At 68.2% G+C, this 230686-nt stretch carries 189 protein-coding genes and 1 tRNA gene (2 of these 190 cut by a window edge); 96 read left to right on the top strand and 94 right to left on the bottom strand.

Annotated elements, in window-relative coordinates; genetic code table 11:
• Positions 1 to 42, top strand: the 3' portion of a protein-coding gene (locus PFX90_RS06355) for a hypothetical protein (protein WP_285711538.1). 186 nt of this gene lie to the left of the window's left edge; the window shows 42 of its 228 coding nt (coding positions 187-228); its start codon lies off the left edge, out of view; the stop codon is at positions 40 to 42.
• A 78-nt stretch (positions 43 to 120) separates the two neighbouring features.
• Positions 121 to 474 carry an HPF/RaiA family ribosome-associated protein gene (locus PFX90_RS06360; protein WP_285711539.1) on the top strand — a complete coding sequence of 118 codons (354 nt, stop codon included), beginning with the start codon at positions 121 to 123 and terminating at the stop codon, positions 472 to 474.
• A gap of 2 nt (positions 475 to 476) precedes the next feature.
• Here the strand turns inward: PFX90_RS06360 and PFX90_RS06365 are convergent, their stop codons facing one another.
• Both PFX90_RS06365 and PFX90_RS06370 read right to left on the bottom strand, forming a co-directional pair.
• On the bottom strand, positions 477 to 1676 hold the full coding sequence (locus PFX90_RS06365) for a hypothetical protein (protein ID WP_285711540.1): 1200 nt from the start codon (positions 1674 to 1676) through the stop codon (positions 477 to 479).
• 73 nt (positions 1677 to 1749) lie between these two features.
• Positions 1750 to 2988 (bottom strand): FAD-binding domain-containing protein, encoded by a 1239-nt coding sequence (locus PFX90_RS06370; protein WP_285711541.1) that lies wholly within the window; start codon positions 2986 to 2988, stop codon positions 1750 to 1752.
• Positions 2989 to 3051: 63 nt separating this feature from the next.
• Between PFX90_RS06370 and PFX90_RS06375 the strand changes: the two genes are divergently transcribed.
• Both PFX90_RS06375 and PFX90_RS06380 read left to right on the top strand, forming a co-directional pair.
• Positions 3052 to 3480, top strand: a complete 429-nt coding sequence (locus PFX90_RS06375) for a COG3650 family protein (RefSeq protein ID WP_285711542.1) — start codon at positions 3052 to 3054, stop codon at positions 3478 to 3480.
• 32 nt (positions 3481 to 3512) lie between these two features.
• Positions 3513 to 3920 carry a GFA family protein gene (locus tag PFX90_RS06380; protein WP_285711543.1) on the top strand — a complete coding sequence of 136 codons (408 nt, stop codon included), beginning with the start codon at positions 3513 to 3515 and terminating at the stop codon, positions 3918 to 3920.
• Between the two features lie 43 nt (positions 3921 to 3963).
• Here PFX90_RS06380 and PFX90_RS06385 read toward each other — a convergent pair whose 3' ends face one another.
• Positions 3964 to 5433 (bottom strand): S41 family peptidase, encoded by a 1470-nt coding sequence (locus PFX90_RS06385; protein WP_285711544.1) that lies wholly within the window; start codon positions 5431 to 5433, stop codon positions 3964 to 3966.
• Positions 5434 to 5672: 239 nt separating this feature from the next.
• On the opposite strand from PFX90_RS06385, the gene PFX90_RS06390 reads away from it, so the two are divergent.
• A complete protein-coding gene (locus tag PFX90_RS06390; RefSeq protein ID WP_285711545.1) occupies positions 5673 to 6266 on the top strand; it encodes a YbhB/YbcL family Raf kinase inhibitor-like protein in 594 nt (197 codons plus the stop codon).
• Between the two features lie 31 nt (positions 6267 to 6297).
• Positions 6298 to 6549, top strand: a complete 252-nt coding sequence (locus tag PFX90_RS06395) for an SWIB/MDM2 domain-containing protein (RefSeq protein WP_081095275.1) — start codon at positions 6298 to 6300, stop codon at positions 6547 to 6549.
• Positions 6550 to 6569: 20 nt separating this feature from the next.
• Here the strand turns inward: PFX90_RS06395 and PFX90_RS06400 are convergent, their stop codons facing one another.
• From PFX90_RS06400 to PFX90_RS06410, 3 genes are read right to left on the bottom strand one after another with little or no spacing between them, the layout of a single operon-like run.
• On the bottom strand, positions 6570 to 6815 hold the full coding sequence (locus PFX90_RS06400) for a DUF3253 domain-containing protein (RefSeq protein WP_285711546.1): 246 nt from the start codon (positions 6813 to 6815) through the stop codon (positions 6570 to 6572).
• Positions 6812 to 7210: a DoxX family protein gene (locus tag PFX90_RS06405; protein ID WP_285711547.1), complete on the bottom strand. Its 399-nt coding sequence runs from the start codon at positions 7208 to 7210 to the stop codon at positions 6812 to 6814. The genes PFX90_RS06400 and PFX90_RS06405 overlap by 4 nt, the downstream gene beginning before the upstream one ends.
• The gene (locus PFX90_RS06410; protein ID WP_285712046.1) at positions 7207 to 7659 is read right to left on the bottom strand and encodes a cupin domain-containing protein; all 453 of its coding nucleotides are present in this window, start codon (positions 7657 to 7659) and stop codon (positions 7207 to 7209) included. Before PFX90_RS06410 ends, PFX90_RS06405 begins: the two co-directional genes overlap by 4 nt.
• Before the next feature lie 52 nt (positions 7660 to 7711).
• On the opposite strand from PFX90_RS06410, the gene PFX90_RS06415 reads away from it, so the two are divergent.
• On the top strand, positions 7712 to 9043 hold the full coding sequence (locus PFX90_RS06415) for a dipeptidase (RefSeq protein WP_285711548.1): 1332 nt from the start codon (positions 7712 to 7714) through the stop codon (positions 9041 to 9043).
• Positions 9044 to 9051: 8 nt separating this feature from the next.
• Here PFX90_RS06415 and PFX90_RS06420 read toward each other — a convergent pair whose 3' ends face one another.
• The 8 genes from PFX90_RS06420 to PFX90_RS06455 form a co-directional block, all read right to left on the bottom strand.
• Positions 9052 to 9210: a hypothetical protein gene (locus PFX90_RS06420; protein WP_285711549.1), complete on the bottom strand. Its 159-nt coding sequence runs from the start codon at positions 9208 to 9210 to the stop codon at positions 9052 to 9054.
• Positions 9211 to 9324: 114 nt separating this feature from the next.
• Positions 9325 to 9546: a hypervirulence associated TUDOR domain-containing protein gene (locus tag PFX90_RS06425; protein WP_285711550.1), complete on the bottom strand. Its 222-nt coding sequence runs from the start codon at positions 9544 to 9546 to the stop codon at positions 9325 to 9327.
• A complete protein-coding gene (locus PFX90_RS06430; RefSeq protein WP_285711551.1) occupies positions 9543 to 9806 on the bottom strand; it encodes a hypothetical protein in 264 nt (87 codons plus the stop codon). Before PFX90_RS06430 ends, PFX90_RS06425 begins: the two co-directional genes overlap by 4 nt.
• A gap of 109 nt (positions 9807 to 9915) precedes the next feature.
• The gene (gene dapD / locus PFX90_RS06435) at positions 9916 to 10752 is read right to left on the bottom strand and encodes a 2,3,4,5-tetrahydropyridine-2,6-dicarboxylate N-succinyltransferase (protein ID WP_285711552.1); all 837 of its coding nucleotides are present in this window, start codon (positions 10750 to 10752) and stop codon (positions 9916 to 9918) included.
• 62 nt (positions 10753 to 10814) lie between these two features.
• A complete protein-coding gene (locus tag PFX90_RS06440) occupies positions 10815 to 11885 on the bottom strand; it encodes a phosphotransferase family protein (protein ID WP_285711553.1) in 1071 nt (356 codons plus the stop codon).
• On the bottom strand, positions 11885 to 12973 hold the full coding sequence (locus tag PFX90_RS06445; protein WP_285711554.1) for a Zn-dependent alcohol dehydrogenase: 1089 nt from the start codon (positions 12971 to 12973) through the stop codon (positions 11885 to 11887). The genes PFX90_RS06440 and PFX90_RS06445 overlap by 1 nt, the downstream gene beginning before the upstream one ends.
• Positions 12974 to 13134: 161 nt before the next feature.
• Complete coding sequence (locus tag PFX90_RS06450; RefSeq protein ID WP_285711555.1) at positions 13135 to 14472, bottom strand: acyl-CoA dehydrogenase family protein; 1338 nt, start codon at positions 14470 to 14472, stop codon at positions 13135 to 13137.
• Positions 14473 to 14554: 82 nt separating this feature from the next.
• Positions 14555 to 16006, bottom strand: coding sequence for an MFS transporter (locus PFX90_RS06455; RefSeq protein ID WP_285711556.1), 1452 nt, complete (start codon positions 16004 to 16006; stop codon positions 14555 to 14557).
• A gap of 190 nt (positions 16007 to 16196) precedes the next feature.
• Here PFX90_RS06455 and PFX90_RS06460 point away from each other — a divergent pair, with 190 nt between their 5' ends.
• From PFX90_RS06460 to phoU, 5 genes are all read left to right on the top strand, one after another.
• Positions 16197 to 17390 (top strand): acyl-CoA dehydrogenase family protein, encoded by a 1194-nt coding sequence (locus PFX90_RS06460; RefSeq protein ID WP_285711557.1) that lies wholly within the window; start codon positions 16197 to 16199, stop codon positions 17388 to 17390.
• Positions 17391 to 17548: 158 nt separating this feature from the next.
• The gene (locus PFX90_RS06465; RefSeq protein ID WP_285711558.1) at positions 17549 to 18688 is read left to right on the top strand and encodes an acyl-CoA dehydrogenase family protein; all 1140 of its coding nucleotides are present in this window, start codon (positions 17549 to 17551) and stop codon (positions 18686 to 18688) included.
• 160 nt (positions 18689 to 18848) lie between these two features.
• Positions 18849 to 19658 carry an SDR family oxidoreductase gene (locus PFX90_RS06470; RefSeq protein WP_285711559.1) on the top strand — a complete coding sequence of 270 codons (810 nt, stop codon included), beginning with the start codon at positions 18849 to 18851 and terminating at the stop codon, positions 19656 to 19658.
• 212 nt (positions 19659 to 19870) lie between these two features.
• Positions 19871 to 20575 (top strand): Crp/Fnr family transcriptional regulator, encoded by a 705-nt coding sequence (locus PFX90_RS06475; RefSeq protein ID WP_285711560.1) that lies wholly within the window; start codon positions 19871 to 19873, stop codon positions 20573 to 20575.
• A gap of 93 nt (positions 20576 to 20668) precedes the next feature.
• Positions 20669 to 21334 carry a phosphate signaling complex protein PhoU gene (phoU, locus tag PFX90_RS06480; protein WP_285711561.1) on the top strand — a complete coding sequence of 222 codons (666 nt, stop codon included), beginning with the start codon at positions 20669 to 20671 and terminating at the stop codon, positions 21332 to 21334.
• A gap of 4 nt (positions 21335 to 21338) precedes the next feature.
• On the opposite strand, the gene PFX90_RS06485 is transcribed toward phoU, so the two are convergent.
• The 4 genes from PFX90_RS06485 to PFX90_RS06500 all read right to left on the bottom strand — a co-directional run bounded on the left by PFX90_RS06485 (position 21339) and on the right by PFX90_RS06500 (position 24594).
• Positions 21339 to 22790, bottom strand: coding sequence for a porin (locus PFX90_RS06485; RefSeq protein ID WP_419180092.1), 1452 nt, complete (start codon positions 22788 to 22790; stop codon positions 21339 to 21341).
• A gap of 198 nt (positions 22791 to 22988) precedes the next feature.
• Positions 22989 to 23639: a guanylate kinase gene (gmk, locus tag PFX90_RS06490; RefSeq protein ID WP_285711563.1), complete on the bottom strand. Its 651-nt coding sequence runs from the start codon at positions 23637 to 23639 to the stop codon at positions 22989 to 22991.
• Positions 23640 to 23681: 42 nt separating this feature from the next.
• Positions 23682 to 24107 (bottom strand): hypothetical protein, encoded by a 426-nt coding sequence (locus PFX90_RS06495; RefSeq protein ID WP_285711564.1) that lies wholly within the window; start codon positions 24105 to 24107, stop codon positions 23682 to 23684.
• Positions 24108 to 24114: 7 nt separating this feature from the next.
• The gene (locus PFX90_RS06500) at positions 24115 to 24594 is read right to left on the bottom strand and encodes an SspB family protein (RefSeq protein ID WP_285711565.1); all 480 of its coding nucleotides are present in this window, start codon (positions 24592 to 24594) and stop codon (positions 24115 to 24117) included.
• 131 nt (positions 24595 to 24725) lie between these two features.
• Between PFX90_RS06500 and hisB the strand changes: the two genes are divergently transcribed.
• The 13 genes from hisB (at position 24726) to pal (ending at position 33247) form a co-directional block, all read left to right on the top strand.
• On the top strand, positions 24726 to 25334 hold the full coding sequence (gene hisB, locus PFX90_RS06505) for an imidazoleglycerol-phosphate dehydratase HisB (RefSeq protein ID WP_285711566.1): 609 nt from the start codon (positions 24726 to 24728) through the stop codon (positions 25332 to 25334).
• Between the two features lie 146 nt (positions 25335 to 25480).
• Entirely contained in the window at positions 25481 to 26107 is a 627-nt protein-coding gene (gene hisH, locus PFX90_RS06510) for an imidazole glycerol phosphate synthase subunit HisH (protein ID WP_285711567.1), read from the top strand.
• Positions 26104 to 26832 carry a 1-(5-phosphoribosyl)-5-[(5-phosphoribosylamino)methylideneamino]imidazole-4-carboxamide isomerase gene (gene hisA, locus PFX90_RS06515; protein ID WP_285711568.1) on the top strand — a complete coding sequence of 243 codons (729 nt, stop codon included), beginning with the start codon at positions 26104 to 26106 and terminating at the stop codon, positions 26830 to 26832. The genes hisH and hisA overlap by 4 nt, the downstream gene beginning before the upstream one ends.
• A complete protein-coding gene (locus PFX90_RS06520) occupies positions 26829 to 27053 on the top strand; it encodes a hypothetical protein (protein WP_285711569.1) in 225 nt (74 codons plus the stop codon). Before hisA ends, PFX90_RS06520 begins: the two co-directional genes overlap by 4 nt.
• Complete coding sequence (gene hisF / locus PFX90_RS06525) at positions 27050 to 27811, top strand: imidazole glycerol phosphate synthase subunit HisF (RefSeq protein ID WP_285711570.1); 762 nt, start codon at positions 27050 to 27052, stop codon at positions 27809 to 27811. Before PFX90_RS06520 ends, hisF begins: the two co-directional genes overlap by 4 nt.
• A gap of 130 nt (positions 27812 to 27941) precedes the next feature.
• Positions 27942 to 28256, top strand: a complete 315-nt coding sequence (locus PFX90_RS06530; RefSeq protein WP_285711571.1) for a phosphoribosyl-ATP diphosphatase — start codon at positions 27942 to 27944, stop codon at positions 28254 to 28256.
• 3 nt (positions 28257 to 28259) lie between these two features.
• Entirely contained in the window at positions 28260 to 28643 is a 384-nt protein-coding gene (locus PFX90_RS06535; protein ID WP_285711572.1) for a histidine triad nucleotide-binding protein, read from the top strand.
• Positions 28644 to 28745: 102 nt separating this feature from the next.
• On the top strand, positions 28746 to 29204 hold the full coding sequence (locus tag PFX90_RS06540; protein WP_285711573.1) for a YbgC/FadM family acyl-CoA thioesterase: 459 nt from the start codon (positions 28746 to 28748) through the stop codon (positions 29202 to 29204).
• Positions 29201 to 29902, top strand: a complete 702-nt coding sequence (tolQ, locus tag PFX90_RS06545; RefSeq protein WP_285711574.1) for a protein TolQ — start codon at positions 29201 to 29203, stop codon at positions 29900 to 29902. Before PFX90_RS06540 ends, tolQ begins: the two co-directional genes overlap by 4 nt.
• Positions 29903 to 30026: 124 nt before the next feature.
• The gene (locus PFX90_RS06550) at positions 30027 to 30467 is read left to right on the top strand and encodes an ExbD/TolR family protein (protein ID WP_285711575.1); all 441 of its coding nucleotides are present in this window, start codon (positions 30027 to 30029) and stop codon (positions 30465 to 30467) included.
• An 11-nt stretch (positions 30468 to 30478) separates the two neighbouring features.
• Positions 30479 to 31297: an energy transducer TonB gene (locus tag PFX90_RS06555; RefSeq protein WP_285711576.1), complete on the top strand. Its 819-nt coding sequence runs from the start codon at positions 30479 to 30481 to the stop codon at positions 31295 to 31297.
• 1 nt (position 31298) lies between these two features.
• The gene (gene tolB, locus PFX90_RS06560; protein WP_285711577.1) at positions 31299 to 32696 is read left to right on the top strand and encodes a Tol-Pal system beta propeller repeat protein TolB; all 1398 of its coding nucleotides are present in this window, start codon (positions 31299 to 31301) and stop codon (positions 32694 to 32696) included.
• Between the two features lie 29 nt (positions 32697 to 32725).
• Positions 32726 to 33247, top strand: coding sequence for a peptidoglycan-associated lipoprotein Pal (gene pal / locus PFX90_RS06565; RefSeq protein ID WP_285711578.1), 522 nt, complete (start codon positions 32726 to 32728; stop codon positions 33245 to 33247).
• A gap of 162 nt (positions 33248 to 33409) precedes the next feature.
• Here pal and PFX90_RS06570 read toward each other — a convergent pair whose 3' ends face one another.
• Positions 33410 to 33535 (bottom strand): hypothetical protein, encoded by a 126-nt coding sequence (locus tag PFX90_RS06570; RefSeq protein WP_285711579.1) that lies wholly within the window; start codon positions 33533 to 33535, stop codon positions 33410 to 33412.
• Positions 33536 to 33673: 138 nt separating this feature from the next.
• Here PFX90_RS06570 and PFX90_RS06575 point away from each other — a divergent pair, with 138 nt between their 5' ends.
• Entirely contained in the window at positions 33674 to 34207 is a 534-nt protein-coding gene (locus tag PFX90_RS06575) for a J domain-containing protein (RefSeq protein WP_285711580.1), read from the top strand.
• 183 nt (positions 34208 to 34390) lie between these two features.
• Here PFX90_RS06575 and PFX90_RS06580 read toward each other — a convergent pair whose 3' ends face one another.
• The 4 genes from PFX90_RS06580 to infC form a co-directional block, all read right to left on the bottom strand.
• The gene (locus PFX90_RS06580; protein ID WP_285711581.1) at positions 34391 to 35233 is read right to left on the bottom strand and encodes an SDR family NAD(P)-dependent oxidoreductase; all 843 of its coding nucleotides are present in this window, start codon (positions 35231 to 35233) and stop codon (positions 34391 to 34393) included.
• Positions 35234 to 35314: 81 nt separating this feature from the next.
• Positions 35315 to 36628: a cystathionine gamma-synthase family protein gene (locus PFX90_RS06585; protein ID WP_285711582.1), complete on the bottom strand. Its 1314-nt coding sequence runs from the start codon at positions 36626 to 36628 to the stop codon at positions 35315 to 35317.
• Between the two features lie 168 nt (positions 36629 to 36796).
• Positions 36797 to 38218, bottom strand: a complete 1422-nt coding sequence (locus PFX90_RS06590) for an SLC13 family permease (RefSeq protein WP_285711583.1) — start codon at positions 38216 to 38218, stop codon at positions 36797 to 36799.
• 115 nt (positions 38219 to 38333) lie between these two features.
• Positions 38334 to 38813 carry a translation initiation factor IF-3 gene (gene infC, locus PFX90_RS06595; protein WP_066531221.1) on the bottom strand — a complete coding sequence of 160 codons (480 nt, stop codon included), beginning with the start codon at positions 38811 to 38813 and terminating at the stop codon, positions 38334 to 38336.
• 444 nt (positions 38814 to 39257) lie between these two features.
• Here infC and PFX90_RS06600 point away from each other — a divergent pair, with 444 nt between their 5' ends.
• Positions 39258 to 39842, top strand: a complete 585-nt coding sequence (locus PFX90_RS06600; protein ID WP_285711584.1) for a helix-turn-helix domain-containing protein — start codon at positions 39258 to 39260, stop codon at positions 39840 to 39842.
• Positions 39843 to 39852: 10 nt separating this feature from the next.
• On the opposite strand, the gene PFX90_RS06605 is transcribed toward PFX90_RS06600, so the two are convergent.
• Both PFX90_RS06605 and pdeM read right to left on the bottom strand, forming a co-directional pair.
• A complete protein-coding gene (locus PFX90_RS06605) occupies positions 39853 to 40296 on the bottom strand; it encodes a hypothetical protein (protein WP_285711585.1) in 444 nt (147 codons plus the stop codon).
• Entirely contained in the window at positions 40293 to 41000 is a 708-nt protein-coding gene (gene pdeM, locus PFX90_RS06610; RefSeq protein WP_285711586.1) for a ligase-associated DNA damage response endonuclease PdeM, read from the bottom strand. Before pdeM ends, PFX90_RS06605 begins: the two co-directional genes overlap by 4 nt.
• 114 nt (positions 41001 to 41114) lie before the next feature.
• Between pdeM and hemF the strand changes: the two genes are divergently transcribed.
• The gene (gene hemF, locus PFX90_RS06615; RefSeq protein ID WP_285711587.1) at positions 41115 to 41972 is read left to right on the top strand and encodes an oxygen-dependent coproporphyrinogen oxidase; all 858 of its coding nucleotides are present in this window, start codon (positions 41115 to 41117) and stop codon (positions 41970 to 41972) included.
• Between the two features lie 119 nt (positions 41973 to 42091).
• On the opposite strand, the gene PFX90_RS06620 is transcribed toward hemF, so the two are convergent.
• Positions 42092 to 42316, bottom strand: a complete 225-nt coding sequence (locus tag PFX90_RS06620; RefSeq protein WP_285711588.1) for a hypothetical protein — start codon at positions 42314 to 42316, stop codon at positions 42092 to 42094.
• Positions 42317 to 42710: 394 nt separating this feature from the next.
• On the opposite strand from PFX90_RS06620, the gene PFX90_RS06625 reads away from it, so the two are divergent.
• Both PFX90_RS06625 and PFX90_RS06630 read left to right on the top strand, forming a co-directional pair.
• Positions 42711 to 44801 (top strand): RelA/SpoT family protein, encoded by a 2091-nt coding sequence (locus PFX90_RS06625; RefSeq protein ID WP_285711589.1) that lies wholly within the window; start codon positions 42711 to 42713, stop codon positions 44799 to 44801.
• Between the two features lies 1 nt (position 44802).
• Positions 44803 to 45162 (top strand): VOC family protein, encoded by a 360-nt coding sequence (locus tag PFX90_RS06630; protein ID WP_285711590.1) that lies wholly within the window; start codon positions 44803 to 44805, stop codon positions 45160 to 45162.
• Positions 45163 to 45326: 164 nt separating this feature from the next.
• Here the strand turns inward: PFX90_RS06630 and PFX90_RS06635 are convergent, their stop codons facing one another.
• A complete protein-coding gene (locus PFX90_RS06635) occupies positions 45327 to 45632 on the bottom strand; it encodes a DUF1905 domain-containing protein (RefSeq protein ID WP_285711591.1) in 306 nt (101 codons plus the stop codon).
• Between the two features lie 270 nt (positions 45633 to 45902).
• Positions 45903 to 46946 carry a peptidylprolyl isomerase gene (locus tag PFX90_RS06640; RefSeq protein WP_285711592.1) on the bottom strand — a complete coding sequence of 348 codons (1044 nt, stop codon included), beginning with the start codon at positions 46944 to 46946 and terminating at the stop codon, positions 45903 to 45905.
• 275 nt (positions 46947 to 47221) lie between these two features.
• Between PFX90_RS06640 and PFX90_RS06645 the strand changes: the two genes are divergently transcribed.
• Together PFX90_RS06645 and PFX90_RS06650 are read left to right on the top strand one after the other, a co-directional pair.
• A tRNA-Ser gene (locus PFX90_RS06645) sits at positions 47222 to 47312 on the top strand.
• Positions 47313 to 47742: 430 nt separating this feature from the next.
• A complete protein-coding gene (locus PFX90_RS06650) occupies positions 47743 to 48258 on the top strand; it encodes an ECF-type sigma factor (protein WP_285711593.1) in 516 nt (171 codons plus the stop codon).
• On the opposite strand, the gene PFX90_RS06655 is transcribed toward PFX90_RS06650, so the two are convergent.
• Positions 48255 to 50681 carry a serine/threonine-protein kinase gene (locus PFX90_RS06655; RefSeq protein ID WP_285711594.1) on the bottom strand — a complete coding sequence of 809 codons (2427 nt, stop codon included), beginning with the start codon at positions 50679 to 50681 and terminating at the stop codon, positions 48255 to 48257. The two genes, PFX90_RS06650 and PFX90_RS06655, sit on opposite strands and share 4 nt — an antisense overlap.
• 374 nt (positions 50682 to 51055) lie before the next feature.
• Between PFX90_RS06655 and PFX90_RS06660 the strand changes: the two genes are divergently transcribed.
• Both PFX90_RS06660 and PFX90_RS06665 read left to right on the top strand, forming a co-directional pair.
• Positions 51056 to 53476: a hypothetical protein gene (locus PFX90_RS06660; RefSeq protein WP_285711595.1), complete on the top strand. Its 2421-nt coding sequence runs from the start codon at positions 51056 to 51058 to the stop codon at positions 53474 to 53476.
• 293 nt (positions 53477 to 53769) lie between these two features.
• Positions 53770 to 54156 carry a Rap1a/Tai family immunity protein gene (locus PFX90_RS06665; protein WP_285711596.1) on the top strand — a complete coding sequence of 129 codons (387 nt, stop codon included), beginning with the start codon at positions 53770 to 53772 and terminating at the stop codon, positions 54154 to 54156.
• A 19-nt stretch (positions 54157 to 54175) separates the two neighbouring features.
• Here the strand turns inward: PFX90_RS06665 and PFX90_RS06670 are convergent, their stop codons facing one another.
• Positions 54176 to 54712, bottom strand: a complete 537-nt coding sequence (locus PFX90_RS06670; protein WP_285711597.1) for a group I truncated hemoglobin — start codon at positions 54710 to 54712, stop codon at positions 54176 to 54178.
• Between the two features lie 22 nt (positions 54713 to 54734).
• A complete protein-coding gene (locus tag PFX90_RS06675; RefSeq protein WP_285711598.1) occupies positions 54735 to 55742 on the bottom strand; it encodes a DUF3034 family protein in 1008 nt (335 codons plus the stop codon).
• Positions 55743 to 55832: 90 nt separating this feature from the next.
• Between PFX90_RS06675 and PFX90_RS06680 the strand changes: the two genes are divergently transcribed.
• Complete coding sequence (locus PFX90_RS06680; RefSeq protein ID WP_285711599.1) at positions 55833 to 56468, top strand: cupredoxin domain-containing protein; 636 nt, start codon at positions 55833 to 55835, stop codon at positions 56466 to 56468.
• Between the two features lie 8 nt (positions 56469 to 56476).
• Positions 56477 to 58828 carry a putative bifunctional diguanylate cyclase/phosphodiesterase gene (locus PFX90_RS06685; protein ID WP_285711600.1) on the top strand — a complete coding sequence of 784 codons (2352 nt, stop codon included), beginning with the start codon at positions 56477 to 56479 and terminating at the stop codon, positions 58826 to 58828.
• Here PFX90_RS06685 and PFX90_RS06690 read toward each other — a convergent pair.
• The 6 genes from PFX90_RS06690 to PFX90_RS06715 are packed head-to-tail and all read right to left on the bottom strand — an operon-like array spanning position 58825 to position 65066.
• The gene (locus PFX90_RS06690) at positions 58825 to 59838 is read right to left on the bottom strand and encodes an aromatic ring-hydroxylating oxygenase subunit alpha (protein ID WP_285711601.1); all 1014 of its coding nucleotides are present in this window, start codon (positions 59836 to 59838) and stop codon (positions 58825 to 58827) included. The two genes, PFX90_RS06685 and PFX90_RS06690, sit on opposite strands and share 4 nt — an antisense overlap.
• Positions 59838 to 60998: an ATP-grasp domain-containing protein gene (locus tag PFX90_RS06695; RefSeq protein ID WP_285711602.1), complete on the bottom strand. Its 1161-nt coding sequence runs from the start codon at positions 60996 to 60998 to the stop codon at positions 59838 to 59840. The genes PFX90_RS06690 and PFX90_RS06695 overlap by 1 nt, the downstream gene beginning before the upstream one ends.
• Positions 60991 to 62229, bottom strand: a complete 1239-nt coding sequence (locus PFX90_RS06700) for a hypothetical protein (protein ID WP_285711603.1) — start codon at positions 62227 to 62229, stop codon at positions 60991 to 60993. Before PFX90_RS06700 ends, PFX90_RS06695 begins: the two co-directional genes overlap by 8 nt.
• Positions 62216 to 63067 (bottom strand): MBL fold metallo-hydrolase, encoded by an 852-nt coding sequence (locus PFX90_RS06705; protein ID WP_285711604.1) that lies wholly within the window; start codon positions 63065 to 63067, stop codon positions 62216 to 62218. Before PFX90_RS06705 ends, PFX90_RS06700 begins: the two co-directional genes overlap by 14 nt.
• Entirely contained in the window at positions 63064 to 64074 is a 1011-nt protein-coding gene (locus tag PFX90_RS06710) for an NAD-dependent epimerase/dehydratase family protein (protein ID WP_285711605.1), read from the bottom strand. Before PFX90_RS06710 ends, PFX90_RS06705 begins: the two co-directional genes overlap by 4 nt.
• Positions 64071 to 65066, bottom strand: a complete 996-nt coding sequence (locus tag PFX90_RS06715) for a 3-oxoacyl-[acyl-carrier-protein] synthase III C-terminal domain-containing protein (RefSeq protein WP_285711606.1) — start codon at positions 65064 to 65066, stop codon at positions 64071 to 64073. Before PFX90_RS06715 ends, PFX90_RS06710 begins: the two co-directional genes overlap by 4 nt.
• Positions 65067 to 65167: 101 nt before the next feature.
• Here PFX90_RS06715 and PFX90_RS06720 point away from each other — a divergent pair, with 101 nt between their 5' ends.
• The 13 genes from PFX90_RS06720 to PFX90_RS06780 all read left to right on the top strand — a co-directional run bounded on the left by PFX90_RS06720 (position 65168) and on the right by PFX90_RS06780 (position 80355).
• A complete protein-coding gene (locus PFX90_RS06720) occupies positions 65168 to 65791 on the top strand; it encodes a TetR/AcrR family transcriptional regulator (protein ID WP_285711607.1) in 624 nt (207 codons plus the stop codon).
• A 64-nt stretch (positions 65792 to 65855) separates the two neighbouring features.
• Positions 65856 to 67043, top strand: a complete 1188-nt coding sequence (locus tag PFX90_RS06725; RefSeq protein ID WP_285711608.1) for an acyl-CoA dehydrogenase family protein — start codon at positions 65856 to 65858, stop codon at positions 67041 to 67043.
• A gap of 45 nt (positions 67044 to 67088) precedes the next feature.
• Positions 67089 to 70649, top strand: a complete 3561-nt coding sequence (locus PFX90_RS06730; protein WP_285711609.1) for a hydantoinase B/oxoprolinase family protein — start codon at positions 67089 to 67091, stop codon at positions 70647 to 70649.
• Entirely contained in the window at positions 70646 to 71317 is a 672-nt protein-coding gene (locus PFX90_RS06735; protein WP_285711610.1) for a DUF969 domain-containing protein, read from the top strand. The genes PFX90_RS06730 and PFX90_RS06735 overlap by 4 nt, the downstream gene beginning before the upstream one ends.
• Complete coding sequence (locus PFX90_RS06740) at positions 71314 to 72264, top strand: DUF979 domain-containing protein (protein WP_285711611.1); 951 nt, start codon at positions 71314 to 71316, stop codon at positions 72262 to 72264. Before PFX90_RS06735 ends, PFX90_RS06740 begins: the two co-directional genes overlap by 4 nt.
• A complete protein-coding gene (locus PFX90_RS06745; RefSeq protein ID WP_285711612.1) occupies positions 72255 to 73241 on the top strand; it encodes a DUF2891 domain-containing protein in 987 nt (328 codons plus the stop codon). The genes PFX90_RS06740 and PFX90_RS06745 overlap by 10 nt, the downstream gene beginning before the upstream one ends.
• A gap of 118 nt (positions 73242 to 73359) precedes the next feature.
• Positions 73360 to 74886 (top strand): WS/DGAT/MGAT family O-acyltransferase, encoded by a 1527-nt coding sequence (locus PFX90_RS06750; RefSeq protein ID WP_285711613.1) that lies wholly within the window; start codon positions 73360 to 73362, stop codon positions 74884 to 74886.
• Between the two features lie 35 nt (positions 74887 to 74921).
• Positions 74922 to 75719, top strand: coding sequence for an esterase/lipase family protein (locus tag PFX90_RS06755; RefSeq protein ID WP_285711614.1), 798 nt, complete (start codon positions 74922 to 74924; stop codon positions 75717 to 75719).
• Positions 75720 to 75769: 50 nt separating this feature from the next.
• Positions 75770 to 76384 carry a TetR/AcrR family transcriptional regulator gene (locus tag PFX90_RS06760; protein ID WP_285711615.1) on the top strand — a complete coding sequence of 205 codons (615 nt, stop codon included), beginning with the start codon at positions 75770 to 75772 and terminating at the stop codon, positions 76382 to 76384.
• The gene (locus PFX90_RS06765; protein ID WP_285711616.1) at positions 76384 to 77313 is read left to right on the top strand and encodes a formylglycine-generating enzyme family protein; all 930 of its coding nucleotides are present in this window, start codon (positions 76384 to 76386) and stop codon (positions 77311 to 77313) included. The genes PFX90_RS06760 and PFX90_RS06765 overlap by 1 nt, the downstream gene beginning before the upstream one ends.
• Positions 77314 to 77366: 53 nt before the next feature.
• On the top strand, positions 77367 to 78275 hold the full coding sequence (locus PFX90_RS06770; protein ID WP_285711617.1) for a haloalkane dehalogenase: 909 nt from the start codon (positions 77367 to 77369) through the stop codon (positions 78273 to 78275).
• Positions 78272 to 78685, top strand: coding sequence for a DUF1330 domain-containing protein (locus tag PFX90_RS06775; protein WP_285711618.1), 414 nt, complete (start codon positions 78272 to 78274; stop codon positions 78683 to 78685). The genes PFX90_RS06770 and PFX90_RS06775 overlap by 4 nt, the downstream gene beginning before the upstream one ends.
• The gene (locus tag PFX90_RS06780) at positions 78682 to 80355 is read left to right on the top strand and encodes a sulfatase-like hydrolase/transferase (protein ID WP_285711619.1); all 1674 of its coding nucleotides are present in this window, start codon (positions 78682 to 78684) and stop codon (positions 80353 to 80355) included. Before PFX90_RS06775 ends, PFX90_RS06780 begins: the two co-directional genes overlap by 4 nt.
• Positions 80356 to 80364: 9 nt before the next feature.
• Here PFX90_RS06780 and PFX90_RS06785 read toward each other — a convergent pair whose 3' ends face one another.
• On the bottom strand, positions 80365 to 80646 hold the full coding sequence (locus PFX90_RS06785; RefSeq protein WP_285711620.1) for a DUF427 domain-containing protein: 282 nt from the start codon (positions 80644 to 80646) through the stop codon (positions 80365 to 80367).
• Positions 80647 to 80805: 159 nt separating this feature from the next.
• Here PFX90_RS06785 and PFX90_RS06790 point away from each other — a divergent pair, with 159 nt between their 5' ends.
• Positions 80806 to 83616, top strand: a complete 2811-nt coding sequence (locus PFX90_RS06790; protein WP_285711621.1) for a TIM-barrel domain-containing protein — start codon at positions 80806 to 80808, stop codon at positions 83614 to 83616.
• Positions 83617 to 83732: 116 nt separating this feature from the next.
• On the top strand, positions 83733 to 84635 hold the full coding sequence (locus PFX90_RS06795) for a helix-turn-helix domain-containing protein (protein ID WP_285711622.1): 903 nt from the start codon (positions 83733 to 83735) through the stop codon (positions 84633 to 84635).
• A gap of 16 nt (positions 84636 to 84651) precedes the next feature.
• On the opposite strand, the gene PFX90_RS06800 is transcribed toward PFX90_RS06795, so the two are convergent.
• The 3 genes from PFX90_RS06800 to PFX90_RS06810 all read right to left on the bottom strand — a co-directional run bounded on the left by PFX90_RS06800 (position 84652) and on the right by PFX90_RS06810 (position 87282).
• Positions 84652 to 85659: a hypothetical protein gene (locus PFX90_RS06800; protein WP_285711623.1), complete on the bottom strand. Its 1008-nt coding sequence runs from the start codon at positions 85657 to 85659 to the stop codon at positions 84652 to 84654.
• Positions 85660 to 85874: 215 nt separating this feature from the next.
• Positions 85875 to 86813, bottom strand: a complete 939-nt coding sequence (locus tag PFX90_RS06805; RefSeq protein ID WP_285711624.1) for a helix-turn-helix domain-containing protein — start codon at positions 86811 to 86813, stop codon at positions 85875 to 85877.
• A 172-nt stretch (positions 86814 to 86985) separates the two neighbouring features.
• The gene (locus PFX90_RS06810) at positions 86986 to 87282 is read right to left on the bottom strand and encodes a hypothetical protein (protein WP_285711625.1); all 297 of its coding nucleotides are present in this window, start codon (positions 87280 to 87282) and stop codon (positions 86986 to 86988) included.
• Positions 87283 to 87576: 294 nt separating this feature from the next.
• Between PFX90_RS06810 and PFX90_RS06815 the strand changes: the two genes are divergently transcribed.
• The 7 genes from PFX90_RS06815 (at position 87577) to PFX90_RS06845 (ending at position 98204) form a co-directional block, all read left to right on the top strand.
• Positions 87577 to 88782: a hypothetical protein gene (locus PFX90_RS06815; RefSeq protein ID WP_285711626.1), complete on the top strand. Its 1206-nt coding sequence runs from the start codon at positions 87577 to 87579 to the stop codon at positions 88780 to 88782.
• A 163-nt stretch (positions 88783 to 88945) separates the two neighbouring features.
• On the top strand, positions 88946 to 89785 hold the full coding sequence (locus PFX90_RS06820; protein WP_285711627.1) for a transporter: 840 nt from the start codon (positions 88946 to 88948) through the stop codon (positions 89783 to 89785).
• Between the two features lie 157 nt (positions 89786 to 89942).
• The gene (locus tag PFX90_RS06825) at positions 89943 to 90851 is read left to right on the top strand and encodes a helix-turn-helix domain-containing protein (protein WP_285711628.1); all 909 of its coding nucleotides are present in this window, start codon (positions 89943 to 89945) and stop codon (positions 90849 to 90851) included.
• Positions 90852 to 90950: 99 nt separating this feature from the next.
• Positions 90951 to 91463, top strand: a complete 513-nt coding sequence (locus PFX90_RS06830; protein ID WP_285711629.1) for an RNA polymerase sigma factor — start codon at positions 90951 to 90953, stop codon at positions 91461 to 91463.
• 46 nt (positions 91464 to 91509) lie between these two features.
• Positions 91510 to 92433 carry a FecR family protein gene (locus PFX90_RS06835; protein ID WP_285711630.1) on the top strand — a complete coding sequence of 308 codons (924 nt, stop codon included), beginning with the start codon at positions 91510 to 91512 and terminating at the stop codon, positions 92431 to 92433.
• A gap of 19 nt (positions 92434 to 92452) precedes the next feature.
• Positions 92453 to 94978, top strand: a complete 2526-nt coding sequence (locus PFX90_RS06840) for a TonB-dependent receptor (RefSeq protein WP_285711631.1) — start codon at positions 92453 to 92455, stop codon at positions 94976 to 94978.
• 73 nt (positions 94979 to 95051) lie between these two features.
• Complete coding sequence (locus PFX90_RS06845) at positions 95052 to 98204, top strand: autotransporter domain-containing protein (RefSeq protein WP_285711632.1); 3153 nt, start codon at positions 95052 to 95054, stop codon at positions 98202 to 98204.
• A 55-nt stretch (positions 98205 to 98259) separates the two neighbouring features.
• On the opposite strand, the gene PFX90_RS06850 is transcribed toward PFX90_RS06845, so the two are convergent.
• The 8 genes from PFX90_RS06850 to PFX90_RS06885 all read right to left on the bottom strand — a co-directional run bounded on the left by PFX90_RS06850 (position 98260) and on the right by PFX90_RS06885 (position 107302).
• Positions 98260 to 98589: a cytochrome c gene (locus PFX90_RS06850; protein ID WP_285711633.1), complete on the bottom strand. Its 330-nt coding sequence runs from the start codon at positions 98587 to 98589 to the stop codon at positions 98260 to 98262.
• Complete coding sequence (locus PFX90_RS06855) at positions 98586 to 99794, bottom strand: molybdopterin-dependent oxidoreductase (RefSeq protein ID WP_285711634.1); 1209 nt, start codon at positions 99792 to 99794, stop codon at positions 98586 to 98588. Before PFX90_RS06855 ends, PFX90_RS06850 begins: the two co-directional genes overlap by 4 nt.
• A complete protein-coding gene (gene ribB / locus PFX90_RS06860; RefSeq protein WP_285711635.1) occupies positions 99791 to 100402 on the bottom strand; it encodes a 3,4-dihydroxy-2-butanone-4-phosphate synthase in 612 nt (203 codons plus the stop codon). The genes PFX90_RS06855 and ribB overlap by 4 nt, the downstream gene beginning before the upstream one ends.
• Entirely contained in the window at positions 100402 to 100974 is a 573-nt protein-coding gene (locus PFX90_RS06865; protein ID WP_285711636.1) for an NADPH-dependent FMN reductase, read from the bottom strand. Before PFX90_RS06865 ends, ribB begins: the two co-directional genes overlap by 1 nt.
• A complete protein-coding gene (locus PFX90_RS06870; protein ID WP_285712047.1) occupies positions 100971 to 102452 on the bottom strand; it encodes a glycerol-3-phosphate dehydrogenase in 1482 nt (493 codons plus the stop codon). The genes PFX90_RS06865 and PFX90_RS06870 overlap by 4 nt, the downstream gene beginning before the upstream one ends.
• 5 nt (positions 102453 to 102457) lie before the next feature.
• On the bottom strand, positions 102458 to 103549 hold the full coding sequence (locus PFX90_RS06875) for a YeiH family protein (protein ID WP_285711637.1): 1092 nt from the start codon (positions 103547 to 103549) through the stop codon (positions 102458 to 102460).
• Positions 103550 to 103618: 69 nt separating this feature from the next.
• Positions 103619 to 104884, bottom strand: coding sequence for an MFS transporter (locus PFX90_RS06880; RefSeq protein ID WP_285711638.1), 1266 nt, complete (start codon positions 104882 to 104884; stop codon positions 103619 to 103621).
• Between the two features lie 102 nt (positions 104885 to 104986).
• Positions 104987 to 107302, bottom strand: a complete 2316-nt coding sequence (locus PFX90_RS06885) for a TonB-dependent receptor (RefSeq protein WP_285711639.1) — start codon at positions 107300 to 107302, stop codon at positions 104987 to 104989.
• Positions 107303 to 107466: 164 nt separating this feature from the next.
• On the opposite strand from PFX90_RS06885, the gene PFX90_RS06890 reads away from it, so the two are divergent.
• The 8 genes from PFX90_RS06890 to PFX90_RS06925 all read left to right on the top strand — a co-directional run bounded on the left by PFX90_RS06890 (position 107467) and on the right by PFX90_RS06925 (position 116555).
• Positions 107467 to 109455 carry an alpha-glucosidase gene (locus tag PFX90_RS06890; protein WP_285711640.1) on the top strand — a complete coding sequence of 663 codons (1989 nt, stop codon included), beginning with the start codon at positions 107467 to 107469 and terminating at the stop codon, positions 109453 to 109455.
• Positions 109452 to 110456 carry a LacI family DNA-binding transcriptional regulator gene (locus PFX90_RS06895; protein ID WP_285711641.1) on the top strand — a complete coding sequence of 335 codons (1005 nt, stop codon included), beginning with the start codon at positions 109452 to 109454 and terminating at the stop codon, positions 110454 to 110456. Before PFX90_RS06890 ends, PFX90_RS06895 begins: the two co-directional genes overlap by 4 nt.
• A gap of 2 nt (positions 110457 to 110458) precedes the next feature.
• Positions 110459 to 111373: an aldo/keto reductase gene (locus tag PFX90_RS06900; protein ID WP_285711642.1), complete on the top strand. Its 915-nt coding sequence runs from the start codon at positions 110459 to 110461 to the stop codon at positions 111371 to 111373.
• Complete coding sequence (locus PFX90_RS06905) at positions 111374 to 112462, top strand: LLM class flavin-dependent oxidoreductase (protein ID WP_285711643.1); 1089 nt, start codon at positions 111374 to 111376, stop codon at positions 112460 to 112462. It begins immediately after the preceding gene.
• A gap of 366 nt (positions 112463 to 112828) precedes the next feature.
• On the top strand, positions 112829 to 114025 hold the full coding sequence (locus PFX90_RS06910) for an acyl-CoA dehydrogenase family protein (RefSeq protein ID WP_066528654.1): 1197 nt from the start codon (positions 112829 to 112831) through the stop codon (positions 114023 to 114025).
• A gap of 24 nt (positions 114026 to 114049) precedes the next feature.
• Complete coding sequence (locus PFX90_RS06915) at positions 114050 to 115180, top strand: acyl-CoA dehydrogenase family protein (RefSeq protein WP_285711644.1); 1131 nt, start codon at positions 114050 to 114052, stop codon at positions 115178 to 115180.
• A 203-nt stretch (positions 115181 to 115383) separates the two neighbouring features.
• Complete coding sequence (locus PFX90_RS06920; RefSeq protein WP_285711645.1) at positions 115384 to 115908, top strand: sigma-70 family RNA polymerase sigma factor; 525 nt, start codon at positions 115384 to 115386, stop codon at positions 115906 to 115908.
• Positions 115905 to 116555 carry a DUF1109 domain-containing protein gene (locus tag PFX90_RS06925; protein WP_285711646.1) on the top strand — a complete coding sequence of 217 codons (651 nt, stop codon included), beginning with the start codon at positions 115905 to 115907 and terminating at the stop codon, positions 116553 to 116555. The genes PFX90_RS06920 and PFX90_RS06925 overlap by 4 nt, the downstream gene beginning before the upstream one ends.
• On the opposite strand, the gene PFX90_RS06930 is transcribed toward PFX90_RS06925, so the two are convergent.
• Entirely contained in the window at positions 116542 to 117627 is a 1086-nt protein-coding gene (locus PFX90_RS06930) for a PepSY-associated TM helix domain-containing protein (RefSeq protein ID WP_285711647.1), read from the bottom strand. The genes PFX90_RS06925 and PFX90_RS06930 overlap by 14 nt on opposite strands.
• Positions 117627 to 119744 (bottom strand): TonB-dependent receptor, encoded by a 2118-nt coding sequence (locus PFX90_RS06935; RefSeq protein WP_285711648.1) that lies wholly within the window; start codon positions 119742 to 119744, stop codon positions 117627 to 117629. The genes PFX90_RS06930 and PFX90_RS06935 overlap by 1 nt, the downstream gene beginning before the upstream one ends.
• 167 nt (positions 119745 to 119911) lie before the next feature.
• Between PFX90_RS06935 and PFX90_RS06940 the strand changes: the two genes are divergently transcribed.
• Complete coding sequence (locus tag PFX90_RS06940; protein WP_285711649.1) at positions 119912 to 120676, top strand: enoyl-CoA hydratase/isomerase family protein; 765 nt, start codon at positions 119912 to 119914, stop codon at positions 120674 to 120676.
• Here PFX90_RS06940 and PFX90_RS06945 read toward each other — a convergent pair.
• Both PFX90_RS06945 and PFX90_RS06950 read right to left on the bottom strand, forming a co-directional pair.
• Positions 120673 to 121704 (bottom strand): LacI family DNA-binding transcriptional regulator, encoded by a 1032-nt coding sequence (locus tag PFX90_RS06945; protein WP_285711650.1) that lies wholly within the window; start codon positions 121702 to 121704, stop codon positions 120673 to 120675. The genes PFX90_RS06940 and PFX90_RS06945 overlap by 4 nt on opposite strands.
• A gap of 8 nt (positions 121705 to 121712) precedes the next feature.
• On the bottom strand, positions 121713 to 123053 hold the full coding sequence (locus tag PFX90_RS06950) for an MFS transporter (protein WP_419180084.1): 1341 nt from the start codon (positions 123051 to 123053) through the stop codon (positions 121713 to 121715).
• Between the two features lie 214 nt (positions 123054 to 123267).
• Here PFX90_RS06950 and PFX90_RS06955 point away from each other — a divergent pair, with 214 nt between their 5' ends.
• From PFX90_RS06955 to PFX90_RS06970, 4 genes are all read left to right on the top strand, one after another.
• Entirely contained in the window at positions 123268 to 125679 is a 2412-nt protein-coding gene (locus tag PFX90_RS06955) for a TonB-dependent receptor domain-containing protein (protein ID WP_285711651.1), read from the top strand.
• Positions 125680 to 125774: 95 nt separating this feature from the next.
• On the top strand, positions 125775 to 126860 hold the full coding sequence (locus PFX90_RS06960) for a glycoside hydrolase family 68 protein (RefSeq protein ID WP_285711652.1): 1086 nt from the start codon (positions 125775 to 125777) through the stop codon (positions 126858 to 126860).
• Positions 126860 to 127741, top strand: a complete 882-nt coding sequence (locus PFX90_RS06965; protein WP_285711653.1) for an ROK family protein — start codon at positions 126860 to 126862, stop codon at positions 127739 to 127741. Before PFX90_RS06960 ends, PFX90_RS06965 begins: the two co-directional genes overlap by 1 nt.
• A 45-nt stretch (positions 127742 to 127786) precedes the next feature.
• Entirely contained in the window at positions 127787 to 128698 is a 912-nt protein-coding gene (locus PFX90_RS06970) for an alpha/beta hydrolase (protein WP_285711654.1), read from the top strand.
• A 312-nt stretch (positions 128699 to 129010) separates the two neighbouring features.
• Here the strand turns inward: PFX90_RS06970 and eda are convergent, their stop codons facing one another.
• The 4 genes from eda to PFX90_RS06990 form a co-directional block, all read right to left on the bottom strand.
• Positions 129011 to 129619, bottom strand: a complete 609-nt coding sequence (gene eda / locus PFX90_RS06975; RefSeq protein ID WP_285711655.1) for a bifunctional 4-hydroxy-2-oxoglutarate aldolase/2-dehydro-3-deoxy-phosphogluconate aldolase — start codon at positions 129617 to 129619, stop codon at positions 129011 to 129013.
• The gene (gene edd / locus PFX90_RS06980; protein ID WP_419180085.1) at positions 129619 to 131436 is read right to left on the bottom strand and encodes a phosphogluconate dehydratase; all 1818 of its coding nucleotides are present in this window, start codon (positions 131434 to 131436) and stop codon (positions 129619 to 129621) included. Before edd ends, eda begins: the two co-directional genes overlap by 1 nt.
• The gene (zwf, locus tag PFX90_RS06985; protein ID WP_285711657.1) at positions 131429 to 132868 is read right to left on the bottom strand and encodes a glucose-6-phosphate dehydrogenase; all 1440 of its coding nucleotides are present in this window, start codon (positions 132866 to 132868) and stop codon (positions 131429 to 131431) included. The genes edd and zwf overlap by 8 nt, the downstream gene beginning before the upstream one ends.
• 72 nt (positions 132869 to 132940) lie before the next feature.
• A complete protein-coding gene (locus PFX90_RS06990; RefSeq protein ID WP_285711658.1) occupies positions 132941 to 134263 on the bottom strand; it encodes a sugar MFS transporter in 1323 nt (440 codons plus the stop codon).
• A 178-nt stretch (positions 134264 to 134441) separates the two neighbouring features.
• Here PFX90_RS06990 and PFX90_RS06995 point away from each other — a divergent pair, with 178 nt between their 5' ends.
• A complete protein-coding gene (locus PFX90_RS06995) occupies positions 134442 to 135461 on the top strand; it encodes a LacI family DNA-binding transcriptional regulator (protein WP_285711659.1) in 1020 nt (339 codons plus the stop codon).
• A 232-nt stretch (positions 135462 to 135693) separates the two neighbouring features.
• On the opposite strand, the gene PFX90_RS07000 is transcribed toward PFX90_RS06995, so the two are convergent.
• The 4 genes from PFX90_RS07000 to PFX90_RS07015 form a co-directional block, all read right to left on the bottom strand.
• Complete coding sequence (locus PFX90_RS07000; protein ID WP_285711660.1) at positions 135694 to 138459, bottom strand: phosphoenolpyruvate carboxylase; 2766 nt, start codon at positions 138457 to 138459, stop codon at positions 135694 to 135696.
• The gene (locus PFX90_RS07005) at positions 138456 to 139442 is read right to left on the bottom strand and encodes a glucokinase (protein WP_285711661.1); all 987 of its coding nucleotides are present in this window, start codon (positions 139440 to 139442) and stop codon (positions 138456 to 138458) included. The genes PFX90_RS07000 and PFX90_RS07005 overlap by 4 nt, the downstream gene beginning before the upstream one ends.
• Before the next feature lie 204 nt (positions 139443 to 139646).
• Positions 139647 to 141779: a S46 family peptidase gene (locus tag PFX90_RS07010; RefSeq protein WP_285711662.1), complete on the bottom strand. Its 2133-nt coding sequence runs from the start codon at positions 141777 to 141779 to the stop codon at positions 139647 to 139649.
• A 56-nt stretch (positions 141780 to 141835) separates the two neighbouring features.
• A complete protein-coding gene (locus PFX90_RS07015) occupies positions 141836 to 142492 on the bottom strand; it encodes a DUF1826 domain-containing protein (protein ID WP_285711663.1) in 657 nt (218 codons plus the stop codon).
• A 162-nt stretch (positions 142493 to 142654) separates the two neighbouring features.
• Between PFX90_RS07015 and PFX90_RS07020 the strand changes: the two genes are divergently transcribed.
• The 10 genes from PFX90_RS07020 (at position 142655) to PFX90_RS07065 (ending at position 168531) form a co-directional block, all read left to right on the top strand.
• Positions 142655 to 143506, top strand: a complete 852-nt coding sequence (locus PFX90_RS07020; protein WP_285711664.1) for a hypothetical protein — start codon at positions 142655 to 142657, stop codon at positions 143504 to 143506.
• A gap of 313 nt (positions 143507 to 143819) precedes the next feature.
• Positions 143820 to 145616: a ShlB/FhaC/HecB family hemolysin secretion/activation protein gene (locus PFX90_RS07025; RefSeq protein ID WP_285711665.1), complete on the top strand. Its 1797-nt coding sequence runs from the start codon at positions 143820 to 143822 to the stop codon at positions 145614 to 145616.
• A 1-nt stretch (position 145617) separates the two neighbouring features.
• Entirely contained in the window at positions 145618 to 153078 is a 7461-nt protein-coding gene (locus tag PFX90_RS07030) for an MBG domain-containing protein (RefSeq protein WP_285711666.1), read from the top strand.
• A 1-nt stretch (position 153079) separates the two neighbouring features.
• On the top strand, positions 153080 to 156151 hold the full coding sequence (locus PFX90_RS07035) for a CHAT domain-containing protein (RefSeq protein WP_285711667.1): 3072 nt from the start codon (positions 153080 to 153082) through the stop codon (positions 156149 to 156151).
• Between the two features lie 36 nt (positions 156152 to 156187).
• Complete coding sequence (locus PFX90_RS07040) at positions 156188 to 158251, top strand: adenylate/guanylate cyclase domain-containing protein (RefSeq protein ID WP_285711668.1); 2064 nt, start codon at positions 156188 to 156190, stop codon at positions 158249 to 158251.
• A complete protein-coding gene (locus tag PFX90_RS07045; protein WP_285711669.1) occupies positions 158238 to 158987 on the top strand; it encodes a hypothetical protein in 750 nt (249 codons plus the stop codon). Before PFX90_RS07040 ends, PFX90_RS07045 begins: the two co-directional genes overlap by 14 nt.
• Positions 158988 to 159212: 225 nt before the next feature.
• Positions 159213 to 160589, top strand: coding sequence for a multiheme c-type cytochrome (locus PFX90_RS07050; protein ID WP_285711670.1), 1377 nt, complete (start codon positions 159213 to 159215; stop codon positions 160587 to 160589).
• A 2-nt stretch (positions 160590 to 160591) separates the two neighbouring features.
• On the top strand, positions 160592 to 162544 hold the full coding sequence (locus PFX90_RS07055; RefSeq protein WP_285711671.1) for a heme-binding protein: 1953 nt from the start codon (positions 160592 to 160594) through the stop codon (positions 162542 to 162544).
• Positions 162545 to 162547: 3 nt separating this feature from the next.
• A complete protein-coding gene (locus PFX90_RS07060; protein ID WP_285711672.1) occupies positions 162548 to 164395 on the top strand; it encodes a hypothetical protein in 1848 nt (615 codons plus the stop codon).
• Positions 164395 to 168531 carry an LVIVD repeat-containing protein gene (locus PFX90_RS07065; protein WP_285711673.1) on the top strand — a complete coding sequence of 1379 codons (4137 nt, stop codon included), beginning with the start codon at positions 164395 to 164397 and terminating at the stop codon, positions 168529 to 168531. The genes PFX90_RS07060 and PFX90_RS07065 overlap by 1 nt, the downstream gene beginning before the upstream one ends.
• A gap of 217 nt (positions 168532 to 168748) precedes the next feature.
• On the opposite strand, the gene PFX90_RS07070 is transcribed toward PFX90_RS07065, so the two are convergent.
• The 4 genes from PFX90_RS07070 to PFX90_RS07085 are packed head-to-tail and all read right to left on the bottom strand — an operon-like array spanning position 168749 to position 174870.
• On the bottom strand, positions 168749 to 169636 hold the full coding sequence (locus tag PFX90_RS07070) for a phosphodiesterase (RefSeq protein ID WP_285711674.1): 888 nt from the start codon (positions 169634 to 169636) through the stop codon (positions 168749 to 168751).
• Between the two features lie 2 nt (positions 169637 to 169638).
• The gene (locus PFX90_RS07075; RefSeq protein WP_285711675.1) at positions 169639 to 171444 is read right to left on the bottom strand and encodes a cytochrome c3 family protein; all 1806 of its coding nucleotides are present in this window, start codon (positions 171442 to 171444) and stop codon (positions 169639 to 169641) included.
• A gap of 10 nt (positions 171445 to 171454) precedes the next feature.
• Positions 171455 to 172333 (bottom strand): hypothetical protein, encoded by an 879-nt coding sequence (locus tag PFX90_RS07080; protein WP_285711676.1) that lies wholly within the window; start codon positions 172331 to 172333, stop codon positions 171455 to 171457.
• Positions 172333 to 174870, bottom strand: a complete 2538-nt coding sequence (locus tag PFX90_RS07085; protein WP_285711677.1) for a cyclic nucleotide-binding domain-containing protein — start codon at positions 174868 to 174870, stop codon at positions 172333 to 172335. Before PFX90_RS07085 ends, PFX90_RS07080 begins: the two co-directional genes overlap by 1 nt.
• 164 nt (positions 174871 to 175034) lie before the next feature.
• Here PFX90_RS07085 and PFX90_RS07090 point away from each other — a divergent pair, with 164 nt between their 5' ends.
• Together PFX90_RS07090 and PFX90_RS07095 are read left to right on the top strand one after the other, a co-directional pair.
• Positions 175035 to 175931 carry a tetratricopeptide repeat protein gene (locus PFX90_RS07090; protein WP_336426486.1) on the top strand — a complete coding sequence of 299 codons (897 nt, stop codon included), beginning with the start codon at positions 175035 to 175037 and terminating at the stop codon, positions 175929 to 175931.
• Positions 175932 to 176067: 136 nt separating this feature from the next.
• Complete coding sequence (locus tag PFX90_RS07095; RefSeq protein WP_285711679.1) at positions 176068 to 176691, top strand: outer membrane protein; 624 nt, start codon at positions 176068 to 176070, stop codon at positions 176689 to 176691.
• Between the two features lie 124 nt (positions 176692 to 176815).
• On the opposite strand, the gene PFX90_RS07100 is transcribed toward PFX90_RS07095, so the two are convergent.
• The 13 genes from PFX90_RS07100 to PFX90_RS07160 all read right to left on the bottom strand — a co-directional run bounded on the left by PFX90_RS07100 (position 176816) and on the right by PFX90_RS07160 (position 189744).
• Complete coding sequence (locus PFX90_RS07100) at positions 176816 to 177826, bottom strand: phosphatase PAP2 family protein (protein ID WP_285711680.1); 1011 nt, start codon at positions 177824 to 177826, stop codon at positions 176816 to 176818.
• A gap of 202 nt (positions 177827 to 178028) precedes the next feature.
• The gene (gene gdhA, locus PFX90_RS07105; RefSeq protein WP_285711681.1) at positions 178029 to 179384 is read right to left on the bottom strand and encodes an NADP-specific glutamate dehydrogenase; all 1356 of its coding nucleotides are present in this window, start codon (positions 179382 to 179384) and stop codon (positions 178029 to 178031) included.
• A 128-nt stretch (positions 179385 to 179512) separates the two neighbouring features.
• On the bottom strand, positions 179513 to 180823 hold the full coding sequence (locus PFX90_RS07110; RefSeq protein WP_285711682.1) for a radical SAM protein: 1311 nt from the start codon (positions 180821 to 180823) through the stop codon (positions 179513 to 179515).
• A gap of 44 nt (positions 180824 to 180867) precedes the next feature.
• Positions 180868 to 181095 carry a hypothetical protein gene (locus tag PFX90_RS07115; protein WP_285711683.1) on the bottom strand — a complete coding sequence of 76 codons (228 nt, stop codon included), beginning with the start codon at positions 181093 to 181095 and terminating at the stop codon, positions 180868 to 180870.
• Complete coding sequence (gene ccoS / locus PFX90_RS07120) at positions 181092 to 181241, bottom strand: cbb3-type cytochrome oxidase assembly protein CcoS (RefSeq protein WP_285711684.1); 150 nt, start codon at positions 181239 to 181241, stop codon at positions 181092 to 181094. The genes PFX90_RS07115 and ccoS overlap by 4 nt, the downstream gene beginning before the upstream one ends.
• On the bottom strand, positions 181238 to 183376 hold the full coding sequence (locus tag PFX90_RS07125; protein ID WP_285711685.1) for a heavy metal translocating P-type ATPase: 2139 nt from the start codon (positions 183374 to 183376) through the stop codon (positions 181238 to 181240). Before PFX90_RS07125 ends, ccoS begins: the two co-directional genes overlap by 4 nt.
• Entirely contained in the window at positions 183373 to 183828 is a 456-nt protein-coding gene (locus tag PFX90_RS07130; RefSeq protein ID WP_285711686.1) for a FixH family protein, read from the bottom strand. Before PFX90_RS07130 ends, PFX90_RS07125 begins: the two co-directional genes overlap by 4 nt.
• Complete coding sequence (gene ccoG / locus PFX90_RS07135) at positions 183828 to 185264, bottom strand: cytochrome c oxidase accessory protein CcoG (RefSeq protein WP_285712049.1); 1437 nt, start codon at positions 185262 to 185264, stop codon at positions 183828 to 183830. The genes PFX90_RS07130 and ccoG overlap by 1 nt, the downstream gene beginning before the upstream one ends.
• A 140-nt stretch (positions 185265 to 185404) precedes the next feature.
• The gene (gene ccoP, locus PFX90_RS07140; RefSeq protein WP_285711687.1) at positions 185405 to 186310 is read right to left on the bottom strand and encodes a cytochrome-c oxidase, cbb3-type subunit III; all 906 of its coding nucleotides are present in this window, start codon (positions 186308 to 186310) and stop codon (positions 185405 to 185407) included.
• Entirely contained in the window at positions 186300 to 186464 is a 165-nt protein-coding gene (locus tag PFX90_RS07145) for a cbb3-type cytochrome c oxidase subunit 3 (RefSeq protein WP_285711688.1), read from the bottom strand. Before PFX90_RS07145 ends, ccoP begins: the two co-directional genes overlap by 11 nt.
• Positions 186461 to 187228 (bottom strand): cytochrome-c oxidase, cbb3-type subunit II, encoded by a 768-nt coding sequence (gene ccoO, locus PFX90_RS07150; protein WP_285711689.1) that lies wholly within the window; start codon positions 187226 to 187228, stop codon positions 186461 to 186463. Before ccoO ends, PFX90_RS07145 begins: the two co-directional genes overlap by 4 nt.
• Before the next feature lie 24 nt (positions 187229 to 187252).
• Positions 187253 to 188917: a cytochrome-c oxidase, cbb3-type subunit I gene (gene ccoN, locus PFX90_RS07155; protein WP_285711690.1), complete on the bottom strand. Its 1665-nt coding sequence runs from the start codon at positions 188915 to 188917 to the stop codon at positions 187253 to 187255.
• Between the two features lie 77 nt (positions 188918 to 188994).
• Positions 188995 to 189744 carry a Crp/Fnr family transcriptional regulator gene (locus PFX90_RS07160; RefSeq protein ID WP_285711691.1) on the bottom strand — a complete coding sequence of 250 codons (750 nt, stop codon included), beginning with the start codon at positions 189742 to 189744 and terminating at the stop codon, positions 188995 to 188997.
• A 147-nt stretch (positions 189745 to 189891) separates the two neighbouring features.
• On the opposite strand from PFX90_RS07160, the gene PFX90_RS07165 reads away from it, so the two are divergent.
• Positions 189892 to 190575: an OmpW/AlkL family protein gene (locus PFX90_RS07165; RefSeq protein ID WP_285711692.1), complete on the top strand. Its 684-nt coding sequence runs from the start codon at positions 189892 to 189894 to the stop codon at positions 190573 to 190575.
• 144 nt (positions 190576 to 190719) lie between these two features.
• Here the strand turns inward: PFX90_RS07165 and PFX90_RS07170 are convergent, their stop codons facing one another.
• On the bottom strand, positions 190720 to 192144 hold the full coding sequence (locus PFX90_RS07170; protein ID WP_285711693.1) for a DcaP family trimeric outer membrane transporter: 1425 nt from the start codon (positions 192142 to 192144) through the stop codon (positions 190720 to 190722).
• 160 nt (positions 192145 to 192304) lie between these two features.
• Between PFX90_RS07170 and acs the strand changes: the two genes are divergently transcribed.
• Complete coding sequence (gene acs, locus PFX90_RS07175; protein WP_285711694.1) at positions 192305 to 194236, top strand: acetate--CoA ligase; 1932 nt, start codon at positions 192305 to 192307, stop codon at positions 194234 to 194236.
• A 4-nt stretch (positions 194237 to 194240) separates the two neighbouring features.
• Positions 194241 to 194879 (top strand): response regulator transcription factor, encoded by a 639-nt coding sequence (locus PFX90_RS07180; protein ID WP_285711695.1) that lies wholly within the window; start codon positions 194241 to 194243, stop codon positions 194877 to 194879.
• Here PFX90_RS07180 and PFX90_RS07185 read toward each other — a convergent pair.
• From PFX90_RS07185 to PFX90_RS07210, 6 genes are all read right to left on the bottom strand, one after another.
• Complete coding sequence (locus PFX90_RS07185) at positions 194849 to 198220, bottom strand: sensor histidine kinase (RefSeq protein WP_285711696.1); 3372 nt, start codon at positions 198218 to 198220, stop codon at positions 194849 to 194851. The two genes, PFX90_RS07180 and PFX90_RS07185, sit on opposite strands and share 31 nt — an antisense overlap.
• Positions 198221 to 198328: 108 nt before the next feature.
• Positions 198329 to 199999, bottom strand: coding sequence for an MFS transporter (locus PFX90_RS07190; protein WP_285711697.1), 1671 nt, complete (start codon positions 199997 to 199999; stop codon positions 198329 to 198331).
• 130 nt (positions 200000 to 200129) lie between these two features.
• Positions 200130 to 200564, bottom strand: a complete 435-nt coding sequence (locus tag PFX90_RS07195; RefSeq protein ID WP_285711698.1) for an META domain-containing protein — start codon at positions 200562 to 200564, stop codon at positions 200130 to 200132.
• Positions 200565 to 200695: 131 nt separating this feature from the next.
• On the bottom strand, positions 200696 to 200995 hold the full coding sequence (locus PFX90_RS07200) for a lipocalin/fatty acid-binding family protein (protein ID WP_285711699.1): 300 nt from the start codon (positions 200993 to 200995) through the stop codon (positions 200696 to 200698).
• A 226-nt stretch (positions 200996 to 201221) separates the two neighbouring features.
• Positions 201222 to 204113 (bottom strand): M16 family metallopeptidase, encoded by a 2892-nt coding sequence (locus tag PFX90_RS07205; RefSeq protein ID WP_285711700.1) that lies wholly within the window; start codon positions 204111 to 204113, stop codon positions 201222 to 201224.
• A gap of 35 nt (positions 204114 to 204148) precedes the next feature.
• Positions 204149 to 206365: a penicillin acylase family protein gene (locus tag PFX90_RS07210; RefSeq protein WP_285711701.1), complete on the bottom strand. Its 2217-nt coding sequence runs from the start codon at positions 206363 to 206365 to the stop codon at positions 204149 to 204151.
• A gap of 208 nt (positions 206366 to 206573) precedes the next feature.
• Here PFX90_RS07210 and clpB point away from each other — a divergent pair, with 208 nt between their 5' ends.
• Positions 206574 to 209150 carry an ATP-dependent chaperone ClpB gene (gene clpB / locus PFX90_RS07215; protein WP_285711702.1) on the top strand — a complete coding sequence of 859 codons (2577 nt, stop codon included), beginning with the start codon at positions 206574 to 206576 and terminating at the stop codon, positions 209148 to 209150.
• Between the two features lie 79 nt (positions 209151 to 209229).
• On the opposite strand, the gene PFX90_RS07220 is transcribed toward clpB, so the two are convergent.
• Positions 209230 to 212169 (bottom strand): TonB-dependent receptor domain-containing protein, encoded by a 2940-nt coding sequence (locus tag PFX90_RS07220; protein ID WP_285711703.1) that lies wholly within the window; start codon positions 212167 to 212169, stop codon positions 209230 to 209232.
• A 399-nt stretch (positions 212170 to 212568) separates the two neighbouring features.
• On the opposite strand from PFX90_RS07220, the gene PFX90_RS07225 reads away from it, so the two are divergent.
• The 3 genes from PFX90_RS07225 to PFX90_RS07235 are packed head-to-tail and all read left to right on the top strand — an operon-like array spanning position 212569 to position 215718.
• The gene (locus PFX90_RS07225; protein WP_285711704.1) at positions 212569 to 213294 is read left to right on the top strand and encodes a 2OG-Fe(II) oxygenase; all 726 of its coding nucleotides are present in this window, start codon (positions 212569 to 212571) and stop codon (positions 213292 to 213294) included.
• 54 nt (positions 213295 to 213348) lie between these two features.
• On the top strand, positions 213349 to 213906 hold the full coding sequence (locus PFX90_RS07230) for a hypothetical protein (protein ID WP_285711705.1): 558 nt from the start codon (positions 213349 to 213351) through the stop codon (positions 213904 to 213906).
• A 57-nt stretch (positions 213907 to 213963) separates the two neighbouring features.
• Positions 213964 to 215718 carry a tetratricopeptide repeat protein gene (locus PFX90_RS07235; protein WP_285711706.1) on the top strand — a complete coding sequence of 585 codons (1755 nt, stop codon included), beginning with the start codon at positions 213964 to 213966 and terminating at the stop codon, positions 215716 to 215718.
• 129 nt (positions 215719 to 215847) lie between these two features.
• On the opposite strand, the gene PFX90_RS07240 is transcribed toward PFX90_RS07235, so the two are convergent.
• On the bottom strand, positions 215848 to 218877 hold the full coding sequence (locus PFX90_RS07240) for a TonB-dependent receptor domain-containing protein (RefSeq protein ID WP_285711707.1): 3030 nt from the start codon (positions 218875 to 218877) through the stop codon (positions 215848 to 215850).
• 292 nt (positions 218878 to 219169) lie between these two features.
• On the opposite strand from PFX90_RS07240, the gene PFX90_RS07245 reads away from it, so the two are divergent.
• The 4 genes from PFX90_RS07245 to PFX90_RS07260 all read left to right on the top strand — a co-directional run bounded on the left by PFX90_RS07245 (position 219170) and on the right by PFX90_RS07260 (position 222883).
• Positions 219170 to 220339: an acetyl-CoA C-acetyltransferase gene (locus PFX90_RS07245; protein WP_285711708.1), complete on the top strand. Its 1170-nt coding sequence runs from the start codon at positions 219170 to 219172 to the stop codon at positions 220337 to 220339.
• A 25-nt stretch (positions 220340 to 220364) separates the two neighbouring features.
• Complete coding sequence (locus PFX90_RS07250) at positions 220365 to 221150, top strand: SDR family NAD(P)-dependent oxidoreductase (protein ID WP_285711709.1); 786 nt, start codon at positions 220365 to 220367, stop codon at positions 221148 to 221150.
• 394 nt (positions 221151 to 221544) lie between these two features.
• A complete protein-coding gene (locus PFX90_RS07255) occupies positions 221545 to 222417 on the top strand; it encodes a crotonase/enoyl-CoA hydratase family protein (RefSeq protein WP_285711710.1) in 873 nt (290 codons plus the stop codon).
• On the top strand, positions 222410 to 222883 hold the full coding sequence (locus PFX90_RS07260) for a MarR family winged helix-turn-helix transcriptional regulator (protein WP_285711711.1): 474 nt from the start codon (positions 222410 to 222412) through the stop codon (positions 222881 to 222883). Before PFX90_RS07255 ends, PFX90_RS07260 begins: the two co-directional genes overlap by 8 nt.
• Before the next feature lie 24 nt (positions 222884 to 222907).
• Here the strand turns inward: PFX90_RS07260 and PFX90_RS07265 are convergent, their stop codons facing one another.
• From PFX90_RS07265 to PFX90_RS07295, 7 genes are all read right to left on the bottom strand, one after another.
• A complete protein-coding gene (locus tag PFX90_RS07265) occupies positions 222908 to 223918 on the bottom strand; it encodes a type II secretion system F family protein (RefSeq protein WP_285711712.1) in 1011 nt (336 codons plus the stop codon).
• 18 nt (positions 223919 to 223936) lie between these two features.
• The gene (locus PFX90_RS07270; RefSeq protein ID WP_285711714.1) at positions 223937 to 224908 is read right to left on the bottom strand and encodes a type II secretion system F family protein; all 972 of its coding nucleotides are present in this window, start codon (positions 224906 to 224908) and stop codon (positions 223937 to 223939) included.
• 134 nt (positions 224909 to 225042) lie between these two features.
• Positions 225043 to 226326, bottom strand: a complete 1284-nt coding sequence (locus PFX90_RS07275) for a P-loop NTPase family protein (RefSeq protein WP_285711715.1) — start codon at positions 226324 to 226326, stop codon at positions 225043 to 225045.
• Positions 226327 to 226329: 3 nt separating this feature from the next.
• Entirely contained in the window at positions 226330 to 226998 is a 669-nt protein-coding gene (locus PFX90_RS07280) for a CpaD family pilus assembly protein (protein WP_285711716.1), read from the bottom strand.
• 33 nt (positions 226999 to 227031) lie between these two features.
• On the bottom strand, positions 227032 to 228675 hold the full coding sequence (locus PFX90_RS07285; RefSeq protein WP_285711717.1) for a type II and III secretion system protein family protein: 1644 nt from the start codon (positions 228673 to 228675) through the stop codon (positions 227032 to 227034).
• Positions 228676 to 228716: 41 nt separating this feature from the next.
• Positions 228717 to 229838 carry a Flp pilus assembly protein CpaB gene (cpaB, locus tag PFX90_RS07290; RefSeq protein ID WP_285711719.1) on the bottom strand — a complete coding sequence of 374 codons (1122 nt, stop codon included), beginning with the start codon at positions 229836 to 229838 and terminating at the stop codon, positions 228717 to 228719.
• Positions 229839 to 229927: 89 nt separating this feature from the next.
• Complete coding sequence (locus tag PFX90_RS07295; protein WP_285711721.1) at positions 229928 to 230413, bottom strand: A24 family peptidase; 486 nt, start codon at positions 230411 to 230413, stop codon at positions 229928 to 229930.
• Between the two features lie 126 nt (positions 230414 to 230539).
• Between PFX90_RS07295 and PFX90_RS07300 the strand changes: the two genes are divergently transcribed.
• Positions 230540 to 230686 carry the start of an alpha/beta fold hydrolase gene (locus PFX90_RS07300; RefSeq protein WP_419180086.1) on the top strand. It continues 828 nt past the right edge of the window, so 147 of the gene's 975 nt are visible here — the first part of the coding sequence; it begins with the start codon at positions 230540 to 230542; its stop codon lies beyond the right edge, outside the window.

Raw genomic sequence — 230686 nt, forward strand, 5'->3', positions numbered from 1 at the left:
CGGGCGGCAAGCGACCTGACTGACGAACGCTCCGTCGGATAGGGCTGGAAAGCGGCGCTGGCCGGGCCCATGTTCTCCCTAGGGCAACGGGGTGAACGACGGCACGAGGAGACAAGCGCCATGAGCACCATGCAGTTCCAGTTCAACACCGACAGCTCGGTGATGGGCACCCGCGAGGTCGCCGCCCGGATCGAGGCGCAGGTGCGCCAGCGGCTGGCGCGGTTCAGCGAAAGGCTGACGCGGGTCGAGGTGCATGTCTCGGACGTCAACGGCGCCAAGCACGGCGCGGACGACAAGCATTGCACGATCGAGGCGCGCCCGCGCGGCTCGCGCCCGATCGGGGTGACCGGCAAGGCGGCCGATGTCGATGCCGCGGCGCGGATCGCGGCGAACACGATGGCCGAGCGGCTGGAGCGGGTGCTGGGCAAGGCCGAACGCCATCGCCGCGATCCCTCGCCCGACAAGCAGATCTGAACCTAGAGCCCCTTGCGCCCGAACACCCGCGCGCGCAGCCCGCGTCCGCTCGCCCCGGTCAGCCCCGGCTCGGACGGAGCGGGCGGCGGGGGCGGCGATGGCGGCGGCGCTGCCGGGGGCGCGTCGGCATGGCGCACCTCGAAGCGGCCGCCGATCCCCTCGGCCAGCTTGCGCTTCTGGAACCACTCGTTGGCGAGCGCCATCTTCTCCTCCTGCCCCACCGGCATGAGATCGGGCGGAAAGTCGCCGGGCGCGATCACGCGGTCGTCGCGCACGTGCTCGGGCGCGACGAAGCCGTGGGCGAGGTGCTTCAGCGGAACCAGTTCGTAGAGCGGCATGTCGGTGGTCTCGGCCTCGGCCAGCGCCGCGCCGGCATCGTGGTGGAGCACCCGGTAGGACAGGCTGCGATCCTCCGGGCCGAAGGTGTCGCCATCGGGGATGACATAGCCGCCCGGCATGGTGGCGATCCGCAGGAAGGTGAGGATCACCTCGAAATTGGCGGCCCAGGGCAGGGCATGCGGCTCGATCAGCACCTCGCGGCCCAGCCAGTGGCGCACGCCGAAGGTGCGGATCCCGGCCTTGTTCGGCTCGCCCGGCACGGGGCGCTTGGGGCCGAACAGCTGGGGGTGGATGTGGAGCGGGCCGGGCAGGTCGGGGCAGGCGGCGATCCCGTCGAAAGCCTCGCCGTGCAGCAGCAGATCGGACTGCGTCCAGTGCACCGCCAGCGGCATGGCATGCTCGATCGCGATCCGCGCCATCAGCGCGAGCACCTGCAACCGGCGTTCGAACTGTTCGCGCGTGGCGCCCGCGCGCGGGGTGCCGATGATTTGCAGAAATGCGGCGATCTTGGGGTCTTCCTCGACCCCGCCCATCACCCCGTGCGAGACTTCGAGCAATATGTGGGTATCGGTCCGCGCGATCCGATCACGGATGTCGGGGGTGATGATGCCGGTATAGGGCGAGCCGAGAGTGGCGCGGAACGCCTCGGGATTGCACGGGCGTTCGACATATTCGAACGTCACCATCAGCTCTTCGGCCGGGTGGAACAGGCGGTAGAAATAGCCCGGATTGGCCTCCGGCAGGCTGTAGCTGACCGGTGAGCGCATATTCTCGATCCGCATGAAGCTGCGCATGATCGCTTCGAGATCATGTACGCGGCGGTCGAACAGCAGGGCGGCTTGCAGGCGGTTGGGGTAGAGCATGGCGGTGCGAACCGGGCAGTGGATGACAGCCGCAAGGGGTTACGGCGTCAGGGTTAATTCCGGGTTGATCGGCTCACCCGGCGCCGCGAATTCCGCATTCGGCGAGCAGGCCGTCGATTGCCTTGGCGATCGCGAAGAACCCCGCCTTGGCGAGCGGCCAGGTGGCGCGGTCGATATCGCCCAGCAGGGTGACGACGCGGCCCTGCGCGGCGAGCGGGTCGAGGTCGGGACTGAGCGCGTCGCGGGTCCATCCGGCGGGGAGGTAGGGCACAGCGATCCGCTCCACCCCCGCCTCCGCGAGCAGGGGTGCGAGCGGCTCGCCCGCGCGCCATTCCACCGCGGGGCAGCCGAAACCGGCGGCAGCCTCGGCCATGCCGCTTGCGAGCGCGCCTTGCGCGAAGGCCTGCGCACGGCTGCCCAGCGCGCCGGGGGAGCGTGCCTCTGGCCGGGCGGCAGCGATCACCAGCGCGGGGGCGGCGGGGAGGGCGAGGGGCGCGTGGTGCGCGGCCTCGTCATGCAGCAGCAGCGCGAAGGGCTCGGCCAGATCGGCGGCGGTGACGGGGCGGGGCAGGTCGAGCTTTTGGCGCGCGTAGTCCTGCGGCTCGGTCAGCGGCTGCGCCTCGTCGCCCGCGAGCCGCGGCGCGGCGAGCGCCCCCTCGGGGCGGCCCGCCGTGTAGCGCGCGATGTTGTCCGCCCGCGCGAGGTAGTGCTTGCCCTTGGTGTGCAGCCCCGCGACCCAGCGCCACGACAGCGTGTTCGAGGCCGCATCGGCGTCCATCAGGTGGCGGAGGAAGAAGTCCGCGCCGAGCCGCCAGTCGAGCTTCAGGGTGAAGATCCAGATGCTCGCGAACCACATCCGCGCGTGGTTGTGGAGGTAGCCGGTAGCGACGAGTTCCTGCGCCCAGACGTCGAAAGCCTCGATCCCGGTGCGACCTTCCACCGCCTCGGTATAGCCTTTGCGCAACCCCGCATTGGCCTCGAGCGCTGCCAACGCGCCGTCGCGGCCCTTGCGATAATCGTCCCAGATTGCGGGGCGCTGCTCGAGGTAACCCTTGAAGTAGATCCGCCAGAACACCTCGGCGATGAACTTTTCGGCGGCGCGGGGGGAATGCTGGCCCAGCACCGCCTCGAGCACCTCGGGTTCGCCGATCAGCCCGGCGTGGAGCCAGGGCGAGAGCTGCGAGACATTGCCGCGCCCCTCGGCGCGCGGGCCATCATCGGCGTTGCGGGTCTCGGCATAGCGGCGGCCGGCGGCGGGGAGGAAGGCGGCAAGGCGGGCGAGCGCGGCGGCGCGGGTCGGGGCAAAGTCCATGGGCGGGCAATGCCTTGGCGGGGCCGAGGTTCCGGCCTATTCCTGCAACCGAGGAGACCCCCGATGCAACCCCGCCTTCCGCTGCTCGCCGCCCTCGCGCTGGCCGCCGCCTGCACCCCCGCCCAGACCGATGGCATCGACCCCGAGGGCAAGCCCTTCGACAAGGTCGCCCCGCAAGAGGCGGTCACCATGCTCGGCACCGAGCCCTTCTGGAACCTTTCGGTGAAGGGCGGGGAGGGCGTGTGGACCACCCCCGACACGCCTGACGGCACCAAGCTCGCGCTCAAGCGCTTCGCCGGGAACGGCGGCCTCGGCTTCTCGGGCCAGCTCGATGGCAAGCCCTTCACCGCAACGCTCACCCCCGGCCAGTGCAGCGACGGGATGAGCGACCGCCGCTTCCCCTTCGTCGCCACTATCGCTTTGGGCGGGGAGACTCTGACCGGCTGCGGCTATACGGATAGCCAGCCATTCACCGGCCCCGAAGCCCCGTAGGGGCGAGGGGCCCCGAGGGGGAGAAAATCGCGATGACCATCACCGGAGGCTGCCTGTGCGGCGGCGTGCGCTACACCTGCGAGAGCGACCCGCTGCTGTGCGTCACCTGCCATTGCAAGAACTGCCAGCGTCAGGCCGGCAGCGCGCTCTCGGTCATCATCGGCGTGCCCGAGAACGCGGTCGCGTTCGAGGGCACGCTCAAGACCTACAACGACACCGGCGACAGCGGCGCGACCGTGCGGCGGCAGTTCTGCCCCGAATGCGGCTCGCCCGTCTTCACCCGGGTCGACAGCCCTCCGGGCATGATGTTCATCAAGGCCGGGACGCTCGACGATACCAGCATCCTCAAGCCCGCCTTCCACTGCTATGCCAAGAGCAAGCAGGACTGGGTCGACCTCGGCGACACGCCGAGCTTCGCGACGGTGCCCGAGGGGCTCTGAGGGAGCCCGCGGCCCCTGCGGGGCCTGCGGGTCCGGCGGCTTGCTAGAACAAGCCCGGCAGCTCGCGCTGCACCGGCAGCGGCTTTCTCGGCTGGAGCGGTTCGCGCTCGGGCAGGTTCAGGCCCTGCCGCGTGCTCTGCCCGCCATTGGGGCCGGTGCCCGCGATGTCGCCTGCGGTGCCGCTGATCGGCGTGCAGGCGCGCCCGGCGAGGAAATCGAGCGCCGCGGCGATCGAGGCCTCCTGCGGATCGCCCAGCGGCCGCGTGATGTCGTCGCCGGCGCGGCAGGTGTTGGGCACGACACTGGCGAGGCCGCTGTAATATTCGCCCTGGTTGTTGGCGTTGACCGTCTGGAACGCCACCGCGCGGATGCGCAGGTCGCAGGCCGCGAGGTCGAAGGCGAACTGGCCGACCGGCTTGCCGAAGGAATTGGCCCCCACCAGCGCCATGTTGTTGCCGAGATAGGGGAGCATCGAATTGATCACCAGCTCGCTCGCCGAGGCGCTCGCCCCGGTGGTGATGAAGGCGACCTTGGTGGGGGCGATCGCGTTGGCCTCGTTGCGGAACAGCTGGGTCGAGTTTTCCGAGGACTTGGAGGCGCGCAGCACCTCGCGGCTCCACACCTGCCCCACGCGCCCGCGGCCCATCAGGTCGCCGAAGGTGTCGCCCACGCTGACGAGCCCGCCGCCGTTGTATCTGAGATCGACGATCAGCTCGGTCACGCCCTGCGCATTGAGCGTCCCGAAGGCGCTGCGCAGCTGGTTGGCCGCGTCGGCGATGATGAAGGTGCGCAGGTTGATATAGCCGATCCGCCGCGCGCCGTCGGTGATGATCGAGAAACCGTAGCGGTCCGAGACCGGATCGAGCGGGAAGTCGGCCTTGGTGACGGTGCGCTCCTGGCTCGCGCCGCCCGCGGGGGTGAAGCGCAAGACGCGCGAAAGGCCCGCGGTCGAGGGCCCGAGCGCATCGGCCACGGCTTGCGATCCCCCGCTCGCGAACAGGCTGGAGACGCTCTGGAGGCTCGCGGCGCTGGTGCCGATCGCGGTGATCTCGGTCCCGCGGTCGAGCCCGGCGGCGAGCGCCGGGGCGCCCTCATAGGCCTCGACCACGAACAGGCGGCGGTTGAGGGTGTCGTAGGACAGGCGGATGCCGAAGCCCGCCGAGGAGCCCGAATTGATCAGCGCGTTCTCCTGCGCGATCGAGGTCGCGAAGGTGAAGAAGCGGTCCCGGTTCTGCGCGCGCGCCGGGGCGACGCGGGCATCGAGATAGTCGTCGAGATTGCTGACCGTGGCGCGGTTCACCGGGGTGAGCAGATCGGGGAAGAGATACCACTCGTTGAGCACCTGGTCGGCGAAGTCCTGCTGCGCGCTCAGCGAACAGGCGCCCGTGCTCGGCGTCGGGGTCGGAGTGCCGCCACCGCCGCTGGTGGGCGGGCCGGAGGACGATCCGCCGCCTCCGCAGGCGGCAAGCTGGAAGGCCAGAACAAGGCTGAGGGCAGTGCGATCGACACGCATGGAAGGTTTTCTCCGGGGCATTCGTGCGCGCCTCGGGGCGGCGCGCTGCGGCAGGAATGCCTCGCCAAACGCGCAAGAGCAAGCGCGCCCGAAGCGCTTAGACCCGTTATGGCGCAAAAAAGCGTGATCTTTTTGCCTGCATTTGCAGGGTTTTCCGCAGAATCCGCCGAAAACGGCCTTGCCCCATCTCGCAAGGCGCATCCGAAGGGACTAGCACGAGGGCGAGTAAAGACAGAATCATGACGGATTTCCCAGCCTGGCTTGCACCCCATGTGCCCGCTTCCGCGCGTCATCCCGGTCTCGCCATCGCGAAGCTGGGTTCGGCGCAGGCGATGGCGCGCGGCGGTTTTGCGCTGACCAGCCCGGCGTTCGGCCAGGGCGAGGCGCTCGATGCGAGCTTCACCGCCGAGGAAGAGGACGCGGTCGCCCCGCCGCTCGAATGGAGCGCGCCGCCGCCGGGCTCGGCCGAGCTGGTGCTGGTGGTCGAGGATGCCTCCTCGCCTGCAAGCGGCGATCCGGCCTGCCACTGGCTGGTCTGGGGCCTCGCGGGCCAGCGCGGCAAGCTGCTCGAAGGCGAAACCCCGCCGCGCACCGGCAAGAACAAGGCCGGCAATTCCGAATGGCTGCTGCCCTCGCCGCCCGAGGGCGAGACGCGCCACTACCTGTTTCAACTTTTCGCGACTGACCTGCCGCTGGTGCTGATGCCCGGGGCCGGAAGGGCGGAACTGCTCGCATCGCTGCAAGGGTCGATAACGGCTTGTGCGGTGCTCCACGCCACCTTTACCGGCGGCGGGGAAGAGGACGATGCGGACTGGGAAGACGATGATTTGTGATCAACCTGCCACTGACATAAGGGAGTAGAAGATGGCTGGAACCACCAACGCACTGCAGAAGCCCGTGACGCTTTCGGGCGACCTCGAGGCGGTGATCGGCAAGGGCCCGATGACCCGCGCCGAAGTGACCTCGAAGGTGTGGGAATACATCAAGGCCAACGGCCTGCAGGACACCAAGGACAAGCGCCAGATCAATCCCGACGCCAAGCTCGGCGCGGTGATCGGCAAGGACCAGATCTCGATGTTCAAGATGACCGCTGCGGTCTCGAAGCACCTGAGCTGAGCCTTACGGCACACAGGGGCCTAGGCCCCGCATCGGCGGCGCGCGATCCGGTAGGGTCCGCGCCGCTTTTGTTTGGGCTCGCCCTTCCGCGAGAGGGTGATGGCGCCCTGTTCGAGCAGGCTGTCGGTCGCGGCGTGGACTGCCGCCATTTCGGCGCGCCAGTCGCCGTCCGTGCCTGCGAGCAGGCGCGCGGCCTCGCTCGGGCAGATGGTCGCGCCCTCGGCCCTTTGGCCCAGCAGCGCGAGGATCGCCTCCCCGGCGGTCACTGTGCCTTGCGGCGGAGTGGCAGGCACTCGCCCACCCACAGCGCGAGCCAGATGATCACCGGCTGCGCGAACATCCGGGGGATGTGATAGCCCATCCCCAGCCCCCCATCGCCGCGCGCCATGTCCATCAGCATGTGGTTGATGTTGGCGGGCCAGACGCACAGTGCATAGGCGGCAAGGCCCCACCCGGCGGCCTGCCGCAAGGGTTTCGAGAGCGGCTGCACCAGCCCGATCGCCCCGAGGATCTCGGCCACCCCCGTCCACAGCACCACGCCTTCCGGGAAGGGCACGCCGGGCGGCATGATGGTGAGGAAGGGCGCGGGCAGGGCGATGTGGATCACCCCGGCGACGAAGTAGAACACCGCGAGCAGCCAGCGGAGGACGGTCTTCATCATGCAGGCCCCCCGGTCCCCGGCTCCCAACCCGGCTCGGCGAGGCGGAATCCTGCGAAATCGAACCCCGGCACCACTACGCAGGAGACGAGACTGTAGCCCTGCACCGCCGCGCCAAAGGGGCGCGCCGCCTGCCATTCGCCCGGCGCGACGAGGCCCTGCAATTGTTGGCCTGCGCCAATATCGCTGCCGAGGATCACCGAGCGCGCGGGGCCTTCGTCCGAGGCCGAGAGCCGCAGCTCGACCGGATCGCCCGCCTGCCACAGCCACAGCTCGGCCGCATCGACCGTGTGCCAGTGCGAGGCTTCGCCGGCGCGCAGCAGGAAGATGATCGCGGTGCCGCTCGCGCGGCCATCCGAGCCTGCGTCTCCGCGCCACGTCTCGCGGTACCACCCGCCCTCGGGATGGGCTGCAAGGCCCAATTGTTCGATCAGCTTGCCCGCGCTATCCATGCCCATTCCTTGTTCGCCCATAGCGGGCGCTCTAGCTTCGGGAGCCTCCCCCATGCAACTCTCCGCGCCTTCGCACCCTCGTGCCTCCCGCCTTGCCCTTGCCGCCGCGCTCCTGCTGGCGAGCCCGCTCGCCGCGCAGAAGGCCCCGCCGCCCCCGCAGGTCGACGACGCCACCGCGACCGCCATCGCCAACGCCGCGCTCGAGGCCGCGCCGGTGTTCGACGGGCACAATGACGCGCCCGGCCAGCTGCGCCAGCGCTACGACAACCAGATCAACGCCTTCGACTTCACCGACACGATGGACGAGCACGACCATGTCGGCGGAGACGATGGCGCGATGCACACCGATCTCCTGCGGCTGAAGAAGGGCAAGGTCGGGGCGCAGTTCTGGTCGGTCTATGTCCCGCACAACGCCAACGAGGCCGCCGCGGTGCAGCAGACCATCGAGCAGATCGACGTCACCAAGCGCCTGATCGCGCGCAATCCCGATACCATGCGCTATGCGCTGACCGCCGATCAGGTCGAGACCGCGATGCGCGAGGGCAAGGTCGCCTCATTGCTCGGGATGGAGGGCGGCTATTCGATCGGATCGAGCCTTGCGGTGCTGCGCCAGTTCCACGCGATGGGCGCGCGCTACATGACGCTGACGCACAATTCGAACATCCCCTGGGCCGATGCGGCGACCGACAATCCGAAGCACGGCGGGCTCACCGCCTTCGGGATGGATGTGGTGCGCGAGATGAACCGGCTGGGGATGCTGGTCGATCTCAGCCATGTCAGCGAGGACACCATGATGGACGCGCTGGACGTGGCCAAGGCCCCGGTGATCTTCAGCCACTCCGGCGCGCGCGCGGTGACGCCGCATCCGCGCAACGTGCCCGATAGCGTGCTCGCGCGCCTGCCCGAGAACGGCGGGGTGGTGATGGTGGTCGCCCTGCCGCGCTTCATCGACGAGGACATCCGCCAGTGGGACGCGAAGCGCGCGGGCGAGCTGGCGCGGTTGAAGGTCGTCCACCTCGGCAATCCCGATGCCGCGACCAAGGCGATGGACGCATGGCTCGCCGCGAACCCCGAGCCCAAGGCGTCGATCAAGGACGTCGCCGATCACATCATGCACATCCGCGAGGTCGCGGGCATCGAGCATATCGGTATCGGCGGCGATTACGACGGCATGCCGATCGGCCCTGTGGGTATGGAGGACGTCAGCGGCTACCCCGCCCTGTTCACCGAACTCGCGCGACGCGGGCTGTCGCAGGCCGAACTGGAGCTGATCGCGAGCCGCAACATCCTGCGCGTGATGCGCGCGGCCGAGGCCTATGCGGCCAGCGTCGCGGGCGAGCCGCCGATCGAGACGCTGATCACGCCTCCCGCAAAGGCGGAGTGACGGCCGCCCTAGTGCGACATCGCGATGGCCGGGACGATCCAGACCAGGCTCATCGCGATCACCGCGAAAGCGAGGCTGAAGCCGAGCACATAGCGCAGGCCCGTGTTGCTGACCGCACCGCGCGCGGCTTCGTCGTTGATGCGGATGGACTCGTTCTTGTCGGCCATTGTCGCTCTCCCCGTTGTTGTTGACGTTAGGGAATATGTTTCCGTAACGTCAATCAACCCCGAGGTGGGATAAATGGTTCCCGAAAAGCGGCGGATTGTGGAACAATCCAAAAGTCAGTCGGCGGGTTTGAGTTCACTTGCAAGCTTGAGGACCTCGTCGCCGTCGTCCTGCTCGATCAGGTATGCGGGGTTGTCGTGATCGCCGTTGCGGGTGATCTCCGAGCCCTTGATCTTGCGCGTCACCTCGCGCTCGTAACGCTCCTTGATTGTGCCGGTCGCGGTGCCCGAGCCCCAGTTCCACGACACCTTCTGGCCCATGCGAAAGGTGTCGCTCATCGCGGGGTCTCGGGCGCGGAGATGCCGTCGGTGGAGCTATCTTCAGAAGTCGCGGCATCGCCCCCGGCATCGGGCTTGCGCTCGACATTCATCTGGCTCTCGCCCGCATCCTGCGTCAGCGCGCCGGTGACCCAGATCAGCGTCAGCGCGACGATCGCGCCCGCGAGGCTCAACAGCAGCACCCAGCGCACCACGCCTTCCCGGCTCCCGGCCTTGGCGTCGGTTTCGTCGATACGGGTGCGGGGTTCGGGTGTCGGCATGAAGGTCTCCTGCTGCAATGAACAGGGGCCTATGCCGGCACGGCGCGGATGGTTCGCTGCGCCATGATAGGGCGGAGCGGAAACGCGGCAGGGCGGGGCTGCGGCCCGATCAGTCGCGCAGCAGCTCGTTGATGCCGGTCTTCGAGCGGGTCTGGGCGTCGACCGTCTTGACGATCACCGCGCAGTAGAGGCTCGGGCCCGGGGTGCCGTCGGGGAGCGGCTTGCCGGGCATCGAACCGGGGACGACCACCGCGTAGGGCGGCACCGCGCCCATGTGGACTTCGCCGGTCGCGCGGTCGACGATCTTGGTCGAGGCGCCGAGATAGACGCCCATCGAGAGCACCGCGCCCTCGCCCACGCGCACGCCTTCGGCCACTTCCGCGCGGGCGCCGATGAAGGCGCCGTCACCGATGATGACGGGCTCGGCCTGCAGCGGCTCGAGCACCCCGCCGATCCCCGCCCCGCCCGAGATGTGGACGTTCGCGCCGATCTGCGCGCAGGAGCCCACGGTCGCCCAGGTGTCGATCATCGTGTTCTCGCCGACATAGGCGCCGATGTTGACGAAGCTCGGCATCAGCACCGCGCCCTTGGAAATGTGCGCGCCGCGCCGCACCACCGCGCCGGGGACGACACGGAAGCCTGCCTCGCGGAAGCGGTTCTCGCCCCAACCGGCGAACTTGAGCGGCACCTTGTCATAGGCGGGCGCACCGGCGGCGCCGCCGTCCATCACGCGGTTGTCGTTGAGGCGGAAGGAGAGGAGCACCGCCTTCTTGAGCCACTGGTTGACCTGCCAGCCCCCGTTGCCGTCGGGCTGGGCAACGCGCGCCTCGCCGCTGTCGAGCAGGGCGAGCGCGGCGCCCACCGCCTCGCCGACTTCATGGCCGGGGGCGACCGAAGCGCGGTCTTCCCATGCGGCTTCGATGGCGGTGATCAGGTCGTCATGCATGGCGGTCTCCGGCGGACAATTTCGCCCGTGCGCCTAGCCGCGCCGGAGAAAGTGGGCAAGCCTTACCCCTTCATCCCCGCAGCAACCGCGAACTGGTACGCCCGCTCCGCCAGCGGCCGCACGCGCTCGCTCATGGCTTGCGCATGGGCGCTGGAGGCGGTGCCGTCGATCACACGCTTCTTGATCCCCTGCATGATGCCCGCGAGGCGGAACAGGTTGTAGGCGAAATACCAGTCCATCGGCGGCACTGGGTATCCGGTGCGCGCGACGTAGCGCTCGACCGCTTCCTCTTGGCTTGGGATACCGAGCGCCTCCAGATCCAGCCCCAGCAGCCCCGCGCGGCCATCGGCGGGGTTGTGCCAGTTGAGCATGAGGTAGCTGAAATCGGCGATCGGATCGCCCAGCGTCGACAGCTCCCAGTCGAGCACCGCGATGATGCGCGGTTCGGTCTTGTGGAAGATCACGTTGTCGAGCCGGTAGTCGCCATGCACCACGGATGAGCCATGCTGCGGCGGGATGGTCTGCGGCAGCCACGCGATCAGCGCTTCCATCTCCGGCATGTGCTCGGTTTCGGAGAGCTTGTACTGCTTGGTCCAGCGGGTGATCTGGCGCGCGCAGTAATCGGTCGGCTTGCCGTAATCGCCCATCCCGATCCGCTCGGGCTGGTTCAGGTGCAGGTCGGCCATGGTGTCGATCAGCGCGTGATAGATCGCGCGGCGCTCGGCGGGTTTCATGCCGGGGAGCGCGCCGTTCCACAGCGAGCGGCCATCGGCCATGCTCATCACGAAGAACTTCGAGCCGATCACCTCGGGGTCCTCGCAGAGCCCATAGGTGCGCGGGACGGGGAAGCCGGTCGGGTAGAGCCCGGTCATCGCCGCATACTCGCGGTCGACCGCGTGGGCGCTGGGGAGCAGCTTGCCGAAGGGCTGGCGGCGCAGCACGTAGGACGCGCCGGGGGTGTCGATCCGGTAGGTCGGGTTCGACTGGCCACCCTTGAACTTGGTGTAGCTGATCGGGCCTTCGAAGCCTTCGACATTGGCCTCGAACCAGCGGGTGAGGCTGGCAAGATCGAGCGCGTCCTTCTCGGTCACTGCGACCGTGCCGACCATCTCCTTGTCGAAATCGATATCCATCAGTCGAACACCACCACCGTGCGCGCGGAATGCCCGGCGCGCATCGTGTTGAAGCCTTCGTTCACCGCTTCGAGCGGGATGCGCTCGGCGATGATCGTGTCGAGATCGAGCAGGCCGCGCAGGTAGAAATCCACCAGACGCGGCAGATCGACCGGGAAGTGGTTCATCCCCATGATCGCGCCCATCAGCTTCTTGCCCGACAGGAGGTCGAAGGCGCCGAGCCCGACCTTGCAGTCGAGCGGCATCATGCCAAGGATCACGGCCGTGCCCCCGCGCTTGAGGCTGGCGACCGCGAGGTCGGCAGAAGCCTGACGCCCCACCGCCTCGATCCCCCAGTCCACGCCGCCGCCGCTGATCGCGATGATCTGCTTGGCGGCATCCTCGGCCAGCGCATCGACGGTGTGCGTCGCGCCCAGCACCTCGGCGAGCGCGCGCTTTTCGGGGAGCGGATCGGCGGCGATGATCTTGCCCGCGCCCGCGATTTTCGCGGCGTTGATCGCGGCAAGGCCGACGCCCCCGCAACCGACCACCAGCACGGTCTCGCCCGGGGTCACCTTGCAGGCGTTGAAGATCGTCCCCGCGCCGGTCGTCACCGCGCAGCCGAGCAGGGCGGCGCGGTCGAACGGCATGGCCTTGTCGATCGCGACGCAGGCGTGTTCGTGGATCAGCATCTGTTCGCTGAGCGCGGAGAGGTTGAGCATCTGGTTGACCGGCGCGCCGTCAGCAAAGGCGATGCGCGAAGCCTCGCCCTTCGCGCGGCGGGTGTCGCCGCCGAGGCACAGCGCCATGCGGCCCGTGACGCAGAACTCGCAGTGACCGCAGAAGGCGCTGAGGCAGGAGACGACGTGATCGCCCGGCTTCACGGTGCGCACCTCGGACCCGACCGCGCGCACGATCCCCGCCGCCTCGTGCCCCGGAATGCAGGGCAGCGCGTGGGGGTAGTGCCCGTCGATGAAGTGCAGGTCCGAATGGCACAGCCCGCAGGCCTTGGTGTCGATCAGGACTTCATGCGGACCGGGCTCGGCATAGGTGACCTCGGCGATGCGAAGGCCCTGGCCGGGGGCTTCAAGGATGGCGGCTTTTGCCAATGATGTTCTCCCTTATTCCCCCTCCTCTTCAGAGGAGGGGCAACGAGACTTGGCGGCTTTGCCGCCTAGTCGCAGTGGGGTGGTGCCGCTGCGTTGGCGGCGCTCGCTTCGCTCGCCACCACCCCCCGACCCCCTCCTCTCAAGAGGAGGGGGAGATTAGGTCAGCGCGCAACCCCCATGTCGCCCGAGCTGAAGCTCTGGCCGTCATTGGCAGCGCGTCCGTGGTTGCCACGCAGGGCGTTCGCCGTCGGCCCCGGAACGGGGGCGTGCTTGGCGAATTCCATGTGCGCGATCGAGCGGGCGTGGACCTCGTCCGGGCCGTCCGCCAGACGCAGGGTGCGCTGGTGGGCATAGGCCGAGGCAAGGCCGTAGTCTTCCGACACGCCGCCGCCGCCATGGGCCTGGATCGCATCGTCGATGATCTTGAGCGCCATGTTGGGCGCCTGCACCTTGATCATCGCGATTTCCTGCTTGGCCGCCTTGTTGCCGACCTTGTCCATCATGTCGGCGGCCTTGAGGCAGAGCAGGCGCGTCATGTCGATGTCGATGCGGGCGCGCGCGACGCGCTCTTCCCAGACCGAGTGCTTGTAGACCGGCTTGCCGAACGCCTCGCGCTCCTGCAACCGGCGGCACATCTTGGCGAGCGCCTCTTCGGCGACGCCGATGGTGCGCATGCAGTGGTGAATGCGGCCCGGCCCGAGGCGGCCCTGCGCGATCTCGAAGCCGCGGCCTTCTCCGAGCAGCATGTTCGAGACGGGGACGCGGACGTTGACCATCTCGACTTCCATGTGGCCGTGCGGGGCATCGTCATAGCCGAAGACGGGGAGGTGGCGGATCACGTTCACCCCCGGCGCGTCGATCGGCATCAGCACCATCGATTGCTGCGCGTGGCGCTGGGCCGAGAAATCGGTCTTGCCCATCACGATCGCGACCTTGCAGCGCGGATCGCCGAGGCCGCTCGACCACCACTTGCGCCCGTTGATCACGTAATGATCGCCGTCACGCTCGATGCGGGTTTCGATGTTGGTCGCGTCCGAGGAGGCGGTGTAGGGCTCGGTCATCAGGAAGGCCGAGCGGATCTCGCCGTTCATCAGCGGGCGCAGCCACTCTTCCTTCTGCTCGCGCGTGCCGTAGCGGTGGAACACCTCCATGTTGCCGGTATCGGGCGCCGAGCAGTTGAACACCTCGCTCGCCCAACCGATACGGCCCATTTCCTCGGCGCACAGGGCGTATTCGAGGTTGGTGAGGCCGGGGCCGTCGAATTCGAAGGTGTCGTCGACATGGTGGTGGCTGTCATTGCGCGGCGGCATGAACAGGTTCCAGATGCCCGCTTCCTTGGCGAGCTTCTTCTTGTCCTCGATGATCTGGATCACCTTCCAGCGATCCCCCTCGGCATCCTGCGCCTTGTAGACACCATTGTTGGGGCGCACGTGCGTCTCGATGAAATCGCGCACGCGGTCACGCCAATAGGCCTGCCTTTCGGTGGGTTCGAAATCCATGGGGGGTTCCTCTCGTCCTAGTTCGAAATCGACTCTCGGGTTGACCGTGGCAGAGCCTCGCGGCCCCGCCAAGCTCTCATTTCTACGGCAGACCTGCCTCCGCAGGCCCGCGCTCGCGCACGATCCGGGCGGCGATGCGGGCCTCGTGATCGGCGCGGGTGATGGGGAAGCGCGACAGCCAGAAGGCCGCCGTCAGCGCCAGTGCGGCCGAGACGACGAGGTAGGCGATCGCCAGATTGCGCACCACCTCGGGCGCGACCGCGGCCTGCGTCGTGCCCGGTTGCAGGCCCACGACCTGCACGATCAGGCTGGTGAGCAGGATGCCGCCCCCCGTCGCCGATTTCTGGATCAGCCAGTTGCCCGCGTAGAACGTCCCCTCGGCGCGCTTGCCGGTGCGTTCCTCGAAGGCCTCGACGATCTCGGCCACCATCGAGGTCGAGGAGATAATCGCGGTCACCCCGGCGGTGTTGGCGATCACCGTGAAGATGATGAACAGCGTGGTCGAGAGCACGGTGCCGGTCTCGGGCCACAATCCGGCGAGGAACAGCACATAGGGCGTGCCCGCGATTGCCAGCGCGACTACCGCCGCCGCCGCGCCGCTCAGCGGCTTGCCGAAGCGGCGGTGGAGCGGGCCGACGAGGAAGAACATCGCCACCACCGACAGGCCGAGCGCGGCGGGGTAGAGCTTGAAGGCGGTCTCGGAGAACTGCCAGACATAGCGGATCACGTAGAGCGTGATCGACAGCGTCACCCCCTGGCTGACATAGGCCGCCAGCGCCCCGAAGGCGAAGATCACGAAGGCGCGCTCGCGGAAAGCATCGAAGATCTCGGCGAAGGCGTGGAAGAGCGAGAAGCGCGGCGGGGCGCTCTCGGGCAGGCGCGCCACATAGGCGTGCTGGCCGAGCGCCGATCCCACCACCGAGACCAGCATCACCACCGCGCCAACCATCCCGAAGAGCGCATAGCCATCCGGCTCAAGCTGCGACTGGGGCGTCGGCAGAAACACCGTGAAGGCGAGGATCGACATGGCGAGCCCGCCGACCCAGCCCGACAGGAAGCGGTAGCGGAACAGCGTGGTGCGCTCGACATAATCGGCGGTGATTTCGGGCACCATGCTGATCGAGGGCACCTCGCAGGCCGACAGCAGCAGGCGAACGCCGACCGCCAGCGCGACGATCTCCCAGAAACCCGGCACGCCGGTGAAGGGCGGGCTCCACAGCAGCACCCATGCGAGCGCGAGCGGGAAGGGGGCGATGTAGAGCCACGGCAGGCGGCGGCCCCAGCGGGTGTAGGTGCGGTCGCACAAGTGCCCGATCAGCGGATCGACAAGGGCGTCGATCACCAGCGCCGTCGCCAGCGCCGCGCCGACGATCCCGGCATCCACCCCCAGCACCAGATTGTAGAACGGCAGCAGGAAGAACGAAAAGCCGCCGTCCTTCACCCCGAAGGCAACTGCGCCGAAGCCGTGCATCAGTTTGAGCCGCCATGGGAGCGGCCCGGTCACAAGGCTCATCCGCGCCTCAACCTGCTGCATGGCGATCCGCCGATTCCGGCCACTTTTGTCTCTCCCGTTTCGGTTGCGAACCTAGACCGATTGACGGGCGCGTCAATCACGCTCGCGCTGACGCTACGGCATCCAAGCCCTGCGCGAAGGACGCTTGCAGGGGGCCGCAAATTGCTCCTAACGTAAGCGTCAAGTGAGAGACGAGAGAGGAGAGTCGGTCATGGCCGATCTTGCACAATTCCGTGACGAAACCCGCAGCTGGCTCGAAGCCAACTGCCCCCCCGAAATGCGCGAGCCGGTGCGCGGCGAGGACGACATCTACTGGGGCGGCCGCCGCGCGACCTTCAAGAATGATGCGCAGAAGGCGTGGCTCGAAGCCTGCATCGCCAAGGGCTACACCGTGCCGATGTGGCCCAAGGCCTATGGCGGCGCTGGCCTCAGCGCAGCGGAGGCCAAGGTGCTGCGCGAGGAAATGGGCCGCATCAATGCGCGCCCGCCGCTGAGCAGCTTCGGCATCTGGATGCTCGGCCCGGCGCTGCTGCATTTCGGCACCGAGGGGCAGAAGCAGCGCTTCCTCAACGAAATCGCGCGCGGCGAAATCCGCTGGTGTCAGGGCTATTCGGAACCGGGCTCTGGCTCGGACCTCGTGAGCCTTCAGACATTTGGGGAAGACAAGGGTGACCATTGGGTCGTGAACGGCCAGAAGATCTGGACCTCCTATGCCGACCACGCCGACTGGATCTTCTGCCTCGTCCGCACCGACAAGGAGAACAAGTATGGCGGCATCACCTTCATGCTGTTCGACATGGCGTCCGAAGGCGTCACCACCAAGCCGATCAAGCTGATCAGCGGCTCCTCGCCCTTCTGCGAGACCTTCTTCGACAACGTTGCCGTGCCCAAGTCCTACGGCGATGACGTTCCCGCATACGTCGGCACCATCAATCGCGGCTGGGACGTCGCCAAGTATCTCCTCGGCCACGAGCGCGAGATGATCTCGGGCGCGGATGGCGGCGAGCGTCAGGCGGCGATCGGCGCGATGATGAAGCGCCACGCGGCCAAGCTCGGCGACGAGCTCGATCCGGTGCTGCGCGCGGAGCTCGCCAATTTCGACGTCGACGCGCTGGCCTATGCCGCAATGGGCGAGAAGTTTTTGGACGAGATCAAGGTCGGCAAGGCGCACCCCGCGCAGCCCAACATGATGAAATATGCCGGCACCGAGCTGAACAAGCGCCGCCACGAGCTGATGATGGCGGTCGGCGGCTCGCGCTCCCTTGAGTGGGAAAGCGATGCGACCGAAAGCGGCAAGCCCGCCAAGAACTGGCTGCGCACCAAGGCGAACTCGATCGAGGGCGGGACGAGCGAGGTGATGCTCAACGTCATCGCCAAGCGCATCCTCGACCTGCCGGGGGCGTAATCGTCATTCTCCCCTCCCGCTTGCGGGAGGGGTCGAGGGTGGGCGAGCGCGACCGCTCGCAGGCCCACCCCGCTGCGACTAGCCAGCAAGCTGGCAAGTCTCGCTACCCCTCCCGCAGGCGGGAGGGGGGATTTGAATTTCCGGGAGAGGGAAAACCAATGCCCCTGTATCACAACGAAGATCAGGCGATGCTCGCCGACACCGCGCGCGGGTTCATCGCCGAGGAAGGCAATATCGCCAAGCAGCTGCGCCACTGGCGCGACCGCAACTGCAAGGACGGCTTCGGCCACGCCCTGTGGAAGCAGATGGCCGAAATGGGCTTCACCGGCATGCTGGTGGACGAGGCCGACGGCGGGCTCGGCATGGGCCATGTCGAGGCGGGGATCGTGCTGGAAGAGATCGGCCGCAACCTGACGCCCTCGCCGTTCCTGACCTCCTCGGTGCTGGCCGCGACCGCGCTGAAGCACGGTTCGGCCGACCTCAAGGGCCGCTACCTGCCGGGGCTGATCGCGGGTGATTCCGTTTTCGCCGTTGCGATCGACGAGACCGCCAAGCACCGCCCCAGCCGCATCACCACCCGCGCCGAAAAGTCGGGCAATGGCTTCAAGCTGTCGGGCGCCAAGAGCTTCGTCATCCAGGGCGCGAGCGCAGACATGATCGTCGTCGCCGCGCGCACCAGCGGGTCGGACGAGGACGCGGACGGCATCACCCTCTTCGCCGTCCCCAAGGATGCCGCCGGCATGAGCCATGATAGCGTCCGGCTGGTGGACTCCTCGATGGCTACCCACACGAGGTTCGACGGGGTCGAGCTCGACGGCGATGCCGTGATCGGCGAGATCGACGGCGGCCGCGCGGTGCTTGATGCGATGCTGATGGCAGGCCGCGTCGGCGCGGCGGCGGAGGGCGTCGGCGTTGCCCGCGGGGCGATGGACATGACGGTCGACTACCTCAAGCAGCGCAAGCAGTTCGGGCGTCTGATCGGCGAGTTCCAGGCACTCCAGCACCGCGCCAGCCACCTCTATTCCGAGGTCGAGATCGCCCGCGCGGTGACGATCAAGGCGCAGCAGCTGCTCGACGGCGGCTCGGCCCACGCCGACCTCATGGCGAGCGTCGCCAAGGCCAAGGTCGCCAAGACCGCGCGCCTCGCGGTGCAGGAAGGCGTGCAGATGCACGGCGGCATTGGCATGACCGACGAATACGACATCGGCCTCTACATGAAACGCGACCGCGCGCTGGCCGAGTTCCTCGGCGACGCGACGTTCCACGCCAACCGCGTGGCGGAATTGAGCGGGTATTGATCAAGCTTGCTCCTCGTCATTGCGAGGAGCCGCAGGCGGAGTCGAAGACGGCGCGGAGCGCCACCAGGCAACCCATGGATCACGCTCTCCGCGAGCGGAAAGGTCGGTCCATGGGTTGCTTCGCTCCGCTCGCAATGACGAATGAGGGAGCTATAAAACAATGGACATTCAATCACTTTTCAGCCTTGAAGGGCGCATCGCCCTCGTCACCGGCGGGAGCCGCGGGATCGGCAAGATGTTCGTCGAGGGGCTGCTCGCCGCGGGCTGCGCGCGGGTCTACATCTCGGCGCGCAAGGTCGAGCAGATGCAGGCGACCATCGACGAATTCGGCGCCGACAAGGTTATCGGCATCCCCGCCGACCTCTCGCAGATGGACGGCATGATCGCGCTGGCCAACGAGCTGAAGGCGCGCGAGAGCCATCTCGACATCCTCATCAACAACGCTGGCGCCGCCTGGGGCCAGCCCTATCTTGAGTTCTCGGAGGCCGGCTGGCACCGGACGATGGACCTCAACGTCAAGACCCCGTTCTTCCTCACCCAGAAGCTGCACGACCTGCTGGTCGCGGGCGGCAAGCAGGGGCATCCGGCCAAGGTGATCCACGTCTCCTCGATCGATGGCCAGCGGATCAACCCGTGGGAGACCTACGCCTACCAGGCCTCCAAGGCGGGCGTGATCCAACTCACCCGGCGCATGGCCGCGCGGCTGATCCAGGACAATATCGTGGTGAGTTCTATCGCGCCGGGGGCCTTCCCGTCCGAGATGAACCGCGCCGCCAAGGACGCGCCCGACGCCTCGGCCTCGGGCATCCCCGCGAAGCGCATCGGCACCGCCGAAGACATGGCGGCCGCGGCGATCTACCTGTGCAGCCGCGCGGGCGACTATGTGGTGGGCGAGACGCTGACGGTCGACGGCGGCGTGGTCAACGCGCTGCTGCCGAACCACTTCGCGGACCCCAGCGGCGGGCACTAAGCCAGCCAAAAAAAGAGGCCCACACCCCCTCTCACGAGGAGTGTGGGCCCAAGAGGCAGGGGAGAATTGCTCCCCCGCCCGGGTCGCGTCCCCTCTATCGGGCACGGCGGACACACTGTCTGTGATGGCCATCACGGTCATGCGCGCCGATGCGATTTATCATGACCCTCGTCCGGACAGGCTCTAGTCTCGGCCAATCGAAGGGGGCTTCCATGATGTTCGATACGCTCGACGACCTCATCGCCCGGCTCGCGCCCGACACGCTGCTGCGTGCGCTCGCACCCGAACAGCTCGAACAGCTCCTGCGCGAGGCCACCCGGCGCGATCTGCGCCCGGGCGAGCCGATCATCTCGCAGGGCGACGAGAATGGCGACTTCGCGGTGGTGGTGCTGACCGGCGGGCTCAAGATCACCATGGTCAGCGCCAGCGGGCACGAGATCATCCTCAACTATTGCGGCCCGGGCGAGCTGGTGGGCGAGATCGCGATGCTAGACAGCGGCCCGCGCACCGCGACCGTGATCGCGGCGGTGCCATCATCTGTGCTGCTGCTGCCCTCGCACACCTTCCTTGCCGCGGCGACCGCCAACCCGGTCTCGGCCGCGGGCGTGATGCGTGAACTCGCGCGCCGGGTGCGCCAGCTCAATCTGGTGATCGAGAGCGACCGCACCTTCTCGATGGCCCCGCGCCTCGCGCGCGCGCTGGTGCGGCTGCTCGATCCGGCGCGCGATGATGGCCGCCTGCGCTACGATCCCAACCAGAGCGACCTCGGCGCCTTCGCCGGTCTCGCGCGCGAGAATGTCAGCCGGTTGCTGTCCGACTGGGAGGCGCAAGGCGTGATCGTGCGCGAGGGCCGTGCGCTGCGGGTGAGCAACCTCGCGTTCCTGCAAACCCTCGCCGAATTCGGCGACGACGCCTGACGGCGCGCGCCGTCCAGCGGGCGGTACGGACGCTTCGCGGCGAAAGGCTGTAACAAAACTTGCATAATGTAACAAAACTGTCATTTTCGGGCGATGGCCCATCCCGTCCTCGCTCGCCCGCACACGGTTTCGTCCTACGATCTGCAGCTTGCGGAAGTGCGCGCGATCATCAACCGGCTCGCCGAACAGGCACAGGCCATCCTCTCGGGCGGGCTCGATGCGCTGCTCAAGGGCGATGCGCTGGCGGCGGGCGAGATCGTTGCCGCCGACAAGGCGATCGACGCGCTCGAACGCGAGCTCGAGCGGCTCGCGCTCCACATCATCATGTCACGCGCGCCGATGGCGCAGGACCTGCGCTACCTGATCGGCGCGATCCGCATCGGCAAGATGCTCGAGCGGACCGGCGACCAGGGCAAGCGCATGGCGCGGCGGATCGACCAGTTCGACCTGCGCGCGATCGGCCCGCGCTTCCCGGTGCTGCGCCAGATGGAGCGCTTTGCCGGGGCGATGCTGGCCGACGCGATCGAGGCGTTCAACCGCGGGTCAGGCCCGGCCGCGCGCAAGGTGATCGAGGCCGATGCGCAGCTCAACGCCATGCACCAGAGCCTGATGCTCGCCTGCCGCGACGCGATGGACCGGGGCGAGCTTGCGAGCGCCGACGGCATCCAGCTGGTGCTCCTCGCCAAGCAGCTCGAGCGGGTCGGCGATTACGCCACCAACATTGCGGGCGACGTCGCCTATATGCTCGAAGGCGCGTAGCCGTTCAGTAATTCCACTGGGCCTGCACCCGCAGGATCTGCCCTTCCGCCTGGCCGAAGCGCCGCTCGTCGGCCTCCTTGCGCTTGGCGAAGCCGTAGGTGGTGGTGATCTCCAGTGCGGAATCGAGCTGGAATTCGAAGCCCAGCTCCAGCTCCTCGGTCTCGAGCCGCGGCGCATTGATCGCCGCCTTGAAGCCGCCGCGGTAATATTGCCAGCGCGCGAAGGGATAGAAGGGGCCGATCGGCGACTTGTCGATCTTGCCCATCAGCTGGACATAGCCGCCATCCAATGGGCGCTCTTCGATCCGGCCGCTGGCGGGGACGAATTCGGGGCCAGTGCCCCAGTTCCATTCCGCCTGCACCCCGATCGGCTGCGGGTAGAGGATCGCGTGGAGATTGACGCGCTCGTCCTTGAAGCTCGCCGCGCTGAGGCCGCCGGTGCGCACTTCGGGGCGGATGCGGTTGTACATCACCGACCCGCCGATCTCGAACACCTGCCCGTCGAGCCCGAGGCCGTCCAGTTCGAACGGCCAGGTCGCAAGGCCGACCAGCATCACGCCGTCATTGCCCTCGGTGCGGTTGAGGCCCTGCCCGTTGAAGGCACCGAAGCCGAAAGCGCCGTAATTGCCGAAGAGCTTCTGCCCGTCGGCCGAGAGGCGGTCCCAGATCTTCTGCACGTGCGTCGGGGTGTAATAGGCGACGATCCCGAGATCGCGCTCGCCCGCGGCCGCCGAGTTGATCGCGTCGGTACGGTCCAATGCGAGGCGGTTGGAGGAGGACTGCATGTTCTCCCAGCCATAGGGCACCTTCGACTGGCCGAGGCGGATGCGGAAGGTCTTGTCATCGAAGGGGAAGACGTCGGCATACATGTCGCGCAAGGATACGCTGCCCTCGCGCCGCTCGCCCGCCGACTGGTTCGAGACCGCGGCGGCGAAATCGGGCTGGAAATAGAGCGAGACGTGATCGTTGAGGTCGCCCTGCAGGATCAGGCGCATCCGGCGGAAGCTGAAATTGTTGTCGGGCCGCACGTCGCCGTCGCCGATGGTGCGCAGGCGCGAGATGCCGGCGGGCGCATTGGCGTCGCCCGAGACGATCTGGTTGAAGCGCATCTGGGTATAGCCGCGCAGGCGCAGCTTCTCGTACCACGCCTTGGGCTTGGGCTTGGCCGATGCGGCGGCCAGCATGGGCGTGGTGATCGGCGCGTCGGCAGCGGGGGCCGGGGCCGGGCCGGTGACGGCCACCACCGGCGCGCCGGGCGCGGGTGCGGGCGCGGCGACGGGGGCCGGAGAAGGCGCGGGCGCAGAGGGCGCGGTCTGCTGGGCCTGAAGCGCGGAAACGATCGCCTTCAGCTCGTCGATCTGCCGCTGGAGATCGGCGATGGTCTGCGCCTGATCGGGCTGGGTGCCCGTCGCCGGAGCGGCTTGCTGGGCGGCTGCGGGAAGGCTTGTCCCGGCCATCAGCACGGCGAGGGTGAGCGAAAGGGACGTCGAAGCGGAAGCGGCGCGCATGGGCAGGGTGACTCGCGTTGTGCCCATCCACGATGGACCGTTGGCGCGCCGCTATGTCAGTTGCGTTTCACTCTTGTGACAAATGTGACCGCAATCTGATCTTTGTTTGACAGCAAACCGTGCCGCCCCCTGCGCGCGAAATTCCGCCTATCCCATCAGCCCGCGCACGAAGGGGATGAGGCCGGTCTGGCGCATGCGCTTCATCCGCTCGGCCTCGAGGATCGCGCGGACCTTCTCGAAGCACACGTCGATATCGTCGTTGATGATGACGTAGTCGTAGCCGTCCCAGTGGCTGATCTCGGCCCGCGCACGCTCCATGCGCGCGGCGATGACCTCGGCGCTGTCCGTGGCGCGGCCCTTGAGGCGGCGGTGCAGCTCTTCCAGCGAGGGCGGGAGGATGAACACCCGCACCACATCCTGCTGGTCCTTCTGGTAGAGCTGCTGGGTGCCCTGCCAGTCGATGTCGAACAGGAAGTCCTGCCCCTCCTTCAGCCCGGCGCGGATCTTGCCCTTGGGGGTGCCGTAGCGATGGCCGAAGACCTCGGCCCATTCGTAGAAATCGTCCTCGTCGATCATCGCCTGGAACTGTTCGGGCGTGACGAAGTGGTAATGCACCCCGTCGACCTCGTTCGGGCGCGGGGGGCGGGTGGTGGCGCTGACCGAGAGCCTGATCTCGGGGTCCTTGGCCAGCAGCATCCGCGAGAGCGTGGTCTTCCCCGCGCCCGAGGGCGAGGAGAGGATGAACATCAGCCCGCGGCGGTGGAGCTGGTCTGCGGCAGTGTGTGAGGATTCGCCCATGGGCCCCGTTGCCTTAGATGGCGGGCACAAATCAAGGGGCGGTCAGGATTCGCTGTCGGCGGGGGGCGAGGCGGGGGCCTTTCTGGCCCGGCGTTTGGCCTCGAGCCGCTTGCCCCGGTCGTAGAACACCTTGGCCGCGAGGCCCCCCGCCACCACCGCCAGACCCAGCGGCGAGCGGCGCGCGAGGCGGCTGGCCCCGTAGAGCGCGAGGCTCGAGGCAAGGCCGCGCTTGCCGACCAGCTTGTCGGCCTTGTCCTGCCCGTGGCTCTTGACGATCAGGCCCTTCTCGAGCCGGTCGCGCAGCAGGCCGCCCGCCGCGCGAAGCACGATGTCGGCGATGACGAGATTGGTGCCGGCCGAGGGGCTGGGAAGCGGCAGGCCGGAGGGCTTGGACGGTTCGGCCGCGTCGGCGGCGGGCGTGGCGGATGCCCCGCGCTTGCCCCTGCCTGTCCGCCTTGCCCCTGCCATCAGGAGCCTATTTCTTGCGCCCGAAATCGATCGAGACGACGTTCGAGCCGTCCGGATCGGTGTCCGGCCCGTCATTTTCCGCATCCTCGTGCGCCTCGGGCTCGAGCTCGTCGACCGCGGCCTGGAATTGCAGGCCGAAGTCCACCGCCGGATCGACGAAGGCGGTGATCGCGGCGAAGGGGATCGTCAGCTTGGCGGGCACCTGGTTGAAGGTGAGGCTGACCGAGAAGCTCTGCGGCAGCACCTCGAGGTCCCAGAACTTGTTCTGAAGGACAATCGTCATCTCGTCCGGAAAGCGCTCGCGCAGGTGCGGCGGGATCGAGACGCCGGGCGCGGCGGTCTTGAAGGTGATGTAGAAGTGGTGCGCGCCGGGCAGGTTGCCCCCGCCGCTGACAATCGAGCCCAGCACCCGGCCGACAACGGCGCGCAGGGCTTCCTGCACGATCTCGTCGTAAGGTATCAGGCTGTCGGGCGTGTCGGCGTTCATGGCTGGACAAAATCGTGGCGGCACAGGCGGGGTTGGTCAAGGGACTTTGATGTGTCACGCCAAATTGACAGCACGCCGGGGGCGTGCGTCGCCCGCTTGTCTTGCGCGGTAAGCCGACTATAGCGCGGCTCATGGCCAGCACACCTCCCCGCACCGGCGCGGTCAACCGCAACACCACCGAGACCAAGATCGCCATCGCCGTCAATCTCGACGGCACGGGCGCCTATGACGTTTCGACCGGGATCGGTTTCCTCGATCACATGGTCGAACAGTTCAGCCGCCATTCGCTGATCGACGTGACGATGAAGGTCGAGGGCGACCTCCATGTCGACCAGCACCACACCACCGAGGATTCGGCGATCGCGCTGGGGCAGGCGATCGCGCAGGCGCTGGGCGACAAGGCCGGGATCGGGCGCTACGGCGCGGCCTATTCGCCGATGGACGAGACCTTGAGCCGCGTGGCGCTCGACATTTCCGGGCGCCCCTACCTCGTGTGGAAGGCGAAGTTCACCCAGGAACGCCTCGGCGAATGGGACACCGAGCTGATCGAGCACTGGTTCCATTCGGTCAGCCAGAGCGCCGGGATCACGCTCCACATGGAGCTGCTCTACGGCACCAACAACCACCACATCTGCGAGAGCCTCTACAAGGGCTTTGCCCGCGCCATGCGGCAGGCGGTCGAACGCGATCCGCGCAAGGGCGGGGCGATCCCGAGCACCAAGGGGCAGCTCGGTGGGTGAGACTTCTCTCGTCCCTCCCCGTCCCGCAGGGATGGGGAGGTGGCCGCGCGTCAGCGCGGTCGGAGGGGTAGGGCGGCAGGGCGCAAACCCCTCCGTCAGCCCTGCGGGCTGCCACCTCCCCATTCGTTCCGAACGGGGAGGGACGTGTGGCTGAGGTTATCGCCCTCATTGATTACGGCGCGGGCAATCTCCACTCCGTCCATAACGCTTTGAAGGCAGCCGGAGCCGAGGTCACCGTCACCGCCGATCCTTACGTGGTGCGCGCGGCTGACCGGATCGTGCTCCCCGGCGTCGGCGCCTTCCGCGCCTGCGCCGAGGGTCTCAATGCGCTCCCCGGCATGGTCGAGGCGATGACCGAGCGGGTGCAGGTCGGCGGCGCGCCCTTCCTCGGCATCTGCGTCGGGATGCAGCTGCTGGCCGAGCGCGGCCTCGAATTCGGCGCCCATCGCGGCCTCGGCTGGATTCCGGGCGAGGTGCGGCTGATCCAGCCCTCCGACCCGAGCATCAAGGTGCCGCACATGGGCTGGAACGATGTCGCCATGCTCCCCCACGCGCGGGATCACGCGGTGATCGAGGAGGGCGAGGCCTATTTCCTCCACTCCTACCACTTCGCCGCGTCCGATCCGCAGCACGTCGCCGCGATGACCGACCACGGCGAGGGGCTGGTCGCCGCCGTGGCGCGCGACAACATCATCGGCGTGCAGTTTCACCCGGAGAAGAGCCAGGCTTACGGGCTCGCCACGCTCCGGCGCTTTCTGGAGTGGTATCCGTGATCATCTTCCCCGCCATCGACCTCAAGGGCGGCCAGGTCGTGCGCCTCGCCGAGGGCGACATGGACCGCGCCACGATCTACGGCGATGACCCGGCCGCGCAGGCGCTGATCTTCGCGGAAGCCGGGGCCGAGCACCTCCACGTGGTCGACCTCGACGGCAGCTTCGCGGGCGAAAGCCGCAACCGCGCGGCGGTGGAGGCGATTGTCGAAGCCTTCCCCGGCTACGTGCAACTGGGCGGCGGCATCCGCGACGCGGCGGCGGTCGAGGGCTGGTTCAACCTCGGCGTGGCGCGCGTGGTGATGGGCTCGGCGGCCCTGAAAAACCCCGAGTTCGTGCGCGAGATGGCGCGCGAGTGGGAGAACGGCATCGTCGTCGCGGTCGACGCCAAGGACGGCATGGTCGCGACCGAGGGCTGGGCGGAGGTCTCCGACGTCCCCGTCACCGATCTTGCGCGCCGGTTCGAGGACGCAGGCGTCGCCTCGCTGCTGTTCACCGATATCGGGCGGGATGGGTTGCTCAAGGGCGTGAACATCGAGGCGACCGTCGACCTCGCCCGCCGCGTCGACATCCCGGTGATCGCCAGCGGCGGAGTGAAGGGCCTCGACGACATCCACATCCTCTCGCTCCACGCGCACGAGGGGATCGAGGGGGTGATCACGGGCCGTGCGCTCTACGAAGGGCGGCTCGATCTGGCCGCGGCGATCGCGATGGGGGCTCGGGCATGATGGAGCTGAGGGAAGTCGTCATGGTCAGCGGCGTGTTCAGCGTCGGCGCCGTGCTGGCGATCCGCAAGCTCCTCGCAGATGGCGCGGTCTATCAGCACCTGCCCTATTACGCGCGCTATGATCGCGAGGAGCACCCGATCAGGTTCGGCAGCTGGATCGCCATCAACCTGACCATCATCGCGACCTTCATCGTGTCGCTGGCTGTCTGGCTCTTCATATGACCGTCCGCATCCGCGTCATCCCTTGCCTCGACGTCGCCAATGGCCGCGTGGTCAAGGGCGTCAATTTCGTCGACCTGAAGGACGCGGGCGATCCGGTCGAGCAGGCGCGCGCCTATGATGCGGCGGGGGCGGACGAGCTGTGCTTTCTCGACATCTCCGCCAGCCACGAAGGGCGCGGGACGCTGCTCGACATGGTGCGGCGCACGGCCGAGGTGTGTTTCATGCCGCTGACCGTCGGGGGCGGGGTGCGCTCGGCCGAAGATGCGCGCGCGCTGCTGCTGGCCGGGGCGGACAAGGTCGCGGTCAACTCCGCCGCCGTCGCCCGGCCCGAGCTGGTGGGCGAGATCGCCGCGAAGTTCGGCAGCCAATGCGTCGTCGCCAGCGTCGACGCGCGCCGGACGCCGCGCGGGAACTGGGAGATTTTTACGCATGGCGGCAGGAAGCCGACCGGGATCGACGCGGTCGAATATGCGATGAAGGTCGCGGACCTTGGCGCGGGCGAATTGCTGGTGACGAGCATGGACGGGGACGGGACGCAGCGGGGATACGACCTCGCCCTGACCCGCGAGATCGCCGACGCGGTCAGCGTGCCGGTGATCGCGAGCGGCGGGGTGGGGAGCCTCGAACACCTCGTTGCCGGTGTCACAGAAGGCCACGCCAGCGCGGTCCTCGCGGCGAGCATCTTCCACTTCGGCCACCACACCATCGCCGAAGCCCACGCGGCTCTCAGGGCGGCGGGGCTGCCGGCGCGCGGATAAACTCGCCTCCCCTTGGGGAGGGGTTGGGGGTGGGGGTGCGGCAGCCGCGGCCGTCGGACACCCATCCCCAACCCCTTCCCTCAAGGGAAGGGGCTTTAAGTGCCTGCTCGTGTCCACTATGCCTCCACGCATGGACACCCTCGCCCGCCTCGAAGCCACGATCGCCCAGCGCCTCACCGCCTCGCCGGAGGAGAGCTATGTGGCGAAGCTCCACCACAAGGGCCTCAAGAAGATCGCCCAGAAGCTGGGCGAGGAGGCCACTGAAACCGTAATTGCCGCGCTTGCGGGCGACGAGAAGGAACTGGTGGGCGAGGCCGCCGACCTGCTCTTCCACCTGATGGTCCTGCTCGCCGAAAAGGGCGTGTCGCTGGAAACGGTGCTCGCCGAACTCGACCGCCGCGAGGGCCTGTCCGGTCTCGCCGAAAAAGCTTCCCGTTCGGAGTAACCCATGCCGATCGACCCGACCCTGCCTTACGACGACAACAACATCTTCGCGAGGATCCTGCGCGGCGAAATCCCCTCGCGAAAAGTCTACGAGGACGACTGGGCGCTCGCCTTCGAGGACATCAACCCGCAGGCCGAAGTCCACACGCTGGTGATCCCCAAGGGTCGCTATGTCAGCTGGGACGATTTCTCGGCGAAGGCCTCCGACGCGGAAATCGCCGGTTTCGTGCGCGCGGTCGGCGAGGTTGCGCGGATGAAGGGCCTCGTCGAGCCCGGCTACCGCCTCCTCGCCAATATCGGCGCGCATGGCGGGCAGGAGGTGCCGCACCTCCACGTCCACATCTTCGGCGGCCAACCCTTGGGGCCGATGATCTGGAAGCGCGGCTGAACGCCTCCGCCTCGCGCGCTCAACCCCGTTAGCCTGCGGTTCATCGACAAATCGCGATGTCGCGCCTTTGCAACGGATTCCCCGCTAGGCTAGGTGGCGCCTATGACCTCTCCCCATCCCCCCGGCGGCGTCCTCGATGGCGCGCGGCATCTCTATGCGGTGCGCGTCTATTACGAGGACACGGATCTGTCGGGCATCACCTACCACGCCAATTACCTGCGCTGGTTCGAGCGGGCACGCTCCGACCTGCTTCGGATGCTCGGCATCGACCAGCGCGCGGCGATCGAGAGCGGAGAGGGCGCCTATGCGCTCAGCGAGGTCAATCTGAAGTACCTCGCGCCTGCGCGGCTGGACGATGACGTGGTGATCGAGACCCGCTGCACCGAGTTGGGCGCGGCCTCGTGCCGGATGCACCAGATTGCGCGGCGGGCCGATCAAACTCTGTGCGAGGCGCATTTGCGTGTCGGCTTCATCACGCTAGACGGGCGCCCGCGCCGCCAACCGGCCGAATGGCGCGCCGCCTTCCAGACCTTCATGACCCAAGGACCCGTACCCCTGTGACGCTCGACCTGCTAGCCGCCGCCGCGCCCGCTCCGACCCGCCTCGATCCGGTCGAGCTGTTTATTCAGGCCGACATCATCGTCCAGGCCGTGATGGCGGGCCTGATCCTTGCGAGCGTGTGGGTGTGGATGATCATCGTCTCCTTCTCCCTGCGCATCGGCGGCCTCTCCAAGAAGTCGCGCGAATACGAAAGCGAGTTCTGGGAGCAGCAGAACCGCGAGGGACTGCTGACCAAGCAGGTGCGCAAGGAAGTCCCCGCCGCCCGCGTCGCCGCCGCCGGGCTCGATGAATGGCGCAAGTCGACCGCCAAGCAGCCGGTCGACCGCGACGCTGCCCGCCAGCGCATCGCCGCAGTGATGGACAGCCAGATCGCGGAAGAGGCCGACGAGCTTGCCGGGCGCCTGAATTTCCTCGCCACGGTCGGCTCGGTCGCGCCCTTCGTCGGGCTGTTCGGGACGGTGTGGGGGATCATGAACTCCTTCTTCCAGATCGGCGCGCAGCAGAGCGCGTCGCTGGCGGTGGTGGCTCCCGGCATCGCCGAAGCGCTGTTTGCGACCGCCATCGGCCTGTTCGCCGCGATCCCCGCGGTGATCGCCTACAACCGCTTCGGCGGGTCGGTGGACCGTTACGAGGCGGCGCTGCAGCGGTTCGCCGACAAGCTCCACACGGGGCTCAGCCGGGAACTGGACCGGGCATGAGGGGGCGTTTTTGTTTTCCGCACGCCATCCGGCGCGCGAAATCCTCGCTCACACGGCCTGACGGCCCCGTCGCTGCGGGCGGCCGTTCGGCCTTGCGGCGGCTTCGCCGCCGAGGGGACGACTGATGGGAATGGCCACCAACTCCCGCCGCAAAGGCTCCCGCCGCTCGCGCCGTGCCGCCATGTCGGAGATCAACGTCACGCCGCTGGTCGACGTGATGCTGGTGCTGCTGATCATCTTCATGGTGACGGTGACGCTTCCCGCAGTCGGCGTGCCCGTGGAACTCCCCGAAAGCCGCGCCGCGCCGGTCGAGGAGAAGCCCGACCAGATCACCGTCTCGATCGACGCTGCGGGCACGATCTATATCGAGGATGCCCCGGTGCCCGCCGGGGGCCTCCCCGCCGCGCTCGAGGCGCTGCAACGCGGGGGCGAGCCGCCGCTGGTGGTGCTGCGCGGCGACCGCAGTCTCGATTACGGCAGAGTGATGCAGGTGATGGGCGAGCTGGGCCGTGCGGGGTTCACCTCGATCTCGCTGGTCACCGACGGTTCAGTTAGCGCGCCATAACCGGGGAAAGCATGGCAGACTTCGCGCTCAGGAACGAAGAGAAGATCGGCCTCGGCGCTGCCGTGCTGCTGCATGGCGCGCTGGTGGGCTTGCTCGCGATGCAGACGATGCGCAGCGAGGTCGCGGTCTTCCCCGAGCGGATCAATGTGAGCCTCACGACCGAGGTGGGGCTGGAGGCGGCAGCGCCCGATCCGGTGAGCGAGAGCCGCATGGCCGCAGCCCCGACGATCGACATCAACCCAGCGCCAGCGCCCGAAGCCGCCAATCCCGAGCCTGCGCCGCGCGCGGCTCCGGTGCCCCCCAAGCCCCCGGCGCGCACCGCGACCCAGCAGCCCGCGCCCACCCGCGACCGCTCGCGCCCCGACCGCACGCCGCCCAAGCAGGTGATCACGCCGCCGCGCCAGACCACCGGCAAACCGGGCGGTGCGCCGCGCATCGGTGACGACTTCCTCGACGGCAAGGGCAGCTCGACCACCACCACCGAAACCCGCGCGCCTGCGGCCAAGTTTGGCAGCACCGAGCGCGCGGCTCTGTTTTCAGCGATCACTCGTCAGATTCGGCCGCATTGGCAGGGGCAGGCACCCTCCGGAGTCGACGTCGAAAAGCTGGTTGCGGTCGTCAACTGGGAGCTCAACCCCGATGGCTCTCTCAAGGGGCGCCCGCGCTGCAAGGTCAATCCGGCCAGCATCACCACCAGCAACCAGCCCCAAGTTGGCGTCTATTGCGAGCGCGCCATCCGCGCCGTGCAGCGCGCTGCCCCTTTCAAACTGCCCGAACAATTCTACGATCGCTGGAAGGCGCTAGAATGGCAATTCGACCGAAGGCTCTGACATGACCAAGACAATCCTCCTGCTCACCGCTGCCCTGCTGGCCGCGCCGCTTGCCGCGCAAGACCTTGGCGCACCGATGGGAGAGGATCAGAAGGTCGAGAGCGTCGCGGTCGAGGGCGAGGACGCCGACGGCCCGCTGCGCGGCACCGTCACCGACGAGGCCGCCTGGTCCGACATCGGCATCGCCATCCCCGCCTTCGCCACCGACCGTGAACGCCCGACCCCCGCCAACGAAGCCGGCACCGGCGCCTTGGGCCGCGAGATTGCGCGGGTCATCACCGCCAACCTCAGGAACAACGGCCTCTTCAAGCCCGTCGGCCCAGACAGCCTGCCGCAGCCCGCCTTCTCGGCGATCCGCGCGCCTGCCTATGGCGCGTGGAGTGGGCAGGGCGCGGAAATGCTGGTGCAGGGCTATGTCACCGCGCGCGACGACGGGCGGCTGGTGGTCGGCTGCTATCTCTACGACGTCGCGCTCCAGCAGCAATTGGTGCGCGAGGGCTGGGTGGTCGCCGCGGCCGACTGGCGGCGCGCGGCGCACAAGTGCTCGGACCTCATCTTCTCGCGCCTCACCGGCGAGAGCCCGTTCTTCGACAGCCGCATCGCCTATATCGCCGAGACCGGCCCCAAGGACCGCCGCGTCAAGCGCCTCGCGGTGATGGACAGCGACGGTGCGAACCACCGCTTCCTGACGCTGGGCAGCGCCACCGCGCTCACCCCGCGCTACTCGCCCGACTATTCGAAGATCCTCTACCTCTCCTATGTCGACGGCAATCCGCGCATCTATGTCTATGACATCGGCAGCGGCAAGCAGACGCTGGTGACCGAGAACCGCAACCCCACCATCGCCCCGCGCTGGTCGCCCGACGGCAAGTCGATCCTGTTCTCGATGGCGGTCGCGGGCGATACCGACATCTACCTCATCCCGGCAACCGGCGGGACCGCGAAGAAGCTGACCGACACCCCGGGGATCGACGTCGGCGGCTCCTACTCGCCCGATGGCTCCAAGATCGTGTTCGAGAGCGACCGTTCGGGCAGCCAGCAGTGCTACATCATGGATGCCGACGGGAAGAACCAGAAGCGCATCAGCTTCTTCGGCGGGCGCTGCGCGACGCCCGAATGGAGCCCGCGCGGCGACCAGATCGCCTTCACGCGGATCGCGGGCGACTTCAACGTCGCGGTGATGAACACCAGCGGCGGGGGCATGCGCGTCCTCACCCGCGGCTGGCAGGACGAGGCCCCGACATGGGCACCCAACGGCCGCATCATCCAGTTCTTCCGCACCGAGAAGAACACCGGCCGCTCCGGCATCTGGCAGGTCGACCTGACCGGCCAGAACGAACGCCGCCTGCCGACGCCCGTCGACGCCTCCGACCCCGCCTGGGGCCCGATCCGCCCCTGACCCATAACGACAAGAAAGGAACTCGAGCGATGAACACCAAGCTTGCGACGATCCTGCTCCTCGCCTCGGCGAGCACGCTGGCAGCCTGCGCCAAGAAGGCGCCCGACGACATTCCGCCCCCGCCGCTCGAGACCACGCCGACCCCGACCCCGACCCCGCGTCCGACCACGCCCGCCGGCCCGGCTGTGGGCACGCAGGCGCACTTCGCAGCTGCCGTCGGCTCCTCGACCACGATCTACTTCGACACCGATCGGTACAATGTCGACACGCAGGATGCCGCCGCGCTTCAGGCACAGGCGCAGTATTTCGCGCGCTATCCGCAGATCACCTTCACCATCGAAGGCCACGCCGACGAGCGCGGCACGCGCGAATACAACATCGCGCTGGGCGAGAAGCGCGCCAATGCGGCCAAGGCCTATCTGGTCAGCCTCGGCGTCGATGGCAGCCGCATTTCGGTGGTGAGCTACGGCAAGGAGCGCCCGGTCGCGCTTGCCTCGAACGAGGCCGCCTGGGCGCAGAACCGCCGCGCGGCGAGCGTCATCATCAATTGAGGCCGGGGCCCCCTGGCCTTTCGGCGCAATGCGTCGGGGGCCGGGGAGGCTGAAGGGGCGCGGCCCCGGGGCCGCGCTGCGTGGCCGCTGGCACGGGTCCCTCGGCTTCGCCTTCGGGGCCCCCACCCCAACCCCTCCCCAAGGGGAGGGGCGAACGGCGCCTCAGAAGGCCAGCACCAGAGCGACCGGCGCCTCGATCCCCGCCAGTTCGCGCGCGCCCGTGATCATGCACAGCCCCGCGAGCGCGAGCACGCAGAAGAGGCTGGAGAGGGTCAGTTGCTGGCTCATGGTTTCGGGTCCTTTTGCAATGCAACATTTCACATTGCAACCGGTTCCCGTGTTCTCACGCCTTCCCATTCGCGGCCATAGCGCCTAGATTGACCGCGTGACCCAATCGACCAACGACATGACTTCGGGCAAGGCCCGGTGAGCCGCGCGCGCCGGTCGATGGATTGGGGCTTCCCGCGCTGGCGGCCCTATGGTTCCTCGCAGGAAGCGGCGAACGTGCGCATCTGCGACCGCCACGGCTGCGACGAGCCGGGCGATTGCCCCGCGCCCAAGGCCCCCAACAGCCGCGACCGGTGGTATTTCTGCCAGAAGCACGCCGCCGAATACAATTCCAAGTGGGACTACTTCGAGGGCCTCGACAAGGCCGAGAAGGAGGAACGCGCCCGCGCCGAGCGGCAGGAAAGCGCGGGCTATGCCGAAAGCGCCCACTACGGCTGGGCGGGATCGGGCGACGGCTCGCGCTCGGCCGACGAGATGCGCGCGCTGGAAGTGCTCGGGCTCGAACCCGATGCCGATTTTGCCGCGGTCAAGAAGGCCTACCGAGCCCGCGCCAAGGAAGTGCACCCCGACGTCAAGCCGGGCGATGCCGAGGCGGCGAAGCAGTTCCAGCTGATCCAGACCAGCTACGAAGTCCTGCGCGCGGCCGAAGAACGGCGCGAGTGGCGGGGGTGAGCCGCCCGCTGCGGTAGGGACGAAAGCATTTTCCTACTCGCGCGGGCTGTGACAGCTTTCGGGAATGTCCTGCCCCGCGCTCCTTCCCGCCTGCACCCGTGCCGCCTCAGGCAGCCTCGCGCGGGGGAGGGTTTTTCGCCTCTGGACAGTGTCTCTCGTGTCTCATGGTTCAGCCTTGCGCGCTCAGGGCTGAACGGGCGGGCCGGCAAAGCCCTTGCCCTTCGAGTCGATCTGCGGATCGGGGTTGTCGTTCCACCACGGCACGTCGGTCCAGGGGCGCACGTCGACCTCGTGGCTCCAGCAGTTGCGGGGCTGGTGGGCGAGGTGCCAGTAGGTCTCGGCAAGGGCTGCGGGGTCGATGACGCCGTCGCTCCCCTTGCCCGCCTTGAAGGCGTCGAACTTGGACCCGAGCAGCTTGCCGAGGGTGTCGGGGGCGTCGACCGGGCCGTCGACGATGACGTGGGCGACATGGATGCCCTTGGGGGCGAACTCGGCGTTCAAGGTCTGGCACAGCATCCGCCGCCCGCCCATCGCTGCGGCGTGGCTGTGCTGGCCCGCGTTGCCGCGCACTGCGGCGGTGGCGGAGGTGACGAGGAGGGTGCCGTGGGGGCCGCCGTCGCGCGCGCGCGCGGTCATGTGCGGGAACAGCGCGTGGGCGAGGCGGAAGACGCCGTAGGTGCCGAGCCGCCAGCCGAGCTCGAAGATGCGGTGCGGGGTGTCGGGCAGGGCGCGGTTCCCGATCTGCGCGCCGAGGTTGTAGAGCGCAGCGCGGATGGGGCCGATCTCGGCCTCGGTGCGCGCGACCAGCTCCTCGATGCTGCCGTCCTCGGCGGCGTTGAGCAGGGTGCCGGTGGCAGAGCCGCCCGCCGCCTCGATCTCGCCCACCATGCGGGCGAGCCCCTCCTCGTCCGAGCGGCGGGCGAGGACGGCGTGGTAGCCCCCGGCGGCAAAGCGCGCGGCGGCGTTGCCCCCGATCCCGGCGCCCGCGCCGATGACGAGGAACACGGGTTTGCGGGTGTCGGTCATGTGTGCGGTCTCCCTGCCGCCACCCTGAAACTTGCGCGACCGCGGGTCAAACAAGTTCACGATGGCGGCGGGAAAGCAGGACTACACGGCGTCGAGCGCCTGCGCGAAGTCGGCGATCAGGTCGTCCGCGTCCTCGATGCCGACGCTGATGCGCACGAGGTTGTCGGTGATGCCGAGCAGGTCCTTCCTCGCTTGCGGCACCGAGAGGTGGGTCATCGAGGCGGGGTGGCTCGCCAGCGTCTCGGTCCCGCCGAGGCTGACGGCGAGCTTGGCGATGGTGAGGTTGTCGAGGAAGCGGAAGCACTCCGCCTCGCCGCCCTTGATGAAGACCGAGAAGGTGCTGCCGGCGCCGAGGCAGTGGCGGTCGTAGATGTCCTGCTGGCGCGCATCGGCGATGAAGCCGAGGTAGCCGAGGCCCTCGACCTTGGGGTGGTCACGCAGGAAGGCGCAGACCTTGGCGGCGTTCTCGCCGGCACGCTGCATGCGCAGCTCGACCGTCTCGAGCGAGCGCAGGAGCATCCAGGCGGTGTTGGGGTCGACGATCCCGCCCATCGTGTTGCGCAGCGCGCGCACCGGCGCGATCCACTTCTTCGCGCCCGCTATGGAGCCTGCCACGAGGTCGGAATGGCCGCCGACATACTTGGTGAGCGAGTAGGCGACGATATCCGCCCCGTGATCGAGCGGCCGCGACCACAGGGGGCCGAGGAAGGTGTTGTCGATGGCGATGGGGGTGTCGGGAAGGTGAGCATCGCGGGCGTCCCTGACCGCCTCGACATCGACCAGCGCGTTGGTGGGGTTGGCGGGGCTTTCGAGGTAGATCATGGCGACCTTGCCGCCGTGCTCCGCCGCCTGCGCCTTGGCCCTGGCGAGCACCGCGTCCAGCTCCTCGCGGGTCGCGCCCGCGGGGAAGTCGACGTAGCTGACCCCGAAGCGGCTCAGCACCTTGGCGACGAAGCCCTCGCTCGCCGCGTAGAGCGGGCCCGAGTGGACGATCACGTCGCCCGCGCTGGCATAGGCCATCATCAGGATGCAGATCGCGGTCATCCCGCTGCTGAAAGTGAGTGCGTCCTCGGCCCCGTCCCACACCGCGAGGCGGTCTTCGAGGATCTCCTGGTTGGGGCCGTTGAAGCGCGAGTAGACGAGGCCCTCGGCCCCGCCTTCGCGCAGGCCGGTGATGCCCTCGAAGTGGCGCTTGCCCGCCGCCGCGCTCTCGAAGGCGAAGGTGCTGGTGAGGAAGATCGGGGCCTTCAGCGAACCTTCCGAGAGGACCGGGTCGTAACCGTGGCCCATCATCAGCGTGGCGGGGCTCAACGGGCGGCCGTTGATCTCGCGCCTTGCGGGCTTGGGCTTGCGGCGCGGGGTGGGGGTGTCGACGGCGTCTGTGGCGTCGGGCATGGGACGCGATCCTTCCTATTGGTCACGCTCCCAGGAAGGCGGGAGCCGGTCGCGGCAGGCAGGGCGCCCGTTCCTAACCTCCGCAGGAACGCCTCTCCGCTGCCGCCGCTGTGCTGGGGCAAGAGCTACCGCGTGCGCACGATCCTTTCAACCGCGTGGCGCAAGATTTCACACGAGAGTTGCGATCAACCACACCACACCCACGATCAGCACCGCCCCCGCCACGTCGAGCAGCGCGCCCGCGGTCACCATCGCGCCGATGCGGATGCGGCCCGTCGCCCAGGCGATAGCGTTGGGGCCGGTGCCGGCCGGGAGCATGAAGCCCCAGCTCGATGCCAGCGCCGCGGGGAGCGCGAGCAGCACCGGATCGGCCCCCAGCGCCACCACCAGCGAGGCGACCACCGGGATGATGCCCGTGGCGGTCGCGACGTTGCTCGCGAACTCGGTGATGACGATCACCAGCACCGTCACCGCGAGCGCGACGAGCAGCAGCGGCCATGCCTCGAGCGGGAGCAGCGCGGTGCCGATCCACTTGGCAAGACCCGAGGCCGACATCCCTCCCGCCAGCGCAAGGCCTCCGCCGAACATGAAGATCACGCTCCACGGCGCGCGCTCGGCCTCGCGCCACACCAAGAGCGGGCGGCCGGTGCCGTCGGGCAGGAGGAAGAGCGCGAGCGCGGCGATCACCGCGATGGTGCCGTCGGTCCAGCTGCCGGGCGGCAGCAACGGCGCCACCAGCGGCTGGGTGACCCAGGCGATGAAGGTGACGAGCGCGACCGGCACGAGCCGCTTCTCAGGGTTGGTCCACACCGCATTGCCATCGATCGCGGCACGCGCCGCGGCGACGTCGAAGGGATGCGCGGCCACACGCTGCACCCGCGCGACGATGAAGGCGGCGAGCGGCACGCTCAGCAGCACCAGCGGGATGCCGTAGAGCGACCACTCGGCAAAGGTGATGCGCACCCCCGCCAGCTTGTCGAGCAGCCCGACGGCGATGGCATTGGTGGGCGAGCCGACGATGGTGCCGAGCCCGCCGATGCTCGCGGCAAAGGCGATGCCCATGGGGAGGGCGCCCGCGATGCCGTCCTGGGGAGGCGTGTCTCCCTCGATCACGCTCCCGCCGCCCTCCAGCACCGCCAGCGCCATCGGCATCATGATCAGCGCGGTCGAGGTGTTGGAGATGAACATCGAGAGCAGCGCGGTCGAGAGCATGAAGGCAATCAGCAGCCGCACCGGCCCGCCCCCGGCCCCGACGGCGCGCAGGATCGCGAGGCTGAGGCGGCGGTGCAGCCCGGTGCGCTCGATCGCGAGCGCGATGAAGGCGCCGCCCAGCAGCAGGAACAGGATCGGGGAGTAGTAGGTGCCCGCAGTCGTCTCTGCGTCCGAAACCCCCGCCAGCGGGAGGATCACGAAGGGCAGCATCGCCGTCACCGCGAGCGGCATCGCCTCGGTCATCCACCACGCCGCCATCCAGGCCGTCAGGCCCGCGACCAACCATGCCCCGTCGCCCATCCCCGCGGGCGGGGCGGTCAAAGCGGTGAGGGCAAAGGCCAGCGGGCCGAGAGCCAGACCGATGCCGCGCGGCGTCATGCGATGCTTGTCTCCCCCGGGCATGGGGCAGGGACTACCAGCACGGGCAGGGCGCGGGCAAGGAAAAGGGGCGGGAGCATCGCTGCCCGCCTCTCGATCCTTGGCCAGCGCGCGCTTACTTGGGCGCGAGCACCATCAGCATCTGGCGGCCTTCGAGGCGCGGGAAGGCTTCGACCTTCGCATACTCGGCGACATCGTCCTGCACCTGCTTGAGCAGGTCCATGCCGAGGTGCTGGTGCGCCATCTCGCGCCCGCGGAAGCGCAGGGTGATCTTCACCTTGTCGCCATGCTCGATGAACTTGTGCACGTTGCGCATCTTCACGTCATAGTCATGCGTGTCGATGTTCGGACGCATCTTCACTTCCTTGATGTCCTGCGTCTTCTGCGTCTTGCGCGCGAGGTTCGCCTTCTTCTGCGCCTCGTAGCGATACTTGCCGACATCGAGGAACTTGCACACCGGCGGGTCCGCGTTGGGGGACACTTCGACGAGGTTCAGGCCCTTCTCGTTGGCCTGCTCAATCGCTTCGCGCGTGTACATCACGCCGAGGTTTTCGCCTTCGTCATCGATGACGCGAACCTTCGGAACGTTGATCATGAAATCAAAACGAGGGCCGCTTTTGACGGGCGGGGCCAACGAGCGCCGGGGTGGACGTGATATGGGGTGTTCTCCTGTGGTAGCTTCGTGCTGGCGGGTATGTAGTGCGAAACGGGGCCGAGCGCTAGGTGGAGTCTTGAAAGGGATGGCAAGCGTCGGCGAAATCTCGCACTCCCGGGCCGTGTCACATAAGTGCAAACACTTAGCTGTGTAGTTTCAGCAACTTCACGGAACCAATCAGGATCCTGCGCATTTTTAGATCGGGTGCGAATGGGATCGCGCGGCCCTGGCAGGCCAGCCTTTGCTGGCGGTGATTGGGGAGACATCATGCAAAATCGTCATGCAACAGCAGGCCTTCCTGCGACAGAAGCGCCTTCGCCGACTTGTGCGTCTGGCTTGCATCGCAGATCCAGGGTCCGCCCGGGCCTCGGCATGAACGATGGCATGGCCGATGATTACATCGCCTTGGTGGAGGGTTGGCAAAGCGCAGATGGCGAAAGCGTTTTCGACCAAGCCCTCGCGCCCAAGCCCATGGTCTCGCTTGATGTCATCGCGGAGCAGATGTCGGCCGGGCAGATGCGCCAGATGGGAAGCGCGTTGTTAAAGCTGGCCGACGCGCTTGATGACAACTGGGATCCGGCACGGGTGCGTGCCAGCCACCACTGTCTGACCCAGGCCGGGCGGATTGAGCGCAACGCGCTCCGCCTCGCGCAGGTCGCTCTGCGGATGCGGGCGGCGGCGCTTCGCCGTAGTCGGCATCTTTCGGGCGAATGGTTCGGCGAACCGGCATGGGAAATGCTTCTCGAACTCTTCATCCAGTTCTCCGGCGGCGCGCGGGTTTCCACGAAGAGCCTCGCCATCGCCTCGGGCGCACCTGATACCACCGCTTTGCGCGTCATGGACCGGCTCGAGGCCGCAAGGCTCATCGCGCGCTCGCCTTCGCAGACCGACAAGAGGGTCACGCTTGTCAGCCTGACCCGCGAGGGCGTGGTCGCGGTGGGATCGGTGCTGATGGAGGCCGAGATTTAGGCTATCTGGCTCAAGGCGCTTGGTAAAGGTGCACGCCCCATGCGGCCTCGGGGAAATCGATGAAGCCCAGTCCCGCTGCGCGCGGCAGGAACCACAGGGCGAAGGTGACGAATCCGGCTCCCGCTGCCACGAAAAAGAGGCTGACCGGCCAAGGTGGCCGCCACTGCGATACGGCCAGCACCAATCCGATCCACGCACCGCCGAGGAGCGCAGTGCTGCGCCACAGGGCCGCGAGCGTGAACTTGTCTCCGAACAGCTGTCCGGTGGCGATCGCAAGGACTGCGTAGGCGATGGCCAGCATCGGCAGGGCCCCGGCAAGCCCAGCCCACATGATGGGGCGGCCATCGCGCAACGGGAGCACAACCCCGACGACAATCGGAACCGCGAGCCAGATCGCAACGTGCCAGACGGTCAGCGTGTCCCAGACATAGAGCAGCGGGACGAAGCGGTTCACGCCGCCGCCTGCCACAGCGGGAAGCGCGCGATGCGGCCCGATGCGGGCATCAGCGCCTCGATCCTTGCCGCCGGTTGCAGCGCGCCGAGGATCTCGGGGTGGCCAGCGTCGAGCCCTCCGGTGAGGGTGCCGAAGGCGGGGAGGATCATGCGCTCGGCCCCGCCTTGGTTGCGGCCCATCACCGCACAGGGGCGGGCGATGTGGCGGTTCTTCACGTTCACCCGCAGCTTGGGGTGGTAGTGGCCCGAGAGTTCAGGCGCGGTCTCTCCGGCGCGGGCCTCGTGGCGCAGGGTGACGCCGCCGAGCACCAGCTCGGGCACGATTGTCCCGCCGAAGCCGCGCGGCAATTCCTCGTCATGGTTGCCGGTGATCCACACCCAGTCGAGCGCGCGGGTCAGGGCTTCCAGCATCCCGGTGCAATGCGCGTCGAGCCGCAGCGCGCCTGCATCGTCGTGGAAATTGTCGCCCAGCGTGATGACCCGGCGCGCGCCCGTCACCTTCACGGCATCGGCGAGCCGCTCGAGCGTGTCGCGGCTGTCATAGGGCGGGAGCATCTGGCCCCTCGCGGCAAACCAGCTCGCCTTCTCCAGGTGCAGGTCGGCGACCAGCAGCGCACGCTCGGCCGGCCAGTAGAGCGCGCGGCCGCTCCCAAGCGCAAGCTCGTGTCCGGCGAAGGGGAAGGGGGCGAACATAGCGCGAACCATGCCCTCCCTCTGCCGCCAATTCCGCCGCTTGGCAACACTTGGCGACACGGCAAAGTCAGGGTTGCGGCCCGCGCGCCTTCGCCTATGGTGCGCGAAGATTACGGACGGGGATGTATGACGGACTGGACACCTTACACGGACCGCGCGCGCGTGTGGTTCGAGACTTTGCGCGATGACATCTGCGCCGAATTCGAGGCCATCGAGCGCGAGGCGGGCTCGGACGCCGCGTTTCAATACACCCCCTGGCAGCGCGAGGAGGAGGGCAACCCCGACCCGGGCGGCGGCACGCAGGGGCTGATGAAGGGCAAGGTGTTCGAGAAGGTCGGGGTCAACGTTTCGACCGTGCGCGGCAGCTTTGCCAAGGAATTTGCAGGCTCGATCAACGGGGCGAGCGCCGAGGCGCCGGGCTTCGTCGCCACCGGCATCAGCCTTGTCGCGCACATGGCCAACCCGCACGTGCCCGCCGTCCACATGAACACCCGCTTCCTCACCACCACCAAGGCATGGTTCGGCGGCGGCGCAGACCTCAATCCGCCGCTCCCCTATGCCGAGGACACCGAGCAGTTCCACACCGCGATGCGCGCCGCCTGCGATCCGCACAACGAAACCTATTACGAGCGGTATTCCAAGTGGGCGGAGGAGTATTTCTACATCCCCCACCGCAAGGTCCACCGCGGCGTGGGCGGGCTGTTCTGCGACCATCTCGAATGCCCCGACGATGCCGCATGGGAGCGCAACTTCGCCTTCATCCAGGACATCGGCAAGCAGTTCCTCGAGGTCTTCCCCGCGATCGTGAGGAAGCGGATGAACCAGCCCTTCGATACGGCGGACGAGGCGCAGATGTTCGAATACCGCGGCCGCTACGCCGAGTTCAACCTCGTCTACGACCGCGGCACGATCTTCGGCCTCAAGACCGGCGGCAATATCGACGCGATCCTGATGAGCCTGCCGCCGCGCGCGACGTGGTCCTAAGGCGCACGTTGGTCAAGCAGCGCTGAAATAGCCACCAGAGCACGTTGTGCGCATCCACTGGCGATCCCCGTCAGGATGGCGCTGGCGTCGCGTGCGACGCCAGCGCGGGTGGTAGCCGATCAGACGTTGGGATCGGGGAAAGAGTCGATCTCGGTGCAGAGCACGGTCGACGTGGTGGTCCGCGGCCCGCCAGGGCCTTCGGCGGTACGGGTCTCGCACAGATACATCGTGCAAGTGCCGAAGCGGCACGAGGTGTAGACATAGGACCCGTAGGCCATTGCTGCCGAAGGGGCGACAGCAGTCGCCAGACCGAGGCCGAGCAGGGCCATGTTCTTCAACTTCATATGCGATCCTTTCGAAGGTCTGCCGGAATAGGCAGAACCGAAAGGATGAGGGATGACCTCGGCCTGTCAATAACCTTTTGAAAAATATAATAATATTGCCGAATTGAGGTGTGAATTTTCCACGTCTCGAATGATCGTTTCACTTACCACGAATGCAAGTCAAAACAACGGGCAAGCCCCCGGGATGTTCCAGCTCCGGGAAAGAATTCCTGTTATATTACATTAGTTTACGAGACTCCCGAATCATCAGTGATAGGATCCGGCGTGACAAAGCCGTCTGCCTGATTGCGCGCCGTCGCTTGAACAAGTCATCATCCGCCATGAGCGGTTCATGGACGGATTGCCTAGGCACTTAACCCTTGCAGCTTGGGCAGGGGGAGGACACATTCGGATCATGCTGCGCCAGTACGAACTCGTCGAAAAAGTCCTCGATTACGACCCTGACGCCGACGAGGCGATGCTCAACCGTGCCTATGTCTATACCGTGCAGAAGCATGGGAGCCAGAAGCGCGCCTCGGGCGACCCCTATTTCTCGCACCCCGTCGAAGTCGCGGGGCTGATGACCGACCTGAAGCTCGACCAGGCCACCATCATCACCGCGCTGCTCCACGATACGGTGGAAGACACCCTCGCCACGATCGAGGACGTCGAGCTGCATTTCGGCTCCGAGGTCGCGCGGCTGGTGGACGGGGTCACCAAGCTCTCCAAGATCGAGGCCATGCCCGAGAACGAGCGCGCGGCGGAGAACCTGCGCAAGTTCCTGCTCGCCATGTCCGAGGACATCCGCGTCCTGCTGGTCAAGCTCGCCGACCGCCTCCACAACATGCGCACGCTCCACTTCATCAAGAACCCCGAGAAGCGCAAGCGCATCGCGCGCGAGACGATGGACATCTACGCCCCCCTCGCCGAGCGGGTGGGGATGTACGAATACATGCACGAGATGCAGGCGCTGGCCTTCCGCGAGCTGGAGCCCGAGGCCCACGCCACCATCACCGGGCGGCTCGAACAGCTGCGCTCGCAGGACGGCGGGCAGGTCGATGCGATTGCCTTGAAAATCAAGCAACGCCTCGCCGAAGCGGGGCTCAAGGTCGAGGTCTACGGGCGCGAGAAGCACCCCTATTCGATCTGGCACAAGATGGCCGAGCGCCATGTCAGCTTCGAACAGGTCACCGACATCATGGCTTTCCGCGTCCTGACCGAGAGCGACGAGGACTGCTACCGCGCATTGGGCATCCTCCACACCACCTGGCAGTTCCTGCCCGGGCGCTTCAAGGACTACATCTCGACGCCCAAGTCGAACGGCTACCGCTCCTTGCACACCTCGCTGATGTACGAGAATTCGATGCGGGTGGAGGTGCAGGTGCGCACGCGCGAGATGCACCGCACCAACGAATTCGGCCTCGCCGCGCACTGGGCCTACAAGCAGGGCGACAAGCCCGACGGGGCGGTGGGCTGGCTGCGCGACCTCATCGAGATCGTCGATGCCAGCCACGATGCCGAGGAGCTGCTCGAGCACACCCGCATGGCGATCTACCAGGATCGCATCTTCGCCTTCACCCCCAAGGGCGCGCTGTTCCAGCTACCCAAGGGGGCGACGGCGGTGGACTTCGCCTTTGCGGTCCATACCAATCTCGGGCTGCAAACGGCGGGCGTGAAGATCAACGGCCGCCACATGCCGCTGCGCACGCCGCTCGCCAATGGCGATGTGGTGGAGATCATCAAGAACCCCCACGCGAGCCCGCAGCTGTCGTGGCTCGCCTTCGTCGTCACCGGCAAGGCGCGCGCGGCGGTGCGCCGCGCGGTGCGGATGAAGGAGCGCGACGAGGTCGCGGCGATCGGCTCGAAACTGTTCGACGAGATCTCCGCCCGCGTGCCCGCCCGCATCGGCAAGAAGGCGATCCGCGCCGCGGTCGAACGGCTCGGCATGGAAGAGCCAGACGACCTCATGTACGCGATCGGCGCGGCCAAGATCACCGACCGCGAGGTGATGGAGGCGCTGGTCCCCGGCTGCACCGCGGGGATCGAGGAGGACGAGCACTGGGAACGCCGCGAGCGCGCGATCTCGATTACCGGCCTCACCCCCGGCGTCGCCTTCGACCTTGCCCCGTGCTGCCACCCCGTCCCCGGCGACCGCATCGTCGGCATCCGCCGCAAGGGCGAACCGGTGCTGGTCCACGCGATCGATTGCATGGAACTCGCAAGCGGGGTCGACAGCGACTGGATCGACCTTGCCTGGGGCAAGCAATCGGTCGGCGCCACGGGCCAGCTCTCGGTGACGATCTACGACCGGCTCGGCACGCTCGCCGAAATGGCGGGCATTTTCGCGCAGAACAAGGCCAACATCATCACCCTGATGCAGGCGCAGATCGACCATCCTTTCGTGACCTATGACGTCGAGGTCGAGGTGGAGGATGTGGGGCATTTGAACCGCATCGTCTCGGCCCTGCGCGCGAGCGACGCGGTGGCGCAGGCGGAACGGCAATAGGGTGGGCGTCGTCGGGCTCGACCACGTCCAGCTCGCGATCCCCGCGGGCGGCGAGGACCGCGCGCGGTGGTTTTTCGCCGGGTTGCTCGGCATGACCGAGGTGCCCAAGCCCGCCAATCTTTCGCCCAGCGGCTGCTGGTTCACCGGCGGGAGCATGGCGCTGCACATCGGCGTCGACCCCGATTTCCGCCCCGCGAAAAAGGCGCATCCCGCCCTGCTGGTCGACGACCTCGCGGGACTTCGCGCCCGGCTTGCCGAGGCGGGCTGCGTGATCCACGAAGACAAGCCGGTCGCTGGCTACGCGCGGTTCTTTACCGAAGACCCCTTCGGCAACCGCATCGAGCTGATGGAGCGGGTGTAGCCTTCACGTGCCTCCCCGTTCCGCAGGAATGGGGAGGGGGACCGCCCGCGCAGCGGGTGGTGGAGGGGTCAGGGTTTCAGCGCTGATACCCCTCCGTCAGCGCCTTGCGGCGCTGCCACCTCCCCATCCCGGATCAAGTCCGGGACGGGGAGGGACTTGGGGCGTTACAGCACCCGCAGCACCACCTCGACCATCATCCCCTCCGCCAGCTCTTCGGCGAGGCGCACCGGCTTCCTGATCGGCAGCGTCCACGCGCCCGCCTTGGCGTTGAGCTTTGTGCTCCACACGCTCGCCCCGATGCGCGCTTCGACCCTCACCGCCCCGAACGCGCGCTTGCCGCCGTCCGCGAGCGTGATCGCCGCGACCTCGGCATTGGCGGCGTCGGGCAGGGCGACGAAATAGGCCGGATCGAAGCCCTCTTCGATGAAGACCGTCTCGACGGTGCCTGCGAAGCGGATATCACGGCTCATGCGGCGGCGCGCCGCACGGGCACGAACAGGGGCTGATCGCGGCGTTTCCTACAGGGCGATGGTGCGGTATTGGTGGCGGCGGCTCTTTCGCATCGTCCGGCTGACCTTACCCCGCAAAAGCGCCCGCGCGCGGCTCGTGCAGCGCGAGTTTTTGTGTGAACTTCGATTTTGCGCTTCAACGCCATGAAATACCGGGAGAATTCCTGTAGGAATGCATGTTTTGCAATGTGAACTTTGTGAACTTCACAAGATTCTTGCGCGGCGTTGAAATCACTGCGCCACCCGCCGTACCGGCACCTTGACGTTGCAGATATCCGCGCGGCCCGCGGGCACGATGAAGAACGGATCGCGGCGGTTGGCGATGGCCTCGGCATAGCGGTCGAAGGTGGCGCTGTCGGTCGAAAGGTATTCGAAGCGCGGTTGCTCGCCCGCAGGCAGATCGCTCGCCACCCGCACAGTCAGGATCGGCGTGCGCTTTGCTGCTTCCTCGGCAGTATAGAACCCGAGATCGCCCGATCCGCGCGGCAGCGAGGAGAGGTGATGCATCCCCTCGATCACCCGACCGACCAGCGCGATATTGCGATCGAGGTGGCGCGGCGCATGGCCGATCACGGTATAAAGCTCCGCGCCCGAGCCGGTGTCGGGGGAGTAATTCCGCCCAACACCGACCATGCCGTAGCAATGGGTGGGCCATGCGCTTCTGACTTCCAACTGCGGATCTTTGCGCAGGTCTCGCTTGGAAAATCTGCCGCGGTCCAATTGAACGCCTACCGGCCACCCTGAAACAAAGCCGGTCGCAGATGCAAAGGCATCGTCTCGGTTCAGATGGTCGATATGGGGTTCATGTGAGACCGGGTAACGATCGCCGCCGACAAGCATGATGTGTTCGACGCCCGCGATATACTCCGCCTCCGTCATCACCTTCAGCCCCTTGGGCAGCGACTTCGGCTTTCCCGTTGCCTCGGGATTGTCGTAATTCGGATCGCCCCACTGGGTGACGTAATTGTCCTGCACCCGGTTGACCGAAATGCCGTCATACCATTTGGCGCGCGCGAAGAGGCGGATGTTGTGGATCCAGCCCTGCGAGAAGGGGGCGGGCATCAGTTGGATGACGACCGTGCGGGGCTTCCCATCGGCATCCGGCGCGAGGGTCATCACCAGCAGGTCCTCGGCCGGGATCGCCTTCCAGTCGCTCTTGGGCGCGGCGGCGACGATTTCGGAGGGGGCAAGCGCCGCCGGCTTTGCGGCCTCCTCAGCAGAAAGCGGCAGCGTCAGGGCGAGGGCGGCCGAAGCAGCAAGCAGTGCGGTTCTCATGGCGAGCGGTGTGCCACACTCGACCGCAAACCAAAAACCCCTTTTCCGCACGCAAAGGGGAGCGCGAAAAAGGGGCTCTTGTGGCCGCGTTCGCAGGGAATGCCGGATCCGCGCAGCGCTGGCCGTGGCGACTCTAATACCACGATTTCGCTATCCGGCCAAACCGCCCCGCCTTGCGCACCCGCGCGTTCGCCGCTATCGGCGCGGGCTTGCTTCCTCAAGCACCCGCATCCCGCGCTCAAGCAGCGAAGCGGTAGCGCCACAAGGGAGCCTGCGGAGCAGTGGCCGAGTGGTCGAAGGCGCACGCCTGGAAAGTGTGTATACGGCAAAACCGTATCGAGGGTTCGAATCCCTCCTGCTCCGCCACCGCCCTTGAAAAGCGTTGATTTTACCTCTCAAGGGTTGCCAGTTCCCATAAACCCTCCCCGATACGAGGTCGGCTTGGGGCGAGCGGCATGGCGGGGCATCTCGTTTTGCCCAATTCTGGACCATCTGCAACGAGCGCCCGGTCCGAAGCGCGGGAAGAAGTGTTGGCGCCAAGCGCGCGCTCAAATCGAAGCCTATCCGGGAAAATCCGATTTCTCCTCAATGAGCGCCGCCGATCGCGTGACCGCGCCCTTTGCGAGCAGCTGTTCGCCTATGTCTCAAGCACTCTGGGCGGCTCGGCTTAACGCTGGCGCTATGAACCCATCTGTCCCGGTCAACGAAGATGTTCGCACTCCGCGGCGGGAACGGCTTTGGCCTGCGGAGCAAACGGCATTCCAAGAGCGCGCCAAATTGTGCATGATTGTGCGTGATGAGCGGGGCAGGTTCAAACGACGCCGGGCGAGACGAGCTGTTGGCGGCTGTCTACGACGAGTTGCGACGCGCCTCGGCACGGTTGCTCAAGCGCGAGGTGTCCTACCTCACGCTCGAGCCGACCGAGCTGGTCAACGAAGCGGTGATGAAGGTCATCGGTCTAGACCGGATGGACTGGCGCGACCGGCAGCACATGTTCGCGACCTGCTCCCGGCTGCTGCGCCAGTCGATGATCGACGCGATCCGCCGGCGGCGGGCGTCCAAGCGGCAGGTGCCCGAGGTCGGTTTCGTGCTGAACGATGCCGCCCGTCCCGTCGATATCGAGCGGCTGGACGATACGCTGAACCGGCTCGATGCATTGTCCCCCGAATTGTCGCGGATCGTCGAGCTGCGCTTCTTCGTGGGCCTGACGGTCGAGGAGATCGCGGCGGTGACCGGCCAGTCGGAACGCACCGTCAAGCGCCGCTGGCAAACCGCCCGGCTGTGGTTGGCGGATGCGATGGCGGAGGATTAGCCGCAGAGCCTGCTGACCAGTCGCGTCGTCTTGGGCACTTCCTCGGCCGCATCGTGCCCGCTGAGCTGGCCGCGGGCGCGCAGGTTGTCCCACAGGCCCGCATTGCGGCGTGCCATGGCGCATCCTTCGGCGCGGCGACCGGCGAGGCCGAGAATGCGCGCCTGCTGGATCAGTGCGATCGCCAGATCGCGCGTGCGCTGGTAATCCTCGGGCTCGGCCTTCAGCCGCTGTTCGAACAGCGCGACCCGGCGCGCCAGCGGGACCATCGCCGCATCGTAGCGCGCGCTGCCCTCGAGCAGGGTGGTTTCCTGTCCGAGCAGGATCGCCAGCATCTTCTCGGCGGCAGCATCGGGACCGGCCTTGAGCAAGTCTTCGAGATCGGCAGTGGCGGGCCTGACGATGGCGAGGGCTTCGGCATCGCGCCCGCCCACATCGCCCAGTGTCCCGGCGATGTTGTAGGCCGCAAAGCCCTTGGCGATGCGCAGCGCCGGGGTCCGGCCATGGGCGGCGATAAGCCGGTCGATCGCCGCGTCGGCATCGCGATAGGGCAAAAGGGACCCCGCCACGTCCCCGGCATAGTAGGACGCATCGCCCCATTGCTGGAGCAGCGCGACTTCGAGCATGCTGGCGCGCTCGGCAAGGCGTGGGGGCCAGCGCACCGCCCGCAGTTCGGCCAGCCCCTTGCGGGCCTCGGGTATGGCCTCGGCAGGCTTGTTCGCGCCCCAGATCAGTTGGAAGGCTTCGGCGCGGCGCAAGGCGATCTGGCCCAGCCGCGCCTCGGGGTTGTCCGGTGCTCTGGCGAACGCCGCCCGGGCCGCTTCGATCAGTTCGGCCGATGCGGAATTCTCCGGGGCCATGGACCAGCGCACCAGGTGCACCCAGCCCAGTTCGCTCGCCGCTGCCGCATCACCCGGTTCGGCCGCCAGCAGCGCGCGCAGCAGCGGCTCGGCCTTGTCGAGCGAGGCTGCCGCCGCCGCGGGCTCGCCAATGTTCGAGGCCCCGGGATAGCCCTGGATCTCCGCCAGCCGCCGATAGGCGCGCGCGACGTCGAGCCGCAGGTCCGCAGGGGCGTTGTCCCCCAGCCGCAGGCCATCGAGATACCGCGCCGCTTCCGCCACGATCCTGACCCGCTGCGCCACCGTGCCGGGCTGATGGGCGAGTTCGTCGTAACGGTCGAACAGCTGGAGGTTGGACAGACGGCGCACCGCCTCGAACCGTGCAACCGCCTCGGCGCGCGCGCGTTCGGCGCGAACCGCCTGCACAGTGCTGAACGCGGCAGCACCGGCGAGCAGCGCCGCGACCAGCCCGGCAACGGCAAGCTCCCGCTTGTGGCGGCGCGCGAACATCCGCGCCCGCTCGGTCCGGCCCGGCACGCGTGCGCTGACGGGGTAGCCGGCAAGCCACGCCTCCACATCGGCCAGAAGCGCGGCCACATCGGGATAACGGGCCTGCGGATCAGAAGCGACGGCCCGGGCGACCACGGCATCGAGATCGCCCGAAAGCTGCTCCGCCTTCACGCCGGCGAGAAGCTGCGCCGCGCTTGCCTTGGGCCAGACGGCGGGCGTGTGGCGATCGGGCGCAGCCGGTAGCCCCCCGGTCAGAAGCTCGAACAGGATCGCGCCGAGGCTGTAGACATCGCCCGTGACGCTCGGGCGCTCGCCCGCTCGCCTCTCGGGCGCGGCATAGGCGCGCGTCAGCGTGTTCGAGCTTGCCGACCCGGACGATGCAACCGCCTCGATCCGCTCGGCCTCCTCGCCGATCAGCCGGGCGATCCCGAAATCGAGCAGCTTCACCTCGCCCGCTGGCGTGACCAGAATGTTCGACGGCTTCAAGTCGGCATGGACGATCAGCTGGCGGTGCGCATATTGCACCACCGCGCAGACCTTGCAGAACAAGGCGAGCCGCGCGCGCAGGTCGAGCGCCTTGTCGCAGGCATAGGACGTGAGCGGTGCTCCCTCGACATGGTCCATGATGAGAAACGGGCGCCCCTCCCACACCCCGCCATCGAGGATCCGCGCCACCGCCGGACTGTCGAGCCGCGCGAGAATCTGCCGCTCGACCATGAAGCGTTCCTGCTGGTGGAGCGAGACCAGCCCCGCGCGCATCAGCTTGATCGCCACTGTCTGCGCGAACAGCCCGTCGTCGCGCTCGCCCTTGAGCACCACCCCCATCCCGCCCTTGCCGAGTGTCCCGGTGATGCGGAAGGGCCCGAGCCGTTCGGGCGCTTGATCCTCGACCGCTTCCCACAGCCCGGGGGCTTCGGTCGGCATCCAGTCGTGCATCTGCCCATGGCGCGCCAGCAGGCGGCGCACCGCGCGCACGAGGGCGGCATCCTCGCGCTCGAGCTCCGCCATAGCCGCCGCGCGCGCGGTCTCGCCCAAGTCGAGCAGCCGCTCGACCTCGGCCAGCGCGCGACGTTCCATGGCAGGATCGGTTGGCGTCATCTGACCATTTTACTCGCGAATTTCCGTCATCCCACCCCAAGGCGCAATCGCGCCACAAAACGGGCCAGGCAACACAGCTGAAATTTCTTCGCAGCCGCGTGGCCCCGTTTCAGGCGGCTTTACGCCTTGGGGTTTGCGATTGACCGAAACGGGGGATGTATCATGTTCGACCGGCAGCGAGTTTTCGACCATACGACCGAGACACCGGTGCTGTCCGACGAGCCAAGGATGCTCTATGGTGCGTGCCTGCGCTGCCAAAGCGAGGGCAGCCCCCATCCTTGCCACGGGTTCGTCGGATCGGGAACCACCTGCCAGCGCAACTGGTGCGCGCACAACTGGGCGGATCATTCGTGATGCGCGCGGCCCTGCTCGCGAGCACCGCGATCGCGGCGCTGCTCGGCGCCACCGCCGCCGAGGCGCAAACCGCCGGCACCGCGCAGATGGGAACGCAGCGCAACACAAGCGACGTTGCCTATTTCGACGTGCCCAGCATTTTCTATGTTGCCGATGACGGCACTGCCGCGATCGGCAGCGATGGCGAGACCGACGAGACCGACGGCAGCCGCTCATTCTTCACCTGGACGTCTGCCGAGGGCCTGCGCCGCATCGGCGATCTGCGCGGAAGCAGCGGCACGCCATCCTTCTCGCTTGCCGTCAGTGCAAGCCGCGACGGGCGCTACGTGTTCGGAACGGCCCGCTCTGCCGGGGTTTTCGATGGCGAGGCCTTTCGCTGGGACCGTCAGACCCAGAGCTTCACCGCTCTCGGCACATTGGGCGCCGCCGGCGTGGCGGCCGACCGTCGCAGCAGTGTGGCATATGCGGGTAGCGCAGACGGTTCGGTGGTGGTGGGACGATCGAGCTATGCAAGCGGCCGTAACGATATCAGCGCGCAGGCCTTCCGCTGGACACAGGCAGGCGGCATGGTCGGGCTCGGCTTCTTGCCGGGCGACCTGGAAAGCGAAGCTTTTGACGTCAGTGCCGACGGGAATGTCGTGGTCGGCGTATCAAGCAACCTGCCCGCCGGTTCGCAGTATCGCGCGTTCCGCTGGACCGCAGCAAACGGCATGAGCGCGCTGCCGGGGAATCCGGCGGACCTGGGGCCGAACCGAAGCGTAACGGCGGTGCGGCTCAGCGAAGACGGCAACAAGGTTGTGGCCGAAGAGCAAGGAACTCCCCCTGCCTCGGCGCCCGCTCAATACTTCTATTGGCGGGTCTCCAGTTGGACCGCTGCGCAAGGCGCGGTCGATATCGGCGGGCTCGATTCCACCTTCGTCTCCGCGCGCCTCGGTGCCGCGACACCCGATCTGTCGGTGCTCTACGGGGTCAGCCCGGTGGTCGATGCGGCGGGGATCAATGGCTATGCCTATCGCTTCTATCGCTGGACCGAGGCCGGCGGCATCGTCAATCTCGGCACGATCAGCGGCAGCCAGGCCGCAACCTACATGCCGCAGGCAACCAATGCCGACGGTTCGATCTTCTTCGGCAATGTCGGCCCCAACAACCGCAGCAATTTCCGCACGGAACCGGGCACCGCGGCAGTGCGCTGGTCGCAGGCCACCGGGCTGCGCACCGTCGCGAGCCTGCTCAGTGACGCCGGCATTACCTTGCCCGCTTACGAATATCTGATCTTCAACGGAGGTCTTTCGGCCAGCGGCGAATTCTTCACCTTCTATACCGGACAAACGGGCCAGGCGCGCGATACGCTGTATATCGGCCGCTACATTAGTGCGGGTGCACCGCCTCCGCCGCCACCGCCCCCACCGCCGCCACCGCCTCCGCCCCCGCCGCCGCCGCCGCCACCGCCTCCTCCTCCGCCACCTCCCCCGCCACCTCCTCCGCCCCCGCCACCCCCACCGCCGATAGCAGGCGTGACGACCCAGGCGTCGGCCGCTCAATCGGTTCAGCATCTCTTGCGCGCACGAGGGCAACTTGTGGCGCAGGGGCAGGGGCTCGCGGCTGCCTTGCGCTGCGACCAACTGGGCTCGGACGAAAGCGGTGCAGGGGCACGGCTGGGCGCCTTTGGTCAGGCAGGGAATCTGGCCGGCGGGGTCACCGGTGATCTGCGCAGCGCCGACGGACTGCGCGCCTGCGGTGGCATCGCCATGGTTGAAAGCAGTTCGTCGCTTGCCGCGATCCGTCAGGGAACGATGCTATCCCTCGCACTAGGCTGGCAGCGGCCCGATGGTGCGGTACGCCCCTTTGCTCGGGTCGGCGGCTGGACCATAGCCGATGCGCAGCTTCGTCTCGATCGCAGCTATCTGAACGGCGCAAACCTGATCGACGTCAGCGGGGAGACCGGCGGCTCGCTCAGTTACGTCTATGCACTGGCCGGTACCGAAATCGAAGCCGGCTCCCGCGACCGGTTGCAGCCAAGCGTCGAGATCGGTCGCAGCTTGCTGCGCAGCGATGCCTATAGTGAGGTGCTTTCGGCCGCGAACCCATTCGAAGCACACAGCAGCAAAGGTCGCGACGATGTCACTCTGGCCAAGGCATCGCTTGGCTGGCGGCACAGCTTTGCGGCGGACCTCTCGCTGGAAGCTCATGCGGCATGGACCACCGCGCTGTCACGCTCCACGGCGCTTTCGGTCGCGGTTCCCGGCATCGGGACGTTAACGCCGCGCAACGAGAAGCCGGGATCATGGGTGCAATATGGTGGCCGGATCGACTACCGCATCGATGGAAGGTGGCGGGCGCAGCTCTTCTTCGAGGGAACCGGAGGGGCCGAGGTCAGCAGCAGCCGTCAATATGGGCTGTCGCTGAGCCTCAAACTCTAGGGCCCCTTGAAGGCGAGTCTTGGCGGCCCGCGGGCAGGCCCGAAGATTGCTTTCGCCCAGGCACTTGCCTCAGGTTAAGCCACGTCTTGTCGAATTGAGACCATGGTCGCCGAGCCTTGCATCCTGCCAGCGCGGAAGTCACCATGATCGGCCATGAGCCGCCGACGCTTTTCGAACAGATCGCCGCGCCGATAGGCCCGCTCCAGCGTTGGGTTGACGAGGGACTTTGGCTCAGCCACCTTTGCCGGCACGCTCCCAGAATTGGCCGATGCGGATAGGAGGGGCTGGTGTCGATGAAACGAGATTTCCCGAAAGCGCTCATTCTCTTGGGAGCTACGCTATCGGCGAGCGCCGCAATCGCGCAAGCTGATATGCCCGCGCAGACAATGCAGTTCGGGAACCATGCGCTGGCGATGTGCGGCAGCCCCGAGACAGAGCAAGATGGATGGATTTGCATGTCCTGGATCAACGGCGCCATGAATGCGGCTCGCATAGGTCGCTCGGTGACGCCAGAGGCACCGGATTATTGCACGCCGCCTCATGGCGGCACCATCGCCCAGTATCGCGACCTGTTCGTCGCGTTTCTGAAGGAGCATCCCGACAAGCAGCACTTGCCGGCGATATTCCTGTTTCACCAAGCCATGGCCGCAGCCTTTCCGTGCGGCAAAACCAGCAAATGATGGCAGGCCGGATCGCGCTTCAGCGGGTCACCACCTGGCCCGACATCGGTGCGAGCTTGGCCAGCAGGCGGTTCTGCGCGGCAAAGGGCACCCCGGCCTCGCGCATCGCGGTCTGGAGGTTTTCGACCAGCGCGTTCAAGTCGGCCTTGGTCACGCCCATTTCGGCATGGGCGGTCTTCATGTCGCGCCCGCTGTAATCGCAGCCCGCGCCAAGCAGATAGCAGAACTGCTCGTTCAGGGTGCGGTTGAGGCGGACCATGTCATGGCCCGCGAAGATCGCCGCGATGCGCGGGTCGGCCTGCGAGAGTTCGACCGTGCGCTCGGCGATCCTGCGGATCCCCTCGCGTCCGCCGAAGGCCTCGGCCAGCTGCGCGCCCTCATAGGGGACGGCACCGGCATTGGCGTTGGATTGCTCGTAGGGATCGACCGGCAGCTCGCCCGTCACCGGGTCGCGCTGCTTCACCTCGACGCCGAATTCGGCGTCCCAGTCGGTGCCCTCGGCGGGGGCCTGTTGCAGCAGCATCAAGGCGGCCGACGCGGTGGCGGTAAGCAGCATGGGCATGGCTTCCTCGAAGGGCTCAGAAGGCGACTTGCGCGGAGACGAACGCCCCGCGCTGGTCGGGGATCGTGGCGATCGAGCCGAGGTCGACATAGGCCGCGCTCAGCGTCAGGTGGTCATTGAGGGCATAGGCGACGAAGACGTCCATCCAGTCGTCATCGCCCAGGCCCAGATTGTCGGGCTTGGTGCGGATCTCCGCCCCCACCACCGCGCGCCGCGAAAGCTGGTAGCCGAGCGATCCTTCGAACTGGAGCGTGTAGCCTTCGCCCGCGGCAGAACCGAAGCCGAGCAGGCCGAGCTCGTTCGCCTCGGTGTAGCGCAGCGTCGCGTTGACCAGCAGGCTGCGGGCGAGGAAGAGCTTGGTGGCGCTCAGGGTGTAATCCGTGCCCGCAGTGTCCGCCGCTCCGAGGGCACGCACAAGGGCGCCGTCGCGGCTGCGCTTGTGCTCGATGCCGATCGCGATCTGCGGCAGCCAGGTCTCGCCATAGACGAGGTCCCCCGCGAGGCGCAGCTTGGCGCCGAAGGTGTCGAGGTTGAAGGTGTAGCCCTGCCCGATACCGAGCAGCGCGCCGATGTCGCGGGTGTCGAAATCGGCGCGGGCATAGCTGAGCTCGAGCCGGTCGCCGATACCCAGCAGCACCCCGTAGGACCGCCAGCCATAGTCGGGCAGCTCGATCGCGGTGGCGTGGGCAGACAGGCCGATCCCGCCCGGCATCTGCCGCCCGCCGATCGTCGCCCAGCGCGCGACGCCTCCGCCCGAGGAACCGTCGACTGTCGTGATGCCGTTGGTCAGCAGCAGCTTGCCGCCGGCGAGGACATCCATCCCGGCGATGCGGGGCGGGCGGTCGGCCTCGGGTTGCGGCTCCGGCGCGGTCTCCAGCACGGGTTCGGGATCGGCTGGCGGCTCGTCCTGCTCCGCCACGGAGGGCATATCGAGCACCGCCACATAGGCGATCACCGGAGGCGCCGGCGCAAGCGGCGCGGCGAGGCTGGCGATGGCGTGCAGGCAGAAGGCGGCGGGGATCATTGCACGCCGGGCGTTAGCAGCACATCGTAAATCACGCCTAAACCACAGGGGGAGGGTTTCTTAAGCTGTTGCCGCTAACGCATCGCCGCGATGCAGCGTGCTGTCCTCTCCCTTCTCACTGCCTTCCTCGCCTGTGCGACCCTGATCTGGGGCAGCGCCGCGGTCGTTGTCGAGGCCGCCGCGCCCGCCAGCCTGCGCGTCCAGGTCGTCGGCGGCGACGGGCTGCCGGTGCGCGATGCCGTGGTCGAGGTGCACGCCGCCAAGGCGGTCGCCGGGCCGGTGCGCTTCCCGTGGAAGATGGGGATGGGGCAGAAGAACCAGCAATTCGTCCCCGGCACGCTGATCGTCGCCAAGGGCAGCACGGTTGCCTTTCCCAATCTCGATACCGTGCGCCACTCGATCTACAGCTTCTCCAAGCCGGCGCGCTTCACCATCGAGCTCTACGGCCGCGACCAGACCCGCACCCATTCCTTTCCGATCGTCGGGAGCGTCAAGCTGGGCTGCAACATCCACGACCAGATGCGCGGCTATATCCGCGTCACCGACACGCCCTTTGCCGGCAAGACCGATCACAACGGCTATGTCACCCTGACCGGCGTCCCGGCGGGCGCGGCGAAGGTGACGGTGTGGCACCCGCAACTGCGCGGGATGGAGAACGAGAGCACGTCGGCGCTCAATGTCACCGGCGCAGCCCAGACGCACAAGCTCAAGGTCGCCCTGCGATGACAGGCACGGTGAGCGGCCTGAAAACGGGCAACGACGCACGCAAGGCCTTCGGCGCGCAGCTGGCGCGGCTGCGCAAGATGCGCTTCGGATCACTGCGCACCCGCATCGCGCTGCTCTATGCCGGGCTGTTCGCGCTGGTGCTGGGCCTGGTCGTTTCGCTCGCGGCCGGGGGGCTTTCGCGTTTCGGCGAAGCGAGCGCGGCGCGTGACCTCGAAGCCAATGCGCGGGTGTTCGACGAAATTCTCGCCGCCCGCGCGCGCCAGATGGGCGATCAGGCGGGGGTTCTCGCCAGCGACTTCGGCTTCCGCGAGGCGGTCGCGACCGGTGACGAGCCGACCATTGCCAGCGCGCTTGCCAGCCTCGAGACGCGCGCCGGCACCGACACCGCCTTCGTCCTCACGCTCGATGGCGAGGTCCTCGCCGCCGATGCCAGCGCGGTGCCATCGCCCGAAAGCCTCTGGACCCGGCTCGATGCGGGTCAGGCGCGCGGGATCATCCGCTCGCCCAGGGGCCTCGCGCTTGCCGCCGCCGCGCCGATCGAGGCGCCCGACCTCATCGGCTGGCTCGTGATCGCCCAGCCACTCGACCGCGCCGAGCTCGACCGGCTGGTCGAACTCGCCCCGATCGCGCTCGAGGCGCAGGTGGTGGAGACGGGCGGGCAGCCCGCATGGCTGCGCGACGCCTCGCCCCGGACCGTGTTCGAACGCGAAGCCGAAGGCGAGCGCCTCCTCTATCACACCTCCGACCTCGCCGTGCTCGAAGACGGCATCCACCCGCGTCTGGTGCTGCGCCATGCCGTGGCGCAATCGCTCGCGGCCTATGCCAGCCTCAAGATCTGGCTGATCGCGCTCGCCATCGGCGGGATCGCGCTCGCCGTGTGGATCAGCTGGAAGGTCGCGCGCTCGGTCACCGAACCGCTCCAGCAGCTCGATGCGGCGACCCGGCTGATCGGCGAGGGCCGCGAGGTCACGCTCAAGGTCGAGACCGACGACGAGATCGGGCGGCTGGCCGAGAGCTTCAACCAGATGGTCGTCGCGATCGAGGAACGCGAGCGCGAGATCATCCACGTCGGCCTGCATGACGGCCTCACCGGCCTGCCCAATCGCAAGCTCTTCACCGAGCAGCTGGCCAATACCCTGGCGCGTCGGCGCTCGGGCGAGAGAATCCTCGTCGCCTATGTCGATCTCGACGATTTCAAGATGGTCAACGACACGCTAGGCCACCCGGCGGGCGATGCCTTGCTGCGGACGGTGGCCGATCACCTGCGCGAAGACCTGCCCGATGCGCTGGTCGCGCGGCTGGGCGGCGATGAATTCGCGGTCCTGATCGACAGCATCGACGACAAGGCCAATCTCGGGACCATCGCCGACAGCCTGCAACGCAGCTTCGACCGTCCGATCACCGTCAACGACCAGAGCGCCGCGTGCAGCGCCAGCATCGGCATCGCTGTGGCACCGGGCGATGGCGCGGACGGCATCACCCTGATGAAGAACGCCGACCTTGCGCTCTACCGCGCCAAGCACGAGGGCAAGGCCAGCTACCACTTCTTCGAACCCGGGCTCGACGAAGCCGCCCGCCAGCGCCGCCAGCTGGAGCTGGATCTGCGCGCGGCGATCAAGGACGGCGGGTTCGAGCTGAACTTCCAGCCGCTCTACAGCCTCAGGGAAAAGCGCCTGACCGGGTTCGAGGCCCTGATCCGGTGGAACCATGCGACCCGCGGGCGCGTCAAACCGATCGAGTTCATCACCCTTGCCGAAGAGACCGGCCTCATCATCCCGATCGGCGAATGGGTGCTGCGCGAGGCCTGCCATCAGGCGAGCACCTGGCCCGAGGACGTCTCGGTCGCGGTCAACGTCTCGCCCAAGCAGTTCGCCTCCAGCGGGATTGCCGCCACCGTGCTCTCGGCGCTTTCGGCGAGCGGCCTTGCGCCCTCCCGCCTCGAGCTCGAGATCACCGAGAGCATCTTCATCGCCGATGTCGACGCGACGCTGGCAACGCTGCATTCGCTGCGCAATCTCGGCGTGCGGATCGCGCTCGACGATTTCGGGACGGGCTATTCCTCGCTGAGCTACCTGCGCTCCTTCCCCTTCGACAAGGTCAAGATCGACAGGAGCTTCGTCGAGGATCTGGGCACCAGCGGCAACGGGCACGCGGTGATCCGCGCGATCACCACGCTGGCGGCGGCTTTGGGCATGGAGACCCTCGCCGAAGGGGTGGAGGACGTCGCCCAGTTCGAAGTGCTGGAACGCGAGGGTTGCCAGAACATCCAGGGCTTCCTGTTCTCGAAGCCGGTTGCGGCCGATGCCGTGGCCGCGCTGCTGCGCGACGGGGCAGGGTATCAGCGCCAGCTGCGGGCCTAGAGCATCGCCTTGACCGGCGCTTCCTGACCCGGTTCGAGCGTCTCGCCGCGCCATAGCCGGTGCAGGCGGCTCCCCAAGATGTCGCCCGGCCCCGAGGTGAATTGCGGGTGGCCGAATTGCGTCATCACCGCGTGCTGGCGGGCCAGCGCCTTGCGGTCCTGCGCCACGACGGGGGCGAGGAACAGCCTGATCGCGGCCTGTTTCAGCCAGCCGGGCGCTATCCCCTTGGGGGTCGAGAAGCGCGCGAAGGGGGTGAACGTGCCCTCGGCCGCCGGCGTGAAGATCGCCGTGACGCACAGGGTCAGCCGGGTCTCTCCCTCCCAGCGCGCCTGCACCGTGGTCGGCGGATAATAGCGCGAGACGCTGCGCTGCCGGTCGCGCTCCAGAAAGCGCGACATCAGGCCGAGATCGGGCTGGGTCTGCTCGATCGCCATGTCGATCCCGTCGCCGTGGCTGGTGACCACCAGATCCACCGCCAGCCGCCGGTCGCGGCGGCGGATGAAGCCGTGGTGGAGGTGGTTGGTGTGGAAGGGGTCCATCACGTTCTCGATCGCGTCGAAAGCGCGGCCCTCCCAGGTTCCCTGCTGCCACCAGAAGTGATCGAGTTCGGGACTACCGAAGTCGGGCGGCAGCGGCGGCTCGGGGGGTGCGGCATCGGAGAGAGTGACGAAGATCGCGCCGTGCCGCTCGGCCACTCGTAATGCCGCCGCGTTGAGGCGCGGGTCGGCGGCGGCGGCGAGCGGGCAGCCGGGGATCTCGGTGCAGCTCCCGTCGGGCGCGAACCGCCAGCCGTGATAGGGGCACTCGAGCGCTCCTTGATGCACGCGGCCCTCGGAAAGCGGGTAGTTGCGGTGCGGACAGCGGTCGATCAGCGCGCCGATCCCGCGCTCGGAGCGGAACAGCGCGATCGGCGTGCCGCACAGCATGACCTTGCGCACGGTGCCGGGGCGCAGATCGCGCGCGAGGGCAACCATGTGCCATGCCTCTTGCACCGCTTGGGGAAAGCTCATCAGTCCAGCTCCTCGCCGTTCCAGGCAATGTCGCGGGTGGTCGCCGCGGTGGTGGTGATCGCGTGGGCGCGCCCCTCTTGCATGAAGCGCGCCGCATCGGCCAGCGCGCCCGCGAGCGGCAGGCGGTCGCCGGGGCGCGAGATCGCATCGCGGCCGCGCATCAGCAGCTGCGCCCACTTCCGCAGCCGCCCCTCGCGGATCGCTTGCGGCAGGCCGTAGACCAGCATTGCCGGGCCAAGGTAGGCCGGGGTCTGCGCCGGGGCATCGAGCGGCACGCCCTCGCCGATCGCGCGGGCGAGGTCACCCGTCCCGGCGAGCAGGTGAACCCCGCTGGTCGCGCGCGGGTTGCATTCGATCAGGAAGGGCTGGCCCTCGGCATCGACTATCGCATCGCAGGCGAACTGGCCGTGGAGCTCGGCCGAGGTAGCGATGCGGGCGGCTATGTCGCGAAGCGCCTCTGCCTGTGCGCCTCCGAGCGGCTTGAAGGCGTAACTCGCCCCGCCGCCGAGTCGCCAGTCGGAGCGGTAGGCGCTGAAGGCGGTCAGCGCGCCGTGATGGGCGAGGGCGTAGAAGCATACCTCGCTCCCCCGGATGCGCCGCTGGGCGAGCCACGGGGTTTGAGGTGTCGGCGCGATCCGGCCTAGTGCCTCGCGTGAGGGGCCGACCAGCGCGGCGTCGCCGAAGCGGGTGAAGCACGGTTTGAACACCCACTCGGACGCCTCTCCGGCGAAGCGCGCGACATCTTCCATGCTGGCGAGCAGATGGCTCTCCGGCACCGGCAAGCCCCAGCCCTCGCAGGCGCGGGCGAAGGCGAGCTTGTCGTGAAGCTGGCGCAGCACCGCCAGATCGGGCGCGAACAGCCGCGGGCCGAGCGCGGCGTGCAAGGACGGCGCGGCGAGGTGGAAGACCTCCTCGCAGGTCGGCACCACGAGGTCGATGTGCTCCTCCTCGACCAGTGCGAGGGTCGCGCGGCGGAAGGCCTCGGCCTGCTGGCGCGGCGGCGGATAGGCGTGGTGGCGGAGCGGAAGCCGGGACCAGCGGGCCATGCGCGAAGGGCGGCAGTCGGCGAGGTGGACATCCCACCCGGCCGCGACAAAATCGCGCCCCAGATCGAGCGCCGCCGCCGCGCGCGCGCCGGTGATGAGGACGCGCCTAGCCATCGGCCCACACCACCTTGCGGCGCTTCGACCCGCTCCATTCCGGGAGATCGCGGCGCAGCTCCACCGGCCGCGCCGCCGCCGCCGCAAGCGCCTGCGCGGCGGCCTCGGCTTGTGCCGGAGGGCAGTCTGGCGCGACCCGCAAGACCGCTCGCGCAAGCTCGCCGACTGCCTGCCAGCGGTGCCCGGCGCCAAGCACGCCCTCGACGGCGGCGACGATTTGCGGCGGGGTGACGCAGCCCGCAGATCCCCGCCAGATGTCCGCAACCCGGCCCTCGACCGGGCGGATCACCCGCCCGGCAAAGCCGCAGGGGCAGGGGCGCGGGTCGAGCTCGAGATAATCGTCCCCGCGCAGCCGCACGACGGGCTGGCTGGCGCGCTTCAGGTCGGTGATGATCGGGCGGAACCCCGGCGTTCCCGCGACGGGCTCGAGTTCGATCGCGAGCACGTGGTCGTTGAGATGCAACCGGCCTGCGCGGCATTCGGCGCCAAGAAATCCCTCGGTTGCCTGATAGATTGCGCGTGGGCCAAGCCCGAGACGCGCGGCGACAAGGCTGCGTTCGGCGGCGCTGATCGGTTCGCTGCCGCAGAACAGGTGGCGCAGCGCAGGCAGGCGCACCCCCGCCTCGGCCAGCGCCAGCAGGCGGTGCGGCGGGGCGATGAGGATGGTCGGCGCGAAGGCCTCGAGCGCGGCGCTAGTCTCGGCGAGCTGGCTCGCCAGCGGGATATGGCGGAAGGCGATCCGCCCGCGCCCCGCGTCGCTGTAGAGCACATTGCCCGCGCGCAGGTGGAGCGCGATCCGCTGCCGCCGCAGCAGCGCCCGCGCCGGGAGCAGGCGGGCGAGGCTCTGGCCGATATATTCCGCACGCTCGGCCGGGCTCGCCACGAACAGGCCGCGGGTCGTGCCGCCGCTGCCCGTCGACCACCCGGCCGAGAGAGCGCCGGGGGCGGCTTGCTCGCCTGCCTCGGCAGCGTCGGCCATGGCGCGCAGCTCCCTGTCCGAGAGGCCGAGGCTGTTCCACGCGCCATAGTCGTGCCGCAGGTCCGCAATGTCGGTGATCGGGAAGTTATCGAGCGGCTGTCCGGCGAAAGCCACCAGCGCCGGAGTGCGGGCGAGCGCCGGCTGGAGCGCCGTCCACGCCCGCAAGCGGCCCTCGGCGAGCCGCTCCGGCGACTGGCGCAGCGCCGTCCGCGTGCGCCACCATGCGGCAAGGATGCGGCTAGCCTGTGTCATCCTCGCCCCGGAAGGCCCGCGCGCTGGCGGCGCAGTGCGAGGGGAGGATGGCAAGCTCGCGGTTGCCCGCCGCCGCCTGGCTCAGCAGGTCGAGCGTCTGGCGGTAGCGCCGCGTGTCGCCGAGCAGCGCGGTGGTGAGGCGCGGCGGCGGGCGGCGCTCGGCGATCGAGCGGCCCGACCACACCGCATCGGCCGCGAGCAGCACCGGCTGCCCCGCCTCGGTGGTGAGCGCCAGCCCCCAGTGGCCCGCACAATGCCCCGGCAGCTCGACCGCGAGCAGCGAGCCGTCGCCGAGGATGTCGCGCCCCTCGGCAAAGGGGGTGAACGCCGATGGGAGCGCGCGTGCCGGGGCATCCTCGAAGAAACGCGCCTTCGCGTCGACTTGCGGAGGGACGAGCGCGGAAAGCAGCCCCTGCCGCACCCGCGCGAGGCGGCCCGGGCGGCGCAGTTGCGCGAGCCCCGCGCGGGCGCACCAGACCGGCCGGTCGGCAAGGTGGGCCATGCCCGCGACGTGGTCTCCGTGGAAATGCGAGAGGATCGTCCCTGCGATCTCGGCTTCGGCCACGTCGTTTGCCGCAAGCCACGCGCGCCACTCCTCGCCCGCGCCGATGCGGACCGGCGTGGTCCAGCGATAGAAGCGCTCGGGGAAAGGCCGGGTCGCGGCGATGAAGGCGGGGTCGTAGCCGGTGTCGAACAGGAAGATCCCGCGCGAAGGGTGGCGGATCACGCCGACCAGCGCGGGGAAGCGCGTGGCGCACAGGCTGCCCCCGCCGATCGTCATGGCTTCGGGATGGCTGCAAGAGCCGCGCTCGATCCACTGGAGGTCGACGCGGATCATGCGGCGGCTCCCGTGGCGGCGAGGCGGCGCGCCTCGGCGAGCAGGGTCGCGATCGCGTTATGTCGGGGCGCGTAACCGAGCAGGCGCCGCGCGGGCGCAAGATCGAAGGTCTGCGAATAGCCGAGCGTTGCAAGCGTGTAGCGGGTCAGCACGGGTTCCTCCGGGGATGCGATGAGGCGGGCGAGGGTCTCGGCAAGGCGCGCGAGTGGGCGGGCCAGTGCCAGCGGGACGGCGGCAAGGCGCGGGCGCTCTCCCATCGCCTCGGCAAGCCGCAGAGCGAGATCGCGCACCGCGATCGGCTGGCCGCCCGATATGTTGATCGCGCAACCCGCCACGGCCGGAAGGCGCGCCTCGGCCTCGCAGATCGCCCATGCGGCATCGCGCAGGTCGGTGAGCTCGATTAGCGCTCTGCCGCCCCCCGGCAGCGGCATCCGCTGGCGGCGGGCGAGCGCTGCAAGGCGCGGGAGGATCACCCGGTCTCCCTCTCCCACCAGCGCCCGCGGGCGGATTGCGCAGGTGGCGAGACCCTCGTGGCTGGCCGCGAGCACCATGCGCTCGGCGGCGAGCTTGGTTCGGGCATAGGCGTTGAGCGGGGCCGCCTCGGGCAAGTCATGCTCGGCGATGCCGATGCGCTCGCGGTATCCGGCGAATATCGAGGGGGAGGAGACGAAGACGAAGCGGCTCACCCCGGCGGCGCGGGCTGCGTCTAGCAGGCGGGCGGTGGCGGTGAAATTGGCGGCGACGAAATCCGCCTCGCGTCCCCAGCTCGCCGAAAGCGCGGCGGCGTGGATCACGGAATCGCAGCCGGCAATCAGCGCGGCAAGGTCGGCGTCGGGCGAGGCGAGATCGCAGCGGTGGAACCGCGCGCCGAGCGCCTGAAGCTGCGCGCCGGCCGCCGGATCGCGCACGCTTGCGACCACCTCGGCCCCGCGGGCCAGCGCCTCGCGCACCAGCGCCAGTCCCAGCCCGCCGGTCGCGCCGGTGACGAGGATGCGGCGCTTGCTCACAGGCGGATCACCATCGCGGTCGCGCTGATCCCGGCCGCGGTGCCGAGCAGCAGGATGGCGTCGCCGGGCTTGGCCTTCCCGCTCTCGAGCGCGTGGGCGAGCACTGTGGGGATCGAGGCGGCGATCTGGTTGCCGTGGGTGGCGAAGAGGTCGATCACCCGCGTGTCGTCCGGCGCGAACAGCCGCTTGACGTGCGCCACCCCGGGCGCGCTAGCCTGGTGGCAGACGACGCAGGCGATTGCCTCGCGTGTCACGCCCGCCTCGGCCAGCGCGCGCTCGATCACGCCGGGGAGCGCCTTTGCGGCGGCCTTGAAGATGCCGAAGGCGTCCATCTCGAAGCGCGACCCGGCGACCAGCGCGTCATAGCCCTCCTCGACGCGCAGCCGGGTGCCGCCCGCGCGCAGCTGGGCGAGGGCTTGGTGCGCCCCGTGGGTGACGCTGGCCGCGCCGATCAGTCCGCGCGTCCCGTCATCCGCAGCCTCGATCGCGATGGCCGCCGCCCCGTCACCGAAGATCGAGCGGGTCTTTGGCACCGCCGGATCGAGCCCCGCCGAGGCGATGTCGCTGGCGAACATCAGCGCGCGCCTCCAGCGCCCCGCCGCGATCCCCGTCGCCGCAACATCGAGCGCGGCGACGAAGGACAGGCAGGTCTGGTTGACGTCGAAGCACGGCACGCCCGAAAGGCCGAGGCCGAGCCGGTCCTGCACCAGCACCGCGGTCGAGGGGATCGGCTGCTCCATCACCCCGCACCCGCCGATGATCACATCGGGCGCGGCATCGCCCCATCCGGCCCGGTCAAGGGCGATGCGTGCGGCCGCGGCGGCCATCATCGAGGTGGTCTCGTCGGCATCGGCGACATGGCGCGCGGCGATGCCGAACTCGGCTGCGGTCCACCCCGGCGGATGACCGTGGCGCCTGTCGAGATCTTCGGAGGCAAGCCTCTGCCGCGGGCGGTAGGCCCCCCAGCCGACGATGGCGAAATTGCTGAACACCAACGGTACTCCCCTGTGATTCGCTCATACACTCCCACACAAATGAACACTGTTCAATTAAAAATTGGACAACGTTCAATTTCCTGGTTATCACCCGTTTCATGGGACGGAGATCCGATCACACGCCTGACGCGCTGCGCGAGCTGCTGATCGAGTGCGGCCACGCGCTGATGGCCGAGCGGGGTTTCGCCAAGTTTTCGGCGCGCGAGGCGGCGCGGCGGGCGGGCTATTCGGTGGGCACGATCTACAACGTGTTCGGCGGGCTCGATGCCTATCTGATCGCGGTCAACAGCCGCACCTTCCGCGAATGGAGCGCCTGGCTGGAGGCAGCGCTCGCTGCCACGCCCGACGATGGCGACGCGCGCCTTGCGGCGCTGGTGCGCGCCTATTTCGCCTTCGCCGATGCCAACCGCAACGCGTGGATGGCGATCTACGACCACCGCATCGACCGCACGACCACCATTGCGAAGCAGGACGAAGCCGCGCGCGAGGCGCTGACGGGGATCGTCGACCGCGAGGTTACCCGCTGGCTCGGACAGGCGGACGCGGAGGCGACCCGCCGCCTCGTGCGCTCGCTGATCGCGACGGTCCACGGGCATTGCGCCCTGTGGCTGTCGGGCAGCTATGCCCTGATGCGCGAGGAGGACCCGGCGGGTCAGGCTCTGGCGCGCGTGATGGAAGCCCTCTCGGCCCACGCCGGATCGACCCCGTCCCCAATTCAATAGCTGCGCAAGGCCCCCGGCCTTGGCATAGGGCTGCGCGAGGCGGCACAAGCGAGGGATGACCGACATGACGATCAGCAACGAAGCGCTCGAGATGGCCGCAAAGGTCGAGGCCTTCGTGCGCGGGCAGATCTTCCCCTACGAACAGGACCCGCGCCGCGACCACCACGGCGCGCCGACCGACGAGCTGGTGATGGAGATGCGCGAGCTGGCGCGGGCAGCGGGCGTGCTGACCCCGCACATCCGCCCCGACGGCAGCCACTTCAACCAGCGCGAGACCGCGGTGATTCTCATCAAGTCCGGCCTCACGCCCTTGGGGATGCTCGCCTGCAACACCCAGGCGCCCGACGAGGGCAACATGTATCTGATCGGCAAAGTCGGCAGCCCTGACCTCAAGGAGCGTTTTCTCACGCCGCTGGTTGCAGGCCATGCCCGCTCGGCCTTCTTCATGACCGAACCGGCGGAGCTCAACGGCGCGGGCGCGGACCCTTCCATGATGATCACCACCTGCCGCAAGGACGGCAATCACTGGGTGGTGAACGGCAAGAAGTGCTTCATCACCGGGGCGGAGGGCGCGAAGGTCGGGATCGTGATGGCGAAGTCCGAGGACCCGGACAGCGCGGGCGGGGCCTGCATGTTCCTCGTCGACCTGCCCGACCCCGCGATCCGGATCACCGGCGTGCCCAACACCATCGACAGCTCGATGCCCGGCAGCCACGCCGAGATCACCATCGACAATCTGCGCATCCCCGCCGACCAGATGCTTGGTCAGGCGGGCGAGGGGTTCAAATATGCCCAGATCCGCCTTGCGCCGGCGCGCTTGTCGCACTGCATGCGCTGGCTGGGCGGGTGCATCCGCGCACAGGAGATCGCGGTGGACTATGCCAATCGCCGCATGGCTTTCGGCAAGACGCTGATCGACCACGAGGGCGTGGGCTTCATGCTCGCCGAGAACATGATCGACTTGAAGCAATGCGAGCTGATGATCGATTGGTGCGCGGGCGTGCTCGACACCGGATCGCTCGGCACGGTCGAAAGCTCAATGACCAAGGTCGCCGTCTCCGAGGCGCTGATGCGGGTCGCCGACAAGTGCGTGCAGGTGATGGGCGGCACGGGCGTGACCGACAAGACCATCGTCGAGACCATGTTCCGAGAAATCCGCGCCTTCCGCATCTATGACGGGCCCACGGAGGTCCACAAGTGGAGCCTCGCCAAGAAGTTGCGGCGCGACTGGAAGGCGGCGCAGGAGCACTAGCGGCGCGGTTGCTTTGTCGGCACGGCTCGGCGAGAGAAGGGCCGTATGAGTGTGGCCCAACCCCCAGCCTGGCGCTTCGCGGTCGACCGCGGCGGGACCTTCACCGATGTCGTCGCCACAACGCCCGATGGGCGGCTGGTGACGGCCAAGCTGCTGTCCGAGAACCCCGGCCACTATGCCGACGCCGCGAGCGAGGCGGTGCGGCGGCTGATGGCGGAACATGGTGAGGGGCCGATAGCGGAACTCAGGATCGGCACCACGGTCGCTACCAATGCGCTGCTGGAACGCAAGGGCGAGCGGCTGGCGCTGGCGATCACGCGTGGGTTTGGCGATGCCCTCAGGATCGGCACTCAGGCGCGGCCCCACATCTTTGCGCGGCATATCGTGTTGCCTGAGCAACTCCCGGCGAAGGTCGTCGAGATTGACGAAAGGGTGGCGGTCGACGGCACGATATTGCGCCCGCTCGACGAGGGCGCGGCGCGCGCGACCTTCGCGCAGCTTCGCGGCGAGGGCTTCGATGCGCTCGCGATCGTGCTCATCCACGGCTGGCAGCACCGCGACCACGAGGCGCGCCTGGCTGAGGTCGCGCGCGAGGCGGGCTTCGCGCAGGTCAGCGTCAGCCACGAGGTCGCTCCGCTGATCCGGCTGGTGCCGCGCGGGGATACGGCCGTGGTCGACGCCTATCTCTCGCCGGTTCTGAGGCGCTACACCGACAAGCTCGCCGCGAGCCTGCCCGCGACCGGCGCGCTCCGGTTCATGCAATCGAATGGCGGGCTCGCGGAAGTCGGCGCGTTCCGGGGGAAGGACGCGATCCTCTCTGGCCCGGCGGGGGGCGTGGTGGGGATGGTGGCGGCGTGCGAACCGCTCGGCCATACGCGGCTGATCGGGTTCGACATGGGCGGTACGAGCACCGATGTCGCGCATTACGCGGGCGAGGTGGAGCTGACGGGCGACAGCGTGGTCGCGGGCGTCAGGGTCGCGGCGCCGATGATGCAGATTCACACGGTCGCGGCGGGCGGCGGCTCGATCTGCCGCTTTGTCGGATCGCGCTTCCGCGTCGGCCCGAAAAGTGCGGGCGCAGACCCGGGCCCGGCCTGCTATCGCAAGGGCGGGCCGCTCACGGTGACCGACTGCAACCTGTTCCTCGGGCGGATCGACCCGGCCTTCTTCCCCGCCGTGTTCGGCCCCGCTGGCAACGAACCGCTAGACCCCGAGGCCGCCCGCGCGCGGCTGGAGGAGGTCGCCGCACAGCTCCCCGAACCGCGCCCGCTGGAGACAATCGCCGAGGGCTTCCTCGCAATCGCCGTCGACAACATGGCGGCGGCGATCCGGAAAATCTCTGTCGCGCGCGGGCATGATGTGACGACCTATGCGCTCGCCTGTTTCGGCGGCGCGGGCGGCCAGCACGCGGCCCGCGTGGCGGACGCGCTGGGGATGGAGACCGTCCTGGTCCACCCGCTTGCCGGGATGCTCTCGGCCTACGGGATCGGTCTTGCCCCGGTGAAGGCGATCCGCGAGGTCACCCTGATGCGGCCCTTGGGCGAGAGTTTCGCCGAGGAACACGCCGCTCTCGAAGCGCAGGCGCGCGCCGACCTGCTGACACAGGGCATTCCCGCCGAAGCGATCCGCCTCGCGCCCGCCGCGCGGCTGCGCTTTGCCGGGAGCGACAGCCTGCTCGCGATCCCCTGCGAGGATCCCGAGAGCATGGACGCCGCCTTCCGCCACCTGCACCGCGAGCGCTACGGCTATTCCGACGCCGAGGGCACGATCATCGTCGAGGCGCTGAGCGTCGAGGCGTCGGGGCTGGCGGGCGGGGTGGCCGCAGCTCGCGCCATTCCAGAAACTGCCGCCGCCACAGCGCCGCTGCTGCCGGGCGAGTGGCCCGTCATGGCCCGTGCCGGAATGCGGGCGGGCGAGATTGTGCCGGGGCCGGTGCTGATCATCGACCCCGGTTCAACCACCGTGGTTGAGGCAGGCTGGCAGGCGAAACTGGCGGAGGAGGGGAGCCTTGTCCTCACCCGCACCGCCCCACTTGCCCGCGAACGCGCGGCAGGGACCGCGGTCGACCCCGTCCGGCTCGAGATCTTCAACAACCTCTTCATGGCCATCGCCGAGGAGATGGGCGTGGTGCTGCAATCCACCGCGACCTCGGTGAACATCAAAGAGCGGCTCGATTTCTCCTGCGCGCTGTTCGACCGCGAGGGCGCGCTGATCGCCAATGCGCCGCACATTCCGGTGCATCTGGGGAGCATGGGCGACTCCATCGCGCGGGTGATCGAAGCTCGGGGGCAGGCGCGCGACGGGCGGGGATTCCGGCGGGGCGACGCCTATGTCCTCAACGATCCCTATCGCGGCGGCACCCACCTGCCCGACATCACGGTGATCGTGCCGGTGTTCTACGGCGCGGATGGCGACGAACCGGACGCCTTCGTCGCCGCGCGAGGCCACCATGCCGACATCGGCGGGATCGCACCCGGCTCCATGCCGCCAGAAAGCCGCACCATCGCCGAGGAGGGCGTGCTGCTCGACAATGTGCTGCTGGTCGACGAGGGCCATTTCCGCGAGGCCGAAATCCGCACGGCGCTGGCGGCGGCGGACTATCCGGCGCGCAACCCCGAACGCAATCTCTCTGACTTCCGCGCCCAGCTTGCCGCCTGCACGCGCGGGGCTGAGCTGCTGGCGGGGGCGGCGCGGGAACACGGGGCGGACGTGCTCGCCGCCTACATGGACCACGTCCTCGCCAACGCCGAGGAGAGCGTGAGGCGGCTGATCGGCGGGCTGGAGGACGGCAGCTTCGCCTATCCGATGGACAATGGCGCGTTGGTGCAGGTGGCGATCCGCATCGACCGCGATAGCCGCTCGGCGGTGTTCGACTTCACCGGCACCAGCGACCAACTCCCGGACAATTTCAACGCCCCCCGCTCGATCACCCGCGCCGCCGCGCTCTATGTCCTGCGCACGCTGATCGACGATGCGATCCCGATGAATGACGGATGCCTGCGCCCGGTGACACTGATCGTGCCCGAAGGCTCGATGCTCAACCCGAGGCCCGGCGCGGCGGTCGTGGCGGGGAATGTGGAGACCAGCCAGGTCGTCACCGACGCGCTGTTCGGCGCCACGGGCCGCCTCGCGCCTTCGCAGGGGACGATGAATAATTTCACCTTCGGCAACGCGCGGCACCAGTATTACGAGACGATCTGCGGCGGATCGGGTGCGGGGCCGGATCACCCGGGAACGAGCGCGGTGCAGACCCACATGACCAATTCGCGCCTGACCGATCCCGAAATTCTCGAGACCCGCCTGCCGGTCAGGCTGGAGGAGTTCTCCATCCGCCGCGGCTCGGGCGGGGCGGGGCGGCAAGTCGGCGGCGACGGGGTGGTGCGGCGCATGACCTTCCTCGAACCGATGCGCGCCAACATGCTGGCGAACCGCCGCATGGTGCCGCCGCGCGGGCTGGCGGGCGGGGGCGATGCGCTCCCCGGACAGAACTGGGTCGAGCGCGCCGACGGCACCCGCGACGATCTCGGCGCGACCGGCTCGGCCGAGATGCAGCCGGGTGACACTTTCGTGATCCTGACACCCGGAGGAGGGGGCTTCGGCGCATGAACTACTGGCCGCTGGCGGGCATCGCCATTGTCGTCCTTGGCTTCGCGTTGCGCTTCAACCCGCTGCTGGTGGTGGTGAGCGCCGCGCTGGCGACCGGCGTTTTGGCGGGGCTCGATCCGGTCGCGGTGATCGAGGCGCTGGGCAAGGCCTTCAACGACAACCGCTATATCTCGGTGACGTGGATAATCCTGCCGGTGATCGGCCTCTTGGAGCGCTACGGCCTCCAGCAGCGCGCGCGGGGCCTGATCGAGGGGATGCAGGGCGCGACGATGGGCCGGCTGCTGGTCGCCTATCTCGCCTTCCGCCAGCTCGCCTCGGCGCTGGGGATGAAGGACATCGGCGGCCACGCGCAGGCGGTGCGCCCGCTGGTCGCGCCGATGGCCGAGGCGGCGGCGGTCAAGACCCACGGCGACTTGCCCGAGGACGCGCGCGACGAGGTCAAAGCCATGGCCGCCGCGACCGACAATGTCGGGCTGTTCTTCGGCGAGGACATCTTCTTCGCCATCGCCTCGATCCTGCTGATCCAAGGGGTGTTCGAGGCGGCAGGCTATCCGCTCACCCCGCTCGAGCTGTCGGTCTGGGCGATCCCGACCGCGCTTGCCGCCTTCGCTATCCATTCATGGCGCGTCCTCGCCCTAGACCGGCGGCTGGGGAGGGCGGGCCAATGATCACCTACGAGTGGCTCTATGTGCTCGCGGGGGCTGCCTTCGCCATATGGGCGGCGCTTTCGGCGAAGGACAGGCGATGGGGCAATGCCGCCTTCTGGGCGCTGCTGGCGGTGAGCTTCTTCTTCGGCAGCCATATGTCCGATCTCGCGAATGGCGTGCTGGTGTTGGCGCTGGTGGCGATTGCCGGGCTGGGCGGCCTCAAGCGCAGCGATCCGCCGACAACCTCGCCCGAGGAACGGCAGGCCCACGCGGCACGGCTCGGAAACCGCCTGTTCCTCCCCGCGCTGGTCGTGCCGCTTACGGCGGTCGTGGGAACGCTGCTCTACAACTACACGCCGCTGGGCGAGACCGGGCTGTTCGAGGCGCGGCGCGAGACACTGATCCTGTTCGGGATCGGGGTGCTTGTGGCGATGTTGGCGACAATGGTCTGGCTGCGCCCGCCGCTGATGGCCCCTGCGCAGGAAGGGCGGCGGCTGATCGATTCCATCGGCTGGGCCGCGATCCTGCCGCAGATGTTGGCGGCATTGGGGGCGGTGTTCGCGCTCGCCGGGGTGGGCGACATTATCGGCGGGGTCGCGCGCGGGGTGATCCCCGAGGGGAGCGTGTTCCTCACCGTAGTCGTCTTCGCCGCCGGGATGGCGTTGTTCACCATGATCATGGGCAACGCCTTCGCCGCCTTTCCGGTGATGGCGACCGCGATCGGCATTCCGCTCCTGATCCAGACCTATGGCGGCAATCCGGCGGTGATCGGTGCGGTGGGGATGCTGGCAGGGTTCTGCGGCACGCTGCTCACGCCCATGGCGGCGAATTTCAACATCGTGCCCGCCGCACTGCTCGAATTGAAAGACCAGAACGCGGTGATCCGCCAGCAGGTGGGCACGGCAGTGCCGTTGTGGGCGGTCAACGTGCTGATCATCTACATCGGAGCCTTCCTGCTGTGGAACTGACCGAGGACACCGCCCGCCGCTTTGCCCGCGTGGTGCTGGGCCATGTGACGCGGGCCTTCCCTTACAAGGACGACCACGTCTTCACCGGACCGGACGACCTGCGCCTGCCGCAAGACGCCCATCCCGTGTTCTTCGGCAGCTTCGACTGGCATTCCTGCGTCCACGGCTGGTGGACGCTGCTGACGCTGCGGCGCCTCTATCCCGACATGCCCGAGGCCCCGCAGATCGCGGCGCTGGCGGAGATGACCTTCACCGCAGAGAAGCTGGCAATGGAACTCGCTTATATCGACCGCCCCTCTGCGCGCGGCTTCGAGCGGCCCTACGGCTGGGGCTGGCTGATGTATCTCCATCATGAGGCCGCGCGGCACGAGGATCACGGATGGGGCGCACGGCTCGAACCGCTGGCCCGCGCCTTTGCTGCGCGTTTGCGGGATTACCTCGGCATCCTCACCTACCCGATCACCGTCGGCACCCACAGCAACACCGCCTTCGCGCTGGTGCTGGCGCGGCGCTGGGCCGTCGCGCGCGACCCCGATCTCGTCATGCTGATCGACGACTGGGCGACCCGTGCCTTCGCCCATCGCCGCGACTATGCCGGGTGGGAGCCGGGCGGGGACGAGTTCCTCTCCCCCGTCCTCACCGCCGCGCTGCTGATGAGCGAAGTCACCCCGCACCTCGCCTTCGCCCCGTGGTTCGAGGCGCTGGTGGAGGCCAACGGCTGGCTCGCGCGCGAATGCCTCCCCGTCACTGTCTCCGACCGCAGCGACGGCAAGATCGCCCATCTCGACGGGCTCAACCTGAGCCGCGCCTGGTGCCTGCGCGACATCGCGCGCGCCTTGGGCCGCACCGATCCTCAAGACCCCTTGCAGCGCCTCGCCGAAGACCACCTCGCCGCCGCGCTTCCCCATGTCGAGGGCGACTACATGGGCGAACACTGGCTGGCGAGCTTCGCCCTGCTGGCCCTCTTGCGCCCGTAACGGAAGGCATTGACGGGGGCGGCAAGTTGACCGCGCCTCAGCGTCTGATAGCCTCTGGCGCAATAAAACCCCGTAAAGGGGTGTCAACGGGGAGAGAACCTTGCGCCAATTGCAGGGAATGGACGCGTCCTTCGTGGCGCTCGAGACGCGCAATTCGCCGATGCATATCGGCTCGATCCTGATCTACAATCCCGAGACCGCGCCCGGCAGCTTCGTCCGCTTCAAGGACATCCTGCAATTCATCGGCGCGCGCGCGCAGCTGAGCCGCACGATGCGCCAGCGCCTGGTGCGTGTGCCGTTCGATCTCGATTACCCCTACTGGGTCGAGGATCCCGACTTCGATCTCGAATATCACGTCCGCCACGTGGCCCTGCCGCGCCCGGGTGATTGGCGGCAGCTGTGCATCCAGGCGGCGCGGATCTTCGCGCGGCCCTTGGATCTCGACCGGCCGCCGTGGGAGTTCACCGTGGTCGAGGGGCTCGACAACATCCCCGGCGTCGCGCCCGGCAGCTTCGCGATGGTCACCAAGGTGCACCATGCCGCGATCGACGGGATGAGCGGGATCGACCTGATGGAGGCGCTCCACACCCTGCGTCCCGGCGATCCGCCGCCGAACCAACCCGACACGTGGAAGCCCGAGCGCATTCCGAACCCCATCGAACTGCTCGGCAAGAGCTATTTCAACGCGGTCACCAATCCGCTGCGGCAGCTGGAGGTCGCCGCCAAGGCCGCGCCGGGGCTGGCGAAGGCCATCAAAGGCCTGGTGGTCAAGGACTTCACCGTCTCCTCCGACATGCTCGCGCCCAAGTCGCGCTTCAATCGCACGATCTCGCCGCACCGCGTGGTCGAGGGGCGCAGCTTCAAGCTCGCCGATATCAAGGCGATCCGCGCGCTGGCCGAGGGCGCCAAGGTCAACGACGTGTTCCTCGCGATCATCGGCGGAGCGATGCGCAAATATCTGCTCGCCAAGGACGATCTGCCCAAAAAGACGCTGACCGCGATGGCCCCGATCTCGGTGCGCTCCAGCGGCGAGAAGGGCGACATGGGCAATCAGGTCGCGGCGATGATCGCGCCGCTAGGCACGCATATCGAGGATCCGGCGGAGCGCCTCACCTTCGTCTTTTCGCAGACCGCCAATTCCAAGGCCATGTCCGACGCGATCGGCGCGCGCAACATGACCGAGATGAGCAAGGTCTCCCCCGCGCTGTTCATGGCCTTGGGGGCGCAGCTCTACACCCGCCTCGGCCTCGCCAATCGCGGGGTGGCACCGCCGTTCACGACCGTGGTGACCAACGTGCCCGGCCCGCCGGTGCCGATCCATTTCACCGGCGCGCGGCTCGAGAGCATGATGGGGCTGCTATGCCTCACCGACGGCCTCGGCCTCGGCCACGTGGTGCAGTCCTATTGCGACGAGGCAACCATCGCCTTCACCGCCGACCGCGAGCTGCTCCCCGATCCCGATTTCTACGTAAAGTGCATCGAGGATAGTTTCGCCGAGCTGCTGGCTGCTACAAGGGCTGCAACCGCCGCGCCGAAACCTGCGGCCAAGGCAAAACCCGCGCCCAAGGCAAAGCCCGCTCCCAAGGCCAAACCGGCAGCGAAGCCCAAACCGGCGCGCGCCGCTCGTAAAGCAAAGCCTGCATGACCGGCCGCAAGACCAAACCCGAAAAGGATAACACAATGGCCGCATCGGCAACCCTCGCCGCCCCGTCAGCACCCGCGCCGCACCCGCCGCACCGCTTCTGGACGCTCGTCGAAGGGCGCGCGATGTTCGAACTCGGCGCCTTCTACATGAGCCGCCCGTTCCTGTCCGCCCTGCCCAAGGGTGACGGGCACGCGGTGCAGGTTCTGCCCGGCTTCATGGCCAGCAACACCTCGACCAGCCCGATGCGGCGCCTGCTGCGCGATCTGGGTTACGACGCGCATGGCTGGAACAGCGGGCGCAACGTCCGGGTCGACAATGCGCTGATTGCGCGGCTGGAGACCCAGCTCCATCGGCTCAATGACGATACGGGCCGCAAGGTCTCGCTCGTCGGGTGGAGCCTCGGCGGGGTGCTGGCGCGCGAACTCGCCAAGCTCCATCCGGAACGGGTGCGGCTGGTGGTCAGCCTCGGCAGCCCGATCTCCGACGATCGCAACCATACCAGCGCCGCGCGCCTGTTCGAACTATTGAACGGCAAGGAACCCGAGGCGATGCAGGGCGGGCGCTTCCGCGCGCTGGCCGAAGCGCCGCCGGTGCCGACCACCTCGATCTTCACCAAGACCGACGGGATCGTCCACTGGCGCGGGTCGGTGCAGAAGCCTGCCGCCACGCGCACCGAGAACATCGAGGTCTATGCCAGCCATTGCGGCCTCGGGGTCAATCCGAGCGTCATGCTCGCGCTCGCCGACCGGCTGGCGCAACCCGAGGGGACTTGGGCGCCGTTCGAGGCCCCGCTTGCCTTCCAGTGGATGTTCCCCAAGACTCCGCTCGACTGAGGGTGCGCCCTTCAATTGACAGGGTAAATGCCAAATCATAGGCTTGCCCGATGGCCGATCCGGACATCAACCGCGCTTCTACTCCCGTCACCAGCGATGGCCGGCGGGAGCGCAGCCGGTCGAGCCGGGCGAAGATCGTTGCCGCGATGCTCGATCTCGTCGCGGGCGGAGAGGTCGCGCCGAGCGCGGCGCAGGTTGCCGAGCTCGCGGGGGTGGGCCTGCGCTCGGTATTCCGCCACTTCCGCGACATGGACGCGCTCTATCGCGAGATGGCCGAAGCGATCGAGCGCCAGATTCTCCCCATCCTGATGCGCCCGCCCGAGGGCGCGACGTGGCAGCAGCGCCTGTTCGACATCGCCGAGCGCCGTGCTGCGATCTTCGAGACGATCATGCCCTACCGCATCTCGGCCAACGTCCGGCGGTTCGAATCCGCCTTCCTGATGGAGGGCTACCGCCGCCAGCTGCGGCTTGAGACCGAGGCGCTCGCAGCGCATCTGCCCGAGGACGTTCGCGCGGATGTCGAGGGGGCGCGGGGCCTCAACGTGATCCTCAGTTTCAACACCTGGCGGCTGCTGAGGCACGACCAGAACCTCGACCCGCAAGAGGCGGCGGCGGCGGTGCGGCGGATGCTGGGCGACGCGCTGGCGCGCTGGCCGCAAGGGTGATGGCGCGCTGGCTGGCTCTGCTCCTCGCCTGCGCGCTGCTCGCGGCGTGTGGCGAGGCCGAGGCCCCTGACGCTCCCGAAACGAGCACCTGCACCGGGCTTGCGGACGACGCCATGGTGTGGGTCCCGGGCGGCTCCTTCACGATGGGCGAAGACCCCAGCTACCCAGAGGAAGGCCCCCCGCGCGTTGTGAGCGTCGAGGGCTTCTGGATGGACGCGCACGAGGTAACCAACGCCCAGTTCGCCGCCTTTGTCGCCGCCACGAGCTACGTCACTATGGCAGAGCGGACGCCGCCCGCGCTCCCCGGTGCGCCGCCCGAGATGGCGCAGCCGGGTTCGGCCGTCTTCCGCGTGCCCACGCCCGACAACCGCGCATGGTGGCGCTGGGCGGTCGGCGCGCAGTGGCGCGACCCGGTGGGCGACAAGGGCGGGATCGGGGGGCGCGAGCGGCACCCGGTGGTGCAGATCGCCTACGAGGATGCGCTCGCCTACGCCCGATGGGCGGGCAAGGAGCTCCCCGACGAGGCGCAGTGGGAGTACGCCGCGCGCGCCGGTGCCCGCGCCTTGCCCGAGCCCTTGGACGCGGCGGGCAAGCCGCAGGCGAATTATTATCAGGGGGTGTTTCCGGCCAAGGACCTCGGCACCGACGGCTTCACGGGACGCGCGCCGGTCGGGTGCTTTGCCGCCAATGCCTTCGGCCTCCACGACATGATCGGCAATGTCTGGGAGTGGACCAGCACCGCGGGCGCGCGGGCCGACGCTGCGGAGCCCGTCGGCGTCATCAAGGGCGGCTCGTTCCTGTGCGCGGCCAGTTACTGCGCCCGCTACCGCCCCGCCGCGCGGCAGTTCCAGGAGCGTGGGCTGGGCACCGACCATATCGGCTTCCGCCTGATCGACACGCGCCGCCCGCCGCCTTCGTCAGAGGATTGACGTGCCGCCGGACTAATGACATTCATGATGTCAAAACAGGGGAGGGGAAGTGAGTGAAAGTCCTGCGCACGCCGGATGAGGCTTTCGCCGCCATCGCGGACTTCCCCTTCGCCCCGCACTATGCCGAGGTGCGCGACGCGGCGAGCGGCACCAGCTTGCGCATCCACTACATCGACGAAGGCCCGCGCGATGCTCCGATCGTGCTGATGATGCATGGCGAGCCGACCTGGTGCTACCTCTACCGCCACATGATCGCACCCGTAGTGGCGGCAGGCTACCGCGTGATCGCCCCCGATCTCGTCGGCTTCGGCAAGTCGGACAAACCCGCCGAGAAATCGGACTATTCCTATGCGCGCCATGTCGAGTGGATGCGCCAGTGGCTCGAGGGGCTGGACCTCTCCGACATCACGCTCGCCTGTCAGGACTGGGGCTCGCTGATCGGGCTGAGGCTGGTAGCCGCGATGCCGGAGCGGTTCCGCGCGGTGGCGCTTTCCAATGGCGGCCTGCCCGAAGGCGGCCCCGCGCCGCGCGCCTTCGCGATCTGGCGGGCGTTCTCGAAGTGGAGCCCGCTGTTTCCCATCGGGAAGATCATCGCCAAGGGCACCAAGCGCCCGCTCTCGCCCGCCGAGATCGCCGCCTATGACGCGCCGTTCCCCGATGCCAGCTACAAGGCCGGGGCGCGGATCTTCCCGAGCTTCGTGCCCTTTGAAGGCAACTCGGCGGTGCCCGACCAGAAGGCGGCGTGGCAGGTGCTCGACCAGTGGCACAAGCCCTTCCTCTGCGCCTTTTCCGACGGCGATCCGATCACCCGCACCGGCGAGACGCGCTTCATCGGCCGTGTCCCCGGCACCGCGGGGCAGGCCCACCGCACGCTCCGCGGCGGGCATTTCATTCAGGAGGACGACCCGCAGGGCTTCGTCGCCGCCATTCTCGATGTCGCCGCCAAGGGAGGCCAGCCATGATCGTCACCAATGCCCAGCACCCGAAGCCCGAACAGGCGATGGCCTTCTTCGGCGCCGATGACGGCCAGCCGATCTGCATGGTCAACCTCCTCAAGTTCAAGGACAAGGCGACCTATGCCGACGGCTCCGAGCCCGGACTGACGGGGCGCGAGGCCTATGCCCGCTATGCCGCGGGCGTGCAGGCCTGCCTTGCCGCAGTCGGCGGAAAGGTGCGCTTCGGCGGAGCGGTGACCGGGCTCCTTCTGGGCGAAATCGAGGAGCTTTGGGATATGGTCGCGATCGCCGAATACCCGTCGAGGAAGGCGATGATGGTGATGGTGCAATCGCCCGAATATCAGGCGATCACGAAGCACCGCGAGGCGGGGCTCGCGGGGCAGCTCAACATCTGCACGCGGGATCGCGACGCGTGAAACGCTGGCACAAGGCGCTGCTCGGCACGTTCGGCGGGCTGGCGCTGGCGGCGGGGGGTGCTTACGCCTTGCGCACCGACATCGCGCTCGCGCTCGTGCGCTGGCGCAGCAACTCCCAGCCGGTCGCGCCCAACCGTCCCGTGCCGTGGCAGCAGGGCCCCGCCCAGACCGCGCAGAGCCCGGCCGAACGCCCGCCGAACATCGTCTTCATCCTGTTCGACGATCTCGGAATGAACGAGCTCTCCACCTTCGGCGGCGGGGTGGCGGGCGGCAAGGTCAAGACCCCCAACATCGACAAGCTCGCCGCCGAGGGCGCGATCTTCACGCAGGCCTATGCGGGCAACGCCACCTGTTCGCCGAGCCGCGCGCAGCTGATGACCGGGCGCTATGCGACCCGCACCGGGTTCGAGTTCACGCCGACGCCCGCCGGCTTTCCGCGGATCGTGCCGATGGTCTGGAACCAGATGCACCCCGATCGCCCGCCGATCCTCACCAACGCCGAGGCCGAGGCCAGCGCGCCGCCGTTCGAGGAGCAGGGCCTCCCGCCGGAAGAAGTGACTGTCGCCGAGGTGCTCAAGGCGCGCGGCTATCACACAGTCCATATCGGCAAGTGGCACCTCGGCAATGCGCCCAAGTTCCTCCCCAACCGCCAAGGCTTCGACGAGAGCCTCAACATGGACGGGCTGCTGCATCTGCCCGAGGATGATCCGCAGGTCGTCAACGCCCCGATCGATTTCGACCCGATCGACCGTTTCCTGTGGGCCTCTGCAAATTTCGCTACCAGCTACAACGGCGGCGAAAAGTTCGCGCCGGGCGGCTACCTCGCCGATTACTGGACCGACGAGAGCCTCAAGGTGATCGAGGCGAACCGCAACCGGCCGTTCTTCCTCTATCTGGCCCAGTGGGGGGTGCATTCGCCCTTGCAGGCGACGAAGGCGGATTACGACGCGGTGGGCGATATCGGCGGCCCAGAGCGCCTCAGGGTCTATGCCGCGATGCTGCGCGCCCTCGACCGCTCGGTCGGGCGGATCATGGCGAAGCTCGAAGAAGAGGGGCTGGCCGAGAACACGCTGGTGGTGATCTCCTCGGACAATGGCGCGCCGGGTTACGTGGGCCTCGACGGGCTCAACGCGCCCTACCGGGGCGGCAAGGGCACCTTCTTCGAGGGCGGGATCCGCGTGCCGCTGCTGGCGCGCTGGCCTGCGCAGGTCGCGGCGGGATCGAAGATTGCGCTTCCCGTCGGGCAGGTCGACCTGATGCCGACCTTCGCCGCCGCCGCGGGCGCGCGCCTGCCGCAGGGGGTGGCGATTGACGGGCGCAACCTGCTCGCGACCCTCACAGGCAAGGGCGCCCAGCCTCGCGCCGATGCGCCGTTGTTCTGGTCGAGCGGCTATTACAAAGCAGTGCGCAGCGGCGACTGGAAGCTTCAGGTCAACGGCAGGCAGGGAAAGGTGTGGCTCTACAACCTTGCCGCCGATCCGACCGAGAAGGTCAACCTCGCCGCACGGGAGCCGGCGCGGCTCGCAGCCTTGCAGGCGCTTCTCGCCGCGCACGAGCGGGGCCGCAAGCCGCCGCTCTATGCCAGCACCTTCGAGACGCCGGTCTCGATCGACAAGACACTGGCCGAGCCTTACCGCAAGGGCGACGAATTCATATACTGGCCGAACTAGGCGGGGGCGCTACCCGACCTCGACACCCTTCCAGAAGGCGATCCGGTCCCTGATCTCGGCAGCGGCGGGCAGGGGCTCGGGATAGTACCAAGCCGCATCCGGATTGGTCGCGCCGTCCACCACCAGCGAATGATAGGAGGCCGTGCCCTTCCACGGGCAGCGCGTCTGGGTGCTGCTGGGGGCGAGGTAGGCGGCATTGACGTGTGCGCGCGGGAAGTAGTGGTTGCCCTCGACCACCACGGTCTCGTCGCTCTCGGCGATGACGACGCCGTTCCACCGTGCCTTGACCATGCTGTGCGCCTTTCGTGTTTGCTCGTGGGGAGAGCATAGCAAGAGCGCTCCGCGGACGCTTGTCCGAAATGGCGGCGCGGTTGCCTTGGCCGCGATCCGGCATTAGCCTGCTGCCCGCACCCGCCGCGAAAAGCGCGGGGCGAGGGAGGGAGTGACGGGATGATAGGCCGGAAATTGGTAGCGGTAACATTGCTGGCGATGCTGGCCGTCCCCGCGCTCGCCGGCGAGGTGCGCGAAGTGCCGCACGGGATGATCGTCACCACCGACACGGATCAAGAGGTGCGCGTGCTCGCCCATGCCGACGGCACTTTCCGCGTGACCGTGGCGGAGGAACTCCCCCAAGGCCGCCCGACCGCGATGGTCGTGGCCGAGGCCGACGGCATGCCCGCCTTCCGCCGCACGGGCGACGTCGCGACCCTGACCATGCCGCAGGCCTCGGCGGCGGTGAGCCTTGCCGACGGGAAGCTGACGGTGCGCGATCCCGCCGGGGCGGTGCTGCTCGACGAATATGCCCCCGCGCGCCGCCTGACATGGGTCGAGGTGGAAGGGCAGGAGTGGCTTGCCACCCGCGTCCAGTTCAACCGCGGGACGGATGAGGGGCTCTACGGCCTTGGCCAGCACCAGAACCGGCAGATGGACTACAACGGCGAGGACGTGGAGCTCGCCCAGCACAACATGGCGATCGCCGTGCCCTTTCTGGTATCGACGAAGGGCTACGGCATCCTGTGGGACAATGCCTCGATCACCCGCGTCGGTGACCCGGCCCCTTATGCCAAGCTGGCGCTGGACTGGCGGGCGCAATACTTCCTTGGGCACAGGCAGGTGCTGGAGCGGGCCGAGCCGACCATCGACTACCAATACCTCAGGGATCAGGCGCGCTGGCCCGCCGAAGCCAAGGCGGCGACGGTCGCGGCGACCACCGGGCAGAACACGCAGGGCAATGCGATCGAGACGCAGCGCGTAGTTTGGACCGGCACCTTCACGCCCGAGGCCGCCGGCGAGCACAAGTTCCGGCTCTACTCCTCGTCCTATGTGAAGGTTTTCGCGGACGGCAAGGAAGTGCTCAGCCGGTGGCGGCAGAATTGGAACCCGTGGTATCACAATTTCGCGCTCGATCTGGCGGCGGGAAAGCCGGTGGAACTGCGGATCGAATGGGAGCCCAATCAGGGCTACATCGCGCTCGAACACGCCGATCCCCTTCCGCCGGAGGATCGCCACTCGGTCAGCTTCGCGAGCGAAGCGGGCAAGGCGATCGATTACTACGTCGTCCCCGCGGCAACGATGGACGCCGCCGTCGCCGGATACCGCCGCTTGACCGGCAAGGCCCCGATGATGCCGCGCTGGGCCTACGGCTTCTGGCAATCGCGCCAGCGCTACAACACGCAGGACGAGGTGGTGGGCGTGATGCGCGAATACCGGGCGCGGGGCATTCCCATCGACACCATCGTGCAGGACTGGTTCTACTGGCCCGAGGACAGCTGGGGCTGCCACTGCTTCGATCCCGCGCGCTTCCCCGATCCCAAGGGGATGGTCGATGCGGTCAAGGCGATGGAGGGCCGCGTGATGATCTCGGTCTGGCCCAAGTTCTACCCCGATACCGCCAACGGCAAGACGTTGCTGGATCAGGGCTTCCTCTACGAGCGCCCCCTGGAGGCCGGCCAGCGCGACTGGGTGGGGAAGGGCTATGCCAACACCTTCTACGATCCCTACGACCCCGCTGCGCGCGCGATGTACTGGCAGCAGATGAGGGACGCGCTGTTGCCGCTCGGCTTCGATGCCTGGTGGATGGACGCGACCGAACCCGACTGGCACTCGAACCTCTCGGTCGCGGAACGCGCTTACCAGATGACCTCGCCCGCCACGCGCATCCCGGGGGCCGCGATCTTCAATTCCTACCCGCTGGTCCATGCCGAGGGGGTGGCTGAAGGCTTGCGCGCGGCGCAGCCCGACCAGCGTCCCTTCATCCTCACCCGCTCGGGCTTCGGGGGAATCCAGCGCACCTCTTCCGCACTATGGTCGGGCGATGTCGCCGCGCGGTGGGACGATCTGCGCGACCAGATCAGCGCGGGGCTGAACCTCAACCTTGCGGGCGTGCCCAACTGGACGCACGATATCGGCGGCTTCGCGGTGGAAGACCGGTATTCGAAGCAATCTCCTGAGCACCTCGCCGAATGGCGCGAGCTCTATCTGCGCTGGTTCCAGTTCGGCGCCTTCTCGCCGCTGTTCCGTAGCCACGGCGAATTCCCGCACCGCGAGACTTATCTCGTCAGCGAGGGCGATCCGGCGATGCTCGAGGGGCTCACCCGCTACCACCGCCTGCGCTACCGCCTGCTGCCCTATATCTACACGCTGGCGGCCGAGACCCACTTCGCCGACGCCACGATAATGCGCCCGCTGGTGATGGATTTTCAGAGCGACCGGAAGGTGTGGGGGATCGACGACCAGTATCTCTTCGGCCCGTCGATCATGGTCGCGCCGGTGACCGCGTTCGGCGCGCGCTCGCGGCAAGTCTATCTGCCGCAAGGCACATGGTTCGACGCCAACAGCGGCGCGCGGCTGAAGGGCGGCCGCACCATAACCACCGCCGCCCCGCGCGAGGAATTGCCGCTGTTCGTGCGCGCGGGCGCGATCATCCCCGCCGGGCCCGATGTGCAATCGACCGCCGAGAATCCGCAAGGCCCGCTCACGCTCCACGTCTTCGCCGGGGCTGACGGGCGCTTTACGCTCTACGAGGACGCGGGCACCGACATGGGCTATGCGCGCGGGGAATTCGCCCGGATAGGCATCGTCTGGGACGACGCGGCGCGCACACTGACCCTGGCTGAGCGGACGGGTTCCTTTCCTGGCATGGCTGCAATGCGCGAGGTCACCGTCATTCTTCACGAGGGCAAGGAGCAAGGCGACGTGTTCGCAGCCCGCGCCGGCACCAGCGTGACCTACACGGGAGCGGGCGTTACCTTGCGCTTCTAGGCATGGTTTCCGGGGACAGCCCGCACCCCCGCGCGTATTTCAGACAAAATGCTGCTCCCTCTGCCGCCAAGCGCCGATGGACAAGCGGCCCGCCATCATGTCTAACCCATGCCGACATGGCGCCTTTCGATCCCCCTCTCCCCGGGCCCGGCAAGCTGCACCCGCTCGCCTGGCGCGACTGGGCAACGCCCGAGCGCAGCATCTCGAGCGCGCCGCGCCAGATCCGCGGCGCGATCATCCAGCGCTGGGAGAAGAGCGCGCGGCGCATGGTGCAGCCGCCGCTCGATCATCACTATCTGGTCGTCCACCTCGGCGGGGCCAAGCGCATCACCCGCCGCCGCCGCACCGAGACGCTGGTGCGCGAGACCCAGGACCGGGCGCTTTCGGCGATCGAGGCGGGCAGCTCCTACAGCTGGATGACCGAAGGGCCGATCGCCTTCGGTCACATCTATCTCGAGCCCGGCTACTACGCCCAGACCATCGCCGAACAGTTCGAGTGCGATCCCGGCAAGGTCGAGCTGCAGGAAGTCTTCGGCGAGTTCGACCCGCTGCTGAGCCGCCTGCTGACCGCGCTGGTGCGCGCCTCGGAATGCGACGATCTGGCGGTGATGGAGCAGGAATACCAGCTCGAAGCGGCGCTCCACCGGCTGTTCGAACGCCAGAGCGCGGCGTCCGCGAAGGACAACAAGATCATCATCTCGCCCGCCAGCGTGGCGCGGGTGCGCGACTATATCGGCGAGAATCTGCGCGAGCCGATTGCGCTCGACGATCTGGCGGGGCTGGCCGGATACAGCCGCTTCCACTTCGCCCGCGGTTTTCGCGCGGCGACGGGCCTGCCGCCCTATGCCTATATCCTGCGCGCGCGGATCGCGCTGGCGTGCCGGCTGCTCGACGAGGCGCGCCTGCCGGTGCAGGCGGTGGGGGACGCGGCAGGCTTTGCCTCGCACCCCCAGTTCGCCAGTCGCTTCCGCCAGCTGACGGGAATTTCCCCCAGCGCCTATCGCAGGATCATGCGCTGAGGGAAATTTCTCCTCGCTAGAAGCCCTGCACCAGCTGCACGGTGAAGCCTTCGTTGAAGAAGCTGGAGGAATTGGCCAGCGGAATCTCGATCCCTGCGAGCAGGAACAGGTTCCCGCCCAGATGGGTGCGCATCCCGGGCGTGATCGACACGAAGGTCGGGCCGTTGTCGAACTCGCGCCATGTGCTCGCCACATACCACGTGAGATCGCCGATCGGGGCCCTGTCGTGGTCGGTGACGGTCTGGCCGATCGCGGCGTTGAGGATGAAACTCTCGGGCACGCCGCTGTCGGGGAACTCGTAGGCGACCCGCCCGCGGAACGAGAACCCGCCGCCCACGTCGGTGAACAGGTTGAGCTGCGGCTGCGCGGCGAAAATCTCGTTGCCGAAGCTGGACGAGCCGGTCGGCAGGCGCCAGCCGACCCCGGCATTGAGCGAGACATTGCGCTTCTCGACCAGCATGAGCTGGGTGTTCAGCGTGATGTCGCCGAAGTCCGATGACCCGCCGAGATCCTGATAGAAGGGCACCTCGACGCCCGCCCACAGGCGGCGGGTGAAGGGGTAGTGCAACCGCGCGAGGCCCTGGTGGAAGTCGGCGCCGTCGCCATCGACATAGGTGTAGGCGAGGTGGGCTTCGCGGGTGAAGAAGCCGTCCGCCGTGCCGAGCCAGCCCTGGCGCGGGGCGCCGCTCTCGCCATTGGGCACGGGCACCCACTTGGCGAACAGCTCCTGCCCGAAGGGTTCCGAGCCGAGCGGGGTCCAGCCGCCGAGGTCTTCGCCGTCCTGCGCGGCAGCGGCGGCCGCAGCGACCGCCACGGGATTGATTGCCTGCGGGGCCGCGGCGGCTTCCATTGCGGCGGCATCGGCAGCAGCGGCAGCGCTGGTCGAGGTCAGCATGATCGGCGCGCGCGGGGCGCCGCCGGGCTCTGGCGTCTCGTTTCCGGCGGCCAATGCCGGGGCGGCGAATGCGGTGCAGGCCGCTCCGGCGGCGAGCAGCAGGCGGAGGGAGAGGACATTGCGCGACATTATCGGGGCTCCTTGGAAGTGTCCGGGGAGCCACCCATGCGCCCTGCCGGGGCGTGCTTCTTGTCAGAAAGGCGAGCGCTTTTTCCATAAAGCGCGTGATCAGGCAGGTGGCGCAAACAGCGCTGCGCCGCTGTGACACAATGGTCACAGCGGCGTACGCAAGCTAATGTAATAGCGTGATTATATGAGAAATCGCCAGACGCCGCGCGGCACCCTCAGGCGCGCACCGCGCGGCGGTAACGGCCCGGCGAGATGCCGACCTCGCGGCTGAAGGCGGCGGTGAAATGCGCCTGGTTGGCAAAGCCGCATTCGAGCGCCAGCTCGGCCAGCGGCATGGCGTTGTCGGACAGCAATTGTCGCGCCCGTTCGAGCCGCCGCGCGCGTAGGAAATGGTAGGGCGTCTCGCCCGTCGCCAGCTTGAACACGCGCAGGAAGTGGTTCGCCGAGAGCCCCGCCGCGCGGGCGAGATCGTCGAGCCCGATGCTCTCCTGGAGGTTCGCCTCGATGAAGTCGATCACCCGCTTTAGCTTGGGCGGCGAGAGGTAGATCCGCTCCGCCGGTTCGGCCGAGGGCAGCGCGTCGTTGCTGACCAGCAGGCCCGCGATCGCGCGCAGCAGCCCGTCGATCATCAGCCGCGAGCCGAGGCTCGGGCGGCGCAACTCGCTTTCGATCAGGCCCAGCAGATGCGCCACGCGCGGCAGGTGCCGGCCGACAATCGGAGCGAGCGCATCGGCTCCCTTGCCCTTGCCCTCGCTCTCCAGCAGCGAGGCGATCAGCCCTGGACGCATGTAGAGCACGAAGGAACCGGCCTGCGCGTCGAACTGCATCCGGCTGTCGGCACCGGCGGGGATGAAGCAGCACAGGTCGCGGTGCAGGGCGAGGCTCTTGTGGGAGCCGCAGAAGTCGATGCCGAAAGAGCCCGATCCATTGCGGTTGACGATCAGCGCGTCCCAGTCGTCAGCCTCGGGCGCATCGGCCACCAGCTCGACCTTGCCGTGCGCGATCGTGCGGTGATGGCGCATCGCCACCATGGGCAGCGAGCCGGTGTCGAACAGGGTGACATCGGGCTGGTCCGACCAGTGGATGTGGCGGAAGAAGCCGGCTTCGCTGCTCGTACCGACGTGAAAGCTCGGTCCCTCACCCAGTGCCATCATCGTGCTCCCAAAGCTGGCGATGCAAAGTGTCCGATCCCTGAGACAGGGCAATCATACGTCTGGATATGACAGTTTGACAGGCGGATCGGGCCGGAGCGTGACAAAAGCGCAAGATATCGAAAGCGCCGCAGCATCGTTAGCCGGGTTAGCCGGATGCTGGAATTTCCGTGACTTACTGGAGGACGCCGTAGTCGTCCTCGTCCATTCTCAAGGACATGGCCGGCCTTATGTCGACCGTCGCCAGCCCCGCCGCAACCAGCGGCAATTCGGCGACCGCAGCGCGCATTTCCTCGGGCGTCTGGATGCACAAGAGGGTCAGCTCGTCACGCTCCGTGCTGGCGAGCGCAAGGATGAAACGGCCCATTTTCGCCCATTCGAGCAAGGCGTCATACTCGGCGCTGCGGTAGAAGCTGACCTCGTCGGTGACCGCTGCCGGCGCGATCCGCAAGGTGACGAGCGTGATCGCCATGTTCGGCGCAAGCAGCCCTTTGGGGCGCCCGGAAAACCACTCGATCCACCTCAGCCAGGGCATAGACGGGGATACCTTTCGTGACCGGCCCTACGCCCCGATCTGCTTGGACGGCTTTCGAAATCTTGCGCTGTGTTGCCCGTGCGTGTGACGCCCCCGCGTGTCAATCGCCCATGACAGCGAGAAACCGAAAAACCCGAACCATCGCGAAAGAAGCGAACGGCGGCAAAGCGCATCAGTGGCCCTGCGGCGATCGGCAGGCGCCCCTTCCTGCCGGACCACAAGGAGCAAGTAATGCGCAAATCCAGAAACGCGATGATGGCGGCGGGGGCAGTCCTGGCCCTTGCTCTGCCTTCGGTCGGCCATGCCGATGTTGTCGTGCGCGGCAAGGAAGGAGCCCCGCTCGACGAGATCCGCGAGGCGCCGGCATCGATCTACAACGATCTGCGGACCATCGTGGCGCAGCCCTCGCCCTCGGAAGTCGATCCCAAGCTGCTGGGGCCGGTGCTGCTCAACAAGTCGGCGCATATCGACATGGAGAAGGGCACGGCGACCTTGCCGCTGCGCCGCGGCCGGCTGGCGAATGGCACACCCGTGTGGTTCATCCTCACCGACGCGACCGACCAGAACATCGCCGAGCTTCAGGGTCTCGCCTATTCACCCAAGCTCGCCTTCGCGCTGACCGGCAAGGGCACCCGCAAGGCGACGATCGACAAGGACGGCACCTTCGTCTTCACCAGCGGCAGCGTCGACTTCAAGCCCGCGCTCTCGATCACCCCTGGGCCGGCCAACGCCCCCTTCCCGCCCAAGGCGTTCCAGCCCGGATCGGTGGGTGACGCCGACTACACCCCGCTGGTCTATGTCGAGAACTCGGCCAAGGCGCTGCTCTACAACGCCCCTGTGGTGAGCCAGGCGAGCGAGGCCGAACTCAACGCCATGTGCGATGGCAAGGTCGATTACAGCAAGGTTCACGACAAGGTCGCCCGCATCTGTCCGCGTGACGGGACGGTGACCATCAAGCTCACCCTGGGCTTCACCTTCGACAAGCCGATCTTCTACATCTCGACCGAAGCCAACGACCCGCTGGTCGCCAGCCTCGAGAACGCCACCTACACCCCGGCGATGAAGGACCTGCCCTTCGCGCTGGAAGACGCCTCGCCCGGCGAAAGCGCCGAGCGGATCGTGGTGGTGGTCAACGGCCCGACCGGCAAGGACAACCCGCACCGTCAGGGCCTCGTCAGCGCGCTCTCGGGCGAGGGCGGCCCGCTCAACGTGCTCGGCGGCATCCCGACCATCAACCTCGACTATTCGCCGATGTGGCGGCTGTTCCCGGCGGTGTGGACCGACGAGGCGATCCAGAAGGGCTACCGCTACCGCATCACCAGCGCGCTGCAGGCGGCCGAGATGTCGACCCGCGGCTACTTGAAGAGCCTCGACGGCGGCGATTTCCGCGCGGTCGGCTTCGTGGTGAACTGCCCGGTGGTCTACCGGATCAACTGAGGGGGTGACTGCTCCGGTCCCCTAGGGTCATGCGTTGCCCCCTCCTGCATGACCCTACCTTCGCGCCGGGAAGGAAGGCACACCCCTTCCCGGCGCGTCCCTTTTCGAGGGGGCACATAGCCGCGAGGCAACTCCGATGCGCAGAACCCATGCTCTGGTTCCCTTGACGGCACCCTGCTTCGCGCTGTTCGTGGCGGCCCCGGCCTTCGCTGACGAGGGAGTGGACCCCGTCGCGATCGGCCTAGCCGCAGAATCGGGCGGCCTGCGCGAACTCACGACCGACCGGCCGGATGTCACCGAAAGCCCCTTCACCGTCGATGCGGGGCATATCCAGATCGAGACGACGCTGCTGGGCTACACCCGCTCGCGCCGCGATGCTTCGGGGCTTGCAGCTGACACCTATGAATTCGCCACCAGCAACCTGCGCATCGGCTTGACCGACCGGCTCGAGGTGGATGTGGTCTGGCAACCCTATGGCATTGCCGACCGGCGCGGGGGCGGCCCGGTCTCGCGCGGGATAGGCAGCGTCGATTTGCGGGCGAAGCTCAACCTGTGGGGCAATGACGGGCCTGCCGCGCCGGGCGACACCGCGCTCGCCTTGCTCCCCTATGTCACCCTGCCGACGAACCGCGACAACGGCATAGGGGATGGCGAGGTCGCTTTCGGGCTGATCGTCCCGCTGGCGATCGAGCTCGGCGACGGGTTCGGCCTCGGGCTCAATGCCGCGGCCAACTTCACCCGCGCCCCGGACGATCCGACCTATGACGCCGCGGTGCTGACCTCGGCCTCGCTCAGCTATGCCTGGACCGACCGCCTCGGTACCTATGCCGAAGCGGTGTGGGAGTTCAGCCGCGCCCAAGGGGAGGGTGATGTGGTCACCCTCGACACGGGCGTCACCTACGCGCTTGGGGAGAACTGGCAGCTCGACGCCGGGATCAACATCGGCGCGACCCGCGCGGCCGACACGATCGCCCCGTTCATCGGCATTTCGGCGCGCTTTTGATCATCCCCTCCTACCGATCGCGTAGCGAGTGCTACAAATTGCTTGCAGGCAATGTAGCATATGCTACAAATGCGCAATATTTCGAAAGCCCGCCCGTTCCTCCGGTCCGAAACTGGGGGCGGGGTCGCGAGTGCGAAAGGGAAGGGGATCGTCTCGGATGACCGGGATCGGGGAAGGGCAGCACACCCGCACGGGCTATCAGGCGATCGATGTCGTCGCCTACCGGCACGCGCCGGCTGCCCTGTCGCTCGCCGCCGCCCCGCGCGACGTTATGCTCTACCGGATCGTCGATTACGGCCCCTCGCGCGTCACCAGCGCCGACCGGCCGGCGGACGATAACGAGCTGCTGCTGCTCACCCGCGGATCGGGCCGCCCGGCCTATGGCTGCATGGCCGGTCACCGCTACACCGTCGCCCCGAACCGCGAGCTGCGCGCCAGCTTCGTGCCGAGCGGAGCGGATTCGCAGATCGAGTTCGGCACCTCGGCCAAGAGCGTCAATCTGGTCTTCCCCAAGGGGTTCTTGGGCAGCCTGATCGAGGACCGCGGCGGGCGCGCATCGGCGCCGCTGCTGTTCAGCGACAATACCGCGCTGATCGGGCTCATCAGCCTGATCGAGCTCGAGCTGTTCCGCCCCGGCCTTGCCACCGATCTCGTCGCCGAGCAGGCGATGCGCTCGATGGCGCTGATCCTCTCGGGCATCGATCCCAACGGCTTTCTTGCCGAAAGCGAGCGGATCAGCCTGCCGCCCGTGCGCTTGAAGCGGGTGATCGATTTCATCGAGGCCAACCTTGCCGAGCCGCTGACGCTCGACCTGCTCGCCCATGTCGCGGGGCTTTCGGTGTTCCACTTCGCGCGGGTGTTCCGGCAGGCGACGGGCGTCAGCCCCTATCGCTATGTCAGCGAGCGGCGGCTGCTGCGCGCCCAGCGCCTGCTGATGTCGCCCGAACTGTCGGTGCACGAGGTGGCGCTGGCCTGCGGCTTTGCCCGCCACGCCAATTTCAGCGCCGCCTTCGCCCGCGCGCGAGGCATGTCGCCGAGCGCCTTCCGCGCCTATTTCGCGCTGTAGGCCGACACGCCAGAGCATTCCCGTTCGACGCCGGTTCATGCTAGTGGCGCTCAAGTACCCCCGCCGCATGCCTGCCTGCAACCGCCGAACGATCAGCCCATGGCCCCCACCACCCCGCTCGAAGAGGCCTACCTCGCGCACCGCGAGCGGTTGCTGCGCTTCCTGCGCGCGCGCGGCGGCGGGGAGGCGGCGGAGGATCTGCTGCAGGAGCTGTGGCTGCGCCTCGCCGCCGCGCCCTATCCCGCCGCGGCCTCGGGACTCGGCTACATGATGCGCGCGGCCGACCGCTTGATGATCGACCGCTACCGCTCCGAGCGTCAGGCAACCTTGCGCGACAAGGCCTGGGCCGAGGCGCAGCCGGGCATGGTCGACGGCATCGCGCCCGCCCCCGGCCCCGAACGCGATCTCGCCGCGCGGCAGGAGGTGGCGCGGGTCGAGCGGGCGCTCGCCGAACTGGGCCCGCGTGTCGCCGCGATCCTGCGCCGCCACCGCATCGACGGCCTCACCCAGCGCGAAATCGCCGCCGAATTCGGGGTGAGCCTCAGCACGGTCGAGAGCGATCTGCGCCGCGCCTACGCCAGAATCGTCGCAATCCGGGAGGAGGGGAAATGAGGTATTGGCCTTCCGTCTCCGTCTTGCAGGCAGGAGAACCTGTCCGATGACCACTGACCAGCCGATCCGCGATGCTGCCCTTGCCTGGGCCATGGCGACACGCGCGCCCGATTTCGCGGACTGGGACGGCTTTGCCGCCTGGCTCGAAGCGGACTCCGCGCACGCGGCGGCCTATGACGCCGTGCAATATGCGCTGGAAGAGGCCGACGCAGTGCTGGCGGCATTTCCGGAGCCCGAAGCCGCTCCCGAACCCGCCAACGACAATCCCTCCGGCTGGCTCGCCGGACGGCGCGGCTGGCTGGGCGGGGCGATCGCCGCCTCGCTGGTCGTCGCGCTGACCTCGGTCATGTGGTTCGCGCCCGGCGGCGAGACGCTCTACCGCACCACGCCCGGTAAGACCCGGGTGATCGCGCTCGCCGACGGCAGCACGGTCGAACTTGGCGGCGGCAGCACGCTGGCGCTGGAGGGCGAGCGCGCCGCGCGGCTTGAAGGCGGGCAGGCGCTGTTCACCATCCGCCACGATGAAGCCAATCCCTTCGTCCTCACCGCGGGCGGCGAACGGCTGGTCGATGCCGGCACGGTGTTCGACGTGCGGCTGGCGGGCGAGACGCTCGATGTCGCGGTGGCCGAGGGCGCGGTGATCGTCGACCCCAAGGGTCAGGCGATCCGCCTCGATCCCGGCGAGCGCGCGGTGCGCGAGGGCGGGCGCTTCCGTCTCGCCGATGTCGACAGCGAGGCCGTGGGCGAATGGCGGCGCGGACGGATCAGCTTCGACGGGGCGAGCCTCGCCGAAATCGCCGCCGAGCTCACCCGCGCGACCGGCACGCGCTTCACCAGCGCCGATACCGCGACGCGCCTGTCGGGCAGCATCGCGATGGATGCGGTGCGCGCCGATCCTGAGGCGCTGGAACCGCTGCTGGGCGTGCGGATCACGCGCTCGGACGATGGCTGGATGATCGCCGCGCGCTAGCGGCTAGAGCCCAACTGCCATGAGACCGCTCGCCCCCCTCGTCGCCATCGCCGCGCTCGCCGCAGCCTCGCCGCTGGCGGCGCGCAGCGTCGAGCTGGCGATCCCGGCGGGCACGGTGTCCGAGGTTGCGATCGCGCTCGCACGGGCGACGGGGGCGAGCATCGTCATCGCCGATCCCGCCCTGGGGCGCACCCGTATCGGCGCCATCAAGGGCCGGATGGGCGCGGAGGCGGCCGTCCGCAAGCTCGCGCGCGCGGGCGGGATGGAGGCGGTGCGTGTTGGCCCCAATGCCTGGCGGCTGGTCGCCGCGCCGCGCCGCTCGGTCTCGCGCCCGCGCCCGGAGCGACAGCCGCGCGTGGTCCCGGTTGCCGCGACCGTCAGCAAGCCCCCTGCCGAGGCCGAGGGCCCCCCGATCATCGTCACCGCCACCAAGCGCGACCTTACTTATGCCGAAACCCCGGGGCAGGTGACGCTGCTCGACGGCGCGCGGCTCGAAGCGGGCGGGATCGGCGGCACCGAGAAGATCATGCAGCGCGCGGCCACCGTCAGCTCGACCTATCTCGGCAGCGGGCGCAACAAGCTGTTCATCCGCGGCATCGCGGATTCGAGCTTCACCGGGCCGACGCAGGCGACCGTGGGACAGTATTTCGGCGACCTGCGCCTGTCCTACAACGCCCCCGACCCCGATCTGCGCCTGTCCGACATGGAGCGGGTCGAGATCCTCGAAGGCCCGCAGGGCACGCTCTACGGCGCGGGCTCGCTCGGCGGGATCATCCGCCTCGTTCCGCGCGCGCCGGAGCCGGGCGAGACCAGCCTTACCCTGTCGGGCGGCGCGAGCGCCATCGCGCGGGGCGAGCCGGGCGGCGATGCCCATGCGACCATGAACCTGCCGCTGGCGGGCGAGACCGCGACGCTGCGCCTCAACCTCGATGCCGCGACGCTGGGCGGCTATATCGACAAGCCCGCGATCGGCCGGCGCGATGTCAACCGCACCGCGATCCTCTCGGGCCGCGCGGCGCTCCGGCTTGACCTCGCGCCCGATTTGCAGGCGGACGTGATCCTGCTCGGACAGGACACCCGCGCCGACGACAGCCAATATGCCGACCGCAATGGCGCCCGCCGCCTCGAAAGCTCGGCCGCGGTGACCGAGGGCTCGGCGGCGCAATACGGGCAGGCCCAGCTGGTGGTGAGCGGGCGGATCGGCGAGGTGCGCATCAAGTCCTCGACCGGGATCGGCGCGCAGGATCTCACCGAACGCTACGATGCGACCGCCCCCGGCGGCCCACCGCGCCTGTTCCGCCAGCGCAACCAGATGCGCATGATCGCCAACGAGACGCGGATCTGGCAGCCGGTGGGCGAGCAGGGTTTCGGCTGGGTGCTGGGCACCAGCATCATCGACAACCGCAACACCGTCACCCGCAGGCTGGGCGACGTAGGCGAGGCGGCTGCGGTGGTGGGCATTGCCGAAAGCCTTGCCGTCACCAGCGACGCCCGCGCGCTGATCGCCGCGATCCCCACCGCCACCGGCGTGCGCAACACCGTATTCGAGATCACCGGCTATGGCGAGGCGAGCTACCGCGTGCTCCCGCGCCTGACGCTGGCGGCGGGCCTCAGGGTCACGCAGGTCGAGCTGGGCGGAGCGGGCGAGGACGTCCTGCCCGCCTTTGCGCTTGCCGCACAGGCCCGCGCGATCACCGCCGAGCGGCGCGAGACGGCCTACCTGCCCTCAGCCTCGGCGCTGCTCGACATCGGCGAGCGCGGCCGCGCCTATGTCCGCTATCAGGAGGGCTTCCGTCCCGGCGGCCTCGCGGTGTCGGGCGATTTCGTGCGCCAGTTCCGCTCCGACCATGCGCGCACGGTGGAATTGGGCGGCGGCTGGGGCGAGCCGGGGCGCGGGGATTTCGACCTCTCGGCGAGTTTTTCCTACACCCGCTGGCGTGACATCCAGGCCGATTTCATCGACGTCGGCGGGCTGCCGTCGACCGCCAATATCGGCAATGGCGATCTGTGGTCGGCGAGCGTCTCGGGCTCGGTCCGCATCGCCCCGGGCCTGCGCGCCGAGGCGGGGGCGACCTTCAACGACAGCCGGGTCGACGAGCCGGTATTCTTTGCGCCGACCACCGTCTCGCTCGCGGGCTTCGACGTCGTCGCCCCCGCCGGAGCCGATGCAAGCGCACGCTTCCTCGCCGCGCCGCGCCTCACGCGCATCCCCAACATCGCGCGCTTTTCAGGGCGGGCGGGGCTGCAATGGCGGCGCGAATTCGCCAATGGCACCGCGCTCTCGGCCGATGCCTGGGTGAGCTATGTCGGCAAGTCCCGCCTCGGGATCGGGCCGGAACTGGGCGACCTGCAAGGCGATTACCTCGACAGCGGGGCGATCATCCGTTGGGGCCGCGAGAATGCCGGCCTGACGCTCTCGGTCACCAATATCGCCGGCGAGGAAGGCAACCGCTTCGCGCTCGGCACCCCGTTTGCCACGGGCCGCGCGCAGATCACGCCGTTGCAACCGCGCACCATCCGCATCGGCTTCGACACCCGTTTCTGACTTTTTTCAAAATTCCATCAAGGCGAGGCCGCGCCGGCTCCGTCTCTTGGTCAAAAGGACCAGGAGAAACCCCTTGCTCAACCCCCGTCTGCTTTTCGCCGGAACCGCGCTCGCCACCATCGCCACGCCCTTCCTCGCCTCGAAGCTTTCCGCCCAGACCGTGATCAACACCGCGCGCACCACGCCGGTGATTACCTCAACGGTGAACGGCGGCCAGCCCGCCGACGTGCGGATCGAGACCGCCGGATCGGTCACTGTCACCAGCGGCACCGCGGTCACGGTCGACAGCAACAACTCGGTGAGCAACGCGGGCAACATCACGATCAGCAATGCCGACAATGCGACCGGTATTCTGGTGACGGGCGCCCGCACCGCCAACATCACCAACTCGGGCACGATCACCATCGACGAGACCTACACGCCGACCGACACCGACAATGACGGCGACCTTGATGGGCTGTTCGCGCTCGGCACCGGGCGCACCGCGATCCGCATCGATGGCCCGCTGACCGGCAACCTCGTCCACACCGGGACGATCGTGGTCGAGGGCAACAACTCGGCCGGCATCCGCGCCAGTGCGCCGATCACCGGGACGGTCACCATCGAGGGCAAGACCACCGTCACCGGCAACAACGGCGTCGGCGTCGCGCTCGCGGGCGCATCGGGCAATGTCCGGCTGGCGGGCGAGATCACTGTCCGCGGCGCCGGCTCGCAGGGCGCGGTGCTCGGCGGCGACTATGGCGGGGCTTTGCGCGTCCAGAGCGCGATCACCACGACCGGCTATCGCACCACCACCCTGCCCACCGACCCCTCGAAGCTCGATGCCGATGACCTGCTCCAAGGCGGCAGCGCGCTGGTGATCGAGGGCAACGTCGCGCGCGGCATCATCTTCGAGATCGCGCCGACCGACACCGTCGCGACCGACAATGACGAGGACAAGGACGGGATCGAGGACGCCAAGGAAGGCAATGCCCGCATCCTCGCCTACGGCGCGGCGCCCGCAGTGCAGATCGGCGGCACCTCCGACATCACGATCGGCGCGACGCAGGGCACGGCCAGCCAGTCCGGCATCGTCATGGCCGGTACGATCCTCGGTGACGGGGTCTATCAGGGCATCAACGCCACCGGCATGCGGATCGGCGGGCGCGGCGGGGATGTCGCGATTGCCAACGGGATCCAGATCAACGGCCAGATCGGCGGCGTCTCGCGCGGGGGCAATGCGACCGCAGTCGAGCTTGCCGCGGGCGCGTCCACGCCCGCGCTCAACAACGCCGGCACCATCGCCGCCACGGTGGGCGGCACCACCGGCACCGGCACGGCGACCGGCGTTCTGATCGGCGCGGACGCCTCGCTCCCCACCTTGCGCAATGCGCGCAGCATCACCGCGACCACGATCAAGGACGGCACGGCTTACGCGATCCGCGACTTGTCGGGCACGCTCGGCCTGATCGAGAACAGCGGCGCGATTTCAGCGAGCGGCGCGGATGCGACCGCGACCCGCAATATCGCGATCGACCTCTCGGCGCGCAGCGGCGACAGCATCGTGCGCCAGACCGCGGTCGCCGCCGGGGTGACCGCGCCGACCATCGCCGGCGACATCCGCTTTGGCGACGGTTCGGACCTGCTCGAGCTGCTCGACGGCGGCTTTGCCGGCAATGTCAGCTTCGGCGCGGGCACCAACCGGCTGCTGATGAGCGGCGATGCGGTGATGATCGGCAATGCCGATTTCGGCGGCGGGGCAGGGACGCTGAGCCTCGCGAACACTGCGTCCTTTGCGGGCAAGCTGCTCAATGCGCAGAACGTCGCGGTCACGCTCGGCGGCGGCACGCTCGCCTTGCAGGGGCCGACCACCATCGCCAGCCTTAATGTCGGCAACAACGGCGTGATCGGCGCCACGCTGGGCGGAGCGGCGGGCACCAGCACCGCGATCACTGTCACCGGCGCGGCCAGCTTCGGCACCGGCACCAAGATCGCCATCCGCCTCGCCGACATCAACACGGCGGTGGGCACCTACACCGTCATCTCCGCGGGCAGCCTGACCGGCGCGAGCAACCTCACCGCCGATTCCGCGCTGGTGCCGTTCCTCTACAAGGCAGCGCTTGCGGTGAGCGGCAACAACATCAACGTCGCGATCAGCCGCAAGGCGAACAACGAGCTCGGCCTCAATGCCTCGGAAGCCGCCGCCTTCGACGGGCTGTTCGCGGCCTTCTCCAAGGACACCAAGGTCGCCAACCTGTTCCTCGGCATCAACAATGCCGAGGTGTTCCAGGCCTATGTCGCCCAGACCCTGCCCGACCACGCGGGCGGCAGCTTCGAGGGCCTCAGCCAGGGCCTGCGCGCCTTCGACCGGCACTTCATGGACCCCAATTCCCCCTTCGACGAGGAAGGCAAGTTCCGGATCATCGCCGATTTCGCCAACTGGAACGTCGACAAGGACCGCGGGCAATCCGCCGCCTTCGACCTCTCGGGGTTGGGCTTCCGCGGCGGGGCGGAATATCTCACCAAGCTCGGCGCCTTCGGGGTGACCGGCAGCTGGATCTGGAACAAGTACAAGAACGGACCCTTCGACAACTCGGTCTTGTCCGACAGCTATGAGGTCGGCGCGCACTGGCGGGGCAAGTTCGGCCCGGTGATTGCCTTCGCGCGCGCGGGCGCGGGCAAGGCCGACTTCTCGGGCAGCCGCGTCTTCGCAGGCTCGGGCACCAATGCCGCCAACTACACCATCACCCGCGACTGGAAGGGCGACTTCGTCACTGCGACCGGCGGCGCCTCGATCGAGGGCGGCGGGCAGTTCTTCTTCTTCCGCCCCTCGGTGGTGATCGACTATCTGCGCCTCAAGGAAGACGGCTACACCGAGGCCGGCGGCGGCACGGCGCTGAACCTCACGGTCGAGGACCGGGCGAGCAAGGAAGTCGGCATCAGCGGCGCGCTGGCCGTGGGTGCGGACCTGTTCGGGATGCAGGCGCGCGACCGCGGCTGGCTCAGGATCGAGGGCGAGGGCGGCTGGCGCGAGCTGCTGACCAGCGATCTCGGCGCGACCCGCGCGCGCTACAACACCGGCACGCAGTTCACGCTCAACCCCGAAGGCCGCAGCGGCGGCTGGTTCGCCCGCGCGCGGGCGCTGGGCGGGGACGGCAGCTACAAGATCGCCGGCGAGGTCGGACTGGAAGAGCAGTTCGGCAATATCGGCTACAGTTTGCGTGCATCGATCCGCTTCGGCTTTTGATGCGCGCGGGTGCCGGTCGGCGTTGCCCCCCGCCTGTCCGACCGGCACCCAACCGCTAGCGCGCTGTCCCGGGCTGGCTCTGCACGTGCACCATGTAGTCGACGATGGCGTGCACCGCGGCATCGTCGATGGGGGCCTTGTAGAGCTTCTTCATCTTGCCGACGATCGACTCCCACTTCTCCCGCGGCACCCTGGGCTGCTGGAGCATGGTCGAGGGCGAGTGGCAGGCGGTGCAGTTTTCGATCACCGCATCGCGCCCGGGGCCCTCGGGCAGTTCCGCAGGGTCATCGGGCAGAGTGACGCTCGCATCGGCGAAGGCGACCTTTGCGGGGCTGTCGCAGCCGGCAAGGGCCAGCGCGAGGATCAGGGCTGGGGCGGCTCTCATTGCGCCCTCAGGGTGATGCGTTCGATGACGTTGCGGGCATAGCCCGAGGGGTTCCAGACCAGCGCCTCGGGCTGCACCGCGCCGTTCACGTTGCGGGCGCGCACGCCGATGCTCTCGAAGTCGCCTGCGACCTGCGGCAAGGTCACCGACCAGCGGCGGAAGGCATAGGGCCCGGCGTCCTCGGCCGCGAGGTCGCAGGGGATTTCCCAGCCCTTGCCGACCAGATCGACCCGCTCGAGCGCTGCGTCGCCGCCAAACGCGATCCCCTCCAGCACCAGCGGCTTGCCCAGCGCGACCACGTCGCCATCGGCATGGCTGGTGATGAAGCTGCGCGGCGGCATGGCGGTGATGGGGACCGTCGGAAAATCCTTGCTCTCGGGCGTGACCGGCTGCGCGGGCATGCGGTAGGTCTCGGCGACATAGTGGCTCTCGTCCTCGCCGGTCAGCACCTCGATGGTCGAGAGCATCTTGACCCAGTAGGTCGAGAACCACCCCGGCACCACGATCCGCAGGGGGAAGCCGTGGAGTATGGGGAGCGGCTCGTCGTTCATGCCCCAGGCGACCAGCACATCGTCGCGCATCGCCATGTCGAGCGGGATCGACTTGATGAACTGCGGCGCGCCATCGGTCAGCGGCACGTCGAGCCCGGCGAAGCGCACGCGGGTCGCGCCATCGCTCACGCCCGCCTTGGCGAGCACGTCCCTCAGGCGCACCCCGGTCCACTTGGCGCAGCCCATCGCGCCGTTGCCCCACTGGGTGCCCGTGACGCGCGGCTCGGAGAGGCCACGGCCGTTGCCGGCGCATTGATTGATGGCGACGACTTCAACCGTTTCGCCGGCACCCGCGATATCATCCAGCGTCAGCGACACCGGCTGCTTCACCGCACCGCCTACCGCAACCCGGTGCTCGGCCACCTTGACCTCGGTCGGGAAGGGCCAGTTCCAGCGAACGAACATCCGGTCGTTGGGGGTGATGATCCCTTCGCGGAACACCGCCATCGGGGTCTCGAGCAGCGGGGGGCGGATGCGCTGGACGATCATCTCGCCCTTGCCGGGGAAGGCGGGGGTGGTGGGCCTGAGGCTCGGCCCGCCGGGCAGGGCGAGGTCGATCATCCGGCCGCCCAGCTTCGCCAGCACCGGGGCAGCGAGCGCTGCCGTGCCCGCACCGGCAATCAGCGCGCGTCGGGAGAGCCGCGGGCCGCTCATGCCTTGACCCCTTCCAGCCGCCCGATCAGCGCGGCAATATCCGCCACCGCGAGGCCGTGAGCCGCGATCAGATCGCCGATATCGTCGATCCGCGCCATCTCGCCGTCGTCGCGCATGATCGAGCAGATGACCGCCGCATCGCCCGCTCCCGCCAGCCGCGCCAAGTCGATCGAGGCCTCGCAGGCCGAGGCCCGTTCGAGCACGCCCCCTGCGCGCGCGATCAGCGGGAAGACGTGGCCGGGGGAATGGATGTGCGAGGACGTCGCGCCCTCGGCAATCGCCACCCGCACCGTATGCGCGCGGTCGGCGGCGGAGATGCCGGTCGAAACGCCTTCCGCCGCTTCGATCGAGCGCGCGAAGGGCCGCCCGGTCTGGCGCGCCGTGCCGGGGTTGACCAACGACAGGCCCAGCTGCCCGGCCCGCTCCGGCGTTACCGCAAGGCAGATGAGGCCGCGGCCATGGGTGGCCATGAAATTGATCGCCTCGGGCGTGACGTGCTGCGCGGCGACCATCAGGTCGATGTCACCGCCGCGCAAGCGGTCGCCCGCGATGACGACGATCCGCCCTGCGGCAATCGCCTCGAGCGCCGCATCAAGCCCGGCGCTCATCACGCAAGGTTCCTTCCGGCAGCAAAGCTCTTCGCGCCGAGCACCACCTGCTTGCCGACCAGCTCGATCTGCCCGCGCGCGCGCTCGTCGAGGCATTCGCCGTCGGGGGAGAACATGCCCTGATAGGTGCGGATCGTCGCGCCCATCGGGGTCGGCCAGCCGCGCAGGGCATGGGTGATCGCGCGCATGGTGAGCAGGGTGCTCATCGAGGCCTGATCGCCAAAGGCCGTCGCAATCAGCCCGACCGCGCGGCCATCGAGATAGGGGCGTTCATCGCGCGCGAGGTCTTCAAGGTAATCGAGCGCGTTCTTGACCACGCCCGATATGGTGCCGTGATAGCCGGGGGCGGCCACCAGCAGGCCATCCGCCGCGCGCACCGCCTCGACCAGCTCCGCGCCCATCTGCGTCGTGTAGCCGGGGCCGCGATAGTGGGGGAGGGCGGCGCAATATTCGCCGCCGAACACCGTCACCTCGGCCCCCTCGCCCGCAGCGATGGTCCCGGCGAGGCGCAGCGCCTGTTCGGTCGAGGAGCCGGGATTGACCGTGCCGCCGAGGGCTACGATTCGGGTCATGGGGAAGGGGTCCTTTCAGCGAGATAGGCGGCCAGCGCAGCGGTCTGTTCGGGGGTGAAGTGCAGGCCCAGCTTGGTGCGGCGCCACAGGATGTCGTCGGCGGAACGCGCCCACTCACGCGCCACGAGGTGGTCCACTTCGGCGGCGGTCAGGCCGTGGCCGAAATCCTCGCCGAGATCGTCGCGGGTTGCGGCGTTTCCGAGGAAATCGAAGGCCGCCGTGCCGTAGAGCCGGATCAGCCGCTCGGCCTCGCGCGGGGAGAGGAAGGGGTAGCGCCGGCCAAGGTCGGCGATCTTCGCGCCCGCCTCGTCGCGTCCGAAATCGCCGCCGGGAAGGTATGCGCCGCCGGTCCAGTCCTTGCCTTCCAGCACGGGGAGAAACGGCGCGAGCTGCTCGACCGCCTCGGCGGCCAAGTGCCGGTAGGTGGTGATCTTGCCGCCGAACACCGACAGCAGCGGCGCGGTGCCGTCCGCCCCGCCGTCGATCTCGAAACGGTAGCCGCGCGTCGCCGCCTCGGGCTTGCCGGAGCCATCGTCGACCAGCGGGCGGACGCCGGAATAGGTCCAGACGACATCGGCAGGGGTGACGGGCTGGCGGAAATATTCCGAGGCGCCCTCGCACAGATAGGCGATCTCTTCCGCGCTGGCCCTGACCTCGTCGAGCCCCGCCTTGTGATCGACATCGGTGGTGCCGATCAGCGTGAAGTCGCGCTCGTAGGGGATGGCGAAGAAGATCCGCCCGTCTGGCAGCTGGAAGAAATAGGCGAAGTCGTGCTCGAACAGTTTCCTGACGACGATGTGCGAGCCGCGCACGAGGCGCATCTTTTGCGACGAAGGCTCGCCCGCGCGGCCGAGCAGGTCGAGCACGCGTGGCCCCGCCGCATTGACCACGGCGCGGGCGTGGAAGGTCTCGCCGCCGGCCTCGATGCGCCACGCGTCTCCCTCGCGGGCGAGCGCGGTTACTTCGCAGCGCGTGCGCACTTCGGCGCCCCGGTCGGCGGCATCGCGGGCGTTGAGCACCACCAGCCGTGCATCATCCACCCAGCCATCGGAATAGGCGAAGGCGCGGGTGTATTCGCTCTTCAGGGGTGCCCCCGCCGGGTGGCGCGTCAGATCGACACTCTCGGCGGCGGGCAGGCGTTTGCGGCCGCCGATATGGTCGTAGAGAAACAGCCCGAGCCTTAGCAGCCAGCGCGGGCGCAGGCCGGGGCGGTGGGGAAGGATGAAGCGCAGCGGCCAGATGATGTGCGGCGCGATCCCCCACAGCACCTCGCGCTCCGACAGGCTCTCGCGCACGAGGGCGAATTCGTAGTGCTCGAGGTAGCGAAGGCCGCCATGGATCAGCTTGGTCGAGTTGGACGAGGTGCCTTCAGCCAGATCGCCGCGTTCGAGCAGCAGCACCTTCGCCCCGCGTCCCGCCGCATCGCGCGCAATCCCGGCGCCGTTCACGCCGCCGCCGATCACCGCAAGGTCGAACATCTGGCTCACCCGATCACCCACTGCGCATAGGCGAGCGCCGTCACCAGCGAGGCGATGGTCGCCGCCAGCACCGGCATCACCGCCCGCCAGCCGAGGCCCAGCAGCAGATCGGTGCGGGTGCGCATCGCGGTCGCCGTAACCGCGAGCAGCAGCAAAGTCTTCGACAAAGTCAGCGCGTGGGCGGCCAGCTCGGGCGGGACCGGGGCGAGCGAGTTCACCCCCACCAGCGCAAGGAAGGCGAGGATGAAGCCCGGCAGCACCGGCACCCGCGCGCGGCCCACGCCTGCGGGCAGCGGCTGCCGCCGTGCGATCCAAAGCGCGGCGAGCGTCACCAGCGGGGCGAGCAGCGCGACGCGGGTGAGTTTTACGACGGTCGCCTGCGCTCCGGCTGCGTCCGACACGGCAAAGCCTGCGCCAATCGCCTGCGCGACGTCATGGATCGAGGCGCCGACAAGGAAGCCCGCCTGCGCGTCGGTGAAGCCCAACATGGCGGTGAGCGGAGGATAGGTGACCAGCGCAATGGCACTCGCCGCGGCGAGGATCACCAGCGTGAGCGTGAACAGCGCCTGATCGATCCGCTCGCGCCCGATCACGCCGTAAAGTGCCAGCGCAGCCGAGGCCCCGCAGATCGCGGTCGCACCCCCGCCGAGGAGGCCGATGGCAGGGCTCTGCCCGGTCGCGCGTGCGGCGGCCAGCGCGGCGACCAGCGCCGAGGCCATGACCAGCGCGAGCCCGGCGAAGGGGACAATCCCCATCGCGGCGACCTGCATCGCGGTAACCTGGAAGCCGAGCAGCACGATCCCGGCGCGCAGGCCGTGTCGGCTGACCGCGTCGAGCCCGTCATGGGTGCGCGGATCGGCGGCAGCGAAGTTCACCGCCAGCCCGATCAGCAGCCCCGCGAGGATGATCGGCACCCCGTAATTCTGCGCCAGCCACGCCGCCGCCGCACCGGCGATGGCGCTGATCGCAAGGCCGGGGACGAAGCGCGAAAGCGGCTTCCTCTCGGGCTTGGCCGCAGCGGCGCTGTCGGCGAGCATCATCTCGCCGAACAGGTCACCCGCGTAGGCTTCGAAATCGGGGCTTGGGCCGCGTGTCATGATGTATTCTGTCTCACGGTGTCACAAGCCTACCGCGCGGCCCTTTGCAATGCAACCGCGCGCGCAGGGTCAGTCGAACAACTCGGTATCGCTCACCGGGCGGCGGATCTCGGGGAGCAGCAACTGGAACCATGCCAGCGCGACAAGGTAGGACGCGGCGGCAAAGGCGAACAGCGGGCCGTAGCCGAGCCCCGCATCGAGCACGCGCCCTGCCACAAGACTGATCGCCACCCCGCCCATATTGCCCATGAAGGCGCCGAAAGCCGTCACCCGCCCGACCTTCTCGCCCGGCACCACGTCGGTGATGGTCGAGAACAGCGAGAGCGAGAAGCCCTGGTGCCCGGCCATCACGACGCCGATCATCACCGCCACCGGCCAGAAGCCCCCCAGCTGGAGCACCAGCGGTAGCGGCGCGACGATAAGGGCGCAGACCAGCATCACGCCCTTCCTCACGCGGTTGGGGCTGAAGCCCGCCTCGAGCAGCCGGGTCGAGACCCACCCGGCCAGCAGCGCGCCGAGCCCCGATCCCGCAAAGGCAATCGCCAGCGGCACCGCCAGCTCCAGCGTCGAAAGGCCGAATTGCTTGCGGTAGTAATCCGCCAGCCAGAAGTTGATGAACCACCAGGTCATGTCCGAGAGCGCCTTGGCCACGACAATCGCCCAGGTCTGGCGGTTCAGCAGGATCGCGCCGTACGGCGCGCTTCCGGCCCCGACGGCAGTCGCTTCAGCGCCCTGTGCCGCATTCAGCCCCGCCACCCCGCGCGCGAGCCACATCCACGCGAGCAGCGACACGAAGCCGCCGATCCCGCCCGCCACCAGCGCCCCGCGCCAGCCCACTGCCAGCGCCAGCGCGGGGATCACGAAAGGCATCGCGATCGTCCCCGCGCCCGCCAGCATGGTCGCAAAGCCGAAGGCGAAGCTGCGCTTGTCGGGCGGAAACAGCGTCGCGACGGTCTTGATGGTAAGCGGCGTCTGCACCGCTTCGGTCACCCCGAGGCCGACACGCGCCGCAACCACCTGCCAGGTGGTGAGCGCCCAGCCATGCGCCATCGCGGCGAGGCTCCAGGCCGACGCGCCGACCTGCATCGAGCGGTTGACCCCGAGCCGGTCGACCAGCCAGCCGGTGAACAGGAAAGCAAAGGCGGCCGAGAACTGCGTGACCGCGGCGAGATCGCCGAAGTCGCTGTCGGTCCAGCCGAAATCCTCCATCATGTCGGGCTTGAGGATCGCGATGATCGGCCGGTCCATCGCGTTGAACACCCCCGCGACGCACAGCACCGTGAACAGGCTCCAGCGCAGGCGCGGGGCGATGGAGGAGGGGGCGTCTGCGGCCATCACGGGTTCCTACTTGGGGCAGTCACGGGCAGGCAAGCGCGAGACGAAAGGGGCCGCCGGATCGCTCCGACGGCCCCCGTTTTCGTCACGCTTCCATGCGGATCAGAACGTCCGCACGCGCAAGGACACGCCGAAATAGCGGTCCGCATCGCGCGGGATCTGCAAGCGGCGGCCGTTCTCGATGTTGAGCAGCACGTAGCTTTCGTCCGCGATGTTGCGGGCGTGGAAGGTCACGCGGTACTTGTCGTCCGGGTCCGAGAAGCCGAGCGAGGCGTTCCAGATGCCGTAGGGGTCGATCCGGGTCGACGCCGCCTGCCCGAGGTCCGAATACTGCGTGCTGGTGTGGCGGTAATCGGTGTTGAGATACAGCGTCACCCCGCCCAGCTCGCGGGTGTAGTCCCCGCCGATGGTGTACACGAACTTCGGGGCGAGCGGCAGCACGGTGCCGTTGCGCGCGTCGGGCGCGTTGGTGGTGGGGTTGGGGTTGAACTCCGTCACGCGGGCATCGGCATAGGCCGCGCTCGCGCGAAGGTTGAGGCCGTCGACCGGGTTGACGACGAGGTCGGCTTCGAAGCCCTCGCTCTTCACCTTGCCCGCGTTGGTCAGGTTCGAGATCGTCGCGCCGTTCACGACGATGAAGTTGTTCGCCTGGAACCCGTCATAGGTAACCGTGAAGGCCGCCACATTGAGCTGCACGCGGTTGTCGAGGAACTGGGTCTTCGCCCCGATCTCGAAGCTGTCGGACAGCTCCTCGGAAATCGGCACCGCGTTGTTGGGGGCGGTGTGGTTGAAGAACACGTTGAAGGCCGGACCCTTGTAGCCGCGGGTGTAGGACCCGTAGAGCATGATGTCCTCGGTCGGCTTGAATTGGATCGCCGCGCGGCCCGACAGGTTGCCGTTGCTGGTCTCGCCGCGGCTCGTGTTGGTGCCGTTGCCGCCGTTGGCGATGAGGCCGCCCGCCGGGTTGAGGTTGGTGCCCGGGCCTGCTGCCGGGAGCCCGGTAACCGCATTCGCTGCCGGAGCACGGGTGTGGGTGAACTGGAGATTATCCCAGGTGTAGCGCAGACCGCCGGTCAGTGAGAGCTGGTCGGTGATCTCGTAGGTGGCTTGCCCGAACAGCGCGTAGTTGTTCGACCGCACGTCGCTGCGCGAGGTGGCGAAGGGGAACAGCGTGTTGACCGTGTCGGTAAGGTTGCACGGCACCGCGCCGCCCGGAAGCACCGGCGTCGTGGTGTTGGCGCAGGTCACGCCCCGGCGGGTGAAGTCCTGCGTATTGTCCGACTGCCACACAAAGGCGCCGACCTGATAGAAGAACGGCTTGGTCTGGTCCGAGGCGAGGCGGATTTCGGCCGAGACCTGTTCGGTCTTCACCGTGCCGAAATCGTGGAACTGGCCCGCGGTGCGGATCGCGCGCGGCAGGAAGTCGCCATCGCGCTGCTCCGAGTTCTCCCAGTTGCGATAGCCGAGAACGACGCTCAGCGTGTGGGTGTCGGTGATGTCGAAATCGCCGGTGCCGGTCAGGCTCCACTGCCGGTCCTGCGTGGCGGTGACGAGGTCGTGGTTGATGAAGCGCTGGTCTTCGCCGAGCGCCACGCCGTTCGGCAGGCCGAGCAGGGTATCCTGCAGCGTGCCCTGGCTGGCGCCGGTCACGTCGGCGCAGCAATCGTCGTCGGCCTTGTAGTAGTCGGCGATCAGGCGGACCTTGTTGCCGCCGTCGTTATAGTCGACGATGCCGCGCAGGCCGTAGCGCTCGTAGCCGTTGACGGTGTTGTTCCGGCCGCCGTTGATATTGGTGATGTTGCCGTCGAAGCTGCCGTAGAAGCCGGTCAGGCGGGCGCTGAGGTTTTCGGCGATCGGGCCGCTGACCGCGGCGCGAAGGCGGTATTCCTGACCTTCGAACCAGTCGGCGTTGAATTCGGCCTCGAGCGTGTCGGTGCCGCCCTTGGAGACGACGTTGACGAGGCCGGCGCTGGCGTTGCGGCCGAACAGCGTGCCCTGCGGCCCGCGCAGCACTTCAAGCCGCTGGAGGTCGACGAGGTCCATGAAGGCCTGACCCGAACGCGAGAGCACCACGCCGTCGACAACGGTGGACACAGAGGGCTCCGCCGCGACCGAGAAGCTGATCGTGCCCACGCCGCGCATCACGATCGCGCTGTTGGCGCTGGTGGTGCCCTTGCGGAAGGTCACCGAGGGCACGACGGTCGAGATGTTCTCGAGGCTGATGACGCCCGCCTGCTGCAGCCGGTCGCCCGACACAGCGGCGATCGCGATCGGCACGTCCTGAACGTTTTCCTCGACTTTCTGGGCGGTGACGATGATTTCCTCGACCTGCGCGAGCGCCGGAGCGGCGGAAGCGAAAGCGAGCGAACTGGCCGACAGGGCCAGCGCCTTGAGCGCAAAACGGGTGGTGGCGGACATTGTGTTCTCCCCTCTGGACATGATCGATTCTTTCGGGCGGGTGGTTGCCGATATCCGCCCGTGCGGTCGATCTTTGGCCAGTCGGGTTGCGCTTTCCGCTGCATTCTGTCAAGCGGTGTCAGAGTGGGCCAAGGGACGGGCCGGGACGAGGATGCAGGTCAGGGATGGTGCGGCTGGAGCCGGATGAGGGGGGCGTGACGTTGTGGCTGGCAGGCCACGCGGTGCTCTCTCATGCGCCCGAATGCCCTGCAATTTCCGTGGCTTCGGGTGCGCCGCAGGTCACCATGGTGCGCGGCAATTTCCGGCTTACGGACGATGCTGTGGCAGCGAAGCCACTGTGCCGGGCAGAAGTGGATGCGGGCGGCACGGTGGTGCTCTCGAGCGCCGATGACAGCGCCAGACTCGGCCTCACGCTTGCGCCGGATGCATCGCGGCTGACGCTGAGAGCGCTTTCGGGCCATGACCGCATCACGCTCGACCTCGCGCTTGCTCCAGACGATGTGCTGTGGGGCGGGGGCGAGCAGATGAGCCACCTTGTGCTCAATGGCCGCAACTTCCCGCTCTGGACCAGCGAGCCGGGCGTGGGCCGCGAACCCGGCACGCCGCTCACCGATCAGGCCAGCGCCGACGGAAGCTTTGCTGGCGGCGACTACTGGACGACCAACTATCCCGAACCCACCGTGCTGTGCTCGGGCGGCTGGGCGCTGTGCCTCGCCAACAGCGAATATGCCGAGTTCGACGCGCGCGAGGATGGCCGCTTGCGCATCCATGTCTGGTCGGGCGAGGTCGTCATCGACCTGTTCGAGGGCGCCCCCGCCAGCCTCACCCGCCAGCTGGGCGAACGCTTCGGCCCGCGCCAGCCGCTCCCTGACTGGGCCATCGGCGGCGCGGTGGTCGGCCTCAAGCAGGGTGTCTCCTCGTTCGAGCGGCTCGAAAGGCTGATCGACGCCGGCGCGGCCATCTCCGGCCTGTGGTGCGAGGACTGGGTCGGCATCCGCGAGACCAGCTTCGGCCGCCGCCTGTTCTGGGACTGGCAGTGGAACGCCGAGCGCTACCCCGATCTGCCCGCGCGCATCGCCGCACTGAAGGACCGCGGCATCCGCTTCCTCGGCTACGTGAACCCCTATCTCGCGGTCGACGGCCCGCTGTTCCCCGAGGCCGCCGCCAAGGGCTACTTTGCCCGCGAGTTGGACAGCGATGCCCCCTACCTCGTCGACTTTGGCGAGTTCCACGCGGGCGTCGTGGACTTCACCAACCCCGAGGCTGCCGACTGGTTCGCCGAGGAGGTGATCGGCAAGCGGATGCTCGATTTCGGGCTCGACGGGTGGATGGCCGACTTCGGTGAATACCTCCCCACCGACCTGCGCCTCCACGATGGCGACCCCATGCAGGAGCACAACCGCTGGCCGGTGCGCTGGGCCGGGGTCAACGCCCGCGCGGTCGCCTCGCGGGGGCGGACGGGCGACGTCTTGTGGTTCATGCGCGCCGGGCACACCGGGGTGCAGGCCCATTGCCCCCTGCTGTGGGCGGGCGACCAGTCGGTGGACTTCTCGCGCCATGACGGCATCGGCACGGTCATCACCGCCGCACTCTCCTCCGGCCTCGTCGGCAACGCCTTCAGCCACTCGGACGTCGGCGGCTACACCAGCCTGTTCGGCAATGTCCGGACCGAGGAGCTGATCCTCAGGTGGTACGAACTGGGCGCGTTCTCGCCGGTCTTCCGCACCCACGAGGGCAACCGTCCGGACGACAACCTCCAGATCGACAGCACCCCCGCGCTGATCGAGGGCTTCGTGCGCTGGAGCCGGGTACACGCGGTGCTTGCACCCTATGTCCGCCACCTCGTCGAAGAGGCGCAGACGACGGGCCTCCCCGCCCAGCGCGCGCTGTTCCTGCACCATCCCGGCGACCGCGAGACCTTCACGATCCAGGACCAGTTCCTCTATGGCGAGGACCTGATGGTAGCGCCGGTGATCGAAGCGGGAGCGGCGGAGCGCCGCGTCTATCTGCCGCAGGGCGACTGGCGGCACATCTGGAGCGGCCAGCACTATGCCCCCGGCTGGCACGAGGTGCCTGCACCCATCGGCGCGCCGCCGGTCTTCTACCGCTCCGGCAGCACCTTCGCGCCCCTGTTCGGGAGCCTCGCCGCATGAGCCGCGCCAATATCCGCGACGTCGCCGCCCGCGCGGGCGTGGCGGTCAAGACCGTCAGCCGGGTGATGAACGGCCACCCTTACGTGAGCGCCGAGTTGCGCGCCCGGGTCGAGCAGGCGATGGCGGAACTGGACTACCGCCCCTCGGTCGCCGCCCGCATCCTCTCGGGCGCGAAGTCGGGGCAGGTGGCGCTGATCTACGACAATCACAGCCCCTACTACATGTTCCAGATCCAGAAGGGCTGCTGGGACGTGTGCCACGAGAGCGGCATCCGCCTCCTCGCCCAGCCGGTCGACGTCGCCGATCCGCGCGTCGGCGAGCAGGTGCGCGGGCTGGTCAGCGAGACCCATGTGGACGGCATCATCCTCTCCTCCCCCGTCACCGATTGCGACCCTGTGCTGCGCGCGCTTGAGACGATGGACGTGCCCTTCGTGCGCATCTCGCCGGGGACAAATCACGCGCTCACCTCCTCGGTGTTCATGGACGACGCGCAGGCCGCCGACGACATGACCACCCACCTCATCAACGCCGGCCACCGCCGGATCGGGTTCATCAAGGGCCACACCAACCACATGGCCTCCGACGACCGCCTGTTCGGATATCGCCGGGCGCTGGACCGGGTCGGCATCCCGTTCGAGCCCAGCCTCGTGGTCGACGGCGAGTTCGACTTCGACAGCGGGGTGCGCGGCGCAAATGCGCTGCTCGACCAGCCCGCCCGGCCGACCGCGATCTTCGCCTCGAACGACGACATGGCCGCGGGCGTGCTCGCGGTGGCGCATGACCGCGGGATCGCCGTCCCGGCCGAGCTCTCGGTCGCCGGCTTCGACGACACCACGCTGGCGCGCACCGTCTGGCCGCCGCTCACCACTATCCGCCAGCCGATGGCCGACCTCGCCCGCACGGCGACCCAGATCCTGATCGCAGGCGGGGACATCACCCACAAGCGCCTGCCCCACGAACTCGTCGAGCGCGCCTCGGTCGCGCCGCCTAAGAGGAACTGACCATGAGTGAACTGCCCCTGCCGCCCGCAACGCGCCGCCTCGGCACGAGCGACATCGAGGTCTCGCCCATCGCCTGGGGCATGTGGCGCCTGGCCGAGGATGGCCGCACCGCTGCCGATGCGGCGAGACTGGTCCACGCGGCGCTCGATGCGGGGATCACCTTCCTCGACACCGCCGACATCTACGGCTTCGACGGCACCGGAGGCTTCGGCGATGCCGAGGCGCTGCTGGGCGAGGTGCTTGCCGCTGACCCCGGTTTGCGCGACAAAATGGTGCTGGCGACCAAGGGTGGCATCCTCCCGCCGCTGCCTTACGACCAGAGCCCGGCCTACCTCACCAAGGCGATCGACGACTCGCTGCGCCGGCTCAAGGTGGACTCGGTCGACCTGTGGCAGATCCACCGGCCTGACATCCTCGCGCACCCGCAGGAGGTCGCCCGCGTGCTCGACGACGCCGTGGCCTCCGGCAAGATCAGGACGCTGGGCGTCTCCAACTTCACGCAAGCCCAGATCGCCGCGCTCCAGCATTTCCTCGGCAACAAGCTGGTTTCAACCCAGCCCGAGATCAGCCCGCTCAGGATCACCTGCTTCGAGAACGGCGAGCTCGATCAGGCGATGATGCTGGGCCTCACGCCGCTTGCATGGTCGCCCCTGGGTGGCGGGCGTCTGGCCGCGCCCGAGACCGCGCGGGACAAGGCCGTCGCGGCGGCGCTCGATGCCGTCGCCGAGGCGCAGGGCGTCTCCCGCACCGTTGCGGCCTATAGCTGGCTGATGGCGCATCCGGCCGGGATCATCCCGATCATCGGCTCGCAGACGCCTGCGCGGATCGCCGAGGGGGCCGAGGCCCTCAAGGTCCGCTGGACCCGGACGGATTGGTACGCGGTGCTGGTCGCCGCGCGTGGAGAGAGGCTTCCCTAAATGACTGAACAGCAATGTGAAATCGCGTGGTTCTCCGCGCTGTGCGACGACGATTACGAGTTCCTCGGCGTGCCCGATCCCTATCTCCAATCGAGCTGGGAGCATTGCCGCAACCTCGTGCTGCGGGCCGAGGAGGGCGGGTTCGACAACATCCTGCTGCCCTCGGGCTACCAGCTCGGCGTCGACACCACGATCTTCGCCGCCGCGGTGGCGACGCAGGTGAAGCGAATCAAGCTCCTGTGGGCGACCCGCATGGGCGAGGACTGGCCGCCGCAGCTCGCGCGCCGGATCGCGACCTTGGACCGCATCCTCGGTCCGAATGCGGCGGGCGCTGGCGGGCGCTTGAACGTCAACATCATCTCTTCCGACATGCCGGGCGAGAAGATCGAAAGCGGCCCGCGCTACAGGCGCGGCACCGAAATCATGAAGATCGTACGCACGCTGCTCAACGGCGAGCACCTCGATTTCGACGGCGAGTTCTACAAGCTGAAGCTCGATCCGCCGCGCATCACGACGCTCTCGGGCAGGTGCCCGCCGTTCTACTTCGGCGGCCTCAGCCACGAGGCGCGCGAGTGTGCGGCCGAGGCGGCGGACGTCTACCTGATGTGGCCCGACACGCTTGCCAAGGTCCGCGAGAACATCGCCGACCTCAGGGAACGTGCGGCGAAGTATGGCCGCACCCTCAAGTTCGGCTACCGCGTCCACGTAATCGTGCGCGAGACCGAGGACGAGGCGCGGGCCTATGCCGACCGCCTGCTCTCCAAGCTCGACGACGAGGCAGGCCGCGCGATCCGCGAGAAGAGCCTCGATGCCAAGAACTACGGCGTGCAGCGCCAGCAGGAGTTGCGCGGCGCGGCTGACGGCGACGGCTTCGTCGAGGAGAACCTGTGGACCGGCATCGGCCGCGCACGCTCGGGCTGCGGTGCGGCGATCGTCGGCACGCCCGACCAGGTGCTCGCCAAGCTGCGCGCCTATCAGGCCGAGGGGATCGAGGCCTTCATCCTCTCGGGCTACCCGCACATGCAGGAAGCCGATCTCTTCGCGCGCCATGTGCTGCCGCACATCCAGCACGGCCCGCTCGAGATGTGAGGGACGGGGGGCGAAGTTTACAAAGTTGACACTGTAAACTTCGCATTCCTACAGGAATTATCTTGTAAATTCATCTGGATGCCGCGCAAAACCGAAGTTGACACATGGCATTGCGTTTTCACCCGCTCAGGGGCGGTTGAGGGTTGGTGGGCGGACGATGCGAAAGAGCAGTCCGTCCCTATAGCGCGCCCGCCGGCTGTAGGAAAATCCGCGCGCTGCCTGCCCGATTCGCTGGCCGCGCGCGGCCCTCGCCGCGCCCCTTGCCGCTACGGCGGCGCGCCCTCTCGCAATTGTCTCTTTTCCGCGTCCGCGCGCCGTGACAAAGCGTATCTCAACGCGGCAAAACGCAAGTCGGAGAGAGACCCCATGAACCTCGAATTCACCCCCGAAGAGCAGGCCTTCCGCGACGAGGTCCGCGCCTTCATCGCCGAGAACTATCCCAAGCACCTCGCCGATTTCGGCATGCGCGAGGACATGGCGCGCGAGGACTTCGTCGCGTGGCACAAGATCCTCGGGGCAAAGGGCTGGTCGGTTCCTGCATGGCCCGTGGAATATGGCGGCACCGGCTGGACCCCGACCCAGCGCTACATCTGGTCGGAAGAGAACGCCCGCGTGAACGCGCTGATGCCGCTGCCCTTCGGCGTCTCGATGGTCGGCCCGGTGATCTACACCTTCGGTTCGGAAGAGCAGAAGGCCAGGCACCTCCCCGGCATCCGCAGCGGCGAAGTGTGGTGGTGCCAGGGCTATTCGGAACCCGGCGCAGGCTCGGACCTCGCCAGCCTCAAGACCACCGCGGTGCGCGACGGCGATCACTACGTCATCAACGGCCAGAAAACCTGGACGACGCTTGCCCAGCACGCCGACTGGGGCTTCTTCCTGTGCCGCACCGATCCGACCGCCAAGCAGCAGGAAGGCATCAGCTTCATCCTCGTCGACATGAAGACGCCGGGGGTTGAGGTGAAGCCGATCAAGCTTCTGGACGGCGGTTACGAGGTCAACGAGACTTGGCTGACCGACGTGCGCGTGCCGGTCGAGAACCTCGTCGGGGTCGAGAACAAGGGCTGGACTTACGCCAAGTTCCTGCTCGCCCACGAACGTTCGGGGATCGCGGGCGTCGCGCGGAGCAAGCGCGGCGTCGAGAAGCTGCGCGAGATCGCGACCCACGAGACGCTCGACGGCCAGCCGCTGATCAAGGATTTCGACTTCGCCAAGAAGGTGAGCCAGCTCGAGATCGATCTGGCCGCGCTCGAGATCACCGAACTGCGCACGCTCGCGGGCGAGCAGGCGGGCAAGGGGCCGGGGCCGGAAAGCTCGATCCTCAAGATCAAGGGCACCGAAATCCAGCAGCGCCTGACCGAGCTGACGCTGGAGGCGGTCGGCACCTACTCCGCGCCCTACATGGGCGGGGTGTCGAACGACAATGGCTCGAACGAGCATCCGGTCGGCCCCGACTATGCCCAGCATGCCGCGGCGACCTATTTCAACATGCGCAAGACCAGCATCTATGGCGGATCGAACGAGATCCAGCGCAACATCATCACCAAGATGATCCTCGGCCTGTAAGATCCGAGCGACGGGAGAGAATTCGTGGATTTCAACTTCACCGAAGAACAGGGCATGGTGCGCGACGGCCTCTCGCGGCTGGTGCGCGAACAATACGGCTTCGAGGAGCGCCGCAAGGCGATTGCCTCGCAGGCCGGCTGGCGGCCCGAGGTGTGGGCGCAGCTGGCCGAGCTCGGCATCCTCGGGATGCCGTTCAGCGAGGCGGACGGCGGCTTCGGCGGCGGCGCGGTCGATGCGATGGTCATCATGGAGGAATTCGGCAAGGGTCTGGTGATCGAGCCCTTCCTACCCACCGTGGTCTGCGCAGGGGGCTTCCTCAAGCACGGCGGCACCGCAGCGCAGAAGGAAGAGCATATCGGCGCGATCGTGTCCGGGGCGGCGGTCTTCGCCTTTGCCTATGCCGAGCCCAAGGGCCGCTATGACTATGCCGACCTCGAAACCACCGCGAAGAAGGACGGTGCGGGCTATGTCCTCAACGGCCACAAGGCGGTCGTGATCGGCGCGCCCTGGGCGAGCCACCTTATCGTCACCGCGCGCACCGGCGGCGAACGCCGCGACCGTTCGGGCGTTTCGGTCTTCGTGCTGGCCAAGGACACCCCCGGCGTCACCACCCGCGACTATGTGACGGTCGACGGCCGCCGCGCCTCGGAAGTCTATTTCGAGAACGTCGCGCTGGGTGCCGATGCGCTGATCGGGGCCGAGGGCGAAGGCCTCGCGCTGATCGAGCTCGTCACCGACGAAGCCATCGCCGCGCTCTGCGCCGAGGCCTGCGGGGCGATGAAGGTCGCCCACGCGATGACGGTCGAATACTCGCGCCAGCGCAAGCAGTTCGGCGTGCCGATCGGCAGCTTCCAGGTGCTCCAGCACCGCATGGTCGACATGTACACCGCCTACGAACAGGCCGTTTCGCTGACCTATCTTGCGACGCTCCGCCTCGGCTCGGACGAGCGGACCCGCAAGCTGGCGGTCTCGGCCGCCAAGGTCGGCGTCGGCCAGTCGGCGCGGCTGATCGGGCAGGAAGCGGTGCAGATCCACGGCGGCAACGGCGTCACCGACGAATATGCCATCGGCCACTACTTCAAGCGCCTTACGATCTTCGACAGCGAGTTCGGCAATGTCGACCACCACCTGAAGCGCCACGTCGCGCTCTCCTGAGCCGCGCCGAGGATGCTGAAGCAGGCCCCGCCTTCGCTGCCGCGAAGGCGGGGCTTCTTCGTTGCGGCCCGTCTTTCGCGAAAGACGCGGGAGGATTTTTCAGGCGCTTGTAACCCTCGGACCATCGCCCGCGAACAGCCCGTGACACCACGGGCGCGGGCCAATCAAAGGGGGCGCGGCATGATCACTGACGGCGCACAGGCATGAGAGCCGACGAGCCCACCTTGGCGCGGCTGATGCGCCTGTCGCAGCAAGGCGACAAGCAGGCCTATGCCACCCTGCTCGAGGCCTGCCAGCGCTGGCTGCGCGCCTATTACGCCCGCCGCGTCGCGCCCTCCAGCCTCGACGATCTGGTGCAGGAGACGCTGATCGCGCTCCACACCAAGCGCGCTTCGTGGGACGCCTCGCGGCCCTTCCTCCCCTGGCTCGCGGCGATTGCGCGCTATCGCTGGGTCGATCACCTGCGCCGCCTCTACCGCGCCGACGAGCACGAACTCCACGAGGAGCTGATCGGCACCGACGAGGAGCCCGGCATCGCCGCGCGCATCAGCCTCGACCGGCTGCTCGGCCTGCTCCCCCCGGCGCAGGAACGCGCCATCGCGCTGGTCAAGATCGAGGGGCTGAGCATCGCCGAGGCATCCGCCGCCACCGGACAGAGCGAGAGCCTCGTCAAGGTCAACATCCACCGCGGGCTCAAGAAGCTCGCGGCCATCATCGAGAAAGAATGACAATGCCGCACACCTCCGATGCCCTGATCGCCGAGCTGGTGGACGATCTTGCGCCGGTAAAGCCGCTGCGCTTCGGCGAGGGGATCGCGCTCACGCTGGCGGCGGCGGGGGTGACGGCGGTGGCGGTGGTCGCCGCCTTCGGCCTGCGGGCGGAGTGGCTGGCGGGGCACCTCGATCCGATGCAGCTGGTCTCCACGGGCCTGTTCCTCGGCCTCGCGCTGGCGGCGAGCGTGACGGTGGTGGTGATGAGCCGGCCTCACGTGGGCAGCGATCACTCCGGCTGGCGCTGGGCGGCGGCGATGGCGGGGCTGCTGCCGCTCGCGGGCGTGATTGTCGCCGCGGTGCGCGGGAGCCAGACGCTCTCGTCCGAGGTGATGCGCCACGGGGCCGAATGCCTTGCGGGCGGCAGCATCGCTTCGCTGCTGGTGTTTGCGCTGCTGGTGCTGTGGCTGCGCCGCGGCGCGCCGACCTCGCCCGAACGCGCGGGGCTGGTCGCAGGGGTGGCGGCGGGTGCCTTCGGGATCTTCGCCGCGTCGCTCCATTGCCCGGACAACGACATCGTCCACATCGGGCTGTGGCACAGCGCGGCGGTGGTGGCGATGGGGCTGGTCGGCCGGGTGGTGGTTCCCCGGCTTATCCGCTGGTAACGCGCCCGCCGCGCAGGGCGGGCGCAGCCCGGCGGGGCCATTGCGCGCGCCAGAAGGTCACCACCGCGAGGCTCCCGAGCAGGGCAAGGCCGAGGCCTGCGAACGTCATCACGATCCTGAGCGGCAGCGCCATCGCGCTTTCCGCCATCCGCGCCGAGTGCAGCGGGTAGAGAGCGTTGCTCGTCCGCACGGCGCGCGGCGCGGCGGTGGCGTCGCGCGCCATCAGCACGGTGCCGTCGGCGGCGAGGGTGAGGGTGGTGCGGCCATTGGGGTGCCATTCGGCGGGGCGGCGCATGCGGATCGTCACGGCCTCGCCCGGGGCCTTGGGCCAGATGATCATGCGCGCCTCGGCGTCCGGGAAACGCGCGCGGGCGGCGGCGAGGATCGCGGGCCAATCGGCCGCGGCGACGGTGGCGGGCGCGGGCGGCTTGGCCTGCCATGCGGCGACCTCGCTCGCGGAGGACAGGGGCGCCAGCACCGCCTGCCCGAGCGGCTTCAGCACCATCAGCGCGCCGGTGATGGCGGCGAGCAGGATCGGCAGCGCCAGCACTGCGCCGATGTCGCGGTGGTGCATGATCACCGCGGGCCGGGTGAAGCGCGCGGGCCAAGCGCGCAGGCGGAAGGTGCGCCGCGTCGGCCACCACAGGATGAGGCCGGTCACGCAGAAGAGGATTGCGGCAAGCCCCAGCCAGCCCGCAATCACCTCGCCGGTCTCGCCCAGCAGCAGGTGATGGTGGAGATCGAAGAGGAAGGTCTCGGGCCGCTCCCACACGCTCTGCCAGCGCGCGAGCAGCGAGCCGTCATGCGCGAGATAGGCACCCGCACCCTCGCCGAGCCCCGCCTGCGCCACGCCGAATTCGGCCGAGGGGAGGGTGACATAACCCGCCCCCAGCGCTTCGGCCTTGGCGATGATCGCCAGCGTCTCTCCTTCCGAGGGTGCGCGCCCCGCGAGCGGGACGCCCACCCACCACGGTTTCCACAGCAGCGCCGCTCCGGTCAGCCCGAGCACCGCCAGCCCGAGGCCGACCAGCCCGCCCAGCCAGCGGTGCAGCAGAACCAGCGCCGCCCGCATCAGAAATTCGCCAGCCAGCCCAGCGTCACGCTCCGCCCGCGTCCGGCGAAGAAGCGGAGGTTGTCGGTGGGGCGCTGGGTGTCGGAATTGTAGTCGATATACTGCTTGTCGAGCAGGTTCTGCGCGGCCAGCGTGAAGCTGCCGAAGGTGGTCGCGACGCTCACCGAGCCGTCGAGCAGGGTGTAGCCCGCGAAGTCGTTCCTCGGATCGCCGCCCTCGAACTTGCGCGAGAAGTGCTTGCGCGATTGCAGCCGCAGGCTGACGGGCCCTGTGGTGTAATCGGCCGACAGGTTCAGGCGGTCCGGGCCGATATTGGCGCCGTCCAAGTCGGCATTGACGATCCCGTCGCCATTGGTGTCGACGCGGCCATTGAGGTGCGCATAGCCGAAACCGAGGCGCAGGCCGGGGATCGGGGTCTGGGTGGTGAGGTTCAGCTCCAGCCCCTCGATCTCGATCCGCTGGCGCTGCACCTCGAACACGTCGCCGACCAGCACGAGCAGCTGGCCCTTGTCGCTGTCCGACCAGAAATATGTCGCGCTGGCTTCAACGGGGCCGCGGTTGACCTCGACCCCGACCTCGCGGTTGTCGGCGACGATCGGCGCGATGTCGAGAAAGCGGTCGAGATCGACATTGGGGGTGCGGATCGCACGGGTGATGCGGCCCACGTCGGGGACGGTGTAGCCCTGCGCATAGCTGGCATAGGCGCGGATGCCGGGGGTGGGCTCGATCACGATCCCGCCATTGGGGAGCACGCGGTCGAAGCTGGGCGAGCCGCCGCCGACCTGCTGCGGGCCGTAGAACCACAGCGTCTGGTAGTCGTCGATGGTGATCTCGACATTCTCCCAGCGCACACCGCCCGCGAGCCGGACCTTGCCGTCCCACAGCGCGAGGTTGCCTTGCGCGAAGGGGGCGATGCTCCGGTAGTCGGTCGGCGGCACCCAGGCGCGGCCGGTCTGCGCCAGCACCTGCACGGTGTGGTCGTTGAGGAGGTCGACGCCGATCACCGTGTTGAGCGGGCCGAAGCCGCGTTCCCAGCTGGCGTTGACGCCCCACTTGCGGCTGATGTTCTGCGACTGGTCGAACAGCGTGCCCTGCGGAGCGATGGCCGGGTCCTGGAAGTCGGCGAAGGTGCCGCCGCCATAGATGTCCGCGGTGCGGTTCCAGAAGCCGCGGATGCGCAGCGCGCCGCCTCCAAGATCGTCGGCGGTGAGCGTGAGCGCGAGGCTCTCGGCGAGGTTTTCGGGGGCCTCGCCCGGCACCACGCCCGCGATGGCGGTGGAGGGCAGGCCGGTCGCGCGGTTGCCGTTCACCGCGATCAGGTCGCCGTCACCCTGGAGATGGAAGCGCTGGCCCATCGCCTCGATCCGCACGGTATCGCCAAGGTTGACGCCGGCCTTGGCGAAGAAGGAGAGGCTGTCCGAATCCATCAGGTCGCCCTGCGTGCCATCGGGCGCGATGCGGCGCTGCTCGCCGTCGCGGAACACGCCACGGCGCTCGTAGGCCGCGCCCACGACGACATCAAAGGCGCCGCTGCGATTGGCGATCAGCGCGCCGACCTTGCCGCCGAAGCCGTCGCTCCGGAAGCCGCTCTCGGCGGTGCCTTGCAGGATGGTGCGCGCGCTCCAGCCGTCCTCGGCCGGGGCTGAGACGGTGACCTGGTTGATCACCCCGCCGGTGCCGCCAATGCCCTGCAAGGCGTTGGAGCCGAGGATCAGCTCGACGCGGTCGATGAAGAAGGGGTCGATCGTGAAGCCGTCGCGCGATCCGTCACGCAAGGGCGCGGTCTGCGGAATGCCGTCGATCGCGAAGAGCGGCGAGCGGCCGCGCAGGGTCTCGCCCTGACCGGTGAGTTTCTGGCGCGCCGGGCTGAAGGAAGGGGTGAGCGCCGCGACCGCGTCGACCACCGAGCCCGAGATCTGGAGCTGGCGCTCGAGCGTTGCGCGGTCGATCACCTCGGCGGTGAGGGGCAGCGCGGTGATCGGCAGGCTGGTGCGCGCGGCGGTGACGATGATCGGTGCGTTTTCGCTGTCCTCCTCCGGGGCGGCGGCGCTGTCCTGCGCCTGCGCAGCGGCGGCGATGGGGAGGAGGGCGGCGGAGAGGAGGAGGGAGAATCGCATTGGTGAACCGTTCCTGATAATCATTCGCAGGAATGCCTTTAAGAACGATTCTCAATAACGCAAGACGGTTTCTGCAAGAACTGCGAGATAGGGGAGATTTCGAAAGCCCCGCCGCGCTGGCCCGCGCTAGGCTCACCCCGCCGTGCCGACGACGAGAGGGATCCGCCATGACACGCCCCGCCTATTTCGATGCCTTCCCCGGCCTCGCGCTCGAGCGCGACGAGGACGGCGTGCTGACCGCCACCTTCCATAGCGAGGGCGGCCCGCTGACCTTCACCGCCCGCGACCACACCGACTACACCGAGGCCTTCTACCGGATCGCGCAGGACCGCGGGAACAGCATCGTCATCCTCACCGGGGCCGGCGGGCAGTTCATCGCGGGGATCGACTTCCCCAGCTTCGGCAACGTCGCCGATCCCGACGTCTGGTCGCAGGTGCATGACGAGGGGGTGCAGATCCTCGAGAACCTCGCCAACATCCGCGTGCCGGTGATCGCCGCCATCGAGGGCGCGGCGCATGTGCACAGCGAATATGCGCTGATGGCCAATGTGATCGTCGCGGGCGAGAGCGCGACCTTCCATGATCTGCCGCACTTCGCGGGCGGAATCGTGCCGGGCGACGGCATCCTCACCACCTGGAGTTATCGCGCCGGACCGGGGCGGGCCGAGGCGTGGCTGCTCGATCCGCAGCCGATCAGCGCCGCGACCGCGCGCGACTGGGGCGTGGTCGCCGAGGTGGTGCCCGATGGCACGGCGCTGGCCCGCGCGCGGGAGCTCGCCGCGCTTTATCTCGCCAAGCCCGCGGTCACCCGGCGCAACACCCGCATCCACTTCATCCAGCCGCTGAAGGAGCGGCTGGTGCGCGAGGTAGGCTACGGCCTTGCGCTCGAAGGGGCCTCGGCCGCCGCTTTGGTAAAGAGCATGAGCGGCTAGGCCGTCTCGCGCACCACCAGTTCGGGGGGCAGGACGAGGCTCTCGGTCGTCTCGCCGCCCAGCCGCCGCAGCAAGAGGTCGACCAGGCCGCGCGCGCCTGCGGCGATGTCCTGGCGCACGGTGGTGAGCGGGGGGATGGTCTGGCGCGCGATCGGCAGGTCGTCGAAGCCGATCAGCTTGACGTCGTCCGGCACGGCGAGGCCCAGCGCGCGCAGCTGCGTCAGACACAGCGCGGCGAGCGTGTCGGTGGCGGCGAAGATGCCTTCTATGGCGCGGCCGTGACGGGCGAGATGCGCGGCGATCTCCTCACTCGCGCGGTCGGGGGAGAGGTGGGTGGCGAGCGGCAGCACCGGCGGCAGACCCATCCGCGCGGCGACATCCTGTGCGCCAGCGAAGCGCGCCGCGAATTCCATCGGGCCGGTGTCGCCGACGAAAGCCAGCCGCCGCGCCCCGCCCGCGATCAGCCGCTCGGCGGCGAGCCGCCCGCCGAGGCGGTTATCGGTCCCGACCACGCAGTGCCGCTGGCCCTCGGTGTGGTTGCCCCACACTACCATCGAGCGGTAGCCGTCGGCCACTTCCTCGATCCGCTCGAACTGGTCGGACTGGCCGATCACGATCACCCCGTCGATCATGCCGGAGCCGATGAAGCGGTCGAGCCAGTCGGGATCGCTCTCCGGCACCACGCGGCGCAGCATCAGGTCGTAACCGTGGGTGGTGAGCTCGTCGGCGAGGAAGCCCAGCAGGGTCATGAAGAAGCTGTCGGAGATCTGCTGGCGGGTGTCGTGGCCCAGCGGGATGACGACGCCGATCACCCCGGTCTTCTGGCGCCTGAGGCCGCTCGCCATCTGGTTGGGGCGGAAGCCGTGCTCGCGCGCCAGCGCTTCGATCTTCTCGCGGGTCTGGGTGTTGACGAGGCTCTTGCCCGCCAGCGCGCGGCTGACCGTGCCGGGCGAGACTCCGGCGAGCCGCGCCAGATCGGTGATGGTGCGCACTTGCGAGCGCGCCGTCTTGTCCTCGGGGCCGGGCATGTTCCTCCTCAGCCGGCGGCGAGCCCCTGTTCGCGGGGGCGGCGATGGCCGGCGTCCACCAGCAGCGTAGCGATGGCGCCCGCCAGCATCAAGACGCCGCCCAGCATCAGCACATTGCGCGGATCGCTCCCCAGCAGGGGCGCGTAGATCAGCGGCATGGTGAGGGTCTGGATCAGCATCGGGATGACGATGAAAAGGTTGAAGATGCCCATGTAGATGCCGTTCCGCTCCGGCGGGATGCAGTCGGCGAGCATCACGTAGGTGTTGCCCATCATCCCCGCCCAGCCGATGCCGATGCCTAGCATTAGCACGAACAGCGCGGTCGGGGTCGTCACCCCCGGGATCAGCAGCATTGCCGCGCCCGAGGCGGCGAGACAGGCGGCATGGGTCGGCCGCGCGCCGAAGCGCTTGACGATCGGGATCAGGGCGAGGGCGCCGAGGAAGGCGATGAAGTTGTAGAGCGCGCCCGCCTGCTGCGTGGTCAGCGTCGCCTCGCGGAAGGCGCTGCTCGCCGGGTCGCTGGTGCCATAGAGCGAGCGGCCCACGGCGAAGGTGATGAATTGCCAATAGGCGAACATCGCATACCACTGGCACAGCATCGCGCCCGCGAGCTGGCGCATCGGGCGCGGCATCTCGCGGACCGCATCGCGGATTTCGATGAGCGTGCCGCGCGCGGTGAGCGGGTTGGCGGCCAGCTGCGCCGCCTCGGCCTCGTCCAGCGGCAACTCGCGCACCCGCAGCACCGACCACAGAATGGTCGAGATCGAGAGGATCGCGCCGATCACGAAGGCGATGCGCACGATCACCGGAATGCCGTTCGCATCGAGCACGTCCTTCGCCACGAAATATGTCAGCAGCGAGGGCGCGAGGTAGGACAGGGTTTGCGCCAAGCCGGTAAAGGCGCTCTGGGTGAGGAAGCCGACCGATCGCTGCTCGGGCGCGAGGCGGTCAGCCACATAGGCGCGGTAGGGCTCCATCGTGATGTTGTTGCCGGCATCGAGGATCCACAAGAGGCTCGCCGCCATCCACAGCGCGCTGGAATAGGGCATGGCGAACAGCGCGAGCGAGCAGATCACCGCGCCCACCAAGAAATAGGGCGTGCGGCGGCCGAGTCGGGTGTTGGTCCGGTCGCTCATGGCGCCGACGATCGGCTGCACCAGCAGCCCCGTCATCGGCCCCGCCAGCCACAGGAGCGGCATCGACGCCTCGTCCGCGCCGAGGAATCCGTAGATCGGGCCCATGTTCGCCTGCTGCAGCCCGAAAGAGAACTGCAGGCCGAAGAAGCCGATGTTCATCTCGATGATTCTGAGCAGCGAAAGCCGCGGCTTTTCCGACATATGGAGCCTCATCCCAATCCTCTCGTCCGCACCTTATAAGCGATGCTGTGGCCGAGAGGTGACACGAATCCGAGTCATTTGCAAACGATTGCAAGATTCCTGTTGCAAACGTTTGCAATATGATTAGGCATCGCTTCGCCAGCGCCCGAAGATGCGCGAGCCCGAGAGGAGACCAATGATGAAATTGCGTTACGCGCTTTGCGCCGGTGCCGCCGTGTCGGCCCTCATGACCACCCCCGCCTTCGCCCAGGATTCGGTCGACGACACCGTCGAAGGCGAGGAAATCATCGTCACCGCGGTCGCGCGCGGCCAGAACCGCATCGAAAGCTCGGTCTCGGTCAGCGCCATCGGGGCCGACGAGATCACCAAGCTCAACGCGCCGTCCTCGGCCGACCTCATCCGCCAGATCCCGGGCATCCGCTCGGAAGCCTCGGGCGGTGAAGGCAACGCCAACATCGCGGTGCGCGGTATCCCGGTCTCGACCGGCGGTGCGCGCTACATCCAGCTGCAGGAAGACGGCCTGCCGATCCTCGAATTCGGCGACATCATCTTCGGCAACGCCGACAACTTCCTGCGCGCCGACCGCTCGGTCGCCCGCGTCGAAGCGGTGCGCGGCGGTTCGGCCTCGACCTTCGCCTCCAACGCCCCGGGCGCGGTGATCAACTTCATCTCGAAGACCGGCAAAGAGGAAGGCGGCGCGATTCAGGGCACGGTCGGCCTCGACTTCGAGACCTACCGCCTCGATTTCGACTACGGCGCGCCGCTCGGCGCGGATCTCTATTTCCACGTCGGCGGCTTCTACCGCACCGGCGAAGGCCCGCGCGACATCGGTTACAACGGCTATGACGGCGGCCAGATCAAGGCCAACATCACCAAGGAATTCGACGGCGGCTACATCCGCTTTTCCGCCAAGTATCTCGACGACCGCACGCCCACCATCCTGCCCCAGCCGGTGCGGGTGAGCGGTTCGAACGGCTCGCCCGACTATCAGGCGATCCCCGGCTTCGATCCGCGCACCGATTCGCTCTACAGCCCCTTCCTCGGCCAGGCGGTGACGCTCGACGGGAACAACAATCCCACCAGCTTCGACTTCCGTGACGGGCTTTCGGTCCAGTCCAAGGCCTTCGGCATCGAGGCCGAGATAGACGTGGGCGGCGGCTGGACGCTGACCAACCGCTTCCGCTTCGCCGACAATTCGGGCGGCTTCCTCTCGCCCTTCCCGGCCGGTGCCGACAGCGCGCAGAACGTGGCCAATGCGATCGGCGGCGCGGGCTCGACCATCCTGTTCGCGAGCGGGCCGAATGCGGGGCAGGTCGCCAACCCGGCGACCATCGGCGGCAACGGGCTGCTCACGAATGTGGTGGTGTTCAACACCCGCCTCAACAGCCTCGACAACATCACCAACGACTTCCGCGTGAACAAGGAATTCGATGTCGCTGGCGGCTCGCTCAACTTCACCAGCGGCTTCTACCTCTCGCGCCAGACGGTCGATACCGACTGGCTGTGGACCAGCCATGTCCAGACCGTGCAGGGTGACGGGCAGGCGGTGCTCGTCAACATCCGCAATGCGGGCGGGCAGGTCGTCACCCAGAACGGCGCGGTCGGCTTCGGCGCGACCTTCTTCGGCAATTGCTGCCGCCGGTCCTATGATGTCGACTACTCGACCTACGCGCCCTTTGCCTCGCTCTCGTTCGAGACCGGCCGCCTGACGCTCGACGCCTCGATCCGCTACGATTTCGGCGATGCGAGCGGGACGATCACCGGCTCGGACACCGGCTTCGGCAGCGGTGTCGGCAGCTTCGACTTCGACCGCAACGGCACGATCAGCACCGCCGAGAGCCAGACCTCGGTGCTGCCGCTCGGCAATGCGCGGCCGGTGAACTACAACTTCGACTACTTCAGCTACTCGCTGGGGGCGAACTACCTCGTCACCGACGATCTCGGGGTCTTCGCGCGCTACAGCCGCGGCGGGCGTCACACCGCCGACCGCTCGCTGTTCTCGCCGGCCGTCAGCACCACCGACGGCAGCCTGCCGGGGGGTGATGCGGGCGTGGTCGCGACGGTCAACCAGCTCGAAGTGGGCGCCAAGTATCAGTCGGGCGGGATCGGCTTCTACGCCACCGGCTTCTACGCCAAGACGGCTGAAACCAACGTCGAGCTCGCCCCGCTGGAGCTGTTCGACAGCACCTACGAGGCCTTCGGGATCGAGCTGGAAGGCTCCTACCGCACCGGGCCGTTCAGCCTGACGGCGGGCGCCACCTGGACCGATTCCGAGATCAAGGACGCGCTCGACGCCACCACCATCGGCAACACCCCGCGCCGCCAGGCCGATCTCGTCTACCAAGCCACCGCGCAGTACGAGACCGACATGTTCACGCTGGGTGCCAACGTGGTCGGCACGACCGACAGCTACACGCAGGATAGCAACCAGCTGAAGCTGCCCGCCTACACGCAGGTCAACGCCTTCGTCGCCTTCCGTCCGATCGACCGGATCGAGGTGGGTCTGAACGCGCAGAACCTGTTCAACGCCACCGGCTTCACCGAGGCGGAGGAAGGTTCGATCCCGGCCAACGGGATCGTGCGCGCCCGCTCGATCGCCGGACGCACGGTGCTTGCCTCGGTCCGGTTCGACTTCTGATAACCGGACCCGTGGCAAAGGGGCTGGCCGCCACTCTCCCCCGGCGGCCGGCCCTGCTTTTTCGATTGATGCGACATGACGGGATGTGAGCGCGGATGACCAGCCAGTGGACAGCCGAACAGGTGCGCGGGATCGCGGCTCCGCTCGGGGCCGCTGCGCTGATCCCGCCGGTGGGCGATGCGGGCCGCGGGGCGCTCGATCCGGCGCGGCTCTACTGGGACATGTGGCCGCTGCAGGATGCGAGCGGGCACCGCACGCGGCTCGCCGGGCGCGAGCTGTGGATGGCGCTGACCGCGCCTGATCGCGGGGATCCGGCGCTCAGGCACTTCGAGGCGAAGATCCACTGGCTCGAACGCTATGGCAATGACTGGCTCGACCACGGGCCGGTGCTTCCCGAGATGGACGTGCCCTATGAGCGCGAGTGGGCCGGCTCGGCGCTGCTCGACCAGGGCATCGTCACCCTGTTCTTCACCGCCGCCGGCACCGCCGCGCGGCCTGCGGGCTACCAGCAGGAGCTGTGGGCGGCCCACGCCAGCGTCGGCGCGGATGGCTGGCCGACCCGCTGGTCGACCCCCGCGCCGCTCGTCACCGGATACGGCCCGCACTACATGCCCGCCGATGCGCACGAGGGCGAGGCAGGCAAGATCAAGGCCTTCCGCGACCCGGCCTTCTTCCGCGACCCCGCGGACGGCACCGACTACCTCGCCTTCACCGCCAGCCTTGCAGGGTCCGAGAGCGCCTTCAACGGCGCTTTCGGCCTCGCCCGCAAGCGCGCCGACGGCAGCTGGGAACTGCTCCCTCCCGCGATCCATGCGGAAGGGGTCAACAACGAACTCGAGCGCGCCCATCTGGTATTCCACGCCGGTTGCTATTACGCCTTCTGGTCGACCCAGACCGCGACCTTCGCCGATGGTCTGGGCCACGCACCGGGAGGGCTTTACGGGATGATGGCTGACAGCATGGAAGGGCCGTGGCGGCCCCTCAACGGGACGGGCCTCGTGCTCGCCAACCCCGAGGATGCGCCGCAGCAGACCTATAGCTGGTATGTCGATGCGGACCTTACCGTGTGCAGCTTTGTCGATGTCCTTCCTGATGATCGCTTCGGCGGCGTCCCCGCCGCGCTGCTGCGCCTGACGCTCGACGGCGAGAATGCCGGTCTCGCGCTGGAGCATGCCGTCTGATGCTGGCTGCGATCGAGGCGGGGGGCACCAAGTTCGTCCTCGCAGTCGGCCCGTCGCCTGACACCATCACCACCCGCCACACCATCCCGACCCGCGATCCGGCGACGACGCTCGCCGAGGCGGCGGCGTGGTTTGCAAGCCAAGGCCCCGTGACCGCGCTGGGGATCGGCAGCTTCGGACCGGTGGAGCTCGATCCGGCGAGCCCGCAATGGGGCTTCGTCACCACCACCCCCAAGCCCGGCTGGGCAGGCACCGATGTCGCGCGCCACTTGGCTCGCGAGCTGGGCGACGTGCCGGTCGGTTTCGACACCGACGTCAACGCCGCCGCGCTCGCCGAGCACCGCGCGCGGGCCAAGAACGGGGGTGGGGAGGCTGGCGGGAGCCTCGCCTATCTCACCATCGGCACCGGCATCGGCGGCGGGCTGGTGCTGGACGGCAAGCCCGTCCACGGCATCGCCCACCCCGAGATCGGCCACATCTACCCGCGCCGCCACCCTAACGATTGCGACTTTGCCGGCGTCTGCCCGCACCACGGCGACTGCCTCGAGGGGCTCGCCGCAGGCCCGGCGGTGATGGCGCGCTGGGGCGTCTCGCTCTCCGAGCTCCCAGCCGACCACCCGGGCCAAGCGATCATCGCCGACTACATTGCGCAGGCCTGCCACGTGCTGTTCGCCAGCGTCGCGGTCGAGGAGGTCGTGATCGGCGGCGGGGTTGCACAGACCCCCGGGCTGGTCGACAAGGTCGCCGCGCGCGCCCGCGCGCTCGACGCAGGCTACCTCCCCGGCGGTGCCCGCCACCGCATCATCGCGCCGCGCCTCGGCACCAACAGCGGCATCACCGGCGCGATGCTGCTCGCCGAACGGGCCGCTGCCGAGGCTTGAACCGCCCGCTTTACCTCGCGATAAGGGAGCGAGGGAGAGACACCGATGTTCCGACTGCTTGCCGCGCTCGCCGCGCTGATCGGGTTCGCCATGCCGCTGGCGGCCGAGGATACCGGACGCCTCATCGAGTATCGCGACGTCGCCGCCGCGGGCCTGCCCGCCCAGCGCCTCTCGATCTGGCTGCCGCCCGGCTACGACGCCTCGGACGCGCGCTACCCGGTGCTCTACATGCATGACGGGCACAACCTGTTCGACGTGAAGAACAGCAACTTCAACAAGATCTGGGCCGCGGACACGGCGATGCTGGCGGCGGTCAAGAGCGGCAAGGTCGAGCCGCATATCATCATCGGTATCTGGGCGCCGGGCAATGACCGCTACCGCCAGTATCTCCCCCGCAGCGCCTATGACGCCGCGCCGCCCGCGCTGAAGGCGCAGATGGATGCGGCGGGCGGGGGCGAAATCATCTCGGACCGCTACCTCGCGTGGATCGCGGGGCCCTTGAAGAGCTGGGTCGACGCCTCCTTCCGCACCCGTCCGGGCCGCGACGATACCGCGATCGTCGGGTCGAGCATGGGCGGGCTTATGAGCTGCTACGCCTTCCTCGAGAGGCCCGAGGTGTTCGGGCGCGCGGGCTGCGTCTCCTCGCACTGGCCCGCAGTCGATCCGCGCGCGGTGGCGGGGGAGGACAGCGGGGTCAGGCAGATGTGGGACGCTTGGTTCGCCGCCCGCCTCGGCCAGCCCGACGGGCGGCGGGTGTGGCTGGACCACGGCACCGCGACGCTCGACCAGTTCTACGCGCCCTACCAGCAGGTCGTCGACGCGCGCTTCACCAGCGCAGGCTGGCAGAAGGGCCGCGACTGGGAGAGCAAGGTCTACGAAGGCGCCGAGCATGAGGAGAACGCCTGGGCGGCAAGGTTGCCCGAGGTGTTCGGGTGGTTGTTGGCGAAGCGGCCCTGAGTCGCAGCGCGCTGCGGCGCTGTTGGAGACACATGAGACACTGTCCAGGGCAGGAAAAGCCTGTCCCCTCCACCGCCGGTTCGGCACGGCTGGAGAGGGGATGAGGCAGGTCATCCGGGGAGCCTGTCAGCTTCCCGGCGTGTATGAAAGTTGTTTTGCGGGGGCGCCCTCACGTCCCTCCCCGTCCGGCACGGATGGGGAGGTGGCGCGCGCCGCAGGCGCGTGACGAAGGGGTGAAGCGGCGGAGGATAACCCCTCCGTCACCGCTGCGCGGTGCCACCTCCCCATTCCTGCGGAACGGGGAGGGACTGCCTACCGCAGCCCGAAAGCCTCTTTCGCCAGCCGCTCGACCACCGCCTTGTCGGGCGCGCCCTTGGGGGAGACCCAGCTGCCGCCCACGCACAGGACGGGATCGAAGGCGAGCCACTCGGGCGCGTTCTCGAGGCTGATCCCGCCGGTCGGGCAGAAGCGGCACTGCCCGAAGGGCGCTGCGAGCGCTTTCAGCGCGGGCAGGCCCCCCGCCGCCATCGCCGGGAAGAACTTGAACCGGTCGAGGCCCAAGTCCAGCCCGCGCATGATGTCGCCCGCATTGGCGATGCCGGGGAGGAAGGGCACCCCCGCCGCAATCGCCGCCTTCCCGAGGTTTTCGGTGAGGCCGGGGGAGACGATGAACTCGCTTCCCGCCTCCAGCGCCGCGTCCAGCTCGCGCGGGTTGGTGACGGTGCCCGCGCCGACGATCGCGCCCGGCACCTCTTTCATCGCCCGGATCGCGGGGAGGGCGGCAGGGGTGCGCAAGGTGACTTCGAGCACCCTGAGGCCGCCAGCGACCAGCGCCTCGGCGAGCGGCACGGCGTGGGCCTCGTCCTCGATCACGATCACCGGGATGACCGGCGCGGTGCGCATGATGGCGTCGATATTCATCACATTCCTCCGGTGGCGAGCATCGCGCTCGCGCCTTGTTCCGCCCCGTCGGCAAAGCGGCGCAGCATCCCGAACAGCTCGCGGCCCACGCCCTGTTCGTCGCGCGGATCGGGTGCGGGGTCGCGGCTCGCGGGATCGGCGGTGGTCGAAAGCTCGCCGGTGACGGCGCAGACGCGCACGACGTCGCCGTCGCGCAGGCGGGCGAGCGGGCCGCCGCCCAAGGCTTCGGGGGTGCAGTGGATCGCCGCAGGCACCTTGCCGCTCGCGCCCGACATGCGGCCATCGGTGACCAGCGCGACCTTGTGCCCGCGATCCTGCAACACGCCCAAGGGCGGGGTGAGCTTGTGCAGCTCCGGCATCCCGTTGGCGCGCGGGCCCTGGAAGCGCACCACGACCACGACATCGCGGTCGAGCTCGCCTGCCTTGAAGGCGGCAGCGACCGCCGCCTGATCCTCGAACACGCGGCACGGCGCTTCCACCGTCCAGCGGCTTTCATCGACCGCGGAAGTCTTGAAGCAGGCGCGGCCGAGATTGCCCTCGAGCAGCCGCATCCCGCCATCGGGCTTGAACGGCGTCGCGACCGGGCGGAGCATGGTGTCGTCGCCGCTCGGGCCGACCTCGCGCCACACCAGATCATCGCCGTCCAGCCCCGGCTCCTTGGCGTAGTCGGCAAAGCCGCCCTGCGCCACGGTCAGGATGTCGCCATGCGCGAGGCCCGCTTCGAGCAGCTCGCCGATCACGAAGCCCATGCCACCCGCATTGTTGAAATGGTTCACGTCGCCCGCGCCGTTGGGATAGACCTGCGCGATCAGCGGGACGGCGCTGGAGAGGTCCGAAAGGTCGTTCCAGTCGAAGATCACCCCCGCCGCGCGCGCCATGGCGGGCAGGTGGATCGCGTGGTTGGTCGAGCCGCCGGTCGCGAGCAGGCCCACCGCCGCGTTGACGATCGCCTTCTCGTCGACGACGAGGCCGAGCGGGCGGTAGTCGCCCGTCTTCCGGCCGATCTCCGCCACCCGGTGCACCGCCGCGCGGTCCAGCGCCTGCCGCAGCTTGGTGCCGGGGTTGATAAAGGCGGAATTGGGGACGTGGAGGCCCATCATCTCCATCATCATCTGGTTGGAATTGGCGGTGCCGAAGAAGGTGCAGGTGCCCTGCGAGTGGTAGCTGCCCATCTCGCTCGCCAGCAGCTCGGCGCGGGTCGCCTTGCCTTCGGCATAGAGCTGGCGGACGCGCTGCTTTTCCTTGTTGGCAATGCCGGTCGGCATCGGCCCGCCGGGGACGAAGATCATTGGCAGGTGGCCGAAGCGCAGCGCGCCCATCAAGAGGCCGGGGACGATCTTGTCGCAGATGCCCAGCAGCAGCGCGCCATCGAACATCGCGTGGGAGAGCGCGACCGCGGTCGAAAGGGCAATGACGTCGCGGCTGAAGAGCGACAGCTCCATCCCCGTCTCGCCCTGCGTCACCCCGTCGCACATCGCGGGCACGCCGCCTGCGACCTGCGCGGTGGCGCCGATCTCGCGCGCGTAGATCTTGAGCCGCTCGGGATAGCGGTAATAGGGCGCGTGGGCGCTGAGCATGTCGTTATAGGCGGAGACGATGCCGATATTCGCGCCGCGCCCGGCGACCAGCGCCGCCTTGTCCTCCTCCATCCCGGCATAGGCATGGGCGAGGTTCGAGCACGAGACGGCGTTGCGCTCGCCCATGTTGTCGCCCTCGCGGCGGATGAGGTCGAGATAGGCGCTGCGGGTCGGCTTCGATCGCTCGATGACGCGCTGCGTCACCTTGTGAAGAACGTCATTCATGCCCGGATTACTCATGCCAAGTCACTCCGTCGCGTTCGGCCAGCGCGATGGCCGCGCTCGGGCCCCAGCTGCCGGCGGTGTAGGTCTTGGGGGTGAGGCCGTCCGCCGCCCATCCGGCGCGGATCGCATCGACCCATTCCCACTGCGCCTCGACCTCGTCACGGCGCACGAACAGGGTCTGGTCGCCCTCGACCAGATCGAGCAGCAGGCGTTCATAGGCGATGCGCCGCACCGCGCCGCTGAAGGCGTCGGGCATGGCGATGTTGAGCGGCACCGAGCGCAGGCGGATGCCCTCGCGGTCGAGCCCCGGCACCTTCGCCATCAGCGAGAGGGTGATGTTCTCCTCGGGCTGGATGCCGATGACGAGCCGGTTGGGCTGCATCGTCGCGCCCTTTCCGGCGAAGATCGAGTGGGGCACGCAGCGGAACTGGATCACGATCTCGGTCACGCGCTTGGGCATGCGCTTGCCGGTGCGCAGGTAGAAGGGCACGCCCTTCCAGCGCCAGTTGTCGACATGGGCCTTGATCGCGACGAAGGTTTCGGTGTCGCTCTCCTTGCCCAGCTCCTCGTCATAGCCCGGCACCGCCTGCCCGCCGATCGCCCCGGCGCGGTATTGCCCGGTGACCGTCTCGTTCGAGGCGACGCCGCGCAGCGCGCGCAGCACCTTGACCTTCTCGTCGCGCACCGCGGTGGCGTCGAAGTGGGCGGGGGGCTCCATCGCGACCAGCGCGAGCAGCTGGAGCATGTGGTTCTGCACCATGTCGCGGATCGCGCCGGCATCGTCGTAGAAGGCAACGCGGCCCTCGAGCCCGACGGTCTCGGCCACCGTGATCTGCACATGGTCGATGTGCGCGGCGTTCCACAGCGGCTCGAACATGATGTTGGCAAAGCGCAGCGCGAGCAGGTTCTGCACCGTCTCCTTGCCGAGATAGTGGTCGATGCGGAAGATGCGGCTTTCGGGAAAGGCGCCGGCGACCGCATCGTTGATCTCGCGACTGGTGGCAAGGTCGGTGCCGAGCGGCTTTTCGAGGCACATCCGCACGGTCTCGCCCGTCAGCCCCGCCGATTGCAGGCCCTTGATGGTGGGGCCGAACAGGCTCGGCGCGGTCGAGAGGAAGATCGCGAGGCCGCGCTCGGGCGTGCCGACCTTCTCGGCGAGATCGGCATAGCCTTCGAGGGTGGTCGCATCGAGGGTCTGGTAGGCGAGGCGGTTCAGGAACCCCGCCATGCTGCCGCGGCGTTCGGCGGGAAGGTATTTCTCGAGCGCGGCGCGGGCGAAGTTGCGGTATTCGCTGTCCGACATGGCGCTGCGGGCGGTGCCGATGATCTTCAGATCGGGCGCGAGCAGCCCGTCGGCGTCGAGCGCGAACAGGCTCGGCAGCAGCATGCGCTGCGCAAGGTCGCCGGTGGCTCCGAACAGCAGCAGGCGGTCAGCGGTGAAGCTCATGGCGGTCGGGGCCCCTTCTTGCGTCGCGCCCTACCTAGGCGCGTGGGGCTCCGACCGCCAGTGGGCGCATACTTATTCAAATATGCCGGCAACTCCGGAGGTATCCGGGCCGACCGCCGGCTTCCTCGCAAACACCCCGAAGCCCGCGATGATCGCGTAGCACGCCGCAGGCAGCACCAGCGCGAAGGCGAGGCTCGTCGCATCGGCCAGCGCGCCGTACATCGGCGGGATGATCGCGCCGCCCGCGATGGCGACGTTGATGATCCCCGATCCGTCCGCCGCCCTCGGCCCCAGCTTCTCGCAGGCGAGGCTGAAGATCGTCGGGAACATGATCGCGTTCATCAGGCCCACCGCCAGCAGGCTGTAGCCCGCCACCGTGCCGCTGGTGTTGGCCGCAATCGCGATCAGCGTGATCGCACCCCCTGCCACCGCCGCCAGCGTCAGGCCCGGGCTGACGAAGCGCAGCACCGCCGAGCCGATGAAGCGCCCCACCAGCGCGCCGCCCCAATAGAGCGAGATCAGCTTGCCCGCGTCCTGCTCGGCAAGGCCCAGCACGTGCGACTGCATCAGGAAGCTGACGATGAAGCTGCCGATCGCCACTTCCGCGCCGACATAGAGGAAGATGCAGGCCGCCCCGTAGCCGAAGCGCGGGCGCTTCAGCAGGGCAAGGCCGTCGGCAAGGCTGGTCTGCTCGTGCTTCTCGCCGCCCAGCCGGTCGCGGAACAGCCACACCACGCCTGCGACCACCGCGAGCGCCGCGGCAAGGCCGAGATAGCCGTTGACGATCGCCTGGCTCTCGGCGGTGCGATAGGCGGCCAGTTCCTCGCCCGAAAGCTGCGCGGCGCTGACGCCGGCAAGGCTGCCGAGGATCAGGATCGCGCCCACATAGGGGAAGATCGTCGTCCCCAGCGAATTGAAGGCTTGGGCAAAGGTCAGGCGGCTGGAGGTGGTCCGCTCGGGCCCCAGCAGGCTGATCAGCGGGTTTGCCACGATCTGCACCAGCACCACGCCGGTCGCGAGGACGAAATAGGCGAACAGGAACATCGGGAAGAGCGCGGTCTGGCTCGCCGGGATGAACATCAGGCAACCCGCCATCATCGTCACCAGCCCCGCCACTGCGCCGCGCATGTAGCCCAGCCGCTTGACCAGCCGCGCGCCGGGGATGCCGACGACCGCATAGGCGATGAAGAACCAGAACTGCACCAGGCTCGCCTCGAAGAAGTTCAATGTGAACAACTCCTTGAGCTTGGGGATGATGACATCGTTCAGCGAGGTGATCCCGCCGAAGATGAAGAACAGCGCGAAGACGAAGTAGTTCAATCCCGGCGCGTCGACCTGCGGCGTGTCGCTTGCGCCCATCCCAGCGGCCGATGCCGCACCCGGTGCCATTGCCATTTGCCGATCCCTCTCCCCGCGCGCGGTTGCTCCGCCCGCCTACTTTGCGAACGTTCACAATTCGCGCATTCGTGTCAACCTGCAAGAAGCGGGCGGCGATTTCCAGTGCGTATACCAATGCAGCCCAAAGAACGCTGGCGCTTGCGCGGGGATAAGCTTGCGCCCTAGAGTGGCACGTATGAACGGGGGACCCAAGAGACGGCCGACATCCTTCGATGTGGCGGAACGGGCGGGCGTGAGCCAGCCGACCGTCAGCCGTGCGCTCTCGGGCAGCCCCGCGATCGCCGAGGCCACCCGCCGCAAGGTGATCGAGGCGGCCGAAGCACTGGGCTACTTCGTCGACGAGCGTGCTGCGCGGCTGCGGCGCGGCTCCACCGGCACGCTCGCCGTCGTGGTGATCTGCCGCGAGGGCGACAGCGCCTCGAGCATCAACCCCTTCGCCTATGCCCTGCTGGGGAGCGTGTGCGTCGCGGCGTCGGAAAAGGGCTTCGAGACGCTGGTGAGCTTCCAGGCCCGCCCGGGGGACTTCTTCGGCCACTACCAGGAACAGGGCCGCGCCGATGGCCTCGTGGTGATCGGCACCACCACCAATGCCGCCGCATGGGAGCATTTCCGCGGGATCGAGGGGGAGGCGCGGCGGGTCGCCTATTGGGGCTCGCCCTTCGACGAATTGGACTGGGTGCGCTCGGACAACCGCGCGGCCGGGCGGCTGGCGGTCGAGCATCTGCTGGCGCAGGGCTACAAGCGCCCGTGCTTCCTCGGCGCGCTGAACACGCCGCAGGTGCAGTTCACCGAACGCTACGAGGGCTATGCCGAAGCGATGCGCGCGGCGGGCCTGGAGCCGTGCCTCGCCCCCACGGTCAACGCCGCCACCCGCGAGGAGGAAGGCCGCCGCGCCGCGCGCCGGTTGATCGAGCGGGGGGAGGGGGTCGATGCCGTCTTCGCTGCCTGCGACGCGATGGCGCTGGGCGCGCTCGAGGCCTTCGCCGCCGCCGACATCGCGGTGCCGGATCAGGTGGGGGTGATGGGCTTCGACGATCTGGTCGCAGGCCGCTTTAGCCGCCCCCCGCTGACGACCATCGCCCCCGATCCTGCCGAGGCCGGTGCCGCGCTGGTCGAGGCAGTGCTCGACGATGGCGAGGCAGCCCGCCGCCGCGTGCCGGTCAAGCTGATCGCGCGGGGGAGTACCGCGCGCTGATCCTCCCCTTCAGGGGAGGGGGACCATGCGCAGCATGGTGGAGGGGCGTCTTTGTGTTCCGCACGCCATCCGGCGTGCGAAGTCCTCGCTCATGCGGCCTGAAGGCCGCGTCGCTGCGGGCGGCCGTTCGGCCTTGCGGTCGCTACGCGACCGATCAGTCCTTCTCATGATTGGAGGGTGCCCCTCCACCCCGACCCTGCGGGTCGCGGTCCCCCTCACCCAAGGGGGAGGATTACCCGTGCGCGCCGAATTCGTTGGCGATGGCGGTGCTGATCCTGAGGCTCAATTCCTGCGCCTTTCCGATCGGCGTCATGAAGTCGCGCTCATAGGCGCCGTAGCCTTCCTCGCCGCCATCGGGGTAGTCGCTGGGCTCGTCCAACGGGAAGTCGCGCGGGCCCGGGATGCGCACCGGGAAGGCGCGGCGCAGCTGGGCGAGGGCCTCGTCGACGCGCAAGGTCAGCACCATGTCGATCACGTCGCGGCGGCTGATGTCGTTGGCGCGGCTGAAGGCGGGGACGGCGACCACTTTCAGGAACATGTGCTGGAGCAGCGCGAGGCGCAGCGCCTGCAGCACGCCGATGCGGCGGCGCACATGCTCGCGCGCCTCGGTGTCGGTGGTGTCATCGGGGAGCAGATCGAGCAGCCGGTGGAACTTCAGCGCATCGATCCTGAGGCGCGAGGCCAAGCGGCGGAACACCCCCGTGCGGTCGTCCCCCACCAGATATTCGGCGAGCGCGGCGCAGGCCCCGGCGAGATGATCTTCCGTGCCGCGATAGGTGCGGCTCGCCCAATAGGCCGAGTTGAACAGCTCGCCATAGGCCGCGACGGTCTTGATGCTGGCGAGGGCATTGGCCGCGTGCACCAACCGCATGATCTGGCGCCCGCGCGGGGAATCGGCGAGCAGCGCGGCGATTTCCTCGCGGTTGCCGTCCGCCGCGCTGCCGATCCCGGCGATGACGTTGACGGGGTATCCGAGCTGCTGGAGGATCGCATTGTGCGGGATCGCACGGATCTGGCGCAGGCTCATCTCGCGGTCGGCGTTGATGTCGCTCTGGCGGCGCGAGACGCGGCTGCCGGTGGGGTTCAATAGCCCCAGCCCGAAGGCGGTCACCGCCCGCGCATAGGTGCGGCTGGCGAGGTGGTCGCCCTGATGCTCCTTCACCGCGCGGTAGAAGTCGAGGCTGAGGTCGGTGCGGTGGTAGAAGGGGTCGGCCGGCGCGGCGAGGTCGGCCTCTGCCGGGCGCAGTTCGGCGATCCGTGACAGGGTGGCGAGCGCCAGTTCGGGCGTGGCGAAGAACAGGTAGCCGTCGCCGCCTTGAAAGCTCACCTCGGGCTCGAGCCGGATGCCCGCCCTTGCGAAGCGCCGCCGCGCCCAGGGGGAGAGCGGCCATTCGAGCCGGTCCCGCAAGGAAGCCGGATGCGCCCCGCGGCCCATGCTCTCGCCGTGGGTGTTGAACACCAGCGCGGCGATGTCGGAGAGGCCGTTGGCCGCCATCGCCTCGGCCAGGCGCCCCTGCAACCGTTCGATCGCGAGTGCGGCGGGGACCTGCCCGACGAAGCGCCCCGCGTCCGAGAACCCGGTCTGCACCGCAACCCGGCCCCGCGCGCGGGCATAGGCGCGATAGGCAGGCTCGGCCAGCAGCGCGTCGAGGAAGCGGCCGCCGTGCTCCAGCGCGGTCTCCGTCTCGAACAAGGGCGAGACATCGACCTTGCCTTCCACCCCGAAAAGCTTGGCGAAATAGAGCGCAGCGAGGACCGTGGCGGGCTGCTCGCACTCCGCGACCAGCATGCGGATCGGGGCGTCGGCGTCGATGTGCTTGAGGATCTGCGCCATCGCGAGGAACTGGCGGATCGCGGTCGAGCTTTCGGTCGCAAGCGCTGCGAAATTGGTCCTGAGCGGCGTCGCTTCCTCGACCATGCGGCGCAGCGTCGCGATGGCGCCCTTGCTGGCGAGGTCGATGCCTTCGTCATCCCCGCCGAGCCTGCGGCGCACCGCGTTGTGAAGCTGCTTGGCGTTCACCCGGAAGTGGATCCAGCCCATCCCGAGGCCATCGGCGCGCATCGCCGCTGCGAGCGTCAACAGGGCAATGGCGCGGGGCTCGGGGGCGCTTGTCGCTTCGCCTTCGAGCGCGGCGATGATCGGGGCGAGCGAGAGCAGGTTGTCGTCGCTGTGCGTGGTCAGCCGGTTGGCGGCCTCGGCCAGCGCCTCGGCGCTGGAGAGGTCGCCCGCGAAGTCCTCGGCGCGCGCGGCGGCGAAAGCGCTGGCGGGCTTGAGGGTGGCGAGCAGGGGATGGCTTGCGTCGAGCGCCTCCAGCGAAGCGGTGTAGCGCGCCAGCCGCTCGGCCTTTTCCTGCAACCGGAAGGCGATCGAGGTGCGCCAGCCGATATCGGTGCGCCCGTCCATGTCGTAGCCGACCCAGCTGGCGAAGCGGAACGGCAGGGGTCGGAGCGTCCGCCATTCCTGCGGCCAGCGCTCTCGCGCCTCGCCCAGCAGGCGGGCGACGATCACGTCGCGCGCGTCCTGCGCGCGGGCCATGGCGTCCATCGCCGCGCGGTGCTCGTGCTCGAGCGTCACCGCGGTGCGGGTCGCGGGGACGGCGCAGACCGTGTCGCCCACCTCCTGCGGCGCGGAAGCCGCGGCGGCGACGGCTTCGGATTGCGCGGGGCTAAGCAGGAAGGTCGGGTGCGCAGTGAACACCGCGTGGAGCTGCGGGTTCTCCCAGCGCGCGGCGAAGGCGGCGAAATCCTCGGCGTCTTCGGAAGGGGCTCGGGCGGCAGGCGCGGCCAGCAGCCGGCGCAGCTTGAGCGCGCGCGCCTTCAGCCCGTCGCACTCCAGCTCGGCGACCAGTGCTGCGACATCGTCGAGGCTGGTCTCGCCGCTCTCGATCGCGCGCGACAGATCGAGCGACAGCTGGAACACCGGATTGAACAGCGGGGTCTCGCGCGTGCGCTGGTGCAGCTCGCCCAGCCGCGCTTCGAGATCGGCGAGGCTCTTCATGGGTGTTCCGAAGCAAAGGCCGCCGCCGCGCCGAACAGGCCGGGCTGGGGGTGGATGATGAGCTTGACCGGGATGCTCGCCATCAGGCTCTCGAACCGCCCCTTGGCCTTGAACCTGGCGGCAAAGCCCGAGGCGAGCAGCGTCTCGCGGATGCGGTAGCCGAGGCCGCCCGCGATCACCACGCCCGCAAAGCCGCCCTGCGCCAGCGCAAGATCGCCCGCGACCGAGCCCAGCGAAAGGCAGAACCGGTCCACCGCCGCCGCTGCCAGCGAGTCCTCTCCGCTCGTGCCGAGGTCCCAGATCTCGATCGCATCGCGCTCGGGTTCGGTGCGGTGTTCGAGTGCGGCGAGGGCCTGGTAGATGTCGACGATGCCGGGGCCTGCCACCACGCGCTCGACCGACACGCGAAGGTGCCGCTGGCGCAGCCGGGCAAGGATCGCGTCCTCGATGGAATCGAGCGGGGCAAAGTCGATATGCCCGCCCTCGGTCGCCTGCACGCGGTAGCTGCCGCCCGAGCGGTAGAGATGCGCGACCCCCAGCCCCGTCCCCGGCCCCAGCACCGAGATCGTGCCCTCGCGCCCGAGCGGCACGTCGGGGCCGGCGAGATGCAGGAACTGGCTGTCGTCGGCGCGTGCGACCGCATGGGCAACCGCGGCGAAGTCATTGACGATAGTGTAATCGGTAGCGCCCAGCTTCTCGGGGATCAGCGCGGGGCGGATGATCCACGGGTTGTTGGTGAAGCGGATCACCGGATTGGGCTTGCCGGGGCTGCCGACCGGCCCGGCGATGGCGATGCTCACCGCCGGGGGGAGCGTGCCGCCCTTGCGGTCGCGGAAGGCTTCCCACGCGGTCTGGAAGCTGGCGTGATCGGCGGTCTTGAGCGTTTCCGGCTCGTCGAGCGTGATCGCCCCGTCGGCCCCGAAGCTGGCAATCGCGAAGCGGGCATGGGTCCCGCCGATATCGACCACAACCACTTCGCGCATTGCTCACTCCCCGCCCGCAAATCGTGACGGGGGAAGCAATAGCAGGCGGCGCGCGGGAATCCCACGCGCCGCATACTTATTCAGATTTGTCAGGCCGTCAGGCGTTGCCCCCTCCCCTTGGGGAGGGGGTAGGGGGAGGGGCGCCCCCGCCAGCGGCCACGTGCGAGGCCGTCAGGCCTCGCCCTTCAGCCCCCTCGGGCCCGCTTACTTGACGCCCATTTCCTCGAGCAGCCGCTGCGCGCCGTCGACCTTGTCCATGGTCCACAGCATGAAACGGCTGTCGACGTGGATCGTGCGGTTGATCGCGGGGTCATACATCCAGTCGCTCACCACGCCCTCGATCGTGCCGTCGAAGGCAAGGCCCACGAACTCGCCGCGCGCGTTCAGCGTCGAGGAGCCCGAGTTGCCGTTGGTGATGTCGACCGTCGACATGAAGTCGACCGGCAGGGTGCCGAGCGCGGGCGCGACGTAGCTGCCGTAGTCCTTGGCCTTGATCAGCTCGATCATCTTGTCGGGCGCATCGAATTCGCCGCGCCCGGTGTGCTTGGCGACGATGCCCTCGGCGGTGGTGAACGCGGTCCAGACCTGCCCGTCGACCGCCTTGCCGGTCACCTTGCCATAGGTGAAGCGCAGCGAGCCGTTGGCGTCGGGGTACATGGTCTTGCCCTGCGAGGCCGCATAGGCGAGCCGCGCGGCCATCACCGCCGAACGCGCCTTCTGCACGCGGCCCGCGCGTTCCTTGTCGGCAGCCTCGGCGGCCATCGCCTCGTCATAGGTCGCAACCGCAAGCTGGATGAAGGGATCGCTCGAAGCCTTGAAGTCGGCGGGGGTCTTGCCCATCCACTCCATGCGCTTGGCCGTGGTGCCCAGTTCGCTGGTGGCGTAGAGCGAGGCCAGATCCTTGCCTTCGAGGAAGGCATCGAAGCTGGCGATGCGCTGATCTGCGGGCAGGCTGCGGTATTCGGCGATGGCGTCGGCGAAGAGCTGCTTGTCGATCGCCTCGACATAGCGGCGCTCGATGATCGCCATGCGCTGGGTCATGAAGGCCTTGTCGCGCGCCTGGAAGCCGGGCTCGCGATCCTTGTCGGGCTTGGCCTGCTCGTTCGCCCAGCGATAGAGCGTGCGCGCCGCGCCGTAGAGCTGGCCGCGCCCGAGGAGCCCGCGCTTGGCATCGGCGAGCGCGACCGCGTTGGTCTCGGCCACCAGCTTGTCGAGCTCGGCGAGGGCCGCGCCATACTGCGCCTCGCGCGCCGGGTCGGCCTTGATCCACGCGCGGAACGCGGCTTCCTCGGCGGCCTTCTTGTCGACGAGCGAGATGGCGTCCGCGCCTGCCAGCTGCCCGGCGATCTTCTTCTCGTAGTTCTCCACGCCCTGAAGCGTCGCGGCATAGGCGATCGTGGCGGCCTGATTGCCCGCGGTCAGTTCGTCGATGCGGTCGCCATATTCGGCGAGCATGCGCTGCTGATAGGGGTAGAGCTCCTCGTAATAGAAGCGCGCTTCCTCGGCAGTGCGCAGGCGCTCGGTCGTACCGGGGAAGCCCGCGACCATCACGAAGTCGCCTTCCTTGACGCCTTCCTTGGCGATGGGCAGCCAGGCCTTGGGCTTGAACGGCACGTTGTCCTTCGAGAACGGGGCCGAGGAACCGTCAGGCGCCACGTAAGCGCGGTAGAAGGAGAAGTCGCCGGTGTGGCGCGGCCACATCCAGTTATCCTTCTCGCCGCCGAAATTGCCGACGCCGCCGGCGGGGGCATAGACGAGGCGCACGTCCTGGATCTCGAGCTGCTGCTGGAGCCAGTATTGCGCGCCGCCGAAATAGGCGCGCACGTCGCAGCGGCGGTTGGCCTGCTTCTCGCACGCCTCGATCAGCGCGGTGCGGTTGGCCTGCAGGCGGTCATAGCGCGCGCGGCCTTCCAGCTTGTCGGCACCCTTGAGCATGGCGGCGGTGACATCGCGCAGGTCCTCGATCACGTAGATCCGGCTGCCCGGCGCGGCGGGGAGTTCATCGCCCAGCGTCTTGGCGAGGAAACCGTCGGTGAGGTAGTCGTTCTCGGGCGAGGAATTGTATTGCAGCGAGCCCGCGACGCAGTGGTGGTTGGTCGCGACCAGACCCTGCGGCGAGAGGAAGGCGGCCGAGCAGCCGCCGAGCGAGGCGATGGCGGTCAGCGGCGGGCGCTGGAGGTCGCCCAAAGTCTTGGCGTCAAGCTCGAGCCCGGCGGCCTTCATCTCATCGGCGATGGCGCCGGTCTGGCTCGGCAGCCACATGCCTTCATCGGCGAGTGCCACGGCGGGCAGGGCAAGCATCAGCGCGCTGGCACCGGCCAGCAGGATATTCTTCATGGGTAGCAAACCTCTCTCGAATGGGTGGCGCCCGCGCGGGCGCGAAGGCAGGCGTGTTAGGCGAGATGCGGGGGCGGCGGAAGGGGGCAATCATCCCCATCGATGAACCGCCGACTGACGGGGTTGAGCACCAGCAGCAGCCGCACGCCCCCGGGGCTTCCGGCAATCGGCGGCGAGCGGTGAATGGCGGGGTTCTCGCTCGCCAGCCGGCCCTTGAACACCCCCACATCGAAGGGGGCGAGGCGGTTGATCCGGCGCGGTTCCTCGCCCGCCGCAACGCGCGCGGCGTCCCCGGCGTCGAGCCAGTCGGTGCCTTCGCCGACATAGGTTGTGATGAGCCGCGCGGTGACATAGTCGGCGTGGAACTTGCGGCAGGAATCGGTGCGCACGACCTCGAGCCGGAGCTCGAAGCTGGCGAGGTCCATCGCGGCGCAGAACAGGCGCGCGAGCCGCGCGGCGTCTTCGATGAGCGCGCGATGGAGCGCCTCGCCCCCGCCGAACCCGCCCCCGGCGAGCGCGCGGGCGAGATCGGCGGAAAGGGCATCGGGGGTGCTGGTGAAGCGCAGATCCTCGGGCGTTCCGGTGGTGAGCGGGGTGAAGTCGGCAAAGGCGGGGCGCTGCCACACCGCGAGGCTGCAATCCTGTGCGGCGATGTCGCCAAGCACGGCGGGATCGGCGGCGATGCGGGCTGAGGGGGCAAGGAGGGTGGTCATGGGGCGGGCCTGTGCGGGGTAAAATTGAGTAACGTTGTATCATGTCATTAGCGACGCATCGGGGTGGCTGCAAGCGCCGCCGCGGAAAGCCTCTTGCGAGTGATTATCAGTTCGGCCATGAGGCTCGTCCAACCCCATCACACCCCAAGGACGCCCCCTCCCATGAACAGCACGCTCAAACTCTGGACCCAGCTTGGCCTCGGCACCGCGCTTGCAGGCGGGCTGCTGGCGGCTTGCGGCGGCGAGGCGGGCGGCGAGGGTGCGACCGGCGAGGCGGGCGCCCCGACCGCTGCGGCCACCGCCGGTGAAGGCGAAGGCGGCTCCGGCGAGGGCGAAAGCGCCACCGCGGGCGGCGAGGGCGAGGGCGGCGTCGCGGTCGCCGATGCGGCCAAGGACCCGGTCGCCTACGGCATCGCGCTCGCGGTGGCCGAGGCGCACGTGGTGGCAGCGCGCGACGCCTATGCGGCGGGCGAGAAGCAGGCAGCAGGCGAGATGTTCGCGCACCCGGTGAGCGAAGTGCTGCTCGACATGGAGCCGGTCTTTACCAAGCTCGGGGTTGCGGACATGGGCCCGCTGTTCATGGCGGCCTCGGACGCGGCGCTTGCGGGCAAGCCGGTGGCCGAGGTGAACAAGGCCTATGACGCGATCATCGCCGCGCTGCGCGCGGCGGCCGCCAAGGCGCCCAAGGGCGATGCCAGCACGGCCAAGGTGCAGGCCGGTGTGATCGCTGACATGATCGAGCGCGCGAGCGCGATGTATCGCCAGCTGCCCAAGAACGCCGAATACGAGCCCTATCTCGACGGCTACGGCTTCAGCCGCGTTGCGATCAGCACCTTTGCCGCCTCGGGCGCAGGCATCAAGGCCGAGAACCCGGCGCTGCACACGGCGATCACCGAGGCTGTCGCGCTGCTCAAGCAGGCCTATCCCGGCGCTGCCCGCCCGGCCAAGCTCCCCGCCGAGCCTGGCGCATTGTCGGGCGCTTCGGCCAAGGTGATGCTCGCCGCGGGGGGGTGATTCCCGGCGGAAATCCCGCCGATTTGTGCAAACACGACACGCCTCGTTGGCTAAATGCGACAATCTTGCAGTTGCAGGGCTCTCAGGGCCGCTGCACGCTTGCCTTTGCTGCGAGCCCTAGTAGCTTTGCAGGACAAGAGGGGTCGCCGTTCGCAGGATCTGACATCGAGGGGTGTCAGGCCGCGAGCGGGTGTTTGGGGTTCGCACCCGGCCGGAGGTTCGCCGCAAGCGCGGTAGCCGAGCCGAGCCGGGCAGGGCGGGCCACGGAATTTTGGGGGGGACCTTGTCGCAAGCTCACACCAGCCGGCAGCGCGTGCATCTGCGCTCGTTCGCCAGTTCCATCGCCATCGCGGCCGGGGCGCTGTGCCTCCTGCCCGCGCCCGCGCTGGCGCAGGCAGGGCCCGCAGCCGGGATCACCCCGCCCAACCGCACCGATCTCGTACCCCCCGATCAGCGCCCGCCGCAGCGCACCACCACGCTGACGGTCGACGGCGATTTCGAACGCGCCCCCTGCGCGCTCGACCGGCCCGAATATGCCGGGATCAAATTCACCGTAAGGGGCGCCGCCTTCGACGGCCTGTCGCGTGTCCCCGGGCTCTCGCTCGAAGCGGCCTATGCGGGCTATGTCGGGCGCGAGCTGCCGGTCTCGGTGCTGTGCGACATCCGCGCCGAGGCCAACGCCATCCTGCGCCGCGACGGCTATCTCGCCACGGTCGAGATTCCCGAGCAGACCCTCGCCGACGGCATCCCCGATTTCAAGGTCGTGTTCGGCCGCCTTGCCTCGGTCCGCGTGCGCGGCGAGGCGGGGGCTTCGGAGGCGCTGGTCGCGCGCTATCTCGAAAAGCTCACCAACCGCGACGTGTTCAACATCAACGAGGCCGAGCGCTACCTGCTGCTCGCCGATGACCTGCCCGGGCTCGACGTGCGCCTGTCGCTGCGCCCGGCGGCGGGCGGCGCGCCCGGCGATCTGGTCGGCGAAGTCGCGGTGCTGCGCCAGCGCGCGATGGTCGATCTCAACATCCAGAATCTCGCCTCGCGTTCGATCGGCCGCTACGGCGGGGTGCTGCGCGGCGAGATCTACGACGTCACCGGGCTGGGTGACCGCACCTCGGTGGCGCTGTTCTCCACGCTCGAGTTCGAAGAGCAGCAGACCGTGCAGATCGGTCACGACTTCCGGGTCGGGGGCGAAGGCCTGCGCCTCGGCGGGCAGTTCACCTACAGCGTCACCCATCCCGAAACCGCGATCGCCGGGTTCAATGTCGTCTCCAAGACCTATTTCGGCAGCGCCTTTGCCAGCTATCCGCTGGTGCGCACCCGCGCGCGGAGCCTCTATGCCGATGCCGGGTTCGACTATGTCGACCAGGACGTCTCGCTCAACGGCATCGGGCTGACGCGCGACCGGGTGCGGATGGCCTATCTGCGGCTGACGGGCGAGGCGATGGACGAGGGCTCGGTGCAGCGCAAGGGCGGCTATTCGCCCTATGAGCCGCGCGTGCGTTTCCGCTACGGGGCGGAGTTGCGGCAAGGGCTCGACGTCTTCTCGGCAAGCCCCGATTGCCGGGCCAACCTGCTCGGCTGCCTTGCCGGTGGCGCGGCCGGGCCGAGCCGGATCGAAGCCGATCCCACCCCGCTGCTGCTGCGCCTCAACACCGGCGTCGAATACCGCCCCGTGCCGACCGTGGCGTTCACGATCAACACGCAGGTGCAGATCACCGGCGATGCGCTGCCCGCCTTCGAGGAGCTGGCCGCCGGCTCCTTCTCGATCGGGCGCGGCTATGATCCGGGCGCGGTGCTGGGCGACAGCGGCATTCTCAATTCCTTCGAGATGCGCTTCGGCTCGCTCAGCCCGGAAAGCGAGCAGGCCATGGCTTGGCAGCCCTATGTCTTCACCGACCTCGCCTATGTCCGGAACGAGGACCCGAGCCGCGCCGGTTCCAACCCCGACCGGCTGTGGTCGGCGGGCGGCGGTCTGCGCTTCGCCTGGGGCCAAGGCATCCAGAGCGACCTTTCCATCGCCGTTCCGCTCGAGACCCCCGACCTTGCCCAGCGCAAGGGGGATGTCCGGTTCCTGTTCTCGCTCACCGCCCGCCTGTTCCCGTGGAGATACTGAGATGAGCCAAGCCCAAGCAAAGCGCACCTCCCTGATGACCGGCTGCGGCAGCGCAGCGCTGGCACTGGGCCTCATCCTCGGCCCCGCTCCGGCGGCGGCGCAGGGCATCCAGGCGGACGGCAGTGTCGTCTTCGGCAGCGCCTCGATCAACACCACGCCAGCGGGTCAGACGCGGGTCGCGGTCGGGAGCCAGACCACGGTGATCGACTGGACGCCGTTCGAGGACAACAACGGCAATGCGCTCGATTTCCTGCCGACCAATGCCTTTGCCTTCTACGAGAACAACTCCAACGCCTCGTTCGTCTCCGATTTCGCGGTGCTCAACCGCATCCTGCCGGCCACCAACGGCAATGTCGCGGTCATCAACGGGAGCGTCATCTCGCGGATCGTCGACTTCACCGGCAATGCGACGCCGGGCGGGTTCATCGCCTTCTATTCGCCCACCGGCATTCTGGTAGGCAGCGGCGCCAGCTTCGATGTCGGACGGCTGCTGCTGACGACGCTCGACACGACGCCGGAAAATTTCCGCGATTTCTACCAGCAGGGCGCCCAGCTCCAGCTGCGGGCCGCGACCGGCTCGACCGCGCGCATCACGATCCAGCCGAATGCGCAGATCTCCGCCCTGCGCGAGAACGGCTTCTTCGCCGTTGTCGCCGCCGATGTCGAAATGCGCGGGATCGCGCGGGTCAACGGCAGCCATGCCTATATCGCGGGCGAGGCGGTCAACCTCACCTTCAGCAACGGCTTGTTCAACATCGAAATTCCCACCGGCACCGCAGCGGCGGGCGAGGTGGTGACGCTCGACGGCAACATCGGCGGCCCGTCGAGCACCGGCACCGGCGACAATCACCTGATCTACGCCGTCGCGCGCGCCTCGCAGGATCCGATCTCGATGCTGTTCCGGGGCAATCTCGGCTTCGATCCGGCGCAGAGCGCCGGCGTGATCAACGGCGAGATCATCCTGGCGGCCAACTACGACGTGTTCGGTCGCGACGTGAACGGCGGGTCGATCAGCAACGGCGTGAACGGCACGTTCGGCGGGGACGCCGAGACCTCACTCGTGCGCGCCGATATCGCGATCAACGATGCCAATGTGACGGGCAACCTGCTGGCGATCAGCTCGCACGCGGTGAGCGCCGCAGCCGTCACCGCCGACAGCACCTTTTCGGGCGACCTGCTGCTGGTCGGCCGCGAGAATTCCAGCCTGAGGGCGCTGAACGGCAATGACCTCACCGTCAATGGCAGCGTGCTGGTCGACGCGCGCGATTTCGGGGCGAGCGGATCTTTCCTGCAGACCATCGACCAGGCCAATGCGGCAGCGGGCAACGCGCTGATCGAATCGATCGGCGGCGGCACGCTCAGGATCGGCGGATCGGCGCAGGTCCGGGCCGATGCCTTTGCGGGCGCCAATTTCGGGCAGGGCATCGCGGGCTCGGCGACCGGCGGCAATGCGGCGATCAGCGCCGAGGGCGGCGTGGTCGATATCACCGGGACGGTGGAGATCAGCGCGGCGGGTATCGGCACCAAGTCGTCCAGCATCCTGACCGGCGCAGATTCGCGCGGCGGCAGCGCCGAGCTGCGGGTGCGCGCGGGGGGCTCGGCGCTGCTCGGCTCGACGCTCAATGTCGACGCGAGCGCCACGGCCGCCAATGGCGTGCTGTTCAGCGGTTCGACCCTTTCGAACGCGTTCGGCGGCAACGCCCGGATCGCGGTCAACGATGGCGGCGGCACGGTCACCGTGGGCGGCGAAGCTGTGCTCAATGCGACCGCCATCGGCGGCTCGGCCAATGCCGCGGGCACGGGATCGGTCGGCGATGCGGGCGAGGCGACGGTCCTGATCCGCCAGTCCGGGCTCGTCACCATCAACGGCAATCTGACCGTCAGGGCGTCGGGATCGGGCGGGGCCAATGCCGGCGGCACCGGCGGTAACGGGCTCGGCGGCAGGGCTGCGGTGCTGACCGAGTTCGGCGGCACGGTCAATATCACAGGCGATTTCACCGCCGTTGCCAGCGCCTTCGGCGGAGCGGGCCGGACCGGCGGCGACGGGCTCGCCGGTCTTGCCGGAGCGCAGGCGCAGCTCGGCACCATCGCCATCGGCGGCCGCGCCGATATCGACGCCAACGGCACCGGCGGCAATGCCGAGTTCGACTTCGGCGGCAATGGCGGGATCGGGCGCGGGGGCAACGCTTTCCTCCAGGCCGACGGCACGCTCGGGGCTGACGCGACGATCACGGTTGCGGGCGAGGCTTTCGTGGTCGCCAGTGGTCTGGGCGGCGTCGGCGGGGCATCGGACGGCTCGGGCATCGCGGCGGGGACCGGCGGGTTCGGTTATGGCGGGGATTCGCTGACCCCCAACCAGGCCGACCCGAACTTCAACGGCGGCGTCTATGTTCTGGCGGGCGGCGATCGCGGCACGATCGAGGTGGGCAGCCTGTTCGCGCAGTCCAACGGCGTCGGCGGCACGGGTGGCGCCGGTGCCGGATCGTTTACCGGCGGCACGGGCGGCGACGGCTTCGGCGGGCTGACCCAGGTCGGCCTTGCGCTGCTGGGCCAGAACGGGACGATCAGCCTCGGCCGCGCGGGCCTCGGCGTGGTCACCGCAGCCGCGAGCGGCTTCGGCGGCCGCAGCGGCCGTGACGGCAACGACGATGTGAACGGCATCGGCGGCAACGGCACCGGCGGCTTTGCGGCTCTGACCGTGCGCGCGGGCGATGTCACGGCGACCTCGATCAGCCTCGTCGCCAACGGCGTCGGCGAGGAAGGCGCGACGGCGGGAACCGGCACCGGGGGCACCGCCGCCGTGCTCGGCGGCCTCGGCGGCGCGCTGTCGACCGACGAATTGCGGCTCGAAGCCAATGGCTTCGGCGGTTTCTCCAGCGTCCCCGGCGGCACCGGCGGCAACGGGATCGGCGGGCTCGCCACCATCCAGATCGACGATATCTCGATCGCGATCGACGGCGATGTCGCCCTCGACGCGAGCGGCCTCGGCGGCAATTCGGCCGACGGCGCGGCCGGCAACGGCGTCGGCGGGGAGGCCTTCGTCGGTCAGGCGCAGTCAGGCACCGCGGGCACCCTCAACATCACCGGCCACACCGAAATCTTCGCCAATGGCCGGGGCGGGGACAGCTTCGGCGACTTTGCCGCAGGCAATGGCCGGGGCGGACGCGCAGTTGTCAGTGTCATTCAGGGCGCGACGGCCAGCTTTGGCTCGGTTCAGCTTGTCGCGATCGGCCGCGGCGGTAGCGCCGACGCGCATGAGGGCGGCGATGGCACGGGCGGGCAGGTCGAACTGAGCGCGAGCGGCACCGGCAGCCGCATCACTATCGCGGACAACGTGCCGGCACGCTTCGCGTCGGATTCGCCCGGCGGCTCCGCGATCCTCAATGCCAGCGGCTTCGGCGCGGATACCAGCGGCGGCGACGGGATCGGGGGGGGCGGCGTTGGCGGCCAGATCAGTCTGGGGGCGCTGGACGGTGGCCAGTTGAACCTGCCGTTCCTGCCGACGGGGACGCTGCGGTTTGTTGCGCGCGGGATCGGCGGCAATTCGTTTGCTGACGGCGGCACAGGGGGCATCGCGCGCGGCGGCAGTGCCTTCTTCGATGCGCAAGGCGCCTTCACGGAAATCAACCTTGGCCGCGCGCGTTTCGACGTTGGTGCGCTAGGCGGATCGAGCGGCGATCCGGCCGTCAACGTGAATGGCGGGTCAGCGGTTGGCGGTGCAATCGGGATCTTCGTCAACAACGGCGCGCTTGTGCGGCTTGAAAATCTCACGGGCCAAACCGGCGCGCGCGGCGGTGACGGTTCCGGGACGGGGAACGGCGGCAGTGCTAGAGTCGGCGCCAGTGTGGTCCGGCTCACCGGAAGCACGCTTCAGGTCACCGGCACGCTGGGCTTCACGGATGATACCCGCGGCGGCAGTGGCTTTGTCGGCGGCGATGTCTCGCTTGGCTTTGGCGAAGGCGGACCGCTCAGCCAGTCGCGCTTCACTGCCGAAGATTCGTTTATCGATGTGTTTTCCTTCGGACAGAACCAGGACGGCATCATTTTCGAATCCCTGGCCACGGGCGGTACCGGCGTCCAGCAGGGCGGCAATGCGACAAGCAGTCCCGGCGTCTTTTCGGTGCAGGGTTCGCAAATGGGTGGCGGGTTCGTGCGGATGAGCTCGATCGCGACGGGCGGCGATGCCACTGGCCCGAACGGCGTCGGCGGCCTCGCCCGGTCGGGCCGCATCGACATTTTCACCAATCCCTCGACAATCAATCTGGTCGGCTCGAGCCTGTTCGAAACCGTCGCAAATGGCGGTGACGGCACCATCGGCGGTGACGCACTTGCGGGCGATATTCTGGCCGATTTCAACGAGACGTCGATGTTCGCCGGGGACGAACTGGCCTTCGTCAGCGAGGCCTCTGCCGGGCAAGGTGCCAATGTGGCAGGAGTGTCCGGCGTCGGCAATGCCACGGCGGGCGCGGTCGACGTGCAATTGACCGATTCCTCGATCGGCGGCGGCCGTCTGTCGCTGGAGGCCAATGCCTTTGCCGAATCCTTCAATCCCGAGGTCGCAGGTGGCAGTGCCACGGCAGGACGCACCCTGCTTCGGCTTTCCGGCGCATCCGAAGCCAATTTCACCAGCCTGTTCCTGCAAAGCAATGCGCTCACCTCCTTCGGCCAGCGGCAGGAGGTTATCGGGGTCGACCAGCAGGGCAATCCGATCATCGGCACCGTCTTCGATTTCAGCGGGGAGGCCTATGGCGGCTTCGTCCGTGTGGTGCAGGATTCGGATACCGTCGGCGGCATCAACGTTTTCGACATGCGCATCGAAGCGGGCGGCAGCGGGGGCGGCTTCGAAGTCGTCGGCCAGTATTCGATCGAAGTGCTGGGCGGTGAACTCAATGCCGATTTCCTCGATGCGCAAGCCTTCGGGTTCAGTTTCGGCAACGGCCCCAGCGTGTCGCAGGTGGTGGTGCAAGATGCCGCCATGCTGGTCGAGAACATGAACCTGTTCACCAGAGGCGATCTTGATCTGGTGACCATCGATGGCGGGATCATCGGCAGCAACGGGGCGACCGGCACCACCAACTTCATGAATGTCAGGGCCGATGGCACGCTTTCGGTGCGCAATACGGTTTCGACCGCCGGCGGCACCAACCAGCTCAGTTCGCCCAGCCTGCAACCCTTCGGTGCGGGGCTGACCAACGGCGGCATCGGCGGGGCCACGATCAATATGTTTGCCGGTGGATCGCTGTTGCTGGACGGCACGATTGTCAGCCCGGACGGCTCCATCACCCTGTATGCCAATGATTTCGGCGGCAACTTCTCGGGGCAGCCCGCCGTCTTCTCGATGTCGTCCGGCAGCTTGATCGATGCCGGGACGGGCGACGTCTTCATCCAGTTGACCAACACCGGCGCGGCCACGGGCGATATCACGCTCGGCGACATCATCGCCGGCACTATCAACGTGCGCAACCAGTCCAATAGCGACATCCGCCTGCGGGCGGGTGACAGGCTGACCGCATCGGGCACCCTTCGGGCGATCAGTCTGGCCGCGCTGGGCGGCGAGGTGATCGACGAGAACACGCTCGTCGCGGCCAACCCGACTTCGGGTCTGGTGCTGACCGGGGGCGGACATTTCGGCATTTTCGCCGCCACGCCGACTGGATCGCAGATCGGCAACCCGGCCACTTACCAGCGGCGCTACAACGTCCAGACCGAACAGAACTACAACGAGGCCGATCCGGGCGGGAACTACGCCGCCTTCCGCATCACCCCGTTCCTGACGGTCTTGCCCAACGCCGCCACCCGGTTCTACGGCGACGCCAATCCGGCCTTCACCGCCAGCATTCTCGGCTTCCTGCCCGGCGACAGCATCGCCGATCTCACCGGCGCCCTGCAGTTCCTGACCGGAGCCAATGCCACCTCGCCGGTCGGGCTCTACACGCTCAATGCCGCGCTGGGCACGCTGGTGAGCCCGCAGGGCTACCAGTTCGTGTTCGAGCCGGGGGTGCTCAGTGTCACCGCGCGCCCGATCACGATCACCGCGAGCGACCTCTCGCGGGTCTATGGCGATGCCAACCCGGCGCTGAGCTTCACTGTGGGCGGGCTGGGTCTCGTCAACGGCGACCAGCTGGGCGGGGCGCTCGCGACCACCGCGGACATCGGCAGCGGTGTGGGCAGTTATGCGATCACCCAGGGCACGCTGACGGCCAGCAGCAACTACGCGGTGACCTTCGTCGGCGGGCAGCTGACGGTGACGCCGCGCCCGATCACCATCACCGCCAACAGCTTCTCGCGGGTCTACGGCAACGCCAACCCGGCGCTGACCTTCGTGGTCGGCGGGCAGGGGCTGGCGAACAACGACCAGCTGACTGGCGCGCTGGCGACCACCGCCGGGCTCACCAGCGGGGTCGGCAGCTATGCCATCACCCAGGGCACGCTGTCGGCGGGGGCCAACTACGCCGTGACCTACAATGCCGGGGCGATCACCGTCACCCCGCGCCCGATCACGATCACCGCCGACAGCTTCTCGCGGATCTACGGCAACGCCAACCCGGCGCTGACTTTCAGCGTCGGCGGGCAGGGCCTCGTCAATGGCGACCAACTGACCGGAGCGCTGGCGGCGGCGGGCGTTACCGCGGGCGTCGGCACCTCGGCGATCACGCTCGGCACGTTGTCGGCGGGCGCCAACTACGCGGTGACCTTCAACGCGGGCGTGCTCACCATCACCCCGCGGCCGATCTCGATCACCGCGAATGACCTCTCGCGCTTCTACGGCGATGCCAACCCGGCGCTGACCTTCACGGTCGGCGGGCTGGGGCTGGTCAACGGCGACCAGCTCACCGGCAGTCTTGCGACCCTCGCCGGGCTGACGACCGGCGTCGGCACGGCGGCGATCTCGCTCGGCACGCTGACGGCGGGCGGCAACTACGCGGTCACCTTCAATGCGGGCGTGCTCACCATCACCCCGCGCCCGCTGACCGTGGCGGCCGACAACCTGTCGAAGACGCTCGGCTTTACCGATCCGCAGCTGACCTTCCGCATCACCGAGGGCGATCTCGTCAACGGCGACCTGCTGACCGGCACCCTCGTGCGCGATCCGGGCGAGGCGATCGCCAGCTTCCTGATCCGCCAGGGCTCGCTGACGGCGGGCGCCAACTACACGATCACCTATGTGCCGGGCACCTTCACCATCAACCCGCCACCGGTCTCGCCCGACATCAACAACCCCACCAGCTTCGAGCCGCCGCTGGTGATCGACGACACCCCGCCGACGGTGACGGGCGCTTCGGACGAGCGCTTCGGGATCGACTTCCCCGAACAGCCCGAAGCGCCGCTGATCAGCGAGGACCCGCTGCTCGACGACCCGGTCTCGAGCGGCGGCGACAGCGCGATCTATGGCGATGACGACGACGATGACGACGAGGAAGAGGGCAAGGCCGGCGCCGGTGCCCCCACGGGAGGACAGTGACATGACCGCACGCCCCGCCATGATCCGCTCCGCCTTCGCGCTCACCGCTGTTGCGGCGCTGGGGGCAAGCCTTGCCGCCGGGCCCGGCGCGGCCCGCACCGAGACAGGCACCAGCCTCGCGCTGCGCGACACCTTCCCGATCGGCTCCAACGGGCTGTGCGAGGCGCAGATCCTCCCGCCCGAGCCCGGCGCGGGGCTGTTCGACCGGCGCTATTCGGTGATCTGCCGCGATGCCGCCGCGCCCGTCGGCACGCTGTGGGTGCTGAAGCCCAAGGCCGGCGAGGCCCCCGGCCCGGCGCGCTTCGCCGGTGCCGATGCCGATTGCCGTGGCAATGCGGCCAAGCCCGGCGAGGCGCTCCCCGGCCTTGCCGCAGTCGAGCGATTGGGGTGCAAGCGCGCAGGCTCGATCCTCGCGACCGACCTTCTGATCGGCAACCGCGCGGGCCGTACCTATGCCGCCGCGGGCCTTGCCGTCTATGCCAAGGCGCTGGAGCTCGGCATCGCCTCGCTCGCCAGCGACGAGGTCGTGCCCGGCACGGTCGAGATCCCGCTCACCAGCACCACCGATGCCATCGCCTTCGCGCGCCAGCAGGCCGAAGCGATCGCCGCCGACCAGGCGCTGGTCGAGGCCTATCGCCGCAGCAATGCGGGCGACTTCGCCGAAGCGGCCGAGTTCTTCGCGGTCTCGGCTTCGGCGCTGTCCGGCCCCGGAGCGGCCGAGGCGCAGCTCAACACCGCGCTCCAGCAATCCAATCTCGGCAGCTTCGCCGAGGCGCGCCGCATGTTCGCCGGCACCCGCGCGGCGAGTGCGGGCAGCCCGGTGCTTGCCCGGATGCAGCGCAATTACGAGGCGATGGACGCCTTGAACCAGCGTCAGCCCGCCCGCGCATTGGCGCTGCTCGATGCCCCGCTCGCGACCGAATTCGGCGGCGTGGACGAGGTGCGCGCGCTCACCATCGGCAACGCGCTCGCCGGCCAGCTGGCGAGCGAGAGCGGGCGGATCACGGGCGAATACTCGCTCAGCCTCACCCCGCTCGAACGCGCGCGGCTGCTCGATGGCCAGCACGATTACCTCAAGGCCACGGTGCTGCGCCAGCTTGGCCGCGGCGCCGAGGCCCCGGCGCTGCTTGCCTCGGCCGAGCGCGGCTTTGCCGAAGTGCGCGATGGCCGGGTGGTCTCGGTCGCATGGCTGCGCGGGCAGGTGCTGGGCGAACTCGCCGACGTCGCCGAACGCAGCGGCCAGCTCGCCGAGGCCGAACGGCTCCACCAGCAGGCGATCGGCCTGCTCGGCACGATCTACCCCGGCTCGCCTGCGCTCGGCAGCGCGCGTGCGCAGCTGGCCGGGCTCTATGCCCGCAGCAACCGGCAGGGCGAGGCGCTGGCGATCTACCGCGACATTATCGGCGATGCCAAGGGCCGCCCGCTGCCCTCGCTGCGTTCGGTGATGACGCCCTATTTCACGCTGCTGACCGACAAGACTGCGGGGATCGGCACCACCGAGGCGGCCGCCGACGTCTTCCTCGCCAGCCAGCTGCTCCAGCGCCCGGGCCTCGCGCAGACGCAGGCGGCGCTCGCCCGCGAACTGTCCGAAGGCACCGACGAGGCCGCGCAGCTGTTCCGCACCGCCACCAATCTCGGGCGCGGGATCGAACAGCAGCGCGTCTCGCTGCTCGAGCTCGAAAGCCTGCCCGAGGCGCAGACCCGGCTCGCCGACCAGATCGCCGAGCGGCGCACCCGGCTCGGCCAGCTCGAACAGCAGCAGGCCGAGGTGCTGGCGCGGCTCGCCGCCTATCCGCGCTACCGCGCGGTCGCGGGCGATGCGATCAGCCTTGCCGACCTACAGGCCGTGCTCGGCGAGGGCGAGGCCTATGTGAAGCTGGTGACGCTCGAGAGCGATACCTATGTGCTCTACGCCACCCGCGACGGTGCCAAGGTATGGCGCGCCGATGCGACCCCGCGCCAGCTCGAAACCCTCGTGACCCAGATCCGCGAGAGCATCGCGGTGGTCGAGGGCGGGCAGGTCAACACCTATCCCTTCGACATCGCGGGCGCGCGCGAGCTCTATGTGCGCCTGTTCGCGCCGGTCGCGGACGACCTGCCGAGGCTGAAGCATCTGGTGTTCGAACCCGACGGCGCGATGCTCAAGCTGCCGGCCAACCTGCTCGTCACCGACGATGTGAGCGTCGCCGCCTATCGGGCGCGGACGGCGGCAAAGGGCGCGGACGAATACGACTTCCGCGGCACGAAGTGGCTCGGGCGCAGCACGCAGATCAGCACCTCGGTCGGCCCCTCGGCGTTCCGCGATGTGCGTGCGGCGCGGCCCTCGGACGGCAAGCGCGCCTATCTCGGCCTTGGCGAGAACACCCCGATCGGCACCGCCAGTCCGGGAGCCTCGCGGGTGCGCGCGGCGTTCGAAGCGGGCGAGCGCTGCACCTGGTCGCCCAATGTCTGGGCCAACCCGATCAAGGCGAAGGAACTGCGCGAGGCCGCAGCCCGCTTCGACGGCAGCGCGCAGGTGCTGACGGGCGCGGCCTTTACCGACACGGGCGTTGCGAGCCTGCCCGACCTCGCCGAATTCCGCATCCTCCACTTCGCCACCCACGGCCTCGTCACCGCGCCGCAGCCCGGCTGCGCGCCGCGCCCGGCGCTGCTGACCAGCTTCGACAATGCCGCAGGCTCGGACGGCCTCCTCAGCTTCGCCGAGATCTTCGATCTTCGCATCGATGCCGATCTCGTGATCCTCTCGGCCTGCGACACCGCGGGCAGCGCCACGGTCGGCGCGGCGCGTGAGGCGGGGGTGAGGAGCGGCGGCGAATTCGCGCTCGACGGGCTGGTGCGTGCCTTCGTGGGCGCGGGCGGGCGCACGGTGCTCGCCAGCCACTGGCCGGTGCCCGACGATTTCGACGCCACCGGGCGGCTGGTGGGCGGGCTGTTCGCCGAGGACGGGCGCAGCACGGCCGAGGCGCTGCGCAACTCGCAGCTCGCGCTGATGGACGATGCTGAGACCTCGCACCCGTTCTACTGGTCGGCCTTCGCGGTCGTCGGCGACGGCGCGGCGCGTCTGGCGCGCTGAGCGCTGCCGGGGGCGGGGCGCGGCGAGGCGAGGGCGATGGACAAGACGGTGCAGACCCGCCGCGATTCATCGCTTGTCGGCCGCCTCGCGCGGCTCTGGCGCTTCATCCGCGAGGCGGGCACCGTCCAGCTGGGCCTGACCGTCATGCTGATGTGCGTGGCGATCTTCATCGCGCGCTACAGCTGGGCTCTGCCCGGCGGCATCATCGCCACCCCGCTCACCAGCGAGGCCGAGCGCGCGCTCTACGACCTCAGGGCCTATTACGCCGCCGATCTGGTCGAGGAGGACAAGCGCGTCGTGCTGGTGGTCTATACCGACCAGACCCTGATCGCTGCACGCAAGCGCTCGCCGCTCGATCGCGGCCTGCTCGCCAGGACCCTGCGCACGCTCGACACCTTCGAGCCCAAGGCGATCGGGATCGACATCCTGTTCGACCAGCCGCAGGACGAGGACGAGGAACTGATCGCCGCGCTGCGCGAGATGAAGGCCCCTGTGGCGGTGGCCTATGCCGCCACGGCGACCAACCCGGACGATATCGAATACGAACAGCAGCAATTCCTCGAGGGGTTCATGGCGCGGCTCGAGGGCAGCAATGCGCGTCCCGCGAGCATCCGGCTCGACAACACCTTCGGCGCCACCCGCGTGTGGCCCAAGATCGTGCCGGGCCTGCCGCCGCTGCTCGGCCGCGTGATGCTCGCCGAGGCGGGGGAGCCAGCCACCGCCTTCGAAGGCTATCAGGGGGCGATCGATTACCGGCGGGCCAAGTACGAGGATTCGGTGCTGTTCCCGCCCGCCCAGATCGACCTTTTCGTCAACCCCGATCCGGAAATCCTGCCGTTCCTCAGGGAGCAGTTTTCGGGCAAGTACATCCTGATCGGCGGCGACATCGTCGATTATGACCGGGTCGAGACGACCTTCACCTCGATCAACGGCGAAGTGCCCGCAGGGATAGCGGTCCATGCCGAGATCATTTCCCAGATGCTCGACGGCCGCAAGCTCCAGCCGATCCCGGGTTGGATTCTGTGGTCGATGGCGATCCTGGTGGTGATCATCGCGGTCCTGAGCGCGCTGCTCGAATGGCCCGCGCGCCGCCTTGCGCTGTTCGGCATTGCTCAGCTGTTCTTCTTCCAGGGCATGCCCTTCTATCTGCAGGTGCGCAACGTCGACACCTACGGCCTGCCGGCCATCGGCTGGCTGATCGGGTGGATCATCGTCTTCACCGCCGTCACCGTGACCGCGCGCGCTTCGGGGGCCGCGCAGCGCAATTTCGCCACCGGAGCGCTCGGCAAATACATCCCGCGCGACATTGCCCAGGCGATCATCGATAAGCCAGAACTGCTCAGCCTCGGGGGCGAGAAGCGCGAGATCTTTGTTCTGTTCAGCGACCTCGAGGGCTTCACCAAGATGAGCCACGCGATCGCGCCGGAAATGGTCGCCAAGTTGCTCAACCGCTATCTCGACATGCTCAGCCAGGTGGTGCTCGATCACGGTGGGGTGATCGACAAGTTCGTCGGCGATGCGGTGGTCGCCTTCTGGGGCGCGCCGATCAGTCGGCCCGACGACGGCAACCGCGCCGCGCGCGCGGGCTATGCGATGTGGCAGGCGGGCGAGGCCTTCCGTGCCGAGGTCGCGGCGATGGACCCGGACCTGCCGAGGATCGGCAAGACCCGCGTGGGCCTCCATTTCGGCGAGGCGGTGATCGGCAATTTCGGCGGGGCGACGCGCATCCAGTACACGGCGCTGGGCGATTCGATGAACACCGCCGCGCGACTCGAAGCGGCCAACAAGGCGCTCGGTTCGAGCGTAATGGCAAGCCGCGAATTCGCCGAGGCCTCGGGCCTCGAATGGTGGCGGCCGATGGGCCGGGTGCGGCTGCGCGGCCGCGCGCGGCCGGTCGATCTGTTTGAACCTGCACCCGATTTTCCGGCGGAAGACCGCGCGCGCCTCGCAGAGGCGAGCGCGCTTGCGGCGACCGATCCGGCCGCCGCGCGCGCGCTGGCCGAGGCGGTCGCGGCTCGCCATCCCGATGATTCAGCGCTAGGCAATCTCGCCCGGCGCATGGCAGCAATCGATGAAGGAGGAACCTATGTTCTCGAATAGCATCAAGCAGCGTCTGACGGCACTGGCACTGGCAGGGGCGGCGCTGGCGCTGCCCACAGCGGCGATGGCGGGGGTGGTGGTCAAGTCCACCGGGCCCTCGGCAACCCGCTACCCGGTCGGCTCCAAGGTCGACGACAACGCCACGATCACCCTGAAGGCGGGCGATGTCATCACCGTGCTCACCGCCAACGGCACGCGCGTCATCAAGGGCGCGGGCACCTTCCGCGTCGGCGACCGCCCGCAGGTCGCCGCCGACCGCTTCGCCTCCCTGACCCGCAAGCGCGCCGCCACCCGCGTGCGCACCGGGGCGGTGCGCGGCGAACCGGCCGAGGGCAATCCGACCAACCCCAGCCTGTGGTATGTCGATGTCACCCGCTCAGGCACGGTGTGCCTCTATGACCTTGCCACGGTGCGCCTGTGGCGGCCGGGCGCGCCCGACACCATCACCTACCGCATGTTCAACCGCGAGAACGGCACCTCGGTCGATGTCACCTTCGACGAGACGGTGACGGTCGCTGCGCTCGATCCGACGCGCCTGCCGATCGTCGAAGGCGCGCCCTACTCCATCACCGGGCCCGACAACGCGACCAGCGCGCAGGTCAGCTTCGTGCTGCTCCAGGGCGATTTCGAGGCACCCGACACGCTCGCCGAGGCGCTGATCGCCAAGGGCTGCTCGGTGCAGCTCGACCTGCTCGCCTCCGGGCTCGAGGCCGACGCGGAGGCGAGCGGCCTGTGAACTTGAGCGCACGGCCTGCCGATTGCCTGTTGCATCGCGGGCCCAAGCTTGGGAGAAGGGGGCAGGGGTCGGCCTGACGGGGGAATCGGGACGCGGTGGACGACGGGGTTCTTGCAACAAGGTGGCAGTCGTCGCGCGGGGGCGCGCGGTTTGCCGTGCAAGGGTCCGGCAGGGCCGGGTGACGGGCATCTCGGGGGGGATGGGATGAGACGAATTCTGGCGGATATGATCGCTGGCTGCGGGGCACGGGGTGCCTCGCGCCGCCTGCTTGCGCGCCTCGCTGCCGTGCTGGCGCTGGTGGCGGTCTATCCGGTCTCGACCGCGCTGGGTGGCGGCACCTTCGAGGGCGTGGCGACCTGCGCAGGCTCTACCTGCCACGGCCGCGCCGAAGGCAACGGCGCGGTGGTCCGGCAGGACGAGATCGCGACCTGGCAGGAACCTTCCTCGCCCAGCGGCGCACACAGCCGCGCCTATGCCGTCCTCGGCGGGCGGCGCGGCCAGCAGATCGCCGCGAGCCTCGGTCTCGGCAACGCGCAATCCGCGCCCGCCTGTCTCGGCTGCCATGCCACCAATGCCCCTGCAGGCGCGCGCGGGTCGAAATTCACGCTGAACGACGGGGTCGGTTGCGAGAGCTGCCACGGCGCGTCGGGCGGCACCTGGCTCGCGGAGCACTATGCCCTGCCCGCCACCCATGCCTCGAACATTGCCGCGGGCCTCACCCCGCTCGACAATCCCAAGGCGCGCGCGGGCGTGTGCCTCGATTGCCATTACGGCTCGGACAAGCCCGGCCAGTTCGTCACCCACGCGATGATGGCCGCGGGCCACCCGCGCGTGTCTTTCGAGCTCGATCTGTTCAGCGCGCTCCAGCAGCACCACCAGATCGACGGGGATTACGTGGCGCGCAAGGGCAGCCCCAGTTCGGTGCGGTTCTGGGCGGTGGGGCAGGCCGAGGCCGTGCGCCGCTCGACCAGCCTCTTCGCCCAGCCCCGGCTCGGCTACGAGGGCGCCTTCCCGCAGTTCTACTTCCTCGATTGCCACTCGTGCCACCGCACCATCGCCGACGGCCCGCAAAGGAAGCTCACCTTCGAGACCAATCCCGGCCGCCCGATCCCCTTCGGCAACCCGCCCTTCAACGACGAGAACATGATCATGCTCTCGGCGGTAGCGGGCGTGCTGGTGCCGGGCGAGGCGGCGAAGTTCCAGGCCGCCGCGCGCGACTTCCACAAGGCCTTCGGCGCAGGCCCCGCCGAGGCGCGCACCGCCGCGCAGGCGCTCGCGAGCCGCGCCGGGGCACTGTCCGAGGCGCTTTCGGGCCGCTCCTACAGCGATGCCGACGCCTTCCGGATCATCGCGATGATCTCCGGCGAGGCGACCGCGCCGCGCTTTACCGACTATGCCGGATCGGTGCAGGCGGTGATGGCGGTCGACACGCTGCTCAATGCCCTCGTGCGTGAGGGCCGGGTGACGCAGGGTGCCGCGGCGGGAATCCGCGGCGACATCGCGCGCGCCTACAAGGCGGTGGAGGAGCCCAATGCCTACCGCCCGGCCGATTTCCGCGCCGCGCTGAAGGCGGCGGCAGGCGCGATCGGAAGGCTGCAATAGGGATGCGGGGGGGGATCACCACCTTCTGGCTGGCCGCGAGCGCGCTGGTGCTCGCCTCCTGCGGGGGCGGGGGCCCTTCGAGCAGTGGCGGCGCGACCGGCGGCGGCCCTGCGCCCACGCCCACCCCGCCGCCTGCCGGACAGGTCTTCTCCGTGCCTGCTGCCGAGAGCCTCTCGAGCGCCGAAGTCGGCACGATCATCGCCCAGGCCGCCGCCGAGGCGCGCGCGCGCAATGTCGCGGCGACCATCGCGGTGACCGACCGGGTCGGCAATGTGCTCGGGGTGTTCGCCATGCCCGGCGCGGCGGCGAATGCGCAGATTCCGCCCGCGCGCGACGGCACCAGCCGCGATGCGCAGGGTCTCACCATCCCGAGTGCGGGCGCCGCGATCGCCAAGGCGATCACCGGGGCTTATCTGTCAAGCGGCGGCAACGCCTTCTCGAGCCGCACCGCCAGCTTCATCGTCCAGGAGCACTTCCCGCCCGCACCGACCACCGCGGGGCTGGAGAGCGGCCCGCTGTTCGGGGTGCAGTTCAGCCAGCTGCCCTGTTCCGACCTTTCCGCGCGCGCCTCGGACGGGCTGATCGGCCCCAAGCGATCGCCGCTGGGTCTGGCGGCGGACCCGGGCGGCTTCCCGCTCTACCAGAACGGCGTGGTCGTCGGCGGGATCGGGGTGATCGCCGACGGGACCTACGGCTTCGACCCCAACGTGCTCGACCGCGACACCGACGTCGACGAGGCGATCGCGCTCGCCGGCACGGTCGGCTTCGAGGCTCCGGTGAGCATCCGCGCCGACCGCATCACCGCCGACGGCACGGCGCTGCGCTATACCGATGTCGAATATCCGCAACTGAGCGCGGTCGCGGGGGCGAGCTTCGCCTCGACCGCCGGGGCGCTGGTGCCGGTGACCGGCTATTATACCGGCGCGGGTCTGCTGGCGGGCGCGACCTACGGCACCGAGGCCTCGGGCATCCGCGCCTCGACCACGAGCGAATTCGCGAACCGCGATGCCTTCGTGCTCTCGAACGGGGCGGGGGCGAACCGCTACCCTGTGCGCGCCGCGACCGATGCGGGCGATGTCGCCAGTCCGATCACCGCCGCCGAGGCCCGCGTGATCCTCGAAGAAGCCTTCGCGGTCATGAGCCGCGCGCGGGCACAGATCCGCCAGCCGCTGGACAGCCGCGCGCAGGTGACGATCAGTCTTGTCGATACGCGGGGGCAGGTTCTGGGCCTCGTGCGATCGCCCGATGCGCCGATCTTCGGGATCGACGTGAGCTTGCAGAAGGCGCGCACCGCCAATTTCTTCTCCGGCAGCTTCGCCGCCGCCGAATTGTCGGCAGCGCCGGGCGAGGTGCCGCAATTCGTCACAAGGTTGCGCAGCTTCCTCGGCGATCCGGCGGCGCTGACCGGCAACTTCGCCTTTTCGGACCGCGCGCACGGCAACCTCTCGCGGCCCTACTTCCCCGATGGCGAGGTGGGCCAGCCCAACGGGCCCTTCTCGCGCCCGATCCAGCAGTTCAGCCCCTTCTCGACCGGGCTGCAATCGGCGCTGATCGTGGGCAACCTCGCGCAGCACCTCGGTTTCGTGACCGGTGCGAGCGCGCAGGATACGCCGCGTGCTTGCACGGGACTGCCGAACACCGCCGCAGGTACGCCGCGGCTGGCGAATGGCATCCAGATCTTCCCTGGATCGGTCCCGGTCTACCGCAACGGGGTGCTGGTCGGAGGCATCGGCGTTTCGGGCGACGGGATCGATCAGGACGACATGATCAGCTTCCTCGGCCTCAACAACGGCGCGGTCCGTGCAGGCGGAGGGCTGGGCAATGCGCCCGCCGCGATCCGCTCTGACCGGATCGTGGTGCAGGTCGGCAGCCGCCAGGTGCGGCTACGCTACGTCAACTGCCCGTTCGCGCCGTTCATCGGCAGCAGCGAGCAGAACGTGTGTCAGGGGCTCTAGCCGATGACGCCGCTGCTCCCCGCCCTGCTGCTGCTCCAGGCCGCCCCGCCCGAAGAGGTGCAGGCTCCGGCCGCGCCCCCCGGTGAGCAGGCGCAGGACTGGGAGCAGGACGTGCCCCCCGTCGATCCGCAAATCATCGAGGGCCGCGAGCGACCCGGCTACACCGCGCCGCTGCCCGAGAAGATCGAGCAGAACAACGAGGGCGCGGTGCGCGCGCCGCCGCCGCAGGCCTTCCCGACCGAACAGGTGCCGATCCCTGATCGCTGGCGGCTGATCCAGAGCCTCGGCCTCGTGAAGGAGAATCTGCTCGATCCCTACAACCAGAACACGCTGAAGGGCGACCGGCCGATTGACCGATCGAAGGTGCCGTGGCTGCCGATCAAGGGGGACGACTGGTTCTTCGTCGCCAACCTCATCAGCGACACGGTCTACGAGCCGCGCAGCTTCCCGATCCCCGTCGGCGTCCAGACCACCGAGGACCCGGACCGCAACGACGTGTTCGGCAATGCCTTCAGCCAGGTTTTCAGCCAGACCTTCATCGCCGGTTTCGCGCTGCTGAAAGGCTCGACCACCTTCAAGCCGCCGGTGATCGAATACCGCGTCACGCTGGCCTACAACGTCAACTATGTCGACGTGCCTGAGCGGCGCGTGCTGTTTGTCGAGCCCTCGCGCCCCTCGCACCGCCTCGACGATTTCCTCGGGGTGCAGGAAGCCTTCGTCGATTACCACTTCGGCCAGTTCGACAACGACCGCTTCGATTTCATCTCGGCGCGTGTCGGGATCCAGCCGTTCCAGTCGGACTTCCGCGGCTTCCTGTTCAACGACCAGCAGCTGGGCGTGCGCCTGTTCGGATCGCGCGACAACAACCGCTTCCAGTTCAACCTCGGCGCCTTCTGGCGGCTCGAGAAGGACACCAACTCGGGCCTCAACGACGTCACGCAGAGCCCGCGCGACGATTTCGTGTTCGTGGCGAACGCCTACCGGCAGGACTTCCTGATCCCCGCACTGACCAGCCAGATCACCGTCGTCTACAACCGCAACCGCGAGAGCGACGATATCGAGATCGACGACAACGGCTTCCCGGTGCGCCCGGCCTTGCTTGGCACCTTGCGGGGCCGCGAATACGATGCCTTCTATCTGGGCTACAACGTCGATGGCCGCATCGGGCGGGTGAACCTGACGGGCAGCTTCTACTGGGCGCTGGGCGAGGACCGGAACAGCTTCCTCACCGACCGACCGGCCGACATCAACGCCCAGTTCGCCGCCATCGAAGCGAGCTACGACAAGGACTGGATGCGCTTCCGCCTCTCGGCCGCCTATGCCAGCGGGGACGAGGATCCCTATGACGACACCGAAGGCGGGTTCGACGCGATCTTCGAGAACCCGGTCTTCGCGGGCGCGGACACCTCCTACTGGATCCGCCAGACCATACCCTTCGCGGGCGGCGGGCGTGTCATCAGCGTCAATGGCAGGAACGGCCTGCTCAATTCGCTGCGCTCCTCGAAAGAGCAGGGGCAGAGCAATTTCAACAACCCGGGGCTGATCCTGTTCGGCGTGGGGGCGGATTTCGATCTGACGCCGGAGTTCCGCCTCACCGCCAACGCCAACCATCTTTCATTCGAGAACACCTCGGTCCTTCAGGTGCTGAGGAACGAAGGCTCGATCCCCAAGGAGATCGGCTACGACCTCTCGGCCTCGGCGATCTGGCGGCCGCACGCGAACCAGAACCTCGTGTTCCGCCTGTCCGCCGCGACGCTGATCGCGGGTGATGGCTTCCAGGACCTTTTCACGTCCCGCGGGGGTGGAAAGGAATTCGTCTCGATCCTCGCCAACGTGGTGTTGACCTACTGATGCGCGCGCTCACCCAGCCTTTCGCCCGCCACCTTGCGCTGATTGCCGCGGCGCTGGTGCTGGCCGTGTCCCTGTTTGCCGGCAGCCCGATGGCGTCGGACAAGGAGAAGCCGGTCAAGCGCGACTACAGCCTCGTCATCGCGCCCCCCGCGCCGCAGCGGCAATCGGTGGCCGAGATGGACGCCAAGTCCGAAGGCTGCCTTACCTGCCACGTCAAGACCGACGCGCCGACGATGCACGTCTCGCCTGCGGTGCGCCTCGGCTGCACCGATTGCCACGGGGGCAACGTGGCGATCCGCGGCAATTCCGAGCTGCCGCATGACCACCCCGATTACGTCGCTGCGCGCGATGCGGCGCATGTGCTGCCCAAGTATCCCAAGTCGTGGCACTTCCCATCCTCGGCGAACCCCAAGCGCTCCTACGCGCTGCTCAACCAGGAATCGCCGGAGTTCGTGAAGTTCATCAACCCCTCGGACTACCGCGTCGCGCGCGATGCCTGCGGGGCGTGCCACATCCAGGCGATCGAGAGCGCCGAGCGCTCGATCATGGCGACCGGCGCGATGCTGTGGGGCGGGGCGAGCTACAATAACGGGATCCTGCCGTTCAAGAACTACCTCCTCGGCGAGGCCTATACCCGCGAGGGTGATGCGGCGAAGATCACCACGCCCGGCGCGGGGCCGGGGGGCAAGCTTTCCGAGGATCAGGTCGCACGCGGCGTGCTGGCCGAGATGTATCCGCTGCCCACCTGGCACGTGATCCCGCCGGGTGATGTGTTCCGCGTGTTCGAGCGCGGGGGGCGCACGATCAACTCGCAGTTCCCGGAGATTGGCCTGCCCAACCCGTCAGGCTCGATCCAGCGTCTGGAAGAGCCCGGGCGGCCCGACTTGAAGCAATCGAACCGTGGCCCCGGCACGGGTCTGCGCGTGGCGATCCCGGCGCTCAACATCCACAAGACCCGCCTCAACGATCCCTTCACCTGGTTCATGGGCACCAACGACCAGCCGGGCGACTATCGCCACTCGGGCTGTGCGAGCTGCCACGTGGTTTACGCCAATGACCGCGAGCCGCGTCATTCGCTGACCTATGCGCAATACGGGCGCGACGGGCAGACCATTACCGCCGACCCCACCATCGCCGAGAAGATCGCCCACGCGGCGGGCTATGAGGACGGGCATGGCGAGAAGCCGGGCGGGCACGGTGCGGTCAAGCAGCCGGGCGATGACCACCATGCGGGCGACGATGGCGCGCTGCGTACGGCCTCGGGCGAAGTGAAGGAAAGCGGCCACCCTCTCCAGCACGTCTTCACCCGCGCGATCCCGACCAGCCAGTGCATGAACTGCCACATGCACCAGCCCAACATCTTCCTGAACAGCTTCCTCGGCTACACCATGTGGGACTACGAAAGCGACGCGCCCTTCATGTGGCCGAAGGAGCAGAAGTACCCCACCGCCGCCGAGGTCCGCGCCGTCACCGACCGCAACCCCGAAGGCGCCGCGCCCAAGGGCAATTGGGCTGACCTCGATTTCCTGCGCAACGTCTATGACCTCAACCCGCAGCTGAAGGACACCCAGTTCGCCGACTACCACGGCCACGGCTGGAACTTCCGCGCGATCTTCAAGCGCGACCGCGAGGGCAATCTGCTCGACGCCGAGGGCAATATCGTCGACCCCGACGATCCCGAAAAGTGGCGGCGCGAGGGCGAAGGCAAGTTCGTCCCCGCCGGCGTCAATCCGGGCAAGGCGGTCCACCTGATGGACATCCATGCCGAAAAGGGCATGCAATGCGCCGATTGCCACTTCGAGCAGGACAGCCACGGCAACGGCCTCATCTATGGCGAGGTCGCGAACGCGATCGAGATCACCTGCAAGGATTGCCACGGCACCGCCGACGCCTATCCGACGTTGCGCACCAGCGGCCCCGCCGCCCCGCCCGAGGGCCACAACCTCGCCCTGCTGCGCAACCCCGACGGCAAGCGCCGCTTTGAATGGGTCGAAGGGGCCGATGGGCGGCAAAAGCTGATCCAGCGCTCGATCGTCGATCCCAAACTCGAATGGGAGATGAGCCTCGTCAAGGACTCGGTCGATCCCGCCACCCCCGCCTTCAACGCCAAGGCGGCGCGCGCCAAGCTCGTCAGTCGCTACGGCGCGGAGACCGGCAATTTCGAATTCGGCACCGGCATTTCGGAGCCCGACCGCGCGCACCGCGAGCCGGAGATGGCGTGCTTCACCTGCCACCTGTCATGGACGACGAGCTGTGGCGGCTGCCACTTGCCGATCGAGGCCAACTGGAAGACCCCCGTCCACCGCTACGAAGGCGGCGAAACCCGCAACTTCGCGACCTACAACCCGCAGGTCGCGCGCGACGAGATGTTCCAGCTCGGCAAGCATATGACCACCAAGGGCAATCAGGTCGCCCCCGTCAGGTCCTCATCGGCGCTGGTGCTGTCGTCCACGAACATCAACCGCGAGCGGATCTATGTGCAGCAGCCGCCGATTTCGGCCATCGGTTTCTCCTCGCAGGCCTTCGCGCCCCACTTCCCGCATACCGTGCGCCTGACCGAGACCAAGACCTGCACCGATTGCCACCTCTCGGCCAAGGAAGACAACAACGCGATCATGGCGCAGCTCTTCCTGCTCGGCACCAACTACGTCAATTTCGTCGGTCTCAACGCGTGGAGCGGGCTCGAGGGCGGGTTCCAGGCGACCCGCGTGACCGAATATGACGAGCCGCAGGCGGTGATCGGCTCCTACCTCCAGCGCTATGCCTATCCCGATTACTGGAAGATGCACGTCGAGCAGAACGGGCGCGAGCTGAAGAACTGGACGCGTGGCAAGACCTTCGACGGCGAGATGTCGGGCGAAACCCATCCCTTCGAGCAGTTCGTGAACGTCCACGAGGGCACGCCCGGCCGGGTCGGCTGCTTGCAGCTGCGCGGCGAATACATGTTCGTGGCCGAGGGCAAGGGCGGGTTCGTCGCCTATGACGTGGCCAGCATCGCCAACAAGGGCACCTCGGAGCGGATCCTGAAGGGGCCATTCTCGGCGCTGGGCCACGACACGCAGGTCAAGACCACCAACGCGACCTGCATGGCGCTCGCCACCAACCAGCCGATCGCGCCGACCCGCAACACCGAGGCGATGCGCGCGGCCAATCAGGAGCAGGCGTTCAAGCCGATCTACAACTATGCGGCGGTCACCGACAGCGCCGAGGGGCTGATCCTCGTCAACGTCAACACGCTGGCCGACGGCGAATTCCGCAACAACAAGCTGACCCGCAAGGTCTATGCCGATGGCTCCACCGCGTGGAACCCCGGCGGGGTGCTCAGCGGCGCGCGGCATATCGTGCTGGCGGGCGAGATCGCCTATATCACCGCCGACAAGGGACTGGTGGTGGTCGATCTCTCCGATCCCGACACGCCCAAGCTCGCCGCGGTGCGCGAGCTTCGCGATGCGCGGGCGAGCGCGGTGCAGTTCCGCTATCTGTGGGTGACCGATGCCGAGGGCGTGAAGCTGTTCGACATCACCAGCTTGCGCAACCCCGTCGCCGTGCCCGAGGCGACTGTGCCGCTCGCCGACGCGCGCCGGATGTATATCGCGCGCACCTATGCCTATGTCGCCGGTGGGCGCGAGGGCCTCATCATTCTCGATGTGAAGAACCCGCGGTCGCCCAAAGAGTATATGCGCTACCGTGGGTTGATGAGCACGGGTGATGCTCCCAACCTCTGGATGGACGATGTTCAGGACGTGATCGTCGGCACCACCAACGCCTCGCTGTTCGCCTATGTCGCGGACGGGAAGAACGGGGTGAAGGTGCTGCAACTGACCAGCCCGGAAAGCCAACGCAATTTCTATGGCTTCTCGCCAGCGCCAAAGCCCGAACTAATCGCCTGGGCGAAGACCCCCACGCCCGCGATCGCCATGTCCAAGGGCCTCGACCGTGACCGCGCGGTGGACGAGACCGGCGGGCAGATGGCGGTGTTCGGCCGCCTCGGCTCGCGCCCCTTCACCCGCGAGGAGATGGAGCGGATGTTCATGACCCGCAGCGGCGTGCCGTGGAAGGTCTCGGATGAGGTGGACATGAAGCGCTGGGTCGGGCTGGCGCCCGTGGGTGCGCAAAGGGCGAGCGCCCGGAAGTAGGGACCGTCTCCCCGGGCTTGACCCGGGGCCCCGCTTTCTTGTTTGCGTGCCCGCCTCCGCGGGCAGGTGTGCCGCCTTCGGCGACACAGCTTCGCTTCCCTCGGCGCTGTTTCTCCGCTACGCTCCGGGCGCCTGCGGGCGGTCGTTCGGCCTTGCGGCCCGTCCGTTGGCGGGCCGATTGCCTGCTGGTTCCCGAGATGTGACTGGGGCCTCGCCTTTATTCCCTCTCCGCGAACATGCCCTCGATCATCGGCAGGAGCCCCGCATGGAAGCGCGCCAGCACCTGCCAGTCGCCCACGCGCTCGTAGTGCGAGACCAGCGCCGCGCCGTCCCAGCGGTGGATCGCGTAGGTCGGCGGCTCGGTGGTGATGAGCTCGCGGTCGTCGGGGACGTCCTTGTCGATCGGATTGAGGTCCATCGCCACCAGCGGCGCGACCGAGGGCGTCACCCCCAGCGGGATCCCCGCAAAGCGCGTGGTGATCTGGCGGTGGAGGTGCCCGCAATGGATCGCCAGCACCTGGCTCTGCCCCTCGAGCACGTCGCGCAGCCGCACGATCCAGCCCTCGTCGGGCGCGGGGTCCATCCAGTCGATCCCGGCGACCACCGGCGGGTGGTGCATGAAGATGAGTGTCGGCGTATCGGGCGCCTCGGCCAGCCGCGCGGCGAGCCAGCCTGCGCGCGCCTCGCAGAAGGCCCCGCCGTGGCGCCCGTCCTCGAGCGTGTCGAGGCAGATGATCCTGAGCCCCTCCCCGGCATCGACAACATAGTGCAGGAAGCCGCCCTCGGCCGGCTCGACCTGCGGGAAGGCGCCGAGCAGGCCCTCGCGGCTATCGTGGTTGCCGACCATCGGCAGGATCGGGATCGGGCAGGTCTTGAGCAGGTCGACCGTCTTGGCGAAGCTCTCTGCGTCGCCGTGATCGGTGATGTCGCCGGTCAGCACCAGCCAGTCGGGGCGGTTGGGCCCTTCGATCAGCCGCTTGAGCGTTGCGCGGAAGCGGGTGAGGTTCAGTTCCTCGGGTTTCTCATCGGGGGCAAAGCCGACGTGAATGTCGGTCATCTGCGCGATCAGCACCGCACGGTCTGTCGAAGAAGCGCCCCCGCTCATTGCTATGGTCTAGCCTGTGCGAGCTTGGCTGCAACCTTAGATTTGTCAGGCGGCGGGGGCTTGTAGTGCGGCGCGGGGCCCTTGGGCGGCTTCAAGCCCTGCCACTGCCCGGCGGGGACGTGATAGGCATGGCACATCGCGCAGTCGCTCGGCACGATCTTGGCGGTCTTCGTGGCGGTCGCCCCGAGGTGGCAATCGCGACAGCTCTTGAGGTCGGGCATCAAGAGGTCGCTCGCCGCTTTGGAGGTGTCGGCCGCGTGGCAATCGCTGCACTTCTGCTTGCTATGCGCGGCGTGACTGAAATAGCCGCTGGTGAGGAAGCGCTCGGGGAAATTGACCGGCATCAGGTCGGCCTGCCCCGTCGGCCCGCGGGTCGGCAGGTGGCACTCGGTGCACACCCCGCCGACCGAAAGCGCGTTGGAAATCCCGATATAGGCGCGCACCGGCCGGCCGAAATCGGCGCGATAGGGCGAGGCGCTGCCCAGCTGCCCCGGACGCTGGCGACCGGGCGCGAGGCGCGGGCGGGGGCCGGTGCTGATCCGCGCGAGATCCTCGGCGAGGTTCTTCACGCTGCCGTGGCGCAGCTTCCCGAACCCGCCGCCCGGCGTCCGCCCCGACACAAGACTGTGGCACCCCTCGCACGCCTGCTCCATCTCGACCTCCTTGAAGGTCACTCGGTCAGGCGTGGCGATGTGGCAATCCTTGCATTCGAGGGGGGCGCGATACTGCGCGAGGCTCACCGCCATCCGCGCCGCCCCGCCGCGCGGGTTCATGTGGACGTCGTGCGGGAAGACGAGGCCCGAACGCTCGACCGGCTTCGATCCCGCCGCCGCGCGCACCGGCTTGGCCGCACCAAAGCTGGCGAAATAGAGCGGGCGGAACTGCGGGTGGGTCTTGCCGAAATCATGCGCGTCGGTGAGCGCCGTGTCGGTCAGGCGGGTGCCGAGGTCCTTGTGGCAATCGCCGCAAAAGGCCTCGCTGCCGGCCTGCGTGCGCACCGGGCCCTCGTGTTCGGAGTGGCAGGCGACGCAGCCCAAGGGACCTTCCTTGCCGAAGCCCTCGGCGATCTTCCATTGCAGCGCGTCGCCCTCGGACAGCGGCGCCATTCCCTTGGCGAGGCGCGGCTTCTGCGCGTGATCGCCGATGTCCTTGTGGCACGAGAGGCAGGTTTCGTCCTGCACGCTTTCGAAGGCGGCGACGTGGCAGCTTTCGCAGTTGTCGGCGAGGGTATGGTGCTTCAAGGACAGCTCGCCGCTGGTCCAGGCGCTGTCCATCAGCACCGCGCCCGGGGTCTTGCCGGTGGGATCGGGCTTGGCCGGGGTGCGCAGCAGGTGGCTCGCGACCGGCAGGGCGAGCAGCAGCAGGATGATCGCGGAGGCGAATATCCAACTCATCGTGCGCTTTCCCGGCAGCTTGGAGGCGAGCGCGAAGCCGCGCAGGGCGTCCATCTTGCCTTCGTCGGCGACGACCTGGCGGATGGTGATGGCGATATTGCCATCCCCCTCGCGCGTCACCGCGAGGCGCGCGGCGCCGAGCGCCACCTCGCCCCCGGTGCGCGGGTCGATGGTGGCTTCGGAGACCACCCGCCCGTCGAGCCCGAAGCCCAGCGTGCCGAGCGACCTGACGGCCAGCGTGCCGTCAGCCGCAAGGTCTATGGCGACATGGTGCTGCTCGACCGCGAGGTCGGGCAGGTGGATGTCGTTCTCGGCCGCGCGGCCCACAGTGAGGCGGGTTTGCTCGACCACCCGGTCGCGAACGATCTCGCGGCCGGCGGCGGTGAAGTCGATGGTGCGGATCAGGAATGCCATCGCCGCCTCCTCACCAGTAGTAGAACACGCTGATCACATGCGCGGTGAGCGCGGCGATCAGGGCGACGGTGAGGGGGATATGGACGAACAGCCAGATCTCCAGCAGCGCGCGGATGCGCAGCGCGCCGCGGATCTGGGCGAGCTGTTCGCGGCGTTTTTCCAAGAGGGCGGTGACGCGCGTCTCGTCCTCGCTCGCAGTGCCCATGCCGCGCAGCGCCTGCGCGGTCTTGCAGCCGGGATAGCTCCCCGTCAGCCGCGCCAGCGCGCCGCCGTAGAACACATCCTGGCCGAGCGCCGCGATGACGAGATCGGCCTCGGCGCGCGCGAGCGGCTGCGCGGCGCTCTCTAGCTGACGGTCGAGCGCGGTCAGCGCGTCCAGCATCTGCGCGCGGGTCATCTCCTTGCGGTTGGCCGACAGGCTCGAGGGCAGGGTGGCATAGACGATCACGCCGTAGATCCCGGTCGCGATCACCAGCAGCATCAGCACATAGGCGAGCGTGTGGACGTTCCACCCGATCTGGAAGCCGGTGTGGAGCGTGCCGATGACGATCAGCGCAAGGCCGAGATAGACGTGGGCCGAGGTCCACGCCTTGAGGCTCCACGCGCCGGGATTGATGCGCCGCTTCCTCACCCCGAGCAGCGACAGCCACAGGATCAGCCCGAAACCGATGGTGCCCAGCGTATAGCCATACCACGTGCCGCCATTGGGGCGCGGTTCCTGGTCGATCATCAGATAGCCTGCGATGGCAGCACCGCTCAGCAGCAGCGCGATCCACAGCCAGCGGAAGCGCTTGTGCTTCAGAAAGCTGACATGGTCGCTGTTGCGCCGCTGCTCGTCCTGGCTGAAGCGGCCCGTGCCGCCGGTTTTTGCCCCCGCTTTGGTTGCCATCACTCGACGTCCTCGGTGAGCTTGGCGAAGGTCAGGAACTTGTCGGGGCTGACGCGGATCGCCGCGCCCGTCGGGCAGGCGCGCACGCAGGCGGGGCCGCCGTCGATGCCGGAGCACATGTCGCACTTGATCGCCTGCTTGGCCTTCTGCCCGCCATCCTTCTCGGCCGCCTTCTTGCGCCACGAATAGGAGGCCTCGCCCGGGCCGGGGCCCTTGCCGAACAGCATCCATTGCAGGAGGCTCGGCTTCTTCGGCGGCTTCGCATCCATGCGGATCACGCCGTAGGGGCAGTTTCTCTGGCAATTGCCGCAGCCGATGCAGGTCTCGTCGATGAACACCTCGCCGTCCGGCCCGCGCTTGATCGCGTTTGGCGGGCAATCGGCCATGCAATGCGGGTGCTCGCAGTGGCGGCATGACGTCGGCACGTGGAGGTGCGCGTAGGTCTTGCCCGCCTCACGGTCGAGCCGCGAGAGGCCGTCATGGCTGTCGGCGCAGGCTTTCTCGCAATTGTCGCAGCCGATGCACAGCTTCTCGTCGATCAGCAGCACGTCGGTCGCCTCGCCGATGCCGTTGTCGACGAGGAATTGCGCGGTCTGCGAATAAAGGTCGACCGCGCTGAAGAATTCGCCCTTGCGGCTTTCGATGAAGGCATTGGTGGCGCGGCGGCCGGCCATGTCCTTCAGCGCCCGCTCGCGCACGGCGGGCTTCCTGTCGAGCAGCGCGAGGAAGCCCTCGGCGGGCAAACGGATCACCTCGGACTTGATCGCGGCCTTGACCGTGGCGGTGCGGGTGCTGCCGTCGATCACCGCCATCTCGCCGAAATAGGAGCCTGCGGGCAGGTAGGAGAGGAACACCGGCCGCCCGCCCATCTCCTTTTCGACCACCATCGAGCCGCGACGGATGATGAAGACGTCCTTGTCGTCCGCCCCTTCCGCGACGACCACCTCGCCCGCGCGCTTTTCCTCCACCCGCGCGGCTTCGACCAGCGGGGCGACATCCTCGCGGGTGAGGCCCGAACCGAACATCTGGAGCAATTGCCGCTCGATTGAGATGCGCTGGATCGTGGCCTTGGCGCTGGGCACCTGCGATTGCAGTTTGAGCGCGGCGAGGCGCGAGATCTCGACGACGATGGTGTCTTCTGCCGCCCGGATCGTCGCCCCGCGGCGGCGGCCCGAGATGAGGCCGACCTCGCCGAAAATCGAGCCGGTTTCGATGGGAATCGTGAACGAGGGGTCGGCGGGGTTGACCTCCACCGCCACCGATCCGCTGGCGATCCCGAACAGCGATGACCCGGGCGCATTGCGCTCGAAGATCACTTCGCCGGGAGCAAAGAACTTGGCCTCCGAATCGAGCATGAATTCGCGCATCTGGAGCGGGTTCATGCCGTTGAGGATCGAGACGTTCGCACGCAGGAACTCGAGCCATTCCTCGGTCGAACGATTGCCCGGAAGGTTAGCGAACTTGGCCGCGATGATCGGTTCGTCCGCCGGTTTCAGCGCGGTGTTGCCGTTGATGAACTCGATGACGTCGTGGCCCTGGTTCATGCAGTGCTTGATCAGCGGATAACCCGCCAGCGCGCCGATCACGAAGATGCCGGGCGCGGTCGATTCGAACACCGAGGAGAGCTTCGGGAAGGCGCCGCGATCCTCGCTCGTGAACTCGATCCCGCAGCCTTCGACAAAGGCGCGCGGCGGGGCCGAGCCGATGCGGGCGATGATCCGGTCGCAGGGGATGCGGATTTCCCCGTCCCGGGTGGCGAGCGTGATCCAGCCCGGCTCGATCGCCTTGGTCTCGCTTTCGGTCCGCACCGTGAGTTTGCCCGCCTCGTGATCGGCCAGCAGCGCGCTGACGTTCGCGGCCTTGGCGGTGGGGAAGTCGGTGCCGCGGTTGAGGATCGAGACGGTGTTGCGCTGCGCCGGGTCCTCGGCAAGCCCGCGCGCGTTCTCGATGCCTGCGTCCCCGGTGCCGACGATGACGATATGCTCGTCGACATACTCCGTGGGGTCGTCGAGCTGGTACTGCACATGCGGCAGGTCCGCGCCAGGGCAGCGCATCAGGTTGGGATTGCCCTGCGTGCCGATGGCGAGGACGACGTTCTCGGCCATCACCGTCTCGCCGTTGGTCAGCTCGATCGCGTAAGGCGGGGCGTGGCGCTGGAGTTCGGTGACGGTCTTCGTCCCGTCGCGCGCGCGGCTCACCAGTTGCTGCACCGAGCCGGCAATCGCCGCGCCCGTCCCGCGGATCGCCTTGGCCTCGGCATGGTACTTTACGTTGACCTTGTGGCCGCCGATCTGCTCGTCCCAGATGCCGAGGATCGTCTCGCGCTTGCCCGCCTCGAAATCGATGTCCGAGCGCAGCACCAGATTGCTGGGCGTCGCCATGACGTGCTTGCCCTTCTGGTACTTGTAGATCGTGTCCGACAGGTGATCGGTCTTCTCGAGCAGCACATGGCTCAGCCCCAGCGCCGCCGCACGCGCAGCTGCACTGAGCCCGGCCGGGCCCGAACCGATGATCGCGACTTTGAAAACTTCGCCCACCTATCCTCCCCCTCGCGGATAGATCGCCCCCTGCACTGCACCATACCCAAAACCGGCCCCGATGCCAGAGCGAATTGCCCCCTTTTGCAGGCGGTGCTAGCGATGGGCGCATGGGACAAGGGGAACAGGCGCCTCAGGGCGGTTCATCGAAGGCGGGATGGGTCTTGCTGGGGGCAGCGCTGCTGCTGGCGGCGGGCTCGATTGGGTTCAACATCTACCAGGGCGCGGGCGGGGCGGACGAGCCCGCGGCGGCGACCGGCGGCGAGGGCTCGATCGAGGCGCTGCGCGCTGCGGCCGAGGCCTCCACCGACGATGCCGGCCCCTGGGGCGACCTCGCCTTCGCCTATTTCAATCAGGGCAAATATGACGAGGCCGCCGCCGCCTATCGCCGCGCGGTCGCCATCGCGCCCGACGAGGCGGTGCTGTGGTCGGCGCTGGGCGAGACGCTGGTGCTGGCGAGCAAGCGCGACCCGCTGCCGCCCGAAGCCCTGCAGGCCTTCGAAAAGGCACTGGCGCTCGATCCCGAGGATCCGCGCGGGCGCTATTTCCTCGCCGCCAAGAAGGACCTCGACAAGGATCACGAGGGCGCGATCACCGCGTGGCTCGATCTGCTCGCCGATTCGCCGCAAGGCGCGCCGTGGGAAGCCGATCTGGTGCGTACCATCGAGCAGGTCGGGCAGATCAACAAGATCGACGTCGCCGCCCGCATCGCCAAGGCGCAAAGCGAGCGCAAGCCCGCGCTGATCGCCCCGGGTTCGGGCGCGGTGGCGGGCGATCAGGCCTCGTCCAATCTGCGCGGGCCCACGGCCGCCGACGTCGCCGCGGCCGGTGCGATGAAGCCGAGCGAGCAGCGGACCATGGCCGAGGGCATGGTCGAACAGCTCGAGGCGCGGCTGGCGATGGAGCCCAAGAACGTCGATGGCTGGGTGATGCTGATGCGCAGCCGCATGACCTTGGGCGAGCCGGCCAAGGCCAAGGCGGCGCTCGATGCGGCGGTGAAAGCCAACCCGGCCAGTGCGGCGCAGCTGCGGGAAGCGGCGGCGCAGCTCGGTGTGCAGTAGTGCGCCGACCTGCTCCGTCATCGCGCGGACAAGAAAAATTCTAAATCAGGCAATTATCTTATCCTAGGTTAGAGAGCGCTTCCTGTCTCCCTCGCATTGGCTCCGCGCCCAATTTTGGGCGTAGGAAAGGGTTGATATGAAGAAGTTTTTTGCCGCGGGGGCGCTCGCTGTGGCCTTGGTTTCTGCGCCGGCTGCCGCGCAGGATGAAGGCACTGCCGGGGGCAAATTCGTTGCCGGCGCGATCCTCGGTATCGACAGCGTCAACGTCGAACTCGACGATGCACTCTCCGATGCCGAGGAGGACATTCTGGTCGGTGTGACCGTCGGCTATGACTACGAGACCGCCTCGGGCGTGGTTTTCGGCATCGAAGGCGAATTTTCGGACTCGAGCGTCGGCGCGTCTGCCACTGACGTTTTCGTCGCTGACGACCGCCTGTCGATCAACGCCGGTCGCGACTTCTACGCGGGTGTCCGTCTGGGCTTCCGTCCGGGGAAAAACGGTCTTCTCTATGTGAAGGGCGGCTACACCAACGCCTCGATCGAAGGGGAATATGACGACGGCACCGGCGAAATCGCCGACGAACAGGCCTTTGACGGCTTCCGCGTCGGCATCGGCGGCGAAATCGACCTCGGCAGCAATTACGGGATCCGCGTCGAATACCGCTATTCCGACTATGGCAGCATCGAAGCGCTCGGTGTCGACACCGGCCTCGATATCAGCCGCAACCAGGGCGTCATCACGCTGCTCGGCAAGTTCTGAGCCGCGGAACTAAACTACGCGACCGGGTCGGGGACAGGCCTCGACCCGGTCCGCTCGGCGCTTGATCGCCACGGTATACGTTAGGTTCGGCGGCACCTGCGCGAGCAGGCAGCGGCTCCAGAGGTTAGATGACCGGCTGACGCGCCGGATCGTGGGCCTCGATCCGGCGGAACACCGCCGAAGTGATGGCGATCGCCAGCGCGGTCAGGGCTAGCCCTGCGACCACATCGATCCAGTAGTGCCAGCGGGTCGCGACCGCCTCGAACACGATGAATACGAACAGCGGCAGATAGGCCACTCCCAGCCAGCGTGCGTGCTTCCACGCGAAGTAGAGGAACACCGCTGACGAGGCGACATGCAGCGAGGGCATGGCAGCCACGGCGGCGAACAGGAAGGTGCTCCCCTCGCTCGCGATCCACCCGCGCCCCCCGGCGGCGAGCGCGAGATAGCCGCCATGCATGTGCTGCTGGCGCGCGGTCTCCAGCGCATTGACGCCGGGCTCGTAGAGGAAGGGGCCCACCGCCGGCATCACCAGATAGGCAAGCGCGCCCAGCACATGCACCAGCATCGCGGCGAAGATGACCTTGCGGAAGATGATGAAGGCCTGCATCGAATGGACGATGATGCTGCCGGCGAACATCGCCAGGAAGGCGAACAGATAGAGATGCTCGCCCGCGGGCATCACGCTGTCGGCCAGATGGTGCACCCCGAAGGCCAGATCGACCAGCGGCCGGACCATCTGGTCGGTCTGCCAGTAGAGCCCGTCCCACAGGCGCGGGTTGACGAGGCTCATCCACAGCTTGATGTTGAAATGGGTGACGAGGATCACCCCATAGGCGAAGGCGGCCGCGGCGTAGTAGACCAGCCGCATCGTCTGCTTGGCCAGCACCAGACCGGCACCCAGCAAGGCGATCAGCGACAGCGGCACGCCGTAGCTCATCCCCGTGAAATCCAGCGACTGGCCCGAGGGCAGCGACACCGGAAGATCGAGCGCGGCGGCGATCAGTGCGCCGATTGCCGCGAAGCAAAGCGCGAGTATCAGCTCCGGAAAAGGCACGAAGTAGATCAGCCTCGCGCGGCGCGACACCGTGAGCGATTGTCTGTCCTCGACGGCAATCGGCGTGAATTGGTTCATGCGCTTGGCAAATGTCTTTTTGCAAGGGGCAGGCGTTGCGCAGGAACAGTGCAGCCGTTCCTCCGTGACTAGGGCATGGCGGAAAAATGACAAAATGCCAGAGGAAACCAACCTGCCATAACGAAAACGGGGCCCGGCAAGCCGGACCCCGCATCGTTTCGCACCCGTTCCGCTCTCCCAAGGGCGAGCGGGTCAGACCGTCTCAGACCACCCCGAAGGCCAGCATCGCGTCGGCGACCTTCTTGAAGCCCGCGATATTCGCGCCCTTCACGTAGTCGATATAGCCGCCGCCCTGGTCGCCGTACTTGATGCAGGAATTGTGGATGCCCGACATGATGTCCTTGAGCATCTGCTGCAATTCCTCCTCCTTCCACGACCGGCGTTCGGAGTTCTGGCTCATCTCGAGGCCCGAGACCGCCACGCCGCCCGCATTCGAGGCCTTGCCCGGCGCGTAGAGGATCTTGTGGTGCTTGAAGGTGTGCACCCCGTCGAGATCGGTCGGCATGTTCGCGCCTTCGGAGACCGCGCGGCAGCCGTTGGCGACCAGCGTCTTGGCATCCTCGCCGAGCAATTCGTTCTGCGTCGCGCAGGGGAGCGCGACGTCGCAGGGCACGCCCCACGGAGTCTTGCCGGCATGGAAGGTCGCGCCCGGGAAGGCCTCGACATATTCCTCGATCCGGCCGCGGCGGTGGGTCTTGTGGGTCTTCACCCAGTCGATCTTGTCCTGCGTGATGCCGTCGGGGTCATGGATGAAGCCGCCGCTGTCGGACAGCGTGAGCACCTTGCCGCCGAGCTGGACGATCTTTTCTGCCGCATGGGTGGCGACGTTGCCCGAGCCGGAGATGACGGCGGTCTTGCCGGTCAGATCCTCGCCCTTGGTCGCCAGCATGTTGGCGAGGAAATAGACCGCGCCGTAGCCGGTCGCCTCGGTGCGGATCAGCGAGCCGCCCCATTCGAGCCCCTTGCCGGTCAGCACGCCGGTGAAGTTGTTGGTGATGCGCTTGTACTGGCCGAACATGAAGCCGATCTCGCGCCCGCCCACGCCGATGTCGCCCGCCGGCACGTCGATGTCGGCGCCGATGTGGCGGTAGAGCTCGGTCATGAAGGACTGGCAGAAGCGCATGATCTCGCGCACGCTCTTGCCCTTGGGATTGAAGTTGGAGCCGCCCTTGCCGCCTCCCATGGGGAGGCCGGTCAGCGCGTTCTTGAAGGTCTGCTCGAAGGCGAGGAACTTCAGCACCGATTCGGTCACGCTCGGGTGGAAGCGAATCCCCCCCTTGTAGGGCCCGATCGCGTTGTTGTTCTGGACGCGCCAGCCGCGCTGGACGCGGATGTTGCCGGCATCGTCCTCCCAGCACACGCGGAAGGAGACCACACGGTCCGGCTCGGCGATGCGGCGCAGGATCTGCTGGGAGTGATACTCCTCCTTATCCTGCATGAATTCAAAGATGTCCTCGGCCACTTCCTGGACCGCCTGGACGAATTCCGGCTGATAGGGATTGCGCTTCTTGACGCCCTCCATGAAGCCGTTGAGGTCGACGTGATCGGTAACTGCCATGATGTATTCCCCCCCTGATGCCTGACTATATGCGCCCCTGATGCACCTCGCTTGTCGATTTGCGGCAGAAACATTGCCTCAAATAATGGCACTTCCAAGGCAGAGGCTGGGGGAGGGACGTCGAGCGGTCAGATCGCCGAGGAGAATGTGCGCGGCGCGGCGGCGCGGTAGGCGTCGAACAGCGCGGCGATGACGCGGGCATAGGGCAGGCCCGCCGGGGCAATGGCAAGATGCGTGCCGCGCAGCTGGGCGAGGCCCTCGTCGGTGAAGGGAGCGAGGCGGGCCGAGACCCCGGCGAGCAGATCCTCGGGGATGGTCGCCGCGCCATTGCACAAGAGCGCCTCGATCACCGCCCCGCGGCGCTGGTCCTCGGCCGAGCGGACGATGCCGTGCCCGGCCGAAAGGCGCCCCGCCTCGCTCAGCTGGCGATAGGTCGCGGTGTGCTTCTCGTTCTGGGCGAGGAGGCCGGGGAAGCCATGGATCGCGCTCGCGCCGAGGCCGATCAGCACTTTGGACGGATCGTCGGTGAAGCCCTGGAAGTTGCGCCGCAGTCGGCCGGTCTCGACCGCGCGCGCCATCGGGTCGTGGGGGAGGGCAAAGTGGTCGAAGCCGATCGCGCGGTAGCCGCCCGCGGTGAGGATCCGGTGCGCCTCGCTCGCCATGGTGAAGCGCGCCGCCGCGCCGGGGAGGTCGCCCTCGCGGATCATCGTCTGGCGCGGGACGAGGTGCGGGACATGGGCATAGCCGAACACCGCAACCCGGTCTGCGCCGAGCTTGCGGGTCATCTCGAGGCTGTCCTCTAGGTCGGCCTCGCTCTGGTGGGGGAGGCCGTACATCAGGTCGAAGTTCAAGGAGGTGACGCCGCCCTTCCTCAGCCAGTCGGTGCTGCGGCAGATCATGGTCAGCGATTGCTCGCGCCCGATCGCCTTCTGGCAGTGCGCGGCGAAGGTCTGCACGCCCATGCTCGCCCGCGTGACCCCGACGCTGGCGAGCACCCCGCTCCATTCGGCGGTGAGGCTGCGCGGGTCGAGCTCGATCGACCATTCGGGGGCGAACAGCGGCAGGTGGGCGTGGAGCGCATCGACGAGGCCGAGAAACTCGCCGGTCAGGATCGCGTTGGGGCTGCCCCCGCCGAAAGCGATGCGCCGCACCCGCGCGCCCTGCGGGAGCAGGCTGCCGACAGTCGCGATTTCCTGATGCAGCGCGGCCAGATAGGCCTCCACCCGCGCGCGCTTGCCCGAGACCGCAGTGTTGCAGCCGCAGTAGAAGCAGATCTTCTCGCAGAAGGGGATGTGGAGATAGAGCGAGATGTCCCCGCTCGCCCCCGCGACCGCGCGCTCGATGGTGCCGGGCGCGAGCGGTCCGAAGTCCGCGGCGGTCGGGTAGCTGGTGTAGCGCGGCACGGGGGTCGCGAGCAGCTCAGGAATGTATGTCCACATGAGGCTCTTAAAGCGCGCGCCACGCACCCCGTCTTTGCGCGAGATCAATTTGCCCGTTTGGGATGTTTTGCCTCGTCTTTTTCCCGGCAGGTGCCCGCGTGGCAGCCCTTGGGGTGGCAGTCGCCCTTTTGTGCCGGCTTACCGTCATCGAGCGGAATGGTGATCGTGCCGCCGTTGCAAAGGTGCATGGTGAGCGTCTTGCCCGGCTCGGCAGGCAGCGGCCCGATCATCACCGGCACCAGCGCCGCGAGGGCGAGGGGGAGGAGGTTCACGGGGCGTCCTCCTCATCGATCAGGATGCGGTGGGCAGCGCCCTCCATGTCGTCATACTGCCCGGCGCGCATCGACCACAGGAAGGCGCAAAGGCCGAGCAGGCCCATGCCGAGCGCGATGGGGATGAGAAGCGCGAGGCCAGTCATTTCGCGGCTCCGGCGAGACGCAGCGAGTTGGCGATCACCACCAGCGAGGACACCGACATGGCGATCGCGGCGACCAGCGGCGTCACCTGCCCGGTCAGCGCGAGCGGAACCGCGAGCGCGTTGTAGAGAATCGAAAAACCGAAATTTTGCCGCACCACCGTCATGGTCCGGCGCGCGACCCTGACCGCGAGCGCGACCGGCATCAGCGCCTCGCCAATGAACACCGCGTCGGCGGCCTGCTGGCTGGCGTCGGACGCGGTGCCGGGCGCGATCGAGGCGTGGGCGGCAGCAAGCGCAGGGCCGTCGTTGAGGCCGTCGCCGACCATCAGCGGGCGATGTCCGGCGGCCTTCAGCGCCTCGAGCGCGGCGAGCTTGGTGCGGGGGTCGGCTTCGGCCTCAGCGGGGATCCCTAGCGCGGCGGCGATGGCAGCGACGGGTGCGGCGCGGTCACCCGAAAGAATGCGCGCGGGCAGGCCCTCGGCGGCGAGCGCTTTAAGTGCCGCGGCAGCATCGGGGCGCAGGGGATCACTGAAGAGGATAGTCTGGCGGGTGTCACCGATGCGCAGGGTGGTGGCGAGGGAGCCCTCGGCTGCGCCTTCGGGCTTTTCCAGTGCCACGGCCAGACCCTGCCAGCGCCCGGCGAGGCCGCTGCCGCCGGTCTCGCTGATCTCGTCGACCCGTGCAGGGGGCACCCCCTCGCGCAGCAGCGCGGCGGCAAGCCCGCGGCTCAGCGGATGGCGGCTCGATTGGGCGAGGCCGAGCGCGACGGCGCGCGCCTCGGCGTCGAGCTTGCTCACGTCGGCCTGCGGGGTGCCGAGGGTCAGCGTGCCGGTCTTGTCGAGCACGGCGAGGTCGCATTCGGCGAGGCGCTCGAGGGCGCTGCCGTCCTTGACCAGCAGGCCCCGCCGCATCAGCGCGCCGCTCGCCACGACCTGCGCTGCGGGAACCGCGAGGCCCATCGCGCAGGGGCAGGTGATGATGAGGACGGCAATCGCGATGGTGAGCGACGCGTGCCAGCCCGCGCCCGCGATCATCCACCCGGCAAAGGCGAGCAGCGCCAGCGTGTGGACCACCGGGGCGTAGAGCCGCGAGGCACGGTCGGCGATCCGCACATAGGCCGAGCGCGATTGCCCCGCCTCGTCCATCGCCCGCGCGATCTCGGCGAGCGCGGTGTCCTCGGCGACGTGGGTTAGTCGCACCTTGAGCGCCGCGCCCATGTTGATCGCGCCCGCGTGCACCACCGATCCGGGCGCGACGGGTTCGGGCGCGCTCTCGCCGGTGAGCATGGCATTGTCGAGCGCGCTCGTGCCCTCTGTGACCTCGCCGTCCGCCGCGAGCGCCTCCCCGGCGGCGACCAGCACCAGCATGCCGGGGGCGAGGTCCTTGGCCGCCACGCGCCGCGTGGTCCCGTCAAGGGCGATGACGCTGGCGCTCTTGCCCATCCGCCCGAGCAGCGCGCCGATCCCGGCGCGGGTCCGGTCACGCATCGCCGAATCGAGCGCGCGTCCGGCGAGGAGGAAGAACAGCAGCATGACGGCGCTGTCGAAGAAAGCGTGTTCGCCGCCGGTGACGGTCTCGTAGAGCGACATCACGGTCGCAAGGATCACGCCGATGGAGATCGGCACGTCCATGTTGGTGCGCCGGTGCCTGAGCGCCATCCACGCGCTCGCGAAAAACGGCCGCCCGGAATAGGCGACCACCGGCAGGGCGATGGCGGCCGAAAGCCAGTGGAACAGCCCCCGCGTCGCCCCTTCCGCGCCCGACCAGACGCTGACCGAGAGCAGCATGATGTTCATCATCCCGAACCCGGCGACCCCGAGCGCGCGGGTCAGGCGCCCGCGTTCGGCGTCGTCGCTGGCGAGCGGATTGTCCGCCACGGGCTGGGATTCGAACCCCAGCGCGAGCAGCGCCGCTGCGAGCGCCCCCTCGTCCATAACCGGATCATGGCTGATCGCGACCCGCTTGGCCGAGAGGTTCGCGCGGGCGGCGGCGATGCCGGGGGTCTTGGCGAGCTCGCGCTCGATCTTGCCGATGCACCCGGCGCATTTCATGCCGGGGACGGTCAGCCTTGTGGTGACGAGGGGGCGCTCGGCTGCGCCTTCGCGAAAGGCGAGGGGGAGAGCGGGCGCGTTCACCGCAGTTCGGCCTCCCCGGCCCAGGCTTCGCTTCCGGCGCGGATCGCGAGGCGCACCTGCCAGCGGCCGGGGACGAGGGTCTGGTTCGACACCCAGCTGCCCTTGCCGGTGGGCGCGAAGGTCAAGGGCGTGTCGGCGCGCAGGCCCAGCGGATGCTCCGCCGTTCCGGTGATGCGCGCGCCCGCGGGCACGGCGAGGGTCTCGACCACCACGCGGCCATCGGCGCGGCGATGCGGGACTGCCTGCCAGCCCAAGGCTTTCGAAGCTGCCGCCTGCTTGAGCCAGCCGTTGTAGTTCTGGCTGGCGACATAGGAATTGTCGACCACGGTGCCGTGGAAGCTCCCGACCGCGACGCTCGCCATAGCCAAGTTCACCGCGATGACGATGGCAAAGGCGCCGACGAAGATCGCGGCCATGTGCCTGCCGGTGAAGTTCTTGCGGGCTTGGGCCATCAGTCGTCCTCCGGCATGGCAAAGGTGGTTTGCGCGCTGTCGCTCTCGTCCTGCGCGGTGAGGCGGAAGGTGAAGGGGAGGCCGTCATCCTCATCATCGGCTTCCACGTCCGGCGGCAGCATCACGTAGACGCGCAGCACCTTGGTGGCGTTGGCATCGACGGTGACGGTCTGGCTCTGCGCAGCGTTCTCGAGGCTCACCGCGTCGGTCCACATCACCGCGCCCTTCGGCAGGCCTTCGAGCGCCACCACCATATCGCGCGGGCGGGCCTCCATGTTCCTGAGACGCAGCGTGTAGGCGTTCCGGACCGAGCCGTCCTTCAGCAGCATGAAAGGCGGATTGCGGTCGGGCGCGACGGTGAGGTCGGTGTGGGTGCGGGTGCCGAGGGCGAACAGCAGCCCCGCACCTATCGCCGCCCAGACGCCGAAATAGACGAACACCCGCGGCCGCAGCAACGCCTTCCACGCGGGGCGAGCGGGAGCACCTGCGCGTTCGGCGTCGCACTGTTCGAGCGTCGCGTAGTCGATCAGGCCGCGCGCCCGGCCGGTCTCCTTCATCACCCGGTCGCAGGCGTCGATGCAGAGGCCACAGGTGATGCAGCCGATCTGCTGGCCCTCGCGGATGTCGACGCCCGTCGGGCACACCGCGACGCACAGCTGGCAATCGATGCAATCTCCGTAAGCGTCAGGGTTCTTCGCCGCCTTCTTGAGGCTGCCGCGCTGTTCGCCGCGCCAGTCCTTGTAGGTGACGATCAGGCTCTTCTCGTCGAGCATCGCGGTCTGGATGCGCGGCCAGGGGCACATGTAGATGCACACCTGCTCGCGCATGAAGCCGCCGAGCCAGAAGGTCGTGCCGGTCAGCACCGCGACCGTGGCATAGGCGACCGGGTTCGCGGTGCCGTGCCAGAAATCCCAAGTGAGCGTCGGCGCGTCGGCGAAGTACATGATCCACGCGCCGCCGGTCCAGAAGGCGATAGCGAGATAGACCGCCCACTTGGCGAGGCGGCGGGTAGTCTTCGAAACACCCCACGGCGCCTTGTCGAGCCGGGCGCGGGCGTTGCGGTCGCCGTCGAAAAAGCGGTCGACGTGCTGGAACAGGTCGGTCCACACGGTCTGCGGGCAGGCATAGCCGCACCACGCGCGGCCCACCGCGCTGGTCACGAGGAACAGGCCGATGCCCGCCATGATGAGGAGGCCCGCGACAAAGTAGAACTCGTGCGGCCAGATCTCGATGTCGAACATGTAGAAGCGGCGGTTGGCGAGATCGACCAGCACCGCCTGATCGGGGGCATAGGGCCCGCGGTCCCAGCGGATCCACGGGGTGGCGTAGTAGATCGTCAGGGTGATCGCCATGATCGCCCATTTGAAGCGCCGGAAGGGACCGTCGATGCGCTTGTTGTGGACCGTTCGCCCGGCCTCGTAGAGCGCCGAGCCCATGAAGCCCGCGCTTTCCTCGGGAGCGGGCGCGGGAGCCTTGGCCCCCTCGGCCGCGAGCGCCCCGGCCCAGTCGCGCTTGGGCTGTTGCGCTTGGGGCGCGGGGCGGTCGAGTTCGTCGGCTTGCGCCATTGTCCGGTGTCCTACTTGGCGGCGATCTGCGGCGCTTGGGTCGCGGGGGCAGCGGGTGCAGGGTCCTGCCCGCCGCCGCGCGAATGCACGTATGCTGCGAGCATCTTGATCGTCACCGGATCGAGGCGCCCTTGCCAGGCCGGCATCACGCCGTGGCGGGGGGCGAGGATCTGCTTGCCGATATCGGCCGCGCTGCCGCCATAGAGCCAGATCGCGTCGTTGAGCGCCGGGCCGCCCATGGCGGGAAGGCCTTCGCCGCCCGAACCGTGGCAGGCCGCGCAATTGTCGGCGAACATCTGCGCGCCGGTGGCGTTGGGCTTGGCTTTGCCGGAGAGTGACAACACGTGCCCCGTGAGCGCGCTCACCTGCCCCGCGTCAAAGCTGCCCTGGAAGGCGGGCATGAAGTTGCTCCGCGTCTCGGCCGCCGCATCCCAGCGGATGCCGTGGGTGAGGGTGTATTCGATCTGGGTCAGCGTGCCGCCCCACAGCCAGTCGTCGTCATTGAGGTTGGGATACCCCGGCGATCCCGCCGCGCCCGCGCCATGGCACTGGACGCAGTTGACCTTGAACGCCGCCGCTCCGCCCGCGACCGCGGCCTGCATCAGCTGCGGATCGGAGGGGAGCTGCTCGATCGGGGTCGCGGCGATCTTCGCCACCACCCCGGCGCGCGCGGCATCGGCGGCGCGCATCTCGGCGGCGAGATCGCCCCGGCTCGACCAGCCCAATGTGCCTGCCGTCGCCCGGTCGATCATCGGCCAGGCGGGGTAGAGCACCACGTAGACGATCGCGAAGATGATCGTCGCGTAGAAGGTGTAGAGCCACCAGCGGGGGAGCGGCGTGTTGAGCTCCTCGATCCCGTCCCATTCGTGGCCGACGAATTCGGTGCCGGTGGGCTCATCGATGCGCTTATTGGTCATCGTTCTCGTCCTTGAAAATCGAGTGCTTGGCATCGGCCACGAAGCGCCGCGCGCCCGGGCGGAAGTGCCACAGGCACAGGGTCAGATAGAGCGCGCAGATCGCGGCAAGGCCGTAGCTGTCGGCGAAGTGGCGCAAGAGCGTGTAGAGGGTCATCGGCCCCCCTCCGCCTTGGTCAGCTCTTCCTGTGCGGCGGCAGAGTTCACGTCGACCAGCGTGCCGAGCATCTGGAGATAGGCGACCAGCGCATCCATTTCGGTCACGCGCGCCGGATCGCCGTCGAAGTCGCGGATCTGCGCCTTGGGGTAGCGCTTGGCGAGATCGCCGGCGTCGGCGTTGGGATCGGCCTGGGCCTTCAGATCCGCGTCCGCCTTGGCGAGGTCGGCATCGGTGTAGGGCACGCCCACATGCCGTAACGCAGTGAGGTTGGCGGCCACATCGGGCACCTTGAGTTCGTTCTCGGCAAGGAAGGCGTAGCTCGGCATGATGCTCTCGGGCACCACTTCGCGCGGCGCCTTGAGGTGCTGGACGTGCCAGGCATCCGAATACTTGCCCCCGACCCGCGCGAGGTCAGGCCCGGTGCGCTTCGAGCCCCACTGGAAGGGGTGATCGTACATCGATTCCGCGGCGAGGCTGTAGTGCCCGTAGCGCTCGACCTCGTCGCGGAAAGGCCGGATCATCTGGCTGTGACAGACGTAGCAGCCCTCGCGGATATAGATGTCGCGGCCCGCCTGCTCCAAGGGCGTGTAGGGGCGCATCCCCTCAACCTTCTCGATCGTGTTGTCGATCCAGAAGAGCGGCGCGATCTCGACGATCCCGCCGATCGCCACCACGCCGAGCGTGAGCGCGGCGAGCAGGGTGACGTTGCGTTCGAGCTTCTTGTGGCCCTCGAAGGCTCCGGTGTGTGCGGTGTTGCTCATGGTGTCAGGCTCCCTGTCTGACGATCATTCGGCCGGTTCGGCGGTAAGGGGCGGCAGCGGCCGGTCGGCGGCCTCGTCGTGCGCGGTCTCGCCCATCGGGGCTTCGACCCGCAGCTTGCCCGCGATGGTCATGGCGATGTTGAAGGCCATGATGAGCGCGCCGGTGAGGTACATGAGGCCGCCGCCCATGCGCAGGACATACATCGGGTGGAGCGCCGCGACCGTGTCGACGAAGCTGTTCACGAGGTAGCCGTCCGCGCCGTATTCCCGCCACATCAGCCCCTGGGTGATCCCGGCCACCCACATGCTCGCGGCGTAGAAGACGATGCCGAGCGTCGCGAGCCAGAAGTGCCAGTTGATCATCCGCAGCGAATAGAGCCGCTCGCGGTTCCACAGGCGGGGCGTCAGGTAATAGACGCAGGCGAAGGTGATCATCCCGTTCCACCCGAGCGCGCCGGAATGGACGTGGCCGATGGTCCAGTCGGTGTAGTGGCTCAGAGAGTTTACCGCCTTGATCGACAACATCGGCCCTTCGAAGGTGCTCATCCCGTAGAAGGCGAGCGCGAGAACCATCATGCGGATGATCGGATCGGTGCGCACCTTGTCCCACGCGCCGTTCAGCGTCATCAGCCCGTTGATCATCCCGCCCCACGACGGCATCCACAGCATCACCGAGAACACCATCCCCAGCGTCTGCGCCCAGTCGGGCAGGGCGGTGTAGTGGAGGTGGTGCGGGCCCGCCCAGATGTAGAGGAAGATCAGCGACCAGAAGTGGATGATCGACAGCCGGTAGGAATAGACCGGCCGCCCGGCCTGCTTGGGGACGAAGTAGTACATCATCGCCAGGAAGCCCGCGGTGAGGAAGAAGCCCACCGCGTTGTGGCCGTACCACCACTGGGTCAGCGCATCCTGCACGCCTGCAAAGGCGCTGTAGCTCTTGGCACCCAGCAGCGAGACGGGCATCGCGAGGTTGTTGACCAGATGCAGCATCGCCACGGTCAGGATGAAGGCGAGGTAGAACCAGTTCGCCACATAGATGTGCGGCTCGCGGCGGTTCAGGATCGTCGCGACGAAGACCGCGAGATAGGCGACCCACACGATGGTCAGCCACAGGTCGACATACCATTCGGGCTCGGCATATTCCTTGCCCTGGCTGATGCCCAGCAGGTAGCCGGTCGCGGCGAGCACGATGAACAGCTGGTAGCCCCAGAACACGAAGCGCGCGAGGCCGGGCAGCGCCAGCGTGGTGCGGCATGTGCGCTGGACGACGTAGAAGCTCGTCGCCAGCAGCGCATTGCCGCCGAAAGCGAAGATCACCGCGCTGGTGTGCAGCGGGCGCAAACGGCCGAAGTTGAGGTAGGGCTCGATGTTGAGCTCGGGGAAGGCCATCTGCGCGGCGATGAACACGCCCGCGAGCAGCCCCGCGATGCCCCAGAACATCGTCGCGATCACGCCCCAGCGGATCGGGTCGTCGTCATAGCGCGATGGCCCCGGGGGCATGCGGAAGATGCCCTGCACGCGCGCCATCGGGTCGTAGCTGGTGGCCGTGGCGACAACCAGGATCACGGCGACGAGGCCGACGATCCCCATATGGATCGCGAAACCGCTATCGGGGGTGAGCGCAATGGCGGCGATGCTGGCCATGAGGACGCACGCCCACACGCCCAGCCGCTTAACGACTGTTTCCATGTTGATTTATCCCTTCCGTCGGCAGGTTGTCTAACCCGCCCCCGCAATCCTTGTGTTTGACCGAAATCAAAAATGGTTCAGTTTTTCGGGTCTCCGCAGCGCCCCGCGATCCGCGCGAGCGCGGCGACATCGGTGAGCGCGACTTTCGAACGGCCCTCGGTCTCGACCAGCCCGGCCTCGCGCAGCTCGGTGAGCTGGCGGCTGACGGTCTCGATCGTGAGGCCGAGCGAATCGCCGATGTCGCGGCGGCTCATCGGCAGCGCGAAGGCGCAGGTGCCGGTGGAGCAATCCGCGAGGCGCTCGGCCATCGAAACGAGGAAATCGGCGATCCGCGCGGCGGCCGACTTGTGCCCCATCTGCATCATCCGCGTGCGCGAGCGGTGGAGCGCCTGGAGCGAGCGGGTCAGCACCGACCGCAGCACCGCGGGATCGCCCTGCGCCGAATCGAGAAAGGCGTCCGAGGGAAAGATCACCAGCTCGCACGGGGTGAGCGCGACAAGGCGGAAATCGCCGTCCTTCTGGCGCAGCACCGAGACGAGATCGCCTGCGAAGTGGAAGGCGAGCACCTGTCCGCCGGGCATGGCGCTCGCCTGAGCCGCGTTCTGTGCGGCAGTCCCGCGCGCAACCAGCTTGGCCGCGCCGCTCGCGAGCCACACCAGCCGGTCGGTCTCGGGATCGGGCGCAAGCTCCTGCCCGCGCGCCAGCTGCGCCGCCTCACCGAGCGCGCAGAGCGCATCGGCCACGCGGCCCTCGCCCGTTCCGTCCGGCAAGGCGGCTCGGAAAGCGGCAAGCCCGTGGGCGGGCGGCGGGGGGCTCAATGTCGCCATGATGGATGCCGCAATGGGCTTTCGAACAGCAATGGTCTTTGATTCCGATCAATGAGGCGCGCGCAATCCTCGGGCTATCCGGCGCTCACAGGCAGCAACCATCCTGGGCCGCGGAGGGCGGCCACTGCTGCCGGTGAGGACATGAAAATGAAGACTATTCTGATGCTTGGCGGCGCCGCGCTGGCGCTCGCCACGACGCCTGCCATGGCGCAGGACGGCGAAACCGACCGTGCGGGCGACATCCAGTTCAAGGTGCTCGGCACCTACGTGGCGCCCGACGGGGCGATCACCGACATCAACGTCAACGTGCCGGGCCTGCCTGCGACTCTGCAGACGAAGGCCAACGACAACATCACCCCGACCGTGGCGATCGAATGGTTCGTGACCAACAATATCTCGATCGAGACCATCGCCGGGATCACCCAGCACGATGTCGACACCGTCGCCGGGCTCCCGGCCGGGGCGGAGCTGGTCTCGGACGCCAAGCTGATCCCCGCGACCGTGACCGCGAAGTACCACTTCGATCTCGGCGGCGTGAAGCCCTATGTGGGAGCGGGTCCGGCGCTGTTCCTGTGGGTGGGCGACGATCCGGGCGCGGCGACCCTGCCGTTGGGCGTGACCGAGACCAACCTCTCGAACGAGTTGGGCCTCGCGCTGCAAGCCGGGATCGACGTGCCGATCGGCGACAAGGGCTTCGGTCTCAGCCTCGACGTGAAGCGCTACTTCATCGACACCACCGCGCGCTGGTTCGTGGGCAACACCCTGGCGATCGAGACCGAGCACAAGCTCGATCCGTGGCTGATCAGCGCGGGTGTGAGCTACCGCTTCTGAGCCCGAAGGGTCGCGGCGAAAGCCCCGTCAGCCGGAACACGGCTGGCGGGGCCTTTTGCTAGGGGGCAGGAACGATGTGCAAAGACCATAATGGCAATGTTTCACGTGAAACATTGCCATTATGGTTATAACGCAGTGAAGGCGTCAGAAGTTGTACTGGGTCGAAAACTGCACCCTTTGCAGATTGCCGCTGCGCCCGTCCTCGAGCGTGCGGCTCGCATACATCACCTCCACCCCGACATTGAGCGGGCCGACGGGGTTCCAGATCAGGTTGGCAAAGGCGTTCCAGCTCTCGTCTGTGACCTGACTGGTTGTGAGGCGCACGGGGTTGTCGGCCTTGAAATAGGCCCCCCCTAGGTTCGAGCGCCACCGATCCGACCAGACATGGCGGTAGGCGGCAAAGCCCGAATAGGTGAAGATCGGGTCGAGCGTCCCGTCCATCCGGATCGCGGCATCGTTGACGATGTTGAGGCCGATATAGCGCCCCAGCCCGTCGCCCGCGGTCGCCATGAACCGCAGATCGTCCTTCTTGCCGACCTTGAGCTTGCCCGACAGGCTGATGCCATAGCCCCAGGCGGCATCGTCGACGCCCATCAGGTCGTCGGTCGAGACGTGCAGCTGGCGTACGATTCCGGCGGCGGTGAAGGTGCCCCAGTCGCCGCTCCAGTTGTAGCGGCCGATGATGTCGGGAACCTGGTCGTCGCCCGGCGTCACCTGCGCGCCGTTCTGCGCGGTGACCACGGTCTCGGGCTGCTCGAGCGCGATCTGCAAGCGGCCCCTGGTGTAGCGGATCAGTGGCTGGCGATCGAACACCGTGCCCGGCGTCACCCCGATGAAATCGAGCGAATCCGGCAGCGCGGTCACGTTCTGGAACGTCGACCAGCCCTGCCCGAAGGTCCAGTTGTCGTAATTGATCAGCGCATGGCGAATGCGCGGGGTGAAGCTGTTGGTGACCCTTTCGTTGCCGCCGTCGGTGACGTTGAAGTCGAGCTCGATCAAGCTGGAAAGCTTGTGATCGGTGCCGACGTCGGTCTCGGTCTTGAACAGGAAGCGCGTCTGGCGGGCCGAGAAATCGGTGTCGAACCCGCTCGCCCGGCCGCCGACGGGGATCGAGGAGGGGAACAGGAAGTCGCGCAAAATCGAATTGCCCGCCAGCTGCCCGCCGCTGGTGCGCTGGCTGACCGCGTCGAGCTTGACGTAGCCGCCATAGGTGACGCGGGTCTTGCCCATCTTGAAGCCCTCGCCTTGCGGGATCGCGAAGTCGATGAGCTTGTCGGACATCTCCGCCTGTTTCGTCGCGAGGGTGCGGGTGGTCGCCTCGGTCGCGTCGGCCTCGGCGCGCAGTGCCTGCTGCTCGGCCCGGATTGCCCCGGTCTCGGCCCGCACGGCGGCGATCGCCTGGGCCTGCTCGGCCTTGGCGCCCGCCTCGGCATCGAGCCGCGTGATCAGCCCCTCGACCATCCGCTCGAGCCGGTCGAGCCGCTCTTCGACACTCTGCGCTTGCGCCAGCGCGGGGCTTGCGACGAGCATGCTCGCCCCCAGCAGCGCTGCCCGGAAGGCCCGGGCCACTCCCGAATTCACCATAAGACTCTCCCATCCTCTCTTATGCCCGCCAGAATGCGGCGAACGGGGAGCGCGGGACAGCTAGCGGATGGTCGTAAGACCTTTGTCTGATGGGGCTCGCGGTGTAGCCTGATGTAAAACAGGTGCAGAACAAGGGAGAGTCGAGATGATCCACGCCGTCGAGCGGCCTCAGGCCCATACGCCCACGCATTGCACCCCCGAGCAGTACGACGCGATGTATCGCGCCTCTGTGGAGACGCCCGACGCCTTCTGGCTCGAGCAGGCGCAGCGGCTCGACTGGGTGAAGGCGCCGACGCTGGGCGGCGACTGGGCCTATGATCCGGTCGCGATCAAGTGGTTCGAGGATGGCGCACTGAACCTGTGCCACAACGCGGTCGACCGGCATCTGCCGCAGCACGCCGACCGCACCGCGCTAATCTTCGAGCCCGACGATCCGGCAACCCCCTCGCGCACACTCACCTATGGCGAGCTTCACGCCGAGGTCGTGCGCATGGCCAACGCGCTGAAGAAGCTTGGCGTCACGCGCGGCGAGCGGGTGACGATCTACATGCCGATGATCCTCGAAGGTGTCGTCGCCATGCTCGCCTGCGCACGGCTGGGCGCGGTGCATTCGGTGGTGTTCGGCGGCTTCTCGCCCGAGGCGCTCGCGGGGCGGATCGAGGATTGCGGCAGCCGCTTCGTCATCACCGCGGACGAGGGCCTGCGCGGTGGCAAGCACATTCCGCTGAAGGCCAATGTCGACGCGGCCCTGAACCTCGCCGCGCACGCGACCCATGTCGCGGGCGTGCTGGTGATCCCGCACACCGGCGGCGCGATCGATATGGTCGAGGGCCGCGACCACTGGCTCGCCGATCTCGCCAGTGACGAGGACTGCCCCTGCGAGGTCATGAATGCCGAAGACCCGCTGTTCATCCTCTACACCAGCGGCTCGACCGGCAAGCCGAAGGGCGTGCTCCACACCACCGGCGGCTACGGCGTGTGGACCGCGATGACCTTCCACTACATCTTCGACTACCAGCCCGGCGAGGTGTTCTGGTGCACCGCCGATATCGGCTGGGTCACGGGGCACAGCTACGTCGTCTACGGCCCGCTGTTCAACGCCGCGACCGCGGTGGTGTTCGAAGGCGTGCCCAACTACCCCGATCATGGGCGCTTCTGGGACGTGGTCGACAAGCACCAAGTGAACATCATCTACACCGCCCCCACCGCGATCCGCGCGCTGATGCGCGAGGGCGACCACCATGTGACCAGCCGCAGCCGCGCTTCTCTGCGGCTGCTCGGGTCAGTCGGCGAACCCATCAACCCCGAGGCATGGCGCTGGTATTTCGATGTCGTGGGCGAGGGCCGCTGCCCGGTCATCGACACCTGGTGGCAGACCGAGACCGGCGGCTGCATGATCACCACGCTGCCCGGCGCGCACGACATGAAGCCGGGGAGCGCGGGGCTCCCCTTCTTCGGCATCCGCCCGCAACTGGTCGACAACGAGGGCGGGGTGCTCGAGGGCGCCAACGAGGGCAACCTGTGCATCACGCATAGCTGGCCGGGGCAGGCGCGCACCGTCTATGGCGATCACGAGCGCTTCGTGCAGACCTATTTCAGCACCTATGCCGGCAAATATTTCACCGGCGACGGCTGCAAACGCGACGAGGACGGCTATTACTGGATCACCGGCCGGGTCGACGACGTCATCAACGTCTCGGGCCACCGCATGGGTACCGCCGAGGTGGAGAGCGCGCTGGTGCTCCACCCCAAGGTCGCTGAGGCCGCGGTGGTCGGCTATCCGCACGACATCAAGGGGCAGGGGATCTACTGCTACGTCACGCTGAACGCGGGCGAGGAGGGCACGGATGCGCTGCTCGCGGAACTCAAGGCCCACGTCCGCAAGGAAATCGGCCCGATCGCCACGCCCGATGTGATCCACTTCACCGACGGCCTGCCCAAGACCCGCTCGGGCAAGATCATGCGCCGCATCCTGCGCAAGATTGCCGAGAACGAGTTCGGATCGATGGGCGACACCTCGACCCTCGCCGACCCCTCGCTGGTCGAGCGGCTGATCGAGGGCAGGCAGAACCGTTAAGCCGATGACGGGGCGCATCGTCATCGCCGACGACCACCCGCTGTTCCGCAGCGCGCTCGCGCACGCGGTCGGCAAGGTGTGGGAAGGAGGCACAATCATCGAGGCCAGCTCCGCCGCCGAGGCGCGCGCGGTGCTGGCCGAGGGCGGGGTGGAGACATTGCTGCTCGACCTGCACATGGCGGACTCATCGGGCCTGTCGGTGCTGATGGACTTGCGGCAGGACTACCCCGCTCTGCCCATCGTGATCGTCTCGGCCTCCGAGGAGCCGCGCGTCGCGGCGGCGGCGGCGCAGCTGGGCGCGGCGGGGTTCATCCCCAAGTCGGCGAGCCTCGAGGCGATGCGCGAGGGGCTCGCCGCGGTGCGCGATGGCGACGCGTGGTTCCCCGAAAGCGCGGCCGGCGCGGACGACGATCTCGCCCGCATCGCCAGCCTGACGCCCGCCCAGCGGCGCATTCTGGCGGGCATCCGGCAGGGGCTATTGAACAAGCAGATCGCCTATGAACTCGCGATCTCCGAGGCGACGGTGAAGGCGCATATCACCGCGATCCTCAGGAAGCTTGGCGTCGGCAGCCGCACCCAGGCGGTGCTGCTCGCCGCCAAGCTCGACGTCGATCAGCCGGTGGCGGATTCCGCCAGAGCCTGAGCCGCGCTGTCGCGACCCTGTGCCAGGGCTGTCGCGATCAGCGCGCGCAGGGCGGCGGGCGTGGCGGGCTTGAGCAGGCGGTTGGCCCCCATGCGCGCGGCGGCTGCTTCGGTTTCCTCGGAGGCCTCCGCCGTGAGCAGGATCGCGGGGCAGCGCCTGCCCCAGGCTTCGCACAAAGCGGCAAAGGCGGCATCGCCGCGTTCTTCATCGTCGAGCCGGTAGTCCATGATCGCAAGGTCGGGCGCCTCGCGCGCTGCGCGCGCTTCGGCTAGGCTGGTGGCGGTCGTCACCTGCAAGCCCCAGCGGGCGAGCAGCGCAGCCGTTGCGGCCAGCGCGGCCGGGTCGTTGTCGACCACCAGCACCCGCGCCTGTCCCAGCCCGGCCGAGGTGCGCGTGGGCACCATCCGGGCGACGGGCGTCGCCTCGCGCCGCAGCACTGCCATCGGAATCGCAAAGCGGCTGCCGCGGCCGGGACGCGAGGTGGTCTCCACCTCGACCTCCAGCAGCCGCGCCGCGCGCCGCACGATGGCAAGGCCGAGGCCCAGCCCCTCGCGGTCGCTCGAGGCGCCGCGCTCGAACTCGCCGAAGATGCGCTCGATATCCTCAGGTTCGATCCCACGGCCGGTGTCATGAATGCAGATCACCGCTGCATCGCCGCGCCGCCGCACCCCGATCAGGACGCCGCCGCTCGCCGTATAGCGTACCGCGTTGCTCAGCAGGTTGCGCAGCACCGCGGTGAGCAGCGCGCGGTCGGCCATTACCCAGACGCTCGTGTGCACGCGCTTGAGCGTCAGTCCCTTGGCCTGCGCCTGCAGCGTGAACTCGCGCGCGACGTCCTCGAACAGCTGGTCGAGGGCGATAGGCTCGGGCGCGGGCACCACCCCGCCGCTGTCGAGCTTGGAAATCTCCAGCAGCACCCGGATCAGGCGGTCGGCGGCTACGATCGAGCCGTCCAGATCGGCCACCAGCCGCTCGAGCGCCGCCTGTCCGCTGACCTCCTCGCCCAGCGCCGAGGCGAACAGGCGCGCGGCGTTCAAGGGCTGGATCAGGTCGTGGCTCGCCGCGGCGAGGAAGCGGGTCTTGGACTGGGTCGCCTGCGCCAGCAGCGCATTGGCCTCGGACAGCTGGCGGGTGCGTTCGGCGACCTTGCTTTCCAGTGCTTGCTCGGCCCGGCGATCCAGCGTGATGTCGGTGTAGGAGGTGGTGTAGCCACCGCCCGGCGTGGGCGCGCCGACGATCCTGAGCACGCGGCCATCGTGCTGCACGCGCTCGATCCGGTGCTCGGTCCCGGCGCGCATATAGGCGAGGCGGCGCTCGACCTGTTCGTCGATCTCGGCCTCGCTGAGGCTGCCGCGGGCGAGGTTGAAGCGGATCAGATCGGCAATCGGCGTGCCGACGGTGACGAGGCGGTCGGGCAGGTCGAACAGCTCCTGATAGCGGCTGTTCCACGCCACCAGCCGCATCTCGCCGTCGACCAGCGCGATGCCCTGGTCGATCGATTCGATCGCGGTCTGGAGCAGCTCGGCGGAAAAGGACAGGCGGCGCTGGGTCTCGTCGAACATGGCGACGACTTCGGGCAGCGGGATCGGGTCGCCGCCCGCCCACGAGCCCACCAGCATCCGCGCGGAGGAGGTGCCAATCACGCCCGAGATCACCCGCTCGGCCAGCTCCAGCACCGCCGCGCCCGCCGGATCGCCGTTCTTCATCTGCAAAGGGGCCAGTGCGGCATCGGCCCGCTCGCGCCCGACGAACTGGGCGAGCAGCGCGCGCACGTCGCCCAGCCGCTTGGCGGTGGCGTGGCGGGGAAGCTCGCCCGGCATCGGCGTGCCGACGAAGGCCGCGGCCTGCGCCTGGTCGAGCAGCGAGGGGCGGGCGAGCGCCGAGACCAGCCAGTAGAGCGCGGTGTTGACCCCGAGGCTCAGCACCACGCCCGAGACCAGCGGATCGGGGTGAATGCTGATGAGCGGCGCGGTATCGCTCGCTGCGGGCCAGATGAGGAGGGCGAGCCACAGCGCAAAGCCGGTCGCAAGGCCCGTGAGCATTCCGGCGCGGTTGCCGTGCTGGCTCACCATGCCGAGCACGAGGCCCGGCGCGAACTGCGCGGCGGCGGCGAAGGCGAGCGTGCCCATCCCGGCCAAGTCAGTGATGCCGGCAAAGCCGCGGTAGAAGGCATAGGCCGCCGCCAGCAGCGCAGCGATCACCACGCGGCGGATCAGCAGCAACCTTCCGGCGATGCGGCTGCGGTCGCCCCGCCCGGCCAGCGCGCGGCGCAGCAGCAGCGGGGCGAGGAGGTCGTTGGTGATCATGATCGAGAGCGCCACGCAGGCGACCACGATCATCCCCGTCGCCGCCGAGAACCCGCCGAGGAACACCAGCACGGCGAGCCACGGCGCCTCGCGCGCGAGGGGGAGAGCGAGCACGATGGTGTCGGGATCGGTCCCCGCCGGCAGCAGCGCGAGGCCCGCCAGCACGATCGGCACGATCACCGCCGCGGTCGCGGCGAGATAGGCGGGCAGCACCCAGCGCATCGCCCCCGTGGCGCGCTCGCCCGGGGCCTCGATGAAGGTCATGTGGAACTGGCGCGGCAGGCACAGGATCGCTGCCGCCGCAATCAGCGTAAGGACGGCAAAGCGCGCGTCGAGCTGGCCCGCGCTCAGCAGCACCGGGCGTGCCGGGAGCGGGGCGCCGCCGCTGGTCACCAGCCACCACAGCGCCAGCGCGCCGACCGCCAGCAGCGCGGCGAGCTTGACGACCGCCTCCAGCGCGATGGTGAGCACCAGCCCCGCATTGTCCCCCGGCCGGTCAGCGCGCCGCGAGCCGAACAGGATCGCGAACAGCCCCATCAGCGCGGCGACGATCAGCACCAGCTCATCCGCCGCCACCTGCGCGCGCAGGTCCGGGGCCATCAGCAGCACGGTCGCACCCACCGATTCCAGCTGGAGCGCCATGTAGGGCAGCGTCCCTGCGCTTGCGATCACGGTGACAAGCGCGGCGAGGCTGGCGCTCTTGCCGTAACGGGCGGAGAGGAAGTCGGCGATCGAAGTCGAATGCTGTGCCTTGGCCTGCGCGAGGATCTTTTTGACCAGCCCGAAGCCGAGCGTGAAGACGAGGATCGGGCCGAGGTAGATCGCGAGGTAATCGAGCCCGGCAGTGGCAGCGGTGCCCACCCCGCCAAAGAAGGTCCAGCTCGAGCAATAGACCGCGAGGCTGAGGCCGTAGATCGTGCCCGCGCGGGCCTGAAGCCAGCCGCTCGCCGCCCCCTGCCGGTCCCGCCATGCGGCGAGCCAGAACAATGCCCCCAGATAGAATGCGGCGGCCGCGAGCGCCGCGCCCAGCATCATGTGACCCGTCCTCTCCCTCGCCGGGCAAGCTACCGCAACCGCGCCCACAAGCAAAGGGGCGGCGCCCTTGCGGACGCCGCCTCTCCTTCGCGACCCTTGCGGGCTTACTCAGTCGTCGATGTTGCGACGGAAGGTTTCGGGGAGGAACAGCAGCCCCGCCACCACGGTCAGCGCGCAGATCCCGATGGGATACCACAGCCCGTAGTAGATATCCCCCGTCGCCGCGACCATCGCGAAGGCGGTGGTGGGCAGGAACCCGCCGAACCAGCCGTTGCCGATGTGGTAGGGCAGGCTCATCGCGGTGTAGCGGATGCGGGTGGGGAACAGCTCCACCAGCAGCGCAGCGATCGGGCCGTAGACCATGGTCACCAGCAGCACGAGATAGGTCAGCACCGCGACCACCAAGGGCGTGTTCATCGCCTCGGGATCGGCCTTGGCGGGGTAGCCGGCAGCGGCGAGCGCGGCCTTCACCTCTTTCTGGAAGGCCTCGATCGCGGCCTTGCGTTCTTCGCCCGTGACCTTGGCGGGATCGGGCGCGGTGAAGGTGGCGGTGCCGACCTTGACCTGCGCGATCGCACCCGCTTCGGCCCCGACATTGCTGTAGCTCACCGCGCTCTTGGCGAGGAATGACTTGGCAATGTCGCAGCTCTTGGCATCGAACTTGTTCTTGCCGATGGGGTCGAACTGCACCGAGCACTCGTCGTGGTTGACCACCACGCTCACCGGAGCGGCGACCTGCGCCTTGGCGAGCGCGGGGTTGGCCGCCTCGGCGAGCAGGTGGAAGGCGGGGAAGTAGGTCACCGCCGCCAGCGCGCAGCCGGCAAGGATGATCTTCTTGCGTCCGATCCGGTCCGACAGCCAGCCGAAGAAAACGAAGAACGGCGTGCCGATGGCGAGCGCGACCGCGATCAGGATATTGGTGGTCGCGCCGTCGACCAGCAGCATTTTCTCGAGGAAGAACAGCGCGTAGAACTGGCCGGTGTACCACACCACCGCCTGCCCCGCGACCGCACCGAGCAGCGCGATCAGGGCCCAGCGGGCGTTCTTCCAGTTGCCGAAGGCTTCCGAGATCGGCGCCTTGGAATTGGTGCCTTCCTCCTTCATCTTCTGGAAGACCGGGCTTTCCTGCAGCTGCATGCGGATCCACATCGAGACGCCCAAGAGGATCGCCGAGACGAGGAAGGGCACGCGCCAGCCCCATTCCTTGAAGGCGTCCTCGCCGATCATCGTGCGGGTGCCGATCACCACCAGCAGCGCCGCAAACAGGCCGAGCGTGGCGGTGGTCTGGATGAAGCTGGTGTAGAGCCCGCGCTTGTTGTTGGGCGCGTGCTCGGCCACGTAGGTCGCCGCGCCCCCGTATTCGCCGCCGAGCGCCAGGCCCTGCATCAGCCGCAGCAGCACCAGCATGATCGGCGCGGCAACCCCGATGCTGGCATAGGACGGCAGCACGCCGACGGTGAAGGTCGAAAGGCCCATCAGGCCCATCGTCACGAGGAAGGTGTATTTGCGCCCGACGAGGTCGCCGAGCCGCCCGAACACCAGCGCGCCGAAGGGCCGGACCGCGAAGCCGGCCGCGAAGGCCGCCAGCGCGAAGATGAAGCCGGTGGTCTCGTTCACCCCGGAAAAGAACTGTGCCGAGATGATCGTGGCCAGAAGGCCGTAGAGGTAGAAATCGTACCACTCGAACACCGTCCCCAGCGACGAGGCGAGGATGACGCGCTTTTCGGTCCCCGTGGCCTCGTGGTGCTTGGGCAGCGCGTCATTGAATGCCGTTGCCATTGTCGCTCTCCCGCTTGTGCGCCCGGTCCTCCTGCGGCGATCATGCCGCATGGGCCGAGGCGTGCAAAGTCGCGCTTTCGCGGGCGCGGGGATAGCTAGACCTTGGTCGGATGGGCGCGGGGGCGCGGTGCTATTCGTCGGGGGCGAAGGTGAAGCGCAGGTCCGGCGTCTCGATCACCAGCTGGCGGCCGTCGAGCGTGGTGCTGTAGCGCTGCGCGTCCGACAGGCGGCCGAGCTCGTCGCCGAAGCTGGGTTCGGGGCAGAGCATCTTGGTGCTCGCCACGGGGCCGATGCTTATGCTGCCCGCGCCATTGGCCGGCTGGCCCGCGGTCCAGGTCGAACGGCCGCGATTGCAGTCGAGCCGCAGCTGCATCTCGCCGCCGTCCGCGAAGGCAATCGTGTGCCGCGCCTGCAAGGCCGGGGTGAGCGTGGTGGTGCTGCCCGAGGTGTCGATCGCGACCAGCCGCCATTCGGTTCCGGCGAGCGGGTGGGCATCGGGGATGGTCGCGCAGCCTCCCAGCGCGAGCGTGGCGGCGGCGGCGGTAATGGCGGTGCGCAGGTTCATCGCGAAAGTCTCCCCATGGGTCAGGCCCGGCGATTAATGCTCCGATCCTGAACGCGGGCCGACCGGCGCGCAAGAAAAAGCCGCCGGGGCGCGAACCCCGGCGGCCTTTTGAAAACCTTGGGCAGAGCGTCTCAGCTCTCGCGGGTGCCCGACAGCGGCATCGCGCCGAAGGCCCCTGCATTGACCGAGCCGGTCAGGGTGTCGCCGTCGATGGTCGCTTCACAATCGAGCGTCATCGGCATCGGGACGACCATGTTCATCTTCCACTTGATGGTGTTGCCCTCGATCGTGCCGCCGGCGATGTCCATCGAGCCGAGGCTGCCGACCAGCGAGCCCGAGAAGGTGTCGCCATCGGGCACGACGGTCAGCGTGCCGGTCTGGTCGCCCATCGGGCTCTTGACGGTGGTCTTGTAGGTACCTGCAACGGACATATTCCACTCCCTTGGTGAGCGTGCAGGCCTCATGCGACCCGGCACAATGATGGCGTTATTTACACTGATGTCAGCGCGCTTCAATGCTTTTGATGGCGTTCAGACCTCCCGCCCCACCTCCCCGCCCGGCCACCAATAGTACCACGATGTTATGGTGGCCGGGCGGGGAGGTGGGGCGGGAGGTCCGCCTAACCAATGAACCGCGCTGACGTCTTCCCGATTGTCCTCAGAGCTTGTCGGCCTCGAGATATTCGACCGTCATGCCGAGACCCGCGATCTGCTCGTCGATCTGCTTGCGGTCGCCCACCACCACGATCACGAGGTTCTCGCTGCCCAGATATTCGCGCGCGGCGGCGTCGATCTTGTTCGCGTCGATCGCGCGGTAGATCTCGGGCAGCTTGCGCTGGTAGTCGTTCGGCCGGCCGAGCAGCTGGTTGGAGAGCACCGCGCCGAGCACCTGGCCATTGGTCTCGAAACGGTTGGGCAGGCCGCGGATATTGCCTTCGGTCACGCGCTGGAGCTCGGTTTGATCGACCCCCTTGGTGGCCGGGAAGGCGGAAAGGTTGCCGAGGATCGCCTTGATCGAATCCGCCGTGCGGTCGGACTGGACGGGGGTGAAGACATTGAAGGCGCGCGGGCCCACGCCGCCAGTCAGCCCGCTGCGGATGCCGTAGGTCCAGCCCTTGTCCTCGCGCAGGTCCATGTTGAGGCGCGACAGGAAGCCGTCGCCGATCACCTCGTTGGCAAGCTCGAGCGCTTCCATGCCGCCTTGCGTGCCGCGGATCGGCAAGACGCGCGCGGCGAGCAGCACGCTCTGCGGGCTGTTGGGGCGGTCGATCACCACCAGCCGCGGGCGCGCTGCGGGCACGGCGGCGTCGAGGTTCTTCGAACCCTTGGCCGTGGCGGGTGCCTTCCAGTCGCCGAACGACTTCTCGAGCGCGGCGAGAAGATCGGGCATGGTGATGTCGCCGACCACGGTGATGCGGGCATTGTCGGGGCGCAGCCAGCGCGCGTGCTCGGCCCGCAGCGCATCGGAGTCGAGCGCCGAGACGACCTCGGGCAGGCCGCGCGCGCCGACACCGCCATAGGGGTGGTCGGGGCCGAACAGGATCGGGCCGATCGCGCGCTGGGCGAGGCCGATGGGATTGGCCCGCTCCTGCGCGATCCCTGCCAGCTGCTGGTTCTTCACCCGCGCGACATCCTCGGGCTTGAATGCGGGGTTGCGTACGATGTCGGCCATCAGCGCGAGCGAGGGCGCGAGATTGGCGGTCAGCGCGGAAAGCTGGACGGTGCTCGTATCGGTGCCGGTGCCCGCCGAGATCGAGGCGCCGAGGCGCTCCTGCTCGATCGCGATCTGTTCGGCGGTAAGGCTGAGGGTGCCCTCGTCGAGCAGGCCCATCATCAGCGACTGGGTGCCGGCCTTCGCGGGGCCGTCGGCGGCATTGCCCGCATCGAAGGTGATCGCCATCGACACCTTGGGGATCGCGGTGCGCCGCGCGAGCGAGACTTCCATCCCGTTCGAAAGCCGCGCGGTCTCGACCGCCGGGAAGGTCAGCGCGCCGACCGGAGCGACCGCGGGGTATTCGCGCGGCGGGCCGGTGCGGGTGACTTCGATCGGGGCCTTGGCGTCGGGAGTGGGTGCGGGCGTGGTCGCCTCGTCCCCCCAGCCGCCCAGCTTGGCGCCGTCGAGCTTGCGCTCGCCGGGCTCGATCACGAGGGTGTAGGCGGGCTTGCCGAGCCAGCGCTGGAGCGCGGCCTGCACCTGAGCGGGGGTGAGGCGCGCGACTTCGTCGAGCTGCTTGCGGTAGTAGCCCGGATCGCCGCTGTAGAGCAGGCCCTCGGCCAGCGTCGTGCCCTTGCCGCCGAAGCCGCCGACCTGTTCGAGCGCGTCGATGTTGCCCGAGACGATCTGGGTCGCCGCGCGGGTCAGCTCGTCCTGCGTCGGCCCGCGCGCGATCAGCTCGTCGATGATCGCGTTGAATTTGGCCTCGGCCACCGCCGGGTCGACCCCGGGCTTCACGTCCATCTGCGCCTGCAGGAAGCTGAGCTGCTCGTGCTGCTGCGAATAGGCGCTGACCGAGACCGCGACCTGATCGCCGCGCACCAGCGCATTGTCGAGCCGCGAGGAAGCGAGGCCGCCCAGCACCGACAGCCCGGCCGCGAGCGGCACCGCGTCGGGATCGTTGATCGAAGGGCCGGTCCAGGCGCGCATGATGCGGGTGACGGGGACCTGATCGGTGATCGTCTCGCGCTTGTCGGCCGCGAGCGTCACCGGCTGAGCATCGGTCTTGACCACCTCGGGCCCGCGCGGGATCGACCCGAACCAGCGCTCCACCATCGGCCGGGCGGTCTTGGCGTCGATGTCGCCCGCCAGCACCAGCACCACGTTGTTGGGGCCGTAATTGTCGGTGAACCACTTGCGCACGTCGGTCAGGCTCGCCGCGTCAAGATCGGCCAGCGAGCCGATGGTCGAGTGGCGATAGGGGTGGCCGACCGGCAGCAGGCCATCGGAAATCAGGTAGCGCACGAGGCCGTAGGGCGCATTGTCACCCTGACGCTTCTCGTTCTGGACAACGCCGCGCTGCTTGTCGAGCTTGTCCTGGGTGACCGCGCCGAGGAGGTAGCCCATCCGGTCGCTCTCCATGAACAGCGCAAGGTCGAGCGCGCCAGTCGGCACGGTCTCGACATAATTGGTGCGGTCATACCAGGTCGAGCCATTGGTGCTGGTCGAGCCTGCGGCCTCCAGCGGGATGTCGAAATTCTCGACGTTCTCCGAGCCGCCGAACATCAGGTGTTCGAACAGGTGGGCAAAGCCGGTGCGCCCGCGCGGCTCGCTCTTGCTGCCGACGCGGTAATAGACCGTGACGCCGACGATCGGGCTCTTGCGGTCTTCGTGGACGATCACGGTGAGGCCGTTGTCGAGCTTGAACTGCTCGTAGGGGATCTTCACCTGGCTCACCAGCGTCGGCAGGTCGGCCGTCGGCTGCGGGGCGGCGGAGGCCGCCGCGGGAGCGGGCGCGGGTTTCGGAGCCGCGCTCTCGGCGAGCGAGGGGGTAAAGGGCGCGGCCAGCGCAAGGGCGAGCGCCGAGAGGCTGGCGGCAGCGAGACGATGGGTCATGGACTTGGGCTCCGGTGGGGTGCGCGTTGGGCAGGTCAGCGCGCGTTGGTGACGGTCTTGACGGTATGGCGCCGGGTCGCGACGCTCGCGAGCAGATCATCGCGCCAGAAATAGACGGGCTTCAGCCGGTGTTCGACGAACAGTGCCATCTGGTCGGTGTAATGCGGGCTTTGGGGCCGCGTCGACGCCGCGCCGAAGGGCTGCACCGAGCGCGAGCTAACCTTCTGGCCCGGCTGCCATTCGATCCACATGATGAAGCTGTCCCCGTGCTTGAGCGAGAGCCGCCCGTCATCGGCGACGTCCCAGGTGGTCGCGGCGCGCAGGGTGTCCGAGCCGCCGTCGACCGGCAGATCGACCTTGCCCTGCCGCAGCCGTACCAGATCGCCCAGCGGCGGGTCGAGCCGGCCGAAGTGTTTCGTCAGGTGATCGGCCGCCGCATTGAGCTTCTCGGCCACGTCGGGGAAGGGCTTGTTGTTGTAATCGGCCGCCATGAAGTCGCGGATGATCAGCATCGCGATGGCATCGGCGGCGCCCTTGCCGTCCGAGGTGAAGTCCCACGACAGCAGCAGATCGCGGGCCTTGGCGAGCTCGCCCTCGGCAGGCATGGTCGCCAGCGCCTCGAACAGCCGCGCGACATAGCCGTCGCGCTCGTAGCCGGTGTCGTACTTGATCGCCTCGAGCGCCCCCCGGTCGAGCACGCCCGCCTCGCTCAGCAGCTTGTAGGCGCGGCGCGAGCGGTTGGTCTGCTTGAGCTCGATCCCCAGCGTCGGCGAGAAGGCCTCGGGGTCGAGATCGCTCCCCGCGCCTGCCGCGGTGAAGGGGGTGTTGTTCGAGTTGTAGAGCCACCCGCTCGCCGGGTTCACGATCTTCGGGATCGCGCTGAACGGCACCGCGCCCTGCCAGATAAGCTCGGAGCGGTTGCCGGGGAGCACCGAGCGCCAGTCGGCCTTGACGCCCTCGGGCCGGTTGGGGATCGCGGCGTTGTAGACATAGGCGATGGTGCCGCTCTGATCGGCATAGACGAAGTTGGTCGAGGGGATCGCGAGGCGCGACAGCTGGCCTTCCCACTCGGCGAAGGTCTTGGCCTTGTTGAGGCGGTAATAGGCGTCAAGCTGCTGCAACTGCCCGATCCCGCCATAACGCACCGCGAAGGCGCCCTTGGCGTTGCGGATCACCGGACCGTGAACCGAGCGCAGCACCTCCTTGCGGATCGGTAGCACCACGGGGCCCATGCGCACCGGCAGCGTCACCCACTCGCTTTCCAGATCGCGCCACTCGCCGTCGAGCTTGTAGCGATTGCCCGTGTCGTCGAGCTCGAGCTGGTAGACGTCGATCATGTCGGGGGTGTTGACCGTGTTGGTCCAGCCCAGATGCTCGTTGTGGCCGAGGAAGGGGAAGGGCGAACCGGGGAAATTCGCGCCCGCGAAGTGCCAGCCCTCGCCGCTTTCGACCACCAGCTCATACCACGCCACGCCGCCGCGCAGCGGCTGGTGCGAGTTGGAGACGAGCGTGGTGACGCCGCCGCCCTTCTTCGGCGCAACCGCGAAGGCATTGGAGCCGAGGTGTTCGGCATCCTCGCCCAGCGGCAGCACCAGCGTGCGCGCCTGCTTGGGGGCAGCGTCAGGCGCGGGGGCGGCTTCGTCCAGCGGCGGGCGCGGGAAGCCGGGGATGTCGGGGCCATGCTCGCGGCGCAGTTCCTCGCCCGCCACCAGCGGCCCGATCACGCCGTCGAGGCCGAAGAAGAACGGCTGGCGCAGCGCGAAACCCGCGGCGACGTCGATCCCGGCGACGGGGAAGAGATTGCCGAGCTTCACCTCACCCGGATGCTCCTCGGCATATTGGTTGAGCCCCGCCGCATAGGCCTCGAACAGCGCGCGGGTATCGGCGGGGAGCTTGGGATATTCGCGCTCCGCCGAACCGCGTGCGTCGATCAGGTGGTAGACATAATCGACTTTGGCCCCGTCCGCCCCCGCGATCGCGCCGTAGCGCCCGCGGCTCATCGCGACCACGTCCTGCAATGTGAAGAAGTCGTCCTCGGCATGGGCGATGGCGACCCCGTAAGCCGTGTCGGCATCGGTCTTGCCGGAGATATGGGGCACGCCCCATTCGTCGCGGATGATCTCGGCCGTGTAGGTGCGGCCTGAGGCCGGGGCGGCGGGGCTCGCCATCATCGGCTCCCACGTCGCGAGCACCGCGAAGGCAAGCACAAGCAGCACCACCAGCGCAAAACCGCCGCGCTTCACCCAGATCATGACCGATTTCTCTCCCAAATCGCGTGGCTCTTCCTTCGCTTGGACGAGGGCCGCGGTCAAGCAGCGACGCCCCCTCTTGCCTTGCGCGGGGAATGAACCCACCTATCCGGGTAATACACCTCCCGCGCGGCTTTTTGCAGGGCGGGGGCTTGTGTTGCCAAAGTGCAACACTATCTGCTGGCGGTACATTTGGAGGGTTTGGACCACCATGAATCTCGAGAAATTCACCGACCGCGCGAAGGGCTTCCTGCAAGCCGCGCAGACCGTCGCGATCCGCCTCAATCACCAGCGCATCACCCCGCTGCACATCGCCAAGGCGCTGCTCGAAGACAGCGAAGGCATGGCAGCCGGGCTGATCCAGCGCGCTGGGGGGCAGGCGCCGCTGGCCGCGACGGCGGTGGACGCGGGGCTGTCGAAGATCCCGGCGGTCACTGGCTCGGGCGCACAGGCGACCCCGGGGCTCGACAATGACGCGGTGCGCCTGCTCGACACCGCCGAACAGCTCGCCGACAAGGCGGGGGACAGCTACGTGACGGTCGAGCGGATGCTGACCGCGCTCGCACTCGCGCCGGGTGCTGCGGGCGAGGCGCTTAAGGCGGCGGGCGTCACCCCGCAATCGCTCAACACCGCGATCGAGCAACTGCGCGGCGGCAAGAAGGCCGACTCTGCGGGGGCCGAGAACACCTACGATGCGATGCAGAAATTCGCCCGCGACCTCACCAAGGCGGCGCGCGACGGCAAGCTCGATCCCGTCATCGGCCGCGACGAGGAAATCCGCCGCACCATCCAGATCCTCGCGCGGCGCACCAAGAACAACCCCGCGCTGATCGGCGAGCCCGGCACCGGCAAGACCGCGATTGCGGAAGGGTTGGCGCTGCGCATCGCCAATGGCGACGTGCCCGACAGCCTCAAGGGCCGTACCCTCATGAGCCTCGACATGGGCGCGCTGATCGCGGGCGCGAAGTATCGCGGCGAATTCGAGGAACGGCTCAAGTCGGTGCTCGACGAGGTGAAGCACGCCGAGGGCCAGATCATCCTGTTCATCGACGAGATGCACACCCTGATCGGGGCGGGCGCGTCCGAAGGCTCGATGGACGCCTCGAACCTGCTGAAGCCCGCCCTCTCGCGCGGGGAGTTGCACTGCATCGGCGCGACCACGCTCGACGAGTATCAGAAATATGTCGAGAAGGATCCAGCGCTCCAGCGGCGGTTCCAGCCGGTGTTCATCGCCGAGCCGACGGTCGAGGATACCATCAGCATCCTGCGCGGCATCAAGGACAAGTACGAACTCCACCACGGCGTGCGCATCACCGACGGGGCCATCGTAGCGGCGGCGAAGCTCTCCGACCGCTACATCCAGAACCGCTTCCTCCCCGACAAGGCGATCGACCTGATGGACGAGGCCGCGAGCCGCATCCGCATGGAGGTGGAGAGCAAGCCCGAGGAGATCGAGGCGCTCGACCGGCGGATCATTCAGCTGAAGATCGAGGAACAGGCGCTCCAGAAGGAGACCGACGCCAATTCGAAGGACCGCCTCGTCGCCTTGCGCGAGGAGCTGGCGAACCTCGAACAGCAGAGCGCCGAACTCACCACCCGCTGGCAGAACGAGCGCGACAAGATCGAGGCCGAGGGCAAGATCAAGGAGCAGCTCGACGCCGCGCGGCTGGAGCTCGAACAGGCCCAGCGCGAAGGCGATCTGGCGAAGGCGGGAGAGCTGTCTTACGGGCGCATCCCCCAGCTCGAAAAGCAGCTCGCCGAAGCCCAGGGCCAGGCCGCCAATGCCATGCTGCGCGAGGAAGTGACCGAGGAGGACATCGCCGGCGTCGTTAGCCGGTGGACCGGCGTTCCGGTCGACAAGATGATGGCGGGCGAGCGCGAGAAGCTGCTGGCGATGGAGAGCATCCTCGGCAAGCGCGTGATCGGCCAGTCGCAGGCCATCGAGGCCGTGTCCAAGGCCGTCCGCCGCGCGCGGGCAGGGCTTCAGGACCCCGGCAGGCCGCTCGGCTCGTTCCTGTTCCTCGGCCCCACGGGCGTCGGCAAGACCGAGCTTACGAAGGCGCTCGCCGGCTTCCTGTTCGACGACGACAGCGCGATGGTGCGCATCGACATGAGCGAATTCATGGAGAAGCACGCCGTCGCCCGCCTGATCGGCGCGCCTCCGGGCTATGTCGGCTATGAGGAGGGCGGGGTGCTGACCGAAGCCGTGCGCCGCCGCCCCTATCAGGTGGTGTTGTTCGACGAGGTCGAGAAGGCGCATTCGGACGTCTTCAACGTGCTGCTCCAGGTGCTCGACGAAGGGCGCCTGACCGACGGGCAGGGCAGGGTGGTGGACTTCGCCAACACCCTCATCATCCTCACCTCGAACCTCGGCAGCCAGTATCTCGCCAATCTCCCCGACGGGGCCGAGGTCGCCAGTGTCGAGAAGGATGTGATGGACGTGGTGCGCGGGCATTTCCGGCCCGAGTTTTTGAACCGCCTCGACGAGATCATCCTGTTCCACCGCCTGGCGCAGGAGCACATGGCGCCGATCGTCGAAATCCAGGTCGGGCGCGTCCAGAAGCTGCTGGCGGATCGCAAGATCACCATCGAGCTGACCGATGCCGCGCTGCGCTGGCTGGGCCGCGTCGGCTACGACCCGGTCTACGGCGCGCGGCCGCTGAAGCGGGCGGTGCAGCGCTATCTGCAGGACCCGCTCGCCGAGATGCTGCTCGAGGGCAAGCTGCCCGACGGCAGCACGCTGAAGATCGACGAGGGTGACGGAGCCTTGTCGATGGCAGTGACCTGACAACGGTCCATCATGGCACAACGAAAAAGGCCCCGGTTTCCCGGGGCCTTTCTCTTTAGGGCTGATGCCGGAGGGACGATCAGAACCGGACCCGCGCACCGGCGGTGAAGCGGCGACCGATCACGTCGAAGTCGGCAGCCGTTTCGAGGCCCGTCGGCGTGCCGAACTGGGCACCCGGCAGATATTGCGGCTTCTTGTCGAAGACGTTGTCGACGTTGAGGAAGAAGGTCATCTCCTCGCCGACGTCGAAGCCGAGCTGCGCGTCGTGGGTGGCATAGTCCGAGATCCGGTTCAGCGCGACCACGCCCGGGTCGGCATTCACGAAGTCACGGATGAAGTCCCCGCCGCTCAGGAAGTTGGTCTGCCAGCTGAGGCGGACCGCATCCATCTGGTAGGTGCCACGCAACGTGAAGGTGTGGGTCGAGAAGGTCCGGCCGAAGGTGCCGGCGTTGTCGACCGCCTCTTCCGTCGGATCGGTCTGCGTCTTGGCATCGATCAGGTAGGTGTAGTTGCCCGAGAAGGAGAAGGAATCGTTCTCGGTCAGACCCACCGACGTGCGGTAACGCAGGCCCACGTCGACGCCGCGGTTCTGGAGACCCGCCACGTTGATCAGCTGGCCGTTCACCGTGGTGATGAAGCCGGTGTTGGCATCGCGGATCACGTTGTCGCAGAACACCGGGAGACCGGTTTCAAGGCAACGCTGGATCGAGTTGTTGCGGCCGAGCGTGGCGATCGCGTCCTCGATCTTGATGTCGTAGTAATCGACCGTCAGCGCGAGGCCCGGAATGAACGACGGAGTGATGACCGCACCGATGGTGATGGTCTTGGCCGTTTCTTCCTGCAGGTCCTGGTTGCCGCCGACAAAGCCGTTGATGCCCTGAAGGTCGGCCAGCGTGTAGTTGAACGTCCCGTCAGCCGCGATCGCCGCCGCGACGCCCGGAATGGCACGACATGCCGCTCCCAGACCGCCGAGGTCGTTGGTCGCCGTGGTGCCGTCGCACGGATCGGAGACCGCAGCGAAGGTTTCGCTGGGGGCGCTGAACAGTTCCGAGATGTTCGGGGCACGGTTGGCGACGGCGTACATGCCGCGGATGCGGATGTCGTTCGTCGGGGCCCATTCCGCACCGGCGTTCCAGCTGAACACGCCGCCGATCGTCGAGTAGTCCGAATAGCGCGCTGCGCCGATCAGGCCGAGGTACTCGAAGAACGGACGCTCGGAGAGCAGCGGCACGTTCACTTCGCCGAACACTTCCCACACGTCGAAGGCACCCGAAAGGTCGGGGATGAGGTTGCCCGAGTTGCCGCCGGTGTTGGTCAGGATGTCGAGATCGTTGAAGGTGCTCTCGCGGCGGTATTCGACACCGGCCGCGATGCCCACGTCACCGCCGGGCAGCGCGAAGAGCGGACCCGAGATGGTGGCGTTGACGACGTACTGCTCGTTGGTCACCTCTTCCGACTTCGGAACGACAGCCTGCACATAGGACGCCGCGCGCGGATCGGCGGTGTTGTAGCCGAATAGGTTGAGCGGGATACAGCCCTCGGCACGGGCGGCCGCATCGGCGCAGACGATGTCCACCCCCAGCACGTTGCCCGGACCCACGCGCACGGCGTTGAGCGCATTGCGGTAGCGGTTGTTGTCGATGTCCTCGGACGAGTTGAAGTCGTTGAGGTGGCCGTAGACGAAGCTGCCTTCCCACTTGAAGCGGCCCACATCGCCGCGCAGGCCGGCCGCGACGCGCCAGGTCTGGCGTTCAACCTGGTTGCTGCGGTCGAACACGTCGTTCTGGCGACGACGGCCGGAGATCGAATCGATGTCGTTGGTCGGATCGGCGTCCGAGTTCACCGCCGCGATCACCGCCGCGACTTCGTCCGGGATGAAGGGGTTGCTGACCGGAATGCCGAAGGGATCGACATCACGGAAGTAGATGTCGTTGGTGATGTCGAGCGCGAAGGGTTCGATCCGCGAGTTCGAGATCGTGCGCGCCCAGGTCACTTCGGCAAAGGCCGTCACCTTGTCGCTGATCTCGTAGCTGCCGATACCCGAGGCGAGGTAACGCTCGAGCGGGACCGAGATGTAGCGGTCGCCGTTGCGGTTGTAGCCGAAGCCGACCGCGCCGAGGCCCGGGATCGTCGTGAAGCTGTTGTCCGGGTTGAACGAGAAGGTCGAGCGGCCGCCAGGAAGCGCCGAACGGATTTCGCCGTTGGGGCCGCGCAGCTGGAACTGGCCCTGCGGGGCGAAGGACGAATAGGCTGCCGGGCCGCAGATCAGGCCGTTGCAGTCCTCGGCCGAGATGGCGCGGTCGCGCGAGCGCAGGCCGCCGTCACGGTCGTAGGAGAAGTTCGCCATGAAGCTGCCGCGGTCGTCGGCGCCGAAGCTGGTGCCGCCGGTGACGCTGACGAACTGGCGCGGGTTGTCGCCCTCTTCGGTGATCGACGCCTGGGCGCGCACCGAGATGCCTTCGAAGCGGTCCTTAATGATGAAGTTGACGACGCCCGCGACCGCGTCCGAACCGTAGACGGCCGAGGAGCCGCCGGTCACGATTTCGACACGCTCGATGAGGTCGGTCGGGATGTTGTTGAGGTCAACCGCCGAATCGCCCGCGAAGCCGCCGATAAAGCGACGCCCGTTGACGAGGGTCAGCGTGCGCGAGCTACCCAGACCGCGCAGGTTGACCGTGGCGATCCCGGTGCCTGAGGTCAGGAAGTTGGTGTTGGTGCGGGTCGAGCCGATGCCCACCTGCGGCAATTCGTTGAGGACGTCGGAAATGTTCTGCGCGCCGTCGGTGAGAATCGTCTCGGCACCGATGGTGACGACGGGAACAGGGCCGTCGATTTCCGAGCGCGCGATGCGCGAACCGGTGACGACGATGGCTTCGGCTTCGGGGGCAGCCGTTTCCTCGGTTTCCGATTCGACGCCGGGTTCGGACTGGGCGAAGGCCGGGGCGGCCAGGGCGAGGGCGGCGAGGCCTACGCCCGCACGCAGCAACGGCCGGCACGGGGCAGGGGGGACAGATCGCATGGGCTTGATAACCTCTCTCTAGATGTTGTGATCGAGCCGCACCCGAACCGCCGTGATCGGCGGGGTGCGGAGATAGCGGCGGGGGCGCCACATCATGCAGTTAGGCAAAAGGGACGAGGCTCGTCACGCACCTCGCGCCGCCTGCCCGGCGCGTCTCTGCCTCCCGTTGCACGATCGCAACGAAATATGCGATTTATCGTATATTTGGCACAATTGAACCCTAGCGCGAAACAATCGTTCCTTGCGCTAACATGGATTATGGATGGCGATGGAGCGTGCCAGCGAACGCTTGAGACGTAGGGGCGGCATTCGGGCGGCTGGATTTTGCGGGCAGCAGGGCACTATGCTAGGCGCGCGGGTCGGAGCGGATGGCCGCTCGGGCGAGTACGGGCGGCGCGGATGATGGAACTGAACGGGAAGATCGATCGCGAGGCGCTGGCGGCGCGTTTCCGGGCCGACGGCCGCGTACAGGTGCCGGGCGTGCTGACCCGCGACTGCGCCGAAGCCTTGCGCGCCTTGCTGCTTCAGGGCACGCCCTGGCAGCTGGCTTGGCAGGCGGGCGAGGACGCGCCGGTGCAGACGATTCCCAACCGCCTGCTCTCCGCCCCCGAAGGCCAGGCCCGCGCGGCCGAGGCCGGTTCCGCCACCGATGCGGCGGCGCGCGGCGGGAACTACGCCTTCCGCTTTGCCAGCTACCCGATACTCACCGCCTATCTCGAAGGCTGGGACCGCGGCGGCCCGCACGAGGCGATCATCGAGAGCATGAACGGCGAGGCGATGCTCGGCCTCGTGCGCGAGGTCACCGGTATCCCCGAGCTGATCAAGGCCGATGCCCAGGCGACCTTGTTCGCCCCCAACCATTTCCTCGGCCGGCACACCGATGCCCACAAGGACCAGTCGTGGCGCGTGGCCTATGTGCTCAACCTCGCGCCCGATGACTGGCACCCGGATTGGGGCGGCTATCTCCAGTTCTTCGACGAGAACGGCGACATCATGTGGGGCTGGCGCCCGCGGTTCAACGTCCTCAATCTTTTCGCCGTGCCCTGCGCACATTCGGTGAGCTACACGGCCCCCTTCGCGGTGCCCGGAAGGATTGCCATCACCGGATGGTTCAGGGATAGATAGAAGCAGCCGGGCCCCGGGCCCGGACGCGTGCCTGCACAGGGAGAGTGTTACACCATGGCCCGTCACCATCGCCTGCTCACCGGCACCTTTGCCGCCGCCATCGCCGTGCTTGCCGCAGGCGGCACGGCCCACGCGCAGGACGCCCAGGACAAGCCCGCAGCACCCCTGCCCGAGGTCTTCGCCAAGGTGCTCGATTGCCGCGCGATTGCCGATCCGACGCAGCGCCTCGCCTGCTTCGATGCGGCGGTGCCCGCGCTGGCCCAGGCGCAGGAGAACAAGGAAGTGCGCGTCGTCACGCGCGAGGACGTGAACCGCACCCGGCGCGGGCTGTTCGGTCTGGTCGGCTCGGGCTTCGGCCTGTTCGGCGACGACAAGGACGAGGCCGAGAAGGAAGAGCTCAAGGAAATCACCGGGGTCATCAAGTCCTTCTCGGGCGAGCCGGGCAGCTTTGTCTTCACGCTCGATGACGGGTCGGTGTGGGCGCAGTCCGACACCACCTACATCCGCAAGCCGCAGCCCGGAAAGACGATCACCATCCGCCGCGCGGCGCTGGGCAGCTTCAAGGCGAGCGTCGACGGCGGCATCGGCTTCAAGATCAAGCGGCGCAGCTGATCCGGCGACACCCGCGTGGTAACCAGCGCAAGCCAACTCGCGGCGATCCATGCGAGAATGCAATCGGGCGACGTCGCCGGCGCGGCGCTGGCGATTGCCGAGGCCGTCAAAGCCGATCCCGCCAACGCGGCGGCGTGGCAGCTGGCTGGCATGATCCGCCGACGCGCCGGGGACAATCCCGGTGCGGTCGCCGCGCTGGAACAGGCGATCGCGCTGGGCCTCGCCAGCGCGGAAGTGTGGAACAGCCTCGGCCTTGCCCGCGAGGATAGCGGCGATCTGGTGAGCGCGGAGGCGGCCTTTGCCCGGGCTGCGAGCGCGGGCAGCACCTATACACCCGGCATCACCAACCACGCCCGCCTGCTGGGCCGGCTGGGCCGTCATGCCGAGGCCGAAGCCCTGCTGCGCGCGGCGCTGGAGCGGCAGCCCAGGGCACCCGACCTGCTCAACGCCCTGGGCGCGCTGCTGATCGAGGCAGGCCGCGCTGACGAGGCGGAGGGCGTCTACCGGACGTCCCTCGCGATCCGCGCGGACAACCGGGTCACGGTGATCCGTCTGGGCCAGACCCTGCGCGAACAGGGCCGCGCCGACGAGGCGGTTGCGCTCTACCGCGCGCGGCGGGCGGCGCTGGGGGATTCGCCCGAATTCGTGAATGCGCTGGCCGGAGCTCTGGTCGACTCCGGCGATTGGGCCGCGGCCGAAGCCGAGCTTGAGCGCTTGTGCGCCGCTGCCCCGGGCTATTTCCCCGCGCATCGCGGCCTCGCGCGCCTGGCCCGGGAGCACGGGTCGGCAAAGGACGGGTATCGCAGCTTTCGCAAGCTGGCCGCCGATTTTCCCGATGAGCCGGCAGTCTGGCTCGAGTGGACATCGCTGCTGCTGAAATATGGTGATTATACAGAAGCGCTCGAAGTGATCGACGCGGCCTCGCAGCGATTCCAGTCCGAGCAGCTGGTTCATTCCCGCGCGGTCGTGCTGTCAGAGACGGGCCGGCCGGACGAGGCGGAGGTGCTGTTCCGGGCTCTGAGCGAAACGCCCGCCGGAACCGTGCAAGCCGTGCTGACGACGCGGGCGCGCAATGCGATCCTGCTCGGCGACTATGCGCTGGCCGAAAGCCTCGCCGCACAGGCCGTGGAGCAGGACCCGCTCGACCAGTTCGCGCTCGCCTATCTCGGGCTGGCGTGGCGGCTGCGCGGCGATCCGCGTGAGTTCTGGCTCCACGATTACGAGCGTCAGGCGCAGCAGATTGCGTTGGGTGACCTCGCCGATCCGGGCGAGATGGAGGCCTTGCGGACCCATTTGCGCAGCTTGCACGTGGCCAAGGCCCACCCGCCCGACCAGAGTTTGCGCGGCGGAACGCAGACCGACGGCGCGCTGCTCACGCGCCCGCATCCGGTGATCCGCCGCCTGCGCGAGGGGATCGAGCGGGCGGTGGCGCAATACATCGAAGAGCTGCCCGATGATGACGGGCATCCCTATTACCGGAGGAAGACGGCTGCGTTCCGCTTTGCCGGGTCATGGTCGGTGCGCCTGACCACCGCCGGGTTTCACGTGGCGCATATCCATCCCGAGGGGTGGATCAGTTCCGCGCTGCATCTCGTCGTGCCCTCGCTGACGCAAGGCGAAGCAGCGGATGCAGGGGCATTGGTCCTGGGCGCGCCGCCCGCGGAGATGCAGACGGGCCTTGCGCCCCGGCATGTCGTGACCCCGCGCGAGGGGCATCTGGTGCTGTTCCCGTCCTCGATGTGGCACGGCACCAAGCCCTTTGCGGGCGGGCATGAACGCCTGACGGTCGCCTTCGACATCGCGCCGCGCTGAGCGGCCCTCGGGCACCATCCCGAAGCAACCACCCGTTCTCCCGGCACGCTGCACACCGCCATGACACAAACGAAAAGGGCGGCTGACCGAAGTCAGCCGCCCCTTCCTTAGGCTTGTGATCCGGAAGGATCAGAAGCTGATGCTGGTCTGGACCGTGAAGTTACGACCGTAGAAGATGTTGGCATAGAACGAGGCCGAGGTGTTCGACTGCTCGCCCGAGATGCCGTTCACCAGCGGCGCACGCTCGTCGAACAGGTTGCCGACGATCCCGGTCAGGTTGATCCGGTCGTTGATGCGGGTGCGCAGCGACAGGTCGAAGTAGCTCAGATCGGGGATCACGCCGAAGCCGCCCGGACCCGAGAACACCGCCAGATCGTCACGCGCGCCGGTGGCATAGACCCAACGGAGCTGGCCGGTGAAACCTTCGGTTTCGTAGGCAGCGGTCAGGTTGTTCTTGAACTTCGAGGACACGCCCGAGAAGCCGCCACCATCGGTGGTGCCGACAACGTTGGTGCCGCCGTTGATGAAGTCCATGGTGTAGGTGAACACGTTGCTGAAGCGCAGACGTGCATCCGACGAACCACCGAAGATCTCGTTCAGCGGAATGACCCAGTCAGCGCCGATGTCGATACCGCGAATGACCAGCGGACCGTTGGCGTCGGGGCTGTTGCGGCGGCCGGTGTTGACCGAAGCGATCTGACCGTCGGGACCGCGCACGATGCGGTTACAATCGGACTGGACGGCAGCGGTGAAGCACTGGTTGATGTAGAACTGCGCCGACAGGGCCTGAATGGCACCACGCAGGGTGATGTCATAGTAGTCCGCAGTCAGGTTCAGACGACCGAGCGGGAACCAGTCGGGGCTGATGACAGCACCGGCAGTCCAGGTTTCGGCGCGTTCTTCGGAAAGGTCACCCTGACCGAAAGCGAACGACTGAATCTGGGGGTTCTGCTGGGTGTAGGTCGGCAGGTTCGCGGCCGGGATACCCGAAGCCTGGCAACGAGCCAGCAGGGTAGCCGAACGCGGGTCGGTCGCCGCACCGCCGCGCGAGCACGGATCGGTCACCTGCGGGAAGCCCTGGTCACCGGCCTGGAACAGTTCGGTCACGTTCGGAGCGCGTGCCGCCTTGTTGTAGCTGGCGCGGAAGCGGATCCACTCGACCGGAGCGAATTCGACGCCGGCCTTCCAGTTGAACAGCCCGCCGATCGTGTTGTAGTCCGAATAGCGCGCACCGGCTTCGAACGAGAGCAGATCGGGGAAGCCGTCACCGCCGAGCACCGGCAGACGGATTTCGCCGTAGACTTCGTTCACCGTGATGCCACCGACCTGCGGGTTGGCAGCGTTGAAGCCGATGATTTCACCGCGACGCTTGGCATCGTCAGGGATGAAGCTGCCGGTGTCCTTGCGGTGCTCGGCACCGACCGCGATCGCAGCCGGACCGCCGGGGAGTTCGAACAGCTCACCGGTGAGGTTGGCAGCGACACGAACCTGCTCGAAGCGGGCGATGTCGAGCGTGTCGGTCTGGATGAAGTTCACCATCGCCGGGGTCAGGGTGTTGGGCCCGAAGATGCTCACCGGGACGCAACCCGGCAGGATGCCGGGGCCGTTCACCACGCCAGCGGCGTTGCGGCAGCCATTCACGCCCTGTTCGACGGCGGTGCGGTTCACGTTGCCGACGGCACGGGTATCCAGCGAGTTGCGGCCCCAGCTGAAGATCGCGTTCGCGGTCCACTTTTCGTTGATGTCGTGCTCGAGGATCGCACGCGCGTTGATGTTGCGGGATTCGATGGTGCCGACGCGCGGGCCGGTTTCGTTGAAGCGACGGTTGTAGACGAACGCACCATCCGGATTGACGCGCGAGTTCAGGGCGATGCGAAGATCGGCCGGGATGAACTGCGCACGGGTCGGGTCGATCGTGAAGCCGGTCGCCGGAGCCTGCGCCGGGGTCGGCGCGAGCTGCTGCTGCAGGCGCGATTCGGTGTAGGCACCGAACACGTTCAGACGGGTCTTGTCCGAGAACTCGTACGAGCCGACCGTGACGAAGTTGTAACGGTCATACGCCAGCTGGTTGAGGTTGTCCGGCGCGAAGTTGTAGCGCGACGAACCGATCGAACGGATCGGCAGGCCGCAGAAGCTGCCCGTCGCGCCGGTGAGTGCGCCCGAACCGAGGCTGGTGAAGTTCGGGGTCAGTGCGCCCTGGTCGTTGAACGAAAGGGCACCGGTGTTGACCGCAACGCCCGGGGTCGCAGCATTACAGTCGGTGTTGGCTGCAGCGAACTGGTCGGGCAGCAGGGTCGACAGGTTGCGGAAGGGGTTGCCGGTGAGGGCGCTCACGCTGCCCCACGGGCCGGTGGCCGAGCCGCCGCCGCCAAGGCCGGTGTAGGTCGAGCCGGGACGGACATCGTCGGGCGTGAGAGCCAGATAGACTTCCTGGGTGGCCGGATCGTAGAGGGTCGTGCCCGAAATGCGGGTGAAGTCGTAAGCGTTGGTGCTGATCGCTTCACGGTTGTAGTAGTTGGCCGACACGACGAGGTTGCCGCGACCGTCAGCGAAGTTGCCGCCGACCACCATGCCGTAGGAGTATTCGTTGCCGCGGCCGTCTTCGTTGATGCCGTACTGGCCGGTCAGCTCGACGCCTTCGAAGTCGTCAGCCAGAACGAAGTTCACGACGCCGCCGATGGCGTCCGAACCGTACACCGCCGACGCACCGCCGGTCACCACTTCGACCTGACGGATCAGCTGGACGGGGATCAGCGAGATGTCGACAACGCCGGTCGTGGTCGACGGGGGCAGACGCTCGCCGTTGAGCAGGATCAGGGTACGCTGCGGGCCAAGGCCGCGAAGGTCGATCGTGCCGAAGGTGCCCGAGGGGTTGTTCGACGAGGTGGTCGCACCCGGGACGACCTGCGGAAGGTCGTTGAGCAGGGTTTCGAGGGTCTGGGTGCCGGTGAGCTGGATCTGCTCGGCGGTCACGACCGTGACGGGGCTCGGCGCGTCGAGGTCAGGACGCGCGATGCGCGAACCGGTGACGATGATGTTGGCCGGCGCTTCCGCCTCTTCGGAATCGGTCTGGTCCTGCGCGAAAGCAGGCGCAGCGGCGAGCATCAGACCGAGCGCGATCGGTGCAGTGCCAGCCTTCAGGATCGAAGTCTTTCTCATGTGTGGTTTAGTCCCCTGTTCGTCCGGCCGGGAGCCGGAGCAATCTGGTGTATAGATCGCACGTTGGCGGGCCGTTTGGACGGCCTTCACCCCTGCGTCTGCGACCGAAATGCTCCAACATAAGCAATTGTCGCAAACGAAAACGCGCCTGTTCGCCCCGTTTGGCGAAATTCTGTGTCAATGTTGCAACACCGAGACATGACGGATTTGACAGGGGGCTCGCGCGCTCGCTTGACCTGCCCCGTCCCGGTGCTAACGTTTACGCAAACGGAAGGCATTTTCGGGAGAGATCATGAGCACTGCATATATTGTCGAAGCCGTCCGCACCGCGGGCGGTCGCCGGGGCGGGCGTCTGGCCGGCGTGCACCCGGTCGATCTCCTGGCAAAGTCGCTGGATGCGATCGTCGAGCGCTCGGGAATCGACCCCAAGGCGATCGACGATGTCGTCACCGGCTGCGTCAGCCAGGCGGGCGAGCAGGCGCTTCAGGTCGGCCGCATGGGCGTGCTGGCGTCGAAGCTGCTCCCCCAGTCGACCCCGGCGGTCACCATCGACCGCCAGTGCGGATCGAGCCAGCAGGCGATCCAGTTCGCCGCGCAGGCGGTGATGAGCGGGACGCAGGACGTGGTCATCGCCAGCGGCGTCGAGAGCATGACCCGCGTGCCCATGGGCTCTAACGTCACCCTGCACATGAAAGAAGGCCTGCTCCAGAAGGCGGCGGGCCTCGAGGAGAAGTTCCCCGGCATCAACTTCAGCCAGTTCATGGGCGCCGAGATGATCGTCAAGAAGCACGGCTTCACCAAGGACGATCTCGACCGCTTCGCCCTCTCCAGCCACGAGAAGGCGATTGCCGCTACCAAGGGCGGGGCGTTCGAGCGCGAGATCGTCGGCGTCGAGATCGAGACGCCCGAGGGCACGCAGATGCACACCGTTGATGAAGGCATCCGCTTCGATGCGACGCTCGAGGGCATTTCGGGCGTCAAGCTGCTCTCGCCCGATGGCGCGATCACCGCGGCCTCCTCGAGCCAGATCTGCGACGGCTCGTCGGCGGTGCTGGTGGTGTCCGAGGCGGCATTGAAGGCCCACGGCCTCACCCCGCTGGCGCGCATCCACAACCTCACCGTCACTGCGGGCGATCCGGTGATCATGCTCGAAGAGCCGCTGTTCGCGACCGACCGCGCCCTGCAGCGCGCCGGCATGACCATCGACGACATCGATCTGTTCGAAGTCAACGAAGCCTTCGCCTCGGTGCCGCTCGCCTGGCTCAAGCACACCGGCGCCGACCCGTCCAAGCTCAACGTCAACGGCGGCGCGATCGCGCTCGGCCACCCGCTCGGCGCGAGCGGCACCAAGCTGATGGCAACGCTCGTCCACGCGCTGCGCGCGCGCGGCAAGAAATACGGCCTCCAGACGATGTGCGAAGGCGGCGGCGTCGCCAACGTCACCATCATCGAGGCGCTCTGATCCCCCTTACCTGAGAGGAAGAACCATGGAAGTTTCAGCCAATACCCCCGCGGTCGTCACCGGCGGGGCCTCGGGCCTTGGCGCGGCCACCGCGCGCGCGCTCGCCGCAAAGGGCGCGAAGGTCGCGATCTTCGACATGAACGCCGAGAAGGGCGAAGCGCTCGCCGCGGAAATCGGCGGCGTGTTCTGCCTAGTCAACGTGACCAAGGACGAGGACGTCGACGCCGGCTTCGCCAAGGCGCGCGCGGCCCACGGGCAGGAGCGCATTCTGGTGAACTGCGCCGGGATCGGCAACGCGATCAAGACCGCCAGCCGCTCGAAGGAAGACGGCTCGATCAAGCACTTTCCCATCTCGGCCTTCGATTTCGTCATTCAGGTCAACCTGATCGGCACCTTCCGCTGCATCGCCAAGTCGGCGGCGGGGATGATGACCCTCGATCCGCTCGACGAGTTCGGCGAGCGCGGGGCGATCGTCAACACCGCGAGCGTGGCGGGCGAGGACGGCCAGATCGGACAGGCGGCCTATTCGGCATCGAAGGCGGGCGTGATCGGCATGACCCTCCCCATCGCGCGCGACCTCATGAACGAGGGCATCCGCGTCAACACCATCCTGCCGGGCATCTTCGACACCCCGCTGCTCGCCGCTGCGCCGCAGAACGTGCGCGACGCGCTGGCCGCCTCGGTGCCGTTCCCCAAGCGCCTCGGCATGCCGGTGGAATATGCCAAGCTCGCCATGACCATGATCGAGACCGGCTATTTCAACGGCGAGGACGTGCGCCTCGACGGCGCGATCCGCATGGCCCCTCGCTGATCGCGAGGGGTGGCCGGATGGCCCCGCGCTAAGCTGGCGCCGCCATCTCGATACCGGAAGGGCCCTCTCCGCGGTCGGCGCGGGGAGGGCCCTTTGCTTTACGGTGCGCCCGGATGTCGGAGAGGTCGTGCCCAGCCGGCCGACCTCTCCGACCGGAGCCTTGCGGCCCCGCTCGCCTCCCGGAGCCGGGAGGGGAGAGGATGCCTGGCCGCTCTGTCACACGTTGAGGTGCCTGCGCAATCTTAAAATCTAACTAAAGTTAAGTGAATGCCCGGCGCGCGCGGCGGGACATGCGATCCGCTCGTGAACGCAGCCGCATCGTCATCGCTTTTGCGGGGGTTTCCTTTTGCTGCCTTCGTGGCATCACGGGGACAATCAAGGAGAGGGATCCGCCATGCACCAATACACCCAGATCATCGTCGCCAAGGCCGATGGGATCGCCACCATCACGCTCAACCGGCCCGACAAGATGAACGCCTATACCCGCACCATGGGCGAGGAGATCATGGCGGCGATGGACGACATCGATGCCGACGACGCGGTGCGCGCGGTGATCTTCACCGGCAGCGGCGAGCGGGCCTTCTGCGCGGGCGCGGACCTGACGCCCGAGGGGGGCGGGCAGGTGTTCTCCGATCCGACCGAGGTTGCCGACCTGTCCGATCCCAAGGTCCGCGACGGCGGGGGCTTGCTGACCCTGCGCCTGTTCGAATCGAAGAAGCCGCTGATCAGCGCCTGCAATGGGGTTGCCGTGGGCGTGGGCGCGACGATGCAGCTTGCCATGGACATCCGCCTTGCGAGCAGCACCGCGCGCTACGGCTTCGTCTTCGCCCGCCGCGGGATCGTGCCCGAGGCCGCCTCGAGCTGGTTCCTGCCGCGCATCGTCGGCATCCAGCAGGCGCTGGAGTGGTGTTATACGGGGCGAATCTTCGATGCCGAGGAAGCGAGGGCGGGCGGCCTCGTGCGTTCGATCCACGCGCCCGATGACCTGCTCTACGCGGCGCAGACGCTGGCGCGCGAGATTGCCGATAACACCTCGGCCATCTCGGTCGCGATGACGCGGGCGATGATGTGGCGGCTGATGAGCGCCGACCACCCGATGGAGGCTCACAAGATCGACAGCCGCGCGATCTACCGTCTCAGCCGCGGCGCCGATGCCAAGGAAGGCATCGCCAGCTTCCTCGAGAAGCGCCGCGCCATGTATCCCGGCAAGGTCAGCGCCGACATGCCCGACTTCTACCCGTGGTGGGACGAGCGGCCCTATGAGTGAGGAAGGCGAGCTGGCGGGCTTCTTGCCCTACCAGCTTTCGGTCACCTCCAACGCGGTCAGCAGCCTGATCGCCGAGCGCTATCGCAAGCGGTTCGGCCTCAAGATCCCCGAATGGCGGGTGATGGCCGTGCTGGGCGATGCGGGCACCATGACGCAGCGCGCGCTGACGGCGGCGACGGTGATGGACAAGGTCGCGGTCAACCGGGCGGTCAAGGTGCTGGAAGACCGTGGGCTTATCGCGCGCGTGCCCAATCCCGGGGATGGCCGCTCGCACCTCCTGGCGCTGACCGCCGAGGGCCGCGCGATCCATGCCGAGGTTATGCCGCTGGCGCGCGCGACCGAGCGCGAGCTGCTCGAAGGCTTCGGCGAAGTGGAGGAGGCGGAGCTGCGCGATCTGCTGGCGCGGCTGAGGGCGCGGGCGGAGCGGCTCGGCGGCCCGGCACCCGAAGGGCCGGAGCAGGACTGATCCCGCTCCGGCCGTCCCGGGTCGTTATTTGCCGACGTTCGAGTTGACGAGGTTGTCGCTGATCGAACAGGCCGCAGGACCGAGAATGACGACGAACAGCGTCGGAAGGATGAACACGATCAGCGGCACGGTCATGATCGCGGGCAGACGCGCGGCCTTCTCCTCGGCGCGCATCATGCGCTCGTTGCGGAATTCGGCCGAGAGCACGCGCAGCGCCGAGGCGAGCGGGGTGCCGTAACGTTCGGTCTGGACCATGGTGGTGACCACGCCCTTCACCGCCTCGAGATTGACACGGTAGGCGAGGTTGTTGAACGCCAGGCGCCGCTCGTTGAGGAACGAGAGTTCGATCGCGGTCAGGGCGAATTCGTCGCCCAGTTCGGGATAGGCGCGGCCCAGTTCCTTGGCGACGCGGTTGAACGAGGCGTCGACCGTGAGACCGGCCTCGGCGCAGATCACCAGAAGGTCGAGCGCATCGGGCAGGCCCTTCTGGATTTCCTTGGTGCGTTTGGTCGCCTTGTTGCTGAGGTAGAGTTCCGGGCCCTTGTAGGACAGGAACACTGACATCGCGAAGGCGCCGAGCCGGGTCATCGGGCCCCAGTCGGGCCAGAATTCGACGACATAGATCAAGAGGCCCATGATCCCGCCGACTACGATCGGCGCGATCGCGCGCATGCCGATGATCAGCACCGCGAGTTCCTTGTTACGGTAGCCCGCATGCGCCAGCTTCTGCTGGATGGTCTTGATCTGGCTGTCCTGAAGGACGTTGAACCGGTCGAGGCTGTTCTTGACCTTGTCGGTCGTGTCGGTGCGGCGGACCAGGCTGGTGCGCTTCTTGGAGGCCGAAGTGACAATCCCCGCCTTCAATTGCTCGCGCCGCCCCTCGAGCGCCTTGACGCGCTTGGCCATGGGATCGCGGATGGTGACGGCTGCATAGATCGCCAGCAGGGTCGCAAAGGCGGCCATGCCGACGAGCAAGGTTCCGACGAGGATGACGTCGAAGCCGAGCAGCGTGGGTCCTGAGGGTTGATCGATCATGGTACTCGTGCCCCCGCCTCAGATCTCGAAGTTGACCATCTTGGCCATGATGAACACGCCAAGGCCCATCCACACGCCCGCGCCCAGCCCGGCGACGATCAGGCGATCGTCGGTGAAGAAGGGGTACATGTAGTTCGGGTTGATGTAGAAGATCGCGCCGAACACGAGGAACGGCAGCGAGCCGACGATATAGGCCGAGGCCTTGGATTCCGAGCTCATCGCGCGGATCTTGAGCTTCATCTGCGCGCGCTTGCGTAGCACGTCGGCGAGGTTCGAGAGCGTTTCGGCAAGGTTGCCCCCGGTCTCGCGCTGGATCGCCAGCGTGATCGTGAAGAAGTTGAATTCGGCGATCCCGAGCTTGTCGGCGGTGTCCTGGAGCGCGTCCTCCATGGTCTTGCCGACCTTGATGCGGTCGATCACGCTCTTGAATTCATAGCCGACGGGGCCCGGCACTTCGCTCGATACGATGCCGAGCGTCTCGGTCACCGGCAGACCCGAGCGCAGGCCGCGCACAAGCAGCTCGATGCCGTCGGGGAACTTGTTGATGAACTGGTTGGTGCGGCGGTTGATGAGGTAGCCGACCACCAGGTGCGGCAGCCCCGCGCCCACGAACAGCCCGACACCCAGCGACAGCACCGGCGCCCGGCTGAGCACGAAGACCAGCACTGCCAGCCCGATCGACAGCCCGGCCGAGATGTAGAGATATTGCGAGACCGTCCAGCTCTTGCCGGTGCGGTTGAGGCGCATCTGCAGCGCTTCCATGCGCGAGCCGGAGCCGGCGACCTTGTAGGTCTTGGGCTTGCGTGCGGCGACCGCGCGCTTGAACTGCGCATCGACCTTGGCATCGAGGCTCTCGGAGTGGCGATAGCGCACCGCCTGCATCCGGCGCTTCTGCGCCTTGGAGACGCCCGACCCGGCGATGACCGCATAGCCCGCGACCAGCACGGCGAAGATCACCAGCGTGATGAGCAGGGTTTGGAAAAAGTCCATGCTGTCGTTTCCTGCCTCGCGCCGCCGGGAAGCGGCGGGTTCCTGTCCTCAAAGTCCGCCCGGGGGCGGGGTGCCGCGGCCGGGGCGGGCGGGGGGCTTTCGCCTTGCCCCGCCTGCCACCGGCCATGCGGCGATCAGTCGGCCTTGGTCAGATCGACCTTCGGCTTCTTGGCGAGCATCGACTTGAAGTCGAAGTTGCCGAGCAGCGACTTCTTGTCGCCGCCGCCCGCCGCCGGCAGATCGTCGGCGCTCGCACCGATCACGCGCTCGGCGATCTGGCGGATTGCCGCGGTCGCCTTGCTCGAGCGGTTGGCATCGACGAACACCTGACCCAGCTTGGCCGCATTCGAGGCCGCCTTGATGTCGTAGGGGATCACGAAATCGACCTTGCGCTCGATCGAGGCCTCGAAATCGGCCTTGCTGATCTCCGACAGGCTCGGCTGGACCTTGTTGGCCACGATCATCGGGTGAGCGTGCGAAGCGTTCGACTTGAGCCACGAAAGGATGCGGATCGTGTCACGCGCCGAGGCGAGGGTGAGCTCGCAGGTCAGCACCACCAGGTTCACGTCAGCCAGCAGCTGCGGGAAGTTGATGAGCATGTTGCGCGGCAGGTCGATGACCGTCATCTCGAAGGCCTGACGGAACTCGTCCTCCAGCTGCACGAAGGCCGAACCATCGGTCATCAGCGGCTGGTTGATCGGAGCTTCGGCCGAGAGGATCGACAGGTTGTCACCGGCGCGCACCATGGCGCGTTCGATAAACAATGGGTCGATGCGGCTCGGGTTCTCGATCGCGTCGGTGAGGCCGCGGCCGGGCTCGAGATCGAGCGCCAGCGCGCCGGTCCCGAAGTGCACGTCGAGATCGAGCAGCGCGGTCGGGGCCTTGTGTGCCTCGGAGAAGAGCCAGGCGAGCGAGGTCGCCAGGGTCGAGGCACCCACGCCGCCGCGCGTTCCCACGATTGCGGTCGAGATGTGGCGCTTGGTGCCGTCACCGTCACCCGCCTTGGGGCTCATGAACACCGCGAGCGCCTGGTTCAGGGCATCATGCACGGCCTGCGGCGAGAGCGGCTTCAGGAGGTAGTCGTGGATCCCGCTCGCGAGCAGATCGCGATAGAGGCGCACGTCGTTGACCTGGCCGATGGCGATCACCACCGTGCCCGGCTCGCACACTTCTGCGAGGGCGTTGATGTCGTTGAGCGGATCGCCGCTTTCCGACAGGTCGACCACGAGGATCGCCGGCGAGGCGCTGACCGAGAGCGATTGCACCGCATTGCGCAGGCCGCCCTTGTTGCACTTTTCCGGCTGCCAGCCGAGCTCGATCACCACCGGACGCAGCACGTCGAGCGCGTTGTCGTCGCAGATATAGGCCGAGAAGGGGTCGCGGTTGCCGGGCAGGCCCGATTTCCAGGGAGCATTCATGGCTTAGTTACCTCCTCCGCCCGAGCCTGCGGCGCCGGCGTCCTTGAGACCACCCTTGCCGGTCGGATCCATTTCACGATAGGTCGAGATCGCCTTGTTCGAGGTCGCGATCACGGTCTCGCCCGAACCCTGCTTGCCTTCGAGCAGGTCCTGCGGATCGGCGACCATCGCGGCGATGTTGCTGTTCACGGCGCAGCCGAAATTGGGGCTGGTGCCGTTGGTGTAGTTCATGTCGGACTTGGCCGACCAGTCTGGGCAGCCCGGAACGCTGGCGCTCGAGCGGGTGATGACGACACGCGCCTGGCCCGGCTGGACGAAGCCCGGCGTGACGGGCGCGGAATCGCTGATCATCAGGCCATAGCGCGCCGCAAGGTCGCGCACCGCGGCGGTCACCGCCGGGTTCTGGCTCGGGTTCTCGACCGCGATCCGGTCACCGTAGCGAAGGTCCATCGTCTCGAACCAGCCGTTCAAACGCTGCTGTTCGGAGAGCGGCAGGCCCGAGGCGTTGGTGTTGACGTCGAGCACCATGTTGGTGCGCTCGACCACCGGCTGCTTGACGCTGTAGAGTGTCGTGTTCTCGGGCATCCCGCCGCAACCGGCAAGGCCGAGGCCCAGCGCCAACGCGAGAGCGAGCTTGAGCTTGGGGGCGGGCCCGCGGGCCGGCCGGTTCATTCGTGCATTCGGCATTTTGGCACCTTTCTCGCGTTAGAGGCTGAAACCGGGGGCGGGCGCATCGGCCTTGGCCGACCGCTCGGGACGACGGGCCTTCTTCTCGGCGCGGCGCGGCTTTTCCTCGCCGTTCGGGACGATCGCAGACGGATCGGCTTCGCTCACCTTGGGCGCCGGCGCTTCGGGCTGGGCCGCGCTCGGGCCCGGACGCGCTTCGCCCGAGACACCGGCGTTTTCCTTGTAGCCGAGCAGCTGCTGGAACTCGTTGGCGGTATGGAAACCGTCGGTCGGCAGCTTGATGTCCTTGGCGTCGACCGGCTTCACCAGATAGGGGGTAACGATGATCACCAGCTCGGTCTCGCCCTTGCGGAACTGCCGGCTGCGGAACAGGTTGCCGAGGATCGGCACGTCACCCACACCCGGCGCCTTGTCGAGCGTGTTCTGCGCGTTGGCGCTCATCAGGCCGGCGATCATGAAGCTCTGGCCCGAACCCAGCTCGACCGTCGTTTCGGTGCGGCGGGTGGTGAGGGCAGGAACCTGGAAGCCGTTGAGCGTCACCGAGCCCTGTGCCGAAAGCTCCGAGACTTCCGGGCGCACGCGCATCGAGATGCGGCCGTTCGAAAGCACGGTCGGGGTGTAGGCGAGGCTGACGCCGTACTGGCGGAACTCGATCGACACCTGGCCGAGGCCCTGCGAGATCGGCACCGGGAACTCGCCGCCCGCAAGGAACGTGGCGGTTTCGCCCGAGAGCGCGGTGAGGTTGGGCTCGGTGATGGTCGAGACGAGGCCGAGACGCTCCGACAGGTCGAGCGCGCCCAGCATGTCCATCCCGAACAGGCGGCCGAGGCCCGACAGGGTGGTGCCGTTGTTGCTGTTGACCGCGGTGCCGAGGATTTCCTGCGTCACCGGCGTGCCGTCGGCGTTGAACACCGGCAGGCCGTTGGCGCCGAACACCGGCACGGTGATCGTCGGGTTGAGGATGTTGTTGCCGGTCGCGAAGGGGCCGCCGAGGCCATATTCGCCGGTCACGATCGAGCGGCCGCCGGTGCCCACGCCGAAGCGGAAGCCGCCGGTGGTGTCGAAGGTCTGGAGGTTGCCGCCGATGCTGCGCAGCAGCGAGCGGTTGACCTCGGCGACCTTCACCTGAAGGTTGACCTGCAGCGGGGTCGCGGTGCGCAGGCGGCTGATGACATTCGCCTTTTCACCGAGGAAGGCCTGCACCAGGCGCTCGGCCTCGGCCGCATCTTCCGGGGCGCCCACGGTGCCGGTCAGCAGCACGGTGTCGGTGCCCATGGTCGAGACGCTCACCTTGGCGTCGGGCATCGCCATCGCGAGCATCTGGCTGATGCTGCCGATGTTCGAGCCGACCCGGATGTTGGCCGAGAAGATCACGTCGCCGCGTTCGTTGCTGGCGTAGATCGTGGTCTCGCCGCCCGACTTGCCGAAGACATAGAGCTGGCGCTGCGACTTCACCTGGACGTCGGCGACTTCTTCGTTCGCGACGAAGACGTCGGCCATCGTGCCGGGCACCGTCACCAGCTCGCCCTTGCCGATCGACAGGACGATTTCCTGCGACGGGCGGACGACCTGCTGAGCGATCGCGGTGGTGGCGGGCATCGCCGCCATCGGCACCGCAGCCATCGCGGCCACCAGCAGCTTGAGCTTGAACTTGCGTGTCATGGGTTGACCCCCCTCGGGTTTGATCGACATGTCTCGGGTCCTCAGAAGACCACGGTCGCACCGGCGCTGGGCAGGGTCTGCCCGGCGCGCTTCACGCCCGTTGCTGTGCTGGAGATGACAGCGCCGGTGCCGGAGCGGACGCTTTCCTCGGTGGTTTCCTTGCCGCGGGTCACGCGGACGCTCGGGCCACGATAGACCGGGGCCGAGGCTCCGGCGTCGCTCGGCGACGAGCGGCGCGGCGCGGGCGGCGGGCTATAGGACGGGGCAGCCTGCTGCGTACCGTTCTTGGGCGGCACGGTGGTGCGCTGGAAGCGCGACACATCGCCGCCGGTCGAGTAGGTCGTGCCCTTGTCCACCGGGCGCGCCATGGCGGCCTTAAGGATGCGCTCTTCCTGCTCGGGCGTGGCGCCCGCCGGGATCTGGACATCGCCCGCAGCGACCGCCCGTTCGAGCTCCGACTGGCTGTCGGCGATCGAGCGCAGCGCGAGGCTGATCGTGCCGATGGTCTGCGCGACGGCAATCTTCTCGGCGATCTTGGGCGTCACTTCGAGCGTGACGGTGCGGAATTCGGTGACCTGGGTCTTGCCGTTCTCGTCGACGGTCTTCTCGACCGTCTGGTCGGTGGCAAGCACGCGCAGGTTGCGCAGCACGGTCTCGGCGGCCTTGAGCGGCTGGGTGCCGTTCTCGCCATCGACCGTCTGGGTCAGCACGAGGTCGACCCGGTCGCCGGCGAAGACGAAGCCCGCAACCCCGGTGGTGGCCGACACCGGCACGGTGACGGCGCGCATGCCCGGAGCAAGCGCCGCAGCAAGGAAGCCGCGATCGCCCGGCGCGACCAGCGCACCCTGGGTGACCGGCTCGCCCGCAGTGATCGGGAAGCGGACCACGGTGCCCAGCAGCTTGTTCATGTCGGCCTCGCCGTCGATGAAGTAAGCGTCCTGCACCAGCTCCTTGGGCCAGGGCTGGAAGCCCAGCGCGTCGGCAGTGATGATGGTGCCCGCGGTCAGAGCCCGCTTGGCGACCAGAACGCGCGGCCCGGTCGGGACGGCGGCGGCCTCTGCATCGGGGGCGGCGCCTCCGGCAAAGATGCTGCGTGCGGCAAATGCGGTCCCGATCGCGATGATCAGCGCGCCGAGCAGCAGAACCAGTTTCTTCCTATCCATGGCTCAATTAGCCCCCTCGTAAAGGCCCGTGGGTTGGTTAGCGGGCAGGTATGGTTGCAGTGGGTAAGGCTTCACTGGTTAAAATCGGGTTATGCGGACTGCGCGGCGAAGGAGACGCCGGGCAAATAGTTGGCCCACAGCACCCACAGCCCGCCGAAAGCGATGGCGATTCCGTAGGGAATCTTGATCTTGTCGCGCTCGCCGCGGATGATGTGCCAGCCCGCCAGCACGATCGTCAGCGCGCCCCCGGCGAGCGACATGATCAGCAGCAGCTGCATGAAGACATAGGGCGGCACCCAGAGCGCGAGCGCGGTCAGCAGCTTGACGTCGCCGCCGCCCATCACCTTCAGCGCGAACAGCCCTGCAAGGATGAGGAACGCCGCCGTCGCCACGCCCAGCTGGATCGCGACGCCCGGCCACAGATCGAGCCCGCTCGCCCACCAGAAGGCAGGCGCGCTCAAGGCGATCAGGGCGTTCAGCCAGTTGTCGATCTGGCGCCGCCGCATGTCGGTGAAGGCGGCGATGACCAGCGCAATTGCCAAGCCGATCAGCAGACCGTAGGAAATGGTATTCATCTTGCGTCGTCCCCCGGAGCATGGCCGTGCGCCGTGCGCAGACCGTCCTTCAATGGGACACTTGCTACAGGTTATGACTTACCAAATAGTAACCACGATTTCCGGTTTCCGCGCCCGCATGGGAGCTTGCGAGGCGTGAGCGCGGCGGTTCTCGATTCGCCGATCGACCGCCGGGCGATTCCCTCCGCCGCGCGCGAGGGCACCTGGACCGCCGCCGATGGCCACAAAGTCCGCAGGATCGACTGGCCGGGCGCGGCCAGCACCCCGCGCGGT

Source organism: Erythrobacter oryzae (assembly GCF_030271515.1).
Taxonomy (GTDB): domain Bacteria; phylum Pseudomonadota; class Alphaproteobacteria; order Sphingomonadales; family Sphingomonadaceae; genus Erythrobacter; species Erythrobacter oryzae.

Bases quoted from the DNA above. Each gene is read 5' to 3' on its own strand.
- PFX90_RS06360 (WP_285711539.1), top strand. From the start codon at position 121: ATGAGCACCATGCAGTTCCAGTTCAACACCGACAGCTCGGTGATGGGC.
- PFX90_RS06365 (WP_285711540.1), bottom strand. From the start codon at position 1,676: ATGCTCTACCCCAACCGCCTGCAAGCCGCCCTGCTGTTCGACCGCCGC.
- PFX90_RS06370 (WP_285711541.1), bottom strand. From the start codon at position 2,988: ATGGACTTTGCCCCGACCCGCGCCGCCGCGCTCGCCCGCCTTGCCGCC.
- PFX90_RS06375 (WP_285711542.1), top strand. From the start codon at position 3,052: ATGCAACCCCGCCTTCCGCTGCTCGCCGCCCTCGCGCTGGCCGCCGCC.
- PFX90_RS06380 (WP_285711543.1), top strand. From the start codon at position 3,513: ATGACCATCACCGGAGGCTGCCTGTGCGGCGGCGTGCGCTACACCTGC.
- PFX90_RS06385 (WP_285711544.1), bottom strand. From the start codon at position 5,433: ATGCGTGTCGATCGCACTGCCCTCAGCCTTGTTCTGGCCTTCCAGCTT.
- PFX90_RS06390 (WP_285711545.1), top strand. From the start codon at position 5,673: ATGACGGATTTCCCAGCCTGGCTTGCACCCCATGTGCCCGCTTCCGCG.
- PFX90_RS06395 (WP_081095275.1), top strand. From the start codon at position 6,298: ATGGCTGGAACCACCAACGCACTGCAGAAGCCCGTGACGCTTTCGGGC.
- PFX90_RS06405 (WP_285711547.1), bottom strand. From the start codon at position 7,210: ATGATGAAGACCGTCCTCCGCTGGCTGCTCGCGGTGTTCTACTTCGTC.
- PFX90_RS06410 (WP_285712046.1), bottom strand. From the start codon at position 7,659: ATGGATAGCGCGGGCAAGCTGATCGAACAATTGGGCCTTGCAGCCCAT.
- PFX90_RS06415 (WP_285711548.1), top strand. From the start codon at position 7,712: ATGCAACTCTCCGCGCCTTCGCACCCTCGTGCCTCCCGCCTTGCCCTT.
- PFX90_RS06420 (WP_285711549.1), bottom strand. From the start codon at position 9,210: ATGGCCGACAAGAACGAGTCCATCCGCATCAACGACGAAGCCGCGCGC.
- PFX90_RS06425 (WP_285711550.1), bottom strand. From the start codon at position 9,546: ATGAGCGACACCTTTCGCATGGGCCAGAAGGTGTCGTGGAACTGGGGC.
- PFX90_RS06430 (WP_285711551.1), bottom strand. From the start codon at position 9,806: ATGCCGACACCCGAACCCCGCACCCGTATCGACGAAACCGACGCCAAG.
- dapD (WP_285711552.1), bottom strand. From the start codon at position 10,752: ATGCATGACGACCTGATCACCGCCATCGAAGCCGCATGGGAAGACCGC.
- PFX90_RS06440 (WP_285711553.1), bottom strand. From the start codon at position 11,885: ATGGATATCGATTTCGACAAGGAGATGGTCGGCACGGTCGCAGTGACC.
- PFX90_RS06450 (WP_285711555.1), bottom strand. From the start codon at position 14,472: ATGGATTTCGAACCCACCGAAAGGCAGGCCTATTGGCGTGACCGCGTG.
- PFX90_RS06455 (WP_285711556.1), bottom strand. From the start codon at position 16,006: ATGCAGCAGGTTGAGGCGCGGATGAGCCTTGTGACCGGGCCGCTCCCA.
- PFX90_RS06460 (WP_285711557.1), top strand. From the start codon at position 16,197: ATGGCCGATCTTGCACAATTCCGTGACGAAACCCGCAGCTGGCTCGAA.
- PFX90_RS06465 (WP_285711558.1), top strand. From the start codon at position 17,549: ATGCCCCTGTATCACAACGAAGATCAGGCGATGCTCGCCGACACCGCG.
- PFX90_RS06470 (WP_285711559.1), top strand. From the start codon at position 18,849: ATGGACATTCAATCACTTTTCAGCCTTGAAGGGCGCATCGCCCTCGTC.
- PFX90_RS06475 (WP_285711560.1), top strand. From the start codon at position 19,871: ATGATGTTCGATACGCTCGACGACCTCATCGCCCGGCTCGCGCCCGAC.
- phoU (WP_285711561.1), top strand. From the start codon at position 20,669: ATGGCCCATCCCGTCCTCGCTCGCCCGCACACGGTTTCGTCCTACGAT.
- PFX90_RS06485 (WP_419180092.1), bottom strand. From the start codon at position 22,790: ATGGCCGGGACAAGCCTTCCCGCAGCCGCCCAGCAAGCCGCTCCGGCG.
- gmk (WP_285711563.1), bottom strand. From the start codon at position 23,639: ATGGGCGAATCCTCACACACTGCCGCAGACCAGCTCCACCGCCGCGGG.
- PFX90_RS06495 (WP_285711564.1), bottom strand. From the start codon at position 24,107: ATGGCAGGGGCAAGGCGGACAGGCAGGGGCAAGCGCGGGGCATCCGCC.
- PFX90_RS06500 (WP_285711565.1), bottom strand. From the start codon at position 24,594: ATGAACGCCGACACGCCCGACAGCCTGATACCTTACGACGAGATCGTG.
- hisB (WP_285711566.1), top strand. From the start codon at position 24,726: ATGGCCAGCACACCTCCCCGCACCGGCGCGGTCAACCGCAACACCACC.
- PFX90_RS06520 (WP_285711569.1), top strand. From the start codon at position 26,829: ATGATGGAGCTGAGGGAAGTCGTCATGGTCAGCGGCGTGTTCAGCGTC.
- hisF (WP_285711570.1), top strand. From the start codon at position 27,050: ATGACCGTCCGCATCCGCGTCATCCCTTGCCTCGACGTCGCCAATGGC.
- PFX90_RS06530 (WP_285711571.1), top strand. From the start codon at position 27,942: ATGGACACCCTCGCCCGCCTCGAAGCCACGATCGCCCAGCGCCTCACC.
- PFX90_RS06535 (WP_285711572.1), top strand. From the start codon at position 28,260: ATGCCGATCGACCCGACCCTGCCTTACGACGACAACAACATCTTCGCG.
- PFX90_RS06540 (WP_285711573.1), top strand. From the start codon at position 28,746: ATGACCTCTCCCCATCCCCCCGGCGGCGTCCTCGATGGCGCGCGGCAT.
- PFX90_RS06550 (WP_285711575.1), top strand. From the start codon at position 30,027: ATGGGAATGGCCACCAACTCCCGCCGCAAAGGCTCCCGCCGCTCGCGC.
- PFX90_RS06555 (WP_285711576.1), top strand. From the start codon at position 30,479: ATGGCAGACTTCGCGCTCAGGAACGAAGAGAAGATCGGCCTCGGCGCT.
- tolB (WP_285711577.1), top strand. From the start codon at position 31,299: ATGACCAAGACAATCCTCCTGCTCACCGCTGCCCTGCTGGCCGCGCCG.
- pal (WP_285711578.1), top strand. From the start codon at position 32,726: ATGAACACCAAGCTTGCGACGATCCTGCTCCTCGCCTCGGCGAGCACG.
- PFX90_RS06570 (WP_285711579.1), bottom strand. From the start codon at position 33,535: ATGAGCCAGCAACTGACCCTCTCCAGCCTCTTCTGCGTGCTCGCGCTC.
- PFX90_RS06580 (WP_285711581.1), bottom strand. From the start codon at position 35,233: ATGACCGACACCCGCAAACCCGTGTTCCTCGTCATCGGCGCGGGCGCC.
- PFX90_RS06585 (WP_285711582.1), bottom strand. From the start codon at position 36,628: ATGCCCGACGCCACAGACGCCGTCGACACCCCCACCCCGCGCCGCAAG.
- PFX90_RS06590 (WP_285711583.1), bottom strand. From the start codon at position 38,218: ATGACGCCGCGCGGCATCGGTCTGGCTCTCGGCCCGCTGGCCTTTGCC.
- infC (WP_066531221.1), bottom strand. From the start codon at position 38,813: ATGATCAACGTTCCGAAGGTTCGCGTCATCGATGACGAAGGCGAAAAC.
- PFX90_RS06600 (WP_285711584.1), top strand. From the start codon at position 39,258: ATGGCCGATGATTACATCGCCTTGGTGGAGGGTTGGCAAAGCGCAGAT.
- pdeM (WP_285711586.1), bottom strand. From the start codon at position 41,000: ATGGTTCGCGCTATGTTCGCCCCCTTCCCCTTCGCCGGACACGAGCTT.
- hemF (WP_285711587.1), top strand. From the start codon at position 41,115: ATGACGGACTGGACACCTTACACGGACCGCGCGCGCGTGTGGTTCGAG.
- PFX90_RS06620 (WP_285711588.1), bottom strand. From the start codon at position 42,316: ATGAAGTTGAAGAACATGGCCCTGCTCGGCCTCGGTCTGGCGACTGCT.
- PFX90_RS06625 (WP_285711589.1), top strand. From the start codon at position 42,711: ATGCTGCGCCAGTACGAACTCGTCGAAAAAGTCCTCGATTACGACCCT.
- PFX90_RS06635 (WP_285711591.1), bottom strand. From the start codon at position 45,632: ATGAGCCGTGATATCCGCTTCGCAGGCACCGTCGAGACGGTCTTCATC.
- PFX90_RS06640 (WP_285711592.1), bottom strand. From the start codon at position 46,946: ATGAGAACCGCACTGCTTGCTGCTTCGGCCGCCCTCGCCCTGACGCTG.
- PFX90_RS06650 (WP_285711593.1), top strand. From the start codon at position 47,743: ATGAGCGGGGCAGGTTCAAACGACGCCGGGCGAGACGAGCTGTTGGCG.
- PFX90_RS06655 (WP_285711594.1), bottom strand. From the start codon at position 50,681: ATGGAACGTCGCGCGCTGGCCGAGGTCGAGCGGCTGCTCGACTTGGGC.
- PFX90_RS06660 (WP_285711595.1), top strand. From the start codon at position 51,056: ATGCGCGCGGCCCTGCTCGCGAGCACCGCGATCGCGGCGCTGCTCGGC.
- PFX90_RS06665 (WP_285711596.1), top strand. From the start codon at position 53,770: ATGAAACGAGATTTCCCGAAAGCGCTCATTCTCTTGGGAGCTACGCTA.
- PFX90_RS06670 (WP_285711597.1), bottom strand. From the start codon at position 54,712: ATGCTGCTTACCGCCACCGCGTCGGCCGCCTTGATGCTGCTGCAACAG.
- PFX90_RS06675 (WP_285711598.1), bottom strand. From the start codon at position 55,742: ATGATCCCCGCCGCCTTCTGCCTGCACGCCATCGCCAGCCTCGCCGCG.
- PFX90_RS06680 (WP_285711599.1), top strand. From the start codon at position 55,833: ATGCAGCGTGCTGTCCTCTCCCTTCTCACTGCCTTCCTCGCCTGTGCG.
- PFX90_RS06690 (WP_285711601.1), bottom strand. From the start codon at position 59,838: ATGAGCTTTCCCCAAGCGGTGCAAGAGGCATGGCACATGGTTGCCCTC.
- PFX90_RS06695 (WP_285711602.1), bottom strand. From the start codon at position 60,998: ATGGCTAGGCGCGTCCTCATCACCGGCGCGCGCGCGGCGGCGGCGCTC.
- PFX90_RS06700 (WP_285711603.1), bottom strand. From the start codon at position 62,229: ATGACACAGGCTAGCCGCATCCTTGCCGCATGGTGGCGCACGCGGACG.
- PFX90_RS06705 (WP_285711604.1), bottom strand. From the start codon at position 63,067: ATGATCCGCGTCGACCTCCAGTGGATCGAGCGCGGCTCTTGCAGCCAT.
- PFX90_RS06720 (WP_285711607.1), top strand. From the start codon at position 65,168: ATGGGACGGAGATCCGATCACACGCCTGACGCGCTGCGCGAGCTGCTG.
- PFX90_RS06725 (WP_285711608.1), top strand. From the start codon at position 65,856: ATGACGATCAGCAACGAAGCGCTCGAGATGGCCGCAAAGGTCGAGGCC.
- PFX90_RS06730 (WP_285711609.1), top strand. From the start codon at position 67,089: ATGAGTGTGGCCCAACCCCCAGCCTGGCGCTTCGCGGTCGACCGCGGC.
- PFX90_RS06735 (WP_285711610.1), top strand. From the start codon at position 70,646: ATGAACTACTGGCCGCTGGCGGGCATCGCCATTGTCGTCCTTGGCTTC.
- PFX90_RS06740 (WP_285711611.1), top strand. From the start codon at position 71,314: ATGATCACCTACGAGTGGCTCTATGTGCTCGCGGGGGCTGCCTTCGCC.
- PFX90_RS06750 (WP_285711613.1), top strand. From the start codon at position 73,360: ATGGACGCGTCCTTCGTGGCGCTCGAGACGCGCAATTCGCCGATGCAT.
- PFX90_RS06755 (WP_285711614.1), top strand. From the start codon at position 74,922: ATGGCCGCATCGGCAACCCTCGCCGCCCCGTCAGCACCCGCGCCGCAC.
- PFX90_RS06760 (WP_285711615.1), top strand. From the start codon at position 75,770: ATGGCCGATCCGGACATCAACCGCGCTTCTACTCCCGTCACCAGCGAT.
- PFX90_RS06765 (WP_285711616.1), top strand. From the start codon at position 76,384: ATGGCGCGCTGGCTGGCTCTGCTCCTCGCCTGCGCGCTGCTCGCGGCG.
- PFX90_RS06775 (WP_285711618.1), top strand. From the start codon at position 78,272: ATGATCGTCACCAATGCCCAGCACCCGAAGCCCGAACAGGCGATGGCC.
- PFX90_RS06785 (WP_285711620.1), bottom strand. From the start codon at position 80,646: ATGGTCAAGGCACGGTGGAACGGCGTCGTCATCGCCGAGAGCGACGAG.
- PFX90_RS06790 (WP_285711621.1), top strand. From the start codon at position 80,806: ATGATAGGCCGGAAATTGGTAGCGGTAACATTGCTGGCGATGCTGGCC.
- PFX90_RS06795 (WP_285711622.1), top strand. From the start codon at position 83,733: ATGGCGCCTTTCGATCCCCCTCTCCCCGGGCCCGGCAAGCTGCACCCG.
- PFX90_RS06800 (WP_285711623.1), bottom strand. From the start codon at position 85,659: ATGTCGCGCAATGTCCTCTCCCTCCGCCTGCTGCTCGCCGCCGGAGCG.
- PFX90_RS06805 (WP_285711624.1), bottom strand. From the start codon at position 86,813: ATGATGGCACTGGGTGAGGGACCGAGCTTTCACGTCGGTACGAGCAGC.
- PFX90_RS06810 (WP_285711625.1), bottom strand. From the start codon at position 87,282: ATGGCGATCACGCTCGTCACCTTGCGGATCGCGCCGGCAGCGGTCACC.
- PFX90_RS06815 (WP_285711626.1), top strand. From the start codon at position 87,577: ATGCGCAAATCCAGAAACGCGATGATGGCGGCGGGGGCAGTCCTGGCC.
- PFX90_RS06825 (WP_285711628.1), top strand. From the start codon at position 89,943: ATGACCGGGATCGGGGAAGGGCAGCACACCCGCACGGGCTATCAGGCG.
- PFX90_RS06830 (WP_285711629.1), top strand. From the start codon at position 90,951: ATGGCCCCCACCACCCCGCTCGAAGAGGCCTACCTCGCGCACCGCGAG.
- PFX90_RS06835 (WP_285711630.1), top strand. From the start codon at position 91,510: ATGACCACTGACCAGCCGATCCGCGATGCTGCCCTTGCCTGGGCCATG.
- PFX90_RS06840 (WP_285711631.1), top strand. From the start codon at position 92,453: ATGAGACCGCTCGCCCCCCTCGTCGCCATCGCCGCGCTCGCCGCAGCC.
- PFX90_RS06850 (WP_285711633.1), bottom strand. From the start codon at position 98,589: ATGAGAGCCGCCCCAGCCCTGATCCTCGCGCTGGCCCTTGCCGGCTGC.
- PFX90_RS06855 (WP_285711634.1), bottom strand. From the start codon at position 99,794: ATGAGCGGCCCGCGGCTCTCCCGACGCGCGCTGATTGCCGGTGCGGGC.
- ribB (WP_285711635.1), bottom strand. From the start codon at position 100,402: ATGAGCGCCGGGCTTGATGCGGCGCTCGAGGCGATTGCCGCAGGGCGG.
- PFX90_RS06865 (WP_285711636.1), bottom strand. From the start codon at position 100,974: ATGACCCGAATCGTAGCCCTCGGCGGCACGGTCAATCCCGGCTCCTCG.
- PFX90_RS06870 (WP_285712047.1), bottom strand. From the start codon at position 102,452: ATGTTCGACCTTGCGGTGATCGGCGGCGGCGTGAACGGCGCCGGGATT.
- PFX90_RS06875 (WP_285711637.1), bottom strand. From the start codon at position 103,549: ATGACACGCGGCCCAAGCCCCGATTTCGAAGCCTACGCGGGTGACCTG.
- PFX90_RS06880 (WP_285711638.1), bottom strand. From the start codon at position 104,884: ATGGCCGCAGACGCCCCCTCCTCCATCGCCCCGCGCCTGCGCTGGAGC.
- PFX90_RS06885 (WP_285711639.1), bottom strand. From the start codon at position 107,302: ATGTCCGCCACCACCCGTTTTGCGCTCAAGGCGCTGGCCCTGTCGGCC.
- PFX90_RS06890 (WP_285711640.1), top strand. From the start codon at position 107,467: ATGGTGCGGCTGGAGCCGGATGAGGGGGGCGTGACGTTGTGGCTGGCA.
- PFX90_RS06895 (WP_285711641.1), top strand. From the start codon at position 109,452: ATGAGCCGCGCCAATATCCGCGACGTCGCCGCCCGCGCGGGCGTGGCG.
- PFX90_RS06900 (WP_285711642.1), top strand. From the start codon at position 110,459: ATGAGTGAACTGCCCCTGCCGCCCGCAACGCGCCGCCTCGGCACGAGC.
- PFX90_RS06905 (WP_285711643.1), top strand. From the start codon at position 111,374: ATGACTGAACAGCAATGTGAAATCGCGTGGTTCTCCGCGCTGTGCGAC.
- PFX90_RS06910 (WP_066528654.1), top strand. From the start codon at position 112,829: ATGAACCTCGAATTCACCCCCGAAGAGCAGGCCTTCCGCGACGAGGTC.
- PFX90_RS06920 (WP_285711645.1), top strand. From the start codon at position 115,384: ATGAGAGCCGACGAGCCCACCTTGGCGCGGCTGATGCGCCTGTCGCAG.
- PFX90_RS06925 (WP_285711646.1), top strand. From the start codon at position 115,905: ATGACAATGCCGCACACCTCCGATGCCCTGATCGCCGAGCTGGTGGAC.
- PFX90_RS06930 (WP_285711647.1), bottom strand. From the start codon at position 117,627: ATGCGGGCGGCGCTGGTTCTGCTGCACCGCTGGCTGGGCGGGCTGGTC.
- PFX90_RS06935 (WP_285711648.1), bottom strand. From the start codon at position 119,744: ATGCGATTCTCCCTCCTCCTCTCCGCCGCCCTCCTCCCCATCGCCGCC.
- PFX90_RS06940 (WP_285711649.1), top strand. From the start codon at position 119,912: ATGACACGCCCCGCCTATTTCGATGCCTTCCCCGGCCTCGCGCTCGAG.
- PFX90_RS06945 (WP_285711650.1), bottom strand. From the start codon at position 121,704: ATGCCCGGCCCCGAGGACAAGACGGCGCGCTCGCAAGTGCGCACCATC.
- PFX90_RS06950 (WP_419180084.1), bottom strand. From the start codon at position 123,053: ATGAGGCTCCATATGTCGGAAAAGCCGCGGCTTTCGCTGCTCAGAATC.
- PFX90_RS06955 (WP_285711651.1), top strand. From the start codon at position 123,268: ATGACCACCCCCGCCTTCGCCCAGGATTCGGTCGACGACACCGTCGAA.
- PFX90_RS06960 (WP_285711652.1), top strand. From the start codon at position 125,775: ATGACCAGCCAGTGGACAGCCGAACAGGTGCGCGGGATCGCGGCTCCG.
- PFX90_RS06965 (WP_285711653.1), top strand. From the start codon at position 126,860: ATGCTGGCTGCGATCGAGGCGGGGGGCACCAAGTTCGTCCTCGCAGTC.
- PFX90_RS06970 (WP_285711654.1), top strand. From the start codon at position 127,787: ATGTTCCGACTGCTTGCCGCGCTCGCCGCGCTGATCGGGTTCGCCATG.
- eda (WP_285711655.1), bottom strand. From the start codon at position 129,619: ATGAATATCGACGCCATCATGCGCACCGCGCCGGTCATCCCGGTGATC.
- edd (WP_419180085.1), bottom strand. From the start codon at position 131,436: ATGAGTAATCCGGGCATGAATGACGTTCTTCACAAGGTGACGCAGCGC.
- zwf (WP_285711657.1), bottom strand. From the start codon at position 132,868: ATGAGCTTCACCGCTGACCGCCTGCTGCTGTTCGGAGCCACCGGCGAC.
- PFX90_RS06990 (WP_285711658.1), bottom strand. From the start codon at position 134,263: ATGGCAATGGCACCGGGTGCGGCATCGGCCGCTGGGATGGGCGCAAGC.
- PFX90_RS06995 (WP_285711659.1), top strand. From the start codon at position 134,442: ATGAACGGGGGACCCAAGAGACGGCCGACATCCTTCGATGTGGCGGAA.
- PFX90_RS07000 (WP_285711660.1), bottom strand. From the start codon at position 138,459: ATGAAGAGCCTCGCCGATCTCGAAGCGCGGCTGGGCGAGCTGCACCAG.
- PFX90_RS07005 (WP_285711661.1), bottom strand. From the start codon at position 139,442: ATGCGCGAAGTGGTTGTGGTCGATATCGGCGGGACCCATGCCCGCTTC.
- PFX90_RS07010 (WP_285711662.1), bottom strand. From the start codon at position 141,779: ATGAAGAATATCCTGCTGGCCGGTGCCAGCGCGCTGATGCTTGCCCTG.
- PFX90_RS07015 (WP_285711663.1), bottom strand. From the start codon at position 142,492: ATGACCACCCTCCTTGCCCCCTCAGCCCGCATCGCCGCCGATCCCGCC.
- PFX90_RS07020 (WP_285711664.1), top strand. From the start codon at position 142,655: ATGAACAGCACGCTCAAACTCTGGACCCAGCTTGGCCTCGGCACCGCG.
- PFX90_RS07030 (WP_285711666.1), top strand. From the start codon at position 145,618: ATGAGCCAAGCCCAAGCAAAGCGCACCTCCCTGATGACCGGCTGCGGC.
- PFX90_RS07035 (WP_285711667.1), top strand. From the start codon at position 153,080: ATGACCGCACGCCCCGCCATGATCCGCTCCGCCTTCGCGCTCACCGCT.
- PFX90_RS07040 (WP_285711668.1), top strand. From the start codon at position 156,188: ATGGACAAGACGGTGCAGACCCGCCGCGATTCATCGCTTGTCGGCCGC.
- PFX90_RS07045 (WP_285711669.1), top strand. From the start codon at position 158,238: ATGTTCTCGAATAGCATCAAGCAGCGTCTGACGGCACTGGCACTGGCA.
- PFX90_RS07050 (WP_285711670.1), top strand. From the start codon at position 159,213: ATGATCGCTGGCTGCGGGGCACGGGGTGCCTCGCGCCGCCTGCTTGCG.
- PFX90_RS07055 (WP_285711671.1), top strand. From the start codon at position 160,592: ATGCGGGGGGGGATCACCACCTTCTGGCTGGCCGCGAGCGCGCTGGTG.
- PFX90_RS07060 (WP_285711672.1), top strand. From the start codon at position 162,548: ATGACGCCGCTGCTCCCCGCCCTGCTGCTGCTCCAGGCCGCCCCGCCC.
- PFX90_RS07065 (WP_285711673.1), top strand. From the start codon at position 164,395: ATGCGCGCGCTCACCCAGCCTTTCGCCCGCCACCTTGCGCTGATTGCC.
- PFX90_RS07070 (WP_285711674.1), bottom strand. From the start codon at position 169,636: ATGAGCGGGGGCGCTTCTTCGACAGACCGTGCGGTGCTGATCGCGCAG.
- PFX90_RS07075 (WP_285711675.1), bottom strand. From the start codon at position 171,444: ATGGCATTCCTGATCCGCACCATCGACTTCACCGCCGCCGGCCGCGAG.
- PFX90_RS07080 (WP_285711676.1), bottom strand. From the start codon at position 172,333: ATGGCAACCAAAGCGGGGGCAAAAACCGGCGGCACGGGCCGCTTCAGC.
- PFX90_RS07095 (WP_285711679.1), top strand. From the start codon at position 176,068: ATGAAGAAGTTTTTTGCCGCGGGGGCGCTCGCTGTGGCCTTGGTTTCT.
- PFX90_RS07100 (WP_285711680.1), bottom strand. From the start codon at position 177,826: ATGAACCAATTCACGCCGATTGCCGTCGAGGACAGACAATCGCTCACG.
- gdhA (WP_285711681.1), bottom strand. From the start codon at position 179,384: ATGGCAGTTACCGATCACGTCGACCTCAACGGCTTCATGGAGGGCGTC.
- PFX90_RS07110 (WP_285711682.1), bottom strand. From the start codon at position 180,823: ATGTGGACATACATTCCTGAGCTGCTCGCGACCCCCGTGCCGCGCTAC.
- ccoS (WP_285711684.1), bottom strand. From the start codon at position 181,241: ATGACTGGCCTCGCGCTTCTCATCCCCATCGCGCTCGGCATGGGCCTG.
- PFX90_RS07130 (WP_285711686.1), bottom strand. From the start codon at position 183,828: ATGGCCCAAGCCCGCAAGAACTTCACCGGCAGGCACATGGCCGCGATC.
- ccoG (WP_285712049.1), bottom strand. From the start codon at position 185,264: ATGGGCTCGGCGCTCTACGAGGCCGGGCGAACGGTCCACAACAAGCGC.
- ccoP (WP_285711687.1), bottom strand. From the start codon at position 186,310: ATGACCAATAAGCGCATCGATGAGCCCACCGGCACCGAATTCGTCGGC.
- PFX90_RS07145 (WP_285711688.1), bottom strand. From the start codon at position 186,464: ATGACCCTCTACACGCTCTTGCGCCACTTCGCCGACAGCTACGGCCTT.
- ccoO (WP_285711689.1), bottom strand. From the start codon at position 187,228: ATGAGCAACACCGCACACACCGGAGCCTTCGAGGGCCACAAGAAGCTC.
- ccoN (WP_285711690.1), bottom strand. From the start codon at position 188,917: ATGGAAACAGTCGTTAAGCGGCTGGGCGTGTGGGCGTGCGTCCTCATG.
- PFX90_RS07160 (WP_285711691.1), bottom strand. From the start codon at position 189,744: ATGGCGACATTGAGCCCCCCGCCGCCCGCCCACGGGCTTGCCGCTTTC.
- PFX90_RS07165 (WP_285711692.1), top strand. From the start codon at position 189,892: ATGAAGACTATTCTGATGCTTGGCGGCGCCGCGCTGGCGCTCGCCACG.
- acs (WP_285711694.1), top strand. From the start codon at position 192,305: ATGATCCACGCCGTCGAGCGGCCTCAGGCCCATACGCCCACGCATTGC.
- PFX90_RS07180 (WP_285711695.1), top strand. From the start codon at position 194,241: ATGACGGGGCGCATCGTCATCGCCGACGACCACCCGCTGTTCCGCAGC.
- PFX90_RS07185 (WP_285711696.1), bottom strand. From the start codon at position 198,220: ATGATGCTGGGCGCGGCGCTCGCGGCCGCCGCATTCTATCTGGGGGCA.
- PFX90_RS07190 (WP_285711697.1), bottom strand. From the start codon at position 199,999: ATGGCAACGGCATTCAATGACGCGCTGCCCAAGCACCACGAGGCCACG.
- PFX90_RS07195 (WP_285711698.1), bottom strand. From the start codon at position 200,564: ATGAACCTGCGCACCGCCATTACCGCCGCCGCCGCCACGCTCGCGCTG.
- PFX90_RS07200 (WP_285711699.1), bottom strand. From the start codon at position 200,995: ATGTCCGTTGCAGGTACCTACAAGACCACCGTCAAGAGCCCGATGGGC.
- PFX90_RS07205 (WP_285711700.1), bottom strand. From the start codon at position 204,113: ATGACCCATCGTCTCGCTGCCGCCAGCCTCTCGGCGCTCGCCCTTGCG.
- PFX90_RS07210 (WP_285711701.1), bottom strand. From the start codon at position 206,365: ATGATCTGGGTGAAGCGCGGCGGTTTTGCGCTGGTGGTGCTGCTTGTG.
- clpB (WP_285711702.1), top strand. From the start codon at position 206,574: ATGAATCTCGAGAAATTCACCGACCGCGCGAAGGGCTTCCTGCAAGCC.
- PFX90_RS07220 (WP_285711703.1), bottom strand. From the start codon at position 212,169: ATGCGATCTGTCCCCCCTGCCCCGTGCCGGCCGTTGCTGCGTGCGGGC.
- PFX90_RS07225 (WP_285711704.1), top strand. From the start codon at position 212,569: ATGATGGAACTGAACGGGAAGATCGATCGCGAGGCGCTGGCGGCGCGT.
- PFX90_RS07230 (WP_285711705.1), top strand. From the start codon at position 213,349: ATGGCCCGTCACCATCGCCTGCTCACCGGCACCTTTGCCGCCGCCATC.
- PFX90_RS07235 (WP_285711706.1), top strand. From the start codon at position 213,964: ATGCAATCGGGCGACGTCGCCGGCGCGGCGCTGGCGATTGCCGAGGCC.
- PFX90_RS07240 (WP_285711707.1), bottom strand. From the start codon at position 218,877: ATGAGAAAGACTTCGATCCTGAAGGCTGGCACTGCACCGATCGCGCTC.
- PFX90_RS07245 (WP_285711708.1), top strand. From the start codon at position 219,170: ATGAGCACTGCATATATTGTCGAAGCCGTCCGCACCGCGGGCGGTCGC.
- PFX90_RS07250 (WP_285711709.1), top strand. From the start codon at position 220,365: ATGGAAGTTTCAGCCAATACCCCCGCGGTCGTCACCGGCGGGGCCTCG.
- PFX90_RS07255 (WP_285711710.1), top strand. From the start codon at position 221,545: ATGCACCAATACACCCAGATCATCGTCGCCAAGGCCGATGGGATCGCC.
- PFX90_RS07260 (WP_285711711.1), top strand. From the start codon at position 222,410: ATGAGTGAGGAAGGCGAGCTGGCGGGCTTCTTGCCCTACCAGCTTTCG.
- PFX90_RS07265 (WP_285711712.1), bottom strand. From the start codon at position 223,918: ATGATCGATCAACCCTCAGGACCCACGCTGCTCGGCTTCGACGTCATC.
- PFX90_RS07270 (WP_285711714.1), bottom strand. From the start codon at position 224,908: ATGGACTTTTTCCAAACCCTGCTCATCACGCTGGTGATCTTCGCCGTG.
- PFX90_RS07275 (WP_285711715.1), bottom strand. From the start codon at position 226,326: ATGAATGCTCCCTGGAAATCGGGCCTGCCCGGCAACCGCGACCCCTTC.
- PFX90_RS07280 (WP_285711716.1), bottom strand. From the start codon at position 226,998: ATGAACCGGCCGGCCCGCGGGCCCGCCCCCAAGCTCAAGCTCGCTCTC.
- PFX90_RS07285 (WP_285711717.1), bottom strand. From the start codon at position 228,675: ATGACACGCAAGTTCAAGCTCAAGCTGCTGGTGGCCGCGATGGCTGCG.
- cpaB (WP_285711719.1), bottom strand. From the start codon at position 229,838: ATGGATAGGAAGAAACTGGTTCTGCTGCTCGGCGCGCTGATCATCGCG.
- PFX90_RS07295 (WP_285711721.1), bottom strand. From the start codon at position 230,413: ATGAATACCATTTCCTACGGTCTGCTGATCGGCTTGGCAATTGCGCTG.